The sequence below is a fragment of the Enterococcus sp. LJL120 genome (genome assembly GCF_054871765.1).
Window position 1 is genome coordinate 115,344 of the sequence record NZ_JBTXLV010000005.1, and the last position, 205,736, is coordinate 321,079.

The 205,736-nt window shown below is 41.4% G+C and carries 183 protein-coding genes, 1 pseudogene, 2 riboswitches and 2 other annotated features (1 of these 188 only partly in view); of the genes and pseudogenes, 46 read left to right on the top strand and 138 right to left on the bottom strand.

The genetic code is table 11. The features are described 5' to 3' along the window. From ACYSNU_RS09685 to gnd, 14 genes are all read right to left on the bottom strand, one after another. Nucleotides 1-18, bottom strand: the beginning of a protein-coding gene (locus tag ACYSNU_RS09685; protein ID WP_461737019.1) for a 3'-5' exoribonuclease YhaM family protein. Its footprint begins 927 nt before the window's first position; only the first 18 of its 945 coding nucleotides appear in the window; it begins with the start codon at nucleotides 16-18; its stop codon lies off the left edge, out of view. After that, nucleotides 5-2,707, bottom strand: a complete 2,703-nt coding sequence (locus ACYSNU_RS09690) for an ATP-binding protein (RefSeq protein ID WP_461737020.1) — start codon at nucleotides 2,705-2,707, stop codon at nucleotides 5-7. Before ACYSNU_RS09690 ends, ACYSNU_RS09685 begins: the two co-directional genes overlap by 14 nt. A gap of 48 nt (nucleotides 2,708-2,755) precedes the next feature. Then, nucleotides 2,756-3,934, bottom strand: a complete 1,179-nt coding sequence (locus ACYSNU_RS09695; protein WP_461737021.1) for a metallophosphoesterase family protein — start codon at nucleotides 3,932-3,934, stop codon at nucleotides 2,756-2,758. Nucleotides 3,935-4,167: 233 nt separating this feature from the next. Further along, the gene (locus tag ACYSNU_RS09700; protein ID WP_461737022.1) at nucleotides 4,168-4,890 is read right to left on the bottom strand and encodes an HAD family hydrolase; all 723 of its coding nucleotides are present in this window, start codon (nucleotides 4,888-4,890) and stop codon (nucleotides 4,168-4,170) included. 139 nt (nucleotides 4,891-5,029) lie between these two features. Then, nucleotides 5,030-5,671 carry a bifunctional 4-hydroxy-2-oxoglutarate aldolase/2-dehydro-3-deoxy-phosphogluconate aldolase gene (locus tag ACYSNU_RS09705; RefSeq protein ID WP_461737023.1) on the bottom strand — a complete coding sequence of 214 codons (642 nt, stop codon included), beginning with the start codon at nucleotides 5,669-5,671 and terminating at the stop codon, nucleotides 5,030-5,032. A gap of 25 nt (nucleotides 5,672-5,696) precedes the next feature. Next, a complete protein-coding gene (gene uxuA / locus ACYSNU_RS09710; protein WP_461737024.1) occupies nucleotides 5,697-6,761 on the bottom strand; it encodes a mannonate dehydratase in 1,065 nt (354 codons plus the stop codon). 15 nt (nucleotides 6,762-6,776) lie between these two features. Continuing rightward, on the bottom strand, nucleotides 6,777-7,223 hold the full coding sequence (locus tag ACYSNU_RS09715; protein WP_461737025.1) for a PTS sugar transporter subunit IIA: 447 nt from the start codon (nucleotides 7,221-7,223) through the stop codon (nucleotides 6,777-6,779). A gap of 26 nt (nucleotides 7,224-7,249) precedes the next feature. Beyond that, entirely contained in the window at nucleotides 7,250-8,137 is an 888-nt protein-coding gene (locus ACYSNU_RS09720; RefSeq protein ID WP_461737026.1) for a hypothetical protein, read from the bottom strand. A gap of 95 nt (nucleotides 8,138-8,232) precedes the next feature. Further along, nucleotides 8,233-8,739, bottom strand: a complete 507-nt coding sequence (locus ACYSNU_RS09725; protein ID WP_461737027.1) for a PTS system mannose/fructose/N-acetylgalactosamine-transporter subunit IIB — start codon at nucleotides 8,737-8,739, stop codon at nucleotides 8,233-8,235. A 22-nt stretch (nucleotides 8,740-8,761) separates the two neighbouring features. Next, nucleotides 8,762-9,622, bottom strand: a complete 861-nt coding sequence (locus ACYSNU_RS09730) for a PTS system mannose/fructose/sorbose family transporter subunit IID (protein WP_461737028.1) — start codon at nucleotides 9,620-9,622, stop codon at nucleotides 8,762-8,764. Between the two features lie 21 nt (nucleotides 9,623-9,643). Continuing rightward, nucleotides 9,644-10,492, bottom strand: a complete 849-nt coding sequence (locus ACYSNU_RS09735) for a PTS mannose/fructose/sorbose/N-acetylgalactosamine transporter subunit IIC (RefSeq protein ID WP_461737029.1) — start codon at nucleotides 10,490-10,492, stop codon at nucleotides 9,644-9,646. An 18-nt stretch (nucleotides 10,493-10,510) separates the two neighbouring features. Further along, nucleotides 10,511-11,608, bottom strand: coding sequence for an iron-containing alcohol dehydrogenase family protein (locus tag ACYSNU_RS09740; RefSeq protein WP_461737030.1), 1,098 nt, complete (start codon nucleotides 11,606-11,608; stop codon nucleotides 10,511-10,513). A 15-nt stretch (nucleotides 11,609-11,623) separates the two neighbouring features. Then, nucleotides 11,624-12,622, bottom strand: a complete 999-nt coding sequence (locus ACYSNU_RS09745; protein ID WP_461737031.1) for a D-isomer specific 2-hydroxyacid dehydrogenase family protein — start codon at nucleotides 12,620-12,622, stop codon at nucleotides 11,624-11,626. 11 nt (nucleotides 12,623-12,633) lie between these two features. Beyond that, nucleotides 12,634-13,533, bottom strand: coding sequence for a phosphogluconate dehydrogenase (NAD(+)-dependent, decarboxylating) (gene gnd / locus ACYSNU_RS09750; protein WP_461737032.1), 900 nt, complete (start codon nucleotides 13,531-13,533; stop codon nucleotides 12,634-12,636). Nucleotides 13,534-13,687: 154 nt separating this feature from the next. Here gnd and ACYSNU_RS09755 point away from each other — a divergent pair, with 154 nt between their 5' ends. The 3 genes from ACYSNU_RS09755 (at nucleotide 13,688) to ACYSNU_RS09765 (ending at nucleotide 16,576) form a co-directional block, all read left to right on the top strand. Next, on the top strand, nucleotides 13,688-14,539 hold the full coding sequence (locus tag ACYSNU_RS09755) for a MurR/RpiR family transcriptional regulator (protein WP_461737033.1): 852 nt from the start codon (nucleotides 13,688-13,690) through the stop codon (nucleotides 14,537-14,539). A gap of 164 nt (nucleotides 14,540-14,703) precedes the next feature. Continuing rightward, nucleotides 14,704-15,135, top strand: coding sequence for a phosphate-starvation-inducible protein PsiE (psiE, locus tag ACYSNU_RS09760; RefSeq protein ID WP_461737034.1), 432 nt, complete (start codon nucleotides 14,704-14,706; stop codon nucleotides 15,133-15,135). 412 nt (nucleotides 15,136-15,547) lie between these two features. Further along, entirely contained in the window at nucleotides 15,548-16,576 is a 1,029-nt protein-coding gene (locus ACYSNU_RS09765; protein ID WP_461737035.1) for an immunoglobulin-like domain-containing protein, read from the top strand. A 226-nt stretch (nucleotides 16,577-16,802) separates the two neighbouring features. Here the strand turns inward: ACYSNU_RS09765 and ACYSNU_RS09770 are convergent, their stop codons facing one another. Next, nucleotides 16,803-17,144 (bottom strand): YlbF/YmcA family competence regulator, encoded by a 342-nt coding sequence (locus ACYSNU_RS09770; RefSeq protein ID WP_461737036.1) that lies wholly within the window; start codon nucleotides 17,142-17,144, stop codon nucleotides 16,803-16,805. A 65-nt stretch (nucleotides 17,145-17,209) separates the two neighbouring features. Further along, complete coding sequence (locus ACYSNU_RS09775; RefSeq protein ID WP_461737037.1) at nucleotides 17,210-19,384, bottom strand: PBP1A family penicillin-binding protein; 2,175 nt, start codon at nucleotides 19,382-19,384, stop codon at nucleotides 17,210-17,212. 162 nt (nucleotides 19,385-19,546) lie between these two features. On the opposite strand from ACYSNU_RS09775, the gene ACYSNU_RS09780 reads away from it, so the two are divergent. Then, a complete protein-coding gene (locus ACYSNU_RS09780; protein ID WP_461737038.1) occupies nucleotides 19,547-20,401 on the top strand; it encodes an RluA family pseudouridine synthase in 855 nt (284 codons plus the stop codon). A gap of 60 nt (nucleotides 20,402-20,461) precedes the next feature. Then, nucleotides 20,462-20,698: a binding site (T-box leader), on the top strand. A gap of 49 nt (nucleotides 20,699-20,747) precedes the next feature. Then, complete coding sequence (tyrS, locus tag ACYSNU_RS09785; RefSeq protein ID WP_461737039.1) at nucleotides 20,748-21,950, top strand: tyrosine--tRNA ligase; 1,203 nt, start codon at nucleotides 20,748-20,750, stop codon at nucleotides 21,948-21,950. A gap of 140 nt (nucleotides 21,951-22,090) precedes the next feature. Here tyrS and pnp read toward each other — a convergent pair whose 3' ends face one another. Both pnp and rpsO read right to left on the bottom strand, forming a co-directional pair. Next, entirely contained in the window at nucleotides 22,091-24,223 is a 2,133-nt protein-coding gene (pnp, locus tag ACYSNU_RS09790; protein ID WP_265456302.1) for a polyribonucleotide nucleotidyltransferase, read from the bottom strand. A gap of 191 nt (nucleotides 24,224-24,414) precedes the next feature. Then, the gene (rpsO, locus tag ACYSNU_RS09795) at nucleotides 24,415-24,684 is read right to left on the bottom strand and encodes a 30S ribosomal protein S15 (protein WP_265456304.1); all 270 of its coding nucleotides are present in this window, start codon (nucleotides 24,682-24,684) and stop codon (nucleotides 24,415-24,417) included. A gap of 387 nt (nucleotides 24,685-25,071) precedes the next feature. On the opposite strand from rpsO, the gene def reads away from it, so the two are divergent. Continuing rightward, nucleotides 25,072-25,635: a peptide deformylase gene (gene def / locus ACYSNU_RS09800; protein ID WP_461737040.1), complete on the top strand. Its 564-nt coding sequence runs from the start codon at nucleotides 25,072-25,074 to the stop codon at nucleotides 25,633-25,635. A 91-nt stretch (nucleotides 25,636-25,726) separates the two neighbouring features. Here def and ACYSNU_RS09805 read toward each other — a convergent pair whose 3' ends face one another. Genes ACYSNU_RS09805 through ACYSNU_RS09815 form a run of 3 tightly spaced genes read right to left on the bottom strand, consistent with a single transcriptional unit; the run spans nucleotide 25,727 to nucleotide 27,244 of the window. Continuing rightward, the gene (locus ACYSNU_RS09805) at nucleotides 25,727-26,245 is read right to left on the bottom strand and encodes a 3H domain-containing protein (RefSeq protein WP_461737041.1); all 519 of its coding nucleotides are present in this window, start codon (nucleotides 26,243-26,245) and stop codon (nucleotides 25,727-25,729) included. Between the two features lie 2 nt (nucleotides 26,246-26,247). After that, the gene (locus ACYSNU_RS09810) at nucleotides 26,248-26,526 is read right to left on the bottom strand and encodes a chorismate mutase (RefSeq protein ID WP_461737042.1); all 279 of its coding nucleotides are present in this window, start codon (nucleotides 26,524-26,526) and stop codon (nucleotides 26,248-26,250) included. 19 nt (nucleotides 26,527-26,545) lie between these two features. After that, nucleotides 26,546-27,244: an NAD-dependent protein deacylase gene (locus ACYSNU_RS09815; RefSeq protein ID WP_461737043.1), complete on the bottom strand. Its 699-nt coding sequence runs from the start codon at nucleotides 27,242-27,244 to the stop codon at nucleotides 26,546-26,548. A 158-nt stretch (nucleotides 27,245-27,402) separates the two neighbouring features. Here ACYSNU_RS09815 and ACYSNU_RS09820 point away from each other — a divergent pair, with 158 nt between their 5' ends. From ACYSNU_RS09820 to ACYSNU_RS09840, 5 genes are all read left to right on the top strand, one after another. Beyond that, nucleotides 27,403-27,711, top strand: coding sequence for a hypothetical protein (locus tag ACYSNU_RS09820; protein WP_461737044.1), 309 nt, complete (start codon nucleotides 27,403-27,405; stop codon nucleotides 27,709-27,711). A gap of 156 nt (nucleotides 27,712-27,867) precedes the next feature. Beyond that, nucleotides 27,868-28,041, top strand: a riboswitch (Lysine riboswitch). 81 nt (nucleotides 28,042-28,122) lie between these two features. Continuing rightward, nucleotides 28,123-29,724, top strand: coding sequence for an ABC transporter permease subunit (locus tag ACYSNU_RS09825; protein ID WP_461737045.1), 1,602 nt, complete (start codon nucleotides 28,123-28,125; stop codon nucleotides 29,722-29,724). Nucleotides 29,725-29,772: 48 nt separating this feature from the next. Beyond that, a complete protein-coding gene (locus tag ACYSNU_RS09830) occupies nucleotides 29,773-30,510 on the top strand; it encodes an amino acid ABC transporter ATP-binding protein (protein WP_461737046.1) in 738 nt (245 codons plus the stop codon). Nucleotides 30,511-30,687: 177 nt separating this feature from the next. Further along, a complete protein-coding gene (brnQ, locus tag ACYSNU_RS09835) occupies nucleotides 30,688-32,043 on the top strand; it encodes a branched-chain amino acid transport system II carrier protein (protein ID WP_461737047.1) in 1,356 nt (451 codons plus the stop codon). A gap of 69 nt (nucleotides 32,044-32,112) precedes the next feature. Continuing rightward, nucleotides 32,113-33,648 carry a helix-turn-helix domain-containing protein gene (locus ACYSNU_RS09840; protein WP_265456319.1) on the top strand — a complete coding sequence of 512 codons (1,536 nt, stop codon included), beginning with the start codon at nucleotides 32,113-32,115 and terminating at the stop codon, nucleotides 33,646-33,648. Nucleotides 33,649-33,696: 48 nt separating this feature from the next. Here ACYSNU_RS09840 and ACYSNU_RS09845 read toward each other — a convergent pair whose 3' ends face one another. Then, nucleotides 33,697-34,584: a cation diffusion facilitator family transporter gene (locus ACYSNU_RS09845; protein ID WP_461737048.1), complete on the bottom strand. Its 888-nt coding sequence runs from the start codon at nucleotides 34,582-34,584 to the stop codon at nucleotides 33,697-33,699. 153 nt (nucleotides 34,585-34,737) lie between these two features. Then, nucleotides 34,738-35,553, bottom strand: coding sequence for a bifunctional hydroxymethylpyrimidine kinase/phosphomethylpyrimidine kinase (thiD, locus tag ACYSNU_RS09850; protein ID WP_461737049.1), 816 nt, complete (start codon nucleotides 35,551-35,553; stop codon nucleotides 34,738-34,740). A 239-nt stretch (nucleotides 35,554-35,792) separates the two neighbouring features. On the opposite strand from thiD, the gene ACYSNU_RS09855 reads away from it, so the two are divergent. From ACYSNU_RS09855 to ACYSNU_RS09865, 3 genes are all read left to right on the top strand, one after another. Then, entirely contained in the window at nucleotides 35,793-36,713 is a 921-nt protein-coding gene (locus ACYSNU_RS09855; protein WP_461737050.1) for an SDR family oxidoreductase, read from the top strand. Nucleotides 36,714-36,899: 186 nt separating this feature from the next. Next, on the top strand, nucleotides 36,900-37,778 hold the full coding sequence (locus ACYSNU_RS09860) for an alpha/beta hydrolase (RefSeq protein WP_461737051.1): 879 nt from the start codon (nucleotides 36,900-36,902) through the stop codon (nucleotides 37,776-37,778). 263 nt (nucleotides 37,779-38,041) lie between these two features. Continuing rightward, complete coding sequence (locus tag ACYSNU_RS09865) at nucleotides 38,042-39,286, top strand: multidrug efflux MFS transporter (protein ID WP_461737052.1); 1,245 nt, start codon at nucleotides 38,042-38,044, stop codon at nucleotides 39,284-39,286. Nucleotides 39,287-39,404: 118 nt separating this feature from the next. Here ACYSNU_RS09865 and ACYSNU_RS09870 read toward each other — a convergent pair whose 3' ends face one another. From ACYSNU_RS09870 to ACYSNU_RS09885, 4 genes are all read right to left on the bottom strand, one after another. Next, nucleotides 39,405-40,862: a glycoside hydrolase family 1 protein gene (locus ACYSNU_RS09870; protein WP_461737053.1), complete on the bottom strand. Its 1,458-nt coding sequence runs from the start codon at nucleotides 40,860-40,862 to the stop codon at nucleotides 39,405-39,407. Between the two features lie 12 nt (nucleotides 40,863-40,874). Next, nucleotides 40,875-42,710 carry a beta-glucoside-specific PTS transporter subunit IIABC gene (locus ACYSNU_RS09875; RefSeq protein WP_461737054.1) on the bottom strand — a complete coding sequence of 612 codons (1,836 nt, stop codon included), beginning with the start codon at nucleotides 42,708-42,710 and terminating at the stop codon, nucleotides 40,875-40,877. 113 nt (nucleotides 42,711-42,823) lie between these two features. Then, nucleotides 42,824-44,578, bottom strand: coding sequence for a helix-turn-helix domain-containing protein (locus ACYSNU_RS09880; protein WP_461737055.1), 1,755 nt, complete (start codon nucleotides 44,576-44,578; stop codon nucleotides 42,824-42,826). Between the two features lie 186 nt (nucleotides 44,579-44,764). Further along, nucleotides 44,765-46,255 carry a glycoside hydrolase family 1 protein gene (locus tag ACYSNU_RS09885; RefSeq protein ID WP_461737056.1) on the bottom strand — a complete coding sequence of 497 codons (1,491 nt, stop codon included), beginning with the start codon at nucleotides 46,253-46,255 and terminating at the stop codon, nucleotides 44,765-44,767. A 420-nt stretch (nucleotides 46,256-46,675) separates the two neighbouring features. Between ACYSNU_RS09885 and ACYSNU_RS09890 the strand changes: the two genes are divergently transcribed. The 3 genes from ACYSNU_RS09890 to ACYSNU_RS09900 all read left to right on the top strand — a co-directional run bounded on the left by ACYSNU_RS09890 (nucleotide 46,676) and on the right by ACYSNU_RS09900 (nucleotide 51,055). Continuing rightward, nucleotides 46,676-47,521 carry a PRD domain-containing protein gene (locus tag ACYSNU_RS09890; protein ID WP_461737057.1) on the top strand — a complete coding sequence of 282 codons (846 nt, stop codon included), beginning with the start codon at nucleotides 46,676-46,678 and terminating at the stop codon, nucleotides 47,519-47,521. A 179-nt stretch (nucleotides 47,522-47,700) separates the two neighbouring features. Next, nucleotides 47,701-49,581: a beta-glucoside-specific PTS transporter subunit IIABC gene (locus ACYSNU_RS09895; RefSeq protein ID WP_461737058.1), complete on the top strand. Its 1,881-nt coding sequence runs from the start codon at nucleotides 47,701-47,703 to the stop codon at nucleotides 49,579-49,581. A gap of 25 nt (nucleotides 49,582-49,606) precedes the next feature. Next, entirely contained in the window at nucleotides 49,607-51,055 is a 1,449-nt protein-coding gene (locus ACYSNU_RS09900) for a glycoside hydrolase family 1 protein (RefSeq protein WP_461737059.1), read from the top strand. A gap of 182 nt (nucleotides 51,056-51,237) precedes the next feature. Here the strand turns inward: ACYSNU_RS09900 and ACYSNU_RS09905 are convergent, their stop codons facing one another. The 9 genes from ACYSNU_RS09905 to ACYSNU_RS09945 all read right to left on the bottom strand — a co-directional run bounded on the left by ACYSNU_RS09905 (nucleotide 51,238) and on the right by ACYSNU_RS09945 (nucleotide 59,085). Beyond that, nucleotides 51,238-51,597: a hypothetical protein gene (locus tag ACYSNU_RS09905; protein WP_461737060.1), complete on the bottom strand. Its 360-nt coding sequence runs from the start codon at nucleotides 51,595-51,597 to the stop codon at nucleotides 51,238-51,240. A 109-nt stretch (nucleotides 51,598-51,706) separates the two neighbouring features. Continuing rightward, on the bottom strand, nucleotides 51,707-52,168 hold the full coding sequence (locus ACYSNU_RS09910) for a low molecular weight protein-tyrosine-phosphatase (protein WP_461737061.1): 462 nt from the start codon (nucleotides 52,166-52,168) through the stop codon (nucleotides 51,707-51,709). Continuing rightward, entirely contained in the window at nucleotides 52,165-52,749 is a 585-nt protein-coding gene (locus ACYSNU_RS09915) for a TetR/AcrR family transcriptional regulator (RefSeq protein ID WP_461737062.1), read from the bottom strand. The genes ACYSNU_RS09910 and ACYSNU_RS09915 overlap by 4 nt, the downstream gene beginning before the upstream one ends. 15 nt (nucleotides 52,750-52,764) lie before the next feature. Beyond that, nucleotides 52,765-53,763 (bottom strand): Holliday junction branch migration DNA helicase RuvB, encoded by a 999-nt coding sequence (ruvB, locus tag ACYSNU_RS09920; protein WP_461737063.1) that lies wholly within the window; start codon nucleotides 53,761-53,763, stop codon nucleotides 52,765-52,767. A gap of 19 nt (nucleotides 53,764-53,782) precedes the next feature. Continuing rightward, nucleotides 53,783-54,385 (bottom strand): Holliday junction branch migration protein RuvA, encoded by a 603-nt coding sequence (gene ruvA / locus ACYSNU_RS09925; protein WP_461737064.1) that lies wholly within the window; start codon nucleotides 54,383-54,385, stop codon nucleotides 53,783-53,785. A gap of 165 nt (nucleotides 54,386-54,550) precedes the next feature. Beyond that, a complete protein-coding gene (gene msrB, locus ACYSNU_RS09930; protein WP_265456354.1) occupies nucleotides 54,551-54,994 on the bottom strand; it encodes a peptide-methionine (R)-S-oxide reductase MsrB in 444 nt (147 codons plus the stop codon). Nucleotides 54,995-55,068: 74 nt separating this feature from the next. Continuing rightward, nucleotides 55,069-55,782, bottom strand: a complete 714-nt coding sequence (gene treR, locus ACYSNU_RS09935; RefSeq protein ID WP_265456356.1) for a trehalose operon repressor — start codon at nucleotides 55,780-55,782, stop codon at nucleotides 55,069-55,071. Nucleotides 55,783-55,799: 17 nt separating this feature from the next. Beyond that, entirely contained in the window at nucleotides 55,800-56,450 is a 651-nt protein-coding gene (gene pgmB, locus ACYSNU_RS09940) for a beta-phosphoglucomutase (protein WP_461737065.1), read from the bottom strand. 16 nt (nucleotides 56,451-56,466) lie between these two features. After that, entirely contained in the window at nucleotides 56,467-59,085 is a 2,619-nt protein-coding gene (locus ACYSNU_RS09945; protein ID WP_461737066.1) for a glycoside hydrolase family 65 protein, read from the bottom strand. Between the two features lie 336 nt (nucleotides 59,086-59,421). Here ACYSNU_RS09945 and treP point away from each other — a divergent pair, with 336 nt between their 5' ends. Beyond that, a complete protein-coding gene (gene treP / locus ACYSNU_RS09950; RefSeq protein ID WP_461737067.1) occupies nucleotides 59,422-61,434 on the top strand; it encodes a PTS system trehalose-specific EIIBC component in 2,013 nt (670 codons plus the stop codon). 46 nt (nucleotides 61,435-61,480) lie between these two features. On the opposite strand, the gene ACYSNU_RS09955 is transcribed toward treP, so the two are convergent. The 11 genes from ACYSNU_RS09955 to ACYSNU_RS10005 all read right to left on the bottom strand — a co-directional run bounded on the left by ACYSNU_RS09955 (nucleotide 61,481) and on the right by ACYSNU_RS10005 (nucleotide 72,256). Beyond that, the gene (locus ACYSNU_RS09955) at nucleotides 61,481-62,035 is read right to left on the bottom strand and encodes a Maf family protein (RefSeq protein WP_461737068.1); all 555 of its coding nucleotides are present in this window, start codon (nucleotides 62,033-62,035) and stop codon (nucleotides 61,481-61,483) included. A 14-nt stretch (nucleotides 62,036-62,049) separates the two neighbouring features. Then, nucleotides 62,050-64,203 (bottom strand): DNA mismatch repair endonuclease MutL, encoded by a 2,154-nt coding sequence (gene mutL / locus ACYSNU_RS09960; RefSeq protein WP_461737069.1) that lies wholly within the window; start codon nucleotides 64,201-64,203, stop codon nucleotides 62,050-62,052. Between the two features lie 195 nt (nucleotides 64,204-64,398). Beyond that, entirely contained in the window at nucleotides 64,399-66,963 is a 2,565-nt protein-coding gene (gene mutS, locus ACYSNU_RS09965) for a DNA mismatch repair protein MutS (RefSeq protein WP_461737070.1), read from the bottom strand. 25 nt (nucleotides 66,964-66,988) lie between these two features. Then, entirely contained in the window at nucleotides 66,989-67,351 is a 363-nt protein-coding gene (locus tag ACYSNU_RS09970) for a YlbF family regulator (RefSeq protein WP_461737071.1), read from the bottom strand. 19 nt (nucleotides 67,352-67,370) lie between these two features. Then, nucleotides 67,371-68,168, bottom strand: a complete 798-nt coding sequence (locus tag ACYSNU_RS09975) for a TIGR00282 family metallophosphoesterase (RefSeq protein WP_461737072.1) — start codon at nucleotides 68,166-68,168, stop codon at nucleotides 67,371-67,373. Nucleotides 68,169-68,353: 185 nt separating this feature from the next. After that, a complete protein-coding gene (locus tag ACYSNU_RS09980) occupies nucleotides 68,354-68,557 on the bottom strand; it encodes a helix-turn-helix domain-containing protein (RefSeq protein WP_461737073.1) in 204 nt (67 codons plus the stop codon). A gap of 10 nt (nucleotides 68,558-68,567) precedes the next feature. Then, on the bottom strand, nucleotides 68,568-69,038 hold the full coding sequence (locus ACYSNU_RS09985; protein ID WP_461737074.1) for a DUF2975 domain-containing protein: 471 nt from the start codon (nucleotides 69,036-69,038) through the stop codon (nucleotides 68,568-68,570). 162 nt (nucleotides 69,039-69,200) lie between these two features. Continuing rightward, nucleotides 69,201-69,977 carry an HAD family hydrolase gene (locus tag ACYSNU_RS09990; RefSeq protein WP_461737075.1) on the bottom strand — a complete coding sequence of 259 codons (777 nt, stop codon included), beginning with the start codon at nucleotides 69,975-69,977 and terminating at the stop codon, nucleotides 69,201-69,203. A 31-nt stretch (nucleotides 69,978-70,008) separates the two neighbouring features. After that, entirely contained in the window at nucleotides 70,009-70,650 is a 642-nt protein-coding gene (locus tag ACYSNU_RS09995; RefSeq protein WP_461737076.1) for a DNA alkylation repair protein, read from the bottom strand. An 82-nt stretch (nucleotides 70,651-70,732) separates the two neighbouring features. Next, a complete protein-coding gene (locus tag ACYSNU_RS10000; protein ID WP_265456376.1) occupies nucleotides 70,733-71,530 on the bottom strand; it encodes a formate/nitrite transporter family protein in 798 nt (265 codons plus the stop codon). Between the two features lie 219 nt (nucleotides 71,531-71,749). After that, nucleotides 71,750-72,256 (bottom strand): DNA-3-methyladenine glycosylase I, encoded by a 507-nt coding sequence (locus tag ACYSNU_RS10005; protein ID WP_461737077.1) that lies wholly within the window; start codon nucleotides 72,254-72,256, stop codon nucleotides 71,750-71,752. An 86-nt stretch (nucleotides 72,257-72,342) separates the two neighbouring features. Here ACYSNU_RS10005 and ACYSNU_RS10010 point away from each other — a divergent pair, with 86 nt between their 5' ends. The 5 genes from ACYSNU_RS10010 (at nucleotide 72,343) to ACYSNU_RS10030 (ending at nucleotide 76,848) form a co-directional block, all read left to right on the top strand. Next, on the top strand, nucleotides 72,343-72,492 hold the full coding sequence (locus ACYSNU_RS10010) for a hypothetical protein (protein ID WP_461737078.1): 150 nt from the start codon (nucleotides 72,343-72,345) through the stop codon (nucleotides 72,490-72,492). A 285-nt stretch (nucleotides 72,493-72,777) separates the two neighbouring features. Next, a complete protein-coding gene (gene rpsD, locus ACYSNU_RS10015; protein WP_265456380.1) occupies nucleotides 72,778-73,389 on the top strand; it encodes a 30S ribosomal protein S4 in 612 nt (203 codons plus the stop codon). A 225-nt stretch (nucleotides 73,390-73,614) separates the two neighbouring features. Next, nucleotides 73,615-74,088, top strand: coding sequence for a GNAT family N-acetyltransferase (locus ACYSNU_RS10020; RefSeq protein ID WP_461737079.1), 474 nt, complete (start codon nucleotides 73,615-73,617; stop codon nucleotides 74,086-74,088). An 81-nt stretch (nucleotides 74,089-74,169) separates the two neighbouring features. Beyond that, complete coding sequence (locus tag ACYSNU_RS10025) at nucleotides 74,170-75,018, top strand: aldo/keto reductase (RefSeq protein WP_461737080.1); 849 nt, start codon at nucleotides 74,170-74,172, stop codon at nucleotides 75,016-75,018. A 309-nt stretch (nucleotides 75,019-75,327) separates the two neighbouring features. Continuing rightward, nucleotides 75,328-76,848 (top strand): ABC-F family ATP-binding cassette domain-containing protein, encoded by a 1,521-nt coding sequence (locus tag ACYSNU_RS10030; protein ID WP_461737081.1) that lies wholly within the window; start codon nucleotides 75,328-75,330, stop codon nucleotides 76,846-76,848. 198 nt (nucleotides 76,849-77,046) lie between these two features. Here the strand turns inward: ACYSNU_RS10030 and ACYSNU_RS10035 are convergent, their stop codons facing one another. Further along, nucleotides 77,047-77,838 carry a serine hydrolase gene (locus ACYSNU_RS10035; RefSeq protein WP_461737082.1) on the bottom strand — a complete coding sequence of 264 codons (792 nt, stop codon included), beginning with the start codon at nucleotides 77,836-77,838 and terminating at the stop codon, nucleotides 77,047-77,049. A 9-nt stretch (nucleotides 77,839-77,847) separates the two neighbouring features. Continuing rightward, nucleotides 77,848-78,903 carry a DmpA family aminopeptidase gene (locus ACYSNU_RS10040; RefSeq protein ID WP_461737083.1) on the bottom strand — a complete coding sequence of 352 codons (1,056 nt, stop codon included), beginning with the start codon at nucleotides 78,901-78,903 and terminating at the stop codon, nucleotides 77,848-77,850. Between the two features lie 161 nt (nucleotides 78,904-79,064). Here ACYSNU_RS10040 and ACYSNU_RS10045 point away from each other — a divergent pair, with 161 nt between their 5' ends. Then, entirely contained in the window at nucleotides 79,065-79,871 is an 807-nt protein-coding gene (locus ACYSNU_RS10045; RefSeq protein WP_461737084.1) for an endonuclease/exonuclease/phosphatase family protein, read from the top strand. 102 nt (nucleotides 79,872-79,973) lie between these two features. On the opposite strand, the gene ACYSNU_RS10050 is transcribed toward ACYSNU_RS10045, so the two are convergent. The 3 genes from ACYSNU_RS10050 to ACYSNU_RS10060 form a co-directional block, all read right to left on the bottom strand. Continuing rightward, nucleotides 79,974-81,185, bottom strand: coding sequence for a dicarboxylate/amino acid:cation symporter (locus tag ACYSNU_RS10050; RefSeq protein ID WP_461737085.1), 1,212 nt, complete (start codon nucleotides 81,183-81,185; stop codon nucleotides 79,974-79,976). A 15-nt stretch (nucleotides 81,186-81,200) separates the two neighbouring features. After that, nucleotides 81,201-82,529, bottom strand: coding sequence for an MFS transporter (locus ACYSNU_RS10055; protein WP_461737188.1), 1,329 nt, complete (start codon nucleotides 82,527-82,529; stop codon nucleotides 81,201-81,203). A gap of 82 nt (nucleotides 82,530-82,611) precedes the next feature. Then, entirely contained in the window at nucleotides 82,612-83,832 is a 1,221-nt protein-coding gene (locus tag ACYSNU_RS10060; protein ID WP_461737086.1) for a pyridoxal-phosphate-dependent aminotransferase family protein, read from the bottom strand. 196 nt (nucleotides 83,833-84,028) lie between these two features. On the opposite strand from ACYSNU_RS10060, the gene ACYSNU_RS10065 reads away from it, so the two are divergent. Beyond that, nucleotides 84,029-85,681 carry a PucR family transcriptional regulator gene (locus ACYSNU_RS10065; RefSeq protein ID WP_461737087.1) on the top strand — a complete coding sequence of 551 codons (1,653 nt, stop codon included), beginning with the start codon at nucleotides 84,029-84,031 and terminating at the stop codon, nucleotides 85,679-85,681. Between the two features lie 164 nt (nucleotides 85,682-85,845). Here the strand turns inward: ACYSNU_RS10065 and arcC are convergent, their stop codons facing one another. From arcC to ACYSNU_RS10115, 10 genes are all read right to left on the bottom strand, one after another. Then, the gene (gene arcC, locus ACYSNU_RS10070) at nucleotides 85,846-86,784 is read right to left on the bottom strand and encodes a carbamate kinase (protein WP_461737088.1); all 939 of its coding nucleotides are present in this window, start codon (nucleotides 86,782-86,784) and stop codon (nucleotides 85,846-85,848) included. Between the two features lie 177 nt (nucleotides 86,785-86,961). Further along, nucleotides 86,962-88,227 carry a YlbE family protein gene (locus ACYSNU_RS10075; RefSeq protein WP_461737089.1) on the bottom strand — a complete coding sequence of 422 codons (1,266 nt, stop codon included), beginning with the start codon at nucleotides 88,225-88,227 and terminating at the stop codon, nucleotides 86,962-86,964. A gap of 2 nt (nucleotides 88,228-88,229) precedes the next feature. Continuing rightward, nucleotides 88,230-89,993 (bottom strand): acyl-CoA synthetase FdrA, encoded by a 1,764-nt coding sequence (gene fdrA / locus ACYSNU_RS10080; RefSeq protein WP_461737189.1) that lies wholly within the window; start codon nucleotides 89,991-89,993, stop codon nucleotides 88,230-88,232. Nucleotides 89,994-90,017: 24 nt separating this feature from the next. Further along, nucleotides 90,018-91,094, bottom strand: a complete 1,077-nt coding sequence (gene allD, locus ACYSNU_RS10085; RefSeq protein ID WP_461737090.1) for an ureidoglycolate dehydrogenase — start codon at nucleotides 91,092-91,094, stop codon at nucleotides 90,018-90,020. A 32-nt stretch (nucleotides 91,095-91,126) separates the two neighbouring features. Then, nucleotides 91,127-91,912: a (S)-ureidoglycine aminohydrolase gene (allE, locus tag ACYSNU_RS10090; protein ID WP_461737091.1), complete on the bottom strand. Its 786-nt coding sequence runs from the start codon at nucleotides 91,910-91,912 to the stop codon at nucleotides 91,127-91,129. A 31-nt stretch (nucleotides 91,913-91,943) separates the two neighbouring features. After that, a complete protein-coding gene (gene allC / locus ACYSNU_RS10095; protein ID WP_461737092.1) occupies nucleotides 91,944-93,161 on the bottom strand; it encodes an allantoate deiminase in 1,218 nt (405 codons plus the stop codon). A 422-nt stretch (nucleotides 93,162-93,583) separates the two neighbouring features. Further along, nucleotides 93,584-94,261 (bottom strand): ABC transporter ATP-binding protein, encoded by a 678-nt coding sequence (locus ACYSNU_RS10100; protein WP_265456394.1) that lies wholly within the window; start codon nucleotides 94,259-94,261, stop codon nucleotides 93,584-93,586. Nucleotides 94,262-94,283: 22 nt separating this feature from the next. Continuing rightward, complete coding sequence (locus ACYSNU_RS10105; RefSeq protein ID WP_461737093.1) at nucleotides 94,284-95,813, bottom strand: ABC transporter permease; 1,530 nt, start codon at nucleotides 95,811-95,813, stop codon at nucleotides 94,284-94,286. Between the two features lie 283 nt (nucleotides 95,814-96,096). Then, nucleotides 96,097-96,603 carry an acyl-CoA thioesterase gene (locus ACYSNU_RS10110; protein ID WP_461737094.1) on the bottom strand — a complete coding sequence of 169 codons (507 nt, stop codon included), beginning with the start codon at nucleotides 96,601-96,603 and terminating at the stop codon, nucleotides 96,097-96,099. A 318-nt stretch (nucleotides 96,604-96,921) separates the two neighbouring features. Then, on the bottom strand, nucleotides 96,922-97,617 hold the full coding sequence (locus tag ACYSNU_RS10115) for a winged helix-turn-helix domain-containing protein (protein ID WP_461737095.1): 696 nt from the start codon (nucleotides 97,615-97,617) through the stop codon (nucleotides 96,922-96,924). 250 nt (nucleotides 97,618-97,867) lie between these two features. On the opposite strand from ACYSNU_RS10115, the gene ACYSNU_RS10120 reads away from it, so the two are divergent. Next, nucleotides 97,868-99,376: a helix-turn-helix domain-containing protein gene (locus tag ACYSNU_RS10120; RefSeq protein ID WP_461737096.1), complete on the top strand. Its 1,509-nt coding sequence runs from the start codon at nucleotides 97,868-97,870 to the stop codon at nucleotides 99,374-99,376. Between the two features lie 416 nt (nucleotides 99,377-99,792). On the opposite strand, the gene ACYSNU_RS10125 is transcribed toward ACYSNU_RS10120, so the two are convergent. After that, nucleotides 99,793-100,446: a 2,3-bisphosphoglycerate-dependent phosphoglycerate mutase gene (locus ACYSNU_RS10125; protein WP_461737190.1), complete on the bottom strand. Its 654-nt coding sequence runs from the start codon at nucleotides 100,444-100,446 to the stop codon at nucleotides 99,793-99,795. 36 nt (nucleotides 100,447-100,482) lie between these two features. Then, nucleotides 100,483-101,754, bottom strand: a complete 1,272-nt coding sequence (eno, locus tag ACYSNU_RS10130; RefSeq protein ID WP_461737097.1) for a phosphopyruvate hydratase — start codon at nucleotides 101,752-101,754, stop codon at nucleotides 100,483-100,485. A 90-nt stretch (nucleotides 101,755-101,844) separates the two neighbouring features. Beyond that, a riboswitch (Fluoride riboswitch) is annotated at nucleotides 101,845-101,908 on the bottom strand. Nucleotides 101,909-102,338: 430 nt separating this feature from the next. On the opposite strand from eno, the gene ACYSNU_RS10135 reads away from it, so the two are divergent. The 5 genes from ACYSNU_RS10135 (at nucleotide 102,339) to ACYSNU_RS10155 (ending at nucleotide 111,834) form a co-directional block, all read left to right on the top strand. Further along, on the top strand, nucleotides 102,339-106,124 hold the full coding sequence (locus ACYSNU_RS10135; protein WP_461737098.1) for a SpaA isopeptide-forming pilin-related protein: 3,786 nt from the start codon (nucleotides 102,339-102,341) through the stop codon (nucleotides 106,122-106,124). Next, complete coding sequence (locus ACYSNU_RS10140; protein WP_461737099.1) at nucleotides 106,124-107,773, top strand: pilin N-terminal domain-containing protein; 1,650 nt, start codon at nucleotides 106,124-106,126, stop codon at nucleotides 107,771-107,773. Before ACYSNU_RS10135 ends, ACYSNU_RS10140 begins: the two co-directional genes overlap by 1 nt. Further along, complete coding sequence (locus ACYSNU_RS10145; protein ID WP_461737100.1) at nucleotides 107,766-109,421, top strand: SpaH/EbpB family LPXTG-anchored major pilin; 1,656 nt, start codon at nucleotides 107,766-107,768, stop codon at nucleotides 109,419-109,421. The genes ACYSNU_RS10140 and ACYSNU_RS10145 overlap by 8 nt, the downstream gene beginning before the upstream one ends. Nucleotides 109,422-109,450: 29 nt before the next feature. Continuing rightward, entirely contained in the window at nucleotides 109,451-110,623 is a 1,173-nt protein-coding gene (locus ACYSNU_RS10150; protein WP_461737101.1) for a class C sortase, read from the top strand. Nucleotides 110,624-110,850: 227 nt separating this feature from the next. After that, nucleotides 110,851-111,834 (top strand): alpha/beta hydrolase fold domain-containing protein, encoded by a 984-nt coding sequence (locus ACYSNU_RS10155; RefSeq protein ID WP_461737102.1) that lies wholly within the window; start codon nucleotides 110,851-110,853, stop codon nucleotides 111,832-111,834. Between the two features lie 67 nt (nucleotides 111,835-111,901). On the opposite strand, the gene ACYSNU_RS10160 is transcribed toward ACYSNU_RS10155, so the two are convergent. Continuing rightward, nucleotides 111,902-112,705, bottom strand: coding sequence for an HAD-IIB family hydrolase (locus ACYSNU_RS10160; protein WP_461737103.1), 804 nt, complete (start codon nucleotides 112,703-112,705; stop codon nucleotides 111,902-111,904). Between the two features lie 138 nt (nucleotides 112,706-112,843). On the opposite strand from ACYSNU_RS10160, the gene ACYSNU_RS10165 reads away from it, so the two are divergent. The 3 genes from ACYSNU_RS10165 to ACYSNU_RS10175 all read left to right on the top strand — a co-directional run bounded on the left by ACYSNU_RS10165 (nucleotide 112,844) and on the right by ACYSNU_RS10175 (nucleotide 115,484). After that, the gene (locus ACYSNU_RS10165; RefSeq protein WP_461737104.1) at nucleotides 112,844-113,851 is read left to right on the top strand and encodes an ROK family protein; all 1,008 of its coding nucleotides are present in this window, start codon (nucleotides 112,844-112,846) and stop codon (nucleotides 113,849-113,851) included. A 112-nt stretch (nucleotides 113,852-113,963) separates the two neighbouring features. Next, nucleotides 113,964-114,239: a hypothetical protein gene (locus ACYSNU_RS10170; RefSeq protein ID WP_461737105.1), complete on the top strand. Its 276-nt coding sequence runs from the start codon at nucleotides 113,964-113,966 to the stop codon at nucleotides 114,237-114,239. 75 nt (nucleotides 114,240-114,314) lie between these two features. Further along, complete coding sequence (locus tag ACYSNU_RS10175; protein ID WP_461737106.1) at nucleotides 114,315-115,484, top strand: MFS transporter; 1,170 nt, start codon at nucleotides 114,315-114,317, stop codon at nucleotides 115,482-115,484. Nucleotides 115,485-115,547: 63 nt separating this feature from the next. On the opposite strand, the gene ACYSNU_RS10180 is transcribed toward ACYSNU_RS10175, so the two are convergent. From ACYSNU_RS10180 to ACYSNU_RS10215, 8 genes are all read right to left on the bottom strand, one after another. Then, nucleotides 115,548-116,261 carry a glucosamine-6-phosphate deaminase gene (locus ACYSNU_RS10180; protein WP_461737107.1) on the bottom strand — a complete coding sequence of 238 codons (714 nt, stop codon included), beginning with the start codon at nucleotides 116,259-116,261 and terminating at the stop codon, nucleotides 115,548-115,550. Nucleotides 116,262-116,488: 227 nt separating this feature from the next. After that, the gene (melA, locus tag ACYSNU_RS10185) at nucleotides 116,489-117,799 is read right to left on the bottom strand and encodes an alpha-galactosidase (protein ID WP_461737108.1); all 1,311 of its coding nucleotides are present in this window, start codon (nucleotides 117,797-117,799) and stop codon (nucleotides 116,489-116,491) included. Nucleotides 117,800-118,062: 263 nt separating this feature from the next. Beyond that, nucleotides 118,063-118,899 (bottom strand): AraC family transcriptional regulator, encoded by an 837-nt coding sequence (locus tag ACYSNU_RS10190; RefSeq protein WP_461737109.1) that lies wholly within the window; start codon nucleotides 118,897-118,899, stop codon nucleotides 118,063-118,065. A gap of 277 nt (nucleotides 118,900-119,176) precedes the next feature. Continuing rightward, entirely contained in the window at nucleotides 119,177-119,968 is a 792-nt protein-coding gene (locus ACYSNU_RS10195; protein ID WP_461737110.1) for a M55 family metallopeptidase, read from the bottom strand. A 5-nt stretch (nucleotides 119,969-119,973) separates the two neighbouring features. Further along, on the bottom strand, nucleotides 119,974-120,882 hold the full coding sequence (locus ACYSNU_RS10200) for a C40 family peptidase (RefSeq protein WP_461737111.1): 909 nt from the start codon (nucleotides 120,880-120,882) through the stop codon (nucleotides 119,974-119,976). A gap of 20 nt (nucleotides 120,883-120,902) precedes the next feature. Further along, on the bottom strand, nucleotides 120,903-121,976 hold the full coding sequence (locus tag ACYSNU_RS10205; protein WP_461737112.1) for a dipeptide epimerase: 1,074 nt from the start codon (nucleotides 121,974-121,976) through the stop codon (nucleotides 120,903-120,905). 177 nt (nucleotides 121,977-122,153) lie between these two features. Beyond that, nucleotides 122,154-123,842 (bottom strand): ABC transporter substrate-binding protein, encoded by a 1,689-nt coding sequence (locus ACYSNU_RS10210; RefSeq protein WP_461737113.1) that lies wholly within the window; start codon nucleotides 123,840-123,842, stop codon nucleotides 122,154-122,156. A gap of 333 nt (nucleotides 123,843-124,175) precedes the next feature. Then, nucleotides 124,176-125,330 (bottom strand): hydroxymethylglutaryl-CoA synthase, encoded by a 1,155-nt coding sequence (locus tag ACYSNU_RS10215; RefSeq protein WP_461737114.1) that lies wholly within the window; start codon nucleotides 125,328-125,330, stop codon nucleotides 124,176-124,178. Nucleotides 125,331-125,540: 210 nt separating this feature from the next. Between ACYSNU_RS10215 and ACYSNU_RS10220 the strand changes: the two genes are divergently transcribed. Together ACYSNU_RS10220 and ACYSNU_RS10225 are read left to right on the top strand one after the other, a co-directional pair. Further along, entirely contained in the window at nucleotides 125,541-127,976 is a 2,436-nt protein-coding gene (locus ACYSNU_RS10220; protein WP_461737115.1) for a hydroxymethylglutaryl-CoA reductase, degradative, read from the top strand. A gap of 215 nt (nucleotides 127,977-128,191) precedes the next feature. Continuing rightward, complete coding sequence (locus ACYSNU_RS10225; RefSeq protein WP_461737116.1) at nucleotides 128,192-128,923, top strand: class I SAM-dependent methyltransferase; 732 nt, start codon at nucleotides 128,192-128,194, stop codon at nucleotides 128,921-128,923. A gap of 171 nt (nucleotides 128,924-129,094) precedes the next feature. Here the strand turns inward: ACYSNU_RS10225 and ACYSNU_RS10230 are convergent, their stop codons facing one another. Next, on the bottom strand, nucleotides 129,095-129,505 hold the full coding sequence (locus ACYSNU_RS10230) for a MerR family transcriptional regulator (RefSeq protein ID WP_461737117.1): 411 nt from the start codon (nucleotides 129,503-129,505) through the stop codon (nucleotides 129,095-129,097). Between the two features lie 105 nt (nucleotides 129,506-129,610). On the opposite strand from ACYSNU_RS10230, the gene mgrA reads away from it, so the two are divergent. Further along, nucleotides 129,611-130,597 carry an L-glyceraldehyde 3-phosphate reductase gene (gene mgrA / locus ACYSNU_RS10235; RefSeq protein WP_461737118.1) on the top strand — a complete coding sequence of 329 codons (987 nt, stop codon included), beginning with the start codon at nucleotides 129,611-129,613 and terminating at the stop codon, nucleotides 130,595-130,597. Between the two features lie 79 nt (nucleotides 130,598-130,676). On the opposite strand, the gene ndk is transcribed toward mgrA, so the two are convergent. From ndk to ACYSNU_RS10385, 30 genes are all read right to left on the bottom strand, one after another. Beyond that, nucleotides 130,677-131,078, bottom strand: a complete 402-nt coding sequence (ndk, locus tag ACYSNU_RS10240; RefSeq protein ID WP_265456437.1) for a nucleoside-diphosphate kinase — start codon at nucleotides 131,076-131,078, stop codon at nucleotides 130,677-130,679. A gap of 76 nt (nucleotides 131,079-131,154) precedes the next feature. Continuing rightward, nucleotides 131,155-132,063 (bottom strand): ROK family protein, encoded by a 909-nt coding sequence (locus ACYSNU_RS10245; RefSeq protein WP_461737119.1) that lies wholly within the window; start codon nucleotides 132,061-132,063, stop codon nucleotides 131,155-131,157. Between the two features lie 82 nt (nucleotides 132,064-132,145). Continuing rightward, the gene (locus ACYSNU_RS10250) at nucleotides 132,146-132,976 is read right to left on the bottom strand and encodes a carbohydrate ABC transporter permease (protein ID WP_461737120.1); all 831 of its coding nucleotides are present in this window, start codon (nucleotides 132,974-132,976) and stop codon (nucleotides 132,146-132,148) included. Nucleotides 132,977-132,988: 12 nt separating this feature from the next. Next, nucleotides 132,989-133,885 carry a carbohydrate ABC transporter permease gene (locus ACYSNU_RS10255; protein WP_461737121.1) on the bottom strand — a complete coding sequence of 299 codons (897 nt, stop codon included), beginning with the start codon at nucleotides 133,883-133,885 and terminating at the stop codon, nucleotides 132,989-132,991. Between the two features lie 42 nt (nucleotides 133,886-133,927). Then, nucleotides 133,928-135,196 (bottom strand): ABC transporter substrate-binding protein, encoded by a 1,269-nt coding sequence (locus ACYSNU_RS10260; RefSeq protein ID WP_461737122.1) that lies wholly within the window; start codon nucleotides 135,194-135,196, stop codon nucleotides 133,928-133,930. Between the two features lie 29 nt (nucleotides 135,197-135,225). Then, nucleotides 135,226-136,686, bottom strand: a complete 1,461-nt coding sequence (locus ACYSNU_RS10265; RefSeq protein ID WP_461737123.1) for a DUF1593 domain-containing protein — start codon at nucleotides 136,684-136,686, stop codon at nucleotides 135,226-135,228. Nucleotides 136,687-136,745: 59 nt separating this feature from the next. After that, a complete protein-coding gene (locus ACYSNU_RS10270) occupies nucleotides 136,746-138,161 on the bottom strand; it encodes an FGGY family carbohydrate kinase (RefSeq protein ID WP_461737124.1) in 1,416 nt (471 codons plus the stop codon). Between the two features lie 12 nt (nucleotides 138,162-138,173). Further along, the gene (locus ACYSNU_RS10275; protein ID WP_461737125.1) at nucleotides 138,174-139,100 is read right to left on the bottom strand and encodes a transketolase family protein; all 927 of its coding nucleotides are present in this window, start codon (nucleotides 139,098-139,100) and stop codon (nucleotides 138,174-138,176) included. After that, nucleotides 139,097-139,927, bottom strand: coding sequence for a transketolase (locus tag ACYSNU_RS10280; protein ID WP_461737126.1), 831 nt, complete (start codon nucleotides 139,925-139,927; stop codon nucleotides 139,097-139,099). Before ACYSNU_RS10280 ends, ACYSNU_RS10275 begins: the two co-directional genes overlap by 4 nt. Further along, nucleotides 139,924-141,336, bottom strand: a complete 1,413-nt coding sequence (locus ACYSNU_RS10285) for an L-fucose/L-arabinose isomerase family protein (protein WP_461737127.1) — start codon at nucleotides 141,334-141,336, stop codon at nucleotides 139,924-139,926. The genes ACYSNU_RS10280 and ACYSNU_RS10285 overlap by 4 nt, the downstream gene beginning before the upstream one ends. A gap of 13 nt (nucleotides 141,337-141,349) precedes the next feature. Beyond that, on the bottom strand, nucleotides 141,350-141,664 hold the full coding sequence (locus ACYSNU_RS10290; RefSeq protein ID WP_461737128.1) for a PTS sugar transporter subunit IIB: 315 nt from the start codon (nucleotides 141,662-141,664) through the stop codon (nucleotides 141,350-141,352). Nucleotides 141,665-141,891: 227 nt separating this feature from the next. Then, nucleotides 141,892-142,911: a LacI family DNA-binding transcriptional regulator gene (locus tag ACYSNU_RS10295; RefSeq protein WP_461737191.1), complete on the bottom strand. Its 1,020-nt coding sequence runs from the start codon at nucleotides 142,909-142,911 to the stop codon at nucleotides 141,892-141,894. A gap of 353 nt (nucleotides 142,912-143,264) precedes the next feature. Further along, a complete protein-coding gene (locus ACYSNU_RS10300; protein WP_461737129.1) occupies nucleotides 143,265-143,912 on the bottom strand; it encodes a FusB/FusC family EF-G-binding protein in 648 nt (215 codons plus the stop codon). Between the two features lie 160 nt (nucleotides 143,913-144,072). Further along, nucleotides 144,073-144,708 carry an endonuclease III domain-containing protein gene (locus tag ACYSNU_RS10305; protein ID WP_461737130.1) on the bottom strand — a complete coding sequence of 212 codons (636 nt, stop codon included), beginning with the start codon at nucleotides 144,706-144,708 and terminating at the stop codon, nucleotides 144,073-144,075. Nucleotides 144,709-145,100: 392 nt separating this feature from the next. Next, on the bottom strand, nucleotides 145,101-145,751 hold the full coding sequence (locus tag ACYSNU_RS10310; RefSeq protein ID WP_461737131.1) for a CBS domain-containing protein: 651 nt from the start codon (nucleotides 145,749-145,751) through the stop codon (nucleotides 145,101-145,103). A 3-nt stretch (nucleotides 145,752-145,754) separates the two neighbouring features. Beyond that, nucleotides 145,755-146,456 (bottom strand): ABC transporter ATP-binding protein, encoded by a 702-nt coding sequence (locus tag ACYSNU_RS10315; protein ID WP_461737132.1) that lies wholly within the window; start codon nucleotides 146,454-146,456, stop codon nucleotides 145,755-145,757. Further along, nucleotides 146,456-147,232, bottom strand: coding sequence for an ABC transporter ATP-binding protein (locus tag ACYSNU_RS10320; protein WP_461737133.1), 777 nt, complete (start codon nucleotides 147,230-147,232; stop codon nucleotides 146,456-146,458). Before ACYSNU_RS10320 ends, ACYSNU_RS10315 begins: the two co-directional genes overlap by 1 nt. Then, nucleotides 147,232-148,188: a branched-chain amino acid ABC transporter permease gene (locus ACYSNU_RS10325; RefSeq protein WP_265456460.1), complete on the bottom strand. Its 957-nt coding sequence runs from the start codon at nucleotides 148,186-148,188 to the stop codon at nucleotides 147,232-147,234. The genes ACYSNU_RS10320 and ACYSNU_RS10325 overlap by 1 nt, the downstream gene beginning before the upstream one ends. Nucleotides 148,189-148,197: 9 nt before the next feature. Then, on the bottom strand, nucleotides 148,198-149,076 hold the full coding sequence (locus ACYSNU_RS10330; protein ID WP_461737134.1) for a branched-chain amino acid ABC transporter permease: 879 nt from the start codon (nucleotides 149,074-149,076) through the stop codon (nucleotides 148,198-148,200). A gap of 108 nt (nucleotides 149,077-149,184) precedes the next feature. After that, complete coding sequence (locus ACYSNU_RS10335) at nucleotides 149,185-150,393, bottom strand: ABC transporter substrate-binding protein (RefSeq protein WP_461737135.1); 1,209 nt, start codon at nucleotides 150,391-150,393, stop codon at nucleotides 149,185-149,187. 224 nt (nucleotides 150,394-150,617) lie between these two features. Then, entirely contained in the window at nucleotides 150,618-151,667 is a 1,050-nt protein-coding gene (lepB, locus tag ACYSNU_RS10340; RefSeq protein ID WP_461737136.1) for a signal peptidase I, read from the bottom strand. After that, nucleotides 151,664-152,347: a hypothetical protein gene (locus tag ACYSNU_RS10345; protein WP_461737137.1), complete on the bottom strand. Its 684-nt coding sequence runs from the start codon at nucleotides 152,345-152,347 to the stop codon at nucleotides 151,664-151,666. The genes lepB and ACYSNU_RS10345 overlap by 4 nt, the downstream gene beginning before the upstream one ends. A gap of 33 nt (nucleotides 152,348-152,380) precedes the next feature. Beyond that, complete coding sequence (locus ACYSNU_RS10350; protein WP_461737138.1) at nucleotides 152,381-153,490, bottom strand: DUF916 and DUF3324 domain-containing protein; 1,110 nt, start codon at nucleotides 153,488-153,490, stop codon at nucleotides 152,381-152,383. A 120-nt stretch (nucleotides 153,491-153,610) separates the two neighbouring features. Beyond that, nucleotides 153,611-154,435: a WxL domain-containing protein gene (locus ACYSNU_RS10355; RefSeq protein ID WP_461737139.1), complete on the bottom strand. Its 825-nt coding sequence runs from the start codon at nucleotides 154,433-154,435 to the stop codon at nucleotides 153,611-153,613. A gap of 71 nt (nucleotides 154,436-154,506) precedes the next feature. Further along, entirely contained in the window at nucleotides 154,507-155,310 is an 804-nt protein-coding gene (locus tag ACYSNU_RS10360; protein ID WP_461737140.1) for a WxL domain-containing protein, read from the bottom strand. Continuing rightward, nucleotides 155,307-155,645 (bottom strand): LPXTG cell wall anchor domain-containing protein, encoded by a 339-nt coding sequence (locus ACYSNU_RS10365; RefSeq protein WP_461737141.1) that lies wholly within the window; start codon nucleotides 155,643-155,645, stop codon nucleotides 155,307-155,309. The genes ACYSNU_RS10360 and ACYSNU_RS10365 overlap by 4 nt, the downstream gene beginning before the upstream one ends. A gap of 13 nt (nucleotides 155,646-155,658) precedes the next feature. Beyond that, nucleotides 155,659-159,567, bottom strand: coding sequence for a pectate lyase-like adhesive domain-containing protein (locus ACYSNU_RS10370; RefSeq protein ID WP_461737142.1), 3,909 nt, complete (start codon nucleotides 159,565-159,567; stop codon nucleotides 155,659-155,661). A 486-nt stretch (nucleotides 159,568-160,053) separates the two neighbouring features. Further along, nucleotides 160,054-160,776, bottom strand: a complete 723-nt coding sequence (locus ACYSNU_RS10375) for a winged helix-turn-helix domain-containing protein (RefSeq protein WP_461737143.1) — start codon at nucleotides 160,774-160,776, stop codon at nucleotides 160,054-160,056. Between the two features lie 1,043 nt (nucleotides 160,777-161,819). Next, entirely contained in the window at nucleotides 161,820-162,722 is a 903-nt protein-coding gene (locus ACYSNU_RS10380; protein WP_461737144.1) for a homoserine O-succinyltransferase, read from the bottom strand. A 27-nt stretch (nucleotides 162,723-162,749) separates the two neighbouring features. Next, nucleotides 162,750-164,021, bottom strand: a complete 1,272-nt coding sequence (locus ACYSNU_RS10385; RefSeq protein WP_461737145.1) for an O-acetylhomoserine aminocarboxypropyltransferase/cysteine synthase family protein — start codon at nucleotides 164,019-164,021, stop codon at nucleotides 162,750-162,752. 114 nt (nucleotides 164,022-164,135) lie between these two features. Continuing rightward, nucleotides 164,136-164,392, bottom strand: a binding site (T-box leader). 266 nt (nucleotides 164,393-164,658) lie between these two features. Here ACYSNU_RS10385 and ACYSNU_RS10390 point away from each other — a divergent pair. Next, a complete protein-coding gene (locus tag ACYSNU_RS10390; protein WP_461737146.1) occupies nucleotides 164,659-164,832 on the top strand; it encodes a hypothetical protein in 174 nt (57 codons plus the stop codon). Here ACYSNU_RS10390 and ACYSNU_RS10395 read toward each other — a convergent pair. From ACYSNU_RS10395 to pplA, 11 genes are all read right to left on the bottom strand, one after another. After that, entirely contained in the window at nucleotides 164,827-166,341 is a 1,515-nt protein-coding gene (locus ACYSNU_RS10395) for an MFS transporter (protein WP_461737147.1), read from the bottom strand. The genes ACYSNU_RS10390 and ACYSNU_RS10395 overlap by 6 nt on opposite strands. 18 nt (nucleotides 166,342-166,359) lie before the next feature. Continuing rightward, nucleotides 166,360-166,746: an HsmA family protein gene (locus ACYSNU_RS10400; RefSeq protein WP_461737148.1), complete on the bottom strand. Its 387-nt coding sequence runs from the start codon at nucleotides 166,744-166,746 to the stop codon at nucleotides 166,360-166,362. Nucleotides 166,747-166,931: 185 nt separating this feature from the next. Further along, nucleotides 166,932-168,344, bottom strand: a complete 1,413-nt coding sequence (gene gndA / locus ACYSNU_RS10405; protein ID WP_461737149.1) for an NADP-dependent phosphogluconate dehydrogenase — start codon at nucleotides 168,342-168,344, stop codon at nucleotides 166,932-166,934. Next, nucleotides 168,341-169,303 carry a Gfo/Idh/MocA family protein gene (locus ACYSNU_RS10410; protein ID WP_461737150.1) on the bottom strand — a complete coding sequence of 321 codons (963 nt, stop codon included), beginning with the start codon at nucleotides 169,301-169,303 and terminating at the stop codon, nucleotides 168,341-168,343. The genes gndA and ACYSNU_RS10410 overlap by 4 nt, the downstream gene beginning before the upstream one ends. An 8-nt stretch (nucleotides 169,304-169,311) precedes the next feature. Next, nucleotides 169,312-170,469 (bottom strand): PTS fructose transporter subunit IIC, encoded by a 1,158-nt coding sequence (locus tag ACYSNU_RS10415; protein ID WP_461737151.1) that lies wholly within the window; start codon nucleotides 170,467-170,469, stop codon nucleotides 169,312-169,314. Next, nucleotides 170,469-170,777: a PTS fructose transporter subunit IIB gene (locus tag ACYSNU_RS10420; protein ID WP_265456489.1), complete on the bottom strand. Its 309-nt coding sequence runs from the start codon at nucleotides 170,775-170,777 to the stop codon at nucleotides 170,469-170,471. The genes ACYSNU_RS10415 and ACYSNU_RS10420 overlap by 1 nt, the downstream gene beginning before the upstream one ends. Next, complete coding sequence (locus ACYSNU_RS10425; protein ID WP_461737152.1) at nucleotides 170,765-171,235, bottom strand: PTS sugar transporter subunit IIA; 471 nt, start codon at nucleotides 171,233-171,235, stop codon at nucleotides 170,765-170,767. The genes ACYSNU_RS10420 and ACYSNU_RS10425 overlap by 13 nt, the downstream gene beginning before the upstream one ends. 14 nt (nucleotides 171,236-171,249) lie before the next feature. Continuing rightward, nucleotides 171,250-173,178 (bottom strand): BglG family transcription antiterminator, encoded by a 1,929-nt coding sequence (locus tag ACYSNU_RS10430; protein WP_461737153.1) that lies wholly within the window; start codon nucleotides 173,176-173,178, stop codon nucleotides 171,250-171,252. A 128-nt stretch (nucleotides 173,179-173,306) separates the two neighbouring features. Further along, nucleotides 173,307-174,263 (bottom strand): 1,4-dihydroxy-2-naphthoate polyprenyltransferase, encoded by a 957-nt coding sequence (gene menA, locus ACYSNU_RS10435; RefSeq protein ID WP_461737154.1) that lies wholly within the window; start codon nucleotides 174,261-174,263, stop codon nucleotides 173,307-173,309. Between the two features lie 22 nt (nucleotides 174,264-174,285). After that, nucleotides 174,286-175,398 carry an FAD:protein FMN transferase gene (locus tag ACYSNU_RS10440; protein ID WP_461737155.1) on the bottom strand — a complete coding sequence of 371 codons (1,113 nt, stop codon included), beginning with the start codon at nucleotides 175,396-175,398 and terminating at the stop codon, nucleotides 174,286-174,288. 288 nt (nucleotides 175,399-175,686) lie between these two features. After that, on the bottom strand, nucleotides 175,687-176,622 hold the full coding sequence (gene pplA, locus ACYSNU_RS10445) for an extracellular electron transfer flavoprotein PplA (RefSeq protein WP_461737156.1): 936 nt from the start codon (nucleotides 176,620-176,622) through the stop codon (nucleotides 175,687-175,689). A gap of 462 nt (nucleotides 176,623-177,084) precedes the next feature. On the opposite strand from pplA, the gene ACYSNU_RS10450 reads away from it, so the two are divergent. From ACYSNU_RS10450 to ACYSNU_RS10470, 5 genes are all read left to right on the top strand, one after another. Then, nucleotides 177,085-179,055 carry an NAD(P)/FAD-dependent oxidoreductase gene (locus tag ACYSNU_RS10450; protein WP_461737157.1) on the top strand — a complete coding sequence of 657 codons (1,971 nt, stop codon included), beginning with the start codon at nucleotides 177,085-177,087 and terminating at the stop codon, nucleotides 179,053-179,055. 109 nt (nucleotides 179,056-179,164) lie between these two features. Beyond that, a complete protein-coding gene (locus ACYSNU_RS10455; protein WP_265456503.1) occupies nucleotides 179,165-179,596 on the top strand; it encodes a NusG domain II-containing protein in 432 nt (143 codons plus the stop codon). Between the two features lie 9 nt (nucleotides 179,597-179,605). Next, a complete protein-coding gene (locus ACYSNU_RS10460; protein ID WP_461737158.1) occupies nucleotides 179,606-180,154 on the top strand; it encodes a Gx transporter family protein in 549 nt (182 codons plus the stop codon). A gap of 153 nt (nucleotides 180,155-180,307) precedes the next feature. Then, nucleotides 180,308-181,294, top strand: a complete 987-nt coding sequence (locus ACYSNU_RS10465) for a polyprenyl synthetase family protein (RefSeq protein ID WP_461737159.1) — start codon at nucleotides 180,308-180,310, stop codon at nucleotides 181,292-181,294. A 140-nt stretch (nucleotides 181,295-181,434) separates the two neighbouring features. Beyond that, nucleotides 181,435-181,926, top strand: coding sequence for a helix-turn-helix domain-containing protein (locus ACYSNU_RS10470; RefSeq protein ID WP_461737160.1), 492 nt, complete (start codon nucleotides 181,435-181,437; stop codon nucleotides 181,924-181,926). Between the two features lie 214 nt (nucleotides 181,927-182,140). Here ACYSNU_RS10470 and ACYSNU_RS10475 read toward each other — a convergent pair whose 3' ends face one another. From ACYSNU_RS10475 to ACYSNU_RS10485, 3 genes are all read right to left on the bottom strand, one after another. Beyond that, nucleotides 182,141-182,809: a phosphatase PAP2 family protein gene (locus ACYSNU_RS10475; RefSeq protein WP_461737161.1), complete on the bottom strand. Its 669-nt coding sequence runs from the start codon at nucleotides 182,807-182,809 to the stop codon at nucleotides 182,141-182,143. Between the two features lie 193 nt (nucleotides 182,810-183,002). After that, a complete protein-coding gene (locus ACYSNU_RS10480) occupies nucleotides 183,003-183,617 on the bottom strand; it encodes a helix-turn-helix domain-containing protein (RefSeq protein WP_461737162.1) in 615 nt (204 codons plus the stop codon). Between the two features lie 137 nt (nucleotides 183,618-183,754). Continuing rightward, entirely contained in the window at nucleotides 183,755-185,233 is a 1,479-nt protein-coding gene (locus ACYSNU_RS10485) for a MutH/Sau3AI family endonuclease (protein ID WP_461737163.1), read from the bottom strand. A 129-nt stretch (nucleotides 185,234-185,362) separates the two neighbouring features. Here ACYSNU_RS10485 and dcm point away from each other — a divergent pair, with 129 nt between their 5' ends. Then, nucleotides 185,363-186,661, top strand: coding sequence for a DNA (cytosine-5-)-methyltransferase (dcm, locus tag ACYSNU_RS10490; protein ID WP_461737164.1), 1,299 nt, complete (start codon nucleotides 185,363-185,365; stop codon nucleotides 186,659-186,661). 58 nt (nucleotides 186,662-186,719) lie between these two features. Here the strand turns inward: dcm and ACYSNU_RS10495 are convergent, their stop codons facing one another. The 10 genes and pseudogenes from ACYSNU_RS10495 to ACYSNU_RS10540 form a co-directional block, all read right to left on the bottom strand. Beyond that, nucleotides 186,720-187,328 carry a response regulator gene (locus ACYSNU_RS10495; protein WP_461737165.1) on the bottom strand — a complete coding sequence of 203 codons (609 nt, stop codon included), beginning with the start codon at nucleotides 187,326-187,328 and terminating at the stop codon, nucleotides 186,720-186,722. 84 nt (nucleotides 187,329-187,412) lie between these two features. Beyond that, a complete protein-coding gene (locus ACYSNU_RS10500) occupies nucleotides 187,413-188,579 on the bottom strand; it encodes a sensor histidine kinase (RefSeq protein WP_461737166.1) in 1,167 nt (388 codons plus the stop codon). Then, nucleotides 188,576-189,337 carry an ABC transporter permease gene (locus ACYSNU_RS10505; RefSeq protein ID WP_461737167.1) on the bottom strand — a complete coding sequence of 254 codons (762 nt, stop codon included), beginning with the start codon at nucleotides 189,335-189,337 and terminating at the stop codon, nucleotides 188,576-188,578. Before ACYSNU_RS10505 ends, ACYSNU_RS10500 begins: the two co-directional genes overlap by 4 nt. Next, complete coding sequence (locus ACYSNU_RS10510; protein WP_461737168.1) at nucleotides 189,330-190,226, bottom strand: ABC transporter ATP-binding protein; 897 nt, start codon at nucleotides 190,224-190,226, stop codon at nucleotides 189,330-189,332. Before ACYSNU_RS10510 ends, ACYSNU_RS10505 begins: the two co-directional genes overlap by 8 nt. Before the next feature lie 136 nt (nucleotides 190,227-190,362). Then, nucleotides 190,363-191,403 carry a hypothetical protein gene (locus ACYSNU_RS10515; RefSeq protein ID WP_461737169.1) on the bottom strand — a complete coding sequence of 347 codons (1,041 nt, stop codon included), beginning with the start codon at nucleotides 191,401-191,403 and terminating at the stop codon, nucleotides 190,363-190,365. Between the two features lies 1 nt (nucleotide 191,404). Further along, nucleotides 191,405-191,740 carry a PadR family transcriptional regulator gene (locus tag ACYSNU_RS10520; protein WP_461737170.1) on the bottom strand — a complete coding sequence of 112 codons (336 nt, stop codon included), beginning with the start codon at nucleotides 191,738-191,740 and terminating at the stop codon, nucleotides 191,405-191,407. A 113-nt stretch (nucleotides 191,741-191,853) separates the two neighbouring features. Continuing rightward, a complete protein-coding gene (arr, locus tag ACYSNU_RS10525; RefSeq protein ID WP_461737171.1) occupies nucleotides 191,854-192,267 on the bottom strand; it encodes an NAD(+)--rifampin ADP-ribosyltransferase in 414 nt (137 codons plus the stop codon). Between the two features lie 12 nt (nucleotides 192,268-192,279). After that, a complete protein-coding gene (locus ACYSNU_RS10530; protein WP_461737172.1) occupies nucleotides 192,280-192,837 on the bottom strand; it encodes a GNAT family N-acetyltransferase in 558 nt (185 codons plus the stop codon). A gap of 95 nt (nucleotides 192,838-192,932) precedes the next feature. Beyond that, a pseudogene (locus ACYSNU_RS10535) lies at nucleotides 192,933-193,160 on the bottom strand (ABC transporter ATP-binding protein); the annotation flags it as partial. Between the two features lie 23 nt (nucleotides 193,161-193,183). After that, on the bottom strand, nucleotides 193,184-193,378 hold the full coding sequence (locus tag ACYSNU_RS10540) for a hypothetical protein (protein WP_461737173.1): 195 nt from the start codon (nucleotides 193,376-193,378) through the stop codon (nucleotides 193,184-193,186). 163 nt (nucleotides 193,379-193,541) lie between these two features. On the opposite strand from ACYSNU_RS10540, the gene ACYSNU_RS10545 reads away from it, so the two are divergent. Continuing rightward, nucleotides 193,542-193,979, top strand: a complete 438-nt coding sequence (locus ACYSNU_RS10545) for a helix-turn-helix domain-containing protein (protein WP_461737174.1) — start codon at nucleotides 193,542-193,544, stop codon at nucleotides 193,977-193,979. A gap of 90 nt (nucleotides 193,980-194,069) precedes the next feature. Here ACYSNU_RS10545 and ACYSNU_RS10550 read toward each other — a convergent pair whose 3' ends face one another. Next, a complete protein-coding gene (locus tag ACYSNU_RS10550; protein WP_461737175.1) occupies nucleotides 194,070-194,687 on the bottom strand; it encodes a TMEM175 family protein in 618 nt (205 codons plus the stop codon). 32 nt (nucleotides 194,688-194,719) lie between these two features. Continuing rightward, the gene (locus ACYSNU_RS10555) at nucleotides 194,720-195,295 is read right to left on the bottom strand and encodes an alpha/beta hydrolase (RefSeq protein ID WP_461737176.1); all 576 of its coding nucleotides are present in this window, start codon (nucleotides 195,293-195,295) and stop codon (nucleotides 194,720-194,722) included. Between the two features lie 45 nt (nucleotides 195,296-195,340). Between ACYSNU_RS10555 and ACYSNU_RS10560 the strand changes: the two genes are divergently transcribed. Further along, a complete protein-coding gene (locus ACYSNU_RS10560; protein WP_461737177.1) occupies nucleotides 195,341-196,312 on the top strand; it encodes a VOC family protein in 972 nt (323 codons plus the stop codon). A 164-nt stretch (nucleotides 196,313-196,476) separates the two neighbouring features. Here ACYSNU_RS10560 and ACYSNU_RS10565 read toward each other — a convergent pair whose 3' ends face one another. The 8 genes from ACYSNU_RS10565 to ACYSNU_RS10600 form a co-directional block, all read right to left on the bottom strand. Further along, a complete protein-coding gene (locus ACYSNU_RS10565) occupies nucleotides 196,477-198,246 on the bottom strand; it encodes a glycerophosphoryl diester phosphodiesterase membrane domain-containing protein (RefSeq protein ID WP_461737178.1) in 1,770 nt (589 codons plus the stop codon). Between the two features lie 211 nt (nucleotides 198,247-198,457). After that, entirely contained in the window at nucleotides 198,458-199,087 is a 630-nt protein-coding gene (locus ACYSNU_RS10570) for a DUF421 domain-containing protein (RefSeq protein WP_461737179.1), read from the bottom strand. Between the two features lie 32 nt (nucleotides 199,088-199,119). Next, nucleotides 199,120-199,563 (bottom strand): DUF3290 domain-containing protein, encoded by a 444-nt coding sequence (locus ACYSNU_RS10575; RefSeq protein ID WP_461737180.1) that lies wholly within the window; start codon nucleotides 199,561-199,563, stop codon nucleotides 199,120-199,122. 116 nt (nucleotides 199,564-199,679) lie between these two features. Continuing rightward, entirely contained in the window at nucleotides 199,680-200,258 is a 579-nt protein-coding gene (locus ACYSNU_RS10580; RefSeq protein ID WP_461737181.1) for a TetR/AcrR family transcriptional regulator, read from the bottom strand. Nucleotides 200,259-200,275: 17 nt separating this feature from the next. Further along, entirely contained in the window at nucleotides 200,276-200,941 is a 666-nt protein-coding gene (locus ACYSNU_RS10585) for an ABC transporter ATP-binding protein (protein WP_461737182.1), read from the bottom strand. 649 nt (nucleotides 200,942-201,590) lie between these two features. Further along, on the bottom strand, nucleotides 201,591-202,658 hold the full coding sequence (locus ACYSNU_RS10590) for an ABC transporter permease (RefSeq protein WP_461737183.1): 1,068 nt from the start codon (nucleotides 202,656-202,658) through the stop codon (nucleotides 201,591-201,593). Between the two features lie 331 nt (nucleotides 202,659-202,989). Next, nucleotides 202,990-203,856: a phytoene/squalene synthase family protein gene (locus tag ACYSNU_RS10595; protein ID WP_461737184.1), complete on the bottom strand. Its 867-nt coding sequence runs from the start codon at nucleotides 203,854-203,856 to the stop codon at nucleotides 202,990-202,992. Next, nucleotides 203,840-205,333 (bottom strand): phytoene desaturase family protein, encoded by a 1,494-nt coding sequence (locus ACYSNU_RS10600; protein ID WP_461737185.1) that lies wholly within the window; start codon nucleotides 205,331-205,333, stop codon nucleotides 203,840-203,842. The genes ACYSNU_RS10595 and ACYSNU_RS10600 overlap by 17 nt, the downstream gene beginning before the upstream one ends. Between the last annotated feature and the right edge of the window lie 403 nt (nucleotides 205,334-205,736).

Sequence of the window (205,736 nt, forward strand, 5' to 3'; positions counted from 1 at the left end):
CTGTTTAATTTTTTTCAAGGGAATTTCCTCCTAAATAATTTACCGATTGTTGAAACTCTTGATAATAGCTTAACATTTCCCGGTCAGAAGAGAAACAGATGATTTGCTGTTCCTTGCCAAATTCAGCCAAAAGTTTGGCTAATTGCTGCTTGCGACGATAATCATAGTGAAGCCAACCGTCATCAATCATAATCGGAGCCAACTGCCGATTTTTTTCTAAAGCTAAAAAGCCAAAACGAATCGCCATCATTACCTGATCTCGGGTGCCGGTGGACAATTCAAATAAAGAAAACGTCTGCCGTTGTGCACGTAAGACCAAATCCTCTTGGTACTCAATGCTCTGATAGCGCCCTTCTGTCAAAATTTCGATAAAATGGCTGGCCTTACTCAACAAAGCTGGCAATTGGACATTGGAGAGCTCCGTCGATAAATCCCCCAAAAGATTTTCGGCAATCTTGTACTGGCTCCACTCAAGTGCTAACTGCTGAACCTCTGTTTCCAGCCCCGCTAGCTGAGCATATAGCTCATCTAAACGGCCATCTGCTTCCATCTGCTGAATTTCTGCCGACAATCGCTGTTCTTCCTGCAAAACTCTTTGAGAGTGTTGATTGGTGGCGTCAATTTCCTTACGTAAAGCCATCTGCCCATATTGAAACTCGTTTTTTGTCAGTTCCATCGGGAAAAACTCGGCAATCACTGGCTCTAATTCCATTAACCGTTTTTCTGCAGCCCGCAGCTGATTTTCGGCTTCAATAAAGGTCACCAAATCAGAAGGCTGTTTTAATTTGAAGCGCTCCATAAAAGGCTGTAGCTGAGTCAAACTCTCCCGCTGCAATTTTGTCTGCTGCAAAAAATCCTGTTGAATAAATAAAATCTGCTGTTGACTTTGGCTAGCTTTGACCATCTGCATCTGGCGGGCAAAATCTTTAATCTGCTGGAAAATTTCTGGAATGCTGCTGTCTTTTAATGGCAGCCAAGGACTTAAAAACTGAATCTCGTTGAAAAATTGCTGCGCCTCTTGTTCGGCAGTTTCAAACACTGCCTGACCTTCAGAAAAATCCGCCAGCACCTTCAGATAATAAGTTAAATCCTGAAGGCCTTCAGAAAAGTTTTCCAAAGTCAGATTGCCTAAGTGGTGACTGCGAATCACCTCTGAAAAGTTTTGCTGCAATTGCTTAAGGCTCATTTCATTAGTCTTTAGCTGCTCCTCATAGTCAAAAATCGCCCCTTGAACTTGATCCAATTGAACTAATTTTTCCTGCCAGAGCTTTCTTTGACCAGTCTGTGGGCCAGTTGCTTTTTGTTGGCTTTGCTTATTGAAAAAAGCGAGATATCCACCGCCAATTAATAGTAAGCCGGCTAAAAGGAAACCCAAGCCTCTAGCAACACCATTTAAAACTAAAATACTAAAAATCCCTGCAACAAGACCACTGCCAATCAAAACTAACGGCAGTGTTTTAGTAGATGTTGCAGCTGGCCGTTGCAGATTTTCATCTGCTTCTAAAAATTCTACCTCTTGATCTAGTTGCGCCCGTTGTTCATCAGCTAATTGTAGGCGCAGCTGCAGTTGCTGTTCTTCTGATAACAGCTGTTGATAGTCATTTCGAAAGCGCTCCTGTTCCGCCGTTGATAAGGTCTGCGGCGGAAACTGCGGACTCCAGCCCCAAACCGCTTGATAATTTTCTAAAAAATCTTGATCTTTTTGATTGCCCTGTTGATTTAAGCGCTCCAAAACCACCCGCAGCTGAGGTTCCTTTTGCAGAACCTGCTGAATTTGTTCTTCATTTTCTAAATAAAAATAAAAATCATTGCCTAAATTACTGGTGTCCTGCGCTTTTTCTCGCTGTTCTGCCAACTCTTCAATCCGTTTGGCCAGCTGCTGATATTTTTGATATTCCTCATTTAAAAATGCTAATTCCTGATCAGAAATTTGCGGGTGTGCCTGCTGCAGCCGTTGCCACTCCTCATATTGAGGCCAATGGGCTTCCTGTTGAGCAAAGGTCAGATTATCTTCTTGCAATTTGGCATTTTTTTGGGTCAGCTGGTTTAACTCCTGCTGCAATTTTTCCCGTTGCTGAATCAAACGGCCAAAACTTTCCTCTTGGTCCTGTTTGTCTCGAACTTTTTTTTGCAACTGTTGCAATTGCCGCAGCTTCTCGTTTAGCGGCTGCCGCAGTCCCCGCCGTTTATAAATACTCTGGGCCTGATTATCAAAGCGCTGACGCGTTTGAAAAATATCAGCACTGCCGACAGCGCCAAGGGAGGTCAACAGCTCATGCAATTCATTTTCCTGCAGCTGATTTAAATCCGTCAACTGCTCTTGATTTAAAGTAAAGACCTTGCGAAAACTATCTTCTGTCAAAGGGCTTAAAACCTTCGTTAAATAGTCCTCATCAAAGCGATTTCCCTCCTTAAAAACCGTCGCTTTGCCTCGATTTTTGCCGCGGAAACGTTCAATCAGCAAGCTGCCATAAACAGGATGTGAAATCCACAGTCGCCCGCCAAAGCTGGCGCCGTCTGCCGGCTCGTAACTGCGCCGACGCTTGCCTTTATTAGGAAAGCCAAAGAGCATCACAATAATAAATTGATACAAAGTTGACTTGCCCTCTTCGTTCAAGCCAAAAAACAGCTGATTTCCTTTAACAAAATCAAAATTTGTTTGCTGCCATTTGCCAAAGCCGGCAATTTCTGCTTTGATTAATTCCATCTTGTCCTCGTTTCTATCACTAACCATAAATACTCTGTTAGTCTATGTTTACTCCTGCAGCTTAATTAATTTTTGCGTCGCCCTTAGCACCTGCTCTTGAAAATCGTCAGCCAAAATCCCCCGCAAATCTGGATTAGCCGTTAAATCCTTGAGGGCATTATTAAAAATTTCCTGATCCTGATATGACGCCAGCCCTTGATTCAATAATTCTTCAGAAATTGGCAGTCCGCTTTCACTTGCAACAGACTCTAAATTAATCTCAGTCACAACAATCGGCTCATGAACCTGTTGCAGCTGTTGGTTTAATAAGCTTAAGGCTTCTCCTGACTGAACACGTTTGATAAATTCATTTCCCAATTGGTCATAATCTTGTAAACTCAGTCGTAAAAAAGTCTGCCGCTGAGTCGCTAGCGCCGCCTTGATTTTGCCTACTAAAGTTGCTCCCAATTGACCGATTTCTTTTAAATCTTTTAGGGAAATCTGCTGCGTCTGCCAGTCGACTTCAGCTACGGAAACAGCTTCAACTGAAAGATCACTGCCCTTAATATCAACTAATAAAACGCCAGTCCCACTATTTTCTTTTTGATTATGTCCTTGAGGCGTGCCGGCGTAATAGCCCCGCTCAAAAACCTGTTGACCTTTATGAATGTGCCCCAAAGCCCAATAATCATAGCCTTTTTCCGCCAACTGGCCGACTTGAAACGGTGCATAGCGATTTTGATTGCCAATTTCCCCATGATAAACGCCAATATGATAGTCGACCCGCTCCCGCAGTGGAAATTCCAAGGCCTTTTCCTCCACAATCCACGGCTTAGTAAAACTAAAACCGGAAAAAGCCACGGTTTCACCATTGGCTAAAGGAATAATTTTTGTACTGACCTTTTCTTCTGTAAAAACGATTGCCTCTTCGGGAAAATGAAACCAAAATTTATTTTCTTGATAGTAATCATGATTGCCAAAAATCACCACAATTTGAATGTTTGCCTGTGCCAATTGCTGCAAGCCATCAAAAAAAAGCCGCTGCATTTTTAAAGACGACTGGACCTGATGAAACGTATCACCAGCTAAAATTACTGCGTCTACTTGTCGCTTTAAGGCAATATCCAGTGTGTTCTGCCAAACTTGTTGATTGATTCCCTCTAAACTTGTAAAATCAATCCCTTGATTTTGCGGCAGACCTTCAAAGGCCCGATCAAAATGAAAATCCGCTATATGTAAAAGTCGCATAAGGCCCTCCTTTTTTACTTTTGTTAATTTTATCATTCTTTGCTGGCAAATTCAGCAAAAAGGCGAAAATTTGTTCCCATAAAAAAACTGCCTCTTCAATTGATTAGCAAACAAAGTTTTGAAAGAAGACTGTTTTAGACAACCACTTAATAAGCGGTATTGTCTTAAAAAGAAATTCGATAGCTTTTTTCAAATTTTTTTATTTTACTAAATTGAAGTTGCAGTTAGTTTGGTTAGTTGAGCTCTAGGTTTTTTTCTGCCAAAAAATTTTTGGCCGCCAGTAAATCGACAAATTGAAAATCCGCAGTTGTCGGACTTTCTCGAAATTGACTCAAATCTTTTATTAAAGGCGTGCCGTTTTTGCGCACTGGCAAATCCGTAATATCATCTTCAACCAGGATCACAGAAATCCCCGCATTATTGGCAGCTTGAATCCCCGCCCGGGAGTCTTCAAAAATAACCGCTTGCTCTTTTTCTACCCCCGCCTTTTGAACCGCCGCTAAAAATATTTCCGGATCTGGTTTCCCCTTGCTGACATCGTCACCAGTGATGATAAAATCAACATATTTTTCAACATCCTCTAATGCTAAATAGGTCCGAATTTTTTCCTCCGTATTAGAAGAGGCGACCGCTAGCAAAATTTGCTGTTCTTTGGCAAATTCCATCAATTCCACTAATCCTTTTTTCTTGAATACCCGCTGTTCGGCAGCAAAAATCTGGTCCTTATAATGCCCCATTGCCTCCCGCCAGCTATCTGTTGGCTGCTCTTCACCATAAAGATCCTTCATACCTGCAAAAATAGCCGCCTCTGTTTTCCCTGTTAAATAATAGTACACATTATGCGTCATCTCATAATCAAATTCCTCCGCAGATTTCAAATACGCTCGGTATGCTAAGCGCCCAGTCTCAAACATCAGACCATCCATATCAAAAATAAACAATTTTAATTTAGCCAAGTTGTTGCCCCCTTAATAAAAAAATCCCATAGGCCCATGCAGAATCTCCGCCTGACTATGTGCTGTCTTCTATAAAAAGAAAACAGCTAAAATCAAAACTTAATTCCTTCGTGAACTTATGGGATATCTCATAAATTTTTTATTGCTTAATGCCCTTTATTAACTCTGCCAGTACTTTGTTTGCACTGACACCATTGTCTTTTTTAATGGCTTCCTCTGAAATAATAAAGGAGCCGCCCACAGCAATGATGCCTTCAGTTGCTAAATATTCCAAGTAATTGGTATCATTGATACCGCCTGTCGGTAAAAATTCCACATCGTAAAAAGGTCCCCGCAATGCTTTGATGGCCTTTAAGCCACCGTAAATATCGGCTGGGAAGAATTTCACGACTTTAATGCCATATTCAGTTGCCCGCTGAATATCACCGGGAGTAGCAGTCCCCGGAAAAATGGGAATGCCTTGTTGGATGCTGTACTCAATCACTGCTGGCACAACTGCCGGCGAAACGATAAATTGAGCACCATTTTCAACTGCCTGTTGAGCCTGCTCCAGTGTCCGCACCGTGCCGGCTCCGACAATTAATTTTCCGGAAGCCGCCAATTTTTCAATTGCGGCGGCAGCCAAGCTACTGCGGAAGGTCACTTCGATAAATTTGATATCATTGGCAACTAAAATTTCTTCTAATTTATCTAAATACGATAAATCTGTTGCTGTGTACAACGGCAATAATTTAGTTTCAGCAATTTGCTGATACAGTTGGTGATTCATATCTGCTAACATCAGAAAAGCCTCTTTTCCCGCAAATTTATTTTGAACTTTTGCTAACTGCTTCGTGTAATCCTTGCATGTAGGTGATGCCCATCGCCCGGTCGTAAAGTCCATACCCTGGCATTGCCACCTCGCCCCAGACTGTGCGGCCGTGGTCTGGCCGAATCACGCCATCAAAGCCGACATCCACTAAAGCCTTCATCAGCGCATACATATCCAAAGAACCCTCTGTTGAAAGATGAGCTGATTCTTCAAATTTACGCTCCCCTAAGAATTTTACATTCCGGAAGTGGACAAAATTAATCCGCTGACCGACTTCGTGAATCATTTCAACTAAATCATTATCAGGATCAGCTCCCAATGAACCGGTACACATAGTAATTCCATTATAAGGTGAATCGACGATGCTTAAGATTTTTTTCAAGTCGGTGAGGTTTTTGGTAATCCGTGGAAAATCAAAAATTTCCCATGGTGGATCATCCGGATGAATCGCCATTTTGACGTCCATCTCCTCGCAAACCGGAATGATTTTCTTTAAGAAATAAGCAAGGTTGTCAAATAAAATTTCTTCAGTGACGCCTTCGTAAATCTCCACCAAGCTGTTGAACTTATTCAAGCGTTCTTCTTCCCAGCCCGGCAGTTTGAAGCCTCGAGATTGGCTGTGAATCAATTGATACATTTCACTTGGCTGCATATTGTCTACAACTGATTGATCGTACATCAAAGAAAAACTGCCATCTTCATTTTCGTAGAACAAATTAGTTTTGGCCCAACCAAAAATGGGCTTGAAGCTGTAACAAATCATATGAACATCACATTTAGACAAATTTTTAATCGTTTGAATATAATTGTCGATGTATTTGTCCCGTTCATCTGTGCCTGCCTTGATAGCATCGTGAATTGCGACACTTTCAATACCTAATAATTCTAAATTCCCAGCCTCAATCGAATCTTTTAAAGCCTGAATTTCACTTACTTCCCAGACATCCCCTGGCATTTTATTGAGTAACGTACCGACAATGCCATTAATTCCCGGAATTTGTCTTACATTGGCTAAAGGAATGGAATCTCCTTCACCGTACCATCTAAATCCCCATTTCATCTGCTGTCCTCCTTTTTAAAAATCATCGTCCTCGTCGTCATCATCAGCCACTTGTGATATATGCCACAAGTTTAAACCTGCTGTCCCTTGATCTAGAACCGCTTGTCCAACTTCTGCAATATCCGTTCCCAGCAATTGATGATTAATCGTTTCAATCAACATCGGTAAATTCACTCCGCCGATAATATACACAGCATCCTGTAATTCCTTATCCAAACCACTCGCAATTAAAACGGATTGGTTGTATGGACTAGCACTTACTAAGTCGGTCAAAATAATGACCCCATCTCCTTGATTCACTGACAGAACCGCCGCTTTAATTTTTTCTCCTAAAGCTTGCACATCATCGCCTTGGTTTAGATTGACAGTCGCGATGTTATTAGTCGCGCCAATAATGACTTCTGCTGAATCCTTCAACCCATCGCTTAACGTGCCGTGGGTGGCAATTACAATTCCTAACATTGAACATCCTCCTCATATACTAGGTCTTACTTATCTGCTAACAATTTCCTAACTTTTTCTAGATTTTCTACATTTAAGGTTTTCTGATTCAATTTTTCTGGAGACAGCTGATATTCCGCTGGCTCTCCGTCAGCAGCAAAGATGTAATTCACCTGACTGCTCTTTATTTCATAATCAATTTGGGCGGCTTCCAATGTTTTTTGCGATATATTTTGACCGATAAAATGCAATGGCGCCGAAGCTCCAATACAATCTAAGTAGAAAAGCTGTGCCCGCGGATTGCTACTTTGCCGCAAGACCTCTAGTCCGACTTCCCCATAACTACCTTCGTCAATAAAAGCGAAAGCTGTCTTCTTATCAGTCATCTCCTTGGCCATGGACAACAAAAACAAGACCGACGAAGTATTCCGAATCAAGTTATTTCGTCGTGAAAGCCCTTGGGTCACTTTGCCAAGACCATAAAAATAAATTCCAAAAATCACAATAGCCAATAATGTTATCGGTGAAGAAATATCAAAGGGGCTGGTGACCATATTCATATAAAGTAGCGTACCGCCAATGCCGACTGCCACCATCAATAAAGTCGAGGCAAGGATAAACTGCAACGTCTTTTTTCCTTGCTGTTGTGAATTAAAGAAACGATAGCCACCAAAGCTTTGCGGCGGTGTATCATAATAGCTGCAAATTATTTTATCGGCCTTTTCAATATCTCCAACATAAATATTGCGGGAAGCATTTTTCTTTGTTGCATTGTACTCCACCACTTGAATATCTTGGCGAAATTTGGCGATATCTGCCACCAAGGCAGAAATAAATCGTTTTTTACTGCGATCTGTCCGCCTAACCCGCATCACATATTGGTAGCGAAATAACCAATCCTTAAATTCTTCACCTGTAAACATGTTATCACCCATCATTTCCACTCTTTAAAGAGAAGGCTGTGACATCCCCTGCCGATTTGCACTATCAGCAAATCAGCTTAGTCAATGGCACAGCCAAGTTTATTTTCCTATAAATTAAATTGTTTCAAAACATCTTGCAGACTGGATTTTGGTGCTGAAGGTGTTGCTTGGAAATAGATATCTTTAACGCCGTAATTTTCATTCAAATCCTTCAAGCGTTCTGCATCCTCTTTATTCAGATAAACTGATTTGGTCACTAATAAATCTTTGTCCGGGTCCTTTTGGGCAATCCCACCAATATTTAATTCCTCCATTGGAATACCATGTTTCACCAAATCATAAATTGTGCTGACCGTTTTCACAATCAAGATACAATTATAATCTTTGAATTCATATTCATCCCAATAGAATTTGGCTTTTTCGGGGGTGATGACAATTGTTTTTTGTCCAGTTCGACTACCGGCATTTTTATACAAGTCCCGCATAAATTTATCTTTCGCAACTACTTCATCCACAACGAAGATTGAATTGACACCGCTTTTTTGTGAAAGAGTCACCATCACTTGACCATGAATTAAACGTTCATCGACCCGTGCTAAATTAATTTTTCCCATCTTAGAACCACTTCCTTAATTTTTATAGTATTCCGATACCAGCCAAGACAATTAAAATTGCTGTCAGCCATAACAGGGCTTTCGTTACATTGAGACCTTTTTTCGTGTAATACCAGTATACACCCATTACGACTGCCAGTGGTAAAATCCCAGGGACAATCTGATCGAGAATATCCTGAACAATAAACTCTCGGCCTGAAATCGCAAACTGTAATGTCGATGAAACTTTGACATAGTTACCAGCTAAGACTCCCATCATAAACAAACCAAGTACAGAAAGGGTTTCAATCGCTGTTTGAACACCGGTACTTTGCATCAATCCTGAAGCATTGCGGCCCATACTGAAGGCCTGCCGTGCAAAGAAAACACCTAACACTGCTTGATAAATCGCAAAACAGACAAACGGGAAGAGTGCACCTAGAGCACTTCCTTGTTGAGCCCAAGGGACAGCAATAGCGATAAAGATATATTGGACTGTTCCTGAGTCAATCGCATCCCCAATACCAGCTAAAGCGCCCATCAGACCAGCTTTGGTATTGTACATTAAATCATCTTGCATCATGACTTCTTTTTCTTCATATTCCTCTTCAGCCCGTTGTTGTTCCATTGATGACATCAGACCGGTGATAACGCCCCCACCCCAACTCAGCTGAGTATTGAAGAACAATAGCTGCCGTTTATAAGCGGCCTTTAGTGAATCATCATTTTTATAGAGTTTTCTTAAAATCGGCATCATCGCATAAAGTAGAGATGGTGCTAGATAGCGTTCGAATGAATGAGGAATTTCATTGGCGAAATGCCATCTTAAGTAGGCTTTCGTCACATCTTTTTTAGTTATATCCTCTGGTGCTAAATTAGTTTTAGTCGTTACTTCTTCTGCCATGTTTTTCGCTCCTCCTCTGGTTTAGAACCCGTCATCGTAATCATCGTCGTCATCAAAATCACTACTTGATCCGCCATTATCGCTGCTAGCACTAGCTACGGCTTTATTTTTACCGCCCTTTTGCGATTGGACAAAGATTAAGGCAATTAAAACGCCGAAGATTGCATAAGTTACCATCGTGATTTCTAATGAAGCCAAGACAACACTCATAAAGTATGCCAAGAAGAAGAACACCATAAAGTCTTTACGACCGATAACATAAACAGTTGTCGCAATCCCGATAGCAGCTAAACCGCCACCGACTACTTCTAAAATGTGAATCACAACGGTTCCTTCTAAAGCATTGATAACATCGGCAATAACTGGTGCGCCAAAGTACAAAGCAATAAAGACTAAAGGTACAAACAGAATAAAGGAAGCAATCGTCGGATACCAGATGATAGAACGAGCAATTGCTTTTGGATTTAAGTCTTCCACTGCTTTATCCGTATACTTACCTAAGAAAGTATTGATGAAGAAACGGAATTGATACAAATAGCTTCCTAACAAACCAACTGGAACGGCAACAGCAATCGCTGCCTCCGGTTGTAAATCCCCTAAAAGAGCTACCGGTACGGCAATCGCTGCGGCAATTGACGGCTCTGCCGGCATCGAACCCCCTGGTGAGAAAACTCCCATATAAATCATCTGTAAAGCGGCAGTAACAATCATCGCCTGTGCGACATCTCCCATAATAATCCCTACGACCAAACCGGTCATTAAAGGTGAGAAACGCAGGGTTAAAGTCGCCCCACCACCTAGCCATCTTGACATGACAGCGGCAACCCATAGGGCAATCAGTAAACTTTGAACTACAGTTAATGTATTCATTTTATCCTCCTCTAAACCTTATTTAAAATAATCTTCTAATTGATAAATTGCATCCCGTAATAAGTCCTTGGTAATTGGAATCGGAATCAAGTGGACTTTTTCTTTTGAATCAATAAAATCAACAATTTCAGTAATCACTTGAGGATCCTCTGGAAAGATTTCCATTTGATGTAGAGAAATCGGCAAGTTTAACTCTTGATAAAATGGCATTAAATCATCAATTTCTGACCACTTGTTTTCCAGTGCCATCTGATAAAAAATTCCGTAAGCCACTTTTTCCCCATGGAGAAAGTGATGACTTTTTGGCAGATATTTACTGATAGCATCATGCATTGCATGGGCAGCGGCATTGCGGGCGTATTTATCGCCTAAGCCTCCCACCAAACCAGCGACAGCAAAAACAATTTCTGAAAGATGAACAAATTCTTCTGAGACGATACCTGACTGCATATCTGCTATGGCTTTAGCGCCATCTTCCATGATTGCTTCTTTACACAGTTGCGCCACATAACCAGCAACTTGTAAGAAAGGTTCCTTTTGCAATTCTGGTTGAGCCAAGATACTGACAGATTCATACCACTTTGCAATCGTATCAGCTAACCCGGCGATAAAATATTCAACCGGTGCATCAATCACTAATTCTGGATCAGTAATCAAGAAATTCGCTTGTCTAAGATAATGCTCCGACTTGCCTTCTGACTCACCGCTTTCTTTATACATGACGGACAGTGGTGTCCATGGTGCACAATTACTAGCTAAAGTTGGAATCACTCCAAAATTCACATTTAATTGATGGGCAGAAAAACCAACTAAATCGGCCAGTTTCCCACCGCCAACACCAATGATAAAATCAATTTCCTGCGCTGCCACCAATTCAGCAATCAAGTCTGCTCCATAATAGCTACACTCGCCAGTATAACGATGATAGAAAAATTGATAATTTGCATTTTGTAAAAAATCCAATCGTGGTCGAGCTTTTTCCCAAGAAACATTCCCGTGTACCACAAGGATTCGCTGAGCTTGGAACTCATCTAAGACCGTTGGCACAAAATCTAGCGCTCCTTGATGATAGCGATAAAATTGTGGTCCAACCTTGACCTTTAAATCTGTTAGCACCCTACAACACCCCTTTTAAAAAAGATACTTACTCACAGCTTGTACCGCCCGTTCCGGCAATCTCTGTTTTGACACATCAATAACATCCCGCACGCACTTATTACCCATTTCCTCTAAACATTCCATTGTATAGGCCGAGGTATGGGGCGTGATGACCACATTTTCAAATGCTAGATAAGGATAATCCTTTCTGCCAGGCTCTTCTTCTAACACATCAGTTGCAAAGCCAGCAATCTTACCAGAAGTTAAGCCAGCAACAATGGCCGCTTCGCTGACTAAAGCACCGCGAGCACTGTTAGAAATATACACATGCTCCTTCATCTGAGCAATTTCAGCAGTATCAATCATATGATAATTTTCTTCGGTTAGATTAGCACATAGGCAAATAATATCTGATTTCGCTAAAAGCTCAGCAAACTCAACTTTTTTCCCACCGTAGCTTTGAATATGCAGATGGGATTTATAAGGATCATAGGCTAAGACCTCGCAACGGAATCCATTACGCAATATTTCAACAACGCAGCTACCAGTATTGCCGACGCCAATTACACCGACTGTCTTATTGAAAAGAGCACGACCGACAAAATCGGCCCGCTTCTCCCACTGATCTTTGCGAACAGCATTTTGAGCTTCAATACTGCAACGGAGCAAAGCTAATAAATTGGTGACATTATTTTCTGCGACAGCATCCCGCTCTACTAATGCTGGGATAATGGTGACGATGGTATTATGTTTTTTCGCTGCCTCTAGGTCTACATTGTTATACCCGATGCCATGCCGAGTAATTAAAATAAGTTCATCTTTATAATCAAAAAATTCCTGAGTAAAAAATGGCGTGACACTCGCAATAATAATATTGTAGCCCTGTAAAATCTCAGCAAGCTCCTTGCCACCAATCTCACCGTCGACATTAAAAAATTCTACCGGTCCAATCTTCTCTAATTCAGCAATATGCTGGGGAAAGACTTTTCCAAAACTGCTGGAATTAACAATAGCAATTGAATAGTTTGACACCCTACGCCCTCCTAATCCTTTTTCACGACTGCATGACCACCAAATCCATTACGTAAAGCTGAAACAACTTTTGCTGAAAAACTATCTTCTTCCTGCGACAAGTTCCGCATAAACAAACTTAAAGCAATTGTCGGTACCGGCACCTCCATTTCAAGGGCCGTTTCTACCGTCCATTTGGCTTCACCTGACGCCGCAACTACTCCACGGTAATCTGCCAGTTTAGGGCTCTCTCTAAATTGCGCTTCAGCGATTTCCATCAACCAGCTACGAACAACTGAACCATGATTCCACACTTGGGCAACATCGGCTAAATCAAAATTGTAATCACTTTGCTCTACCAGTTGAAAGCCTTCGCCAATCGCTTGCATCATGCCGTATTCAATCCCGTTATGGACCATTTTCAGAAAATGACCACTGCCTGAAGCGCCAGCATATAAATAGCCCTTCTCCACTGCCAGGTCTTGAAAAATTTGTTCAATAGTCGAAAAAACTTCTTGGTCTCCGCCAATCATCAGACAAGCATCTTGACGGGCACCAGAAATCCCGCCTGAAGTCCCGCAGTCAAAATAGCTGATCTGTTTCTCAGCAAATTTGGCAGCTCGTCGAATTGAATCTTTGTAATTCGAATTGCCGCCTTCGATTACGATATCGTTTTCATTTAACAATGGAAAGAAAACATCTAAAACATTTTCGGTAATCTCCCCTGCTGGCAACATCAACCAGATAATCCGTCGTTCATTAAAGGATGCAACCAAATCCGCCGCTTCAGAAAAAATAGTAATTCCTTTCTCTTTTGCTGCTTTCACCGCTTCAACCGAAACATCCATCCCTTTGACATCATAACCATGATCTTTTAAGTTGTAGGCAAGATTTAAGCCCATCTTTCCCAAACCGACAACCCCAACTTCCATGTTAGCGCCTCCAATCTTTATAATTTCATTATACAAAAAAATATTTTTTTGTAAAGGTAAAAATAAAAAATATTTTTTGTTGATTTTTTTTTGCAAACGCTGTATCTTTACTTTAGAAACAACTGAACCCGAAAAACGTAAAGGAGGGTACCAGATGACTGTCTCCATTCGTTTACAAATTAAGACAATGTACGATAGTTTTAGTCCCAAAGAACAAAGGATAGCCGATTTTATTTTAGAAAATCCCCTGCAGGTCAGCCACAGTTCTATTAGTGATATTGCCAATCAGCTGGCGATTGCTGACTCGACTTTTTTCCAGTTTACAAAAAAGCTCGGTTATAATGGCTTCAAAGATTTCAAAATGGCTCTTTTAACTCAAGAAAAAGATTTTCCGGCAATCTCTATTCACGAAAATATTCAAAAAGACGATAGCAATCTGACAAAGGCTCAAAAAGTCTTTGACTCCAATATCTCAACGCTAACAGACACGAGAAAGCTCCTAACTGAGGAGGATTTGGATAAAGCTGTCAGCTATATCAACAATGCCCAACGTTTATACTTTTTTGGTGTGGGGGGCTCAGAAATTGTCGCCACTGATGCCTATCATAAGTTTCTACGTTCGCCGGCAACAGTCTTCCACAGCACGGATTATCATATTCAATTAATGGAAGCTTCTTTGATGACAAAAGATGATTGTGCCATTTTGATTTCACATACTGGAAAATCAAAGGAAACCATTCGCATTGCAAAACTAATTAAAGAAACTGGCGCCAAAATCATCGTGTTAACCAGCTATGCCCGCTCACCCTTAGCGGCCTTTGGTGATGTCGTCTTTATCGCAATCTCTGAGGAAACTGAATTCCGCTCTGAGGCATTGGCTTCGCGGATTTCTCAGCTGAGTATCATGGACTCGCTTTATGTCATCTTGATGTTTTCCAAGACAGAAGCAGCCCAAGAATCTATTTCTAAGGTTCGCAAAGCTATTTCTTCCATTAAAGATATGTAAAATTGCCGGCTTTTACTACCCCATTGCCCACCCCAAAAAGGACAGCAACCCATCTCTTCTAGAGAAAGTTGCTGTCCTTTTTATGTCCTTTTGGCGGCAAAAAAGATAAATCCAAAAACAAAAAGTTTTTCTTATGGTAAAATTAAACAAAAGGAGCCGAAAATATGAATGAAACCCGTTACCATGAATTAAAGAAAATTCTAAATATTATTTTAGATGTTGTTTTAGGAATCTTAGCCATTATCGTTTTAATCTTTATGGCCCGCTATCTGTTAGATTTGTGGCGTTTTATCTTTGAACCTGTCAATTCAGACAACTTTACAATTATCATGTCGGAGATTACTTCCTTCTTTATGTTGTTTGAATTTGTGATGATGATTGTCCGCTATATTCAAGAAGGTCATCACATTCCGATTCGCTATTTGATCTTAATCAGCTTGACTGCGATTTTAAGACAGCTGCTGGTAATCCATGGAGAAGCCGAGCAAACTCTGCTCTTATCGATTTCAATTCTCCTACTAGTGATTGTCCTTTACATTTTAAACAAAGTCAGCACTTCATTTCATAACCATCATCATGACCAAGAAAATCCTTAACCAAAAATTGCCTGCGAAATAAATTTCGTGACAGTTATTTAATTCTTCAAATTTTTCTAAATTTAGAAAAATTTGAAGAATTTTTTTGTGCTATTTTTTTATTTTCAAGAAAAAATGTAAATGTTTTTATGAGTTCCAAAAACCCTTGTCAAGTCAGACGACTCAAGGAATCATTCACTTTTTACCCCTCCGAAAAATTCTGAGAACGTTATTTTATCTGTCTTTTTTTATATATGCAGAAAAATTCTTGAAATTGAACGGGAAACCCTTGAGAGCCATAAGGTTTTTCACTTTTGTTATTTCAAAACCGATTCCGGAACTACAGCTTTTACTGAATCGGCTCTATACTATGGGTGTAGATTTGATTTATCGATAAATGGAATCCGCCAATAAAAATTTGGAGGACCCAAAAATGAAAGATACGAATAAAAAGTTGATGGTTGTAGGAATTTTAGTTGCTGGTGCGGTATTTGTCTCAGGTGGTGCCTTGGCATACCAATCACTAACTCCTGCAGACGTTGCAGATGCAGAAACTTTAAGCAGTGTTGACTTAGCTAATCAACTGGCTGCTGACAGTACAGAAGATTCAATTCAATTAATCGAAAATGTTCCCGAAGCTGGTGATTCTCTCACAGATAATGTTGCACCGGTAATTACGACTGAAGATGTAACAATTGATGAAGGAACCGATTTAAATATTTTAGATGGTGTAACCGCCAAAGATAATGTTGATAAAGATGTAACAGATCAAATTCAAACAGAAGGTACAGTTGATACCCAAACACCCGGCACTTATGAAGTTAAATTGAGTGTCACTGATAAAGCTGGCAATACTGGAACAGCTACTAAAACAGTCACAGTCAATGAAGTTGTTCAACCTGAAGCAGTTGCACAAACAGTCAGCCAAGATACAACGGCTGCAAGTTCATCTACTACAACTGCTGATAATTCATCAGCAGCCAGCGATTCTAGTAGTGCTGCTCAAGGCAGTAGTACATCGACCAATGTTTCAGCAACTTCATCATATTCAGCAATGACCATGTACCTTGCTGGCACTGCCATCCCTTACCAAAATGGCGGCCAAGGCAGCGGTCAAAGCATTATTGACAGCAATCCCAACGGAACGATTTCAACTTGGGGAGGTGCAGCTGTTCAATCTGGTACAGATGGCTTAAACACACATTTTATTGGCCATAACCCTGGTATTTTCTCAGCAATTTTCAGTTTAGGTTCTGGCAGTCAGATTGTTGTCACTGACAGCAACGGCACACCAACCACTTATACAGTCTCTTCAATTTTCCAAGTCGATGATTCTGCTGTCGGTATTAGCGACGGTGTTAATTACTGGAGCACCATTACCGGAAGCGGTGGCGGTGAAAGAATTACTCTGCAGGCTTGTGTCAATGATACTGTTAATTTAATTGTCGTGGCCTACGCTTAACCGTAGCCTTCCTATCAATTGCAAATAAATAAAACCGAAGCTCTCACTAGTCGGCCTTTAGCAAATTGTTCATTTTTAGCAATCTGCACTTGGTTTTCTAAGAGAGCTTCGGTTTTTTCATTTTCCAAAATACAAAAAAGAGCCTCTATCGCGACTGAAAACTCTAAAGGTCAATTACTTACCTCTATAATTTTATCGGCGGAGAAGCTCTTTAGTTTTAACTTAATTATCCTTGATACATTTCCCGTACTGGCGTCATGATGATGCGGTTTAAGTCATTCATAATTGTGCTGAAGGCTTGTTCCTTTTCCATCATAGTATTAATTAATGGTGCAGCTTGAACTTTCGCTGCCATTTCCTGTGCGTTAGTAGCATCTTCATCGGTGATTTCTTGACCTTGCATGCTTTTTTCTTGTAATTGCATTTGCAATGCTTGGAAATCTTGGAAAACTTGATACGCTTCACTGTCAGCTTTAACTGCTTCAAAAGCTTCCTGTAGGGCTTTAAATTCAGGTAAAGTTCTGATTTCTTGTTCGATTTGATTGGCACTATCGTAAATATTAGACATTTGGATAAGCTCCTTTTCTTGATATCTTTTATTGTAACATGAAATCCACCTTTTGATAGGCAAAATTAATCTCCGGTAATTGAATTCCACCAGTCGCTGGCACCGCCGACAAGGTTGTCAAAGCCATCTTTTATCTGACCACCAATTTCCTTCAAGCTGTCGCCAACACCACTCAATGAATCTGACCAGCTACTACTGCTATCAGAGCTGGAGTCACTGCTGTCACTTGTATCATTGTAATCCTCTGTAGAGACAACTTGACCATCTGTCAAATAGGCGTCAACAACATCAAAGCTGGCCGATTCCACATAAGGTAAAATAGCTTCCGTCTGCGCCTTGAAGACCGGCGCGACTCCAGTACTGCTGGAGCCTTCAAGATAATGGCTTTCATCCGTCGTCGGAAAACCAATCCAAGTTGCGACAACGATATTAGGCGTATAACCGACAATCCATTGGTCACTATTTGCTGTATCTGAGAAACTGGCTTCTTGAGTACCAGTTTTCCCTGCCAGCGTATACCCGCTAGGATTGGCTCTTGAACCTGTCCCATTTGAAAAGACTCCTAATAGCATACTCGTCATAGCATCCGTGACATCACTGCTGGTCACTTTCGAGCCACTTTGATCTGTGTTGTCGACAATCACGGCGCCGCTAGAATCCACAATTCTAGTAACTAGATGAGTGTCATACAAGGTGCCGCCATTGGCAAAGACCGCATAAGCTTCAGCCATCTGTTGCGGAGACACACCCTTTTCCAAGCCACCTAGGGCGAGACCATAATAAGCATCTGATTCTGCCAGTGGAATGCCAAATTTTTGCGTTTCGGCATAGCCGACATCGACACCAATTTCATTTAGCAGCCAGACAGCCGGACTATTTAAACTTTGGGCAACTGCCTGATACATGGGGACTTCACCGGAATAGGTGCCATCATAGTTCTTAACATCATAATAATCCAGTGCCGTATCCTGTAAAATACTGCTTGGCGTGTAACCCGCCTCTAAGGCAGCCGTATAAACACTAATTGGTTTTAAAGTGGAGCCCGGTGCGCGTTGTGTCTGAGTGGCATAGTTAAAGCCCCTCAGGGTATAATCGCCTCTGCCCCCCACCAAGGCTGTTACACCACCGGTATTAGGGTCAACGGCAACTGAGCCGGATTGAACGATTTGCCCATCTGCTGCCGCATCCGGGAAGAGATAATCATTTTCAAAAACTGTCTGCATGGCAGTTTGCTGATTTTGATCTAAGGCTGTATAAATCTGATAACCATCCTGTAACAAATCTTCCTCATCAATACCATATTCATTGGTGATTTCATTGATAACTGCATCAAAATAATAGGGATAGCTGTAGTCATCTTTGGCTTCATAATTATCATAAAGCAATGTTGTAATATCGACGCTGTTTTCAGCATCATATTGCTCTTGTGTAATAACGGCATCCTCCAGCATCAAAGAAAGCACCGTGCTTTTCCGATTGTTGGCATTTTCTGGATTATCGATTGGATTGTAAATGCTCGGTCCCTTCAGCATGCCAGCCAGCATGGCCGCTTCGCTGATGGTGACTTCACTAGCGCTAACACCAAAATATTTCTGAGCTGCATCTTCAACGCCCCAAACGCCATTTCCAAAATAACCATTATTCAGATACATTTCTAAAATTTGATCTTTAGAGTATTTTTTCTCAATTTCAATCGCCATAAATAATTCTTTGGCTTTCCGGGTCAAGGTTTGATCTTGGGTTAAAAAGGCATTTTTAGCTAATTGCTGGGTGATGGTACTCCCACCACCGGCAATCGAACCTGATCGCAGCGAGTTAAAGGCCGCCCGTAAAATCCCCTTAATACTGAAGCCATTATGACTATAAAAGGTTTTATCCTCTGTGGCAATCACCGCCTGTTGAATATAAGTTGAAATATTCGCCAAATCCGTGTAGGTACCTTTCTGACCGAAAGTTCCTGTCAAAGAGCCCGCTTCTTCCCCATCTTTGTCATAAACTACGGTGGAGGCCCGCAAATTTGATTCCAAATCGGCTACATCGACTGATTTAGCAACTGTATAAAGATAAATGCTAGTAACTAAAACTGCTACTAAGGATAATAAAATAATAATTTTATTGATGTGATATTTTTTCCAAATCCGCTTACGGGCTTGATGAAATCTTGATAGATATGGCTTAAGCCAGTGCCAAAACTTTTTAAACCCTTCGCCGATTTTTTTTAAAATTCCTTGAAAATCCATTTAAGGCTACTCCGTTTCCAATAAAAATTGTAAAATATGCTATATAGTTTACCATAAGTCTAACTGTTCTAAAATTTTAGGATAGCCCTCTGATTATAGAGGATAAATGTAAGGAATATCCTACAAAACTATTAAATATCTGATAAATTTTAAGGAGCTCCCATGGAATATACAATCACCTTGCCAAAAAATCATCCGGAAATCACGCTACGCCAGCTTTTGGAAGAAGAATGGCTGGTCCCACGAAAAGTCCGCCATTTTTTACGAATTCGTAAAAATATTGCGGTCAACAAGCAGACTGCTATGTTTCACCAAATTGTTCACGGCGGCGATCAGATTACGCTAGTCTTGGAGGCTGAGGATTATCAGCATCAAGCAATTGCACTGGGCAATCCCGCATTGGTTAACGTTCTCTTTGAAGACGAGCATGTTATCGTTGTCAATAAACCGGCTGGTATTAAAACTCATCCCAATCAGCCGACGGAAAATGATACTCTATTAAACCACTTGGCCGCCTATCTAAAACCAACAGGAACTCAGCCGTTTGTCGTGCATCGTTTGGACAAAGAAACTAGCGGCTGTATCGTCTTTGCCAAAAATCCGTTGGTGCTGCCGATTTTAGGTCGTCTCTTGGAAAGTAAACAAATTCAGCGGTTTTATCAAGCAATCGTTAAAGGTCAGCTGAAAGAGGATCTGACGATTGCCAAAAAAATCGGCCGTGACCGTCATGACCGCCGCAAGCGAATTATCGATCCTAAGAATGGCCAAGCAGCCATCACCCATGTGCATGTCGTCAAAAGCGGCGCAACCTCTAAGATAATTTGCCAGCTGGAGACTGGCCGCACTCATCAGATTCGCGTGCATTTATTAAGTATCGGCCATCCACTGGTCGGCGATCCTTTGTATAATCCCGGTAGTCGTAAGCACCGGCTATCTCTTCACGCCTATCAGCTTAAAATGCCCCACCCGTTTTCTAAAGAAGAAATTTTGGTCACAGCCGAGCCGGGATTATGGTAGAAACCTCCAAGAAAGCTTGACAAGCTGAAAGCACAAATGCTAAACTGCTGATAATTTCATACACAAGTGTTGAGAAGAACGAGTACTTTAAGTGGTATTTTACAGAAAGCAGCCGGCTGATGAGAGGCGCAAAGAAAACTTTTAGGAATACATCTTTGAGCTGTCACCTGAATTTTTAGTAGGGGAATCGGGCTTGCGTCCGTTAAAAACGCACAAGTATCAGAGGTACTTGTTGAGGGAAATTGTCTGAGCAATTTCTGAATTTAGGTGGTAACACGTCTGTTGGACGTCCTTTAGCTGAATAAGCTGAAGGGCGTTTTTTTTTATTAAAAAAGGAGTGGGTAAAATGCAAGCAGAAGAACAATTGGTCATGATTAAAAAAGGTGCGCAGGAAATTATTTCAGAGGCGGATTTATTAGAAAAACTACAAAGCTCTATTGTTACCAAAACACCATTGATTATCAAATTAGGGCTAGACCCTTCTGCCCCTGATATTCATTTGGGGCATGCCGTGGTGCTACGGAAGATGAAACAGCTGCAAGACTTGGGCCATCACGTTGTCTTAATCATTGGTGATTTCACCGGCCAAATCGGCGACCCGACTGGAAAAACTCAAGGTCGCCAGCAATTATCAGCCCAGCAAGTTCAAGCAAATGCCAAAACCTACGTTGCGCAGCTGACCAAGATTTTAGATTCACAAAAAACCTCCGTCCGTTTTAACAGTGAGTGGCTGGCTAAAATGAATTTCGCTGAGGTGCTGCGTTTGGCTAGCAGCACAACCATTTCCCGCATGTTAGAACGGGATGATTTTCAAACACGCTACCGTAACCAAGTGTCGATTGGGTTGCATGAATTTTTCTACCCCTTGATGCAGGCTCAAGATTCTGTGGCCATTTCAGCTGATATTGAATTAGGCGGCACCGATCAAACTTTTAATATTTTGATGGGACGGCAATTACAGCAACAGCAAAATTTAGCGAAACAGGTCGCCATTTTTATGCCGCTACTAGAAGGCTTAGATGGTGTTAATAAGATGAGCAAGAGTTTAAATAATTACATCGGCGTCAACGAAGCCCCGCGGATTATGTTCAAAAAAGTCATGGAGGTGCCAGACAATTTAATTATCAAATACTTTGAATTAGCGACAGATCTGCATCCTCAGCAGATAAGTGAACTATCTCAACGGCTGTCGGCTGGCGAAAATCCTCGGGATATTAAGCTGGAATTAGCTCTCGAAATTACCACCTTATACCACGGCCGCCCTCTGGCAGATGCGGCGGCGCGAGAATTCAAAAAAGTTTTTCAGCAGGGAGCTATGCCAGAAGATATGCCGCTGATTGAGCTTCAGCAGGCGACAACTTTGGAAAATTTACTACCACTATTAATTGAAAAGAAAATTATTGTCAGTAAAAGTGCCTTTCGTCGCCTATTGCAGCAAAACGGCGTCCATTTGAATCAACACTTGTTAGATCTTGAAGATTTATCTTTGACTATCACGACTGGCGATATTTTAAAAATCGGCAAAAAAAATTTTTACCGGTTTGATTAAAATAATTGTAGCGGCTCAGCCAGTATTTTTACTGTCACTAAGTAGCGAGGAACCAGTTTGATAAATAATACATTCTGTTTCAAATCAAAAAAACTGCTGCAAATCAGTTTTCACCGACTTGCAGCAGTCTTGTAAGGTAATTATTTTGTTTCGTCGTTTTTCTCGTCTTTTAACATGGCTTTGCGGGAAGCATTAACCCGGCCTTGTCTGTCGATTTCCGTTACTTTCACCAGCACTTCATCGCCAAGTTTCACAACGTCTTCCACTTTGTTAACCCGTTCGTTAGCTAATTGCGAGATATGCACTAATGCATCTTTGCCCTTGATTAAATTCACGAAGGCGCCAAATTTTTCAATGCGGACCACTTTACCTAAGTAAACTTCGCCAACTTGAATTTCTTTGGTTAAGTCTTGAATGATCTTGATGGCTTTTTGAATCATTTCCGCATCCGCAGAAGCGATGCTGACGTTACCTTCTTGATCGATATCAATTTTAACGCCGGTTTCATCGATGATACCATTAATGGTTTCGCCGCCTTTACCGATGACGTCTTTGATTTTGGCTGGTTCAATTTGAATCATTTCAATCTTAGGTGCATACTTGCTTAATTCTTTCCGTGGTTCTGCTAAGGTTGAAGTTAATTCAGCTAAAATTTCCATCCGCGCTTTTTTGGCTTGTGTCAAAGCTTCAGATAGAATTTGTTCAGTGATTCCTTGGATTTTAATATCCATTTGTAAAGCGGTGATACCGTCTTTAGTCCCAGCCACTTTAAAGTCCATGTCGCCTAAATGGTCTTCTAAGCCTTGAATATCTGTTAAGATGGTGTAATTTTCCCCATCAGATACCAGACCCATCGCAATTCCGGCAACCGGTGCTTTAATCGGCACACCAGCATCCATCAAAGCTAAGGTTCCGGCACAGATACTTGCTTGAGAAGAAGAACCATTTGATTCTAAGACTTCGGCTACTAAACGAATTGTGTAAGGGAAGTCTTGTTCACTTGGAATCACTTGTGCTAAGGCCCGTTCACCTAGCGCACCGTGACCAATTTCCCGACGACCTGGTGAACCGGCCCGGCCAGTTGAACCAACTGAAAATTGTGGGAAATTATAATGATGGATAAAGCGTTTTGAATCCTCCACGCCTAAGCCGTCAATAATTTGATGTTCCCCAAGGGGCGCTAAAGTCGCCGCTGACAATGCTTGCGTTTGTCCCCGTGTGAATAAACCTGAACCATGGACCCGTGGTAAGATACCGACTTCTGAAGACAATGAACGAATTTCGTCTAATTTACGGCCATCAGGACGGATTTTATCAATGGTAATTAATTCCCGAACGACATCTTTTTCTAAGTCTTCGGCAATTTGTTTGATTTCTTTGGTGATTTGTACTTGGTCAATGTCTTCTAATTCAACATTGGCATATTTTTCACCGTAAACTTCTTTAACTTTTTCTTTGACGGCTTCTATATTGTCTTCCCGAGCCAATTTTTCTTCGGTTAAGACCGCTTCCTTCATGACAGGATAATATTCAGCAAAGATTTCTTTTTTCAAGTCTGGATTGACTTCTAATAAAGTCACAGTCATTTTTTCTTTGCCGACTGCTGCAACGATTTCTTCTTGGAAAGCAACCAATTCTTGGATTGCTGCAAAACCAAAGAGTAAAGCGCCTAACATATCTTCTTCAGAAACTTCTTTGGCACCAGATTCCACCATGTTGATGGCTTTTTTAGTACCAGCAACCGTTAAGGAAATATCGGTTTGTTCGGCTTGTTCAACAGTTGGGTTTAAGACATATTCGCCATTGACCCGACCGACATCCACACCAGCAATTGGACCGTCAAAAGGAATATCTGAGATAGCTAAAGCCAATGATGAACCAAACATTGCCGCCATTGAAGGGGAGCAATCTTGTTCAACACTCATGACGATGTTGGTTACTTGGACTTCATTTCTGAAGCCATCAGCAAACATTGGTCGAATCGGACGGTCGATTAAACGAGCCGTCAAGGTCGCATCGGTGCTTGGACGGCCTTCCCGTTTGATGAAACCGCCGGGGATTTTACCGACAGCATACATTTTTTCTTCGTAATTAATGGTTAATGGGAAGAAATCAGTATCCTTGGCTTCTTTTGAGGCTACAGCAGCACTTAGTACAACTGTGTCGCCATAACGAACCAAAACAGCTCCATTAGCTTGTTTAGCCATTTGTCCGATTTCAACTTCTAGCGGGCGTCCGCCCCAGTTTGTTTTAAAAACTTGTTTTTCTGACATATTCTGCTCCTTTTTTCCAACTTGCCCTGACACGCTACTAAACAAATGAAAATCTAAAAAAATTTTCAGACTTTCATTTGGTTAGTAGAAGGTCTCTTGGCGGTTGGAGGGGTTTATTTTTGCGCCTTAAAACAGGCGGTAGATCCTACAGAAAAAAAGTGAGATCCCCTTGGAACCCCACTTTCCTTTGATTAACGACGTAAGCCTAAGCGTTGGATTAATTCGCGGTAACGTTGAACGTCAGTTTTACGTAAGTAAGCTAACAAGTTACGACGGTGACCAACTTTTTTCATTAGTCCACGGTAAGAATGGTGATCTTTTTTGTGAACTCGTGCATGCTCATTCAGGTGATTGATTTCTTCCGTTAATACAGCGATTTGTACTTCTGGTGAACCAGTATCTCCTTCATGGCGAGCGTAATCAGCGATGATTTCGTTTTTGCGTTCTTTTGAAATTGCCATGTTTTCCACCTCTTTCTAAAATATTCTCCCCATGACTGAGTAAGACGTTGGTGATTCGTCAAACCAAGTGATAGGCGGTGCCTTAGCACAGAGTATACTTTACTTGAATTTGTTAAAAAAAGCAATAGTCCGACCTGGGAAAGCCGGCTTTTTTTAGGGAATTTTTAGGGAATCTCAGAAATTGCTTTCAGTTGCTGTCCTCAGACAAAACAGCAAGCTGCCAATGATAATTTTCTTAAGAAAAGTTTTCGCTGAAAAAGCTATCGGTCAACAACTCTATACCATTGCTAAAAATTTGTGTTAAACTTAGTTCACGAGAATCAGTTAAAGAACAGCTGACCAGCTTTTTCAGGTCCATCTTTAATTGAAGGAAGGGGATTTAGAATTTTGATTACCATGGAAAATATTATCCGCGAAGGCCATCCAACCCTGCGGGAAGTCGCTAAAGAAGTCAGCTTGCCACTCTCTGATGAGGATGTGCAGTTGGGTAAAGATATGCTGGAATTTTTAATCAACAGCCAAGACCCCGTCAAGGCTGAGGAATTGCAACTAAGAGGAGGCGTTGGTCTGGCTGCTCCGCAATTAGATATTTCTAAAAGAATTATCGCCGTCCATGTACCCAGTGACGATCCGGAAAAACCAGAGCCCCAGTTAAGTGCGGTCATGTACAATCCAAAAATTGCCAGCCATTCTGTTCAAGATGCCTGCCTTGGTGAAGGCGAAGGCTGTTTATCAGTTGACCGGGAAGTGCCCGGGTATGTTGTTCGCCACGCACGGGTGACGGTCACTTATACTGACGCAACAGGGCAGCAGCAAAAAATTCGCTTGAAAAATTATCAAGCGATTGTCGTTCAGCATGAAATTGATCATTTAAACGGTGTGATGTTCTATGACCACATCGATGCTGAAAATCCATACGCCTTAAAAGATGGCGTCTTAGTTTTAGAATAAACCATAATACCAGTTCCTGACTTAATCGATGGCCACCAAAACCGAAATTTTTGGCGCTTTCCCTTAGAGTTTAAGTCGGGGAACTGGTATTTTATTTTTCCTGATATAGAATCTGCTGCTCCTGTAAGGCTTGTTTGATTTTGACTAAATCAGCCTCTGTCTGAAAGCGAATCGTGTGCAGATGAATCCCTTCTGTCAATTCTGACAGCAAGGTGGCTTCAGCTTTTTGATAGTCTGCAATAAAGCGACGAACATCTGCAAAGGTTTTAATTTGCAAATTTCCCTGCAGTTCCCCATATAAGGGATGCTCGACAATCACGTCTAAAATTTCACCGCCATTTGCCACGATTATATTCAGCTCCTCTTCCGTTTGATCCGGACCATGCTGGACGGCAATTTTTGCGGTGATGCCGCTCTCGTCACCGGCTAATAAATAACCTCTGGCGGTGGCCATAATCTGTTGGCCGCTAGCTCGCAATAAAGCCACGTCACCAACGATAATTTGGCGGCTCACCCCTAGTTCCTTGGCAAATTTTTGGGCACTGATTGGTTTTTCAGCCTCTTTTAAAGCGGCGATAATCATTTCTTTTCTTCTTTGTCCATCATTCATTGTCAACCCTGCTTTAATTGTTGATTTTGGTAATTGCGGGAGTGCTTCATCACGTCTTTAAAAGTCTCTTGAATTGCCATTTGATAGTCTTTTTGCTGAACCAGCTCCGCCACCTGCTCTAAAACCACCGCTTCTCTGGCGGAATCATAGACAACCTGACTGTCGCCTTTAATGGCGGCGATTTGGCTGACCACTGCCATTCTCTTTTCCAATAAAGCGACAATTTCTTGATCGATAGCATCAATTTTTTGCCGCTGTTCCCGTAGTTCTTCTGCCTTCATTTAGTGATTCCTCTCTTTTTCAGACTTGTTTAAATAATTCCTCAGCTGCTCCTTGATAAAAATAATCAATCAAAGGGTGCCCTAAAGGCGTTTGATTAATCGCCAAAACCTTTTGCTGCGTCTTGCCGTTGATTAAATCACAAAATGGATGCACTTGAAAAGTCGTGCCCACAATCACAATTAAATCTGCTGTCGCCACAGCCTGCAAGGCATTTTCAATGACAGTCTCTTGAAAGCCTTCTTCATATAAGACAACTTCTGGTCGGATTTGCCCGCCACAATTTTCATGAACATCGCTAATAAGATACTCTTGCCATGATACAGGTAAGCGACATTCGCGGCAATGGCAGTGATACAAACTGCCATGAAACTCAACTAATTGTTGGCTGCCTGCTTTACTGTGGAGACCATCAATATTTTGAGTGACAATCCACGTCGGTTTGCGCTTTTCAAAGGCCGCCATTTTTTGGTGAATCACATTAGGCTTGGCATCTGGATGATACAATAATTGAACAAATTCATAAAATTTTGCCGGCTCTTGGATTAAAGCCGTGTGACTTAATAAATACTCTGGTGCGGCCATTCCTTGATAGACCCCCTGCAGCGAACGATAATCTGGAATTCCCGAAGGTGTGGAAATTCCGGCGCCGGTGAGAAAAGTTATGTTTTCCGCCTGTCGCATCAACTCAATGCTTTCCTTGATTGTCATCGTTTTCATCTCATCACCTCATCTTTCCTTAGTATAGCTTAATTTTTCGGAAAAGTGATATTCTGCTGAGAATTCTTACAAAGTTTTCTCTTTGTTTATTTTTTCACCATGACAATCTCAAGGGAACGTGATAAACTATTTACGGAATATAAAGTGAGGTGAATCAAATGGTAGCATTGGCATACATTATTTATTGGGGTCTAATCCTTGTAAACATGGCTTGGATCGCATTAAGTTTATTCTTCGGTATTTTTTATTTATCCCGCAAAGAAAATGGAAATCTTTGGGTTTTCGCCTTTTTAAATGTTGTTTCCGTTATTGCATTGGGCGTGACGATGTTTGTTTTCCGTACTTGGCGGTCATACTTCGCTATTGTTCAATATTCAAGCTTAATCTGGGTGCTAATCGGTATCCTCTTAGTCATTGCTTTGGCTTACGCAATCTTAGGCCGGGAACCAAAAGAAGCAACAGCTTAATGAAAAACAAAGACAAGAATTCTTTCATCGGAATTCTTGTTTTTTTGTCTTGAAAATCGTTGCCTGTAGCAGACTTCTCAGAGAAATTTAAAAAACCATTGACATTTTTCTGAATTCACCATACACTTGCCCATAACAATTAAATATGACACACCTTATTAAGGTAGAGGTCGCGGACTTGATTAATCCTGTCGAGAAATGAGTTTTTCTATGAAGCAGAGCTAGGCAAGGCCGCCGAAATATCATCTTGACTCATCAAGCTGATGTTGGGGCGCAAATGAATAATTTGCGAACTGTCTTAGCAAATTGCTAAGTTGTGCTATGGATGTCGGTTCATGAAGATGTATACAGCCTAGTCAATTTAGCTAGGCTGTTTTTTTGTCGTGAGGAATTAAGGGAAGGAATCTACTTATGAAAAAATTTTATTTACTGCTGACGGCGCTGCTGTGTTTGATAATTTGGCCGCAAGCTGCCAATGCCACCACCTCCACAAGTGAGACTGCAACAACAAACGGTGAGTTTCGCGTGGGCATGGAGGCAGGCTATGCCCCGTTTAACTGGACCCAGCAAACTGATGCCAACGGTGCTGTGCCGATTTCCGGTGATAGCTCTTATGCTGGCGGCTATGATGTCGAAATCGCCAAGAAAATTGCCGCTGGTTTAGGCAAAGAGCTGGTGATTGTCAAAACTGAGTGGGACGGTTTATTGCCATCGTTACAATCTGGTGTGATTGATGCGATTATTGCCGGTATGTCACCGACTGAAGAACGGCGCCAAGAAATTGATTTCACTGACGCCTATTACGAATCAAATCTAGTTATTGTCACCCGCAACGATACCCGCTATGCCACAGCTACCTCTTTAGCGGATTTTGCCGGCGCTAGAATTACCGCTCAGCTGAGCACCTTTCATTATGATGTGATTGATCAAATTCCAGATGTTGAAAAACTGACGGCCTATGATAATTTTGCCGCAATGCGGGTCGCCTTAGAGTCTGGCACCATTGACGGCTATGTCAGCGAACGACCAGAAGGCGTTACCGCACAGGAGGTTAATCCTGATTTAAAAATGGTCGAGTTTGCGGATGGTGAAGGCTTCAATGTGAATCCAGAAGATGTCCAAGTCTCGGTGGGATTACAAAAAAATTCTCCTTACCTAGCGGAGATTAATCAAATCTTAGCGGGCATCTCAGAAGATGAACGGATTGACATTATGGACAATGCGATTGAAACGCAACCGGCCACCGCTGAAGATAATAGCACAGACGGAACCAGTGAAAATGCTTTTGTGCGGATTATTCGCCAAAACGGCACCCTCTTTTTACAAGGGGCCGGCATGACACTTTTTCTGGCAATTATTGGAACCTTTGTCGGCACCTTTATCGGCCTTTTAGTCGGCGTGTATCGGACAACGCCTTTAGCAGCTAATAAAATTAAACGCGGACTGCAAAAATTCTTCGGCTGGGTATTGTCGGCCTATATTGAAATTTTCCGGGGAACTCCGATGATTGTACAAGCGGCTGTTTTCTATTATGGAATGGCTTTAGCCTTTAATTTAGATATGAATCGAACTGTTGCTGCTTTAATCATTGTGTCCGTAAACACGGGAGCTTATATGTCGGAAATCGTTCGTGGCGGTATTTTCTCGGTGGACAAAGGCCAATTTGAAGCCGCTCAGGCAATCGGCATGACCCATCGTCAAACGATGCTAAAGGTCGTCTTACCTCAAGTGATGCGTAATATTTTACCAGCTACCGGCAATGAATTTGTTATCAATATTAAAGATACCTCTGTCTTGAGTATTATTTCTGTGACGGAATTATTTTTCCAAGGAAAATCTGCTGCCGGAACAAATTACATGTTCTTCCAAACTTATGCCATTATCTGCGTGATTTATTTTGTCTTGACCTTTACCATTACCCGGATTTTACGAGTAGTGGAAAAACGCATGGATGGTCCCGACAGCTATGAAGCTGCTGAAAACACTGATGTCTTAATTGAAGCAGATAAATAAGGGCTTTGATAACTGCTGATAGATTTTTTTCCTAAGAAGGAGTAAGCTATGGAAAATATTATTGAAATTAATCATTTAAAAAAAGACTTCGGTAAAAACGAAGTCTTAAAGGATATTCACTTAGATATTCAAAAAGGAGAAGTCGTGACAATTATCGGCTCCTCCGGTTCAGGTAAGTCAACGCTTTTACGCTGTATTAATTTGTTAGAAATTCCTACCAGCGGCGAAATTTTATTTCACGGGCAAAATGTTTTAACTCCCGGTTACGACTTGCCGAAATATCGGACCCATTTAGGAATGGTTTTCCAGCAATTTAACTTATTCAACAATATGAATGTGCTGGACAACTGTACTTCTGGTCAAATTTCTGTCTTGAAGCGTCCTAAAGCTGAGGCAGAAAAAATTGCTTTAGAAAATTTAGATAAAGTTGGCATGGCTCGCTTTGTTAAAGCGAAGCCTAGTCAGCTCTCCGGTGGTCAAAAGCAACGGGTAGCCATTGCCCGCGCACTTTCCATGAATCCTGATGTGCTATTGTTTGACGAACCGACTTCAGCCCTTGACCCAGAGATGGTGGGAGAAGTTTTAAAAACTATGAAGGCTTTGGCCCACACCGGCTTGACAATGGTAATTGTCACCCACGAAATGGCTTTTGCAAAAGATGTTTCCGACCGGGTAATCTTTATGGACCAAGGAATTATCGCAGAAGAAGGCACTCCTGAGGATATTTTTGTCACCCCCCGTCATGAGCGGACGAAGGCTTTCCTACAGCGGATTCTTGAGGATTAAATATTGATAAAAAGATATGTTAAGCCATATCTTTTTATTTTTTTGCTAAAAAATGATATACTTCCAAAGCAATCAAGGTTAAAAGTAACAGTTAATTTCTAATTATATTTTTATTGAATATTTTTGATTGTTTTGTTATTTTTGTCTTTAGTATTTTAAAAATTAAGGAGAATATACGTGGAACACAAGTTATCCTTTAGGGAAAAGCTTTTTATCGGCTCGATGCTCTTTGGTCTTTTTTTCGGTGCTGGTAATCTAATTTTTCCGATTCATTTAGGACAAGAGGCTGGCGCCAATGTTTTTAGTGCCAACCTGGGATTTCTCGTGACAGGAATCGGTCTGCCGTTTCTGGGAATCATCGCTTTGGCAATTAGTGGCAGTGGCAATGTCTATGACTTAGCCAGTAAAGTTAATCAACGTTATGCAAAAATTTTCACCGTTCTGCTTTATCTAGTTATCGGTCCCTTCTTTGCATTACCCCGTTTAGCAACAACTTCATTTGAAATTGGAATCGCCCCATTTATCAATGCCCAGCAACAACCTTTAGTATTAGCTTTATTTAGCGTCATTTTTTTCTTGATTGCCTGGGGGTTTGCCCGCAAGCCCACCAAAATTTTAGTGTACGTTGGCAAATTTTTAAATCCGATTTTTTTGATTCTGTTAGGTTTTTTACTGTTATTAGCCTTTATAAATCCTTTGGGCAGCATCACTGATGCCGCTGTTCAAGGTAGCTATCAAAGCGAAGCCTTCTCAACCGGCTTCACGCAAGGCTACAATACTTTAGATGCTTTAGCAGCCTTAGCCTTTGGGATTGTGATTATCTCAACCGTCAAAAATTTAGGCGTTAAAAAGGAAGCAACAATTGCGAAGTACACGATTCAATCAGGGGCCATCAGCATTATTTTGATGGGCGTTATCTACACCCTATTAGCCTATTTAGGAACGATGAGCTTAGGCAGCTTTGCCGTCAGTGAAAATGGCGGAATTGCACTGGCTCAAGTGGCTAATTATTATTTAGGGGGCTTAGGCAGTTTTATTTTAGCGCTGATTGTCATTACAGCCTGTCTTAAAACCGCTATCGGTCTGATCACCTCGTTTTCTGAAACATTTGCCGATTTATTTCCTAAGAAGTCTTACAACTTTTACATTTTAGTTGTCAGCTTCCTACCCTGTCTTTTCGCAAATGTCGGCCTGACGAAAATTATTGAATTTTCGACACCAGTTTTGATGTTTCTTTATCCTTTGGCAATTGTTTTAATCTTGCTGCCATTGCTGGAACCCTTAATTGGTTACCGCCGCTTGGTCTACCAAGTGACCACTTATTTTACGTTGTTCGCTGCTATTATCGACGGCTTAAACGCCGCACCTGCTTGGATTTCAAATTGGTCATTTATAAAAGAAATTATAAATTTTGGTAGCAATTATTTGCCTTTCTTTAATATTGGTATGGGTTGGATAATTCCAGCTGTCATTGGATTTACAATTAGTTTTATATTAGACTTAAACTTTAACAAAAGAATAAAAAAAACATAGAAAATACCTGATAACTGACTTTTTTATCAGATTCTATTAAAATGAAAGTGAATTAAAGGAGGAACTGACATGCTATATGAAGAAATAATGTTTGACTCATCTACCTTAATCCGTTACCGAATTTTCCGTTACCTAATGCAAATCAGTCGTGAAAGCTATGCCATTTCCCAATTGGCTGAGGATATGAACTTAAACTATCAACAGGCCGTGATTGACCTAACTGAAATTGACGAAGAATTATTGGAATTGAACCCGCAGCACAAAAGTATTTTACTAGGAGCTGGTAAGGTCAATTGCTTCAATCTTTCTTCAACTGTCGACGAGTATCGCTACTATCTATTGAAAAAAAGTGTGCCCTTCCAGTTCATCATTTACTTTTTAAATGAAGAACATCCAAATGTTGTCGATTTTTGTGATACCTACTCTGTCAGCCGCTCGACTGTTTCCCGTAAAATGGAAAAATTAAAAGCCTATTTGAAACAGTATAATCTGCGTTTAACTTATACTGAAGCGAATTTAGTCGGCGACGAACGCCTTGTACGGGTGATGCTGTTTAACTTAATCTGGTTAGGCACACGGGGAATTGAAATTCCCTTTAACACTGACTTAGACCGGGTGGAAGAATTGGTGGATGGCGTTTCAGAATTTTTCCCATTGAGCCTTAGCTACTTTGGCCAAATGGAAATTCGCTATTTTGCCGCCTTGTATTTAGCACGTATCCAAAAAGGTAATTTTGTAAAATACGATAAGCGCTATGACTTCTTGATGAAGAAAAACTCTTATTATGATTTTGATCAGATTGACGCCTTATCAGAAGACCTAAATATTAAAATGACGCCAAAACAAAGAAAAGCCGAAACAAGCTTTGTCTTCTTCTTAGCCCATTATGTTCCTTTCTATACAATGGAAAATGAAGCTACTCTGCAACAAACGATTTATGATTTTTCAACTCGGCCAAATCCGATTTACAGCTTGAATCAAGAGTTTTTAAACTTTATCAAGGAAGATTTATTTAAAAATCAGCCAAATGTTTTGGATAGCCCGCTAGTTATTGGGAACTTATTAAATATTGGCTTTACCTTCTATGTGACCGAGCAGCCGATTCCAAATATCCAAACTTTGGTCGTACCTGCTAAAGAGCAAGAACATGCTGAATATTTATTGGAACAAAAAATTGATGAATTTTTCACCCATGCAGAAGATAAGGATCAATACGCATTTGTTAAAAAAGTAAAACCTTATATGGTGAAATCTTATAAAAATATTCTTTTGCCATATTACAACTCCTTGGAATTCTCCCACAAAATTAAGATTGGTTTAGCAATGGAGCACAACTTTGTCTTGGTCAAATGGGTTTACCAATTCTTGGATGATTTGCGCTTTGTCGAAACAGAAACTTACCAGTCTGGCAACCGCTATGACTATGATTTGATTTTGAGTTCTTCTTTACTCTTAAAACAAAAACATCCACAATTACCAGTTTACTTCTGGGATCATTCCGGCGGTGAAGACCAGTTGATGCAGCTTTATCAATATCTGCGTCGCATTTACAACGAGAAGAATTTGCAGATTCATTTTGAAAATGCCGAAGCTTCGAAAGACTAAGCGTTACAAAAGAAAACCCACTAACCATCACGGTTAGTGGGTGCTTTTTTAAATACTATGGCTAACAGATTCATCAGTAATTTTACCCAACTCGACTTGAATTGTAATATGATTTAGAGGGAATTTTTTTGTTAATTGATGATCGAGCTCTGCCAAAAATTGATTGTTCTCTGCCAAGGTCGAACGGCAGACATGGACCGTCAAGGCATTTTCGGTTGTCGAAATTGCCCAGATATGCAAATCATGCAAATCAACGACTGTCGGCTGCTGTAAAATAAATTTCTCCACTGCCGCTAAATCAATTTCTTTTGGAACAGCATCAAGGGACAAGTTTAAAGATTCCTTTAGCAAGCCCCAAGTGCCGCTAAAAATTACCAACGCAATGATTAAACTCATCACTGGGTCCAACCAAAACCAATTAGTCAATTTTATTATTAGCGCAGCAATCACTACGCCGACAGAGACTAAAGTATCGGCGGCCATGTGTAAAAAGGCTCCTTTGACATTTAAATCCCGCTGTTGGCTCTTCATAAAGAGCAACGCTGTCCCGCCATTGATTAAAATTCCGATAAAAGCCACTAGCATGACATCATTTTCTGCCACAGGTTGTGGATTGCCGAAACGCTGCAGGGCCTCCAAGATAATGCCGCCAACTGCCACTAATAAGATGACAGCATTAAACAATGCCGCCAAAATCGAACTGCGTTTATAACCGTAAGTGCGAAATTTATCCCGTTGCCGCTGACTCAGCAGTAAAGCAATCCAAGAAACCAATAGTCCTAAGACATCGCTGAGATTATGACCAGCATCGGCAATCAGCGATAAAGAATTCGCTGTAAAGCCAAAAGCTGCCTCCACTGCTACAAAAATTAAATTAATCACGATTCCAATTTTAAACGCGCGCTTGATTTGCTGTGGTTGTTGTCCATCTGTCATCTAAGTTGCCTCTTTTATATGAATTTATTTTCATGTTTAATTGATGATAGCACTTCCCAGTTTTAACTGCAAGTAATTACTGATTTTGTCCGTGATAGTTTTTAAAAAAACCTCCAACTACTTTTCCATAAAAATAGTTGAAGGTCTTTTAGTTTATTGAACTTTTTTAGCGGCAAGCCAATGATTGATTGGGCCGTATTTATGCCCAACAAAAATTTCTTGGCTGATAGCGGCGTTAACGAAATCTTTGGCAATGCGGATAGCTGGTTCAATTTCAGTCCCTTTAGCCAATTCAGCGGCAATACAGGCGGACAAAGAATCCCCTGTGCCGTTAATCCGATTGGTAGCATGGTATTCCGCCGACAGCCAAAAATCACGGCCAGACTCTAATAAAACGTAGTCTAAAACTTCTTCTTGCTGCGGATCATCGTGGCGACCTTTAATGATGACATTTTTAGCACCTAATTTTTGAATTTCTTTGGCGGCTAAAACAAAATCTTCAGCAGCTGCTAAGCTGCGGCCTGTTAGTTTTTCGGCTTCATAAAAATTAGGCGTGATAACTGTTGCAAGCGGAATTAATTTTTCTTTTAAAGCGATTAGCGCAGATTCTTCTAATAAAAGATTGCCATGTTTAGTGACAATCACAGGATCGACAACTAAGGGCCCAAAGTCATACTGTTGATAATTTTTTACAACGGTTTCAATCAGTTCACTATTTGCAAGCATGCCAGTCTTGCTGGCCCGAATTTGATAATCATCTGCTAGCAATTCAAATTCTTTGTCGATAAAATCTGATGGCAGATTGATACTGGCGGCAATCCCATATGAATTGCCCGCAACACAGGCGGTTAAGACTGATGCGCCATAGACCTCCCGTGCGAAAAAGGTATGTAAGTCTGCCTGCATGCCTGCACTGCCATCACTATCTGACCCCGCAATGGTTAATGCTTGGGGATATTGGATTTCCATAAGTTGCCTCCTAAAGTTTTTCTAAATTCCATTATACCGGAATTTGACTAAAAAGCCGTTGAAACGCTCAGCGGGCAATCGTTTTTGTTAGAAAGAGCAGTTATTTATTAATCTTCATTAAGAATCCAGTCAATTTATTTTACATTCTGCAAAATTCCCCCTATAATTTGCTTGTTTTCAAAAAGTATTTTTAAAAGGGAAAAATTGAAAAAGCGAAAAATAGAAAGAAGCGAAGACGTATGAAAATTACCATGTTAGGTTCTTTAGGAACTATTAATAGTTTAGTCATTCCCCAATTAATTGCCGAAAAGCATGATGTTACCGTCATTACCTCCAACGAAGACCGCCTACCAGCAATTGCTGCGCTGGGAGCTCACGGTTTAGTCGGTGATTTATTAGATGAAAAATTTTTAGGCGGAGCGTTTGTCGGAGCAGACATAGTCTATTTGATGATTGCCGGGGGTCCTCATGGCGACAACTTCCTTGAGCAGGCAAAGCTGCAAGGAAAAATTTTCCGTGATGCACTTGCCGATAGCGGTGTTAAAAAAGTTGTCAACCTTAGCAGTGTTGGCGCTGATGCCGGTAGTGAAGCTGGGGCTCTTTATGCCTACAGCTTAATTGAATCTGAATTACGGCAGTTAACCGATGTTTCGATTGCTTTTGTGCGACCTGTTGGATTTTATCAAAATCTTTACCGCCATTTGCCAAGTATCATTGAACGTCAGGCATTGTTTTCTAACATTCCAGCAGATGTAAAACAAAACTGGGTGGCTCCTCAAGATATTGCAGCTGAAATTTCTCACCTGCTTTTAGAGCTGCCTGCAGGAAAAACTGTGCATTATGTTGTCAGTGACAACTTCTCTGGTGCAGAATTTGCCGAAGCTTTGAAAACAGAATTACATCTGCCCCGCCTGCATTACTTGGTTATTTCCGATCAGCAGGTCAAAGAAGGTCTATTGAAAAATGGCTTATCAGAAGAGTTTAGTGAAGCCTTGATTCAAATGAATGACTATCAACGCCAACCAGAAAAAATTTATGCTGACTTAAAAGCCCATCCAGATGAAATCACCGAAGGCCAAGTTAAACTGGCTGATTTTGTTAAAGAGTTTGCTGAGGAGTATCGCTCTGCCACTCGACCAGCGGCTTACAGCCACAACTAAAATCGGATTTAGTAAAACCCGGAAGAATTTTCCCTGTCAAAATTAGTTTTTTTCTGAATTTTGGCCGAGAAAAATACCTCATCCGGGTTTTTCTTCGTGATTTTCAAAGTTTTTTTTAATAAATCGTCAGTCATTTAAAGGGCTTTGTTATACAATAGAAGTATCAAATTAATTGGAGGCGCTGTTATGAGTGAAGAAAAAATTAACCCGTTAGAATTAATTCCTTTAATGAAAGAAGCCGATGCTAAGCGTGACGCTGGCTTAGTAGAGCCAGATTCCTTAGTCAAAGTTAAAGATTTATCCTATGGCCCTTATGGTGTTGAGAATAACTTTGATATTTATTATCCAAAAGGAACGACAAATCTGCTACCGACAATTGTCTCCATTCATGGTGGCGGCTTTGTTTATGGCGACAAAGAATTGTATCGTTTTTATGCGATGTATTTAGCGACACAGGGCTTTACTGTGGTTAATTTTAATTATCGGTTGGCTCCGGCTAGTCAATATCCCGCTCCGATTGAAGATATTAACAACTTAATGAATTGGCTGTTGGTAAATGGTTTAGATTACCATTTGGACATGCAGCAATTATTTATCTTAGGGGACAGTGCTGGTGCACAATTAGTTGAACAATATACGACCTTTGTCACCAATCCAGAGTACGCCAAGCTATTTAATTTTGCAGCAGCAGAAGTTAAGCCTAAAGCTGTTGCCTTAAACTGCGGCGTTTATTTCTTAGGGGGACAAGAACCTTTAACAGCTCAGTTCCCATTTTATTATGGAGATGAACCGACAGCGGCAATTTTACAGCAATTTCCGATAGAACCCTTTATCACTAAACATTTCCCACCGGCTTATATTATGTCAGCCTCCCATGATTTCCTAAAAGATTTGGTCCAACCATTAGCGGCTGTTCTTAACGCTCAAGGAGTGACGACGGAAACTAAAATTTATGAAAATCCAGATGGCTCGGAATTAGGTCACGTCTTTCATATTGATCAAAAAAGCGCCATTGCTAAGCTGTGCAATGACGATGAGCTGACCTTCTTTAAAGAATATCTATAGCTAGTGTCAGACAGCGGAGAGCAGCAACTTCCGCTGTCTTTAGCGTGTCCAACCGCTTAGCTCGACTCAAGCGAACCGTTATCCTTTTCCGCCAGATTATTTGGGATTATCCTTAATTGAATAGTATTTTGTCAGTTTTGGCTGATTGCGTGGCTTCTAAACCATTTGCTAGTTTAAGTCACTGACCAGCTCCATCTACTCAGCTATTGGGACATTTCACAACAACTTTACACAATTTATTTCTCAGAAAGAAGGCCACTTTTTTGTTAAAATCAGTCAAAAGAAAAATCTTTCGTAAACGCCCGCCTTGGTTAAAAAACTTAATTGTTTTATGGTTCGGGACTTTTATGGCGGGAATTGCCTTCAGCTTAGTCATGCCCTTTATGGCTTTATATATCGATACTTTAGGGGATTATTCTGCAGCTCAGTTGAATTTTTGGAGCGGAATTACCTTCTCTGCAACCTTCTTAGTGACAGCGATTGTTTCGCCATTTTGGGGGCGTTTAGCTGACCAAAAAGGCCGTAAGCTAATGCTTTTGCGGACCTCTTTAGGCATGGCTATCGTCATTGGCTTGATGGGCTTAGTGACCAATGTCTATCAGTTGATTGCGCTGCGTTTATTGCAGGGGATTTTTTCCGGCTATATCAGCAATGCGACAGCTTTGATTGCCACCGGAACTCCGCGGGAAAAAAGTGGTCAAGTTTTAGGTACTTTAACTACAGGTCAAGTTTCTGGAACTTTATTGGGTCCTTTAATTGGAGGCGTCATCGCTTCGATTGTCGGCTACCGCTATACCTTTTTCATCACGGGCACAATTTTATTTTTAGTCTTTATTTTAAGTTTGATCTTTGTTCATGAAAAATTTACTCCTGTCAAAAAAGACAATATGCTGCCGGCAAAACAAATTTTTAAAGAATTAAAATATCCCCATCTGATTATCGGAATGTTTATTACCACGATGATTATCCAGGCCTCCAATAATTCCATCAGTCCGATTATCAGCTTATATATTCGACAGCTGTTGGGTGGTGGCGGCAATGTGACTTTGGTCAGCGGGATCATCGCTTCGATTCCCGGGATTGCCACCTTGATTGCCGCCCCCCGCTTTGGCCGCTTAGGGGATCGCATCGGCAGTGAGAAAATTTTAGGGATTGGTTTAATCTTTGCCATGCTGGTTTACCTGCCGATGGCCATCGTGCAAAATGTTTGGCAATTAGGCTTCCTACGATTTCTCGTAGGTATTTCCGACGCCTGTCTATTGCCAGCAGTTCAGTCTTTGATTACCAAATATTCACCCCATGAAGCTGCTGGCCGGATTTTCAGTTACAATCAATCTTTTCAGGCTAGCGGCAATGTGATTGGTCCGATGCTAGGCTCCAGTGTCTCCTCTGTTTTCGGCTATCGAGGTGTCTTTATTTCAACTTCTCTTTTAGTTTTTGTCAATTATCTATTAGTGCGGCACAACACTAAAGAAATTGGCAAGGATGATTCTTTTCATCATGGTTAGATGCAAATGGATAACTTCGGCTATTTATTTCTAAATAATTTAAATGACCTCGCTTCAACTAAAGTAACTAGTTGAGGTGAGGTCAATTTTTTAACATATTTTGGTTCCCGTGAGAGTTCTATAAATTCTCACCATTCGAGGCAATCACTTCTTTGTACCAATCAAAAGATTTTTTCTTGCTTCTTTTTCTAGTGCCGTTGCCTTCATCATCTTGATCGACATAGATATAGCCATAGCGTTTTGACATCTGAGAAGTTGAGGCGCTGACAATATCAATACAGCCCCACGAAGTATAGCCGAATAAATCGACGCCATCATGAAGCGCCTCTTGCATCTGCTCAATGTGCTGTCTGAGATAATCAATGCGGTAATCATCTTGAATACTGCCATCCGCTTGGATTTCATCAATCGCCCCTAAGCCATTTTCAGCAATGAATAAAGGCTTTTGATAGCGATCATATAATTGATTCAAGGCAATCCGCAATCCCTTAGGATCAACCTGCCAGCCCCATTCACTGCTAGGCAGATAGGGATTTTTAATTCCGCCGGTAATCAAGTTCCCTTCTGCGTGTTCTAATTTTTCCGGATGGGCGGACACGGCCGAAGACATGTAATAGCTAAAGGAAATAAAATCAACTGGATACTGGCGTAAAATTTCTTCATCGCCAACTTCGACAGCCAGTTCGACCCCTTTTTCTTCAAACATTCGTTTAGTATAAGCCGGATAATAACCTCTAGCCTGTACATCGGAGAAAAAGAGGGAGGTGCGCTGACTTTCAACCGTTTTTTGCACATCATCTGGGTCGCAGGAATAAGGCACCAACAATTGATAACTAATCATACAGCCGACTTTTGAATCAGGAATAATCTCATGGCAGGCTTTAGTTGCTAAGGCACTCGCCACGAATTGATGATGAGCTCCCTGATATTTGGCCTGTTCTAAATTCGGGTGATTTTCTTCAATCACCCCAACGCTGACATAGGGATGATGCTTCACGCAATTGATTTCGTTGAAGGTCAGCCAGTATTTCACTTTATTTTTATAGCGTTCAAAAACGGCTGTCGCAAAATTTAGATAAAAATCAATTACTTTGCGATTAGGCCAACCGCCATACTCAGTAACTAAATATAGAGGCATTTCATAATGGGACAATGAGACTACCGGTTCAATACCGTGTTTTAATAATTCATCAAACATCTCATCATAAAATTTTAAGCCCGCCTCATTAGGTGCTGTTTCATCCCCATGGGGAAAAATCCGAGTCCAAGCAATTGACGTGCGGTAACATTTGAAGCCCATCTCCGCAAAGAGGGCAATGTCTTCTTTAAAATGATGATAAAAATCATTGCCGTGGCGTTTCGGATAATATTTTTTACTGTGGGGATCTTGTGCTTCTGCAACTTGTTGATGCGTCATCAGATGCCATTGATCTGTCCAGTGCTCTTTAGGTAGTGTGCTGTCAAAGGTGTACACATCAGAAACAGATAAACCTTTACCACCTTCGTCAAAGCCACCCTCAACTTGATGGGCGGCTGTGGCGCCGCCCCATAAAAAATCTTTTGGAAATTTTGTCATGTCTTTTGCTCCTTATACTAAAAGTTCGCCAAAATCAGCACCGATTACAACACTTTGATTTTCATCGACAAATTCGATGGTTTCAAAGTCCCCGCTATTGGTAACCATCACCATAATTGTTGGGTCATAGCCGTTTTCTTTGATTTTTTCCAAATCAAAGGTGACCAATAATTCTCCAGCCCGCACCTGCATATTTTCTGTGACCGCTGTCTCAAAATATTTACCAGCTAAATTCACCGTATCAATCCCGATATGCAGTAAAATTTCAGCCCCTTGGGGAGTCGTGATGCCGATGGCGTGCTTACTTGGAAAAATTGAGGTAATCCTTCCAGCAGCTGGGCTATAGACTTCGCCTCTCGATGGGATAACAGCAAAGCCTTCCCCCATTGCGCCGCTTGAAAAGGTTGGATCGTTCACTTCTGATAGAGCAATTGTTTGACCTTGAGCTGGTTTTTCTAAAACTAGTGCTTGTTCACTAGCTAAAATCATTTTTTCTTCTTCAACAGCTGCTTCGTCTTTATAACCAAAGAGGAAGGTTAAGACGCAGGCTGCTAGCATTGCTAAGAAATAACTGGCAACTAGCCAGACAAAGCCTTGACCAATATAAATTGGGAAGGACAAAATACTGCGGGTAGCAACTGCTAAAGCGCCAGCACCGGCTGCTCCTGCCACACCACCGAAGATTGCACCGACAATACAAGCGATGTAAAAAGGTTTTTTGTATTTCAAAGTAATTCCGTAAACAGCCGGTTCGGTAATTCCAAAGAGAGCACTGATAAAAGAAGACAGGGCTAAACTTTTTACTTTTTTATCTTTGGCTTTTAAGAAAACGCCTAGGACAGCTCCGGCTTGTGCTGCGACGGCTGTCATACAGCCAGGTCCCAATGTGTCTCGACCGTAAAAAGCAATATTGTTAGTCATAACTGGCACCATCCCCCAGTGTAAACCAAAAATGACTAAGACTTGCCAAAAGCCACCGATAACAGCTCCAGATAAAATCGGACTAAAATTATAAACGGCTAAGTAACCGTTTGCGATTAACTCGCTGGCGTAATTGGCGATTGGACCCACGACCATTAAAGTCAGTGGCACCATGATAATCAAACAAATAAATGGCGTTAATAAATTCCGCACGCTTTCGTGTAATCTCTTACGGGTGAAGCGTTCTAAATGCGACAAGACATACACGGCTAAAATAGCCGGAATTACGGTGCTGGAATATCTAGCCAGAGAAACCGGTAGACCTAAAAAGCTGATAGCCGCACCATCTGTATAGGCGGCGGTAATTGTTGGATAAACCAAAGCGGCCGCTAAAACCATCGCAATAAAAATATCGGTTTTGAATTTTTTGGCTGCTGTATAGGCTAAGAAAATTGGCAAGAAGTAGAAGAAGGCGTCTGCTGCTGCATTCAATACAACGTAGGTACCGCTATCTGTTGCTAGCCAACCAACACTTGTCAGTAAAGCCAAAACCCCTTTGATTAATCCACTTCCGGCAAGCACGCCTAAGGTTGGCGCAAAGACAGCGGCAATCATATCAATAAATGAGTTCAACAAATTTTTCTTTTCTTTAGGCGCCTCTTCTTCGGTACTGGCTACTCCCAAATTTGATATCTTAGTAATTGCTTCATAAACATCATTAACCGTATTGCCAATAACAACTTGAAACATCCCGCCGGCTTCAACAACTGTAATCACACCGTCAAGATTTTCAATCGCTTGTTTTTTGGCTTGCTTTTGATCCTTTAAGGTAAAGCGCAATCTCGTTGCACAGTGGTAAAGATTGCTAACATTTTCCTCTCCGCCGACATTTTTCAAGATATCATTTGCTAATGCTTCATATCCCATTTTTGTTTCCTCCTCGATAACTTGTATCCGTTTTCTATATTTCTAGTATAAGGAGGAACCGCACTTTCCGCCATTCAAGATAAATCGCCACTAAAAAGGAAATTGCTTGAACGCTAGAGGTCGCTTAGCAATTCACTGATAGCGGAAAATTCCGGCAGTATCAAGGAATTTTTGACATAGGAAACATGGATAATCGTCTGAATCTTCCGCTGCTGATAGACGATTGCCTCCTGTAGTTGGTATTGGCGAATCTGAGTCGTACCGCTATCTTTGATTTCACAGGCAAACAAAACTTTTGTCGTAATTGGCAGGGTGATTAAATCCTTTGTCGCCGGCACTAGCTGCTGTAAATCTGCGACTTTTTTCTTAACGACAATCTGGCTTTCCTGATGATAATATTTTGCTAGAAAATCCTGTTTAAAGGATTCTTCTTTTTCAGTTATTTGCTGATACAACTCATTGCTCAGCTCGTTCAATTCATTTTCCGTCAGAACACTGGGAATAAAATTGAAGCCGGGATAATTAAAGACGATTTCTTGTTCTGTAGTCAGGGCTATACTAAATTGCTGTTGCTCTTTTAAGCGGGCTTCAAAGAGATATACCGGTTCAATCTGAACTTGGCGAACTTTCCGCTGCAAAGCGTCCTCTAAATTCCGTTTTAACGCATTTAAAATACTAAAGGATTGATTGCTGACCACCAGCAGCGTTTCCCCGCTGCGATAACTTTCCAAACTTTCTGCTAAATACAAAACTAAATAGGAAAGCTCAGCTAAATTCGGTCGCAAATCAAAATATATCGGGAAAAACCGTCGGACTAAATAGGCTTCTAAAGGATAATTCGCCAATGTCTTTTGGGCGAAATGATTTAAAACATTATGGCCGGCTGTCATTCGTAATTCCATCTGTTGGATATGCATCACCAAGGCATCGCTGCGGACAAATAATTTTTCCGTGGGCAATGCTAAAAAATCAATGATTGCCCCCTCAAATTTCAATAGTTTTTGGGCAATCACTAAATTTTCTTGATTATCTAAAAAGAGGTAATTGAGTTCTAATAGCCGATTGCCTAAAGCACGGTGTTCATCCCCAGTTACTTGATAGCCGCATTCAGTGGCAATCGCTGTCACGATTTTTTCGACAACCGGAACCAACAATGTATTGACTGGGAACACTTCCAAAGAATATTGGCGTCGGCCTCTGGCAATGGTCAACGCAAGATAGCGGGCATACCGCAAAAAATCTTCACCGGAAATAATGTAATTGGCTTCAATCAAAATTTCCTGTAAAAAATTTTGAATGGGAGGAATCAGCGCCAAGACTTCTTCAATAAAATCTGCGGGCAGTCGGCTTTCTAATAACACCGATTGCGTTCCCACCATCGAAGCAAAAATGCGCCGCATATCTTCTGTGACATGAATCTTCAAGCCTTTTTGGTTGGAGACCTCCAGTTCCAGATTAGGATTGCGGTTGACCCAGCGCTGAATCGTTTTGACTTCATTAGAAACAGCTGTCTTAGAAAGGAAAAAAGTATCTGCCAGCTGCTGCATACTGACATACTCCTCTTGAAAAATTAAATAAATAATCATCGTTGAAGCCCGGAAATTCATACTGGAATACATCTTGTGCTTTTTGACTTCCATAACAATTTGCGTCTGCAATTCTGGTGCTAAATACACCAGATGATAGCCTTTGCGTTTATTACTTTCAATTTGGATTTCTTCAGAATGGCTATCCAACATATCTTTAATCTCTGCTTGAACTGTCTTTTTAGTTGTGTGAATCTGTTCAGCTAGTTTTTCACTAGTCAGCCATAGATTGGTGTTGGCTAAATACACTAACAGCTCCAATTGGCGACGGGTTAAATCCATCGAGACCACTCCTCTCGTTGTCATTTTAGTCAAATTCCGCTGGGAAATAAATAGGCTGCCGCAAAAAGACCTGAATTATCACAGAAAAATTTTCTTTATTGAGCTGATTGATATGAAGTAATCAGCTCCTCAGCAGGAAAATTTAAGGATAGTTCAGGTCCTATATATCATCTTTTTGACAGTTCTCTAAAAATTAATGGTTAAATCCAGTCCGTTGGTATCAATGATTTGTTTGTAATAATCAAAGCTGGCCTTTTTCAAGCGGTCAAAGCTACCAGAGCCATCATTGTGACGGTCGACATAGATAAAGCCATAGCGTTTTTTCATTTCACCAGTGCCTGCCGAAACGATATCAATCGGGCCCCACCACAAATAACCAATCACATCACAGCCGTCTTGAATCGCCTCTGCCATTTCTTCAATATGCATTTTTAGATAGCGGGCTCTTTCCGTGTCTAAAATTTGACCATTTTCATCCGGGCCTTCATCAATGCCCAAGCCATTTTCAACAATAAATAATGGCAGCTCATAGCGGTCAGTTAACTCGTTCATCACATAACGCAAACCTAAAGGATCAATTGGCCAATTCCATGGTTCAGGCGCTTTTTCCGTTAAAAAGGGATTGTCAAAGCCCTTGGCGCCGCCAGTATCCACCCGCATTTCTGCGTCAACACTGAAAACCGTACTCCGGTAATAACTAAAAGCAATATAATCCGAGGTATAATCCGCTAACAACGCTAAATCGCCATCAGCAATTTCTGGTGCGCAATCTTCCTCACGCCAAATCCGTTTAACGTAACCAGGATAATGGCCGCGACACATAACATCTGAGAATAAATAGGAATTGCGTTTAAATTCTAAGGCACCGAAGACATTGGCAGGATTGCAGTCAATCGGATAGGTTGCCAGTGAAGAAAAACTGCACATCACGCCCATCAACGCATCTGGGTCAGTTGCTTGCATACGCTTCGTTGCTAAAGCATTGGCAACAAACAGATGGTGGACAGCTTGATAGATTTCTTTTTTAGTTAAGGTTGTAATTGGCTCATTAGGATCAGTTGCCGGAAACTTAATTACACCAGCAGCTGCGTAAGGCATTCTAAAGGCATTATTAATTTCGTTAAAGGTCATCCAATATTTCACTTTTCCTTTGTAACGATCAAAAATAATGCTGGCATAGCGATCAAAGAACTCGATTAATTGGCGGTTTTGCCAACCGCCGTATTCAGCCAGTAAAGCAAAAGGTGTTTCATAGTGACTAAGGGTAATCACAGGCTCCATCTGATATTTTAATAAGGTGTCAATCAAACGGTCATAAAAAGCCAAGCCCGCTTCGTTTGGAGTTTCTTCGTCGCCCCGAGGGAAAATGCGTCCCCAAGAAATACTCGTGCGAAAAGCCTTTAAGCCCATCTCGCTCATTAATTTGATATCAGTTTCAAAGCGGTGATAAAAATCAACAGCCTCGTGGGATAAAAAGGCCCGGTCATTTTCTAAATTTAATTCCCAAATTCCTTGTTCTTCATTCCAAGCAATGCTGGGCTTGGTATTCATAATACCAATCAAGGTATCCGTGACGTTTGGCAGCTTACCATCTTCAAGCCAAGCCCCCTCCACTTGGTTAGCTGCTACGGCTCCCCCCCATAAAAAATTCTCCGGAAATACATTTGTCGTTGTCATCTTGTTCCTCCTCGATTTAGAAATCGTTTTCTTACTCTTATCTTATTAGGAATATTGCCTTCTTTCCATACTCTTTTTTTCTTTTGTATAAAAGAAATTTTGTGAACAAGTCGCTGGACTTCCGAAAATATGATAAGTAACTGGCTTTCTATAAACTCAGCCATTTCTGCTTAGGCCGTTTTATCTTAGCGGCTTAGCTAATTAAAAAACTTGTGGGCAATGGCGCTTCACCATTGCAGCTACTAAAAAAGGCCTGACCAAATAATTTCAGCAAAACTATTGACATCGGTTTCAAAAGGGTTTATATTATTTTTATTGTTTTAAAAATAATTCTGGATTGTTACTGATTCGATCAGGCATAACCTAAATGGACTATCAAAGCGCATAGTTTATTTAGGCATTTTTTTTGGGGAGAACTTTATGAGATATCTAAAAAAGATCAATAATAATGTCGCCCTCGTGGAAGATGACAATCATAAAGAGTATATTATCTTGGGCAATGGCATCGGCTTTAATAAAAAAGCCGGCGATGCGGTGGATGAAAGTTTGATTGAGAAAAAATTTATCGCCGATCAAGAACCTGGAGCCAGCTATACAGCAATCGCTCAGGCTGTAAACGAAATTGACCCTAAAATTTTAGCGGTCACGACTAAAATTACCGGTTTAGCGGATCAGGAAATGGGGACAACCTTCCCCACCACCAATTTTTTCGCTTTAGCAGATCATCTGCAATATGCTATTGTTCGAGGGGCTACGGTGGCCGACGCTGAGGATTTCACCCGGATTGAAATCAAGAAATTTTATCCTAAGGAATACCAGTTGGCCAAAGAAACGATTGCCTTAGTCAAGACCGAGACCGGCGTTCAATTACCGCCGGCCGAAGAAGTCTATCTGACGTATCATTTTTTAAACGCCAGCAGCAACTTTTCCAAAGCCGATGAAGCCGCCAATATGACGGCGATTATTCAGCGGATTTTAGATATTATCAGCTATCATTTGCATCTAGAATTAAAGGAAGATTCGTTGAGCTACTCCCGCTTTATCACCCACCTGCGTTATTTCATTTTGCGAAAGATTAATCACGAGGAAAATGATGTCCTGCAGGCCAGCGGAATTTTAGATGTAGTCAAGGAAAAATATAAAAAATCTTATCAAGCAGCCCTAAAGGTCAGCCAGTATCTGGCGGCTGAAAAGAGCTGGCAACTTTCTGAAGATGAGATGCTGTATTTGACTCTGCACATTCAAAGAGTCATTCAGGAAAACTAAATATATCTTATTTTATTAAGGATTGTTACTGATTCGATCAGGCATTACCCAAATAAAATTGTTGCTGCACAAGCTTAGGCTGTCAGTCGCAATTTATTTGGGTATTTTTTTATTCAAAAACGAGTAATAAGGGCGCGCGCCTTTTACTATATAAAGTCATGTTTAAAGGAGAAAAGATAATGGCAGTAAATTATCAAGATTTAGCAAAAGATGTAATTAAAAATGTCGGCGGCAAAGAAAATGTTGCCACTGCTTGGAACTGCGTTACCCGTTTGCGTTTTAACTTAAACGACAAAGATGCAGTCAAAATTGATGAAATCAAAAAAATCGACGGTGTCATGGGGGCGCAATTTTCCGGCGACCAATTTCAAGTTGTCATCGGCAATCGAGTTGGCGATGCCTTTGAAGAAGTCGATAAAATTGTCGGCGGCGGTTCTGGCGACGGAGCCAAATCCGGTCAAAAACAGGGTATTTTATCTTTAGTGATGGATACCATGTCGGGTATTTTCACACCGATTATTCCAGCCTTAGCGGGTGCTGGTTTATTAAAAGGTTTCACTTCACTGTTTGTCGTTTTAGGTTGGTTGTCTGATACTAGTGAAACCTATTCAGTTTTGTATGCGATTGGCGATGGCGTCTTTTTCTTCCTGCCATTTTTCTTAGCGGTGACAGCTGCCCGTAAACTGAAAACCAGTGAATTTTTGGCTCTTGCGATTGCCGGTGCCATGATGTATCCGACTTTCTTAGATGCTGCACGAGGAATTACTGAAGCGGCTAGCTTTGATTTCTTCGGCCTTGCTTTACCGGTCGTTAATTATTCCTCTAGTGTTATCCCAATTATTTTAGCAGTTATTCTATTGAAATATGTCCATCAGGGCGTTAAGAAAATTATGCCTGATACCTTAACTTTTATGTTTACACCGATGATTACGCTATTAATCACCGTGCCTATCACTCTTTGGGTTGTGGGACCATTAGGCACTAACGTTGGTCAAGTCATCGCCAACTTCTTCGTTTGGTTGTTTAACGTGGCTGGTCCATTAGCTGGTGCTTTACTAGCTGGATTTATGCCGTTAATTATTATGACTGGCATGCATTACGCCTTTACACCAGTTGTCGTTCAAAGTATTTCTTCTTTTGGTTTCGATTCAATGGTCCAACCAGCAATGTTAATCAGTAATGCTGCACAAGGCGGCGCTGCTTTTGCCGTTGGGATTCGCACGAAAAATAAAGCCTTCCGTCAATTAGCTTTTTCTGCTGGTCTTTCCGCCATTTTTGGGATTACTGAACCGGCGATGTACGGGATTAATATGAAGGTCAAAAAACCATTTTATTTTGCGATGATTTCTGCCGCCATTTTAGGCGGTGTTGGCGGCTACTTCACTTTAAGTGCTTTTGGACTTTCTGGAATTATCGGTCTCTTCGCTCTTCCGGTCTTCTCTGATAGCTCAAGCTTAACCAATTTGATTGTTGCCATCAGCTGCTTTGCTTTGGCAATTGTTCTGCCATTTGTTTTAACTCTTGTCTTTGGCTTCGAAGATGTCGAAGATGAAGATGGCGTTACAACTGAACCAGCTGCTAAAACAGCGACTGAATTAGCCGATGATTTATTTATCGTTGCGCCTTTAAAAGGCAATATCGTGCCACTAGAAACAGTACCTGATCAAACTTTTTCATCTGGGATTATGGGTAAGGGAATTGCGATTGAACCTAGCGAAGGCAAAGTTGTTGCACCAGTTGCCGGTGAAATTACCGTGTTACCTGATTCTAAACATGCCATTGGAATTGTTGCTGATGATGGCGCTGAAATTTTAATTCACGTTGGGATTGATACTGTAACCCTTGGCGGCAAATACTTTGAGGCAGCCGTTAAAGTCGGCGACCATGTTGAAGCTGGCGATTTATTAGTGACTTTTGATCAAGATAAAATTTCCGAAAGTGGCTTAAATACTGTTACAATGGTGATAGTCACAAACTCGGCGGATTATTTAGATGTTGTCCAATCTAAAACCACCGGCGATATCGATTTTGGGGACCAATTACTGTTTACAGTAAAATAAATATAAAGAATTGGAGTGTCAATCAATGTCAAAATTTCCAGAGAATTTCCTATGGGGCGGCGCAACGGCTGCCAATCAATTAGAAGGCGCGTTTGACCGCGACGGCAAAGGCTTATCTGTTGCTGACGCAATGCCTGGAGGCAAAGAGCGTTTAGCCATCTTAGCCAGCGACGACTTTGACTGGAGTATCGACGAAAGCAAATATACTTATCCCAACCACCGGGGTATTGACCACTATGATCGTTTTAAAGAAGATATCGCTTTGTTTGCAGAAATGGGCTTCAAATGCTACCGTTTCTCTATCGCTTGGTCACGAATTTTCCCTCAAGGGGATGAAATGGAGCCTAACGAAGCAGGTTTGAAATTTTACGATGAATTAATCGATGAATGCTTGAAATACAATATCGAACCGGTTATCACAATTTCCCATTATGAAATGCCTTTAAACTTAGCGACGACTTACGGCGGCTGGAAAAATCGCCAATTGATTGATTTTTACGAAAGATATGCTAACACTGTTTTAACTCGTTTCCACAGCAAAGTAAAATACTGGATGACCTTCAATGAAATCAATTCTTCCTTCCACGCTCCTGTTTTAAGCCAAGGCTTGATTAATAAAACCGGCGCCAAAGATTTCAAGAGCATCATCCAAGGCTGGCACAATCAATTTGTTGCCAGTGCCAAAGCGGTCAAAATTGGCCATGAATTAAATCCTGATTTGCAAATCGGCTGTATGATTATCTACGCAACTACTTACAGCATGGATTCAAATCCAATTAACCAAATGGCAACGATTAAACAAAATCAAGAATTTAACTTCTACTGTGCGGATGTGCAAGTCCGAGGTAAATATTCAGCCTTCACCAATCGTTTCTTTAAAGAACACGGCATCACATGGGCGGATTTAGAAGTCGAAGATCAAGACTTTGCTTTGATTAAAGAACATACTGTTGATTATGTTGGCTTTAGCTATTACATGTCAGCTGTTGTCGATATCGTTTCTGAAGACAACGCTCAAGTAGCCGGCAATCTTTTAGGCGGCGTCAAAAATCCTTTCTTGGAAGCCAGCGACTGGGGTTGGCAAATTGACCCTGAAGGCATGCGCATTGCCTTAAATGAAATCTACAATCGCTATCAAGTTCCTTGTTTTATCGTTGAAAATGGCTTAGGCGCTTATGATAAAATTGAAGCAGACGGCTCAATCGTTGACGATTACCGGATTGATTACCTGCAACGTCATATCGCAGCCATGGCTGAAGCGATTGAAGACGGCGTTGATTTAATCGGCTACACTCCTTGGGGCTGTATCGACTTAGTCAGTGCTTCCACAGGGGAAATGAGCAAACGCTATGGCTTTGTCTATGTTGATTTAGATGATGAAGGCCAAGGCACACTGGACCGCTCTAAGAAAAAATCCTTTGACTGGTACCAAAAAGTCATCGCTACAAATGGTGAGGATTTAAGTAATAACTAATCAAAAAAATTCCCGCCAAGTCAGGTTGCTAAAGCCTTGCTTGGCGGTTTTTTAGTAGTTTTTTAGAAAGTAAAAAGCAAGTTACCCAAGAAGAATTTATCCATTCTAGGCAAAAAAAGTGTTGCTGAAAGTCTCTTTTAAAGAGCTTCTAGCAACACTTTTTTTTAACCAATTTACCTATTTCATTTTGACGCTTTATGCCGCTCACCATTTGGGGAGAGCATGCTGATTTTTTTGATATGGGGAATCGGAATCATCCGAATCTGCTGCTGATCGCCAGCAACTTTTAACATCACATGTTCTTTTCCGACAGTTTTGCTGGCCACCCACCCAGAGACCGTTTCAAAAATGTCAGAGTTATCCTCTTGCAAGCGCAGCACCACGGTACTTTTTTGTGAGGCCGCCAATTGTAATTGGCGCACAATGTTCTCCTGGGCTACTTCTTGTTCAGCTTGACTGACTGACTCATCTAAAAAAGCGCTCAGCTTACTTTTAGACAAGAGCATGGCTAATTTCTTTTTCGGTTTTTCTTTATTGGCCATCAAAACAACCTCCTTAAACAAAGGCAACACTCTTATATTTTACCAAAAAAAATGCATATTTTCAATATTCACTATTTATTTTTGGGTTAAAGCCCCATTAAAACGCTTTTTATAATTGTTTTTGGATTTTTTCCAACCACTTTTCACTAGCTTCTTCAATTAATTGGTAAGTCAGTTGGAAATTCCCAGTATAATAAGGATCGGCAATCGCTTGTCCTTCCTTTCCGGGAACAACACTCAGCATCGCAAAGATTTTATCTTGAAACTCTGGCTGACTCAACTCAGCCAAATCCGCCAAATTCATGTCATCCATACCGATGATAAAATCGGCCTCAGCAAAGTCAGCGGCTGTGATTTTACGAGAGACAATCCCTGAATAATCAATCCCGTGTTTTTGCAATTCCTTTTGCGTGCCAGAATGAGGCCTGTTACCGGCCTCCCAGCTGCTGGTAGCTGCTGAATCAATTTCAATTTTATCTTCTAAGCCCGCTTCTACCACCTTTTGGCGAAAAACGGCCTCAGCCATTGGTGAACGGCAGATATTGCCGAGACAGACAAAAATTACCTTCATATAGACCCCCACTTTTCATCAGATTGTTCTTTGGCATACAGCCGATAGGAGAAAAATTCAGTATCCTTAGCCAAACGAAACAGCTGCACAGAAATTTCTAACGGCGTTTCCTGAAAGCCTTCTAAAATCCAGCTGGTCAAAATACCGGAACAGCCATAGGAGAAAAACCGGGCATAAAACTGCTTGTCTTCAACAGACAGCTCATGTTCGACATCCATATTTTCAAACAGTTTAATAAAGAGCTGATGAATCACGGTGATAAATTCCTGCACCAAAATCTCAGCATTATCTTTAACCGTATGCTGATAAAAATTTTGATTGCTGTTCATCGCTGTCAGCATCTTTAAGGCTTGTTCTTCCCAATTATCAATATTCACCTCAGCAGCATCTAAAAAATGCAGCGAGTCCTCTTGATAGACCCAGCGCAGCAGCTGATTCTTATCTGAAAAATGGTAATAAAAGGTTTGCCGGTTAATCCCGGCAGCCTCAGTCAATTTTTGGACACTGATTTTTTTAAAGGGTTCTGCTTGGGCTAATTTTAATAATGCCTTGGCCAAGTCTTGTTTCGTCGCAGTCACCATAAAGCCTCCTATGTTTTAAGAATTGGCCTGCAAGCCAAAATGCAGATAAGCAAAATCCGTTACGACTCGACCTCGAGGCGTGCGGCGTAAAAAACCTTTTTGAATCAAGAAGGGCTCGTACATATCTTCAACGGTTTCCATTTCCTCGCCGATATTCACCGCCAACGTGCTTAGCCCCACCGGACCACCGCCATATAATTCTATCATGGTTTTCAATAATTTTTGGTCAACATAATCCAAGCCCGCTTGATCCACTTGTAGAAGGGTCAGTGCTTGATCAGCAATATTCCGATGAATAACACCGTCACCTTGCACCTGAGCAAAGTCCCGCACTCGTTTTAATAAACGGTTGGCAATCCGCGGGGTGCCCCGGGAGCGGCGGGCAATTTCATAGGCGCCCTCTTCGACAATTTCTGTTTGAAAAATATCAGCCGAACGCAGGACAATTTCTTTTAAATCCGCATCTTCATAATATTCCATATGACAAATAATTCCGAAGCGATCCCGCAAAGGTGCTGACAACATGCCAGCCCGTGTGGTCGCACCGATTAAAGTAAACGGTGGCAGCGGAAAATGCACTGGGTGAGCCGTCGTACCTTGCCCAACCATAATATCCACATAAAAATCCTCCATCGCAGAATAAAGCATTTCTTCTGCAACCCGAGGCAGACGATGAATTTCATCGATAAATAAAACATCCCCCGGCTGTAATTCATTTAAAATTGCAATTAAATCTCCCGGGCGTTCAATTGCCGGCCCGCTAGTGGTGCGAATATTAACAGCCATTTCATTGGCAATCACCATCGCCATCGTAGTTTTCCCTAATCCCGGCGGACCATACAGCAACACATGATCTAATGCCTCTTCGCGATTTTTCGCCGCTTCAATGTAAATCGTCAATTCCTGCTTTACTTTATCTTGGCCGATATACTGGGCTAAAAATTGTGGCCGCAGAGATTTTTCAATGATTTCTTCTTTGTCATTTGTATTTGGCGATACAATTCGTTCATCCATCTATGCCGCTCCCTTCCTTTTATTTTTTCATAAGTAATTTCAAAGCTTCCCGTAGATACTGGTCAGTGGTTTGTCCAGCAGTCTCCGGCAATAATTTTGCTACTCGCTTAACCTCTTTTTCGCTATAGCCCAATGCGGCCAAAGCTTCCAACGCCTCCGTTAAAGCAGAATCGGCTGCATGAACGGCTGTCGGAATTTTTTCAACCGGAAAATCAGCAACTAACTCTCCAAGCTTCCCCTTCAAATCTAAAATCATTTGCTGAGCGGTTTTCTTACCAACCCCAGGAAACTTCGTCAGATAAGTCACGTCGTCAGCTTCAATCGCTTGAATCAAGCCACTGTGATTATCATTGGCTAAAATAGCCAGCGCACTTTTCGGACCAATCCCAGAGACGCTAATCAATTTTAAAAACAGCTGCTTTTCTTCCAGATTTTCAAAACCATATAATAACTGAGCATCCTCTCTAATAACCTGGTGCAGATAAATTTTCACCTGATTATCCAGCTGACTACTATAACGATAAGGATTACCCATCGCAATCTGATAACCGATTCCTTGATTTTCCACAACTAAATACAGTGGGCTGATATACGTCACCACACCATTTAAATATTCGTACATATTTTGTCCTTCCTACTGCTAACTAAATTTCCATTTGCTAGTACATACGTTCGCTTTTTATTGTAGCATAAAACGCAGTTAGTTTGGAGTGGGTTATCAAGGCAGGAAAATTACCTATTTTTGCAAAAAAACTGTCAGAGAATGTATCTCTGACAGTTTAACACCTTATCCAACTAAATCTAAATACTCGCCGTAGCCTTCTGCCGCCATTTTGTCAGCAGGAATAAATTTTAAAGCTGCGGAATTGATGCAATAGCGCAAACCGCCTTGATCGACTGGACCATCATTAAAGACGTGACCCAAATGGGAGTCGCCTTCTTGGCTACGGACTTCTACACGATGCATACCATGGGTGAAGTCAGCCTTTTCTTTGACGCCTTTTTTGACAATCGGCTTGCTGAAGGCCGGCCAGCCGCAACCGGCATCGTATTTATCGGTTGAACTAAATAGAGGTTCACCGCTGACGATATCGACGTAGATGCCTTTTTCATAAAAGTCATCATATTGACCAGTGAATGGTCGTTCCGTTGCGTTTTCTTGGGTGACTGCATAAGAAATATCTGATAGTTCTTCTTTAAGTTTCGCTTGGTCTAATTCTTCTTTTTTCATTTTAATCATCTCTTTCTGGAAGCCTTAGATGGGCTTATCATAATGCCAATCAGAAAAAATTGCGAACCATATGCTCAGCCCTTGCGGCGTCTGGCAAATTCGACAAAACGAAACTTATCTAAACGGTGAATCGACTCGGTATATTCAAAACAGCGAGTGTCCTCTAAGAAAACTAAACTGCGGACAATCACCACATGGGTATCCTCACCTAAATCCATCAGCTCCTGCATTTCTTCATTAGCAGGCTCAACGGTGATTTCTTTTTGGGCATAAGCAATGTCCAAATTCAATTCATTTTCAAAATATTCATAAATTGAATCCTGCGCCCGTTCCTTCGGCAACTGTGGGATTGCTTCTTTTAAAAGAAAATCCCGGTCTAAAATAACTGCTTCTCCGCCGATTTTTCTTTGGCGAATTAATTTCCACGCCTCAGCTCCCTTGGGCCAGCCAGTCACATCTGCCAATTTTTGGCGAACTAATACCTCGCCTAATTCCACGACAATCGTTTCATTGGGGATGTGTTGGCTTTCCTGCAGCTCTTTAAAGCTGGTCAGACCGGAAATTGGAAAATCAAAGCGATTCATATCTAAAACAATCGAACCCTTGCCCTGCTTTTTTTGAATATAACCGGCGTTGGTTAGCAGGGTCAGCGCCTTACGTATCGTTTCACGGGAGACGCCATAGATTTTAATCAGCTGATTTTCACTAGGGAGCAGGCTTTGTGGGGGATAATCGCCGGCTAAAATCTTTTTTTCCAAGTCTAAAAATATTTCATTGAACTTATTCATCCCCGCAGCTCCTTTCCCTATTTTTTCAGCAAGTCTGGAATTGATAATTCATCTAAACGGTGCACAGTAATATCTGCACCTGCCAAAGGTTCGCTAGCCAACACACCGACAGCAAACATGCCGGCTTTTTTAATCCCTTCAATACCAGCCGGAGCATCTTCAAAGCCAATCGCTTCTTCAGGCTGAATATTTAAAATTTCAGCCGCCCGGATAAAGATTTCTGGATCTGGTTTGCCTTTTTTCAAAGTGTTTGGGTCAACGATGCCCACAAAATCAGCGGCAACGCCTAATTTTTCTAAAATAAATGGCGCATTTTTAGAAGCCGAAGCAATCGCACTCGGCACCTGTAATTTTTGAGCCTCAGCTAAAAATTCAGCCACTCCAGGCAATAAATCTTTTTCGGTTAAGCCCTGTAATAATGCAACGTACTCGGTATTTTTTTCTGCTGCTAGTTCAGCTTTTTCCGCTTCAGTAAACTCATTTTCTTTGCCACCATGAGCCAAAATCCGATTTAAAGAATCCATGCGGCTGATACCCTTTAATTGTTCATTGAACTCTAAGTCAATTGAAATGCCGATTTTATCCGCCAAATTTTTCCAAGCGATGTAATGGTACTTGGCTGTATCAGTAATCACGCCGTCTAAATCAAATACAAAACCTTTTTTCACGAGTATTCCTCCAATATTAATTAGTCATTGCTAGACAATCAAGGGTTGTCGCTTGATTGCCGGTTAAGAAAATTTGTTTCCCGTTGAACTCAATTTCAACGTCCTGGTCGGCTAAGATTGCCGTGGTCTCTTTGCAGATGGCGATACTGAAATGAATCCCCCGCCGTTTAACTTTGAATTGTAGTTCTTGCCAACCCTTTGGTAATTTTGGTTGCAGGATTAATTTATCTTGGCGAATATCCAGCCCCGCAAAGGTGGTTAACGTGATATACAAAGTCGCCGCCATCACACCGGCGTGAATTCCTTCAGCGGTGGTGCCCCCTTGAATATCCCGATAATCTGAATACAAAGCCTCCTGGTATAGCTGCCAAGCTAAATCTTGATTATCAATGATTTCCGCCAGTTGCGCATGGACTACCCGCGACAAGGTCGAGCCGTGGGAGGTGCGGGCTAAATAATAATCCAGATTTTTTTCTAAGTAATCCTCTGGTAAATTATACCCTAAATCTGCTAATATTTGATCAATTCGTTCCTTACTAAAATTATAAAAAGTCATCAAGGTATCCGCCTGTTTGGCTACTTGATAATCATCAGCTGATTCCCCTTCAGCTCGCAAAATTCGGTCCATTCGATAAATATTGCCGTATTTCTCCCGGTAATAATCCCAATCGACTTCCTTTAGTTCAAAATAATTCGCGAATTGAGCGATAATCCCCGCTTCGTTAATTTCTAAATTCAATCCGTGACAAATTTCTTCCATTTGTTTACTGTCTGCAGCTGAAAAATTAGTTTTCTGGCGAATCTCCGCCACTGCTGCAGCCGGCATTTCCGCAAAAAGTTTTGCGATTTCTTCAAAGAGCCAGACCACCGTCATATTGGTGTAGGCATTATTGTTTAGACCACCAGTTTCTTGATCTGGATAAGCCTCATGGAATTCATCTGGACCCATCACGCCATTAATATTATAACGGCCATCATGATCTTTTTCGGCAATCTTTAGCCAGAATTTCGCAATTTCCAGCAGCATCTCAAGCCCCATTTCTGTCATAAATTCTCGGTCCAGCGTATTTTGATAATACAGCCAAAAATTATAGGCCACGGCTAGAGAAACATGCCGCTGCAAGCGACTGTGGTCTTCATCCCAATCACCGCTGACTGGATTTAAATGAATTTCCTGTGATTGCTCATCACCGGTTAAACCAGACTGCCACGGGAACATCGCTCCTTGATAGCCGGCCTGTTCCGCCAATTTTTTAGCTTCCGGTAAACGGTCATAGCGGTATTGCAGCAATTGTTTTGCAGCAATTGGAAAATGCATAATATAAAACGGCAAAATAAATAATTCATCCCAAAAAATATGGCCACGATAAGCTTCACCGTGTAGGCCGCGAGCAGTCACCGAGGCGTCAATTTCCTTGGCAGAGAGTGGCGAAGCAGAAGCCAGTAGATGGAAGGTGTGCAGCCGCAATAGTTTTTGCGACATATAGTCCCCCGCCACTTTGATATCGGCTTGCTCCCATAATTTTTCCCAAGCTTTTTTTGAAGCTTGGAAGACCTCAGAAAAGTTAGGAAATTCTGTTGGCTGCTGAATTTTTTTAGCGGTCGAAATTTCGACAAAAACGGTTTTCTCAACAGTCACGGTTTCCCCTTGAGCTGCTGTGAATTTGGCAGTCTGCTGGATTTTTTTTTCTAAAATAGCTGTCTCCCATGTTGTCTCAGGATAACTTTGCAATTTACTTTCTTGGCTAATTGTAATATTAGAATCACTAGTGTGGGCAATAATTTTTGCGTTAGTCCCTGTCCCGCTGATCTCGTCAATTTCTAAGTGCTGTTGATTCAAGCTGCGGTAACGGGCCACATTATAATTAAAAATGGCGCCATTGCCTTCAGCAAAAATCGTAATTTCGCCAGAAAAATTAAGCGGTGTGACTTGATAGCGTAGGCTATAAAGATTACGCTGTGCCATGCTGACAATTTTTTCAGTGGTGACTAAAACTTGCTGACCCTTTTGATTTTGATAAATCATGCGGCTGATGAATAGACCGCTGTTTAATGCCAACGTGCGCTCCATTTCCAAAATTTTGCCTTGAGTAAAATTAAAAACTTCGCCATCAATTGCAAAGGACAAGCCCTGCATGCTTTGGACATTCACCAAATCTTCATTGGTAATTTCTTGACCCTCGACAACTGATTTAGTTTCATTATAAACGCCAGCTAAATAAGTCGCTGGATAAAAATCATCACTGATGGTCATCTCCGGCGTCGTCCCCCGCAGCCCGATAAAGCCATTGCCGACAGTCAGCATTGATTCGATTGAATATTCTTCTTTCCCTTGTTTCAAATCATAATAGTTAAACTGCCAGACATCTTCTGTTTCCTCTTGCTGACTGACAAAAACTAACGGAACATTTAAGGTCTCTGATAATTCCTTAGCTAATGATTTAGCTTTAGTTTGGAGTGTCCCCAACTTATTTGTTAACTCAAGATAAATCACTTCTATTGCTGAAGTCATCTGTGAATCTTTTATAGAAGCAAGAATATCGCTTGCTGGACTATCAGTTGAAAAAACATATTTGTCTGTCGCCAGTGTCAAAATAAATTGCTCGTCGATTTCTGTGATGGTTAAGTTTTTCATTTTATCACCTTTCATGTATATACAAGTTAATTCGATTATAAATTGAAATGTAAACTTTTTCAAGGGGAGCAGTTAAATTTTATCAAAAACACTTGTTAGGCTATTTTTTCTAAAATTTCGTGATTAAAACTTTTTTTGAAAACGCTTAACAATTTATTAGATTAACAATTGAATAGCTTTTTTAATATAAGCAACGTTATTTAGAAGTATCAGCCGCAATTTTTAACCGCAAAAACAATTTCGCGGAAAACGCTTGCTTATTCTCTTTACGGATGCTATTATAAATCCATCAAGACAACTTGCTTATACAAGCTATTTTTGAAAGGAGCCAAGAACATGGGAAAGTATCAAGTAGATGCTGAGAAGTTGCTAAAGGAAGTCGGAGGGAAAGAAAACATTGCCGCTGTCACCCATTGCGCAACCCGGATGCGTTTTGTTTTAAACGATCCTGCCAAGGCAGACAAAGACGCCATTGAAGAAATTGACTCAGTTAAAGGGATGTTCACCAACGCTGGACAATTCCAAGTAATCATCGGAAATGATGTTTCCGTTTTCTACAATGATTTTAAAGAAATTTCCGGTATCGAAGGGGTTTCTAAAGAACAAGGAAAAGTTGCTGCTAAACAAAATTTAAATCCGGTCCAGCGGGCAATTAGTGTGTTGGCAGAAATTTTCACACCAATTATTCCGGCAATTATCGTCGGGGGGCTAATTTTAGGTTTCCGAAATGTTTTAGAAGGAATTTCTTTTGACTCATTAGGCGGTACGATTGTCGAACACTCCCAATTTTGGGCGGGCGTTAATAGTTTCTTATGGTTACCAGGGGAAGCCATTTTCCACTTCTTGCCTGTTGGTATCACTTGGAGTATCGCTAAGAAGATGGGCACCACGCAAATCTTAGGAATTGTTTTAGGGATTACTTTAGTTTCACCGCAATTATTAAATGCTTATTCTGTTGCCAGCACAGCTGCGGCTGATATTCCTGTTTGGGATTTCGGTTTTGCCCAAATTCAAATGATTGGCTATCAAGCACAAGTTATTCCGGCAATGCTCGCTGGGTTCCTCTTGGCTTATCTGGAAATATTCTTTAGAAAACATATTCCACAGGCGATTTCGATGATTTTTGTACCGTTGCTTTCATTGCTCCCAACTATTTTGGCGGCCCACGTTATTTTAGGGCCAATCGGTTGGACAATTGGCTCATGGATTTCAAGTATCGTCAACGCTGGCCTGACTTCTTCATTGAATTGGCTTTTCGGAGCAGTCTTTGGTTTCTTATATGCACCGTTAGTTATCACTGGTTTGCATCACATGACCAACGCCATCGATATGCAATTAGTAGCTGATTTTGGTACGACCAATCTCTGGCCAATGATTGCTTTATCAAATATTGCGCAAGGTTCTGCGGTCTTGGCGATTATTTTCGCTCACCGGGGCAATAAAAAAGAAGAACAAATTTCAATTCCAGCAACAATTTCTTGTTATCTAGGAGTAACTGAACCAGCAATGTTTGGGATTAACTTGAAATACGTTTATCCATTTGTCGCTGCCATGACAGGTTCTGCTTTAGCGGGAATGTTTGCGACTTTAATGGGCGTCCGGGCCAACTCCATCGGTGTCGGCGGGCTGCCAGGAATTTTGGCGATTAATACAACGGAAGGCGGCGGAATGATTGCCTTTGCCATCGCAATGCTGATTGCCGTTGTTGTTCCAATTGCTCTAACACTCTTCTTCCGTCGTCAAGGAATCTTCAATAAACTTGATCCTGTCGATGAAAAAACTGGTGAGCTGTATGTCGATGAATTAGCAACGGCTGGCGCTGGTGCAAACGGCAGCAATCCAAATGCTACCAACTTTACCGCTAGCATGCCAACCAGCTCTGAAACAGCAGCGGAAATTCTTTATGCGCCAGCTTCTGGTAAAATTATTCCGATGGCCGAAGTTGCTGACCCTGTCTTTGGACAAAAAATGATGGGGGATGGTTATGCCATTCAACCAACTGATGACGATGTATACGCTCCAGTCAAGGGGAAAATTACTTCTATCTTTGGCACAAAACATGCCATTGGTATTTTAACTGAAACAGGCGCCGAAGTTTTACTGCACATGGGCTTAGACACCGTTGAATTAAACGGCGAACCCTTTGAAATTTTAGTATCTGAGGGCGACACTGTCACCCCAGCAACAAAAGTCGCAGTTATGAATCGGGAAGCTGTTGAAGCGGCCGGTAAGAAAACTGAAATTGTCGTTGCCTTAACCAATGCTGAAAAAATTGAACGTTTAGTCTTAACCGAAGTCGGTACTGTCACAGCCGGCGAAGAATTAGGCGAAGCAGAAATCAATAGCTAAAGATAAAAAATGGCTCGTTGCGCTAACCACGCAACGAGCCATTTTTTTAGTTAAATTGATTAAGCATTTTCTGGACAACACCAATCGGAAAACCGACAATGCTGTAATAATCACCATCAATTTTTTTAACAAAAGTTCCTGCTAAGCTTTGAATACCATAGGCACCTGCCTTATCTGCATAATCACCAGTGTCCAAATAGCGATTGATTTCTTGATCTGTTAATTCATAAAAAGTAACTTTGGCCGTCGCTAATTCATGAAAAATTTTATCGCCTTGGCGCATAGTCACCGCTGTATACACATCGTGAGTCCGACCGCTTAATTGTCTCAGCATAGCAAAGCCAGCCGCCCGGTCAACGGGTTTGCCTAAAATCTGATTGTCGATTACCACAATCGTGTCACTGGCAATCACTAAGGCATCAGAATGTTCTGACGCAATTACCGCAGCTTTATCCGCCGCCATTTTTTTTACGTAATCAACCGGTGCATATTGATCTTTGACTTCTTCATCAATGTCAGCCGGCATCACTGAAAAGGCCGGCACTAGCCAAGCTAATAATTCTCTGCGCCGGGGGGATTGGGATGCTAATATAATATCCATAGTAAAACTCCTTATTAATGAGGATCTTGAATGCGTTTAAACATCCGTTCCATATCTGAATTGGTAAAATGAATTAAAACTGGTCGGCCGTGGGGACAATTATAGGGATTTTGGCATTCTGCTAAATCCCGTAATAAGACCCGTGCTTGGGCTTCGTTTAAATAGTGGTTGGCTTTGATTGATCTTTTACAGCTCATCATAATAGCTGTCGCCTCCCGAAACTTTTTGACACTGACGGCCCCCGTTAATAAAAGCATATCAATCATTTCTCTGATAATACTTTCTTCTTCACCGGCGGGATACCAAGTCGGATGAGCCCGCACGATAAAACTATTTTGGCCAAACTCTTCCAACTCAATGCCTACATCGGCTAAGACAGTCAGCTTTTCTTTTAGCTTGAGGGCATCACTATTGGGATAATCTAAAACAAAAGGAATCAACAATTCCTGCTGGTCATTAGACACCTCACCAATTTTTTCCCGATAATATTCATATTTAATCCGTTCTTGGGCGGCGTGCTGATCAATAATGTAAAGGCCGGCCTTGCTTTGGGCAAATAGATAGGTACCGTGCATCTGACCAAAATATTCCAGCATCGGAAAGCCGCTTGCCAAGGTTGCTTCTTTTTCCAACCGTTGAATCGTTTGGTCCAACAAACGACTACTGTCCTGCTGAGCAAAATCAAATTCAGGATGCAGCTTCAAATCCTCTTGATACACTTCTTCGTCAACTTCAGCAGCAGATTCATCTGCTGTCAATTTATCATCAGCATTAATGCTAGCTTGTTCTTCTTGCGGCAGCGGTTGTTCAGCAGAATTTTCAAAGTGGCCCTCATCTGAGGTTGGCACTTTCCCACCAGTCTCCTGCGTCACGCCGTTATCGAAAATTTGATAATCTGAAGGCGGATAATTTTCAGCAATTTCTGGTGACTGCCGATAGGCTTCAGAGCTTTCACTAGAAGCTTCATTAGGATTTTCGCTAGAGCTTTCCGCGAATTCAGCAGGCGCAGGTTGTTTAACATAAAAACTGCCCGTCGCCGGGTCATAGGCCAAAGAACTTGGTTTGCTATTGGGACGGCTGTCGGGGGTTGCCGATAGCTCCATCTCAATTTGTTCTGATTTTGGTTGATCCGTTACTTTTTTCTTGAAACGCAGATTGTCAGCTGCGCTGGGAATTAAATTAACCTCCTGCAGCGCTTCTCTAATGGCTCCAGAAATTAAATCGGTCAATTCCTTTTCTTTAGACAGCCGTACCTCTTGTTTGGTGGGGTGGACATTGACATCGACTAACAAAGGGTCCATCGTCACTTCGATTACTGCAATCGGAAAACGCCCCACCATTAATTTCGAACCATAACCATTAACAATTGCTTTATTTAAAGCGTAATTGCGAATGTAGCGGCCGTTAATAATCGTCGACAAATAATTTCGGCCGGCTCTGGTGACTTCCGGCAGCGAAACAAAGCCCTTCACTTGAAAATCTAAATCTTCCGCTTCGATGGCTAACATTTTACGGGCTGTCGTCATGCCATAAATACCGGCTATCGCTTGTTTTAAATCACCGTTGCCAGTGGTTGCTAGCATTTTATTGCCGTCATGAACTAGGCGAAAGGCAATCTGCGGATGGCTTAAGGCTAGGCGATTGACAATGTCGCCGATGTTAGCTAATTCCGTCTGCAGAGATTTAACATATTTTAATCGGGCGGGTGTATTAAAAAATAAATTACTGACTGAAATTTTGGTCCCCTGCCGCAGAGGCGCTGGCCGGTGTTCTTCAATCCGGCCGCCTTTTAATTTTACAAAACTGCCTTCTGGGCTATCGGCCACCGCCGTTTCAATCGTCAACTCAGAAACAGAGGCGATACTCGGCAATGCCTCGCCGCGAAACCCTAGCGTACGGATGCGAAATAAATCATCACGGCTATGAATTTTACTGGTGGCGTGACGCTTAAAAGCATTCTCCACATCTTCATCGGCAATCCCTTCGCCGTTATCGGTGATTTGAATTAATTTCAAGCCAGCTTCCTCCACTAAAATATCAATTTGGCTGCTACCGGCGTCAATTGCATTTTCCACCAATTCCTTGACGACTGAGGCCGGCCGTTCCACCACTTCGCCAGCCGCAATTTGATTTGCTAAGCTTTCCGAAAGTTCTTGAATCTTAGCCATCGCAATTCCTCTTTTCTTAGTAAGAGAGCCTGTGACAGTAGTCTTTTTAACAGATGAAATCCCGAACTATATTATATTTGCTCCTGCGGTCCAGTAGGTCCGAATCGCAAATTAACAATATTTAGTGATTTTCACTAGATACCGTTCGAAAAATCCGGCTCTGTTTTAACTAATGTCACAGCCTCCTCTGTAAATTTAAATTCTTTTTTGCAGCTCAAATAATTTATTGAGGGCTTCCATCGGGGTCATTTCCAGCAGATTGATTTTTTTCAGACTATCTAAAACACCTAATTCTTCTGTAGAGACTTCACTGAATAAATCCATCTGAATCGGACCGTCCTCTGCCGCCTTAACTGGCGCTATCGTCGGCTTTTCCTCTGACTCTAAAGCCGTCAAAATGGTCGCCGCTCGACTCAACAATTCTTGAGGCATCCCGGCAATTTTAGCCACATGGATTCCGTAGCTTTTATCAGCAGGACCATCCATCATCTTATGCAAGAAGACGACATCGCCATCTTTTTCCACCGCCCCGACATGGACATTTTTCAGTTGCGGCAATTTTTCATCCAGGGCGGTCAACTCATGATAATGGGTTGAAAATAAAGTTTTCGCCCGCACATTTTTATGAATATATTCGATGATGGCTTGGGCCAACGCCATCCCGTCATAAGTCGCCGTTCCCCGTCCCAACTCGTCAAATAAAATTAAACTATTCGGCGTAGCATGGCGCAACGCTTGATTGGCCTCCATCATTTCCACCATAAAGGTACTCTGGCCGGCGATTAAATCATCGCTGGCACCAATCCGGGTGAAAATCCGGTCGAAAATCGGCAGCTCAGCTGATTCCGCCGGTACAAAGCAGCCCATCTGCGCCATGATTACGGTTAAGGCTAATTGACGCATATAGGTACTTTTACCGGACATATTAGGTCCGGTAATTAATAAAATCATTTCCTCGGGATTCATCAAGACGCTGTTTGGAATATATTCTTGATGCCCTAAAACTTTTTCGACCACTGGATGGCGGCCATCGACAATGGCAACTTTTTGCGAAGCACTCTTTAAAGTAGGGCGTACATATTGATAGCGCTCTGAGATGGTCGCAAAGCTTTGCAGCACATCTACTGAACTAACAGCTTTGGCTAGCTTTTGTAGGCGCTGAATTTCTTTTTTGACTTCTTCTCTGACAGCGGTAAAAATTTGATATTCTAAATCCGTTGATTTTTCTTCGGCTTCTAAAATAATTGTTTCTAACCGTTTCAATTCCGGCGTGATAAAGCGTTCAGCATTGGCTAAGGTCTGTTTGCGGTCGTATTTGCCCTCTTCTAAATTGGCTAAATTCGACTTGGTAATTTCAATATAATACCCAAAGACCCGATTGAAGCCGATTTTCAAATTTTTAATGCCAGTTTCTTGTCGTTCTTTTGCCTCTAATTCTGCCAGCCAGGTTTTGCCATTGGTCATCGCTTCCCGATATTGATCCAATTGCTCGTTGAAGCCATCTTTAATAATATTTCCTTCGGTAATCTGCAGCGGTGCATCTTCATTGATAGCTTGATCAATCAAGTCCACTAAATCATCCATCGGGGTCAATGACACTAACAAATCATTCCACTCCCCTTGGTTGATGCCTTCTAGCAGCAGGCGAACTTTAGGAATTTGTTCCAATGAGGTTTTTAGTTGCAATAAATCACGGCCATTCACGCTGCCAAAGGCGACTCTGCCAGCTAAGCGTTCTAAATCATAAACCTTCGTCAGGGCTTGTTGCAAATCAGCCCGTTCGAAAAAGGCGCTGATTAACGACTGAACCATTTCTTGGCGGCTGAAAATTTGTTTCTCTTGAATCAAGGGCCGATCCAGCCATTGTTTTAAGAGCCGGCCCCCCATTGCCGTTTTCGTTTCATCCAGCAGCCAGAGTAAGGTCCCTTGTTTTTTGCCGCTGCGAATAGCTTGGCTTAATTCCAAATTAAACTTGGAGTAAAAATCCATTTTTAAATAATGATCCGGCTGATACTCTACTGCTTTTTGTAAATGCCCTAAACTGCGCTTTTGCGTTAAAGACAGATAGGTCAGCAATTTACCCGTCACCTCTTTTTCTAAGGCTTGCGTTAAATCTGCTGTTAAAAAAGATAATTCAGCATTGTCGACAGTCTCTAATTGCTTCGAAAAAATCAAATTTAATCGATTGGTTAAATCCTGCTCTAATTTTTCCGGAATTTCTGAGCCTAGAACAATTTCTTTGGTTTGCAAAGCACTGGCTTCATTGATAACACTTTCCTCATCTTTTAGAAAAGCGGTTTTTAATTCTCCGGTAGTTAAATCTGCATAGGCAAAGCCATAGCCGCTGGCCGCTTCATAAATGACGGCCGTCAGAAAATTATTTTCTTTGGCATTTAATTCCTTGCTGTCCATGACTGTTCCCGGTGTAATCAGCTGCACGACTTCCCGTTTGACCATGCCTTTAGCTTCTTTAGGGTCCTCCATCTGTTCACAGATGGCAACTTTATACCCTTGAGCCACTAAAGTATCAATATAGCCTTGGGCCGAGTGATAAGGCACACCGCACATGGGGATTGGATCATCGGCATTGCGATTGCGGCTAGTCAGGGTTAATTCCAAAATCTGGGCACCTTTAACGGCATCTTCGTAAAACATTTCGTAAAAATCTCCTAAACGGTAGAACAAAAAAGCATCCTGGTATTGAGCCTTGATGCTTAGGTATTGTTCCATCATCGGAGTATTTTTCGTTTTTTGAGGCATTCAAAAAACTCCTTCATTTCTATTTTTATTCCGCTGACTCCTCGAGAGCATCATTGACGGATTTTTGAATTTTATGGGTTAAGTGCTGCAATAAATCATTAGCCTCCACCAATTGCTCCCGGTAGGCAATCACCAGGGGATGATTGTCAAACTCCGCTGTTAGCTGATCGGCTAAAGCGAGCGCCTGTCTTTTAGCTTCTGGCTTATCATAGTGTTCGTATTGAACGGCAGCTTTTTGTGCTTCTTTAATCTCTTCCACCAGCTTGGCTAGCTGCTGGTTATCATTGACCCGTTTTTCAATTTGACGAAAGCGGATGATAATTTCGTTTTCCTCAATCAGGGTCGTCAACTTATCTAACTCTGCTTGCAGGGCTTTGTCTTCTAACATTTAAACTTCTTTCTCTCCATTATTCTGTAAAAGGATGGTCCTCAGAAATTTGGATTGGGGTAATTTTTTTCGCTTTACCGGTGTTGTCGTCTAAATCAATCACACAACAGCCCATTATGCTGCGGCCCTCTTCGACTACTTCAAAACGTTGTGGTAGGGCCGTCAGAAATTTTTCAATAATTGGTTCTTTTTTCATGCCTAAAATGGCATCATAAGGACCGGTCATGCCGACATCACTCAAGAAGGCTGTGCCCTTTGGTAAAATGCGGGCATCATTAGTTTGCACATGGGTGTGGGTTCCAACTAACGCAGAAATTTTGCCATCTAAAAACCAGCCCATCGCTTGTTTTTCACTGGTCGTTTCTCCGTGGAAATCAAGAAAAATCAAGGAGGTCCGTTTGCGGGCTTCTGCGACTAATTCCTGAGCCTTTTTAAAAGGGTCATCTAAATCCACCATAAAAGAACGGGCCTGCAAATTCATAACAGCTAATTCCACGCCGTTGACATTGACAAACACCATACCCATGCCGGGCACCGCTTCAGGAAAATTGGCTGGTCGCACCATCTTTTTAGCACTATCAATGAATTCAAAAATATTTTTATTGTCCCAAGTGTGATTACCCAAAGTCACCACATCGACGCCGTCTTGTAAAAATTTTTTATAAATTTTTTCCGTAATGCCCCGACCTGACGCCGCATTTTCTCCGTTGGCAATCGTTACCTGTGGATGATATTTTTGTTTTAATTTGGGTAGATAGGTGGTTAACGTCTGGCGGCCAAGTGCGCCGACGACATCACCAATAAATAAGATTCGCAAAATGCTTCCCCTTCTCCTTCAAACGAAATGCTTCATAAAAAATAGCGAAACCATCCTCATTTGATAATTGAAAAAAGAACCGCTGTCCCTTTTTCACCTTTCCCTATTATAGTAGTTTTTGTGGATAAAAGAAAGATTTTGGTAAAAACTACAGCCACGTTGAAAACGCGCAAACGTCGCAAGAGTCACTTGTTGTATTCCAACAAATCCCCCGGCTGACACTCTAAAACTTCACATAACTTTTCTAAAGTACTGAAACGAATCGCCTTAGCTTTACCATTTTTCAAAATAGAAAGATTGGCCATCGTTATTCCCACCGCTTCTGATAATTCTGTGACACTCATTTTTCTTTTCGCCAACATTACATCGAGGTTTACTTGAATTGCCATGTCAGTCACCTCATATCGTAAAGTCTTGCTCTGTCTTCAAGCTCAAAGCCTTTAAAAACAATTCTTCAGCAATGGCAGAAAACAGATAAATGACAAAGGGAATCGCTGCTATGCCAACGCCAATCAGTACAAGACCCGGGGCATCTTCACTTTGCGCTGCTTGGTAGAAAAAAGGCAGGCTGCCTAAAAACAGGCAGCTGACAGTCAAAATCCCCCGCCGAATTTTTTGAACCAATGGAATAATTTTTTCTGTAAAAGCTGCATCAGCTTGAATCAGCTGCAGGACTTGATGCAGCTTGATTAGAACATAGACGCCAGCAAAAAAACTAAGATACAGGCTAACCAGCAGTAAGCCGGTTGAAACAGGCGCTTGAATTGCGCCGCCAGTAAATACTTGCACAGACAACAGCCCACAAAAAAGTGCCGCCACTGTTCCTACTAAGACCAAGGCTAAATTTAAAACTAGATATTTGAATTTCATTTACTCACCTCAATTAAATTGTAAAGCCAGTTTATCATGATTTTCAATATTTATTTATCGTTTTTCGATATGTTTGAACTTTCTTAAACAAAAAAAGGCTACCTGAGTCAAAATTTCTCAAGTAGCATTTTCATTTTATTGGAAGTTTCTAGCAGTGATGTTTTATAGTAACGCTAAAGTTTTCAACGCTTTAGCAATGCCGTCGTCATCATTTGTTGCCGTCACCAAATCAGCTACCGCCTGTACCTCTTCATCGGCATTTCCCATCGCCACGCCAACGCCAGCGGCCTTTAACATTTCTTTGTCGTTATTGCCGTCGCCAAAGGCAATCACATCAGCCGGAGCAATCCCTAAACGCTCCGCCATGTAAGCAATCGTTTGCGCCTTCGAGCCAGTCTTCGGCACGATGTCGACACTATATGGATGCCAACGGACAAAGCGAAATTCTGGAAATAATGCGTCAAATTCGCCGTCCCGAGCTGTTTCATAAAAAGCTAAGGCTTGATAGATTTCGCCATTTTTTAAATAATCCGGCGCAAGTTCCGGTATCGTCGATCCAAAGGAATTCATCGCAGCTTCCATTTCAGCCGGATTGAAGATTTGGTAGCTGCGGCTTTCGTCCAAGCCGACAAAGGAAGTGCCGATTTCTTTTTCCGACATAAATTGGACTAAACGCTCCAACGCCTCTTGATCCAGCAGATGTTTGTAAATCTGTTGATGATCTAAAAAGGCTCCAGCGCCATTGCAGATAATATAATTCGTGAAGCCTAAATCACGAATCACATTTTGAGCCAAATAGCGGCTGCGGCCAGTGGCAACCAAAACCAGGTGGCCTTGGCGGCGCAGTTCAGCTAAGGCTTCTCTGGTGCTGTCGAGGGGTTGTTTTTGGCTGTTAAGCAAGGTGCCGTCAATATCAAATGCAAAAAGTTTTCGTGTCACGGAAATATGTTCTCCTTTTATGTCTCAAATTTTATTTTAAGTATTTGCTGCCTTCTCGGACAGCCAAGGGACTCAATTGCTGCTCGGTCAAAAAATTGCGGACCCACTGAGGATTGGTCTTACTGAGATCCCGCAAAGACCAGCCGATCGCTTTTTGGATAAAAAATTCATCTGTTGCTTGATCCGCCAGTATCGCCTGCGTTAATAATGTTAAGTTTGTTTGCCCCTTATACAGCAGCTGTAGGTTAATCCCCACTCGACGATACCAGAAATTTTCATGTTTGTAAAACCAGCTAAAAATCAGCTCTAGCTCAGCAAGATTGGCTTTGCCCAAATCTCCATAGACTTTCCGCCAAGCATCGATGCTGTCCCACCAAGTTTTTTCAGCTAATAAGGGCAGCAGCGTTTTTAAATCAGCAACTGTTAGTCGCTTCAAATTAGCTAAAGCTAAATCAATGGCATAATACTGATATTCCCGTTCCTCTTGTCGGTATGTTTCAGCAATCAGTATCAGCAATTCTTGATTAGTCAATTTTTTACTGGCCTTTAAAAAAGGCCCTTCCAGCTTTTTTCGTTTCGGCGCAGCGACACCGGCAAAGGGAAATAAATTTTTCATATACTTAGCCATCGGTAAGGCTTGTGTCTCGTCTGTTTCAAAAACAAGTTTTTCCAATAAAATTGCCTCCTTAAGATGTCAAAAAGTCAACAGAGTGAACGAAAAAAAGACTTGGGGCAAGCTCCAAGTCTTAACTAAATTAATCTAAATAATTGGTTTTTGATTTATTCAACCAGGCAAAGCCTAAGCCCATCACCAATCCGCCACCGATATAATTACCGATTAAAGCGAAAATCAGGTTGTGGAGCACATTAACCACTGAAAGGTTTTCTAAAACGCCACCAGAAGTGAAGATAGCCAAGCTAAAGGCCGGGAAGTTGGCGATAACGTGTTCATAGCCCAAATAAGCAAAGATAAAGATAATAAAGATGATGGCGCCTAATTTACCGGCGTCGTCTTTCATCCGCATACTGATTAACACGGCTGTGTTTACGACGATATTCGCAAAAATTCCTTCTACAATAATTTGAATCGTTTCTTTGCCTAATTTAGATGAAATTGAATGGAAGAAATAGCTGTCGCTGGCTAAGTGTTGGAAGGGTCCTGTTTGCGCCACTAAAAAGCCGACGATTACACCGCCAATCAGATTAAAGAAAATACAAGTAAAGAGAATTTTTAATGCTAAAGAAGCTGAAATCTTTTTACGAAAGACCCCAACAGTCATATACAACATGTTGGAGGTGCCCAGCTCAGCATTCATATATAAAATCATCACCAACGACCAGCTGAACATAAAGGCATACAGCATTTTGCCAAGTCCTGGGGCGATGGCTTCACCGTTCATTGCAATGTAAAATGCCACAGCAGTTCCTAAACCTAAAAAGAGACAGGCAAAGACTGCACGCAAGCAATAACGGGCAAAATCATTTTGAAATAAATCAACTTTTTTTTCGATGGAAGAATCAATCTTCTCAAAGAGAGGTGATACGGGGTTCATATTTTTTCTCCTTATACAGTTGGCCTTCAGACACTGCTGAAATCCACTGCTTTTTATGGGTTATCCAAGAGTGACGCTGCAAAAATTCAATTTGAGCTTTCAAAACATCCTTTCACATTTTAATCGGTGACCGCTCGTTTGTAAAGGGTTAATGAAAGGTTTTGAAAATTTCATTCAGTTCCTCTAATAAAATTATCAGATTTGACCTCGTCAGCTTTTTCACCCGCTGACCTCATCTTGAATAAAGCCCCCCGCCTTTAAAAACATACAGGTTAAAATCGGTCCGACAAATTGAAAGCCCCGCCGCTTCATATCTTTGGCAATTTTCGTTGCCAAAGGATGTGTATTGGGAATTTTATCAATTGCCCGATAGCTTTCAATCACTGGCTCACCACCGGTAAAATGCCAGAGATAGTCTTGAAAGCTAGCAAATTCAGGCCGCAGCGCCAAAATAGCCCGTGCGTTAGCAATCACGGCGCGAATTTTGCGGGGATTATGAATCATTTCTGGATCACCCATGATTTTTTCAATATCCTCCGGAAAAAAGCTGGCGACTTTTTGAATATCCATCTGGGCAAAATTCCGCAAAAAAGCCTCCCGCTTACCCGCCGCTGCCTGCCAAGAAAGGCCCGCTTGAAAGACGCCGACTGTCAGCAATAAAAAAAGTTCCTCATCATCTTTAGCCGGTTGACCGAAGCGCTTTGAATACCATGCGTATTTTTCCATCATGTTTCTCCTTAAAAAAACTGTATCCTTATTCTAATTCATTTTATAATGAAAGAAAATCTTTTCCACGAAAGGAAAGCCAAAGTATGGCCAAAAAGAAAAAAGTCGTTCCCTTCAATCAAAAAAAGGTTACCCCTTTAGATAAGGTGCTGAATCTGACTAAAGAAGATCTAAAAGACGGGGCTGATGCCTATCTCTTGGCACCTTATACTATGACTAATTATATAAATAGCTGAGGGGTTTACCGGCATCTTCTTTAATCAGGAAGAATATTTAATAAACAGCCGTCATTTGCTGAATTTTTGATTGACTTTAGCGTTGAAATTAAGCTATACTAGACTTTGTGTAAAATAAGCAGCAGAGAATTACTACCTCGTCCCCAGTTTGTTGCCCCGACGAAAGTCCATGGGTTCAATTGTGTAACCGCGGCTGCAAAAGGCGAAGATTGAAGAACAAACTGCACGAATGCGAAGTCCTCAGATTATTTTACTCCAACACTAAATTTTTGGAGGAATTTATTAATGTCTCGTTATACTGGACCATCTTGGAAATTATCTCGCCGTTTAGGCATCTCTTTATCAGGTTCTGGTAAAGAATTAGCACGTCGCCCGTATGCACCAGGTCAACACGGACCAAACAGCCGTGGCAAAAAATCTGAATACGGCATGCAATTAACTGAAAAACAAAAATTACGTCATATGTATGGCATGAACGAACGCCAATTCCGTACGTTGTTTATCAAAGCTAGCAAAATCAAAGAAGGTAAACATGGGGTTAACTTCATGATCTTACTTGAACAACGTTTAGACAATGTTGTTTTCCGTCTTGGTTTAGCAACTACTCGTCGTCAAGCACGTCAATTAGTCAACCATGGCCACGTTTTAGTTGATGGCAAACGCGTTGATATCCCTTCATACCACGTTGAAGTGGGTCAAGTGATTTCAATCCGTGAAAAATCTCAAAAATTAACAGTTATCGCTGAAGCTGTTGAAGCGACTTTAGGCCGCCCAGCTTTCGTAACTTTCGATGCAGATACTTTAACTGGTTCATTCATGCGTTTACCAGAACGTGACGAATTAACTCCTGAAGTTGACGAATCACTAGTCGTTGAATACTACAACCAAAAATTATAATTTCTGGTTCTATTCAATTCAAGCACAATCATTTCGATGGTTGTGCTTTTTTATTTAACTCGGCTCTCAGATAAGACTCCGACAAAATACTATTGTATCTAATCTGATTAAAGCTAGTTTCGTGAAGACAATCTAGCACACTTCACAGCTAGCTTCAGCAGCTTTAAACTTGAATCTGCGAGAGCTAACTCCCATAATTCGATAAAAAAACTAAAGGAGCTTCCCATGAAATTAATCGCATATAATCCAGCTTTAGTGCCGACAGAAAAAATTGCCGACTACCACCTGCCCCCTGAACAATTAATTTTCTCAGGTCTACCTTTAGATGCTATTGAAAAAGCAGCTGCTGATGACAGCCGTCTGCCGGTTTTTTTAGAAGATCAAGGAAGTTTTCCGACGTTTATGATTTTGCATGGCTGGCCTGGCCCGCAAATTTACACCGATAATCCCAAAGCTATTTTATTGCGAAGCTATTCCACTGACAGCCATTTTCAAGGCCAAGGCTATGCAGATGCCAGCTTAAAACTTTTACCAGCCTTCACCAAAGAACATTTTCCTACAGCTGAAGAACTAATCTTGGGCGTTAATTCTAAAAACAGCAAGGCTATTAAGCTTTATCAAAAACATGACTTCACTGAAACCCTCCCGCCGTTAACCACTGAATACGGTCAGCTTTTATTAATGACATTGCCTTTATAATTTTCATACTAAAGCAAGTTGCTGTCAAAGCCAGCTCACCCTTTGGTACACTAAAAACAGCAACCATAAGGAGGAAAGAGAATGCAAAATTTGACACTTAATCAGCGAACTTTACCGGCAATCGGCATGGGGACGTGGCATATGGGAGACGATTTCAAACAGCGTCAAACTGAATTGGCCGCTTTACGTAGCGGGATAGAAAGTGGCGCCACAGTGATTGACACGGCTGAAATGTACGGAGAAGGAAATTCGGAACGCTTAGTCGGTGAAGCCCTGCAAAATTTCCCTCGAGAAGAAGTCTACCTAATCTCAAAAGTTTATCCTTGGAACGCCTCACTGACGGAGCTGCCGAAAAGTTTGGACCAGAGCTTAGATCGCCTAGAGACAGATTATCTAGATTTATACCTGCTCCATTGGCGGGGCATGATTCCTTTAGCCGAAACAGTGGCCGCCATGGAAGCTGCTAAGCAAGCTGGAAAAATTAAGGCTTGGGGCGTTTCCAATTTCGACACGGCGGATATGGAGGAATTATGGCAGGTCCCCGGCGGTCAAAATTGTGCGGCGAATCAAGTTTTGTACAACTTAGGTGAACGAGGCATTGAGTTTGATTTACTGCCGTGGATGCGAAAGCAAAACGTGCCCTTGATTGCCTATTCTCCAATTGCCCAAGGAGATTCTTTAGGCAACCAGTTTACTCAGCAGCCGCAATTGCAAAAAATTGCGGAGCAGCACCAAGCCTCAATCTTTCAAATTCTATTAGCATGGGTGATTCGCGATGGCACTACCTTAGCGATTCCCCAATCCAGCAATGAAATGCATATCAAAGCCAATCTAGCGGCAGGCGCCGTCAAGTTAGCGGCGGCAGAACTCGCTATCTTGGATGAACTCTTTCCGAAACCGGCCCAAAAACAACCTTTAGCTATGCTCTAAAGAAATTTTTTTCAAATTTTCATAACTTTTTTTCATTTACTTTGACCATTTATTTTCTCCGTGTTATAATTTCCCAGAGAAATGAGGAATAACTATGAAACATTATTACTTTAAATTCGTCAGAAAAACAGCTCTTAACAACTGAAAGATGAAGCATTGTTAAGAGCGAAAAGTCCTTCTTCATCGAAGCCTGGCTAGAGGTTTATTTGTTTTGCCAGCCTTTCGATGACGAAATATATACTTTAAAAGCTGTAGACAATGACTGTCTGCAGCTTTTTTGCGAGAAAAAAATGAAAGCAGGAAATAAAAATGTTAAAACTAGTGGATATTACCCAACAATTTGGGGATAAAGTCTTATATGAAAAAATAAACGGGCAGATTAATCGCGGGGAACATGTCGGTCTAGTGGGCCGCAACGGTGTAGGTAAGAGTACTCTGATTAAAATTATCACCGGCGAACAATTGCCGGATGACGGGCAGGTTGTCCTCCAAAAGAAAGCCCGCCTTGGCTATTTGGACCAATATGTTGAAGTTGATGAGCAGCTGACAATCAAAGAATTTTTACAGCTGGCTTATGCCGAGGATTTTAAAAAAGAAGCTAAGATTGCTGAGCTTTACGCTACTTATACGGAAAGCCTTGAGGATGATTTGCTCAATCAAGCCGGCAAGCTGCAAAACGAATTGGATCAAGGGGAATTTTATCAGATGGATCTCTTGATCGATGAGTTGGCCAATGGCTTGGGCTTACAGGTATTGGGCATGGATACCCAATTAAAAAATCTTAGTGGCGGTCAGCGTTCTAAATTGATTTTGGCGAAAATGCTTTTGGAAAAACCGGAGATTTTGATTTTAGATGAGCCCACTAACCACTTGGACGATGACCATGTGGCTTGGCTGACAGAATTTTTGAAAAATTTTGACGGTACTTTTCTCGTGGTTTCCCACGATCGGCATTTTCTCAATGAAATCACCACGCATATTTTTGATATTGAGTTTGGCAAGCTCTCCAAATATACCGGCAATCTTGAACAAGCGCTAAAACAAAAAGAATTGCAGCAACAAACGTATTTACGGCAATATGAAGCCCAACAGGATCATATCAAAAAAACGGAGGCTTATATCCGTAAGTATAAAGCCGGCTCCCGCTCCACGATGGCCAAGAGCCGCGAAAAACAATTGGCCAAAATCGAGCGCTTAACACCGCCGAGTGATTCGCCGAAACCTCATATCGAGTTTCCTTATCAGCCGATTGTCACAACTTTGGCTTTGGAAACCGACGAGCTGGAAATCGGCTATCAAAAGCCGCTATTGCCACCGATTAATTTAACGATTCGCTATGGGGAAAAAATTGCTTTAAGGGGCTTTAACGGTATTGGTAAATCAACGCTGATTAAAACTTTACTGGGTCAAATCAAACCCTTAAAAGGGGAGTTTCAATTTCCTCAACATACGGAAATTGATTATTTCGCTCAAGATTTAGCGTGGGAAAATCCATTGGAAACCCCGCTGCAATATCTCAGCAACCTCTATCCAAAAGCCACCACCAAAGACTTGCGGCGGCAGTTATCCCGGGCCGGCCTAGCCAACGAGTTAGCGATGCAGGGCTTAAAATTTCTCAGCGGCGGCGAGCAGACAAAAGTTAAAATCGCTGAAATGACGATGATTAAAAGTAATTTCTTAATGCTGGATGAGCCCACCAATCACATCGACCAAGAAACTAAGGTCAATCTGATGGAGGCTTTGGAAAAATATGCCGGCACGCTGATTGTCGTCTCCCACGAAAGTCAATTTTATGAAGACTTCGTTGACCGAATTATTGATTTAGGCTAATCGTTATCTCTTAGATTGTGTCATAAACAGTTCACATTTCTCCGCTAAGATATACTTATCCCAAAAACATGAGCAGCTTGACGCTTCCCAAAATGCAGTATCGTCAAGCTGCTAGTCAGTGAAGCCTAATTGTTCGCTGACTTCCATTCACTCCTTGGCCCATCAGTCCCCGCTGATGGGCTTTTCTCGCAGTAAAAGCTATTTGGATTTATCAGCAAAGTAGTTTTTAAAGACCAGCTCTCCTAGCTGCCGCAAAAACATAATTCCTTGACCCCGTCCCGTTAAATCGCGGGTAAAGGCTGAGATAAACACTGGCTGCCCTTGATAGTCAAAGCAGGCGGCGTCATGTTCGATTCTATCTAAACGACCGGTTTTATTGTAAATGTTGAGGCCGACAATTTCCTGCTCGTCCAATAATCCCGGCAGCCCTTCTCGAAATTGCTGCTTTAAGAAAGGCTGGAGGCCGCCTGCTTGCTGCGCTTGATTATCAGAGAATTGATAAATTCGCCGCAGCATTTGGCCAGCTGCCGTTGCCGTCATGCGATTTTCTTTTCCGGGAAGTGGTCGCATCAAAAAACGTTGCAATTGGATACCAGAAAATGCTTGCAGCCAAGTTTGCATTGACTCTAGTCCGGCGATTTCCAATAAAAGATTTGTTGCCGTATTATCCGAAACAGCAATCATGGCAGTCATTAATTCCTGTAGCTGCCAATTTTTTTTAGTTGGCAGCAGTTGCAGATAGCCGGCACCGCCGACAATTTTTTCTGCCTCAACTAAAATTTCTTTTTCGGGACTCAACTCACCGTCCCGAAAAGCTTCCAGATAACGCAAATAAATAGGTAGCTTAATCATGCTGGCGGCTGAAAAAAATTTCTCTCCTTGAAAATCATAGATTGTACCAGAAGTATCTCCCAACCAAAGACCAATTTCCAGCTCTGCTTGATATGTTGCAATTAAGTTAGCAATTGCTGTCCGCAACGCTTTTTCCATTGTCATCACCTATTTCAATTGATTTAATTTGTTTATCAGCGGGAATCTAGCTGCTGAAAAATCAGCTTTCTGCAGCTCTTCAATCGCTTCTATTAGATTCCAAACAGGTACACCTTGGCGATCCACCATCGTTTCTCCGTGAATTAACGAACGTAGCACGGCTTCCTCCACCACATCAGCAACTGCTGCGAACACGCTATCCAGATAATTTTCATTAAAGGTACTTCTTGTTATCAGCGCAGCTTTTTCAAAATGCTGCAGCCTGTTAGCTGTCGAAAAGCTGCAGACCACCTCACCGCTGCCGTTTCCGATAAACGAGCCGCTGCGGGTAATACCGACTGAGGCTCGCTTACTAATCCTTTTCAGCTGGCGACTGCTTAACGGCAGGTCAGTTGCTAAAATTACAATCACACTGCCCTTTTCTTCCTGCTGTTGTGCTTCAAAAAAATCTGCCAACTCTTGACCAATTGGATAATGTTCCACCACTAAATTTTTCATCTGACCAAAATTAGTTAAAACAAGACAGCCAAGGATGAACTCCTGACCATCAATCACTAACGCTTGGGACGTAGAACCAATGCCCCCCTTCAAGCCATAGCAGGTCATCCCGGTACCGGCTCCTTTAGCACCTAAAGAAAAATCACTGCTCGCCTTTGATAAGGCTTTTGTGACATCCTCTTCTTCAATCGCCAAGCCCCGCAAATTATTGAGGACACTGTCGTTACATTCAAAAACCAACGGATTAAAACTGCCGGTGCTCTCGCCAATCTCTGGATTTTCTGCTAAAGCTCGGTGAATCAAGGCATTTATACTAGTGCCGACGCCAAAAGTATTTGTTAAAATAAGCGGCGATTCCAAGACGCCCATTTCCGCCATCTGCAACAATCCCGCACTTTTGCCAAAGCCATTGATCACATGGACTGCCGCCGGTAATTTTTCTAAAAAAAGATTGTCTGTATGGGGCAAAATTGCTGTGACGCCCGTTTTGAATTGTGAATTCAAAATCGTTTGATGGCCCACTTTTACCCCCGGCACATCAGTAATTAAATTATTTAATGGCTTCATATAATTTCCTTCTTTACAAAAAAATTTTAGGCGCAGACTAGCCTAGAATATGATTTTAAAAAAAATCAGCTCTCACGAATGCAAAGTCGCTGCAAATTTCAAAATTCTTTTCTTCTGACATTTGGTATAATTAGTGTAACCCATTATTTCGGAGGAAATCAATGAAATTACTGACATTAAACACCCACAGCTGGTTGGAGGAAAATCAGCTGGAAAAGCTGACCTATTTAGCGGAGAAAATCGCTACTGAAGCCTATGACCTGATTGCTTTGCAGGAAGTCAATCAGTTGTGGACAAACGATAATGAGACTACAGAGTTGAACGCCGATAATTTTGGCGGGCTTTTAGTTAAAGCCCTCGCTGAAAAAGAGCTTTTCTATGAGTATCACTGGGTGCCAGTGCATTTAGGTTTTAATAAATATGATGAAGGCCTGGCCATTCTTTCCCGCCTGCCGGTGAAGCAAACCAAAGAAATTTTAATTTCCGATGACTATCCCTTTGCTGACCATCGCCGGCGCAAAGCCCTCGGTGTCGAGTTAATAATCAACGGGCGCTCCCATTGGTTTTACTCGTTGCATTTTTCTTGGTGGCAACAAAATCCTGATGAAGGCTTTCTAAAGGAATGGCAGACTTTGACAGCTCATCTGCAGGACTTAAAGCACCAACAAACTGGCAAAGCCCTCATCTTTTTACTGGGGGATTTTAACAATCCCGCCCAAGAAAAGAAACAAGGCTATCAATTAATCCGTGCAGATGGTTGGTATGATACTTTTGTCTTAGCTGAAAAAACTTCTGGTAGCGCCACTGTCGAGGCTGAAATCACCGGCTGGGAAAACAATCAGCAGGGAATTCGCATTGATTATATTTTTGTCTCTGAAAAAATCCCTGTCCGCTCCTCAAAGGTCTGCTTTGATGGGCAGAATGCTCCCGTTGTCTCTGATCATTACGGGGTGGAGATTGTTTTTTAAGGCTGCTATAAAATATTAAATCAAAAAATTAAAAAATCCGTCATGATTCCATTGGACCATGACGGATTTTTTGAGCAGCAAGTTTCTTTTCAGTGCCGACTCTTATTGATATTTTGAATAATCCAACTCACCTTCGTCTTTGGCAATAATCAAAGCGACGGTTGTATCCGCATCAACATTTAGCAGGGTTCTAAACATACCGGAAAACCAGTCAATGCCAGCTAAAATGGCAATGCTCTCTGTCGGCAAGCCTAGCATCGGCATGACCGTAGCCAAGGCAACTAACCCGCCTCCCGGTACGACGACTGTTCCCAAACAAGCGAGGGTTGATAAAATCACCGCTTGAATCAAGTCTGGCAATGCTAATTCAATGCCGTAAAACTGAGCGAAAGTAATGATTGAAATACTTAAAAATAAAGCTAAACCATTGCTGTTTAAGGTCATTCCTAAAGGCATCACCAATTTAGAAATCCGATCACTGATTCCCAACTTTTCTTCGCTGTCTTCAATTTGGATAGGTAAGGTGACCGCCGAAGAAGTGGTGGTGAAAGCTACCACCGACATCCGCCACATTTTTTGACACAACTGCTTAAAAGGTACTTTGCAGTAAACCGCCGTCAGCATTAACCAAATCAACATGAATATAAGGGAGCTAGCACCGAGGGTTAATAAAAATTTGGTTAGCGTCAGTAAGATTTCAATGCCGACGGAGCCAACCATTGGCGCTACTAGACAAAAAATTCCAATAGGTGCCAGCTTCATAACTAAGGTCACCATTTTTAAAATGACATGATTAAAACTTGCGACAAAATCTAAAATCGGCTGGGTCTTTTTGCGATCTGCCAAGCTTAACGCTAAACCAAACAGTAATGCAAAAACAATGACTTGAATCATATTCGCATTCGCCATCGCTTCAACAATATTACTTGGGAAAAATTCTAAAATCATCTCAGACAGCGTTCCGCTACTAGTGGCAATGCTATCTAATTCCACATTAGCAATCGTGACATCTGCACCTGGCTGCACGATTAGTCCAACAACAACACCAATGGCTGCCGCTAAAATTGTCGAGCCGATAAACCAAAGCATTACTTTTAAGCCGATTTTCCCTAAAACTTTAGCCTCCAGACTACCAACAGCTTCAATCACGGCCCCCATAATTAAGATGACCACTGACATCTGGATTAATCGTAAAAAGACATCGCCGATAACTTTGATAAAAGCTATTTTATCATGAAGGATCAGACCACAGACAATGCCTAAGACTGTCGCGAATAAAATTTGATTGGTTAAACTTTTCAACATCTTGGGCATTAGGCATTGGCCTCCTTAATGACTGGCTTTTTTCTTCATGTTTGCAAAGAGGAAGAGCACTGTGCCGACAACTAACAAAATGACAGAAATGTAAAAGCCCATCTCCTTTGAACCAGTCGTATCGGAAATTGTTCCTGTCAAAGTTGGAGCAATCACTGATGACATCATCCCGAAGAAGTTAAAGACGCCTAATGTGGTCCCAACACCAACCTGCGGCGCATTTTCACCGAGCCAAGAGATGATAATCGGTTCCACCGCTAACTTACCTAAAAATCCATACAAAATCAATGAGATTAATAAAAAGGTTGAATTCGTTGCCTGTACGGTTAATAGCAGCATAGCCGCCGCCAGTAATTCTAAGACAATGATAAAGCTAACTTTTTTATGCATAAATCTGTCCGCTAGTTTACTGAAGAACAATGCTCCTGGAATGGAAGCAAAGGCTACTAAAGATGAAGAAAAGCCGATAGCCGCTCCTTCAAAGCCCCGTTCTGTTCCTAAGAAATTCGGCAACCAAGTCACGGTCATATAATAGGCATAACAGGTGGCAAAGTATAGCAGATAAGTAAATAGCATTTTCGGTGCGAAAAGCTTTGAAATCGACACTTTGCTGGCAGGTTCAGCTGGTGTGCTTACAGCTGCTTCCTCTGAAACCGCCGCTGCTTCTTGCTGCTGCAAAGCTGCTACGTCATCTTTATTGCTACGAATAATAGCTTGAAACGCAAAAATCATACAAATAATCATCACAACGGAAATATACATCATCGTTTGCCAAGGTAAACCTTGTTGAGCTACTAAAAAACTAGATAAAATCATTCCCAAACCTGAACCGACAGCTGATCCGCTATTAACGATGGCAGTGGAAAAACTTTTTTTATCTTTGGGGATATTTTGTGATGTCAGCGAGTAGGCTGATCCGTAAAAAGAGCCACAGCCTAAACCGGCCAATAAACTTCCGGCGTAAATCATACCTAAGCTTTGAGCTTGGGAAATTAATAGCGCCGCTACTGCAAAGACCGCAAAGCCGGGAATCAAGACCTTCTTCTTCCCGATTTTATCAACGAGGAAGCCTGCTGGTATCTGCATGGCCACATAGCCTAGAAAATAAAAACTTGAAATTGAACCGAGGGCCGTATCTGAAACATTCCCCCCTAGTGATTCCCTAATCTGTGGATAAACTGGTGAAAGGGCCGAGCGGTAAATCCAGATTGTCACCCAACCGGCACACAGCAGGATAACAATTTTTTTCCAATAGGCAAAACCCACATTACTTTTTGTCTGATTCGCTTCCATTTTAGACCTCCAACTAAAAAATTTTTCTGCTTTGGGATTCCTCCCTGACAACCCAATTGTAACCGTTTCCCAAAACAAAAAAATCAGTGAATTTTCACAAACTCACAAACTTTTTTGTTTACTCTGCACAACTTTATCCATTCATTTGGTCTTGATATTCCTTCAAGGCATAAATACTACCGGCGCCAGCGGGAAACTCATGTCCAAAAGCCCGTAGAACAGTCTCAAAAGCACTTAAAAGTAAGAGCACATTAGCCTTTTGACTGCTATATCCCATATTACCAACCCGCCAAACTTTCCCCTGCAATGAACCAAACGACGAAGCAATCTCAATTCCATATTGACTGGCCAAAGTTTGTCGTAAAGCTTCTCCATCAATCCCTTCTGGAATCATAATCGGTAAAACCGTAGGCATCATAGTCGCCAAATTCCCAAAAAATTCTAGATTCATTTTAGCCAAGCTATTCCGCAAAATTTCAAAATTTTGTTGGTGACGATGAAAAACATTCTCCATGCCTTCTGCTAGCAATAAACGCAGGCCTTCATGTAAGCCGTAAATCATAACGGTTGCTTCTGTGTGATGATTGATCGGTTGCGGGCTCCAATATTTTTCCAACTGAGACAGGTCTAAATAATTACTGCTGATAAAATGATCGCTTCGTTGGTCATCTCCTAAGCCGAGCTCTTTTTGATAGCGCTCTGCCAAAACAGCCTCGACCCGTTTGTTATACGTAATTAAAGACAGACCTGAAGGGACACTTAAACATTTCTGCGTTCCGGCAATGGCAATGTCCACTTGCCAATCGTCAACTTTTAATTCCACGCCTCCATAAGTTGCCACCATGTCAACCACAAAGAAAATATCCTGTTGACGGCAAAATTCACCAATTTTTGCCAACGGCTGCATTTGACCATTCGCCGTCTCACCATGAATCATGGCAACAATTTTTGGCTGTACTTTGGCAATCGCTTCGATAACATCCTTCTCTTCAAAGGGGGCTTCCCAATCCTTTTCCAGCCAAATGATTTCCGCCTGTGCCCGTTGACAGATTTCCCCCAACAAATAAGCGAAACGACCAAACGCCGGAATTAATACCTTATCCCCTGGTTCAATTAAGGCAATCAAAGCCGCCTCAATGCCTGCACGAGAGGTGCCATCGATGGCGAAGGCCTGCTCATTTTTTGTGCCGAAGGGAACCTTAATCATCTCTTTGACCTCCGCCATGATCTGTAAAAAATCAGGATCAAACTGGCCTAAAATGGTTTGGCTCATCTGCCGTAAAACCGACGGCTGCGCCTCGACGGGTCCGGGGGTCATTATAATTCGTTTGCCAACATTAGTTTGTTGATACATCTTCATCAGTCCTTTGCGTTTTTTTCAGCATACGAAAAAAAGCGACAAAATTCATTGACCAAATTACCTAATGAGCCAGTATCTTTGTGCAAAACGGCTAAGAAGATTCTTTGCAAATGTTGTCGCTTTCAACTAAAATAAAAGGAAGAATTGGCACATCTGCCAAAAATTATTTGCTATAAAGGAGGGCGACTGCTTGGCAACTTTAGAAGACCTGCTGCAGATACCCCGTTTTTCTGATTTAATTATTCGTTCGGCCCACAAAAATCATCATCACGAAATCGCCAGTGTCGAAATCACCGAAACTCCCGACATCGCCAATTTTATTCCTGAGCATACCTTTATTTTGACTACAGCGATGGCCTATCAGGATAATCAAGCTGGCTTAAAAAAAATGATTGCCTCCTTGAAGGAGAAAAAAAGTGCCGGCTTAGGAATAAAGGTCGGTCGTTTCCACGAAGAAATTGACCCAGCAATCATCGCTTATGGTACCGAGCTGGACTTGCCGATTGTCGAAATTCCTAGCACACAGCCGTTAGGACAGCTGCTTCATAAAATGCTCAGCTATTTATGGGATTCAAAAACCGAGCAGCTAACCTATGCCTTAGACATTCAAAAGCGATTTACTAACCTGTTGATTCATGATGTCAGCAACGCTCGTTTTATTGCTGATTTAGGGAAGATTATTAATGCTCCGACAATTTTGCTGAATCCCTGGAAGGAGGTCGTCGCCCATTCCAGTCACTTTTCCCAAGGAGATAGTGCCACCAGCTTTTTTACCCAGCAGATTACCACTAGCCATTACCGCCGGATAGATAGTGGAAAAACTTCTTTTCTTGTGAAAAATACCAATGGGCGAATGATTCAAATTGCCGGCTTTCCCATCAAAATCGATACCTATTTTCCTTATTATTTATTGATTTTAAATCCTGAGCAGATTCCCTACCCAATTTCCGAATTTGCCATTGATCAGGCAGTTTTAGTTTTAACCTTTATGCTGTTTAAAAATCAAAAAATTCAGGAGTCGATGGACAGCTTAAAAAGCGATTATCTTAATCAATTAATCACTTCGCAAAATTTAGAAAAAAACGAAGGCCGGGATTGGTTGGATTTGGGACGGTCTTTTGGCATTGTAGACAGTCGCTTTTATCAAGTAAATATCGCTACCTGTTTTGTAAAACCAGCAGATGCTACCAAGCTGCGCTATCAAGTAGAGGCCTCCCAGATTGCAATGGCTTGGCTGCAGGAACAGCTGCCTAGACGGGTCAAAAATACCCTGGTCTTTCCTATCAAAGGCAGCCATGATATTGCGCTGCTTTTTCAAGAACAAAATCCTCAGCTGGAACAAATTTTTCAAGATTTGGCAAAGGAGCTGGCAGAAGTCTTGCCAATTAGTCTGCATTTTACTTTGGGAAATGCCTATGAAGTGATTGAAGAGGTCGCTAGTTCCTACGTTGAAGCCAAGATTTCCATGGAGGAATTAAAGCAACTGGCTGAGCCACCTGTCTTTCAGTATTATCATGCCAAGGGGCTCTTTGCTTTATTTGAGCAAACTAACACGGAGGATATTCGCTATTTCTGTACGAAAACCTTAAAGGATTTAGCTTATCCCACGGATCCGGCTTTGATTGAGCTCAGGAAAACCTTAAAGTATTATCTAGATTTTAATTGTGAAATTTCAAAAACGGCCAGCCTTCTCTTTTTGCACCGCAATACGATTAAATATCGGATTAATCAATGTGAAGAACTATTAGGTGAGACCATTCAAAATCCCCAAACTAGCTTGAACCTGCGAATGGCAATTGAATTGTCTGAGTCGGCCAATCAAGTCACAATTGCCAAAAAATAGAAAACGCGGCTGCGACACAAGCTAATCCAGTCTGTTTTTCCGAATCCTATTTTGTAATAGCTACTAAATAGAGTAAATTTGCGCCAGCCCTGTTGGACCTTTGAACAAATTTGCAATAATTCGGATTTGACAACTGTAAGAACTTGCGTCAAAGCCACGTTTTTTTATCCGTAAATTCTAGTACCGGCTTTCCCTTGTAAAGCCATATCTGCTTCATCCAAGGCACAGATGATAGCTTGGCGCCCCTCTTTGGCAAAGGCGATTGCCGCTTCCATCTTAGGACCCATGCTGCCATCAGCAAAATGGCCGGCAGCCATATACTCTTCAGCCTCTGCGACAGATAATTTTTCTAATTTTTTTTGATTTGGTTGACCATAATTAATATAGACGTTTGGAACATCCGTCAGCATCATAAAAATATCGGCATTCACCTGCTCAGCCATTTTCTTACCAGTCCGATCTTTATCAATCACAGCTTCTAAGCCATGCAGCATCCCTTCGTCATCCCGGAACACTGGTATGCCGCCACCGCCGCCAGCAATTACAATAATATTTTGTGAAAGCAGATGGGAGATTGCATCCATGCCATGAATCAATAGAGGCATCGGTGAAGGGACAACCCGCCGGTAACCGCGACCAGCGTCCTCCATCATCGACCACTTGTTTTCCCTCATCAAGCGCTGAGCTTCGTTTTCCTCATAAAAAATGCCAATTGGCTTATTGGGATGGGTGAAGGCTGTATCGTTGCGGTCCACCTCTGTTTGTGTATGTAAAGTGACAACATTTGCTGTGGAATTATTTTTCTTCAAAGCATTTTTTATGCTTTGTTCCATCATATAACCGATAAAGCCCTGTGATTCAGCATTGCAGACTTGTAGCGGAGCAGGAGGCACGATATCTTTCGCAACTTCATTTTGCCGTAAAATATTTCCCACCTGCGGACCATTACCATGGGTCAATACCACTTCATAATTTAATTTTTCAATGCGGGCAATTTGCTCGGCACTAGTTTCTAGATTTTTTAATTGAATTTCCACGGTCGCTTCTTGTTTCGGTCTTAAAATAGCATTTCCCCCAAGAGCGATTACAACACGATGAGCCATCTGATTTCCCTCCAAATATTTCTTAGCTAAACACGAATTATCCTCGTAAATAAATTTCAAACACAATCAATTTTTTCTTACCAAAAATACTTTAACAAAAACAAAGACTAGTCAGCTGAGTCAACTACTTCCATAATTCAAAACGCTGGACCAGTCCTTGCACTATTTTACTTTTTACTATCCTTCAAAACCTAATTTCTTAGCATAGGCTAAGACTGCTTTTTCAAAGCAGTCAATTGGTGGTGTTACCGTACCTGCACCAATCTGCCCTAGGCCAGCCTTTTTATTGGCAATCCCCGTATTAATCACGGGTAAAATACCAGTTTCAACTACCTTACGAGCATCGATTCCCGTTGTAATCCCTTGGAAATCCCATGTTGGTACTGAGAAATTAGGATTGTGGGCCAAGGTAATCTCTGTCATTTCTTCACTAGTGTTCAAGGCATCTTGAAACCCGCCGGAACCGACAAAACGTGTCACTGCCGGAGCAGCAATCATCGCCATGCCGCCAACGCCGAAGGTTTCTGTAATTGCGCTGTCCCCCATATCAGGAGCCGCATCCGCTTCAGAAAAACCTGAAAAATACAAGCCCTTTGGTGTATTTACGGGGCCAGTAAACCACTGATCTCCCATGCCAGCAATGCGAATACCAAACTCATAGCCATTGCGGCACATAGCGGTGACAACTGTGCCTGCTTGAATTGTGCGGGCACCATCCATCACAGATTTGGCAGAGGCCATCATCACATTTAGGAAAAACTGATCGGTATCTGCTAAAAATTGGATGACCGCTTCTTTATCCTCTTGACTGACATCCTCCAAGGAAACAATTGTCGGTGCAACTTCCTTTAAGAAGGCTAAGGATGCAGCAATATTCCGCTGATGAAATTCATCCCCCATCGCTATCGCTTTGGCAATTAAAACATTGATATTCATCGGACCTTTTTTAGCTAGGGCCTTGCTTAAAGTTGGGCCTAGAACATCCTTCATCCAATGCAGACGAGTGATAACCTCCTCAGAATAGGCCCCAAAGCGCAGAACAGCACCAATACCTTCATTCATTGTGCAGTATGCCCGATTATTTTCATCCCGATTTTCTACAACTAAGACCGCCATATTGCCTGAAGTAATGCCCCCCATCGGTCCCACTGCATCAACATGGTGGCAAGGCATTAAGCTGACTTCGCCACTTTCTAACAACTGGCGGGCAGCGGCCTCATCTTGAGCCCAACCTTCAAAAAGGACTGCTCCAACACAGGCACCTTGAATGGGATCAACCATTTTATCATAGGTAATTGGCGGGCCGGCATGGAGTAACACTTTGCCTTTTTGTAAAGGCGCAATCACTTCTTTAGCAGGAACCACATCTAATAAAAAGGGGGAACCTGCGATAATTTTGGCAACAACTGCTTGATTTGCTTCATCAATTGTGTGATAAACCATCTTTATACCTCAACTTTCAGGGACGCTTTTTTTAAAAACTGCAGCGCTTTTTGTAATTCGAGATTACCGCCGGCTACGGGTTGCCAATCATACTGAACAACTCGGCCGCCATAATCAGTAATTGCTTTGGTGAAGCTGCTAAGGCCAATGTTAATAAATTTCTCCGCCTGCAATAATTTGCTTAATGTCACCGGCACTTTAGGAATGATGGCTGTTGTTTCAGCCTTCTTTTGGACAGCTTTTTTAGTTTCTTTCAAAGGTCGCTTAACAAGCGCTAAAGCTGTTTTAACCGCTTGGGCATTACTTTGACACAAGATTACGCCGGCATCTGTTAAAATTTCTTGTTGAGCAAAGAAATTTTGCGGATCTTCATCGGTTCCCACAATCGTCGCAATCACTGGCAAATTACGGCCAGCCGCAGCCGCCTCCTCTTGAATTTTTATAATTGTTGGAGCAAGCTCACTGGCCATGTTGTCATGGGCGCCATAGCCTAATACAATATCTAAAAGCACAGCTGCCGTGGCAGGATCTTGGCCAGCCGCCTCCAACATTTCCTTGCGCTTTGTCGGATCAATCATAGGATGAGGTTTGCCGTTTGTATAGATGTCATCGCCAAGGTCAATAATTTCATGACCATCCGCCTGTAAAATAAAGCCCTCCACTCCATTGTCAGCTTGCAATGCAAAAGCTTCTTTAATCAACATGGCAGCTTCATAAGCTAAGGTTCCGCCAGAATAAAATCCTTTGATTGTTTTTTGCGTATCAGCTAATTCGATTTCTGGCACTGATGGCATTTTTTCAACAAGAGTTGTAGGGTCTTCACCATTTAAAAGCGCCACTGCAATTTCTGCGGTTTCTTCTAAAGTATGAGCATGGTATAAACCAGCTTCATGATAGGTCGGATTTTCACCTAAAAAAATTGTAACAACTGGTTTTTGGCTGGCCCGTAATAAAGCCAAGACCTCATCACGAATGGCTTTTGCCGGTGGTTTAGAGATTGCCACAATCACAGCGACATCAGGGTCTTGTTCCAATAAAACAATGCTGTCTTTAAAAGTGGTCCCGCCGATGGCTTCCTTTAAATCCCGGCCACCTGTTCCTAAGGCATGCGTCACTCCTGATCCCAGTCGATGAATAATCGTCGTCACTTCTTGAATACCCGTTCCAGATGCACCAATGACGCCAATTTTACCTTTACGTACCGCATTGGTGAAGGCAATCGGAATTCCATTGATAATACCGGTCCCACAGTCTGGTCCCATCAATAACAAGCCCTGCTCATGGGCTTGTAATTTTAAGCGGCGTTCATCTTCAATTGAGACATTGTCACTAAAACAAAATACATGTTTGCCAGCATCCAGGGCTTTCTCAATTTCCAAAGCTGCGTGAGTACCGGGGATGGATAAAATCGCAACGGCTGCATCTTCGCCTAGACTAAAGGCCTTGTCCCAAGTTTTCACACGTTCTTCAGAAGTGTCCCGTTGGTTTTTTCCTGCTTGCTCGGCTAAATAATTCTTGGCTTCGGCTACTAAGGCTTCGATGACCTCACCGTTTTCGACATCTGCCACAATCACCATGTCATTCGGTGTGGCTTCAGCTAGTTCCTCTGTGTAAAGGCCCCCCGTTTTAAAAATATCTTTATTGGCGGGTGTCCCCATCATGACAGAAATACTAGTCACTCCTGTCATCGATTCTAAGTGATTGGTTAAAAGCATCAAGACAATCGAGTCTTGGTAGCTGTTCTTTTCAATAATTGTGTGCAGCATTGCTGGATTCACTCGCTTTCTTTTTTATTCGGCGAAGGCACTTTTTCCGCCATACTGATTAAAATGAACGGTATCGCTAATTAAGTAATCATAAATCGGTGCGGCAATTGGAATCCCGTTTTCCATATAATCATCGTAGCGAGCCTGACTCAGCTCACCAGGATAATAGACTTGGTCGAATCCCGCGGCCGGTTTGATTTTATGCAATTCAGCCACCATCTGATCGATATTTTTTTTGAAGGTTGCCGGATCAGTGAAGCGGGCCGGGTCGATAATTAAATAAAGCTGTCCCAAGTTGCGTTTTTCTGTTAAATCAGAATACATCGAAGACACATGTTTGCCATAAGGCAGTCCCAATAATGTGCCGGCTAAAATATCGACCATCATCATCAAGCCATAGCCTTTAGGTCCTGCAATTGGTAAAAGCCCATTAACACTATGGGGATTCGTTGTTGGATTCCCCTCAGCGTCAACAGCCCAAGTATTCGGAATCTCTTTGTTTTTTGAGCGAGCATCCAAAATTTTGCCCCAGGCCTGAACCGTCGTTGCCATATCAAAAACAATTGGCTGATGATTTTCCCGTGGAGCCGAAAAAGCGATGGGATTAGTGCCAAAATAGTTCTCGCTGCCGCCGTAAGGTACGACCATCGGATCTGATTGGCACATCGCTAAAGCCAGATAGCCTTGTTGAGCGGCTTTTTTGACATAATAGGATAAGGCCCCGCTATGACTAGTTCGGGAAACACCGACTAAAGCCAAGCCTGATTCAGCTGTTAAGTCAATGGCATATTTTAATGCTTCATCACAGACATATTGACCTACACCGTTATCACCGTGGACGATACCGGTTGAAGGGCCAGTTTTTTCAAAAGTAATTTTAGGGTCAATAGTGACGCCGCCCTTAGCAATCCGCTCTGCATAATAATCTACTCGAACGGCTCCGTGGGAATGAATTCCACAGGCATCAGCAAAAACTAAATGCTTGGCAGTTTCCTCCGCCTGCTCGTCTTGAAGTCCGGCAGCCAGCAATTTATTTTTAATCAGCCGATGCAAATCGGCTGCTGCAACCGTCACGATTTCTGTTTCTTTCGTTTCAATCATAATGTTTTCTCCTCATTTGAAGGGTCCTCTGTTTAAAGCTGCGGGTCACGGTTGCAATCTTTTGAATAGACATAGGCTAAAGGCTCACCCCGCCCAACAGCATAAGCTGCTTGCTGTACATAAGCACTCATAAAAATGTAATCCCCTTTTTCAACGGGATACCATTGATTGTCGAGATTATACATCCCTTGTCCGCTGATTAAGTAAGCGCCATGTTCTTGAACATGGGTTTCGATGTATCCATGACTAGCGCCAGGTTCAAAGGATAGAATGTGCATGTTCATATCAAAGCCTAAATCCTTTGGCAGAAAATCCCACAATAAAACATCCTTCATCCCTTCATACTCTGTTGGTTCTTGGTCATGAATACTACCGATAACTTTGTGAGCTTCATGGCCTTCAATTGCTTCGTAACGTTTTTTATATAGGAACACTTCGGTATCCTCATTGTGGCCGTTCTCCATAAACATTTTGACGCCTGCTGGAAAATAAGCATACCCCCCAGCTGCTAAACTGTGTTCTTCCGTGCCATCGGTGACTTTTAATTTACCGGCAATAACATAGACTAAGGTCTGGATGCCTTCGCCACCAAAGCCAGTTTCATGGCCGCCATTTTCATGAAAAGTAATAATGTAATCTACAAAGCCAGCTCCTAATTTTGGTGAGCCAAGAATAGATAAATCACAGTTTTTAAACCCGGGTATCGTATTTTTCACTAAGCCATCATGGGGAATCAAAGCAAAATTCTCTTTTTTGATAACGCCCCTTGATTGCAATAAGTTATCTGAATAGCCCATTCGTTCATTTTTATAACCCATTTTTTCTTCCTCGATTCCTTTGCTTTATCAGTTAATATGCTAGTTCATGCAACGTGTCGGCTAAAAGCTTAACGCCCTCCACTAAATCAGCGAATTCAGTGGCCTCTGCAGGATTATGACTAATTCCTGCGATGCTCGGCACAAAAATCATTGCGGTTGGAAAATGTGGGGCGATTACCTGCGAGTCGTGCCCCGCTCCGCTGTGCATCATCCGATAGCGATAGCCGCCTTTTTTAGCCTGCTCTTCAATTGTTGCAACAATTTTTTCATCCATCGGTACTGGCGCTTCATCCATCCACAAATCAACGTCAGCGGTTAACCCCAATTCCGCTGAAATTTCTGCAATCCTTTTTTCTAAGTTTGTCGTGAACTCAATTAGTTCGTCGGCATCTGTGTGGCGGCAATCAATTGTAAATAAAACTTCCCCAGGGACAACATTCACCGTATTGGGTTTTGGTTCAACTTTTCCGAAAGTTAATACTAATGGGTCACCGACAGCCTTGGCTTTTTCAATTGCTTCGTTGCAGATTTTAGCAAAGCCATAGACCGCATCATGACGGTAGCCCATCGGAGTCGTGCCTGCATGATTCGCCTGTCCTTTTAAAATGACCGTATAGCGTCTTTGTCCAGCAATATTATTAACAACACCGATTTGTAACTCTTCATTTTCTAAAACATTGCCTTGTTCAATGTGAATCTCAACAAAAGCATCGATATCTTCACGACGTGTCTGTGCCTTTTTAAAATCAAAGCCTTGTCGCTGCATTTCAGCTACAAAACTAGCTCCACTTGAGTCTGCAATTGCTTCAACATCTGTTATAATTGCCTCGCCAACAAAATTTTTGCTGCCCCAAAAAACAGTCGGGAAGCGGCTGCCTTCTTCCTCCGCCATAGAAATCACTTCGAAGGCTTTTTTAGGCTGTCCATATTTATCTAACAGATATTCCATTGCAGTCATGGCAGCAATTACCCCGTACTGACCATCTAAAGTTCCACCGTTAACGACGGTATCAATATGAGAACCTGACATCACTGTTCGCTGCGTTTCAGAACCGGCTGTCCGGCCGAATAAATTGCCGACTTCATCAAATTCAGTGGTCATGCCAAAAGATTCCAGTTCATCTACTACCCAGTTTTGTGCATCTTTCCATGAATCAGTGTAAAGCAAGCGGGTCATCCCACCAGTCGGGTCGCTGCCGATTGCTGAAAGCTCTTTAATTCTTCTTTGTAAGGTTGCTGCTAAATCCATCTGATATCCTCCGTTCTTAATCACATTTACATTGTAAGCGTTTGCCGGTATCTTTAGCATTGTTCACGATTAACAAAAATCACGTCTTCATTGTAAGTTTGTGACATAAATTAATGATAAACGATTGGAAATATTGCTAAGAAGCTTGTAATAGCGGGCTTCTTTACATATTAGCAAAATTCCATTTCACAAATTTTTATCTTTGTAATGGTCCTTCTAATTATAAATTCTCTCTTCCTTAGCAATAATCACAGAAGGATAATTAGCAGGCAAGAGCCTAGCTAGATTAAACACTAACTTGAAAATCTCCAAGGCACAAAAAAAGAGTGGATTGCTCCACTCAAAAAATTTGTCTTTTATTGAATCCATTCTTCTGCTCTTTTCAATCGACTGGTTTTTTCAACTCACATTAAACCCGAAGCTCAAGCAGGTTCCAATTCTAAAAATTTCTCAGTAAATACTTTTTGTTTTAATTCGTAGACTTGATCGCAGGCTTTGGCTACTTCAATCTCATGGGTTACGATGATGATGCATTTCCGCTCCTCATGGGCAATTTGTTTGAAGAGCTGGACAATTCCTCGAGAGGTCTCTTCGTCTAGATTACCAGTGGGCTCATCAGCCACGATTAAGTTATGGTCACAGCAGATGGCGCGGATAATAGCCACCCTTTGCTGCTGGCCGCCGGAAAGTAACGGCACTTTTTTCTTGGCTAACTCTTCATCAATGCCAACTCTAGCCAAACTATCCAGCGCATATTGCTTCTTGTTTTCTCTTTTAGAACCAGAGATCTCCATAGCTGTTAAGACATTATCCAAAGCCGACAAGTACGGTAGCAAATTATAAGCCTGAAAGACAATTGAGACATCTTTTTTGCGATAATTTCGCAAACCGATTTTTTGAATCGGTTCTTCATTGTACAAAATCGAACCGGTCTTGGGTGTATCTAATCCTGAGATTAAAGAAAGAAATGTCGTTTTGCCAGAGCCGCTTGTGCCTAAAATGGCGTAGACCTGCCCGTCGTTGAATTCAAGGTCAACCTCTTTAAATAAATAATCTGCTTCATTTTGGTACCAAAAGCCTAAATCCTTGGTTTTTAACATGGTACGCCCTCCTTTTGCTAACTTAACTAATCAGTATTTTTTTCGGATTCAATCGTAAAATGCCGATTGAGGACAGCATAATCGATAAGAAACTAATCGCTAAACCAAGACCAGCCAAAGCTGCAATCGTGGTTGGTTCGACTGTAACATTTAATTCTGAAACAGCTTCTGAACCAGAAATAGCGTTAGAAATATCGCCAAAGGCTCCGCTTGGACCACCGCCACCCATCTCGCCACCAGGGCCATTTTGATTATTGCTGACTTCTTCGCTTGTCGTTTCAGATTGTTGCGACAACAGTTGGTTGCCGACGACATTGCCAACAATATTGCCACTAAAAGTCGCAATCACTAACGCTACCACCATCGCAATAAAAATTTCACTGAAAAATTGTAAAATCACTTTGAAGCGAGATTCTCCCATTGATAAGAGGACGCCGATTTCATAACGGCGTTCACGAATCGTCAGCATGACAATCAACGTCAAAATAATAATTCCAGCCACCGCCACTAAGATGACAATGTTTTTCGCAAAGCTCGCAACATTGTTTAATGGTTCCAGCATTTGTTGATACAATTGATCATTGGTGGTCAAAGCATAAGAATCTGTGTCAATCAACGCTTCAGCTTCACTGACAAATTCATCCATTGCCGCCGGGTCAGCCAAAGTATAAACAGCTTCATCCACTGTCGCTGAATCTGCATCTCCATTTAGAGCATTGGCAAACGTATAATAGCTGTAAATTGTATTAACTGGATTTAACATGCTAATTTGCGCTGAGATCCCTGAAGCCGTCGCTGAGGTTTCATAAATGCCTTTGACTGTGACGGTATAGCTAGTGTCTTCATCACTATTTTGCAAAGTAAAAGTATCGCCAACCGCTAAGCTATTAGCTTCGGCTAGCGTCGTTTCAATCACGACATTATTCGTGTTGGCATCGGCAGCGGTGATTCCTTCACCGTCAATAATTTCAGCTGTCCCATCGCTAAAATCGCTAGCAAGGGCGGTTTCAGAAACCCCCGACACTTGGAAGTCGCCGGACATGCCACCCCCTTGACCACCTACCATCATGCCGCCACCCATACCACCGCCCATATCGCCAGCTGCTGCTGTATCTGTTTCTGTCGAGCTCTCTGTACTGCTGGAATCAGAGCTGGTAATAGCGGAGACATCATCACCGGCCACCGCCGTTGAAGAAGACTCCAATGAATAGGACGCCACATTGTCTAATTCAGCAATCGCTTCAGCATCGCTAACATTAACCGGCGTTGCCGTAAAACCGCCGGGATCAATTTGTCCCGCTGTCTCACTGTCGCTACTGTCTGTGGCATCCTCACTAGGGGCACCGCCGCCAAATTGAGCTTCCCGGCTAGCCGCAAGTGTCACCGTGGCACCGGTATCATTCTGGGCATTGGTAATTGCCTGATTTGCCGCACTTTGAATCGTCAGACCAGCTAAGACGAATACTAAAATTGCCGAAAAAACAGCGCACAGCAAAATCGTGCGCCCTTTTTTTGACCAGCTGCTGGCCAGAGCACGTTTTAAAAAATTCATTTCAAACCTCCTAAATATGATTGTGACTTAAGAGTAGAGAGCACAGCTTAAAGGAAACTTAAAAAAATTCGAAGAACTTATGACTTTTTTAGGCATTTTTTTACCGTTGAACATTGCGGCATTTACACACAAAAAAAAGAGCTACCCCGTAAGAGAGAACTGAGTTGACACCTATCAGTTTTCTCTATTGAGACAGCTCCGCTATAAAATTTGAGCTAAGGCTAGTTAGCTTTCAAAAAATTGAAAGCTATGTTCCAAAATCTAAATGTTTTTTTCTTGATGTTTAATCCTTTAAAATCAGACCATCCAGTTGCATATGTTTTGCTAGTTCTAAATTACCAGCTAAATCAGCTTTTCGTTTTTGGCGACGGGCATCATAGCCACCGCAGATAAATATTTCCTCCTGCGTTTCCGGTTGGATTTGCGGCAGCACAATCTCTTTGTCCAAAACGACAAAGGTCATAAAGCAAGTATTCGCTAGATAGCGCTCACCAGTCAGCAAATTTTCCCCGATGGCCTTGCAAAAAACCTCTAATGAACGTTTGCCAGCACCAGAAACGTAGCTTTCGATGCAGACCATTTCACTATGGGCTAGAGAATGTAAAAAATCTAAATGGTCTAACGAAGCCGTTACCAACGGTCTTCGTGCCAGACGAACTGCTGAAATCCCCCCTGATTCATCGAGCCAAGCCATCAATTGGCCGCCAAATAAGGTTTTGTGCTCATTCAAGTAGGGATATGTAATCAAATGGGCCTGCGTTGCTTTCGTTTGTTGACATGTAAGAATCATAACTAAAACTCCCTTTTTAAGTGTTGGTGACATTATGCCAATTATCCCACAGCTTTTGAATGCCGCCAAATAGAAACTAGAAACTTTAGCTTTTTGTAATGAAACTGAAACCAAGTTCAGCTGAATCCTTGCTAAAAGGAACTTGCTCAAAACAGCAGCACAGTAATAGTAACTGAGGCTCTCACTCTGGAAAATCACCTCGCAAAATTTCACTTTGAAAAATTGCCCCGGGAAATTTCACTCTGAAGAACTATTACGAAAAAAGTCACTGTAAAATGCTGACCGTCAAATTAAATTCTTACATTAAATAGCTCCACATTATACAGTTAAATCTTGCTTTTCAGCAAAGTCTGGAGACAATGCATAGCCTTCCCGCCAATGGCTTCGCAATGATTCGCCATCCAGCTGATGACTAATCATCTTTTTGCGAATCCGAAATAACAGCTGAGACAATTGAGCTAAGCTGGAATTTGAAGCCTCCTTTTGCCAAAGTCGCTCGCTTAAATCGGCCCGTTTGATATACTGACCGTCTGCAGCATAGAGAATATCAAATAATTTTTTCTCATTTACAGAAAGACTGTGGATAAAATTCATGAAGTTGGAATCCAAATAATTCGCACCAGCGTGGGGCTCCTCTTGATATTCCACCGGCATGCTCTCAAACACCTGAGCTAATTTTTCTCGCAAATCATTTAGGCTAGTATCATTTCTTAGATAAAATGGTGTATTTTGGGCCATTCCTTCATCAGCACTGCTTTCTCTAGTGCTGTCCATTCTGAACATTCTAACCGGCTCATTTGCTAATTGCTCAACAACTCTTTCAATCTCAAAATCGCTGACCGTTTCACTGAAGATAACAGTTTTAAACACTTGAAACAGCGACTTACCTTCACCGGACATCAGCATTTCCAATAGATGATTGGAAACAAATACTTCATACCCCAAAAGCTGTAGTTTTTTCTGCAGGTCTTCCTCCGCCATAATTGTTTTTGTTAAAATACAAATTTTTTCCATTTTCAATTCCTCACTTTACTTAACCAACCTGACAATCCTTTCACTTAATAAGTACGTCGTATTTATAAATATTTTTATTATTTTATTAATTTTTCTCATTTAGTTTATCCTAATAATGACTGCAAAAAGTATCAGATTTTGTAAAGCAGATTGCCTTTTTTAGTTTTTTCCCCTAAAATAAAGCCAGACGGGCAATCTATTTTATTTGTTATTTTTAGAATTGCGATAATTAGGAGTTGAGAACAAAAAAATGCTGGAAATAGAAAGTATTTTAGGCTCAAATGAGCAAGATGTCCTGAAGCTATTAAAATTTTTAGAATTAAAAGGTGGCCAGGCAGCCAAGGGAGATATTTGCGAACAATTGGGGATTTCTTTAAAAAGTTTGCGCTCTCAGATACAACTGCTGCAAAATAACTATGCAGATTTTCTCGACTGTCTAAATCTTCCTAGAGAAATTATTGTCACCTATCGCAGCGGCAATTCCTATTTGATATTTAAAAACTATCTCTACCGCCAATCGACTGCCCATGAAATTATTCTCAGCCTTTTAATGGAAAAGGACTTAACCTATACAAAATTACAGAAACAATTATTTTTAAGCACCGCCACCGTCAATCGCAGTATTCGGAAAATCAAAGAGCTTTTCCAAAAAAATGGTTTGGACCTAAAAAAATTGACGATTCAGGGGCCTGAAGAAGATATCCGCTTCTTTTTTCAAGTCTATCTGGAAACTACCTACAGCCTCACTGAAAATCCCTTCCCCTTAAATTCTCAAGTTGAGCGCTATTTTAGCTTACTGGTCAGTGCCATTCAGAAAAATGATTCCCTTGGTATTTCGACCTTTAATCGCCATCGACTACAGCGGGTTTTGTACATTGCCTACTATCGTTCTCTAAAACCCAACGCCACTGAAGCCTACTATAAAAAAGCCGTCCAACTACCTGATAGCAATGATTTTATTCTTTTTAAAGAAATCATGACTGAAAAATCTAGCCTACCGACTTCATTATTAACTCCAAGGGAACTAGATTTACTGTTACATTTTCTATTGGACTTACCACTCATCATGTATGATGGACAATTATATGAATCCTTTTTTTTACTGCAAAAACAGCACCACAATTTAGCCTATAAATTATTTGAGTTTTCTCGGGAGCTGCTAAAACCGGCTTTTCAATTTATTGATACGCCGGAAAGCATAAAAAAACTGGAGTATCTCCTGTTCAGCATTAATGTTAATGGACTTTTTTTCTCCACCCAAAAAAATATTTCCGAAATTATCGGCAACTTAGTCAATGACAGTAACCACAACTTAAGTGAACCGTCAATTAATTACGCAATTGACGTTGTTGAAAAGATTAATATTTTTTTGACAGAACACGGTCTGCAACCAATTGAACGAAATTATCTCGTCGACCATTATGGCTTTTTGATTATCGAAAGCTCCCTACATTCAATCAGACGGATAAAAATCGGGCTCTTTTTGGCCAATGATCCTTTTCAAACGAGAATCTCCTTTGACTATTTAAAAAATAGTCTGCAATTTCATCCCAGTTTTTCTTTTTTCAACCTACTGGATGAAACCCAAGACTGCGACTACCTGATTACCAATGATCTATATTTCGCTGAAACCAATAAACACAAATTCAACGACATTTTAATTGTCGCCCTGCAAAAAATTACATTGGATACCCAAAAAATCAGCTATTGGCTGTTTGATAAGCTTATGGATACTTTGAATCAGCCGTATGAGGTGTGAAGAACTTAATCCTTTGTATTGAATTGAAAAACACAATAGCCATCCCAAATCAAAGCCTTGAATCTCTCAAAAACTACTTTTGGAGAAACCTTTTAACGATACGAATAGTTGAGGTTGGGAAGGAAGTTATCACAGTGACATGTCAGGTAATAGCGAAAAGCCATAACTGCTGAGCTAAATTAGGAAATAATTCATAGGATTTCCAATCCCCATTACTTCTCGGCTACTCTTCAAACTAACTTTCCAGTGAGTCATCCTCACTTGGAAAGTTTTTTTACGTTTAAAAAAATTTCCAATTCCCTACAATTTTTAATAGCTTCACTTAAATCTTTTCATTATGTCTTTCTCGCTAACAGTAAAAAAAGCCTTGCTGGCAGCTTTTCAGCAATACCAGCTAGACCCTAAACTTATTTTTTTCAAACACTCCAGCGGTTAGTCACCGTTAGCCCCTCCCCAAACTCATACCAAATCGCATCGCCAGTTGCCACACTAATCTTTTCAATCGCTTCATCTGAAATACTTTCGATATATTTCATCAAGGCTCGCATCGTATTGCCGTGAGTGACAATCAGGACATTTTTGTCAGCTAAAAGCAGCGGGACAATCTGGTCTTGCCATAGAGGCAGCACGCGAACAAGCATGTCTGCCAGACTTTCCGTCAGCGGAACGATGTCTTGGCCTGCGTTTTGATAACGCCGGTCGCTTAACTTAGTTGTAGCGGCTGGTGGTGCAATTTTGAAACTACGGCGGCGCTTTTCTAGTTCCTCTACGCCATAGATTGCTGCTAGCTCAGCTTTATTTCTTCCCTGCCAAGCTCCGTAATGGCGCTCATTTAAGCGCCAACTTTTTGTAACCGGGATAGCCAGTTGATGCAAATCTTCTAAAACAATAGTTGTCGAAAGAATCCCGCGACTTAAAACAGAGGTAAAAGCCGCATCAAAGTGAATGTTCTTCTGTAGAAGTAGCTGGCCGACGCGGTGCGCCTGTTTAACGCCGACTTGTGTCAGTGGAAAATCAAGCCAGCCAGTAAAAATATTTTGATAATTGGCTTCACTTTGGCCATGTCTCATTAGAATTAAGGTCACGGGAATTCCTCCAGAATCTCTTTATTTTTTAGGAAAATGGGCTAAGCCGACATTCTCACCTAGTTCTTCTTCAATACGTAAAAATTGGTTGTATTTTTCCACTCGTTCGCTGCGGGCCATCGAACCGGTTTTGATTTGACCGGCATTTAAAGCGACCGCAAAATCGGCGATGAAGGTATCGCCAGTTTCGCCGGAACGGTGGGAAATCATCGTATTATAGCCATTGGCCCGGGCAATTTTGATAGCTTCAATTGATTCGGAAACGGTGCCGATTTGATTTAATTTAATCAAAATCGCGTTGGCGACACCCTTGGCGATGCCTTCTTTAAAAATTTTCGGATTGGTGACAAAAATATCATCTCCCACCAATTGGATTTCTTGACCCATCACATCCGTTTGCCGCTTGAAGCCATCCCAATCATGTTCAGAAAAACCATCTTCAATTGAGATTAAAGCTGGATATTTTTTTACTAATTCTTGGTAGTAGGCTAACAATTCAGCTGAGGTTAATTCTTTGCCTTCAAAATGATATTTGTGGGTTTCATCTGAATAAAATTCGCTAGAGGCTGGGTCAATGGCGATAGCAATTTCGGCTCCTGGCGTATAGCCCGCTTCAGTGATCGCTTGATACAGCATTTCTATTGCTGCTTCTGTGTTCGCTAATTTTGGTGCGAAACCGCCTTCGTCTCCTACTGCTGTTTCATAGCCAGCTTTGGCTAAAACAGATTTTAGTGTGTGATAGATGTTGGCCACTTTTTCGACGCCATCGCGAAAGCTAGTCCGTTTGACTGGAGTAAGCAAAAATTCCTGCACATCAATTCCAGAATCTGCGTGGACCCCACCGTTGATGACATTGAAAAAAGGTTGCGGTAATTCTAGGTCAACACCACCTAAATAACGATATAAAGGAATTTTTTTGCTGGCAGCAGCGGCACGGGCAACAGCCATTGAGACCCCTAAGATGGCATTGGCGCCAAGTCGACTTTTATTTGGTGTCCCATCCAAATCAATCATAATTTTATCCAAGCTCGCTTGGTCAAAGGGTGACTTGCCAATCAGGGCGGCTTTAATTTCTGTGTTGACATTTTCAACAGCCTTTAAAACACCTTTCCCCTGCAAGCGAGTGCCTCCGTCTCTCAATTCTACCGCTTCTCGATCGCCAGTGGAAGCCCCAGACGGCACTTCTGCCCGCCCCATTGTTCCATCGGACAAAATGACGTCGGCCTCCACCGTTGGATTTCCTCTTGAATCAAAAATTTCTCTCGCCTTAATGTTTTCGATTGTTACTGTCATGATTGTTTCCTCCTTAAGATAAAAAATGTAAAACAAAAAACGCCTGTCTATAATTACTTTACTCAATGCTTGCGCACTCAAATAAACTAACTATAGACAGGCGTCATCAGCCACTCTCATGGCACTTATAGGGAACACCATCCCTGATTGACTAAAGTGTAATCCTTTAAAAAGATTTTAGCAATTAATTTGAACTGTCCCACCATTTTTTTGATTTTCATTTCTCTAACAAATTTTTCGCAAATTATAAAAGAATCATTTTTAAAACTCGAGATAACTATGCCATTAAATTTAACAAAAGAACAACTAAATAACATGCGTTATTAAAATATTCACCGAAGGGTATAATCGCTTCTAAAAAAATCACCATTTCGTTATCTTTAAAACCAAAATCCATTATTCTAAAGAAACTTTCAAAAATTTAATTTATCTTAATTTAAGTTGTTTTTTATCATAAAAGATGATAAAATCCAGTTGAAATCAATATTTTTATTAAATAAAATTAAAAATTCGATTTATTTTTTAATTTTATTCGTTTTTCACAAAAAGATAGACAATAAAATTAAAAGGGAGGAGGATTCTGTTTGAAAAGGAAATTTGTTTTTTTATGGCTGGTCTTTTTGCTTGTCCTTCAGGGTGTTTTCTTGATTATCAAAAGCTCTCAAACAGTTGCGTTTGAACAGCCTCCTGCAGCCTATCCGCAGGAAGATAACGCCGCCTTACAGCAGCTGGGAAATCAAGCTAGTTCTTTGGCAAAGACAACTTCAGCCTCAGTAGAAATGATGCAACCTGTCGCAAATTCTGAAACTAAAGTTAGTCCAACCGCCACTGAATCAATTAATTCAAGTAATAATCTGACTTTTCCAATGCTAGATGTTGAAAGCGGCTTGGCTGCCACGGGAACTCAAAAAAGTTACCCGACAAGTTACACCAGTAACTACCTGACAGGTCAGGGGGCTGCTTCAAAAACAGTGGCTCCTCTAGGAAATTTGGATAGTCTGGTGCCGGAACTTAGCGGCTTTTATCCCCATGAGCAGTTTGACAAGCAAATTACCACTACAAAAAGTCATATTCTAAACAATGATTTTACCCAAGGCACTCAAGTTTTCACTAATAATCAGCCTGCTGATGATGATGCTAATATCAGCAATTACTTCTATGATTATGGCGACTTTTATCTGCGGAAATGGACTGCTCCTTCGGCAATGACGGATGCCTCCGCCAATAACTACGAGGTCTACATTGATATTATCAATAAACTGCAGGAGGAGTCGCCGTCAAAGCTGGTGGACTTAGTGATTATTAGAAATAATTTCAATCCCTTTCCAACTGGTAATTTTGAACCAACCGGAAAAAATGAAAGTATGCTGGCACATAACAATCTTATATATCAAGCTCAAGCCGAGATATTGAGCACTTACCGGAACGACGAAAATATTCGAATCGGCTATGTCCGTAATGATAATTGGCAGCCGACTGAATGTATCTGGCTGGACCAAAGCGACCAAAAGGCCGATACAACCAATGTCGGTGGCTATTGGAGTCTCGTCAAAGAGTTGCAGGCCGCCGTTAAAGGACTGGAAAATGCTCGCCCCAATGCTCGAAAGGCAATTTTGTACATCGATAATCTCTATGGTCCGTTGACAATCACTGGTAGCTCGAGTACCAACGACCTTAGCTACTCTGGCGGTGCTGCCGTTGATTTTTACCAGCGGCAAAATGATTTCTATTTTAAACAAATGCTGCCGGAAATCCAAAAAATCGGTTTCAAGGATATCCATATCTCAACTGCTGTTTATGGAATTAATGAAGACCAGGCTGTCAACAATCCTTATTTTACAAACTTAGTTTCCCTGATGGATAAAGTCAGTAGCGACAATTCGACCCAATTAATTCCCTTTGGCAGTGACCAAGCCACTATCAATCAATTGATTGAAGAAGTGGTGAGTAAAATTGTCACACCACAGCCAAAGACCTTTGCAATCGAAGAAGAAACTGGCGAGTATCTTTCCACCGTTGGCCATTTAGGCGGCTTAGATACTACGACGAATGCGACTTATAATAATATCGCGGTCTATCCGATTGATACAGCTGCCAATACTGTTGATTGGACCAAGCCGACAGCTCTACCAGTCGAGCACGCCGAGATTACCGGACATTTGTCTGCTACCGGCAATCAGATACTTTCGATTAAAAATTTGAATGTTTCACCAAAGCAATTGCTGCGACTGCACTACACGTTGCAATTAAATCAAGGAACCCGCAATGGCCTTTTCCGCCAGATTAGCGGAAATGATTCTGAAATCAGTTTTAATGAAAAAACATATCAAAATTTACCGAATGCCTCTGTCCGCAATTTCGGTGGTGGTCATACAATTCAAGTTACCAAAACTGATGAATTAGGCAATCCAGTACCAAACGTGCCCTATGCTTTATACGAGAAACAAATTGATCAAAACGGTGTAGAAAAAGAGGTGCTTCTTTACACCGCTCCAACTATTCTTCAAACCATTAATGCGGGAACCGCCGATGAGCGGCAAGTAGCGATAGCAGAGTTTCCCGAAAATATTTTACACATTTCTCATAATTATTCTGGACTTGAAGGTAATCCGCCAGACTTTTGGGAAGCCAATATGATTGGCTGGAGCAATCAATATATCGTGCGGGAGGTGACCGACAGCAGCCTTTATCCTTTTCCGGAAAGTATTTTACCTTATGAGAAGGATATAGTTTTCAGAGGCGGTTCCTATCAAGTTGGCAATGAAGCTCCTAAAGTTCGGCTGATCGAAAAAAACGGTCAGACTTCAGCCGATATTAGCAATCGGCTCACGATGAAACTGACTTCTGAAAATGATTTTTATCTAGTAAATATTGATTTGATTAATGACCTCTCGCCCCTCACGCTTGAGTTAAAGAAATTTGTTGGTTATTCCGACACAAATCTTGTCAATAAAGATACTGCATTGGCTGGCGCTGAGTTCCGCTTATTGAAAGTTGAGGGTACACAAGAAGTTGAGCAGGCATCAGGCACGTCTCAAAGTGACGGCACTGTAGTTTTTTCCAACAACCAGCAACCTTTTGAACTAACGGAGCCTGGTACTTACCGGATTTACGAAATAAAAACGCCGACTGGTTACCGACAGCTTTTTGATTACACGGATACCGGCTCTGCCTATTGGGAATTTTCTTATACCGGGCAACGGACAGGTACCATTCAGCTGGATTATCACTTGGAAAAATCTGCGGATAGTATTAGTTTGACCTCTAGATTCCATAGTGATTCTAGCGATGGCGAGCAAACCCAATTCTTAACCTTTGCTCTTCCAAATATTGCCTTGCAGCCGCCATTGACCATCGCTAAAACTAATGCCGATGGTTCGGTTCCTATTGATGGTGTCTGGTTCTCACTGCAACCAATCGAAGCTGACGGCAAATACGGCAAGCTACAATATATTTCTTACACGGGCTTTAATCAAGTTCCCGGAATTGATGACCTAGGTTCCGGAATAGGACAATTTTATCGTCTGGATACCCGCTATTCCCTTGGTCTGCAAATTGGCAAGGCTGATCCCTTGATTATGCAAGACGGTCTTTATGTCATCAAAGAATTAACTAGTCATGAAAAATCACTGACTAACGTCTATGATATTTTTTCTCCTTACCGACCACGGGGCTATTTAGAAAATGATCAGGAATACAAACTAAAAATCGTCAACGGTCAAGCCTACCAGCTGTCTGACACTTCTGAGACACTGTTGGAAAATAATCAGCTTGCAATTACTAACGAATTACAAAGTTTTTCCTTAGACATGTTGGCTTTTAATACAGTCACTGGCCCGTCCAGTGTCATTGATGGTGCAAGCTTTACAGTCTTTAATGAAGATCGCAGCATTTATCAAGAAAGTGTGACTCACCTTGTGAATTTACCTACAAATAAGACTTATTATTTACAACAAACATCTGCAGAAACTATGAAAGATTACTACACTTTGCCGGGCGAATACAAATTAGAAATTCGACCTTTTACAACAGAAGATGCCAACTCTTCCACTGTTTTTTCCAGCACCTCCAGTTGTGGACAAATGCTGGTGAGCTTAACCTACTATCCGACAAAAGGCAGTAGCAGTGATGCTGTGATTATCGCTGAAACAGCGGAAGCCAATGCGACAGAGTTTTCCGTTGATTGGGATGATCAAGCAGGTCAAAATGCTAAAATCACTGTCGGCTTTCCCAATGAGCCTTGGGGAAGCTTACCTGAAACTGGCGGTCATCATTGGCAGCTGTTAGGCAAAGTTGGCATGCTTTTACTGACAGCTGCAGCCGTTCTTTTCCTTTCTCTTAAATGGCGCACTAGAAAGCGGGTGATGTGATGAAGTTGAAAAAATACCTGCCCTTACTCGTCTTTTTCCTATTTTTTCCGGCAGCTGCTCAGGCCCGCTCTGAAACTGAAATAATTTTACACCCACTGCTCTTTGAAACTGTGGATATGAATGCTCAGTTAACAAATGATGGTCTTGAGTTAGCTGCTGATGACGAGCTGTTAACCAGCTCAAAGCCGTTAATTGGAGCGACCTTTACCGTCTACGATGCTACTGCGAAATATCACGAATTGCTTCCGGGTCAATCGCCGCAGGAGGTAACCGAAATTTTAGCCCAGACAGCCGTCTCAGAATTTGAAAAAATTGTCGAGTTGACTTCTGATGCTAATGGGGAGGCCCGCACAATGGTCAATCCAGGTAGTCCAGCCCAACCCAAAGTCTACGTGATTGTCTTAACCGGATTACCTGATGGCGTCAGTCAGCAGATGGCACCCTTAGTTCTTGGGCTGCCGATTCGTTCGCCAACCAGCGACGAATGGCTGTCAGAGCTCCATCTGTATCCCAAATTTTCCCATTTGGGAACAATCGATTTTACTCTTGCTCTTGATTTATCAGCAGAGGCCACTCGTTCATTTTCAATTGGTGATAGGGTGCCATATCTGTATCAAATAAATTTTCCAGCCGAGTTCAAGCTAACTGACAATCAAGAAATCAAAATTTTACAGATTTTTGATGGAAATTTATTGGCAAGGTACGACACATTGAAGGTGGAACTGACAAATCGAGAAAATGCTACCGAAGACTTAATTGCAGCATGCTATCCGGCAACCCCTGCAGAAATGGCGGCTTTTGCTCCAGACGAAGCCAGTAAACAAGGACTTTGGCTCGTCTTTAACCGCCAAAAATTATTGGCATACTTAGCTGCTGCACCAAACTCAGTCTTAGCTCTGCGGCAGTCAGTGATTTTAGATGCAGCTGCCTTACCAGATACGGCTTTAACCAATGAAGCCTACTTAATTATTGAAGAAACCAGCCCGGCAAAAATAGCAGCGGCCTCAAACCAAGTCCTTTATGCCGCAGCGGAAGACGTCTATACATATGGACATCAATTTAAAAAGCTTGACTTGGCTACTCAGCACCCCTTAGCAGATGCCCAATTTTTATTGGGCAATCAACAGGGAACTAATTTTTTTGCCGGCTATCTGCTGGTAACTGAAAAACTTGCTGACCAGACCTTGACCTATCCTTATCCAGTCTGGCTGTCAGCGTCGGAAAAGAATCAGCTCACTGCTGAGTCGCAAACTGCAGCAGAGACAAATACCCGCTTAGAAGCTTTTGTCAGAAAAAAGGCGCAGACTGCTGGTTTAACTGCTCAAGGCGCTTTTACTTCCGGACTGCGAGTTAGTCAAGGAGACGGACTGTTTCATTTTAACGGCTTCGCTAAGGGAACCTATCAGCTTCAGGAAATTGCACCGCCGCCAAATTATCTTGGTAATCAAACAGGAATCAAAGTTGTTTATGGCAAAAACACTGCCGAGACAATTTTGGATATTTTTAATAAAAAACAATCAGTAACTTCAAATGAAACGCTGCCCAAAGCCGGCGAAAATGCCCAACCTAAGATAATTTTTTCCGGCCTGCTGCTGATTGCTTTTGCACTTCTTTGGGCATACCATACTAGGAGGAAAACACATGAATAAGATTGGGAAAATTGTTTTAAGTTTATTATTAGTCTTCGGGAGTTTCTTCGGCTGCGGACAGCTAGCACAAGCCGCTGAACCTGATGATTCGACATTGGTGAATATCACAGTCCATAAACGGCTCTTTGATAGAACTCAGCTAGGTAGTACTTTTTACGATAATACTGGTATGCTGATGGATAACTTTGGCGGGGCGCCACAAGGGGGAGCCGAATTTACCCTCTTTGATGTCAGTGCAGAATATTATGCAAATTTGGCAGATTCAAAAGTTTCTGATGCGACTGATGTTCAGCTCTACGCTAGCACTAGTGGAGACGGAATTGCAAAAATCACTACTGAAGCTGTTAACGGAACCGGCGTTTTTGAAGACATCCCCAGCCGCTCAAGACAGGATCGCAATAAATATGCTGCCTATCTGATTCGGGAAACCGTTGTTCCTAGCAGCTCGCTGGCTGTTTCACAAGATATTTTACTCGTGTTGCTAGTACCAATTTACTCTGAAGTCGCAGGCCAGCAAGAACCTGATTTTGAAACCGTCAATCGTGATATCCACCTCTATCCAAAAAATACTGCTGTCTATGACCAGGTTATTTCCAAAAAACTTGTGGATGCAACAGGTGCCGAAATCACTGACACGAATAAAGCCAATCAATATTTCGGCGTTGGTGAAACCATCACTTATCAAGTGACCATGGGCTTAGATTATTTAAAATCCGTGAATGCCAATCAAATGAAAGTTTTCGGCTTTACAGATACACCAGATACTGCGATTATCTTAGACACCGTCACTGCCAATCTCACGTATAATAATGGCACAGCTGATTTAGATTTGAGTAGCTATTTTACTCTGCCAGCTGCCAACAATGGCACTTACACAATTACTTCAACTGAGTCGGGTTTAATGAACTCATTAGTTGCAACAGGTGCTGAACAAGTCGTCTTTACCCTAACTGGTCATTTAGCTGCCAGTGCTGATTTATTGGCTGACTTCCGTTATTATAATACGGCCAAGTCCTTTGTAGAATATAACGAAAAGGACTCCGTTAAAGTTGAAGCCCTGCAAAAACCAGCCGTTTATACCGGCGGAAAGGTCTTCAGTAAAGCCGATGCAGACGATTATAAGTTATTTCTAGGCGGTGCGCAATTCTATTTATATCGTTTAGATAAAGATGGTAACAAAGAATACTTTGTAACGCAGCCGGTCAATGGCTCTTATTGGACCGCTGGCACAGAAGGCTCTGCCGTTGCAAATGCTTGGACCGCCAACTCTAGTTCTGACCAAAGTACCCGCGGTGAGTTTGAAGTTATCGGCTTACCGATTAGTTCGAAAAACTATTATTTAGAAGAATTTGCTGCTCCGACTAACTATGTTAAACCTGCTTCTGATTTTAGTTTTACGGTAGCTTTAGACACTTACGCAAAAGAATACACTGAAACCACTGATGGAGAAGGCCAACCTTCCTTGACGACAGTTTACGCCGACCGTGATACCGTTCCGAATATTAAAGAGGACCAAGGAAAACTGATTGGCTTCTTACCTTCCACGGGGGGAACAGGTTTTTACCTGATTTTATTGGCAGGCCTGGCAGTTTTAGCAGTAGCTTTACTTGCTTTGAAAAAATTACGAAACCATAAGCAAGAAATTTAAGATTTACCTTTAAGAAAAGAGGAGCAGCGATGAAAAAAAGTTCCGTTGGTTATATTCTGACCTATCTTTTTCTGCTGTTCCTTATTTTAATTGGCGGACTTTTAGTTAGCTACCCGTTATACCGGGAAGCGCTGGGCCAGTTTTTCGACCAGCAGATACTGCAGGAATATCAAGACCAGGCTTATCAGCAGAACCAGCAAAAGGTAGCCACGCTTCAGGAAAAAGAAAAGGAAAACCGTGAGCTGGCGTTAAATGGCAATTTGCCGGGATTCTCAGGGGACCCCTTCTCCGAAGAACGGAGTGGCCCAAATCCAGTTGAGCGCAGCTATTTGCTGGAGCATTTAATTGGGCGGATCTATCTGCCTAGTATTCAAGCTGAAACGCTTTTGTTTGATACGACAAATGATACCCTCTTAGATCGAGGAGCCACTCTTTTAGAAGGAACTTCCTTTCCGATTGGCGGAAAAAGTACCCATACAGCAATCTCAGCCCATCGTGGTTTAGCAGAAAAGAAATTATTTACCGACCTGCCGGATTTAACGATTGGCGATCAATTTATTATTGAAGTCTATGGTGAAAAGCGGGCGTATCAAGTCGACCAGATAAAAACCGTCTTACCAGATGACATCAAAGACCTGCTCATCTCACCGGGCGAGGATTTGGCAACACTGATTACCTGTACGCCTTATCTAATTAATTCCCATCGCTTACTGGTGCGGGGCCATCGAATTCCTTATTCCGAGGCCTTGGCAAAATCTATTTCAGACAGTAGCCGTGTGGTCGCACAGAAAAGCTGGGTAATTTTAGGTGGCCTTGTCGGATTTCTGTTATTGCTCCTTTATTTAATCTGGCGCAGCCTTCGAATTTTTCTATTGCGGCGGCAACAGTGTCGGATTGAATTTTGTTTATTAACTAGAAATAAACGACCTCGGCCAAAAGTTGTTTTTGAGATCTTGGACACTAAGCGGCGGCCCTTTTATCATAAGGGCCATGTCCTAAAAATTAGAACAGACCAAAAAGGGTTAGCTTCTATAATAATGCCAAAGGATAAATATATTTTGCGGGAAGTTAAAAGCGGTAAACTGTTTCGCGTCAACAGCCGTAAAAAAGCTTCTGCTAAACACTATTTGCAGACAAAGGATTATCAGCTTCAACTGCGGAAAATCCCCTGCTTGCTTTCATTAAAGAAAGGGCAGATTTAAATACCTATCCTCAAAAATTGAATTTACTTATTAAAAATGGACTACATCACGACGGCCTTCACCCCGACTGATGTAGTCCATTTGTCTTCAATTTTTGAAAAAAGGCTACCCATGAAGGTCGATGTTTGGGCCTTAGCTTTTTTCTTGTTATAATCAGATGAATAGATTACAGGTGACTGTCAAAGTCGCCTAATTAATGCTGAAACTAATTAACGAGGAGAATTCCCATGAAAAAGAAACTCATCACTAGTTTATCTGTCATCGGCGGAGTATCGGCCGGTCTTTATGCCTATAGCCATTTGATTGAAAAGCGCTCCCTAGCAAGCTTTTCTTTAGAGAAAAGCCTGGGTCTGCTTAATTTCCCAAGAAAACGCAAAAATCAAGCCAGCTTCATGACTCATCTGCTAGATCACGCAGCTAAAGTCAATCAACTGCCAGTTAAAAATCCGAAAAAGTATCTATCTGGTCCTGTTACAGAATTTTACTTTGAGGGGATGCAGGTTTTTTCTTGGAATGATTTAGCCGACCCTCGGCAAAAAGTCATTTTCTATTTGCACGGCGGAGCTTATGTCGCCCAGCCCTCCGCTTTTCATTTTAAGGCGGTGGACCGCATCGCCAAAGAAACCGGTGCACGCGTTATTTTCCCAATTTATCCCAAGCTGCCGGCTGCTGATTTCCAGGTGGCTTATCCAAAAATTGAAGCCTTGTATCAAGAGGTTTTACTGTCAATTTTTTCAGCACGGCAAATCACACTGATGGGGGATTCGGCTGGCGGTGGTCTAGCTTTAGGCTTAGCGCTTTTACTAAAGCAAAACGAACTGCCGCAACCAAAGAATATTATTTTGCTCTCCCCTTGGCTTGATATTGATACCAATAACCCGGTGACGCAAAAGTTTGCGGCGACTGACCCGCTGCTTTCAGTTGAGCAGCTGAGTATTTTAGGCAAACTTTGGGGAGCTGGACAATTAAAGAATCCGTTAGTCAGCCCTTTATATGGTGACTTCGCAGGCTTAGGACAGATTTCCCTTTTCATCGGCACCCATGAATTATTTTATCCGTCGGCGCTGGTCTTGCGGCAAAAGCTGCAGGAGCTAGAGCTGCCCCATCATTTCGTGATTGGCGAAAAAATGAATCATGTCTATCCGATCTTGCCGATTCCAGAAGCTAAAAAAGCCCAGCAAAAAATTGCTGAGCTGATCTTAGCCAATTAAATCACACTTGATTGTCGTAGGAAGAGTTGCTAAAACAGCAAAGCTTCCTGTGACAACTTTTTTTAGTTTATTTTTGCAATGAAAGAATTTTTTCGATAGTGGTTAGAACGCCGTTTTCATCATTTGATTTTGTGATGAAGGCCGCTGCTTCTTTGGTTTGATCGAAGCCATTGCTCATGGCAAAGCTGTACTCGCCTCTTGCCATCAATTCGATATCATTCAGTCCATCGCCGAAAACCATTGTTTCCGCTGGGGTGACGTTGAGAATTTTTTGTAATTCAGCCACTGTTGTACCTTTGTGCACGCCGTGATTGGAAATATCAATCCAGGCTGCTTCAGAGGCAACAATATAGGCTTGATCTTCAAAATCAGTCAATTCTTTGACAGTTTCAAAGCACCGTAGCTGATTGTCATAAACGGTAATTTTAACGAAATCTTCTGTCAGGTTATCAAAGCTTGGGACAACCTCCACGACTTCGTAAGAGCCCCGTACCATTCTAACATCATTGACAGGCAGCGTATCTAAAACAAAGGCTGCCGTCGGTGTGCAGGCGATAATCACATAATCGTTGTGAATTTCCATTAATTTTTTGATTAACGCCATGCCGACTTTATTGGGCAGCAGCGATTCAAAGACATACTCACCTTGGTGTTTAATTCTGGTGGCACTGTCGCCGAGAATCCATAAGTCATTGGCAAATTCTTCACCAAATAATTTCTCGACCCGTTCGCACTGTTTGCCGGTACAAGCGGAAAAGGCAATCCCCTGTTCCTTCATCATGTTGTTCACCCGACGAAAATAATCCTTGTCAAATAAGCTCTGACTATTCAAAAAAGTTCCGTCTAAATCACTAATCACTAATTTAATCATTTTAGTAGCCAACTTTCTATTTAATTAAACTTCTTAATTAAGTTTATTTATTTTGATAGCGCTTGTCAAGCAGTTTTTGATTTACAAGTTGGCTTTTTTCTCTTATAGTTAATTAAGCTAGTTAATTAAGGAGACCTTATGAGTTCAAATAAAAATCTAATTCGCGATAAAAATCTGCAAACCCTCAAAGTTTATCTGTTTCAAAAGGGCCAGGCCTTGAAGGCAGAGATGGCCAAAGATACCGGCCTGAGCGTGGTGACAATTAATGCGTTGGTTAAAGAATTGCTGGCGCAAAATATTTTTACAGAAGGCGAGCTGGTGCAGCCGCCGTTGGGCCGGCCGGCGATTAATTATTATTTCAATTACGATCAAAGCCATTTTCTTTTGCTGAGCATTCAACAGGAACAGGTTGCTGGGCAGCGGAAGTTAATTTTTGACGGCCGCGTAGTCAACTTAAAGGGCACCCAAAAAATGCAGAAACGGCTAGACTTCACGCCGATTTCTTTAGAAAATTTCACCAGTGTAATTCAGCAATATTTGCAGGCTGCGGAAGAATTTACAATTGAAAAAATTGGCCTTTCGCTACCGGGAAAAATTTATCAGGGAAAAATTCTTTCCAGCTGGGAGACGCTCTTTGATGGCTGGGAACCGGCCGCTGCCTTAGAAAAAATCACGGATATTCCGCTAGTGATGCAAAATGATGCCCACTTGTTAACGGTGGGCTATGCCAAAAAGCATCGGTTGCCGACTGTTGAAAGTATTGTCGGCATCTATTATCCCGAAAACAGTATGCCGGGCATTACTATTTATGATAAGGGCGCACTGATTGAAGGGGGCCATAATCTGGCTGGGGAAGCCAAATACCTGCCCCATTTAATTGATGGGAGCATCCCAACATCGCCGGCGGAATTATTGGCGAATTTAACGCAAATTTTAGCAATTTACAATGCTGTGATTGCCCCGGATACGTTTATTATTTCTGCTGAATCCGTTCAGGCGCAGGCCGTTCAAGAGATGATTGCCGCTTCGGATATTTTAAGTAAACAGATGAATCAGCCGGCTTATTTATTTGATGAAAACTTTCAACAATCCTTAACAGTCGGCCTTTTATGGCTGGTTACTTTAGAGACAATTTATCATTTTTAAAAAGTGAAGCATTTTTCTGAGGGAAAAGTGTTTCACTTTTTTCTTTACAAATCTTCTTTTTGTTAATATACTTAATTAAAGATATTAATTAAGTTGAAAGAAGGCCTCAAAAATGGAAAATAAAAAAATCGAACGGATAATTTTTATTGATGATTCTGGTCTGCCAGCTGCCCTAGTCAAAATTATGGTTAAAAATTTACTGTTGATGGCAGGTAGAGAGTGCAGTTTAAAAGTGGTTAAGTTGGCAAATATTCTGAGTTACCCTTTGCAAAATGGTCAGACAATTTTAGTTGGTCCGCATATTTCTTTGGCGGACCGTAACTTGAAACAGGCCTTGCCGCAGCGTACTCGTTTAGAAAAATTTACGCCGACAAATTTTGCCATTTAATTCTCTTTAAAACTGTGGTACTTTTACTAAAGTAGCGAAATTTTAAAAAATAAATGATTTTATTGGGGAAAAATTATGTATTCCTTGTTACTTGTAGTTATTTATGTGGCGTTTATCAGTTTGGGGTTGCCGGATTCTTTGATTGGCTCGGCTTGGCCGGTGATGCAGCAGGACTTGAATGTGCCGGTGTCTTATGCTGGCTTTATCACCATGACAATTGCTGCGGGTACGATTGTTTCCAGTGTTTTTTCAGACAAGCTGACTAAAAAATTGGGCACGAGTTTGGTGACCCTCTTCAGTGTCTTGACGACGGCGATTGCACTTTTTGGTTTTTCCTTTTCCCATAATTTTTGGGCGCTGATTCTCTGGGCGATTCCTTACGGTTTGGGAGCTGGGGCGGTCGATGCGGCGTTGAATAACTACGTGGCCCTTCATTATAATTCTCGTCATATGAACTGGCTTCATTGCTTTTGGGGTGTCGGAGCGGCGATTAGTCCCTACATCATGAGTTACTATTTAACGGCCGGTGAAGCTTGGAATAACGGCTATCGCACTGTGGGGATTTTGCAGCTGATTTTAACGGTTATTTTGTTTATCAGCCTGCCTCTGTGGAAGCAGCACCGAAGGGTCGTTGAAACTTCTGAAACATCGACAAAAGGGCTCTCTTTAAAGGAAGTATTCGGGTTAAGAGGGATTTGGTTTATCTTGATTGCCTTTTTAGGCTATTCGGCAGTTGAACAGACAACTGGTCTATGGGCTAGTACTTTCTTAGTGGAAACCCGCAATGTTGCGCCAGATGTCGCCGCCCAGTTTGCCTCTTATTTCTTTTTGGGTATCACCTTTGGCCGCTTTTTATCGGGAATTATCGCAAACCATTTTGGCGATCGCCAGTTAATTCGCATGGGCATCGGCATTTTGACAGTCGGCGCTCTGCTGATTTTAATTCCAGCTGAGACAACCATCTTTGCGCTAGCCGGATTAATCATCGTCGGCCTAGGCTGTGCTCCGATTTATCCGTCGATTATTCATTCGACGCCGGCCAATTTTGGTAAGGAAAATTCTCAATCAGTGATTGGGATTCAAATGGCGGCGGCCTATGTTGGCACAACTTTTATGCCGCCTTTATTCGGCTTTTTAGCTTCGGCGATTTCGATTCAGCTCTACCCGTTTTATTTATTACTCTTCGCCTTTTTATTGTTCTTCTGTACCGAAAAATTAAACCGCACGCTAAAAAAGGCGGCCTAACTAAAAACAACATTTCACCACTTGCCTTCACGTGAAGACTAGTGGGAAATGTTGTTTTTTACTTTATTTGCTTAATTCTTGAGCGGCCTCTTGATCAAGAATCACCGTCAAATTAGGATGTGTGGTTAAAATGCTGGCGGGAATTTCTTCGGTAACTGGTCCCTCCAAAACAGCTTTAACAATTTGGGCTTTGGCTGTGCCGTTGACAATTAGTAGCAGTTGCTTGGCTGCCATAATCGTTTTCGGCCCAAAGGTGACCGCCTTAGCGCCCGGCTCCTTGCCAAGAGCAGCTTTTAATTGCTCCCACATATCATCGCCGGGACCCATTTCAATCGGGTAAATGCCTCGATTAAACTTTGTTAAGCCGGGCATATTGGCACAAAAATGCCCATCATTGCCTAGTCCCATCACCACTAAATCAAGACCGCCATCCATCAATAGTTTTTCTTCAAATTCTTGGTAATTTTTCTCATTGAATTCTTGAATATTTTCCGGAGCAATCTGAGCCGGCTGATAAAAGGTTTCATTCAAGGCCGACATCGTCAAACCGTAGCGTTCCCCCACAATCGGCACTTCATCAAAATTATAATAATAAACCTGCTCTGACTGATAATGCATTTTTGCTAAACACTCCAACAAAATTTCGTACATGCGTGTTGGCGAATTGCCGGTAGTCAGCGACAGATTTACCCGCCCCTCCTCGGCAATTTTACTCAGCACCATGCCGGCAGCCAGTTCACTTAAAGTTTCATAATCTTCTGTGATAATTAAATTCATTGGGCAATACTCCTTCATTTATCCGCTTTCATTTTAGTGTAACGAAAAAGATTGGCTTTGTCACCAAGAGAAGTGCTTTAACGCAGAAATTTTGTGAAAAAGTTATTTTGCGGGAGTTTTAAAACAACAGATTAAATTTAAAATTCAAGGATGAGCATTTTTCCAACAGCCAAAAAGCCCCTGCCAGCTCAAAAGAAGCTGAAGCAAGGGCTAAACTGTTTTAATTTTTAATGATAAGTTGGCAGATAATCGCCGTGGGCTTCAATTAATTCATCCACCATCGCGCGAATTTGATCGATACTCAATTCAGAATTAGTGTGAGGATCTAACAAAGCGGCTTGGTAAATTTTATCTTTTTCTAAGGTCATCGCCGCTTCAACGGTCAATTCCTGCACATTGATATTGGTCCGGTTCAAGGCAGCTAGTTGTGTTGGCAAGTCTCCGACAACTGTCGGTTGGACACCATTTTTATCAACTAAACAAGGCACTTCCACGCAGCTGTCTGCTGGCAGATTGGTAATCAACCCTTTGTTCATCACATTACCGGCAATCACGGTTGGATTGCCAGTGGTGATAGCGTCCATGATATAAGAAGCGTATTCACGACTGCGAACATGTTCTAAGCTGCCGTTGTGGACAATTTCATCCCGTTGACTTTCCCAATCTTCAATCTGCTGGATGCAGCGTCTTATATATTCATCAATCGGAATTTGGAATTGGTCGATCAGCTCTGGATAGCGTTCTTTGATAAAATACGGATGGTATTCTGCATTATGCTCACTAGATTCTGTTACGTAATAGCCAAAGTTCCGCATTAATTCAAAGCGGACGGAATCTTTGTGCGGGTTAGGAATCTGACTAGCCAGCCGTTTGATTTCTGGATAGAAATCTTCGCCATTTTTTTCAATCTCCAATAGCCACGCCATGTGATTGATGCCGGCGATTTTCCATTTGAAATCATTTAAATCATACTTATCTTGAATGCCCAGATAGCCGAATAATTCTGGAACACAGACTTGCACGCTATGACAGAGGCCGACTGTTTTAACATTCGTCGCTTTTAGCATGCCCATTGTCAAAATTGCCATCGGATTTGTGTAATTTAAGAGCCACGCATCCGGACAAACTTCTTCCATTTCTTTAGCAAAATCAAACATCACCGGCAAGGTTCGCAAGCCCCGGAAAATCCCGCCGATTCCCAATGTATCGGCAATCGTTTGCTTGAGACCGTATTTTTTAGGAATTTCAAAATCGATAACGGTACTTGGTTTATAACCACCGACTTGAATGGCGTTGACAACAAAATCGGCCCCCCGTAAAGCTTCTTTGCGGTCAGTAAAGGCGGTGATGGTCGCCCGTGATTGATTGGAATTTTTGTTGATGGTGTTGAGCATCAGCTCAGATTCCTTCAACCGCTTAGCATCAATATCAAATAAATTAATTTGCGCCTCCTGCAGACTTGGTGTCAGCATCGCATCCCCTAAAACATTCTTGGCAAAAATGGTACTGCCGGCACCGATAAACGTAATCTTAACCATTAAACTTCCTCCTAATGTGTTTGAAATCAATTTTTATATGAGGTTTTATTCAGAAGAGATAACTGCTTTTCGCCGCTGTCCTTTAGCAAGCAAAAATCTAAGCCTTTGCTGCAAAAAATTGCATCAACTTATTTCACAGCGATTTCTGAATTTTACAGCCAAACTTTTAATCGTTACTGATAGCAAAGTTATTAGCTTGTCTCAAGTATAGAAAATTTAATGGCGGTTGACTATTTCATCAGTTTATTTCAAGGGTACATAATTTAAGATTCTGTTAACGCTTTAAATTCTGAAGGCGAAGTCCCATGATAGGTCTTAAAGGCCCTTGAAAAAGAGTGACGGTTATCATAGCCTATCAGCTCAGCAATTTCATCAATCGAACTATCAGAAGTCTTTAATAAAAAGCGTGCCTGCTCCATTCGATAGGAAATCAAGTATTGTTGCGGAGTCACCCCCAATTCCGCTTTAATCACCTGACTGAAATAAGCCGGATGAAGGTACATGGATTTGGCAATTTCCTGCACACTCAACTCACTGCGGTAGTAATTACTCTGGATATACAATAAAAACGAATCCCGATAGCGGCTTTGCTTGGCAATTTTTTCGGGAAAAAGTGGCAGCCGGTTCAGCTTAAACTGGCTCAGCAACTCTAAAAATAACGCCTGCGTCCGCAGTCGTTGGCCATTATCAAATAAATCCAAGTCTAACAGCTCCTGAAATTTTGCCGTCGTCCCTGCCAAATCAAGAACCTTGCCTAAATAATCCAGTTCGCCAAAACCGTTAAGCCGCAGTAAGTTGGCAACCTCTGTCCCTAAGAAGCCAATCCAATAATATTCCCAAGGATTTGTGGCATCCGCTTGATACTTGGTCAGCTCTTGAGGCTTGATGATAAAAAAATCCCCCGCCTGCAATTGGTAGGTGATGCGTTCATTTTGATAGGTTCCCTGCCCCTTGACCACCAGATGAATTAAATAATAAGCTCTAGCTGCCGGCCCAAACCGATGGCTCGGACTGCAGATTTCATGGCCGATATTAAAAAAATTGATATCTTTAAAATAATCATCTCGAAAAAAAACATCTTGAAAGCTTTTATTTGCCATTGAGTCAGCCTCCTTTTACAGCTTAAGAGTAGCATGTTTTTTGCAGAATGCCAAAAACAGCCGCAGAATGTACCGACCCCCAAAGTTAGACCAAAAATCTAACATTTTGGGGGCCACTACAAGATAAGAGAAAGCCAGTGTAAAATTTTTAACTGGCTCAGCTTAATCTACGGCTGCAAGTTGCTTATTTTTTTTAGCAAAATTTTTTCAAATTTATTTATTAGCCTAAAGCTTAGACGGACCAACTTCGTTTAGAAAATTTTTCTCCGCCAAACTCTTAACCGACAAAGGTATAAAAGCGCAAAAATTCAAAATACTCGCCTGTTTCAAATTGGACAGTATAGGGATCAATTAGCTTAGCTCCTGGGAACAAAGCCGCTTTACGGGCCCGATTTTGTTCCTGATAGGTAATCTTCACATCGAAGTATTCTGGTAATTCAGGAACATAGTATTTATTTAAGGTGACGGCTTGGCGCACCCCTTCTTTGATTTTTTCATAAGCAATCTCAGGGTGAACGCTAGTAGTCGAGCCGCCCCGGCCCTGCAACGTGGCAAAGGTCGAAATTCCCGGGTCTGTGGCCCGCACCTCGTCCACAATGCCTTGGTCACCGCTGAGAAAAATCACCGGCACCTGATGAAGCGCCGCAATGTAACGATTAATCATAAACTCGCTAGCAAGCTGACCATTGATTTCAAATTTGCGAATATAATTTTCACTGGTGTGGGACAAGGGATTGGCGTCTGAATAGGAAGCAGCATGATAACCAATCATCACTACAAAATCGACATCATCCTGGACACCGGACATCATGCCGTATCCGTCTCCGCTCCAGCCGCGATTTAAAACGGCTTCTTTTGGCAGCATATCAGGATAGATATTACAGGCCGTGTGGTGGCCGTCCTTCACATAAATTTCGGTAGCGCCGGCAGCTAAGGCGCCTTCACAGGCAGCCGCTACTTCCCGACTCATTTCTTTAGAAAAATAATCGTACCAAGGACCGCTTTCTGTTTCGTTCCACTGGCCAATACCGGCAACCCCTTCAATATCTGCGGAAATAAAAATTTTCATCTAGGTCAGCGCCCTTCTCTATTTATTTTTTCATCCGTCCAATAGCGGGCGACAACTGTTAACTCTGGTTCATATTTAGAGCCGGCAATTTTGGTTTTCATCACCTTTGAACCTGGAGTTTGAGAATGAATCATTTCGTCATTGCCGAGATACATGCCGACATGATGGACTTCGCCTTTGCCCTCTTCATAAGCAAACAGCAATAAGTCCCCCGGCAGAGCATCTTCATAGGCAACGTGCTGACCACCCTCAGCTTGTTCTGGTGTATCACGAGGAATTAGCACACCGTTGGCCCGATGCAGACTATAAACAAAACCTGAACAGTCAAAGCCGCTGCCGCTGGTGCCGGCCCAAATATAAGGCAAGTCAAGAAATTGTTCGGCTAATTGAATCATCCTTTGCGTCAGTGAGTCCTGATAAGCGGTAATTTTTTGACTGCCTGCCTTTGAAATTGTTCCCGGACCTTCCGGCGTATTCACTAGATATTCGGTCGCCGTTTCTGATGATAAATCTAAAACCGTACCAAAGGGAACTGGGCGAGTATGGTCCGCCAGTTTCAAATCCGCTTTCGGAACAATCACGGAAATTTTTCCCGCAGCTTTTCCATAGTCTGCGGAAACTTTGGTTAAATCCGCAGTTGGAATAAAACCAGGATAGCCCTTTTCATTTTGATGACTGGCTTGGTCCAGCACAATAACCTCTGACCAGCCGTCTTTTTCAGCAACGACTTCAACGAGGGTTCCGTAAATTACCTCTGAATCAACTAAGCGGTCATTGAATAATTCCATTGTATCGGCGCTCGTCAAAAAGGTGTGGAGTGCTTCCTTTGGTGCTGCGTGAATTTTTGTTAACACCGAATTGTTCTCCGGTTTTTTCCATAAAAAACTTGAACTGCGACTAACCGCTTTTAACATATTTAGTTGGCCTCCTGCATCTAATCTGTAATCCCCAAACCTGGGGTCGCTTGCAATTTTAATTTACCGGCAGAAATTGTCATGCCGCTCGTTTGAACATCCAAATTTTTCGTCTCCCACATAAAGGGCACGTCTAAATCGTAAAAACGAATGCCCGGCTGACTGGCGGCAAAATGAGCGGCAGCAGCCATACCGGCATAGCCTTCAATCATTGAACCCACCATGCAGTCGATGCCATGAGCTGCCGCTAAGCGATAAATTTTCAAACCTTCTTTAATGCCGCCACTCTTCATCAATTTGATATTCAATAAGTCACAACATTGATTGGTGATTAATCTTTCAGCATCTGCCAAACCAAATAGGCTTTCATCCGCCATAATTGGAATTTTGGTGTGTTCGGTGACATACTTCAAGCCCTCAAAGTCAGCCGCTGGCACCGGCTGTTCGACAAAATCAATCGGAATGTCCTGCCATTCATTTAAAATGGCTACCGCTTCTTCTTTGCTCCAACCTTGATTGGCATCAATCCGAAAAGGAATTTTTCCTGCCAAGGCTTGATTGATGCTACGGATTTTGGCAACTTCTTCGGCGACATCATCTAAGCCTAATTTGATTTTTAGCGATTGGAAACCGCTGGCGACCTTGGCCTTGGCATCAGCCACCATTTTTTCCCGGGAACCGACACTGATGGTAAAATCAGTCTCCAGCTCAGGCTTGCTCCCGCCTAAAAACTGAAACAACGGCTGCTGATGGGCCTTAGCCAAGGCATCATGCAGCGCAATATCAATGGCCGCCTTCGGACTGGTGTTATGGGATAATAAATTTTGCAGATCGTCTAAGAGACTCAATTCTTCATCCACTTCCCGCTGCAATAAAAACGGCTTAAACGTTTCATTAATCGCCTGCAAAATACTTTCTTCAGTATCACCGGTGATTACTTTAGTGGGGGCTGCTTCGCCGATGCCCACCAAGCCGTTATCAAAATGAAGCAATACCCGCACCACATCCACCGACTGCACTTCCCGTAAAGCGGTCTTAAAGGGGGCGTTTAACTGAATCGGAATAATTTTAGTTTGAACCTGCACGATTTTCATAGCTCACCTGCTTATTTTCAAAATATCTTACGCCTATTATATACCGGAAAAATAAAAAGAAAAGAGGCGTAGCTTGTTGCCGCTAAAAAAAAATTTGCGCCGCCAAACTTAGCGGTCAGCGGCGCAAATCTCCTTGTTGTCAAAAATTTTTCTAATCACTTTAAGCAATTTGTTACGTTATTCAACAATATAAACATCTTTATAATCGTATTGGGCTCCTACACTGTGAACGACTAAACCTTTGATTTTGTCAGAGCGCAGATGAGCTTCCGCATTTTGGAATAGCGGCACGATACCTAGACTATCGGTAATCACCTGCTCTGCTTCCACCATGTCATTCCAACGGGCTTCTGGATCATTGACATCTGTTGTGCTGGCAGCCTCCACTAGACTGTCATAGTCATCATTCAACCATTTGCCTCGGTTGTAAGAACTATCTGTCGTAAATAATTCTAAGAAGTTAATTGGGTCAGCGTAATCGCCAATCCAGTTGTTCATAACCATTTCAAAGTCGCCATTGTTTGAGCGTTCTAAGCGGACAGAGAAAGGCACAGTTTGTAAGGTTACAGTGACACCTTCTAAGGTCTGCTGCAACGCACCTTGAACATATTCTCCTAATTTTTTCGACTGATCGGTATCAGAAGTCATTAAAGAGAAGGAAATCGTATCAACACCCAGCTCAGACTTAGCAGTTTCCCAATACTCTTTGGCTTGGGCTTCATCATATTCTAAAGTCCGGTCCGCGTCTTCAACAAAATCGACGTTGGTTTCTGGATTATATGCCAAATCCTGCGGCACTAAGCCGTTGGCCACTAAAGAGCCATTACCTAAAATATTATCGACAATCTGCTGGCGATCCATGGCATAGCTAATCGCTTTTCTAAAATTTTCATTTCTAAAAGGTGAATCTTCTGGTGCTTGATTCATTTCTAAATATTGTGTCGTCGCTCCCGGTTGGGTAACATAATTTTCGTGGTTGGCATTTTGAATCGCCAACTCACCGGACAAGACGACATCATCTGCTTCGCCGGTATCAAATAAATTCAAACCTGTTGAAGATTCTTTAACCACACTGATATTTACTGCTTCAATCGTGACTGCATCTGCATCCCAGTAGTCATTATTTTTGGCAAAGGTCCACGCATCATCCACCCCTGGTCCATCAAAGCCTTCTAAAACAAAAGGTCCATTGTAGACTGCGGCTTCACTAGTCAAGGCATAATCACTGCCATATTCCTCGACAACCGCTTGATTTTGTGGGAAGAAGGTTGGAAAAGCTAATAAAGATTCAAAATAAGGTGTGGCCTGTTCTAAAGTAATTGTAACTTCGTATTCGCCAGTCGCTTCGATGCCAAGAGTCGCCACATCGGCTTCGCCTTCACTAATGGCGGTGGCATTTTTGACCGGCGCCATCATATAAGCATAGCCGGAAGCTGTCTCTGGATTAACAGTGCGCTGCCAAGAATAAACATAATCAGCCGCTGTCACAGAATCGCCGTTTGACCACGTCGCATCTTCCCGCAGTTTGACTTTATAAGTCAGACCATCATCGCTGACTACCGCATCTTCAGCGGCACCGGCAATCACCGGCATATTGGTTTCATCTAAACGATACATGCCTTCATAAACATTGTTTAAAGCTGTGAAGCTGTAAGAATCTGTTGCCAGAGAAATATCTGCACTACCCATCTCTGCCGGCACAACCACTTCCATCGTCTGATCGGCAGCTAAAGTTTCGCCGCTGCTGTTTGTCCCCTGGGAACTTTGCGTATCCGTTGTTGAATCGTTTGAATTGGAACAACCTGCGAGGACCAGTCCGCTCACTGCCACTAAGCCCAATAAACTTTTTTTCGTAACACTTTTCATAAAAATCTCCTTCCCTAAGACACTCTCTTAACAAACTATAGTCAAAGTTTAGATAACAAATGTCTCCTTGTCAATTTCTCTTCAAAATTCATAACAAAATTATAAAGAAAAGGCTTTCAAAATTATTAAAAAAAGAAACACCAGCATTCCTCAATAAAAGCCACGCATCGATGAAAAAAAGGCGCAACCATTAGCAGTTTGCGCCTCACTATTCTTTATCTAATCTCCAAAGCTGTCAATTTAATTTAACTTTTTCAAGCCGGAGAAAAAATTCACTTTACTTTCATGTACATGTAGCTAACTTCAATCAATGATTGTCTTAGTTTTAAAAAATTACTGATTATAATAACGAATACCTTGAGCCAATTTGCGAATCGCATAGGGTGTTGGATCAGAAAAATCAGTTTCTAAATCGTCTGCCGGCAGGCTTTCAGCAAACATCGCTTCGTATTCTGCTACATTCAGCTGCTGCCGTTCGGCTAGAGCTGCTTCATCTTTTGCCGGTTGCAATTGTTCTTTGAAGCCCTCGACTAAGCGACCTGAGAAAAATTCGCTGATAGCCCCTGAACCATAGCTAAACAAGCCGATGCGGTCGCCAGCTTTTAAACTAGTCGAATTTTCCAATAGCGAAATCAGCCCTAAGTATAAAGAACCGGTATAGAGATTGCCAACTTGGCGACTATAAAGAATACTTTCTTCATAGCGCTCCATCAAGCGGTTTTGTTCTTCTTTAGAGATTTCAGGAAAAATACTCTGTAATGCTTTGCGTCCCATTTTGGTATAAGGCAGATGAAAGGTTAACGCTGCATAATCTTTTTCGCTACGTTGATGCCGCTGATTGCTTTCATGCCAGACCCGCTTAAAGCCCTCAATATAAATATCATTGGATAAATGACCGTCCACCAATGGATAATCATGCCCATTTGGCCGCCAAAAATCATAGACGTTTTCTGAATAAAAAACATTGTCATCGCTTAATTCTAAAATCCGTGGATTGCTGGTGACTAACATCGCCACAGCACCGGCCCCCTGCGTCGGCTCGCCGCCGGAATTTAAGCCGTATTTTGAAATATCGGTGGCAATCACTAACACTTTTCGCTCTGGATGATTCAGCACATATTCCTTCGCCTGTTGCAGGCCGGCTGTGCCGCCATAGCAAGCATGTTTCAATTCATAGGAACGGACAAAGGGAGAAATATCTAACAGCTGTTGAATTACAACCGCCGCTGATTTGGAATAATCAATGCCGGTTTCTGTGCCGACCAATACCATATCAATTTCCTTTTTATCTGCTGCTGTCAAAATTTTCGCTGCCGCATTGGCGCCCAAAGTAATGATGTCTTGCGTTTTAGGAATCACCGCCATCTTATCTTGACCGATTCCAATTAAAAATTTATTGGGGTCCACCCCGCGAGCAACTGCTAATTCTGCCATGTCTACAAAATAATCGGGCACATGAAAAGCAATTTTGTCGATACCGACTGTCATAAAAATCCCCTCTCTAAATTAAACCACTATATTTGTACTAACTTGTCTAAAATTTAAAGCCCACAATACTATATCATGATTTCAAAAAACTGGAAGTAGTTTTTACCCGCTCTTTATAAAAATAAAATTTTTGTGATTTTATTAATTCCGTCAGACAAAGTCGCCGCTTGTTGTAATTTAATGTTATATTTCTTTTTGGAGGTGCTGTACGTGGAAAAAGTTGTAATTTTAAGCGGGACCCGTTCCCCTATTGGAAAATATAAAGGCGCTTTAAAGGAATTTTCAGCGGTTGAATTAGGCACTAAAATTGCGCAGGCGGCCATCAAAAAAGCCGGCATATCACCAAAGGATATCGACCAAAGCATTATCGGCAATGTCTTAGGCAGCGGCAATGGTCAAAATATTGCCCGCCAGATTGCCATCAACAGCGGCATACCGGAAAGCAGTCCGGCAATGACCCTCAATGAAGTCTGCGGTTCTGGTTTAAAGGCGGTTATTTTAGGCATGCAACAGATTCAATTAGGTGAAGCTCAAGTTATTTTAACCGGCGGCACTGAAAGTATGAGTCAAGCGCCGTTGCTACAAAAATATCAGGCTGAAAGCGACAGTTATGCAGAACCGATTTCTAGCATGGTTCATGACGGATTAACTGACGCCTTTAGTCAAAAGCACATGGGACTGACTGCTGAAAAAGTGGCCGAAACTTTTTCAATCAGCCGCAGCCAGCAAGATGCCTTTGCCCTCCAATCGCAAACAAAAGCGGCCGCTGCCCAAAAGGCCGGGAAATTTTCCCAAGAAATTACAGCTATTACTTTAGCTGATGGTCAGCTTTTTCAAGAAGACGAAGGTATCCGGGCTAATTCTAGCCTTGAAAGGCTAGCTACTTTAAAAACTGTTTTCAAAGCAGATGGCAGTGTTACTGCCGGCAATGCTTCGACTTTAAATGATGGGGCAGCGATGCTAGTGTTGGCTAGCGAGAGCTACGCTAAAGCTCATGGATTAAATTATTTGGCGACGATTGAAGGCTATAGCGAAATTGGGATTGACCCAAGTATTATGGGGATTTCACCTATTAAGGCGCTGCAACGCCTCAGCGAAAAAACCGGCCGTTCACTGGCTGAAATTGACCTTTTTGAAATCAATGAAGCTTTTGCTGCCTCTTCCCTAGTTGTCCAAAATGAATTAAATCTGTCACCAGAAAAAGTGAACATTTACGGCGGCGGCATTTCATTAGGGCATCCGATTGGGGCCAGTGGAGCACGGCTTTTAGTTACACTGTTAGCTGAATTATTTCAGGAAGAAAAAAGTCTCGGAGCTGCCTCCTTATGTGTCGGCGGCGGCTTAGGTCTGGCCATGCTCATCAAAAAAGAAACGCCAAAGACTCCTGGTACGCCGGCCAAAAAATTCTATCAACAAACTCGGCCAGAGCGTTTAGCTAAATTGACCGCTGACGGCATTCTTTCGCAAAATGCCGCTGACGTGTTACTAAAGGAACAGCTGTTAAATGCCGATATCGCCAACAATATGATTGAAAATCAAATCGGTGAAGCTGAGCTGCCCTTAGGCGTGGCCCAAAACTTTTTGATTAATAATGAAGAAATTGTTGTGCCGATGGTCACAGAGGAGCCCTCGGTGATTGCCGCTGCCAGTAATGCTGCTAAAATCATTGCCCAAAGTGGCGGTTTCACCACCGCCACAACTAAACGGGTGATGCGAGGCCAAATTGTTTTCCAAAAGGTCCAGCAGCCGCAAAAACTTACAACTGCTTTAGCGGAGAAAAAAGCTGAGCTGCAACGTTTAGCAGCAGAGGTCTATCCTTCGATTGTCCTTCGGGGTGGTGGCGTCAGAGCTATTAAGATTCGTCAACTAGAGGATTTTGTCAGCTTGGATGTTTTGGTGGATACGCAAGATGCGATGGGGGCAAATATGATCAATACAATTTTAGAAGGCCTAACTCAGCAATTGCGCAGCTGGTTTCCTGAAGAAGAAATTTTGTTCAGCATCTTAAGCAATTATCCAACAGAAGCTTTAAGCCAAGCCAACTGTAAAATTCCTTTTGATTTATTAACAACAAAAAATTTTGCCGGTGAACTGGTCGCTGAAAAAATTGTTCTAGCCAGCCAATTTGCTAAATTAGACGCCTATCGGGGGGCGACCCACAACAAAGGCATTATGAACGGCATTGATGCCGTAGTCTTGGCAACCGGAAATGATACTCGGGCCGTCGCAGCCGGCATTCATACCTTCGCCAGTCGCAATGGCAGCTATCAAGGCTTAACTGATTGGCAAATTGAAGGCAATAGCTTAGTCGGCAAGCTAGAAATTCCCGTCGCCGTTGGAACTGTCGGCGGTGCCACCAAAGTGTTGCCGAAAGCCCACATTGCAATGGAAATTTTAAATTTTCCTACTGCAGCAAAATTGGCGGAGATTATCACGGCAGTTGGCTTAGGCCAAAACTTGGCGGCTATTAAAGCCCTCGTCACTGACGGTATTCAAAAAGGCCACATGAACTTGCATATGCGGCAATTAGCTATTGCCGCTGGCGCAGTCGGTAGCGAAATCGCTACGCTGACCAAGCTGTTACAGGCTGAAACTACTCGCAATTCAGCTGTGGCCCAAAAATTGCTAGCTGAATTACGTAAATAATTTTTTTATTTAGTCTGGTTGTCGGAGACTTCTTGTATGTTTCCGCCAAACTTTTTATTTCAAAATCAGCGGGCTTTCTCCTTCACTAGTTGACTTTTATTGAAAACCATTGCAAGATATTAATTAAGGAGAGTGATGGTTATGATAGCTCATAAAAGAACAGGTCTCCATACAATTTCAGCAGACAACTAAAAAATTGTATGGAGGACAAACCCATGAAAGAAAATCATTATGACAACCCGGAATTTTTTGAAAAATATTCCCAAATGAATCGCAGTACCCAAGGCTTGCAAGGAGCCGGCGAATGGCAAACTCTAGAAAAATTATTACCCGCCTTCGAGGATAAAACCGTATTAGATTTAGGTTGCGGCTATGGCTGGCATTGTATTTATGCTGCCGAACACGGAGCAAAAGCGGTCGTCGGTGTGGATTTATCAGAAAAAATGCTGGCAGTTGCCCGTAGTAAAACCCATTTTGCCAATGTGCGCTATGAACAAAACAGTATTGAAGAAGCTGATTTCCCTGAAGACACCTTTGATGTGGTCCTCAGCTCGTTAGCCTTCCATTATGTTGAAGATTTTGCGGCGGTCGCAAAAAATGTCCATCGCTATTTGAAGCCCGGCGGTGAATTTATTTTTTCCGTGGAGCATCCAATTTTCACGGCTTATGGTACACAGGATTGGTACTACGATGAAGCTGGCAAAATTTTACATTTTCCGGTGGATAATTATTTTTATGAAGGCCAGCGTATAGCGAACTTTCTAGGAGAAGACATCACTAAATTTCATAAGACCTTAACCACTTATTTAGACGGCTTATTGACCAACGGCTTTCAGATTGAACGGCTAGTTGAGCCGATGCCGCCAGAGGATATGCTGACGGTTCCCGGCATGCAGGATGAAATGCGCCGGCCGATGATGCTGATTGTCAAAGCGGTTAATCAATAAAAAATGTAAAAAGCTGATTAGCTCGGACTGTTTTTGCAGTCATGGGCTGATCAGCTTTTTGTTCTACGCCAAATAGGACTATTGAAAAAAGATTTCCTTTTTTTCAAGCAAGGAATCTTGTAGGATTCATTTTTTAGGGAAGAAGCTTTGACAGAGTTATTATTTAACGAATCAACTAAACTCATCCCACTGAGGCACTACTTCCTCCTCTGCTAATGCTTTTTTCTTCGCCTGATAAAAGGCTAATTTTTGTTGAATGTGCAACTGGTTTTCCTGTAATGCCAACAGCTGTTGCTGAATTTCAGCACAATGAGATTCCAGCAGAGCAACAATTTGCTGGTAGTCCTGCGTTTGGTCTTCATAATAAAAAAACTCACGAATCTGCTTAATGGTCATTCCCGTTTGCTTAAAGCACTGGATAGCTTCCAAGCGGCCAATATGCGACTCGTCAAAAATCCGATGCTTGCCATCCCGCTGAACATCACATAACAGGCCAACTTCCTCATAATAACGCAGCGTTGAGGGGGGCAATGCAAATTTTTGTGACAGCTCGCTGATGGTAAATTTTTCCTGTACCTGCATAAAATCCAACTTTCTTTTTGAAAAGGCTTTACTTCAAGTGTACTTGAGGTGCTATGATATGTAAAGAAACAATCGGCAAACAATTTTGAAAGGGAGGACCTCTCCATGTATCTTGCAAATGAAAACAGATATGAAAAAATGCTTTATAAAAGAGTTGGCAAATCCGGTTTAAAGCTGCCGGCCATCTCTTTAGGCTTGTGGCATAACTTTGGCGATGTCGACAAGCTCAGCAACCAGCGGGCCATTTTACGGGCCGCCTTTGACAATGGCATCACCCACTTTGACTTGGCCAATAATTATGGCCCGCCGGCTGGCTCTGCGGAAACCAATTTTGGCCGTCTCTTTAAAGAGGATTTTAGCAGTTATCGGGATGAAATTATTATTTCTTCTAAAGCCGGCTATTATATGTGGCCTGGGCCTTATGGCGAATGGGGCTCTAAGAAAAATATTATCGCCAGCTGCGATCAAAGCCTGCAACGGATGCAATTAGATTACGTCGATATTTTTTATCATCATCGGCCAGATCCTGACACTCCATTGGAGGAAACGGCCCACGCTTTAGATTTGCTAGTTAAACAAGGCAAAGCTCTATACGTCGGCGTTTCAAATTATTCCCCTGAACAAACTGCGGCGATTGCGAAATTATTTAAAGAATGGCACACGCCTTTTATCATTCATCAACCCCAGTACAATATGTTTAATCGCAGTATTGAAGAAGGCTTGACGGATGTTTTAGCCAAAGAAGGTCTAGGGGCAATTGTCTTTAGCCCCTTGGCACAAGGCTTGTTAACAAATCGCTACCTCAATGGTGTGCCGGAAGATTCGCGGGCTCATCGCTCAGATAGTCCATTTCTGTCTGAAGATCGTGTGGAGGCTACTTTAACTAAAGTTCGCCGCCTAAATGATGTAGCCAGCGCCCGCAATCAAACACTTGCAGAAATGGCTTTAGCGTGGAATCTCCGCCTACCAGAAATTGCCAGTGTTCTAATTGGCGCTTCACGGGTCAGCCAGCTGGAGGATAATTTGAAAGCTTTGGATAATTTAGCTTTCACAACCGCTGAACTCGCGGAAATTGATCAAATTTTACAATAATTTTTAAATCATCATCGACCAAAAAACGACCTGTCGGAGTTTTGCTTTTTGCATTAACTCCAACAGGTCATTTTGTATTTTATGCTGGGAAAAAGCGGGCAATTTCCGTCAAGGCGGCCCTTTCAGAATCCGAAGCATGAACCAAATTCTCGGTTTTCGATAAGCCAAAGTCCCCTCGCAATGTCCCGACCGCCGCTTCAAAAGGGTCAGTGGCCCCAACCAATTTGCGGACATTCTTCACAACATTTTCCCCTTCAAGAATCATCAACACTACCGGACCACTCGTCATGTAGGCCACTAGCTCTGGAAAAAAAGGTTTATTGACCAAATGACTGTAATGCTCCTTTAGCACTTCTTCAGTTAAAACTTCGTATTTCAACTTTTGCAGAGCCAAGCCTTTTTCCTCAAAACGTTGGATAACACGGCCAATCAGCTTCCGCTTGACCCCATCCGGTTTAATAATAACTAAAGTCGATTCCATGATGATTCCTCCCTTGAAAGCAAAATAAAAAATTGCTGATTATCCTTTTATTTTACCTTATTTTTGGAGGGATGACTTACATTTCTTCATCAAATTGGAGTAACAACTGATATACCGCTCCTAATAAATTGGCATTGTTCAAGAATTTACAATTTTCAATGGCTAGACTGCTCCATGAATTATCCCAAAAGCTGAAACTTTGTCGCATCGCCAAATATTGTTTGGTGATTTCTTCAATTAAAATGCTTTGAGCGCTGATGCCCCCGCCGATGACGACTTTTTCAATATCTAATGTCGCCTGCAAATTAAGAATCATAAAGGCAATCTCATGGCAATAGCTTTCAAAAAGTTTAGTGACTTCAGGCTGCTTTCCTGACTTGATTGCCTCAAAAACAGCTACGCCATCTGAGTCTGGCAAACCAAGAACTTGTGCGCAGGCAGCGATAAATTTAACCGCTGAGCCAGTGAAGCCGAGCATATTTTCCATCGTCATTTTTTCGGGAGTGCGCATTAGAAAACTCAACTCGCCTGCTTGAAAGTGGCTTCCCTGCAGCAATTCTCCATTGGCGATAATCCCACCGCCGATGCCTGTGCCTAATACAATTGCCACCCCATTTTCAATGCCTTTCAAATTCCCCAGCCAAATTTCGGACAAAGCTGCCGCCTTGCCGTCGTTACTGACACCACAAGGCAAATTAAAACGCGTTTCAAAAAATTTACGGAAGGAATAGCCGTGTAAAAAAGGTAAGGCACCTCCGTTATAGACCGTCCCTGTTTTGATGTCCACTTTCCCTGGACAGCTGATGCCCACGCCTCGGACTTCTTGACTGACCGGCTCGACTAATTGTGCCAGTACTGCTTCCAAATCGTCTAATGTGGTTGGCGTAGGTACTTTGTCCACCTGTTCAATGTTGCCTGAACGATCGACTTTTGCGTATTTTATGTAGGTGCCGCCGATATCGATACTGAAATAACTTTTTGCCATAATTGCCTCCATTAATTCATCTTTTTGAATCAAAAGTATCCTCAAGCATTAATATGTCTGAGGATACTTTAAATGGGCTAACTTATTTTACTGCTCCGGAGAATCCTTCAACAAAGTATCTTTGGAAGAATAAGTAAACAATCAGTATAGGAATTATATTAATTAAAACACCCGCACTCAAAAGGCCGTAATCAATACCGTGTTCCCCAACAAAACTCAATAGACCAGTTGTTATGGTTTTTTTTGACGAGTCAGTTATCAAAATACTTGCCAGCAAGTATTCATTCCAAGTAGAAAGGAAATCCGTAATGAAAATAGTTGCTAAAGCCGGTTTTGCTATTGGCAATATAATGGAAAAGAAAAGTCTAAATTTGCTACATCCATCAATGTAAGCTGCCTCATCTATATCTCTTGGTATCGCTTTAAAGAAGCCTCTCAACACTAGAATACCATAAGGAATCCCAAATCCAATATATACGTACGTCAAACCAACATATGAATTTATCAATCCTAATTTATTAAAAAAAACATTGAGTGGGACTAAAGCGACTTGCATTGGAAGCATCATACCTACCAAAAAAACTATAAAAATCATTTTACTATTTTTTAATTTTAAACGCGTTAAGGCAAATGCGGCTGAGGCACAGACCAAGATACCAATGGGAACCTTTACTAATGAAATAATTAAAGAATTTTTCATATAAACAAACAAATTCCCATTAATAAATGCATTTTTAAAATTTTCCCAATGAATAGAAGAAGGAAATTCAAACAAGCTTTGTCCAGAAAAGAAATCAGACTTTGATTTTATAGCCGTCAAAACAATTGTAAAAATTGGTATGAGAGTAATTAGACCAATGATAATCAGTACTAAATATCTAGGAGTACTTTTAAAAAACTTTTTTTTATTCATAATTCTCCTCCATCAATCATCCCTAGTAGTAAATGAAACATATGGGATAATAACAATCATCATCATTAATAACATAAGTATAGCTATCGCTGTTCCTTTTCCAACATTATTGTACATGAACGTTTGAGAATACATGTAGGTAGCCAGTGTTTGTGTAGAATTATCTGGTCCACCGCCAGTTAGTCCATAGACAATATCATAAACTTTCATCGCAGCCACAATTAATGTTGCAAAAACCATTATAAAAGTATCCTTCATTTGTGGAATAGTTATAGAAATTAGTTTTCTTAATTTACTGGTACCGTCTATATCGGCTGCCTCAAGAGTCTCCACAGGTACAGTTTGTAACCCAGCTAAGAAAAGAATGAATGGTTGTCCCACGCCTTGCCAACAAGCTGCTGCAAAAACTGCATATAAAGCTATTTTGGGATCAGAAATCCAATCTAGTTTTAAAAAGCTTAAACCAATTTTATCTAAAAACTCGTTTAAAAAACCAAAGTTTGGATTATAAATCCATCCCCACACAATTGCTACCAAGATACCAGATAGAACTGAGGGGAAATAAAATAATCCTCTGAAAAATGTTCTACCCTTAAATTCTTTATTGAGGAGTAAAGCTAAGGAGAAACTTATGGAAACTATAAAAACTAAAGTCAACACAATCCATATAATATTGTTTATTAACGACTTGATAAACACAGGATCTTCTGTAAATAAAGTAAAGTAATTACTTAATCCTATAAATGTTTTTTTCCCGAATCCATTCCATTTAAATAGACTGATATAAAGAGAGTATATTGTTGGTACAATTATCACTGACAAATAAATAAGCGCAGCTGGAAACAAGAAAAGATAGGCTGACTTATCACTTTGTTCATTATTTCTTCTTCGTTTTTTATTTTTTTTCATCATGTTTCCCCCATCAAACAAATTGTTTGTTATTAATCTTATTTATTCTTGGGAAGATTTGTAGGACTCTATCGCTGACTGGATTTTACTGCCTGCTTCGTTAGGCTCCATTGTTCCGTTTGCAATAGCATCTTGACAAGAATATAAAACATCTGCAACTTCAGAAGGGAAGGCTTGGTCTAAAATTGTGAAAGCACCATTTTGATCTAGACCATCAATTAAATATTGCGCAATAGGCAAATTATCTGGGATTTGATATCCGTTTTCTTGAGGAACAGGTAAATTAAACTCATCTATGTTCGCTTCAACATTTTCATCTGAAAAATAAGTATCTATAAATTCTACAGCTGCATCAAGTTCCTCATCACTTAAACTATTGCTAAATTGGAATAATTCGACGAAGCCTGATAACCGATTTGTTCCACCAGAAGGAAAATAGAAACTTCCAAATTTTTCAGGGTCTTGCTCATCACCAAGCATTTGACTTTCAAACCATTGACCTTCTAAATTCATAGCAACATCACCTGAATATAAGGATAGCTTCAAATCATTGGGATCCGCAGTTACAAATCCTTCAGGGAAATAACCATTATCAACATATTCTTGGAACTTTTCAAAAGCTTTAGTTACGGCATCATTATCCCAAGATGTTTCTAAAGCTGTTAACTCATCATGAATTTCACTACCAGCATAATACTCAATAAATTGTTCAATATACCTCATCGTGTGCCAACCGTACTTACCAGCAGTTGCTAAAGGTGTCACACCGTTTTCTTTTAAAGTTTTACAAATTTGGTCCAACTCTTCAATTGTTGTAGGTACTGTCAAATTGTACTTTTCAAAAATCTCTTTATTATAATAAATTCCTAATGCGTTTACACTTATTGGATAACCGATTAATGTCCCCGCTGGTTTGGCAAGCTCTAACGCCCCACTATCAAACTTCTCATCCCAATTATTAGTTGCAGCATATTCATCTAAATTATACGAAATTTCATTAGTTTGATAGTACTCACCTTGAATCCCTCCATAATTAAACCAAAAAGTAGGTAGGGAATTGGAAGAAGCTGCTACTTTCAAATTTTGCTTCAAAGTATCTATCGTAAAGTAAGAAGCCGTTACGCTAATTTTATCTTGACTCGAATTAAACTTTTCTATAGCTTGATCCATACTTTTAGTCTTTGTGTTCAATGTCCAAACTTCCAAGTCTATAGTATCTCCTCCGCTTGAAGATGAACTCTCTGAATTACACCCTGCCATTGCAAATACACTAGTTGCGACAATTAAACCGCTGATAATTTTTTTCTTCATCATTATTCCTCCAAATTTATTTATACTTTTTAGTCAACAGTAATTATTACTCGTTCATAGCTTTTCATTGGCAACTCAAAATCATTTAAAACTTCTAAAATGATATGAATGGTTTCACCTGCCTGAGCATCTTTAGGAATATGCACCACTGCATTTGGTGTGTAATCATGTTCAATATTAAGGTAGCTGCACGCTTCTTTTGTTCCTTCAGCATGGCAATTAATCGCCATACCAGAAATTTTTTCAACAACTGGTTTTAGGCTGCTAGCATCACGATAGGTCGATGCTTCTGGATAGTACCACCATTTATAATATAGTTGACTACCATTGAGATCTTTAGCTTCTGCAGTCAACTTCACCTGACTGCCAGCACTTGCGGTTAAATCAAGACCTTCACTAACCGCTACTATTGGATAATGAGCCGCTTCTTCGAGTGTTTCAGCAACACACCATTTTGCCCTTGCTTTGAAATCATCTTGAATATCATCAAACCAACGAGTCAAGCTATATTCAGCTTCGTATTGCTTGGTGTAGGGGTTCCAATCAAGTGCCTCGTTGATAAACAAATCTTCTTTTTTCTTAATGAAGCGACCGCCCCAACCGCCATATGTTGGATCTTCACTATTTCTTAAACCGTTTTCAAAAAGATAAAAGAATGACGGGGAATCTCCTTCAGAAATAAAATCGTATTTTTGATATTCAGGGTTTTGATCAATGTAGGCTTGAACCCCCCGCTGTTCTTCAGCAAGCTCACCTTCAAGGACATTGCCATCGGCCATCAAAGCATATTTTTTTAACAATGGGCCAAAATTCATTTTCAAGTCATAATTCCAGTCTGCTTGTAGACGAGTGGTGACATTGTCATCTTCTGCTTTCCACAGATAGGCAAAATGCCAGAAATTATATTGGTCATTTATAACTTTGATACTCCAATTTTTCGCAATATAGTCATCATATGTTTCATCTTGGTCTAAGATAATATAAATTACCAGCTTCTCTTCAATTTTCATTTTGATATCAGTCCAATTTTCTTCTTCACCAAAATGTTCTTCTATTGATTTTAAAGCGCGAGCGGTAGTATTAGTTCCACCCCAAGTCTGAACATATAAGGTCCGGGGATCATCATCTAAAAATAGAGTTTCTAAAAAACGTGACCCATCAGTTTCTTGATCCATCTCACCTTTATAGCTGATATTCCCCACATGATAGATACTATGCAGGTACTTTGGTGTTGGATAATTCTTGTCATGCAACTGCAAGTTTGGATAGACCTTGGCATATTCATCGATAAATTCATTGACCCAGCTTTCCCCAGTCCAACGATAAGGTTCGATGCCCTTCTCTTCATCTCCAGCATAATGATAAACGGAGCTAGTTAAAACAATTCCAGCCGTGTCAATTTCATTACTGTAAAGTAGGTAGCGAAGAAACGAATTCATATCATCAACCTCGCCATCCGTGGTAATTACTGTCCTTTTTTTTCTATACAAAAGTTACTCCCTCCTTTTAAGACTAAAGTATATTATATACAACTTGTTTTAAAGTTTTCTCAAATATTTTCCACAATCCCCAACCATTTCTGATACTCTGCTTCAAATTCACCAACAGGCTCAAACTTATGATTGATTGCAGCGTTTTGCATGGTTTCGCCAATAATTGCCAAAGTGCCGACAGCGGAAATTTCTTCCACTTCGCCGCTGATGATAGTCTTTTGGGTGATATCTGATAATAATTGCATAAGCAATGGATTTTTGCTGGCACCGCCGTCAACGTGTAGCTCAGCTAATGTGACGCCGCAGCTTTCTTCAAAGGCGTCGATGACTGCGCGAATTTGAAAGAGCATCGCTTCAAAGCTGGCGCGTATTAAATGTTTTTTGGTAGTATTGCGGGAAATTCCTTCAAAGGCCGCTTCTCGGCCGGGTTCCCAAAAGGGTGCGCCTAACCCTTCTAGCGCTGGCACAAAGTAAACGCCGCCATTATCTTTCAGCGCTAACGCTTCTTCAGAGGCTGTTTGCACATCATCAAATAATTGCAAGGTGTCCTGCTCCCAATTTAAAATGTCACCAAAGGAACGTATCACGCCTTCTAAAGCATAAGTGGTGACGCCACTTTCTCGCCAAGCAATCGTTGTTAAAATTTTTTCATTGACCTGTTTCACCTCGGGCCCAATATTCATCAAGACAGAACAGCCAGTACCTAAAGTGGCTTTGGCTTTTCCGGGGGTATTGCATTGATGACCATAGAGGGCGGCTTGCGAATCCGCCACAATTGAGACAATCGGGATGTCCAAGTAGCTGCCAAAATCATAGACCGAATCGACAACTTCCGGTAAAACATTTTGCGGAACATTGAACAAGTTTAACAAATCGGCATCCCAGCTTTGCTCAAAAATATTGAACAATAAAGTTCGGCAAGCATTGCTGACATCGCTTAAGTAGCTACGCCCTTCTGTAAGGTTCCACACTAGCCAAGTATCGATGGTGCCGATAGCCAAATTTTTCAATTGTAGCTCATTTAACTGATGGCTGTCAAAAAACCATTTTAGTTTAGAGGCTGAAAAGTACGGGTCAATCGTCAAACCGGTTTTTTGATTAACGAGGTGATTGTAACCAGCCTCCTGTAATCGATTACAAATTTCTAAACCCCGGTTACACTGCCACACCATCACATTGGTATGCAGTTCGCCGGTGCGTTTATCCCAAATCACAACCGATTCCCGCTGATTGGTGATGGATAAGCTTTTAATCTGATCGGGGCGTAAATTATTTTTCAGCAGTGTTTTTTCAATCAGTTCTTTAACATTACTGATAATTTCAATTGGATCGTGCTCCACCCAGCCCTTTTGCGGATAGAGCTGGCGATGGGGCAAATCCAAACGACTTAAAATTTGAACTGTTTCTGCTGTATTGACTAATAAGGCTTTCGTTCCAGATGTACTCTGATCTATAACAATTCGATATTCCATCAGCGTCATCTCCTAAAATTTTTGAACTGCTTTAGCAATCTTGCTGCCAGTGAGTCCGTAATATTCAAAGACTTCCTTTGAATCTCCGGTGATTAATTCTTCATCCGGCAAAGCAATAATTTTTTGTCTGATATCGGTGAATTCACACAGTGTTTCCGCTACGGCTGAACCAAGGCCACCGTATGGACTGTGTTCCTCCACTGTGATAATTTTTTTCGTCTTACTAGCGGATTGAATAATAGCTGCGGCATCAAAAGGTTTTAATGAATGAACATTGATGACCTCAGCAGCAATCCCGGCCGCTGCTAAAATTTCGGCCGCGTCTAACACTTGGCGAACTGTTTCTCCGATGCCCACTAGAGTGACGTCTTGGCCTTCACGCATCACCACCGCTTTGCCAATTTCAAAGCCATAATCATCTGATGTATAGCAATCTGCAACTGGATTGCGGCCAATTCGAATATAGGCCGGTTGATGACTTTTAGCGAGAGCTTTCATCATGGCTGCCGTTTCAAAACGGTCAGCCGGCGCTAATACTTGTAGATTAGGAATCGCCCGTGTCACGGCAAAATCCTGTAGCGAATGATGGCTCATGCCTAGAGCGCCGTAACTGACGCCGCCGCTGATGCCAACTAATTTGACATTGGTATCGGAATACGCCACGTCAACTTTGACCTGCTCGATGCTGCGCATACTGAGAAATGCGGCCGGTGATGTGACGAATGGTCGCTTGCCAGAATGAGCTAAGCCTGCTGCAATGCCGACAATATTTTGTTCGGCGATACCCACTTCGACTAATTGCTCAGGCAATTGATTGGCAAATTCAGTCATTGAAGCAGAACCCCGCGAGTCGCTCGTCAACACCACTAAATCAGGATTTTTTTTACCTTCTTCAATTAAAACATCACACATCGCTTGGCGATTGGGAATTGTATTCATTTTAACGCCTCCAATTGCTGATCAAATTCGGCCATCGCCTGTTGATATTGCTCGTCAGTCGGCACTTTGTGATGCCAGCCGGCTTGATTTTCTGCAAAGGACACGCCCTTACCTTTAATCGTGTTGGCGATAATCAATTTCGGTTTCTCGCCATTTTCGTCAGAGTCAAAGGCGGCTAATAATTCAGCCATATTATTACCGTCAACTTCAATCACATGCCAGCCAAATGCCTGCCATTTTTCCTTCAGAGGTTCTGAATTCATAACATCAACGGTCTTACCAGAAATTTGCAAGCCGTTGTGGTCAATAATGGCCGTCAAATTTTTCAATTTGTAATTGGCGGCCGCCATCGCAGCTTCCCAGACGGAGCCTTCCGCTAATTCGCCGTCTCCCATCAAGGTGTAAGTTTTATAATTTTTTTGATCCATTTTACCGGCTAGGGCAATGCCGGTGGAAACAGCCAAGCCGTGGCCCAAGGAGCCTGTATTCATTTCGATACCGTCCACTTGATTATTGGGATGGCCAATCAAACGGGATTTAAATTGAGAAAAAGTTTCTAATTCAGCTTCATCAATAAAGCCCTTTGCTGCCAAAGTTGTCCACAAAATTTCAACAGCGTGGCCCTTACTTTGAATGTAGCGATCACGATCAGGATTCTCAGGATTTTTGGCGTCTACATTTAACACTTGAAAATACAAAGCCGTTAAAATATCGGCACAGGATAAATCAGAGCCGGTGTGACCGGTTTTTCCTTCATAAACTAATTGAAAAGTCCGCTTACGCAGCTCAACAGCTTTTTTTTCTAACGCCTTCACATCAGCGGTCATAAAGTATCTCCCCTTAAGTAAGCTTTGACATCTTCTTCAATCGGATCATAGAAGTCCGGTGCCACGCCTAAATATTTACACGCTTCATATAAAATCGGCACAACATTTTTTCTGACAGCCGCCACATGGTGAATGTAAGGCCCTTCGACAAATTTAAATTCCATGCGATTCAAGTTTTCAAATTCCAAATACAGATAAGTCCCTTGATTATAAGGGCCATCTGTTCCATTGGCCGTCCCCATTAAAAGAGAATACTCGCCGTTATCACCGTCAAAACGGCATAAGGTATATTCATCTTTAATGGCTCTAAAGGCAACTGAACCAGGATAATCAAACACAAAATGACGCGGCGGTAAAATCGGTTTAGTCTCAGCTGTTTGATAAGCAAAGACACCTAGGTGCTGCAATAATTCAGCATTTTCATTTTCTGGATGGCGACAGTTAACATCAGCGAAGATTGCCCGATGTTCGCCTAAAGAAGCGGCCTCCACCAATAATTCTGAAATCGCTCCGTGAACATCAGTCTCACAGACAAAGGGAATTCCTTCCTCCTGCAGTAAAGACAGCGAAGCATAAGGCAAAATACCAATTAAATCTTGTAAAGCCGTCCAGCATTGAATCACACCAGCATTACAACCATATTTTTCACAGAGACTTTGCAAGGCTACTTTTAAAGCTGCTACCATTTCTAACTGTTCAGCGGTAATTTGCACTTCCGTATTTTCCGTAAAATAATCAATCGTCTGTTGGACAGCCGGATAGTTTTCTGCCTTCACCCGCTTGATTTCCTCCATTAATTCCGGCAATGGAATCGGAGAAAGTTGAATGTTAAATCGTTCCAATAATTCACCTTCGTTACAGATAACCGTCCAAAAATCAAAAGGTCTTGGTCCCACTTGTAAAATGCGGGTATTGTTAAAAGTTTTCACGACATTACAGACTTTGATAAAATCTTGGACGCCTTGAGCAAAGGCTGCCGAATCAATTTCTGAATTTTTAATATAAGTAAATGGCACTTTGAAGCGGCGCAACACTTTGCCGATTGCAAACAGGCCGCATTGGGTATCTCTTAAACGGGAACCGTCTTCAGCCGGCGGTTCATCCATTGGCCCCCATAACAAGACGGGCACATCGAGCTTTTTAGCCAAGCGGGCAACAGCATATTCCGTCCCAAAATTTTCATTGGCGATAAACAATCCGTCAATTTTGGCGGCTTTAAATTTCTCAGCGGCTTTTTCAACACCTTGATCATCGTAAATGAGACCGTCTTCATTAATGTCTAAAATATCAACAAAGTTTATCTTCAATTCCTTGAGCTTTTCTCTCGTTAAATTTGCATATTCAATCGCCGCTTCAGCGCTGAATAAATTTCTGCGGGTTGGCGCAAAGCCAATCGTTACTTGATCCAAATTTTCCATCTCCTTATTTTGCCTGTCTGATAGTTAAACTTGCCATTAGTTGATTCACAATATTTTCAGTGTTCATTTTTTGATAATCCTGATTCTTCATTAACAGGATTGGCTTATCCGGATAAACGCTTTCAACCTTTTTAAAATTAAAACGGGCATGGGGGCTCAATAAAATCACATCCATCTGCTGACCCTTTGAAAAAACATCGGCAATCGGGGCCGCTAATAATTCCGCTTTCAAATCCCGTGCAGATAATTCGTTTTGAAGCTTGTGGAGGAGCACTGCTGTCGAGACACCTGCTACACAAAAGACACCAATTTTCAACACAAATTATCACATCCCTTTCGGTTACATTTTTTTGTAACCCTTTACTTGATGAATTAAGAATACCATCACTAAATTTATTTTGCAATATAAAACTAAAAATTTATCTAAAATATTTAGTATAATTTTTGCAAAATAGTTTTCTAGTAGATTTTCGTGACAATAAAAAAAGCTGTGCAACCAGCGCTAGAATCTGGTTGCACAGCTTATAAATAGCAATGAATTAATCTTTAATCTGCTGAAATTTCTTGAACGCTTTGCCGTTCAACAATTGAGGTGCCAACTAAAATTTTTAGTGATGAACTCGTTTGACCATCAATTTTAAAAATTAAGCGCTGAATTCCCTGCTTGCCCAAGTTGACTTTATCAACTTTGATGGTCGTTAATGGCGGATTACAAAATTCCGACAGAGGAATATCATCAAAACCGACAATCGATAATTCCTCTTTAAGGCCATATTCTTCAATGGCCCGCATCGCACCGATGGCAATATTATCATTCACTGCAAAAAAGGCTGTTGGCAATGTGGCTTTTTCTGCTAAACAAGCAGCTAAAAAGTTTTTCATATCATGGTAGGCCCCTTCAAGAGTCGGCTCCACCAAAGCTTCCATCTCTTCATAAAAAATCAAGCCGTAGTCGTTGATGGCTTGAATAAAGCCCTGTTTACGTTCCCGAAAATTATTAATTTGAAAAGCTGAATTGATGATGCCGATTTTTTTATGACCATTGCGGATTAATAATTCGACAATTTCATAGGCACTGTCGGCATTGTTAATGGCGACGAAATCATGCTGCTGGGTGCGAAAGACTGTATCTAAGAAGACCACCGGTTTATTTAGCTGAGAAAATTTTTCTAAATCATCCTTCTCCAGCTCGGTACCTAAAACGAGGACGCCACTGGCTTCTTGATTTAAAACATCCGCAAGATCGTCATCAGCTCCCATGTCCACATGATTGATCGACAGCTCGTAGCCGAGACTGCGGCATTCCATTTCAATACCTCTTATCAATTCAGAAAAAAAAGGCGTGTCCCCCACGACATTCCGCTGATTATTTAAAATCACTAAACGAATTTTTAACTCACGGCTCTCACGATTTTCCTTTTGGCGAAAATAGCCCATGTCCGTTGCAATTTGAATAATAGCCTGTTTTTTTTCTTCGCTGATTCCCTTGCGATTATTTAAAGCATTGGAGACAGTCCCGCTGGAGACGCCAGCCTTTTTTGCGATATCTGAAATTAAAACTTTCATCTTCTTCACCTCTACTGCTCCATTGTAGCAAATTATTTTTATAGCGGCTATATTTTAGCTAAAAACAACTAAATTTTTTAGTGATTTTTATTTTTGTATCTCGGCTGGCAAAATTCTTGAATAAATCAAAAAGATGGTTGCAATACACGTTAATCCCACAATGATTTTCCCGAACAATATTCTCTAAGAACTACAAAATTGTATCATTTTACGCCATAGCTCACTAAATCTTCAGAAGACATGTGCTTTCTGTCTCGCAACCTTACGGAGTACAAAGACAGATATACTATTATTCGAATATTTCATTGTAGAAAACTTGTATCACAGCCATCTTTGAAAAAGGCTAATTATCGTTATTTACTCTCCTGCATCTTCACAACAAACTCATGGAGCGGCGCTAATTCAAACAGTTGCCGATTACATTGGTCACTGTCGACACAGATGTAATTGCCTTTTTTGGTGTAGGTGCCATCACCACCGGATTTTGTGGTGGCTAAAAACATCGCAACATTGCTGACATGATTGCAAATCGTGCAGACATTTTGCAAAACATTCGGAGAAAAACTGCCGTATATGCCCGTCAACCGCTGATCTTGATAGAGCATCAGATATTTTCTTTGACTGCCGGGATCATTCCAGCCAATATAAGTATGCTCTTTTAAATCCAGTTTATCCAAAATCGGCACATGCAGTTTTTTGACTTTGCGGAAAACCTTCTCAACTTGCTTATTGCTAGGCGTTTCAAAGGGAATAACGATGGCCTTCAAATCTTCTAAATAGGCTTGCGCTTTGGCTTTGGATAAGGTCTTGTCCAAAATAAATTCTTTAAGAGCTTCAATTTCAGCAAATTTTTCTGGAAAAATCTGATCAATGCGCTCAAAAATCAGGCTTTGCATTGTCGCAACAGTTTTCAAATCACTCACTGATTGATAAACATTTATTAAATCATCCACCTGCTTTTTTAAAGCAAAGTATTGATGAGGATAGATTTCAGTTTTCATTGGGTTTCCTCTTTTCTGTGGTAGACTGCCGCAGGAAACACCTTCAGCAGCCTTATTTTTCTTTTAGCAACTTGGCCAACTTGATCGATACAGACCGTACCATATGACCACCCCCTTTATTATCTTGTCTTACTATAGCACAATTTAAAGAAAACAAAAGCTAATCCACTACCAACCAGCTTTCATCCATTTCCTTTTGACCGCGAAAATGCTTGCCGTGAACATCAATCACCGCATGCCATTCTTGGCACAATTTCACATCGACATCATCCTCCGCCACCAAAGGCATAAAATCTTGCCGCAACTCACGATAAGTTTTATAGGGGCCAAAGCCTAAACGATTAAACAATCGCAGCGCATATTGATCTGCAATGAAGACCTTACGCTTAAAAACATACAAAAGACTGGCATCGGCTGTCTCCTCACCGATACCTTTAATCGCCAACAGCTGCTTGCGCAAATCTTCAGTAGTAACATTTTCAAAGGCTGCTAAGTCACCACCCTGCTCAAGATAGAAGGCCATAATATTTTTTATATATTGGCTTTTACTTTTAAAAAAGCCCGCTGGACGAATCAACTCCTGCAATTCTTCCATAGGCATATTTAGAAGCACCTGGGCATCAAATTGCCCAGCTAAATTAGTTAGTGCCCGATCTGCGTTGGCAGAAGTCGTCTGCTGAATTAAAATCATCGACACCCAGTCTTGAATAAAATTTTCACTGGACCACCAGTCCTGCCTTCCATAATGGGCGACTAAATTATCCAAAACCCGCCGCTTCTCTTGATCTGTCTTCATAGCTAACTCCTTGTCCATCCTCTTTTCTTTATCATAGCTGAGGACAAGCTGAATGCCAATCAAATCGCTTTGGTTAATTTTAGATAATTTTTTTAAAGGCAGTTTTTTGTAAGTTAAGGAAAAGACCTAAATAGTAGTGATTTTTAGAAATCTGATTTCGGATTTTAGTTTGCTGCTGAGATGGGCTGGTTGCCCTGTAGCTAGCACTGCTAATCTTTCAGCAATCTTCGCAATTTCTTACAGTTAATTCGTTTTATAATCTATTGGCTCTAAAATACACTCAACTCTTCTTAAACCAAAGAACCCATCGATAACCACCGATGGGTAAGCAAGCTATTATTGCATTCTTTTTGCTTCATCATTACACCCAACTAAAATAACCCCGAAGAAAACTACTGATGATTATTCGTCAAAACAGCACTCAACACTGTATAACCAGCCGTTTCAAATACCTGCTGCAGTTCGTCTGTGCTGCGGGATTCGATTTGCAATTCGATAATTGTTGACAGTTCCATCGGATTGACGACAATTGTGGCAATGCTGTAATTTTTTTCGGCTAACAGACTGGTGATGGCTGCTAAGACACCGGCATGATCATCGGTAATCTGCAACGTAATTCTTGTTCCACCGGCGTTATAGCCGGTGATTTTTAAAAAGGCGTCAAAAATATCATTGTTGGTGATGATTCCTACCAACTGCGTGCCGTCACAGACCGGTAGCACATTGATATTATTTTCCCGCATTTCATAAATCGCATCTTCTAATAGCGCATCTGGTGTCGTGGTTTTCACGTGTTTCACCATCACATCGCCAACGGTGGTTTTATTTAGCAAATAATTCATTTCATAGACACTTAAGCTGGTGGCCTTTGAAGGTGTCGCCTCCGCAATGGTGCCTTCGGTGATTAAACCGCTCAATTTGCCATTATCAATCACCGGCAGGCGGTGGATATCATGTTTTTTCATTAAATCAATTGCATCAAAAATTGGCGTAGTAGACGTGACCGTCACCACATCTTTGGTCATAAAATCCTGAACACTCATCGTTTACCCTCCTAAATAAGCTTTTCTAACTTCATCGCTGGCTAATAATTCTTCACCAGTCCCCGCCAAGACAATCCGTCCCGTTTCTAAAACATAACCCCGGTCGGCAATCGATAAAGCCATTTTTGCATTTTGCTCAATCAATAAAATCGTCGTACCCTGTTGTTGAATCTCTTGAATAATCGAAAAAATTTCCTTGATAAAAATTGGCGCTAAGCCCATTGACGGCTCATCTAACAACAGCAGTTTCGGTTTGGACATTAAGGCCCGTCCCATTGCAAGCATCTGCTGTTCACCACCAGATAGCGTCGAAGCGTCTTGGCTTAGACGCTCTTTTAATACGGGAAACTTTTGGTACACTTGCTCGTAATCTTCTTTGACACCGGCATCTTTTCTGAGAAAAGCCCCCATCTCAAGATTTTCTTTCACAGTTAAACCGGGAAAGACATGACGTCCTTCAGGCACTTGCGATAAACCAGAGGCGACAATTTTTTGCGGGGCGGCTTTTTCGATCGCTTTGCCTTCAAATTCGACTTTTCCTTGAGAAGGTCGAATCAAACCGGAGATCGTCCGCAAGATTGTGGTCTTGCCGGCTCCATTGGCTCCGATTAACGAAACGATTTCTCCTTGGTTAACTTCAAAGGAGACATCATGAATCGCTTGAATCACGCCATAATGCACAGCTAAATTTTCAACTTTCAGCATTAGATCTCCCCTCCTAAGTAGGCCTGAATTACCCGCGGATTATTTTTGATTTCCTCTGGGGTGCCATGGGCAATCACTTGACCGTATTCCAACACATAGATCCGTTGGCAGACCTCCATGACCAAGCTCATATCATGCTCAATCAATAAAATCGTAATCCCAAAATCCTTTTGAATTTTGCGAATCAAATCGGTTAAATCCGCTGTTTCCTGAGGGTTCATACCGGCAGCCGGTTCATCTAGGAATAAAATTTTCGGCTCTGTCGCCAAGGCCCGCACAATTTCTAGGCGCCGCTGTTCTCCATAAGGTAAATTCTTAGCCAGCGTGTCGACCTTTTTATCCAATTCAAAAATGTGCAGCAGCTCATGCACTTTTTTCTCCATGCCGGCTTCTTTTTTATAGAAAGCCGGTAAACGGAAAATCGTACTGAAGAAGCCCTCTTGATTTTTAGCGTTCATGGCAATCAGCACATTGTCCATCACTGATAAGTCTTTAAACAGACGGATATTTTGAAAGGTGCGTGATAAACCCTTGCCGGCAATTTTATAAGGAGCAATGCCGTTTAAACGTTCTTCTTTGCCATTCACTTCAAAGAGCACGTCCCCTTCACTTGGCTCATACACACCGGTTAACAGGTTAAACAAAGTAGTTTTCCCCGCTCCATTAGGGCCGATTAGACCAACTAGCTCGTTATTTTCCAAAGTCATATCCACATGGGAAACTGCCGTCAGACCGCCAAAGTTTTTGGTTAAATGTTTGACTTCAAGTAACGCCATTACGCTTCCCCCTTTTTGGTGAACTTATTAAAGAGACGCTTAACAGAAAATTCCCACGTACCTAATAGCCCGCCTGGTTTGAAAATCATAATTATAATCAAGGCCAATGCGTAAATAATCATCCGCAGATTTCCGAAAGATTGCAGATACATATTCAAGACACCCAAGACGATGGCCGCAACTACCGCACCAGTGGTTGAACCAATGCCACCGAACACAACAATAATCAAAATATCAATTGATTTCATAAAGTCATAATCACTTGGGAAAACTGATTGTTGATAGCCAGTATAAAGACTGCCGGCTGCACTCGCCATCATTGCGCCTAAGACAAAGGCGATAACCTTGTACTTGGTCGTATTTACACCCATCGACTCGGCAGCAATTTCATCCTCGCGAATCGACAGCACTGCCCGGCCTGAACCAGAACGGATAAAGTTTGAGACTACTAAAATTGTCAACACTGCGAAAATAAAGACAACTTCCCAGCTGGTAAACAAAGCCAGTCCGAAAATCCCAGCAGGACCGTTAGTGACACTGCGCATATTGACAAGAAAAATTCGAATAATTTCTGACACACCTAATGTAGCAATCGCCAGATAATCACCTTTTAAACGCAAGGTCGGAATCCCAACCACAAGCGCAATTAATCCTGCGACTACCATCCCGATAACAAGTCCGCCATAAAAGTTAATATAGACCGGACTATAACGGGTCAAAATTGCAACGGCATAAGCGCCAATCGCCATAAAACCAGCATGGCCCAGTGAAAACTGACCGGAGTACCCAATAATTAAGTTCAGACTAACTGCTAAAATAATATTAATGCCGATATTCACAATAATCGCATCTAAAAATAAATTAACGAAACCAGTATTATAAGCAATAAAGATAACGATGTACGCGACCACGGCAATGGCCAACCAGACTGCATTGTATTTTAAATTCTTTTTCATTGCTGCCACCTACACTTTCTCTTTAATGTTTTTACCTAGAATCCCCGCTGGACGAACCAGTAAAATGATAATCAAAATACCATAAACCACTGCATCTCGATAATCAGAGAAGCCTAATGCTGTTGCGATAGTTTCAATCAAACCAATCGCAAAGCCCCCTAAGGCCGCCCCGGGAATAATACCAACCCCCCCGAATACCGCCGCAACGAAGGCCTTCAACCCTGGCACAACCCCCATCGTCGGTGTGATGGAATTGTAATACAAGCCAATCAGCATCCCGCCAGCAGCTGCCAGCGCAGAACCTAAAGCAAAGGTGAAGGAAATCGTGCGGTTGACATTAATCCCCATCAATTGCGCGGCATCCGGATCAACACTCACCGCCCGCATCGCTTTACCCATGCGGCTTTTTTTAATGATTAACTGCAGAACTAGCATCAAGAAAACAGACGTGCCGAGAATTAATAATTGAATATTACTCACCTGCAAAAAGCCAAAGTTGAAGGTCTGACGTTCAATCGCCTGTGGAAAGGAACGAACATTGGCTGAGAAGAAGTAAATCATAATATTTTGCAGAAAATAAGAAACACCGATTGCTGTAATCAAAGCCGCAATTCTAGTGGACTTACGCAGGGGCCGATAAGCCAGAAACTCGATGACCACACCCAAAATCGCACAGAAAAACATCGCCAAAATCATCGCTGGAAAGAAGCCGATATTAGTATAATTCAAGACAAAATACCCAACAAAGCTACCTATCATATAAATTTCACCGTGGGCAAAGTTAATCAATTTAATAATGCCATAAACCATCGTATAGCCCAAAGCCAACAATGCATAGATACTGCCTAGAAATAATCCGTTGACTAATTGCTGAATCACGATTTCCATATTTTTTCACATCCAATAACTAATTTATGTAAGAGCTAAATTATTTTCTCCGTTAAACTGACAAAAACTGAGACACCCGAGAGCATCTCAGTCGCCAGATTCTATTTGTTAAGCAGGTTCAACTGTTTCAGCAGAGGTTTCTGCTCCATCGGTCAACCCAATGACTACAGCCGATTTTTCCGGATTGTGATCAGCATCGATGGTCATCGTACCTGTTACACCTTCAAAATCTTTTAATGAAGCCAAGCCTTCAGTGATGGCATTTGAATCAGCCGAGCCTTGATCTTCAATCGCTTGTTTAATCATGTAGACTGCATCGTAAGCCAATGCGTTGAAGGCAGAAGGAGTCGTGCTGTATTCTGCTTCAAAAGCTGAGATAAATGAACTTACAGTATCATTTGCTGGTGCATTTGCCGAGAAGTGAGCTGTGTAATAAACATCCGTTACATTGCTAGCACCGGCGATATCCACCATCTGTGAATCACCAAAACCATCTGCTCCAATAATTGGTTGTGTGATGCCCATTTCCCGTGCTTGTTTGATGATTAGACCAGCTTCTGCATAGTAGCCAGGCACATACAAGACATCAAAATCTTGATTGGCAATATTAGTTAAAACTGTTTGGAAATCCGTATCGCCAGAGGTAAAGTTTTCCGATGAAACAATGTTGCCGGAAAATTCTGCTTCAAAAGCATCTGTCAAACCAATTGCGTAATCACTTGAGTTATCTCCCAAGATGATAACATTCTCAGCATTTAAAGTATCTTCTGCATATTGAGCCAAGACTGTTCCTTGGAAGCTATCTTGGAAACATGATCTAAAGGCATATTCTTGAACAGAGCCGCTGTCGCCCACTGTAATCGCATCAGCTGTTCCAGAAGGTGTCACAATCGGCACCTGTGCGCTAGTCGCATTTGGCAATGCGGACTGAACCGCTCCAGACGTGGCTGGTCCAATAATTGCTACAACGTCATCATTTTCCGTTAAGTTGGCCGTCACTGTTGCTGCCTCGGTATTATTAGAAGTATTGTCATACTTCACGATTTCAATTTGCTTGCCGTCAATCCCACCGTCTGCATTAATTTGCTCAACAGCTAAATCAATTCCTTGTTCCTCAGCGGTACCGTAAGCCGCTACTGCACCAGATAATTCTAAGTTAACACCAATTTTAATAGTATCTCCTGATTGAGCATTGCCGCCACTAGCACTCCCACTGGAATCAGCTGTTCCGCCGCCACTACCGCTACTCGACGGTCCCGCACTACAACCTGCCAACAATGTCATGCCCATAAACAAAAATGCCAATCTTTTCTTCATTTATAAATCCCCCTCTAATCTTCCTTTAATATTATGTGTATCAATATAACCAAAAATTTTGTCTCTGTCAACAAATATTCTGAAAATTCCATCAATTTTGATTATTCTTTTTTTGTAACCATTTTCTTTGTCAGAAATTAGTTGATTTTCAGCATAAGCTCTCCAATTTTCCTCAGTCGGACATTGGCGTGTTAAATAAAAAACCTGAACGATGTCAGGTTAGATTAGTGTAGATGATTCAGTTCTATATCAAAAAGGCTACTTTGGAAAATGGTGAATACCGAGATTCCATTTATAGGAAGTAATCTCGCTTTAACTATACCTATGATTTGTTCCTCCTCAATAAACCCATACTCTCGGCTATCTCGAGCCCATTCTCGATTATCGCCCAACACAAAATAATAACCCTCCGGTACTATCGCTTCTCCAGTTAGTGCCTGCATCTTGAAATCTTCTGTGTATTGGCCACCATTGCGTTGCGCTTCATTGATGTGTTCAACTAAGTAAGGTTCATCAATAATCTTTCCATCTACATACAGCACATCATCAATGTACTCGATACGTTCACCAGGCAAGCCGATGACACGCCGTATTTCTTGACTATTTTGTCTTTCAAAAACCAACAGGTCCAGTCGCTCTATCTCTGCTGTTTTACTGACTAAAACTAAGTCATCATTCCTCAAAGTCGGTGACATACTGTACCCGTTGACTTTGTTGAGGGAAAAGAAAAAACTACTGATTCCAATCACTACCACCAATAAAATTAGAAATACAAGTAAGAAATCACGGATTTCTCGACCGACTTTCTTTACACCTTTCTTCTTTTTAAAATGCCTTATTCGCTGGGTAAACTCCTTTATGGGCAGTTTAGAAGATGATTTCCGGTCCTTCTTTCTCCCTCTATGATTCCCCGCACTCGATTGTTTATTTTTTTTGGGTTCATCTTTTGGTTTCAGATTTTTTTTCTTTTTTTGAGCCTCCTGCTTTCGCGGTTTCTTTTTACGGGAGTCTTTTGTCTGCGGGCTTCGATTACTTTTTAGGTTCCCTTGTATTTGCAGCTGTCGCTTCTTTTCCGAAGCTTCCACTACTTGTTTTTGCTTTTTATTCTCCAAATTTTTCTGCTTTGTTTTTTTTTCAGCTGTGGTCTTTTTCCTTTTGATAGAATCAGAACCACTTGCAGCGCTTCTTTTTGATACATTAGTTTTCAAGGCTTTTTTTCTGGGTGCCTGTGGTGACCTCTGCTTCTTTTTCAGTTTATTTTGTTGGGTCGTCATTCCCCCTCACTCGCCTCTTCGGTTTCAAAGACAGATTGATTCACCTTAAAGTAGTCAAAGGCTGTCGTTTCATAACCAATTGTCCGCTCAATGTCGCTTTGGAAATCTGAGACTAATTGTGCATTTCCGTAAAAGTTGGCTATTTCCCGAGTCGCATTCATCCCTAACTCTGACAACGCAGAATAATAACGGTTTAATGCTCGTTGACCTTCTGCAGTGTTCAATGAGCTAGCTTTCCTAGCAGCATAACCAGATAAATTTGTCGCTAGATAGCGTATGTTTTGACTTGTAGCTTCCGCAGTTTCCTCTTGAGTAGCAGCCTTTTCCAGCTCTGACTGAAAATCTCGTAATAAAAAGTAGGAACGAACAATCGCATCCTCATCGTCAGAACCTAAATTTGTCGATTGGTAGAAATTCGCATAGGCCGTACCTACACCCATACCTCCCCCCAATACCAAGAGTGTTATAAAAAATAATCCAGCTCGTTTACGCTTTTTATGGATGCTTGAAATCATCTGCTGCCAACGTCTGCGTTTTTTCTTATTTTTGGGTGGTCTTTGTGGCAATTTTTTCAACTTACGGCTCTGTATAATGACTTGCAACAAAGAATAAAGTGTAAAAATAATGCTAATAATGGTTGCCGCAAAGCCACCGATAATAATCCATTCTAAGATTGTCATGGCACTCTACTCCTGTAGTCAACTTACGTCGGTTTATTTTTTACCCTTTGTTGGGCGCTTTTTTTTTACATTTTTATTTTTTTTACGATTGTTCTTTCTAATTTGGCGTACAACTAAGAAAATCAAGATAACAAGTAGCAAGAATCCCCCGACAATCATCGCAATGAGTTTCCAGTCAATACCTCGCTCCTGAGTTAAGTTTACGTCTCGTTCATTGTATTGCTCAGCATCTTCTTGTGTTATCTCAAAATCTTCTGTGAATTCCCATGTCTGATCTCCAACGTAGACCATTACATGAGCTGTATACATCCCTGCGGTCATTCGATCGCCACCCATGCTGACCGGGTACTCAATAAATGAGTAGGGTGCCATCCGCATTGAAGTGCTACGGGATTCGTATAAAACTTCTCCGCTCCCCTGTTGAGAAATTTGCGCCTGTACTGTCATTCCGCCGACAAAAGTTCCATGAATGTTGGAAAAATTCACGAAAATGGTATTACGAAAGTTTGCCTGTCCAGCATAGGCACTGTTCCAAGACATCTCAGGCAAAATGCTGCTAATATCACCTTCTTGCAGCAATATTGCAACTGTATAAGCATACTTATTAACTACAGTTGTCCCCTGCTCAGTACTTGAATCCTTTGTGTCATCTGCTAAAATCATTTGCAGTCCTCCTGCGATTAACCCTTCGAAGGTGGTTTCCGGCATTTGCACATTTAGTTCAACCTCTACTGATTCGCCAGCTGGGATTTCAACTGAAATCGGCCCTGTAACTAAATCAGTGAAACTAAACGGTAAGGACGAATCATTTTCAAGCTCGCTATTAGCATATTCAATCACACCAGTTCGATTAGTTTTAGCACCATTTAGTGCCAGATTAACCGTAATTTCTTCTTCCCCTGGATTAGTTATCGTAACTAGTAAGGTTTGTTGTTGACTGGGCTCCATCATCAAGTCAAAATAGCCGCTGTCAGCGGTAATCTGGTTTTCAGGATAGGTTATTACGTATGTAAAGCCAGCACCTGATGCGATATCTGCATCACTTGCTGCCATCATCCGCTGAGGATTCAATAGGACAACGCCTATTATGACACTGATAACCACCAGCAGCCGACTAAAAAAATTCTGTCTGTCTTTTCTCATTTCCTTAAATCTCCTAGTTAATTAGTCTATGTACAATACTTTTTTTAAAGAAGGACAAGCTGATGAAAGGACTTCCACCAGCTTGTCTGTCATTCAGTGCATTTATTCTCTTACATAAAATTATGGTGCAGGTACGTAAGGAGTTGCTTCTACATTCCAAGTAATGCTTGCTGTATAATCTGTTGCTAACATACTAGCTGCTGTTCCTGATGGAACGAACAAGGTTACTGAGTTTGCATCAGTACCGGCAGTTCCACCTGTAGGAGTGCCAGCTACTGTTGTATCATAGTCAGTACTTTGACCATATTCTAACACCCATGAACCACTACCTTCTTGAGCCTGTGCTCCAACGATAGTTTTCGAAACACCATCTTCTAAAGTAAAGGTTGATGCATAATAAACTGGTGCTGTAGATGTACCTTTAGTTGCAAGAATACCATTTGTATAAGTGATAGTAGAACCATCTAATACTTCAGAACCATCAGCATTTTCAAATTGAGATAACATAGCTGTTACAGTGTAACCAGCACGAGTACCACGAGTATCACCAAATTGAACCATGTGTCCACGAGTCGCATCCACAGTAGTTTCAACACCTTGATCATCAGTAGTAGTTTTCTCTACTGGCACAGCTGCTGCTGTTTTAGTGATATCATTCCCGCCAGTTTGAATAGTACCAAAACGCAGAATAGATACTTTTTGAATACCTAAAGTACCTGGATTTGGATTTTCAGGAATTTCCGGATTTGGTGTATCAATGTCATCACCTGGTATTTCCGGATCGGGAAGTGGATCCGTTGGGTCCATTGGCCCGCCTTCTACTGTTACATTTGCTAATCCATCATAAGGTGCTCCAATTGTTGATGCTGATGCCGCTGCAGGAAATACCACTCCTGCCCCAATAACTGCGACTAATGCCGCTGCACTTAACCGTCTTAATTTCATTTTTCGTTCCTCCTAAAATTTGTTTGTTTTTATACAAATGGGGTTATCCCCAGTTTGTCGGGTCTAAAGTGTTACTCTGTTGGCCCAGCCTCCAATGTCCACGTTAATGTGGTAGTGTACTGAACCGGATAAATTTTTGTAGTATCTGGTACGGTCAGCGTAATCGCTGAATTACTATAAGCTGGCTTATTATAAGTAGTATCGATTACTGCATCACCTGTCGAATCTTTCAAAGCTGTTAAAGTATTCGGTTGATCAGATTGATTTTCAGCTGAAGCACCAAAGGAAACTGTCCAAACCCCTTTACCTTGCCCTTGCCCTGCAGTAACGATGTTATAAGCCGTGTTCATTTCTGTGAGCTTAGTTTCACGAATAACGGATGGGACGCCACTATTACCAGAGGTATTTGCCCAGGCTGAGCCAAAAGTAAGCTCAGCACCTTTCAATTCTTGATTATCTAAGTCTTGAATGATACCGCTAGTAAACTGTGTATCTTGTGATAAAGACAATGTCCAGCCAGATGCATCGCCACGCCGATCTGTCACTTGAATATAATATCCCCGAGCAGACACATCGTTATAAAAAAGCTGTGCTAATGATGTGTAACTTCGATTGGTTCCTGCTGTACTGCCTGAGCCAAAATTCAAGGAAGATGCAAAATCAATACGTAACTCGCCAGTCGTCGAAGGTCCTGGACCAGGGTCAACTTCATTACCTGGATTTTCTGGATCGACCGGAGTAGTAACGCCAGTATCAGTAACTGTTACACTCCCTAAACCATCAAAACTATTGGCATAGACTTTTACACCACTAACGGTAAAACTGCTAAACAAAAGTACGAGGATTGACGCTTTAAAAAACGACTTCATCTTCATGCGCCTCCCTCCTTCTCTTTTTTCCTTCTATAAAGAAGGAATAAAAGAACAGCTAGCAATAAAGCGCCACCTAATAGACTAAAGTTACGGATGGTTTCTCCTGTTTGCGGTAATTTACCGCCACCTTGTGTATCAGGTAGGACACCACTTGAACTAGAACTAGTAGAAATTGATGAGCTAGTTGAAGGCGTAGTTGATTCATCATAAAATGTAATTTGTCCATCATTGACCACCTGACCGCCACCATTTGCAGTGGCTTGACCAACCACGTTATAACCAAAACTCCCAATTCCTAACACCAATAGTAAAAGGAGTGTCATAATTTTCTTTTTCATTTCCCCACTCCTTTTAAGGTGCTGATTCAATCGTCCAAGTAATTTCACCGGTGTAATCACCGATATCGGAATTCGTTGTATCTTTAGGGTCCGCAACTAATTTCAGTCCAATAGAGCCTTCGTCAGTGCCCCAAGTATCAGTTACATTGAAGAGACCAGTTCCACCAGTTGCTTCACTGTAAACTTCCACGGCTTGATCTGTCAAAATGACATCATCTGTATCGACAGCCGTTTTATAACGAATGGCATCATTCATGTAAGAGTTCGTAGACTGACTATACATGCGTCCTGTCAAGGCAAGTTTTAATACCCACCCCTTCGTCACATCTGAACGAGTGTCTGCTATAATCAAATCATTGTTAGTAGTTGGATCTTCGACACGTTGAGTTAACCCATTAAATGTTAAAGTTCCAAAGTTAATCGTTGTTGGTCTAGATGTTATAGTCAACTGTCCAGCTGCCGTGTAAACAATCTCTTGTCCATCTGCTAAAATTGGAATAGCTGCTTCATCTCCACCGGCAGGCGTTGTTAAGGTCACAGATGCATAGCCACTTGTAAGATAACTTTCTTTTTGATCAATAATAGGTTTAAATGGATCTTCCGCTGTTAAATCTAGATTTTCACCAATTGGTACATCAGCATAAATATCGTAAACATCAGCAGTCCCAGAAGGCCCAACACTATAAGTTTTGAGCGTTGCTCCACCATCATTAACAAATTTAATTGTCAATTTTGCATTCAGATTAATGACATTAACAATGGTTGTTGTCGTTAAGTCGGATGCAAGTTGGGAAGTGCTTGTCGGTAAAGTAATCGTTACTGTGTAGTCGGTATCTGGTTGAGGTGTTACTGTGCCAGACAAGCCACCTAGATCAGTGACTGTAAAATCATCTGGGTCAGTCCACTCAGTTAGTACACCATCCGCAATACTGTAAGCATACGGGGTGGTTGACTTCATAGGATCTGTGCTATCTGTGTATGCCAATAGATAGTCCCCTAATTGTTCATCTGTCATCCCTTTGAAGTCAGGGAATGAAAGTGTTATTGGTGAATTAGCCCTAATACCAGTTGAATCAGCATAAACTACTAACTCCACTTCAATTGGTGGATCTGTTGTATTTGACGCATCTTGATATTTCGGTGTGCCATCTGCGTTAAATTCCTGATTACCATCAACATCATAAACAAAACCTTGCGCTAAATCTGAAACATCAATGTAAACAGACTTAGTTCCTTCTGTTGCCATCAGCGTGTCAATATCCGTGGCTGAATTGTATTCCACTGGATATCCTGTTGTATCGGCTACCCCCTTATCCGTGATAGTATCAATAAAATCACTAGCTAAAGGAGCTGTGTCACCGAGATAGGTATAGTAGGTCATTGTTGTGGCCTCAGGCGCTGTCTTATCCAAAACATCTGTCGTCGAGGTTAAGTACTTACCTGCTCGCCAACTGTAGATAGAAATTTCATCCCCTACATACAAAGTCACATCGCTTGGAATAGCAATTTCAAAATTACCATTAGCATCTGCTAGTGTATTGTATGAGATTATCCCCCCATCAGTTCCAGAAAGTTTAGGGTTCGTTTCAATTAGAGAACCAAGAACTTGCCCTCTGGCAGATACCGTGACATAAGCATTCGGATTTGTGACACCTGTAATTTTTTTACCATCGTCACGCTCTTCATTATCCGACACTTCAGCAATGTTAATCGTGACGTCTGGAATCCAACTGTAAAGTACTCGTTCCGAATTTAAGGTATCATACTCAGACATGAAACTATCCGCAATAACTTGCTCAGAACTACTAGCATTTCTAGTTCGAATATTTTTCTCTCGATAGGTAACTACCGCGTTATAAATTGGTAGCCAGTCTTTATCATATGTGTTATCTCCAGCAGCATAGTTGCCATCACTCCATTGATACACACCTTGAATATCTGCCGTAAATGTCCCATCTCTCGCAGATGTACCCATACTCAGCAAGGCAGCATTTGGATTTCCTCTGGCATCCAAATCGACTCGATAGGCATCGGTAAATTTGAATGTTGACGAGGTAGACGGAGCATTAACTAGGTTTCTAACTCCAGTAGCTTCAGAGCCTGCCTCTTCGCTCAACGTTGCCTCAAATATCCCACGTTCTCCAACAAGCAGCGAACCGTCAACTCTGATAAAGTCACTCGTTGTCCCAAATTGCCATCGTCCAAGGAAGGAGGCTTGTCCAAATTCCTTTACAGTGAAGCTGGAGTTCGCCATTAAGTTTAAAGCAGTACCGTTCGTACCACTCACAGTAATATCCAACAGTCCTTGTGGTGTATCGTCATTAACATATTTTGCTCCCGCTGATCCAACAGTCACCGTACTATAAGCTGCTAATTCAACTGCAGGTCGACCACTCCAATCGTTCTCGATGAGACCAGTTAATTTTCCACCTGCTAAAATATTCAAATCAGAATATTGGTAAAGTTTGATACCTGCATACTTACTATCAGTAGTATTACGATTACCATCAGCTAGGAGATTTAACGTTCCCCCATTGTCAATCGTTAGATTGGTTCGCTTACTTGACGTACCTCCACCCAAGAAAATTCCGGTTCTTGTCGTATTTCGTACGTCCATCGTTAGGGTAGAATCGGTCCCAACATACAGTTGCCCACCGGCTTGAATGTTAATACCTGCATAGTAAAGACCATCACTAGTATAGTAATACCATGTCTCGCCACTATTCCCTTGAGAAACCATGTTCACATTTGCACCAGTTCGAACAGCGACATAAGGCGTTGTTCTACCAGCTGCGGTAGGTTCTTTACCTCTAAATGAACCAATCAACAACCCGTCACCATTTTCGACAGTACATTCAAAAGTTGTGCCTTCATCAAAAATAACTCGATAGGCTTCAAGCCCACTTTGTCCACGAGATCTATAAGTTAAACCGGTATAAACTGCTCTGACTGAAGAATAATCTTGCCCCGTATTATTGGCATTTACATAGGATGCGGTATACGAATCATAACGAGAAGTCACTTTATTTTCCCCTCTAAAGAAAAGCGTCGTTGTCCATGATGCAGTTAACTGCGAGCCATCATAATCAACATCTTCAAAAACCATTGACGTAAAATTACCGTTTGCTTCAGCACCCATAAAGCATCCATACGGATTAGTAGAATGCATTTTGATGTTTTTAATGTAGAAATTACGCTCTCTTGTGCTTTCTGGATAAGACCAGCTTACTGATCCTGAATCTAAGGTATGACCTTGTCCATCAATCACATAATCTCGGCGATTTGCATTAGCATCTCTTCGAGCAAGGGCACCGCCTGCAAGAAAGGTATCACTCACAATATCATTACCTAGTTTGATATAATCGGCAGTTCCATATCGCACTACGTTATTCAATTCAGCAAATGTATAGACTGTCACTACTTCTTGAGCAGCTGCTTCAGTTCCCCATGTAGCATCAGCATCGGGTTTGTACGTTACTCCATAATCAAAATCATGCAATGCCTCGCTCGCTTGGGTACCAACCTCATCAGTAGTTGCTGCCACTGGTTCAACAGCATCAGTTATTGCTGATTCAACCTCTTCTGCTTCGCTAACAACTACTTCCAACTTATTAGAATCCGTCAGCATAATATTTTTGTCAGCTACACTTAATTCATAGCTACCAGCGGCATCGGCATGAAGTTTCAAATCTAATTCTGTAACTGTCACATCTACTGTGATATCTAAAACTCGCGTTTCTTCATCATAGCTAAATGTTGGCAAAGCAGCCTTTGCGTCTGCTGCTTGTAACAGCTCTTTTTCAACAGTTTCATCAAATGATATCCCCGCTGGTAAAGTCATCGCCCATTGACGGGTCACAGAAGATGAACCAGAAGCAGTTGTAGCATTAGTGATATCCCCTGACATGTCAACATATGGCACTTCAGTATTTTCTGTTGTTGCAATATCACCCTCATCGCGACTATCAGAAATAGTTACGATGAACTCATCTCCAGTTTTTAAACTAGTTAAGTCTCTCTCTGAAGATAAACTCAATTCCTTCGGTGCCGCAAAAATTTCAGTCAGCCCATAAGAAAGTTGGACAACAGTTGCTGTAAGCAATGAAAACAGCGTTATGAAATTTATTAACAGCAACCATTTTCTCTTATTTTTCATTTCATTCACTCTTCCCTCCTATCTTTTCTTCTTCCCAGAAAAGCATCACACTCCTCAAGAAATTAGCAGCTTGTCAGATAGAATTACAGCTGCTGAACAACCAACAACGCCCCCCTTCCGCTGGTTTAGTAAATTATCTCTATAACCACTAGAGAATTTTCTATTTTTAAACATGACCAGCATGTCTAAAACAAAGTCAAATACTTACCTAGATTCCAGAGATGTTCTCAGTTAGTAACTTTTAAAGAACTATCAGTGAACTTTGTCCTCTTGATACAATTCAACACTTTCACAAAGTTCTTGATCTAGCGCATAACCCTTATTCCAATGGGTAATAATCAGATTTTCATCAAGATTAAATTTTTGCATCTTCTTTTTAAGACGCCCAATTATTTGTGATAATTGTGTCAAGGAAGAATTAGACACTGTTTGTTGCCAGAGCTTAGTACTTAATTCTGTACGGGCTACAAATTCACCTTTTTGAGCATAGAGTAAATCAAAAAGTTCCTTCTCTTTTCTCGATAGCGCACTTAATAAAGAAGCTGTCGCATGAACTGAGACCTCTGTAGCTGGCTTTGACTGTCTGTTTTGCGAAAAAGTAGCCAAAATCTTAATGGATTTCCCATCAGCCAGCGCCTCTCTTAATTCAGTCGGCGTCATTTGTGAATTTATAAACCGGATACTATCTTGTTTTTCAAAATTCTCCGTCCGCTCAGAAGGTTCTTGTTCATTAATCCTGAAATAATCAGTTTTTTCTATTGGCGCCTTTTCAATGATTTTTGCCAATTCTTCATCAGTAATACTTTCGCTGAAAATCACTGTCCCAAAGAGTGAAAACAGCGAAAAATCTCTTCTGAAAAGAACTCTTTCTAATACTTGACTTGAACTAAAAACTTCATAACCCAATTGTTGAAGTCGTACTTGCCAATCAGTATCTATAAAAATATTTTTAGTGAGCAAAAGAATTTGATTCATGCTATCACCTTCTCTTTTCTTCTTATCCGTTCTGTCGTATAAATAAAACATTCACAAAAGCAAAAAAATTCAGTTCCTTTAAGAATTGTGGTTTAAATTGTGTTTAAAACCACATTTTTTTCTTATAACTGTCTCTTATGCGAAAAAACACTTGATTTCCTACTAATTATTGGACTTGAAAAAAATTTGACGGTTTTTAAGACGGCTAAAATAGAGAGAAGGCCCAATTATTTAAAACCGCATAAAAAAGAGAGAAGAAACTAATAGCTTCTCAAAATCATTAGTTTCTCCTCTCTATTTATTGATTTTTTTATCTATATCAAAAAAATCAATTTGTTTTAAAAATCTCTTGTTTATAAACCAACTAAACAGCTGGTTATTTTGTTTCATCTTGAATACATAGCTAAGCTTGTTACAAAAGCATATAATATCAAAAATGTCTTTTTATATTTGACGATTCCATGACGGCTGATGTTCCCAACTAAAACTTGAGAAACTTGTGAGAACAGGAATGGTTTCAATCTGGAAAGGGTTGATTAATAACTTCATCGGATTATTTTTCTCGAATGAATAAATAATTAAAAAAAGTTATTATGCTTTAATTGTTTTATGTTTTGCTCAAAAAACATAATTTTTTATCCAAAATAGGATTGACAATAAAATTAATTACATTTAGAATTAAATTGTTAATAACAGAATAACCTTTAAATATTATTTTCGCATAAGAGACAGTTATAAGAAGCGTTTTTCGCCATTATAAATATCAAATCCGTTATACTTTCCTTAGCATTTTCTAGGAAAGTTTTTTTTTTCACAAAAAAAATAATTAAGAGTCACTTCTAAAATTCGTTTATCTATGACGAATAAATTGCAGACGTGGAAGCTATTAATTTATCAAGAAACTCTCAATAGCATCCAAATTCACCTCTCCCCAACCCCTAAAAAACCCAAATACCCCGATTTCTGCTAAGCCCTAAGTCGTCAATTGACTACAGGATTCTTTAGCAAAAATCGGGGTATTTTAGATTAGATTCAGATATTTTTCACTCCCCTAACCGATAAGGAGTTCGCTGATAGACATCATTCAACCAATTTTGGTAAAGAAGAAAGGCTTCTGAGCGCCAAGTATTGCGAATGATGTTGTTTTGTGGATTGCCGTGATAATAATTTTCTGGCGGGGCTGTCGTCAGGCCCCGCTCGAGATCACGCTGGTATTCGGTTGCTAGAGTCTCGGTGTCGTATTCCATATGGCCGAGGACAAAGAGATTTCGTTGGTCATTAGAAACTGCGACTAGGGTACCTAGCTCAGGGTGATCGGCAATGATTTTGATGGGCGCTTGTTGCATCTGTGTTTCATTGATGCCAGTATAACGGGACTGGGGCGAATAAAAATAATCGTTAAAGCCTCTGATATAAGGATGGTGGGCGACAATTCGATTTTCAAAAATGCCGAAGATTTTTTCATCGTAGAGAATTTTTTCGACACCATAAAAATGGTACAGTCCAGCCTGTGCTCCCCAGCAGATATGCAGATTGGAGGTGACATGGCTTTGACTCCAATCCATAATGGCTTGCAATTCCGGCCAATAATCGACCTCTTCAAAGTTCATTTTTTCTACTGGCGCACCGGTGATAATCAAGCCGTCGTAGTAGCTATTTTTAATATCCTCATAAGATAGATAAAAATCATTCAGATAGGTAGTGCTAGTATGCTTGGCTTGATGGCTGGAAGTCTGAATAAAATCGACCTCGATTTGCAAAGGGCTCTGAGACAGCAGGCGTAAAAGCTGCAGCTCCGTTGCGATTTTATTCGGCATTAAATTGACGATGGCGATTTTCAGCGGGCGGATGTCTTGGGTCACTGCTCGCTTGGAGCCCATCGTAAAAATCTCCTCCTGCTCTAACAATTGGATTACCGGCAAATCTTCGACAACTTTGACAGGCATCTTTTTCCCTCTTTCTATTTCCCTAAATTAAATTTTGGCTAAGGCTTGTTCCAAATCCGCTAAAATATCATCAATATTTTCTAATCCGATGGATAAACGCAGCGTTTCTGGTTTGACGCCGGCTTCCAACAGCTGCTCTTCGCTTAATTGTGAATGCGTTGTAGAAGCGGGATGAATAATTAAGGACTTGGCATCGCCGACATTGGCTAATAATGAAAATAATTCTACACTATCAATCAGCTTCTGACCAGCCTGGCTGCCACCTTTTAAGCCGCAGGTGAAAATCGAACCGGCGCCTTTAGGAAAATATTTTTGGCCAAGTGCATAATATTTGCTAGTTTTTAGTCCAGGATAATTGACCCACGCAATTTTGGGATGAGCTGCTAGATATTCCGCAACTTTTTGGGCATTTTCCACATGGCGCTCTAAACGTAAAGACAGAGTTTCCACACCTAATAAAATCAGCCATGAATTAAACGGTGACGCAGCTGCCCCAGTGTCCCGCAATAAAATCGTGCGGGCCCGCGTGATATAAGCGGCCGGCCCAGCAGCCTCGACCCAAGAGATGCCATGGTAGCTGGCATCGGGTTCCACTAAACGAGGGAATTTGCCGTTTTGCCAATCGAATTTACCAGAATCAATGATGGCTCCACCAATCGCTACACCGTGGCCGCCGATAAATTTTGTCGTTGAGTAAACGACAATGTCGGCACCGTAGTCAAACGGTCGGAAAAGATAAGCCGTGGCAAAGGTGTTATCTACTATTAAAGGAATACCAGCAGCGTGGGCAATATCGGCAATTTTTTCGATTTCCACAATCGTGATGTCAGGATTACCGAGGGATTCGACAAAAATCGCTTTAGTGTTTTCCTGCAAAGCCTTTTTGAAATTTTCTGGATCGTCTGAGTCAACGAAGGTTGTTTCGATGCCAAAATCCGGCAAAGTATTGGCGAATAAATTATGGGTGCCGCCATAGACACTGGCGGCGGAAATAATATGATCGCCGGCAATTGCGATATTTTGAATCGCATAGGCAATTGCTGCTGAGCCAGAAGCTGTCACTAAAGCTCCTACTCCGCCTTCTAATAAAGCCAAGCGTTCTTCTAAAACACTGCTGGTTGGATTAGTAATTCTTGTGTAGATATTGCCGGCGTCGGTTAAGGCAAAGCGACCGGCTGCTTCTTCAGCGTCTTTGAAGACGTAGGAAGTTGTTTGGTGCAAGGGCACTGCCCGGCTGCCGGTTTCGTCGACGGTTTGGCCGCCGTGCAATTGAATTGTTTCAAATTTTTGTTCTGTCATTTGTCATTCCTCCAAGAATAATTGTCTTATTTAAAAATTGCGGACATACCTTTTTTCTGCCTGTTAAATCCCAAGTCCCTGAAACAAAAAAATCCTTAGAAGAGTCTCTGCTCTTCTAAGGATGTAGTTGCTACATGGTACCACCTTATTTTGTAAAAGTTGCCTTTTACCTCTGCTCCAATGCAACACTTGTTTGGACTAAGTGTGATATTGGGATTTCAGCTAACGGGAATATCCGTGCGCTCTTAAATTAATTCAGAGCACCCGCTCAAAAGCCATTTTCAAATCTGCTCGCTCACACCTCTTTTCAGCTACCGAGGCTCTCTTTTAGTCAGTTGGCGAGATTTTACTTTCTTTCTCAACGCGTTTGGTTATTTTTTTACAATATTACGGTAGTTATCTTTAAAAAGCAAACCTTCTTTTGACCATCGCCTATAGTTAGTTTTTATCTTACGTGATAGTTTTTAGCTATAAGGTTGGAGGGAAATCCTTGCCGCCTTCATCACCATCAAAAAATTGGTGGAAAATTTTACAGCGGTAATGAATCGCTTGTGTTTTAGCTCCCATCAATTTAAGTTTTTGTCACCTTGCTTGTGGTAGACTAAATAAACTATCGCAAAAATAGGAGGAACACTTTATGAACATTACCAAAGAAAGAATTGATGCCCTCAGCTTATTTTTAGCTGCTCTAGTCTTATTAGCCTTTACGCTGATTTTCAATGAGATTGCCATTGGCCTTGTACTGGCTGCCTTAACGTTTCCCAGTTGTCGTTTTTTAGCAGGCAAATTTTACGAGCGCAAGCAATTATAATTTCTTGCGCCGCAAATACCAACCGCCGACAAAGATGATTGCTGCGGCCCCAACTGCTGCTAAAAATAAATGTTGGTAGGCCGTTGCGGCTGTCGTTTGAAAGAGTCTAACGGCTTGTTCCCGCAGACTGCTGTCGCCGATGTTTTGAATTTGGACATACAAATCTTCGACAGATTGTTGGCTGTCTTTGATATTCACACCGGAAACTGTGTCTAATTTAGTTGAAACAAAATTAGCAAAGCTGCTTTGGACTAGCGTCGCATAAATCGTCGGTGCAATCGTAATCCCCACTTGACGGCTGACAGAAAGGGTACCCAAGGCTACGCCATTTTCTTTGGTGCCGGCAATTTCTGACATCAGGACAGAGAATGGTGCGCCCATTAGCATCCCGAAGCCAAAGCCAGCAATAGTTGAGGCGATTAAAAACCAGATGGTCGTTGGTGTATATAGAGCAATGAAGCCAAAGCCGACGACTGAAATCAAACCGGAAATTTGAATTGTCCGGGTGGCCCCTAATTTAGAAACCAACATCCCGCCGAGACCTGCCCCTAAAATTGAGCCTAAACCGATACCGCTCATCCAAACGCCACTGCTGTTAGCCGCAATCCCATAGCGATGTTCCACAAAGCTTGGAATAAAGACAAAAATCGCAATTAATGTTCCAGACAATAAGCCCATTAGAAGAGTTAAAAGAAAACCGCGGCTACGAATTAAATTATATGGTAGGAATGGATCAACCTTAGCTGAGACTTTCTTTTCCACCATTACAAAAGCTGCGAATAAAGCAATGCCTAGTAAAATAAAACCCCAGACAGAAACAGTTAATAAGCTAGTCAATAATGCACCGCTTTGCAAATTAGTAATAGCCAACATAAAGCTTAAAATACCTAATGTTAACAAGCTCAAGCCTTTGTAATCCAACCCGTTGCTGCTAGCATTTTTGGTTTCAGGAATGGCAATGAAACCGGCAATTAAAACAAAGACAGCAATTGGCAAATTGATTAAAAATAACCAACTCCAATGACCTGTCACATTTAAAATCAAACTACCGAGATTTGGACCAACAACTGAAGCAATCCCGTTGATTGCACCTAATGCTCCTAGCAGGGCACCTTGTTTTTCTTTAGGATAAGTCGACAAGATATGACTGGAGGCGATAATAAATAAACCGCCGCCGCCAAGAGATTGCAAGACCCGCGCCGCTAAGAAAAAAACAAAGGACGGACTTAAAGCGACTAATAAAGAGCCTAGCGCAAAGACACTGACTTCAATGAGAAATAGTTTTCTGCGGCCGAACTTATCAGCTAATTTACCGATAATTGGCGTTGAGACAGCCATCCCTAAGGTGTAAAGGGTAATCCCCCAAGTCCCTTGAACTTCGCTGATATTAAATGAATAAGTAATAGTTGTTAATGCACTGGAAATGATTCCGTTGTCCAGAGCTGACATAAAGACTCCGACAATAAAAATAATTAATGCGAATGTGCTGGTTTTTGCTTTTTGTGTCACTTGACTGCGCCTTCTTTCTTAATGTCCCATGCCGATAACAATTCCGGCTACATAAGGAATTAACCAAAAGAGCCAGACAACTAAGCTGAATTTGTGGAATGTTTGTTTTGCTTTGGCGTTTCCTTTAACTAAGACATAAATTGCCCAGATAAAATGAAAGGCCATCAGTAAGATTGCAATCACACCGGTCACCTGATGCAAGGACAATCCGCTAGTTGCGGCTTCCGCATTGGCAATCGAAGACATTATCATAGTTCCTGTTGTATCAAAGACTAATCCTAAACCAAAGAAAAGCAAATGTTTTGGTTGTAAGACTCCAGACCGTCTCTCTGAAAAGACCCCGATTGTATAAAAGACCAAGGCCAGACTAATTGTGATAATCGCAAATACTAATTTTGTATCCATTTTTTATTTCCCCTTTTTAAATTATTGAAGGACTTCCTTCTCACTGATGACGAGTATAGGCCGATTGTGACACGATGTCACCAAAAGCCGATTAGAAGTGAACAGTTTTTGAGAAATTGATTCTTGAGGCTGAGAAAACAAAAAACCATGAAGAAAATTCTTCATGGCGTCGGGAAACTTTATTCTTATTGATACCAATCGTAATGAAAGATGCCCTCTCGATCGGTTCTTTGATAGGTATGGGCGCCAAAGTAATCCCGTTGTGCTTGGATTAAACTGGCGGGTAAACGTTCAGCTCGATAAGAATCAAAATAGGCAATCGCTGCTGAAAAAGTCGGTGCTGGCACACCTGCCTGCAAAGCAATGCCGACAACATCCCGAACCGCCTGTTGATATTTGGCGGTAATCTCGACAAAATAATCATCTAATAAAAGATTTTTCAACTGAGGGTCTTTGTCATAGGCATCGGTAATCCTTTGTAAAAATTGCGCTCGGATAATACAACCAGCCCGCCAAATTTTGGCAATCTCGCCGAAGGGCAGTTCCCATTCATACTCATCTGAGGCCATTCTCAATTGAGCAAAGCCTTGAGCATAGCTCATAATTTTACTAAAGTATAAAGCCTGCCGAATTTTTTCTAACAATTCAGATTGCTCTCCGGCAAACTGATAGTCCGCTGGTTTTGGCAATCTTTGACTAGCGGCTACCCGCTCATCTTTATAAGCAGAAATATAACGAGCGAAAACAGATTCAGTAATCAAGGATAATGGAACGCCTAAATCCAGTGCATCTTGGCTAGTCCACTTGCCCGTTCCTTTATTGCCGGCGGCGTCAAGAATTACATCCACAATTGGCTGCCCCGTTCCTAAATCATCCTGACGAGTTAAAATATCGGCGGTAATTTCAATCAAATAGCTGTCCAGTTCTCCTTGGTTCCACTCTTTAAAAATTTCAGCCATCTGCTCCACTGACAGTCCTAAAATATTTTGCATCAAATTATAGGCTTCAGCAATCAGCTGCATATCACCATATTCAATTCCATTATGAACCATTTTGACATAGTGACCGGCGCCATCAGGACCAATATAGGTAACACAAGGCGTCCCATCTTCTGCCTTGGCTGAGATTTCTTCAAGGATCGGGGCCACCAATTCATAGGCCGCTTTCTGACCTCCCGGCATGATCGACGGACCTAACAGGGCGCCCTTTTCACCACCAGAAACGCCAGTCCCGATAAAATTAATTCCGGAATCGGCCAATTCTTGATTCCGGCGCATGGTATCTTTGAAAAAAGTATTGCCACCGTCGATTAAGATATCACCGGCTTCTAAATGCGGCAAGAGCGCTTGGATTGTCGCATCGGTTCCAGCGCCGGCTTGAACCATCAAAATAATTTGCCGCGGCTTTTCTAATGAAGCCGTAAAATCAGCTACCGAATAACTGGGATGTAAGTTTTTAGTTGGATTTTCGGCAATGACTGTCTCAGTTTTTTCCCGACTGCGATTATAGATAGCGACGGAATAGCCGCGGCTTTCAATATTTAAGGCGAGATTTTTCCCCATCACTGCCATCCCGACAACGCCAATTTGATTTTTCATACGTCAACTCCCACTCTGCGATATAAATCGTCAATCACTTGAATTGCGGCTATTGTGACCGCTGGTGTCATCAGCGGACTAGTCAGCTGGCCGGCCTGCAGACATTGATTGACATGATTGATTTCATAAACAAATTCTGATTGCATTTCAAACAGGTATTCTTTAGTCTCACCAGCAATTTCGCTGATCAAACGATTGGTCTTCCAAAAATTCGGAATCGTAATTTTTCCTTTTGTGCCGTAAATTTCGATACGGCTTTGGTCGTGAATATCTTTGGTGATAAGTAGACTGGCTAAGATTTGCTTAGGTAAAGCCAAATTAATCACCCAGCTATCATCAGAAGTCGGTGGCTCCATACTGCAGTTGCCGGCATAATTTTCCAAAGGGCCCCCAAAGGCTGTCAATAAAAATTCCAACGCATAGGTACCGGCACCTCTGAGAATGCCGCCGCCTTTCTGTACTTCTTTAAACCATTCTCCCCGCTTGGCTCCCGTGTGACTGCTGATAATATTGACCCACTGAATTTCTCCTAACGCCCCCGCTTGTATCAACTGGCGGGCCTGAACTTGGGCCGGCAGAAAAACAGCTTTTTGTGCCTCCATTAAAAAAAGATTTTTGCTGGCAGCTAGCTGAAAGACTTCCTCAGATTGAGCTTTTGTTAAACACATTGGTTTTTCACAGAGGACAGGTTTATTTTGTTCTAAAGCGGCTTTGATACATTGATAATGCCCGCCATTGTAATTGGCGATATAAACCAAATCGACTTGCTCATCTTGGTACAGCTCTTGATAGCTGCCGTAATAATGAGGAATTGCTAACTCATCAGCCAGTGCTTTGGCTTTCATTAAATCCCGGCCGGCAATTGCGATTACTTCGCCGGCCTCACTTTGATTGATGCCTTCGACAAAACGGGTGACAATCGTGGCGGTGCTGACAATGCCATAACGAATTTTTTTCATAGGACCACCTAGACTTCATTTTCTTTTGCGGTTTTTTTCAAGAAACAATCCCGCAAACGATTTTTAGTTGAAACCAACATGCCTTCATCAGCCGCTGTTTCTTCAATTTGAATTTCTTCAACTGATAATGGCTTTTTAATGGTGGAATAAATCAACGCCGTTGCCAGCGAACCAATCAGCCACGCCCCGACAAAACCTAATGGATTCGTCATCATCGGAATCACGAACACTCCCCCGTGGACTGCTGGTGATTCGGTTCCAAAGACCATGCCTAGACCGCCAGCTAAGGCTGCCCCAGGAATTGTCGCACATAAAACACGAATCGGATCTTGCAGCGCAAAAGGAATTGCCGCTTCAGTGATATAACAAAATGATAGCGGTACTGCCGCTTTGGCATTTTCAATATCACCACGGGTAAATTTGCGTTTTCTAAACAAGACAGCTAAAGCCATTCCTAATGGCGGTGTCATACCAGCCGCCATTTTTGCTGCCGTCGAAGCAAAATTCCCCTGAGCATTGAGAGCTGTCGCAAAGGAGGAAGCAATTTTGGTAATCGGTCCGCCGAAATCGACGCCCCAGAAGCCGCCTAAGACTGCCCCGAAAACAAACCGTGAACCACCTTGTAAAGAATTTAAGAAGGATTCAATCGTGTTGGTAATCCAGGCAATCGGTTCGCCTAATAAAAATTGAAACGCACAGCCGACTGCTAGCGTTGCTAAAACGGGAATCACTAAAATCGGAATCATGCCGTTCAACCAAGAAGGCACCTTCCAAGTTTTAATCCACTTCACTAAATAGCCGACTAAGAACCCGCCGAGTAAGCCGCCGATAAAACCAGCATTAATTTCATTGGATAATAAACCAATTGCCAGCGCTGGCGCAATCGCTGGACGGTCGCCAATTGTATAGGCAATCCCCGCACATAAAACCGGTGTGGCAAAGACAAAGGCCGAAACTCCAATCTGATTAATTAGGTAAGCAAATGTACCCACCATATCTGGATTGGTAGCAATATCGTAGCCTCCCAGCGCTTTACCAATTGCTTGAATAATTCCGCCAGCGACAATTACCGGAATCATGTAAGAAACACCGGTCATAAAAGAAGCTTTAATCTGATCTTTTATGGTTAACTTTTTGACTTTTTTCTTCCGCTCAATTTTCGCCATTATGCAATCGCCTCCATTAATTCTTCAATTAATCCATCCGCGTCTTTAACGGCTTCCTGCACCCCACATTCCAGCGTTGGGACGTCTTCAAAACGCTCAACATTTCTAATCGTAATATCTGACGCGATAATCATGCCATTGGCCCGTTGAATATCGGCATCCGTAATTTGATTTTCCGGACCTTGGGCACCTTGCGTTTCCACTTTAATTTCAACACCTTTTTTCGCCGCAGCTTTTTTCAAATTGGCTGCCGCCATATACGTGTGGGCAATTCCTACGGGACAACTTGTAATCGCTATGATAAACATAATTTTTCCTCCTCGATTTTAAATAACTCAATAATTTCTTTCACACTTTCTGCCTGTTGTAACCCTTCTCTAAAGTCATCCTCCATCAATAGGGTCGATAATTGCGATAATAATTTCAAAAACTCTTGTTTAGCAGAATCCGGCACCGCCAACATGATTACATAATTGACTGGCTTATCATCTAAGGACTGCCATTCGACTTCACGAGCTAAGCGCACTAAAGTAAAACTAGTTTCTTTGACACCGCTACTTTTAGCGTGGGGAATGGCGATACCCATGCCAATCCCGGTGGTACTTTGTGATTCCCTTGCCAGTACATCTTGGCGGTATTGCTCTGGATCGGTTAAGACTTGATTCTCTGCCAACAATTGAATCACTTGGTCGATAACTTCATTTTTTTCGTTGGCTTCTAATTTAAATTCAATCAAATTTTGGTTAATTGATTCACTTAATTTCATTTTTTCACATCCTGTCACGTCAGCAATAAACGTCTGACTTCTTTCTTTGTTGGTGCCTGAATCACTTGCTTGACCTTATGTAGATCTTGCGTAAACAGGGCTAATTCTTCAAAAATACTGGCAAACTGCTGTTGAATTTGACTGTCAATTGCCAGTAGAAAAACTAATTGCACCTGTTCTCCTGACCAATCAATTGGTTTGGCTAATTGTAAAACGGCGATGCCTTGTTTTTGGACACTCCCTTGATAAGCATGGGGAATTGCTACCAGATTGCCGATGGCGGTTGCTGATAATTTTTCCCGCAGTAAAGCCGATTCAACAAAATCGGCATTGACAAAGCCGGCTTTTGCTAGGGAAGCTGCGCCGAATTGGATAATTTCTTCAACAGAGTCTAGTTCTATTTGAAGATTGATTAAATCTTCTAGCAGTAATTTTGTCAGACTCGATTCTTTTTGGCCGACTTGTTGAATTTGCTGTTGCAAACCAGCCTTCTCAGTAGCATTCAGTACCGGTGATACATAGACTACCTTTTTTTGTGGTACTTGTATTGGCACGGTGCTGATAATTAAGTCGGCTGTAGTCTGTGCTAAGCTTTGATCCATCGCTGAGGAAATTCCAATAATTTCCAGTTCAGGGAAAGCCTGTTGTAACTTTGTTTTTAAAAAGTAGCTGGTCCCCATCCCGGTAGCGCAGACGATAATAGCGGTTACAGAATTGTTGACAGCTTGCTGTTGTCGATCTAGGGCCGTTTCAATATGCAAGACGAGATAACAAATTTCGTCTTCATTTAATAATAAGTTGGTCTCCTGATAAATCAGCTCTGCATAGGCAACTCCAATCTCATAAGCCCGCGGATATTTCTGCTTCAGTTCTCGGCTCCAAGGATTTTTAATGTTGATGCCGTAGCTCAAGCGGTTTAACAATGGTTTCAAGTGAAGCAGAAAGGCTGTCAAAAATTGCTGGTCTTGCGCCAACTGCGTTTGAAAAGTTTCATCGATTGCTGTCGTCCAAGCAATCAGCTTGTCTAAAAGCTCTTGATTAATTTGCTGATAGCCTGAAAGCTCAGCTTCTTGCCAAGTTTGATTTGCTAAATTGGCGCCTAAAAGATGGATGGTTAAATAGCCGACTTCTGATTTTTCAAAGGCTAAATCAAAATGTTCCGCCAGCTTTTTGTAAAGCTGACTAGCTAGCTGCCACTCCTCTTTAGCGGTTAGTACTGCTAACTCATCCGCTGTCATCTCAATAAATTGATTATTTTGTAGACGTTGCAACGAGATGGCAATATGAATAATCAAACCCTTTAAGGCTACATCTGAAAGTTTGAAGGTCTGCTCCTGTTGAAAATCAAACAGGATGGCTTTAATCGCCGCCAACGAAATTTCAGGGAAGGTCTTTTGAATTTCGACAAAATCCAGCAGCGCTGCCTCCACGCTAGTCTCCTGCTTTAGTAATTCTGCTTTAATAATCCGCAGGGCAATTTCACTCCCTAACAGGCGAATGCCTTTTCTTGGAGCCCGCTCAATTTCCAGATTAAATTCCTGCAGATAGTCTGCTAAAGAATCTAAGTCCCGCAAAATAGTGCTGCTGCTGGCAAAGACTGCTTCTGAAATTGCGCCAACCGACAGATAATTTTGCTGATCTAACAGCAGGTGCAGAATTTCAAAGCGGCGCAATTCCGTTTCTTCAGGAGAATTTTCCTGTTGAAAAGCTGTCAGCAATTGCAATTCATTGCGCTCGTCTTCAGTAAATTCTAGCCAGATGCCTTTGCCCTTTTGACTGACAATCTGATAGGATTTATCCGCAAATTCTTGATTGATTCGTTTGACATCATTTTTAATTGTTTTTGAGCTGACCGCCAAAGCACCAGCTAAAGTTTCCGACGTTTGCTTAGTTTGGTTAGCCATTAAAAGTTGTACAAGTTTTTTTTCACGTAGCTGCAGCATGTGATCACCTTTTTTCTTGTAATTACAAATATAGTATGCCATCAAAACAAAAAAAGATACAATCCATTTCCTTCTTCTGACAAGGGAAGTCGCTGAAAATGAATTGTATCTTTTATTTGATTATTCGATTAATTAAACCAGTTCCATAAAGCGGTCAGAGCTAGTCCGATGACATAGCTGCTGTTAAAGAGCACCATATTTTTAATTGCGTAGCCAAAACTACGGGGATGGGGCAGGACTTCTTTGTATTCCTGCAGATTTTTATAAATAATCGGCAGGGTCAAAAAGACCACCAGCATCGGCCAAGAAAAGACTTTAAAGGGCAAACCAAGTAAAACAACGAGGTAGCAGCTATACATTAAAGCTTGAAATAAAACTTTCCCCACCGGCCGACCAATGTAATAAACCAAAGTATAGCGGTGATTTTCAATATCCGTATCTAAATCCCGTAAATTATTCGCTAGCATAATATTGGCGATGGTGAAAATCATCGGCAGTGATGCCCACACTAGCGCAACAACCGACCAGATATTTCCCGTCAACGCAAACGTCCCCGCTTGTAAATCCACCGCCAAGAAAAATGGCTGAAGGCTATAGGTGTTGATATAGACCACCATCGAAAAAATGCCTAGGCCCATCGTCACGCCGCTGAAGATTTCACCTAACGGCATTCTCGATAAGGGAATCGGTCCATAGGTATAAAAAATACCGATAAAACAACACACGCCACCAAGGGCCAATAGCAGCCAGCCAGTTTGCCAAGCTAAATAAAAACCAATGACAGCGGCAAAGGCCAGCATGCCTAAAATCATATTGCGAACTAATTTAGGATTGACCTGCTCTCTGCCAATCACATTTTGTTCAAATTTATATTGCTGGGAATGGGCTTTTTGAAAGTCCATGTAATTATTGATGGCAGTCGTCATCATATCAAAGACAATCATGCCGATAAAGAAAATAATCGTGTTCAACCAATTGACTTGCCCAAAGTAGCTTAAGGAAAAGAAGACTCCCGCTAAAAACGGAAAAATACTGGCTACTTTTGTGCGAATCTCAACAACCTCTAAAAAAACCGACACACTCATACAGGCACTCCTTTTTGTAAAATTATTCCAGTTCGCTGCGATCACCCATCACATAACCAGAATCCTCAGATAAAACAAATTGGTCCTCAATATCTGAAGTGACATAAACTTTATCTTCCATGGTGACAAAGATGGCACTTGTCCCATCGTCTAAACCTTCCACATAGGTCAAGCCATCTTTAACCCCCATAGAAAAGACCGCTGTCGACAGACCATCGCCATCGATGGAATTATCAGTAATGATGGTCACTCCAGCAATATCATTGTCAAAGGGATAGCCGGTATCTTTATCAAATAAATGGGAATAGGTCACGCCATCCACTTCTAAATAGCGTTCATAAATTCCAGATGTCACCAATGATTTATCGGTTTCTGGAATCGTGCCTAACACAGTGCCACGGGATTGATTGGGATCTTGAATTCCCACAGTCCAAGGCTGATCTTCTCCTCTGGGACTATGACCAAGAACATAGACATTCCCGCCTAAATCAACGATGGCCGTTGTCACATCATTGTCTTTTAATACTTTAACGACTTCATCAGTAATATAACCTTTAGCAATGGCCCCTAAGTCAATAATCATTCCCGGATCTTCTAAATAAACAGAATGATCCTCGTCATTTAAAATGACTTTGGTATAGTCGACTAATGGTAAAGCCGCATCAATTTCTTCTTGAGCAGGTTTGCGGGCATCGTCAAAACCAATGCGCCACAGCTGTGTGATGGCGCCAATTGCTAAATCAAAACCGCCTTCTGAATCCTCGCTATACTCATAGGCTTTTTTAATCAGCGAATAGACGTCTTCTGAAACCACCACCGGTTGAATGCCGGCATTGGCGTTGATTTCATCCACCTCAGAGCCTTCTTCATTAATCGTGATTTCGTCTCCCAGCTCTCTCACCCGCGCAAAAGCTTCGTCTAAAACAGCTTCTTTGCCGTCATCGTAAATTCGGATTTGCACGTAGGTTCCCAAAAGAAACTGCTCATCTGAATAAGGATCAGAATTAATGGTGTTGGAGCTAGTCGTACTGCTGCTCTCTTGGGTGCTGCTATCGGAGCTGCAGGCACCAACGACACCGACTACGCCCAATAATAAAATCGCTAAAAGCCACTTCTGTTTGAAAAATTTCTGCATTTTACTTGCCCTCTCTATCCTAACAGACCGATTTTTTCGGTCAGAAAAAAGTTTCTTAGTCTTTTATATACCTCTCTGTGTCATTTGTCACTAAAAATAATAATTCCATGAAAATTTTTTTAGAAGGATTTCGCTTTTCAGCAATTGTTTTTCAAAGCGGCTGTCTAGCGTTAAACACAGCCGATTCCTTCTCAGTATTTATAAAGAGAAACTAAGAAACGGCATAAAAGAAAGGCGAAAATCAAGAGTGATTTTCGCCTCAAAGGTTTCAAAATAAGAAACTAAAGATTATTCAGTGACAATGTTGTCAATTTCAATCTTAGTAGTGTCGCCTTTTTCAGCGGCATTGATTAATTGTTCAGCATACATGATGAAGCTATGAGTGCTGTGAGTTGCTCCAGTTATTACATCAACATCAGCAGCCGTGCCATCTTCTTCAGCCATGGCAGCTACTAAAGCTTCATTTAATGCAGGAATAAATTCTGATGGATCAGTACCAGAAATTTCTTTCATTTGTGTGTTGTAATCTTCATCGTCAGCTTTTGATTCGCCAGCTTCGTTGATGTTGTCATAATTTGATTCAGTCACAACGCCACCTGCTACAGTAATTGAGAAGACTGTGCGGTATCCATTGTAATAGTTTAATTCTTCTAATTCGTAAGTGCCGTCTGTTAAGTCAGCGCCATTGTTGATTTCGATTGTTTCAGTATTACCAGCTTGTGCTGCTTGAATCAATTGTTGTGCGTAGTTTTGGAAGCTTTCACTTGAATGTGTCGCACCAGTTACGACTTCAACATCTCCAGCACTTTGAGTTGCTACTAAAGATTCGTTTAACGCTGGAATAAATTCTGATGGATCTGAACCAGCAGCTTCCTTCATTTGGGTATTATATTCTTCATCATCGGCTTTTGATTCGCCAGCTTCATTGACGTTGTCATAGTTTGACTCAGTAATTTTGCCGTCCGCAACTGTAATAGAGAAAACAGTTCTGTAGCCATTTGAATAATTTTGTTCTTCTAAATTGTACGTACCATCTTCTAAAGCTGCACCGGCAACGATTGTTGCGCTGCTTTCAGTTGTTGCGCTTGAAGCAGTTGTGCTGCTTTCGGTTGTTGCACTAGAGCTGCTAGTTCCAGTTGAACTATCATCTGAACCACATGCTCCTAAGATTAATGTTGAGAATGCTAATACTGCGACCCCTGTTACAAACTTGCTTGCTTTCATCTTTCTTCCACCTTATCTTTCTTCAAAATTATCTCTCTAATTAACAAAAATAACATTGTGATACAATATACATTGTAGTGAAATCAAAAAGGAAGTCAATCGTTTTCATTGTTTTCTCATAAAGAAATTACACAAATCCAATAATTCACATTTATCAATAGCTTTTTTCAATTTCCCGCTCCCTCGGCTGATACATCAGCCTTTCCTCCTTGAAGAAATCAGAAAAACTCTGTGAAATCAGCTTTAAACAGAATGCTAAAATTAGTTGCCGCTTTTAGCAAAAAGGCTTAGGTGGGCCGTGACCGCTTTCTCAGAAAATGACAATGGCTATTTTATGAGAATTACCAAAAAAAATAATTAAAACGATAAAAGAGGTTAGACAAATCGCCTAAACCTCTCTATAATGAGAGTTGTTTGTGTATTTATTATCTAATTTATTTTTTATACTAAGGAGCGATTTCAATGGCAAATCAAAAAATTGTCGTTGTCGGTGCGGGTTATGCTGGAGTTTCAGCTACGAAATTTTTAGCTAAGAAACTTAAAAAGAACGATGTCGATATTACTTTAATCGATCGTCATTCGTATCACACTATGATGACAGAACTACACGAAGTGGCTGGTGGCCGGGTGGAACCTTCCGCTATCCAGTATGACTTACAACATTTATTCTCTCGCAAGAAAAATGTTCAATTGGTAACAGATACCGTTACTGGAATTGACAAAGAGAATAAAGTCGTTACAACTAAAGAAGGCTCTTATGCTTTTGATCACTTGATCTTAGGTATGGGTGGGGAACCAAATGATTTTGGGACACCCGGTGTTAAAGAACACGGCTTTACTTTATGGTCTTTCGAAGACTCATTAAAGATTCGCGAACACATCGAAACAATTGTTGCTAAAGCTGCCATCGAACCTGATGCAGAATTACGCAAAGCAATGTTAACCTTTGTGGTCTGTGGTTCCGGCTTTACCGGAATTGAAATGGTCGGGGAATTAATCGACTGGAAAGAGCGTTTAGCAAAAGATTACAAGCTTGACCCTTCAGAAATCAGCTTAGCAGTTGTCGAAGCAATGCCAACTATCTTGAACATGTTGACCAGAAACGATGCTGCCAAAGCAGAACGTTACTTGGAAAAGAAAAACGTTCAAGTGTTGAAAAACTCACCAATCGTTGAAGTATCTGCTGACCATATCAAATTAAAAGATGGCACTGAAATGCCAACTCATACTTTAATTTGGACAGCCGGCGTAAAAGCAACTTCTGATGCCGCTGACTTTGGTTTAGAAGCAGCTCGTGGCCAACGTTTAGTTGCCAATGAATACATGCAAGCTAAAGGTTATGAAGATAAAAATATCTACATTATCGGTGACCAAGTATTCTACGAAGAATTTCCAAACACACCAACACCACAAATCGTGCAGGCAGCTGAACAAACAGGTCACACTGCAGCAGCCAGCATCGTTGCCGATATTAAAGGCGGCGAAAAGCATAAATTCAAAGGAAACTACCAAGGCTTCATGGTTTCCATCGGTTCAAAATGGGGGGTTGCTAACCTCTTTAACATGATTCACTTAAGCGGCTTTATGGCAATCGTCATGAAACACATCGTCAACTTGAAATACTTCTTTGATATTCGTTCAGGCTACTTGATGTTCCAATACATCATGCATGAATTCTTCCATATTAAAGATGACCGCAATGTAACCCGCGGACATTCATCTCGTTATGGTAATGTTTTATGGAGTGTACCTTTACGGGTCTTCTACGGATTTGTTTGGTTAGTCGAATCTATGAAAAAAGTTGTCGGTGACGGCTCTTACTTCAAACCAAGTACTTGGTTTGGCGAAGGTTCTTGGTTCACTGGTTCAAGTGTCTTCCCTTGGGCTTGGAGCTATCCAGTTCCTGGTGCAGAAGTAACATCAGCTGCTTCTGGTGCTGCTGATGCTGCAACGGCTGCCTCTGGCGCTGCCGATGTCGCAACTGCTGCTTCTGGCGCTGCTAGCACAGCAACTGATGTTGTTGCCAGCGTTCCACATTTTGGTTTGAGCTACGCTTATGGCGAAGAACCAATGGCTGTTTTCGGTGCAGCACCTAACTGGTTTAACAACTTGATGGGTTGGATAATGCCTAACTATGATGTGGCAATGTTCTTCCAAAAATTCATGGTCTTCTTTGAAATTGCCCTAGCTCTTGCTTTAATTGCTGGTTTGTTCACTTGGTTGGCTAATGCGACAACAATTGTTTTAGTCATCACCTTCTGTCTGTCAGGGATGTTCTATTGGGTTAACATCTGGTTCATTCCAGTTGCCTTTGCCTTGATGAACGGTTCCGGTCGTGCGGTTGGGTTAGACCGTTGGGTAATTCCATGGTTGCAACGGACCCTTGGAAAATGGTGGTACGGCAGTGAAAAAGCCCGCTACGGCCAGTCCTAAGCACCACTCAAAAAAATAATGAAAAAGTCCTGGGAAGCTTATCGTTTCCTAGGACTTTCTTTTAGGGTTATGTTAAAATGAAGCCTGACAAATTAGAAGGGGTGGTATTTTGAAATTTAAAGAATTCGCCCGCAAAAGTTTTCTCAAACCTTGGGACCTGATTATTATTTTCTTCTTGTTTTTATTATCTTTTACGCCCATTGTCATTTTTGGCTATCAACAAAACCAATTAGCGCAACAGGCAGATGCTGTCAATTATCAAGCTGTCTTAAAAGTCGATGGCGTTGAGATCCGCAGCTTTGACTTGACCGCTGATCAAGCCTCTTATACATATACTTACGAAGATGAAGACGGCGATTATAATATTATCGAAATTGATGGTGAACGGGTGCGGATTTCTGAGGCGAACTGCGGCGATCAGATTTGTGTCCGGCAAGGCTGGATTTCCAAAGCCGGTCAGTCAGTCGTCTGTCTGCCCCATCGTCTAGTTTTAGAAATTCAAGCATCAGATGGGAGTGAAGACGGCGCTTTGATTTACTAGCGCCTGATTATGAATAAACTGCAAAAAACAATCTATATCTCCCTCTTAGTTGCACAAGGCGTTGTGATTGGCCTGATTGAAAACATGATTCCCTATCCCTTTGCCTTTGCCCCCGGTGCTAAATTGGGACTGGCTAACTTAATTACGATTATTTCGATTTTTACTTTACGCAAACGAGATAGCTTCACTTTAGTCTGCATGCGCTTAATCTTGACCACGCTGCTGGGTGGAACTCTTTCCACTTTTCTTTACAGTATGAGTGGCGCCATCCTCAGCTATTTTGGAATGCTGTTGATGAAATCACTCGGACCTAAACGAGTCAGCATTATCGGAATTAGTGCCACCGGCGGCTTTCTCCACAATGTCGGCCAATTAGTCACAGCCTCCTTTATCGCCCAGTCGTGGCCGGTGATGATGTATCTGCCGGTTCTATCCTTTTTGGGAATTCTCTCCGGCATTGCGATTGGCATTGCCGCCAATTATCTATTGCGGCACGTCCGCACGATTCGCCAATTCCAAAAAGATCAGGAACGCAGAACTAAACAAGTCTGGAATTAATTATTTGTAAGACAGCGACTAGACTGACTAGCTGAACATTAGCTTTTCTATTTTATGAAAACTTTTAACTAGCCTGACTTTCCCACGGGAGAACTTTAAAGCGACCGGACTGAGGGTCCAAAAATTATTACGTATTATACAAGGAGTAACCTTATGAAACTTCACAGCATGTGGCAGACCTATCCCGAACTGGCCAAAGAACTGAAAATGACCTCAAAATTGATGGAAAGCTCGGTTAATTTAAAAAATAAACCGGTTGAAGAAGCGATTTTGGCGATGATTCATTCCGGCGGCAAGATGCTGCGCCCTGCTTATCAGCTATTGTTTTCCCAGTTTGGTCCAGAGCGAGATCAAAAAAAAGCCACAGCTTTGGCTGCCTCAATTGAAATGCTGCATACCGCCACTTTGATTCACGATGACATCGTTGACCGCTCTAGCATGCGCCGCGGTGTCACAACAATCAACGCCAGCTTTGGTAACGAAGTGGCTGTTTACGCCGGCGATTATTTATTTGTCCTCTGTTTCAAATTATTATCCGATTACGCCGGTTCTCTGCGGAGCCTACAGCTTAACTCCCGCAGCATGGAAAAAATCCTCGGCGGTGAATTAGGCCAGATGGACAGCCGCTATCACTATGAAATAGGTGTTGAACAATATTTAGAAAACATCTCTGGAAAAACCGCTGAACTCTTTCAACTGAGCTGCTTTGTCGGAGCCTACGAAAGCGGCAATAAAGAGACCTTTGCTAAAAAAAGCGGCGAAATCGGTTTAGCCATCGGCATGGCCTTCCAAATTATTGACGACATTTTAGATTATAGTCAATCTGCCACTGACATTGGCAAGCCCGTCTTAGAAGATGTGCGCCAAGGGGTTTATTCTTTACCCCTGTTGATTGCCTTTGAAAAAAATCCGGCAGCCTTCAAGCCGCTTTTAAATAAAAAAGCGGAGATGACCGACCAAGATGCCCAAGAAATTTTCCAATTGGTGCAGCAATATGACGGCGTTGCCGACGCTCAGGTATACGCTGAGCAATACACCAATCAAGCAATTGCCAAGATAAGAAAATTGCCCGCCAACCAATACAATACTCGGGAAAATCTAGAAGCGATTACCAAAACTATTTTGACTCGGGAAAATTAAATGATGCACTTCTGCATGGTAGTTATTTACTGCTATGTGGAGGTTTTTTATTTTAGAATGCGGTCATAACAAGGTGTCAAATCACGCTTGCTAGCCAAGCCCGATAAAATCGGCTAAACTTTTCTTAAGGGGGTGCAATTATGTTCGCTGAAATTTTTAAAAAACATCGCTTAGAATTAGGTCTGACTCAACAACAGGCGGCTGATCAATTTCATGTAACTCGTCAAACGATTTCCAATTGGGAAAATGGTCATAATTTTCCAGACACTACAACACTGCTGAAAATCAGTGATGTCTTTGAGATTTCTTTAGATTATTTATTAAAGGGTGATCAAGCTTTGTTGAAGACTATTCAGCAACGGGAACAAAACTATTCCTTAAGTCAAATTCGTCTGCGCTTTGGCTTTATCGGTAGTTTTTTGTACAACCGATTTTCCCAAAAAACTTGGTGGCAAAAACCCGGTTATACCGGTGTTTTATTTGCCGCTGCCTTTCTTATCCTTTATGGTATTCCTTTTTTTATTCTCTTCAAATTTATTTCGACAGTCTCTAACCTATTATTGTTAATTGTTTTTTTACTCAGCATTTTCTATGGTTGGTGGGCTAATGATTATTTAGGAAAAAGACTTTAGAAAATTGGAGCCTATGACATTAGTTTATTCAAGCGAAATTCCCGAATTGAGCAATAATGGTAAGCAATACTCACTGGTGGATTGTATAGTTGCACTCTGAACTTGCTGGATTGTAAAATACAGATTCTTTTTATCTCCTGAATTTACTAGGTCAAAAAGATAGTTACCAGATATCTCGGAATTTCAGCTGTTAATCAGACGAATACACAGTTTTTTATTTCGCCTGCTGCCACCGATGGAATATTTTTACCAGCCAACAATAAAAATAGACTAAAGCGACACTCAACAAAATCCCGCCGATAATATCCGTCAACCAATGGACACCTGAGAGCAGCCGTCCTACCACAGTTAGCCCGCTGATAAAGATAAAACAGACAATCAGAATTTTCTTTAAAGTTGGCTGTAAGCTCGTCCTTTTCAACTGGCAAATACTGGTCAATAAAATTGTCAGCAGCAGCATTGTATGACTGGAGGGATAAGAAGCCTCCAGCAGGCCATCGATTAAAATCGGCCGATAATTTATAATCAGGTCTTCAAACAAAAGATAGCAGAAGATGGTCACCAGATAAATTATGCCCATCGCTAAAATTTCTGCATCAACTTGCCAGAGACTCCTACGACGGATTAATTGAAGTAAGCCGCCCACGCCATACACGAGTGCCACTAACAGCGCCACCACTCCTAACAAATCTGTCAAAAAATACCACGTCTCATTCCTGCCCAAAATTTCAAAAACCTTTTGATTCAGGTCGGCAAAGCCAACTTTTGAACCCTCTGGCCCGATACTTTTGACATCGATGAACTTAAGGGCTAGTGTGAATAGCCCAAAAATCATGAAGGAAAGCAAGGTTTTTCTTAGCTCATTTTTTTGTTTGTGCAACATATAAATTCTCCAATCTATTTGATTTGCGATACCCTTTGAAGGTAGCAAGCAAGTCATTTTTTTTGAAGAATCTATCCGTCACATCAGCGTGACTTATCGTGTCAGCCTTGTTCTACCAAGGCTGGTGCCTTTTTTATGCAAAAAAAAGCATCTGAACAATTACTTAACTGTTCAGATGCAGAAGGTACTTTTTTTATTGATTTTTCAAAGGCTTTATCATTAAGAAAATTTTTATCATTAGAAATAAAAAGAGTAGCGTCGTCGGATAAGGCTGCCGGGTGGCGACGAAAATTAAGACACAACCGGCTGCGATAAAAATAGATGCTAGGCGTAGCTGCTGCCGATTTTTGCTGCTGGAAAATCTGACGGCTAGCAGCTCGCAAATCCCGATGATAGCCATGACTAGTGGAATCGCAAAATAAATCACCCATGTTACGCCGCTGACATCTGGTTTGGCAAACAGACTGACGGTGCGGACCATATCCTCGTCTTGGCGAATATACAATGGTAGAAACAAAAACGTCAAGACCAAAATATCCAAGCTCCCGTAGACAAGCGTGGCGAGGCGATTTAAGTTTGACCGATTCTCCTCCTGAGCTAAATCCAGTAGCTCTTCGTTAGATAATAAATCATCCAGTGAAACGCCAAATAACTTAGACAAGCTTTTCAGTGAATCAATATTAGGATAGCCTTTGCCGTTTTCCCATTTTGAAACGGCTGTGCGGGAGACCAGAACTTTGCTGGCTAATTGCTCTTGTGTCCAGCCCTGTACTTTGCGCAAGTGCTGTAGTTTTTCATTAAATTCCATTGTTGTGCTCCTGGGTAGATTGAACTGAAATTTGATATTCCTGAACAAGCATTTTAAATCTCAAAAAAGTTGCGGTTACTGTCACTTTTTAAGAGCTATAACTATAAAAAAAATTGCGTATTTTATCATGAGGTTAATTAAATGAAGTCTTGTTTAGCTAGAATTTTTACTAACTCAGAGCCTTTTATCCAAACATCTTGGCGATACATAGATATTCCATTCAGTCTGATTGGCTTATCTCTAGAATCTGCACCAGTTCCTCGAAAGAAAATTGTCGAATCCCTTGATTTAGGAAAATTCAACGATGTTCGAATAGTCCCATTGGGATTGATTTTCGGATTTCCATCTTTATCCGTTTCCACAGTTTCTATTAGTTTGTCTTCTCCTATGATTTTTCTAACATAATTCCATACTTTCTTTACATTAGTGTTAATAAACTCTTCGCTAAAAGCAACCCGTTTGAAGCCGATAAATTTATTTTCAAGAAGTTTTGCGTCACTTGAAGGCTCCTCAAAAATTATAAAAATGAATTGTTTTTCACTGAAGTCACTGAATATCGTCGAGTCTTCAAATGTTTTCTCTTTTGACAACCATTCATCAAAGTTTACCGGAAATAGCTTGGTATCTTCTGTTCGGGCTCCCTTAGTTGTTTGAGTTATTGTTTTAGCAATTAAACCAGATTCGCTAAAGGTATCAATTTTACTCAATTTTTTTGACTTTGCCCCAAACATTCTGGTGATAATTTGCTCGCCAATTGATTTTGAAACATCTCCAGATTTAATACTTAATTTTACTTCGATATCTAGCAATTCAATTAATTCAGCAACTGTTTTTCCTTTGTATAATTTTGTATAGGCGCTGAGTTGTCTATCCAACTCAGCGAATGATTCAAAAGTTTTATCCAGACTTTCAAATTTCTTACCAAAATATTTTTGCACAATTGTGGTAACAGTGGCCCTCTTCAATCTAAATCTCGGTGGATTTGGCCACTTAGGTGCTGTGTCAATCATCATCAAATTCGGTCGTAATTGGGAGGAAATGGTAGGATAATATTCTTCGGGATTTGGATAGGTTTTCTGTAATTCTAAGATGTAATCATGGACTATCTGCCAATCATTTTTTAGACGTTCCTTTTCTTCCTCGTCAAACTCATGGAACTCGTAACCTTTAATTGGAAAATTTGCATAACCTAAAGCTGGTACAGTCTGCTCAGAGTCATATAAATAATACACTAATAAAACCTTTGCTAACTTACGCCAAAAGCTAGATGTTTCAAAGTTTTCACTAGTAATAGTTTTAGGCGATACCGCTGTAATTGTCATCGGCTCTTTTGCCTCATACTGTGATTTATCTTTTTTTGATTTTCTAATACCAGTCGTTTTTAATTCTACCTCTACACCATCTACTATTAAATCTGGAGCTTTGTTGGAATCAGCAGGATATCCAATAATTGATTGTTCGACAACATCCCCTGCAATTCCAGTTATTTTAGGATTGAGTACCGCTCGTTCAAAAACATGGTTGCTGTCCACTTCGCCCAAGTTTTTTTCTAATACCTTTTCAAGTTTATCGATTAATTCTTGTTTAGTATATTCATGATTTTCTCTTTTCAACACAAGTCACCCCACTAAATAATCAAAATCATGCGCTTTTTTAATAATTATATCATTTCTGAATTTAGATCTTGATCTTTTTAAAATTTTTGTGTATAATATGAATAGTTAAAACGAAAGGATGTTCGCATATTGAAAAAAGAGTTAAAGGTATTGGAACTTTTTGCGGGTGTCGGAGGATTTCGAGTCGGCTTGGAAAAGGCTGATGCTCAATTATATAAAACACTTTGGTCCAATCAATGGGAGCCATCAAGAAAGTCGCAGGATGCTTTTGAAGTCTATGATTACCATTTTCCAGATAGCGAAAATATAAATCAAAACATCGAAGATATTCCCAATGAAGTTTTTGATAGAATGAATGCGGATATTATAGTTGGCGGGTTCCCCTGTCAAGATTATTCCGTGGCGCGTAGCAAAAAGCATGAGATGGGTATCGAAGGAAAAAAAGGGGTTTTGTTTTGGCAGATTATTCGAGCAACAAATCATATCAAACCTCAATACCTAATCTTAGAAAATGTTGACCGATTGCTAAAGTCTCCTTCAAAACAGCGGGGGCGTGACTTTGCCATAATGCTTGCAGCCTTTAATGAACTTAATTATTCAGTTGAGTGGCGGGTAATTAATGCAGCCGAATACGGCCGCTCACAACGCCGCCGTCGAGTTTTCTTTTTTGTTTATCGTAACGATACCCCTTGGGGTCAAAAAATGGACCGAGAATTTGAAAACCAACCTGCTGAAAATTTGTTTAATGATTCTTCGATTGATGAGCATAAATACGATAGGTATATCTTTAAAGATGGCCTATTTGCTCGTGAATTTCCAATCGTCGACAAACCCTATAAAAGTCGACATAGTTTTGGTGAACTTTCTCAGGACATTGTTAATGTATCTGATCACTTCACTGGTAAAATTTGGAATACTGGAATTATGCGACATGGCCGATACTATACGATTGATACTGAGCCTACAATGTCAGAAAAACCAATTCCTTTAAGCGATATTATTCAACCTGAAGCTGAGGTTGATGAAAAATATTTTCTGACAGACTCTGAAAAACTTGCGAAGTTTAAATATTTAAGAGGTCCAAAGAAGATTGAGCGTACTTCTGAGAACGGCCATACTTACACTTTCTCCGAAGGGGGAATGTCACCCTTCGATAGCTTGGATTTGCCTGGAAGAACAATGTTAACTTCAGAAGGCTCCATGAATCGCTCCACCCATCTACTGAAAATTGCAGATAAATATCGTCTTCTGACACCTGTTGAAGCTGAACGACTTCAAGATTTTCCAGATAATTGGACGCAACACAAACGAATGACTAATGATGAAATTGTAATGGTCTCCGATAGAATGAGAATGTTTTTTATGGGTAATGCTCTAGTTACGGGTATCGTTGAAAGAATTGGGAATCAACTTAAAGAAATTATTTAGCTAAAAACAATAATTATCTAGCCAAATCGTGCTGAATAATTATTGTTTTTTCATTCCCCTACCCCAACCAGCCATTCGCCATCGCCACATTAATGGCTTCAATCCGCGATTTAGTTGCGGTTTTGCTGAGGATGGAGGAAATATAATTGCGGACTGTGCCCTCAGAAAGAAAGACTTGCTGGGCGATTTGGGTGGTGTTGGCTCCCGTTTGGATGATTTTTAGAATCTCCATTTCTCTTTTGGTGAGAGGATTTTTTTCGGCTTTGAGGACACTTCTGACTAGCTCTGGAGAAAAAACTGTGTCGCCTGCTAACACTCGATTGACGCTTTGAATTAAAACTTCACTAGGGCTGTCCTTCAATAAATAGGCATTGACCTCACTAGATAAGGCCTGTTGAAAATAACTTTCTTTGGCAAATGTTGTTAAAATGACAATCTTGATTGGGAGTTTGAGGATTCTTAATTGAGCGGCTATTTCTAGGCCGGTCAAGTCAGGCATTTCAATATCGAGAATGGCGACATCTGGTGCTAGTTGCAGAATTTCCTGTAGGGCAACCGCTCCCGTCAGGCTGCTGCCGATAACTTCAAAATTGTCTTCTAAATTTAAAATAGTTTTTAAAGCGGTATTGAGCATTTCTTGGTCTTCTGCTAGATATATGGTTGTCATTGATTTACCTCCAAAACCTGATTGCCTACAAAAATAGCTGCAGTTTTTCTAAAAAAATTTATCCCGAAAAAATTTACGCAGGAGCTAACTCGAAACATCTTGATTGCTTTCTTTGATTTTTCCATCAGCAGCCGCTTCGGATAGCTTCGGTAAGCTGAGAATCAGCTGGGTACCTTGACTAGTCTCACCATCAATCTGAAGCTCGCCCCCGGCTGATTCCACACGATTGGTCATCCCCTGCAAACCAAAGGCCCCTGCCCGTGCAGTTTTAAAACCAACGCCATTGTCAGTAATCTGCAGCTGGTATTCCCGTTGACTTTCGTTAAAAGTTATTTCGGCAAAACTGGCTTGACTATGGCGGATAATATTGGTGATGGCTTCCTTAATAATTGCTGAGCAGACATCCTGCACAGCTAACGGCCAGTTTTCTGCCAGTTCCTCCCTCTTAGTAAAGAGGGTTGTTTCTGTCACCTGTAAATTTTTTTCTTCTTCGATTAAAGTTTTGGCAATACTGCGCTCCTGTAAATTTTCCACAATGGTGCGGACCATTGTTAGATTGTTGCGGGAGGTACTGGCAATCTCCTGTAATTCCTGAGCCACTAGCTCTGGCTTTTTCTCTAATAACTTTAAGGCCACTTCACTTTTCATCGTAATAATCGAAAAGACCTGTCCGAGATTGTCATGTAAATCCCGGGCAATCCGTTCTCTTTCTCCTTGGCGAATAATCGCCTCTAAGCGCTGATTGGTTTGATGCAGGCGATAATTTTTACGATTGCTTTCATTCACCGAGCGGGCGATAATCGGTGAGCTGATAGCAAACAGCAGGGCAATTAAAGTATTATACAGCGCTGCCTTATTGACCTCATTTAAATACAAAAATCCTAGCAGCAAACTGATGGCACACGCCAGATAATATCCTTTTAAAAATTGATAATACCTACTTTTTTGAATCGGCAGCGAGCCGATTTCCCAGGCAGTAAAGACAAACAAATAGCCATTACTCAAAAAAATCCCAAAAATTAGGGCAATGATTAATTGTAAAAAAATTGCGATATTTAATTTTTCTGTCACCTCGTAACCATCCCGATAGGCTTTTAAAAAGACCAGTAGCAGGAGCGCCAAAAACCACTTAGCCGGGCGGTCAAGTGGTAATAGCTGAATAACAGTTGGAATTAAAAACGTCAGGATAAAATAAGGCATCAAACCAAAGCGCTGTGGAAATAAAATATGCTTTTGGAAAAATTTTTTCATATTGTTTGCAGCTCCTTGGCTTTTCGATAATATAATGTGACGCCAATTCCCGCCAGACCAATCACACTCCAAACCAAAAGACCCCAGAAATTGCTCCATGCAAAAGGCTCTTGATGGATAAAGCCGCTAATTAATTGGCTACTAAAATAAGTCGGCAATTTTTCACCAATCGTCTTTAGCCAGTCTGGCATTATGGAAAGGGGCCACCAAAGTCCGCTGGCAATTGCCATCGGAAAAACGATTAAATTGCTTAATAAATTGACTACATTGCTCGTTCCCATTAATGATATCATAATTCCTAAAAAAATTAAGGGGAGGGCGGTCAGCGGCACGGCAAACAGTAAAATCAACCACGTCGTTAGAGAAAGGGCCACCTGATTTACTAAAATCCCCACGATTCCTAGCGCAACCACTCCTAAAATATTTAAAGACCAAAAGACTAACATCATGGAAGCATAATAGCGCCATCTGGGAATTGGGCTCAGCTCAATAAATAAATCAAAGGAATCCTCTTGATCATTCAAAAGCGTGCTGGAGACCGTTAAGATAGAGCTTAAGAGCGAGCTGTAGAGCACCATGCTGACTAAATAATCAGCATTCCAAGTTGTTAAAGTTTCTTGAGGCATGCCACTGGTCATCACCTTGGTAAATAATAAATAAAAGCCAATCGGCAGCGCTAAATTAAAGAGAAAGAAACGCAGATTGCGAAAGACAATCCGTTTGAAATTGATTGCTACTTGATAGAAAAAATTAGCCATGGAGAGCCCCTCCTTCATTGATCGTCGTAAATAAAGATTCCAAAGAATTCTGCTGGATGCTTAAATTTTCAATTCCTGATAAGTAGGGTGTCAGCTGCAGCATCAGCTGATTGACATCATTGGTTGTCAACCGGTAAAAAGCGCCAGTTGTGTGCATTTCAGAAACTTCTGGGAGACTTTGGAAAATTTTAGGTGACAGTTGCGAATGGAAACTAATTTCGGCGGCGGCTGTCTGTCGCCGCAGCTGCTCTAGACTGCCGTTAAAAATTATTTCCGCCTCTTTTAAAATCAAAATTCTCTCAGCAAAGTTTTCCAGCTCTGCTAAATAATGACTCGTCACAAAAAAGGTTTTTCCCTGCTGTCTTAATTCTTCAATTAAGCGCCACAGTTTCTGACGGCTGCCGCTGTCCATGCCGGCTGTCGGTTCATCTAAAAATAAAATATCGGGATTTCCCGCTAACGCTACGGCAAATGACAATCGACGTTTTTGACCGCCGGATAGCTTAGCGACAAATTGTTGCTCGTCTGCTTGCAAATCGGCAATTTTCAGCAATTCTTGATAAGGTAACGGTGCTTGATAATAACTTCTCGCTAAATTCAGCGTCTCTTTCACCGTCACCCGAGCCAGCTGCATATTTTTTTGCAGCATCACACCGACACGTTGTCTATTTACTTTTTGATTGGCTTTACCGTCAAAAAAAGTTACCTGACCTTCATCGGCAGGAATTAATTGATTGATGATATTAATCAAAGTCGACTTGCCGGCGCCATTATTGCCCACTAAAGCGACAATCTCGCCAGCCTGTAAGGTAAAAGAAATATGATTTAAAACTTGTTGCTGACGATAAGTTTTACAAATATTTTTAATGGTTAAGATTGGTGTCTTCATTGTGTTACCCCCTTCAATAACCCAAGCTTAAACCTTTTGCCGGTAGTCCAGTAGTCATGGCTGTCACAACTTGACTATGACAAGTGTCATAAAAAAAGCCTACCTAAAAATCTAGGCAGGCTGCTACTTATTGTAATTACGCTTCAACGCCAAAGGAAAAATTCTTTTCGACTTGACGCTGCTTGTTATAACGATAGAGAGAGATGCCAATTGAAATTGCAGTGGCCACAAGACAAATTGTGGCAATCCCGCTGAAAATTGGTGCTGGCAAACCTTGGCCGTTGCTGTTTTCATTGAAGAAACGTAACAAATCGCCATCCGCCCAATCCCGTGTTGCTAGAAACTGACTGATTTCTGTTGAAAAAATCAATTTTTGACTGCAAATCCAAATGAAACCTAAGCCGCTAACTAACGATGAAATAATGCTGCTGATAGTCACCAGACTGGTCCAGCGGCGATAGCGCAGCTTGCAGACAATCGCAAACACTTCAACTAAACAACATAAAATAATGACCATCACGGCAAAGTCGGCAAAGCTCTGTTCAAAAACAGGTACGACAACGCGAGTGTTTGTTTGAATAAAAGTGAAGCTGGTAAAGTTAGCAAATAGCAAAAAGCCGATTATACCAATTTGAATGACCAGTTCGGCAATTGTATCCCCTAGAGGAATTTTTTTAGCAACCGGAGTTTTGATTAAGCTATCAACTTGCCAGTCATCTTTTTTAGGCTTCAGCATACCGGTCCGTTCTATGATGACAAAGCCGATAGTCGTCCAAACCAAACCTTGCAACGCTAAAGATATTCCCGAACCGATGGCCTCTGAAAGCACCTCAGTAAAAATAGCAATGCTCATGCCTTCGATAATTTGTTCAAAATAAGTGACGATACCGCCGATGATTGCGCCGACTGCCGCCGTTAGCGGAATAATTATTTTTAAGGTCCGCAGATAGTCATCATAGACAGCAGGCCCGATTAAATAGCGGGGATGCTGCCGATATTTTTCCGCTAATTTGCGGGGATTGCCCATCTCCATTAAGACTGATTTAATTTCTTCTTCCGTTGCATCATCTGGCAACATGTCCATAATGTTGCTGTACAATTCTTTTTTGACTTCTGCCTGTTCCCCATCAGGCAGGTAGCCGATAACTTGATTAATATACGCTTCAACCCAATTCATTTTACTCATCCTCTCCTTGAATCCTTTGTAAACTGACCGACATTTTTTTTGATTCCACTAATAATTCCCGAAAAATTTCTTCCCCCAATGAACTAATCTGATAATACTTGCGGGGGCGGCTCTCAGTTGTATCCCACGTGCTAGATAGTAATTCCTGTTTTTCTAATCTCCGCAACAAAGGATAAAGCGTGTTGGCTTCAATGGCGACACCTACATCCTGTAAAACCTCTAACAATTCATATCCATAATGGGGCTGATACAAAGATGCGAGCACCAACAAAGTTAAATTACCCCGCCGCATTTCCGTGATAAAAGATTGCGATAATGATTTTTCCATCGAATCACCTCATAAATTTATTATAGTGTGTGACGCACAATATTGCAAGAATAAAAATATTTTTTTGAAACGAAATACAAAAAAATCCTGTAGCAAAAACTACAGGAAAATTATTAATCAATGATTTCAGCTCGACCTTCTGCTTTTAGTTGAGCGAGGCCTGCTTGCATTTTCGCAATCGTTTCTTCGGGATGACGCTCCCACGTCGCCAATTCCGCGACAACCTTTAGCGGCTCTTTTGACCGATAAGAGCGGGTTGGATTACCGGGAAACTTTTTATCGGTGACGTTCGGATCATTTTCAAAGGCGCCTTGTGGTTCGACTAAATAAATTCGTTCCTTGCCGGTACCTTGAGCTAACTCTGCTCCCCATTTGGCAGTTTCCAGTGTCGCTGTAAAATAAATATAATTGGAGATGCGCTGAGCCTCATAATTGGATTCATGGCGGGGCATTAATAAATCCCCTAAGGCGAGCTCAGCCTTGGTTCCATGCAAAAAAGGGCCACGATCTAAAACTGAATCTGTCATTTTCCACTACTCCTATGCTTGAAATTCTGAACGCAATAATTCATATTCGTTCATATCACGAAATTCTCCATACATGAAAATATCTTCTTTATGACAACCGACTAAACTGAAACCGGCTTTTTGTGCTACTAAATTACTACCAACATTTTCCTTATCCGCAAAAATAATCAATTTATTTAAAGCTAATGTGTCAAAGCTAAATTCACAAATCTTTTTGACCGCATCTGTCATAATCTTGCGTTTCGTATACTCTCCAGACAGCCAATAACCGATTTCAGCTTTCTTATTCAAGCTGTCGATTTTGTGCAAATCAATCGTACCGATAATTTTCGACCCCTCCGTGATGATAAACAGACGATCCGTGCCATTAGCCGTACCGGTCAGCTTCATTTTAAGAAAATCCGTTTGATTTTCTGGACCTGTGACCGTCTCGACAAAATTTAAGAAGGTGCCCAAATGTGCTTTCTGAGCATCAACCAGTTGATACAATTCTTCAGCCATTGAAAATTCTGGTGCTACTAAAAATAAATTCTCGCTTTCCCGTAAAGGCATTGAAAGATAACCCTTCATAACTATTCCTCCAACAATTATTTTTCTCAACAGTATACCATGATTAGTTGATTAGCTGGCTATAAAACGTATGAGAGTCAGAAAAATTGCGGCGCCTAAAACACCAATGTCTCCAAACTCGGCGCCTCCACCATTCGCAGCATCTGCCCGTCCTTCATAACCAGCGCCCGTGAAGATTGAGCAGCTAATTCTAAATCGTGGGTGACCATAACGACAGTCTTACCTTGGGCAACTAATTCCTGCAGTAACGCCATCACCAACTTTCGGGAATGGGTGTCTAGGGCACTGGTGGGTTCATCTAAGAATAAAATGTCTGGATCTGCTCTTCCACCCGCTGATTTCAAAATTATTTTTGATTTAAATCCTTGAACAAGGATTTTAACGCCAAAACTGTCAGTAAAGCTGCTAAGAGGACAATCAGCACTATCCCACCAAAGAAGAGGATTGTCCCCCGTGTTTCCTTACTCATAGCGAAAGAAAATAGCAGTAAAAAAATTATTACTATAACAAATCCAACAATTCCTTTTTTTAAATTCTTCATAGTTCAGCCTCCCAAATCATTTCAGTTTGTTGCTAAGAATAGTTTAGCCAGCCTGACTTGAAACAACTAGCAATCATCTGATGCACTAGCGCAATACTTGATTGCGATAGCTGTATAAATGCTTTATCATAAAGCTAAACGTACTTTTCAAGGAGGATTGCTGATGACAGTTGGCGAAAAAATAAAGAGCCTGAGAACCAAGCAAAATATTTCCCAACAAGCTCTAGCAGACCACTTGAATATTTCTCGACAAGCAATTTCCAGATGGGAAAATAACACTTCCTTACCCGATTTGACAACCCTGATTGCCATTGCCAAATTTTTCAATATCCCTTTAGATTTCTTTTCAGATGAAACTACTACTAAGACAAATTCAACAAAAATACCAAATTCTGACAAACCTAGCAAAAAGGTTTCCCGTGATGAAGTGCTTAAGGAGGCTACTCCTTACATATTGGTACTGGTAGTCATTTTGACGTTAATTGCCCGCTTGCCCGCAAGAGCTAAAGTACCAATAATATTTTTTGGGACAATTATCATTATCTTTCTAATCTCCTGCTTGCTCATTTACTACATCATCAAAAACTATTTATCCAAATAGCGATACATTTTAATACCATCCTCCACAAAAACAGAGAGCCAGTGAAATTTTTACCCTTCACCGGCTCTCTGTTTTTTGTATTATTAAAAATTAGGTGCCGTCTTGAGGAATATCGGTGTGCTCACCGCCGAAAATTTTATGATAATAATAATCTGCTTTGCGATAAGAGATAATCCACAGTCCGGAAACGAGAAAGCGGCCCAATAGACCAGCAAGGGGCCAGAAAAAAACGGCCACAAATAAAATCAGGCTGATGCACAAAGACAAGCGACTGCGTTTATCTCTGGTAAGGACTTTGGCGACGTGGGAATTAGGGTCGTTGGCCTTAACGACCCGTTTTGACAATATGCCAAAGGAAAAACTCCACATCGTGTAGACAACTAGATAGGAAAACTCCGGCCAAAAGGCATCTGGATTGCGGCCGACCCAACTGGTGACAGCCGGACACAGCGTCAGCCAAAAGAGCCAGAAAATATTGGCCCAAACGACGCTGTAATCAATTTTTTGCGCCATTTGAAAGACTCGATGATGGGTCACCCAGATGACCGCCACAAAAATGAAACTAATTGCGTAGGCTAAAAAAGTATTCCGCAAATCCCAAAGTGTTTGCAGGCTTGGGTCGTCAGGAATCGTAATATCTAAAACCAAAATCGTCAGGACAATGGCGACGACACCATCGGTAAAAGCCTCTAAACGAGATTTTGTCATTTGCTAGCACTTCCTTTGTTTAACAGACAAAATTATAAAAGCGTTTGGATTTCAGTTAACTCCTGTTCCGTCAATTGGTGACCGCCATCTGCAATAACTAAATCAACTTCTGTGAAATGGCCACTCAACTGATTTTTCAGCTGGACAATATCTCCCGGCAAACTCAGGCTATCCTGCGCTCCCGTGGTTAAAATCACTTTGGTCTTAGAGCGGCCGGCAAAATGATAGTCTAAATTACTAGGATGAAGTAAAATGGCAGTAGCAGCTAACTCAGGATTTTTTTCTAGCAATCCCAAAGCAAAGTTAGCCCCGTTGGAATAGCCAATCAAAATAATTTCTTGGTAATCTTCTTGGGCAACAGCTGGCCAAGTCTCCATTAAAAAAGCTGTGACCTGCGCTTCAAAATCAGCTCGATTCAGTTGACCGTTACTTAATGGGGCAAAAAATCGGCGCTCACTGCCTGTTCCAACAGTTCCTAAGTAAGTTAAGACACTGGCTTCAGGATAAAGTGTCGCTAACGTCGTTAATAATTGATATTCATTGCCGCCGGTGCCGTGGAAAGCGACCACCAGTTGCTGATTTTTTCCCTTTTGAAAAAATGATTCCATAAATTTCGGCCTCCTAAAATTTTTCCATCAGAAAGGATGTTTCCCATGTCAGCTAGGATTCACCACATTTCCATTTTAAATCGTTATGTTAAACCAACCTTCGAGTTTTATCATAATATACTCGGACTGAAACTGCTAATGAAAACCATCAATCAAGATGACCACAGCATGTACCACCTTTTTTTCTCGGATAATCAACAGCGCATCGGCACTGAGATTACTTTTTTTGAAATGCAGGAGGGGGAAGAGCAAGGCTTTGGCACCAATACTTTGGAGCGAACTATTTTGAAGGTTCCCACTTTGGAGTCGCTGCAATTCTGGGAAAAATATTTAGAAGAACAAGGCGTCTGCCAATATGGGATTGAAGAATTTGCCGGCCAACCGATTTTACGGTTTGATGCACCGGATAATACCCAGATGGCACTTGTCCCCTTGAAGGAATTTGAAAATCGCCAGGACTATTTTCCGTATGAAGCACCGCAAATCCCCCTTGAGCATGCTATTTTAGGAATTGCCGCCATTCAAATGCGGGTCCAATATGCAGAAGCTTCTGCCGGGGAACTTTTGCCATTGGGCTGGCAAAAGAAAACGACGACTACTTTTTTCACCAGTTCTAATGAGGTGCTGGTGCTGGAAAATTTGGATAATGACTTTTACCAAGAGGTCCACATTATTCAAGACCTGAAAAATCCGCCCGCTCAACAAGGCGTTGGTGGGATTCATCACGTTGCCTTTGGCGTTGAAAATTTAGCGGATTTAGAAAAGGTTGATGCTGCTATCAACGAACGGAATTTTAAAAATTCTGGTATTAAGGACCGAGAGTTTTTCAAATCCCTTTATTATCGGGAGCCTAATCAGCTGCTAATTGAGATTGCTACGAAAGAAGGTTCACTAGACCTGGCTGCTTATAGCAATCAAAGCCAAGTCTTTGAAGATATTCCGTTGTATCTGCCCCAGTATCTCAGCGATATTCGGGAAGAAACCGAGCAGATTTTAGCCAAGCAACAGCATGAATAACTTAGCGGCCCGTTTCAGAATCAGTTGAATCTGCACCTAATGAGACTTATCCAACTGAGCGCTACAAATCTTGGCTACTACAAAAAACTGACAAGTTCTCCGAGAGCTGATTTTCAAAAAATACTTTTGAAATCAGCTTATCGTCAGGAGCGCTTGCCAGTTTTTTAATTTTCTGGGTGACTATTATTGGGATTTAATTGATTCAAGTAGGATAAAATTCTAGTGGCGTAAGACGGCTCATCTAAATTATCTTTAACAACTTGCTTTAAGGTCGTCAAATCATCGGTAATCATGCCATCAACGCCTAAAAAGAGCATGCTCTCCATCTCATCACTTTCATTGACAGTCCAAGCGTACACTTTTTTCTGCCGCAAAGCCGCTTTTTGGATAAAACTGTCGGTCAACGTCGTCTCCTCCATGGTGTAAGCATCCGCATCCGTATTGGGGAAGGAGAGATTGAAGGGCAAAATAAAGCTGACAAAAATATCCGGCCGCAACTCTTTGACCTTTTGCACGACTGCATAATCCAGCGAATGAATCTCACTGCCGCTAGCTACAATCCCATCGCCATAAGCCGCTAAAAAATTGGCAACATAATCTGGTGAATCCATCTTTGTCGTTTTAATTTCAATTAACAATTTTTGATTATGCGCCAAAGCCGCCGCAAAATAATCGGCGAAGCTGGCAACTTTAGCGGAATGACCATTTTCACTGGCGGTTAAGGCCGTCAGCTGCTCCAATGTTAAATTATGCGGCGGTTGATTGACGCCAGTCAACGCCCGCAGATTTTCATCATGCATCACCACAAAATTTAAATCCTTGGTTTCATGAATATCCATCTCCACAAAATCCGGCTGACTTTTAATTGTATCCAATAGCGCTGGAATCGTGTTTTGCACACCGTTATTGCCATTGACTCCTCGATGGGAAATCATCACCGGACTTTTCAGCGTGATGCCTAGCAGATAAGCGGCATTGTAACTGATGGTCGAAACACTCATAAATAACACTAAAATCCCTACGCTGAGCCAACGGCGCTTGCCGGCTGAAAACTGAATTTTTTCGGTCGGGTCTACATCCATAACAATCATCAAATAACAGGTCAGGCCCCAACCAGATAAAAATTGGCTGAGTAATTGCAATACCAGCAGATTGATTAATGCTGTATAAAAAGAAATCGCCACAAATTTATCGAGATAATTTTGTAGGTAATAAGCCCCTAAAAAAATGGGAATAGTGACCACCGAAATAAATAGCACCACTAATACGCCTCTGGCAATCAAGGCTAGCTCACGTTTTTTCGTCTTCTGAAAACTGGCTTTGATGGCTTGCCGTAATGAGCTGTCGGTCAAAATAAATTCCGGTAAAATAAACAATAGCCGCAGTCCGATAAAAAAGACAATCAGAAATAATAGCGCCAGTATTGCCATATAAAGCAGGTTATTCAAGAGGTAGTCAAAAATAAACGTGGGAATCACGACCTTCGATAACAGCGATGAGCGCAAAAATAAATTACCAAAGGGGATAATCAAAATAAAATAACCGGTTAAAAATAAAAAAGCTCCCAGCCGAATTTTTTTCAAGCGTTTGACCGCTAGCCATAATAGCTGGCCCCACGTTTTTCCGCCGTCTTCCAGCATATTTTGAAAATATAAAAACATAAAAGCAAACTGACAGTAAACCACACTGATAAAGGCTAAAAATAAAAGCAGCAGCCCGCCAACCAAGAGGGGCTGTTCGAGAATTGTCATTAAATTATTAAACGACACATAGTCGATGCCGTTGAGCCACAGCAGTTCCTCTAAAAGCCAATTCAACAGCGGAGAAACCCCAATCACCAAAAAGAGCTGGATACTCACATTCAGCAAAATAATTCGCCCTAGGCCTTGACGATAAATATGCCATGATTGTCTAAAAAATTTTCCTAGTGCCACTTGCCCACCCCATCTCCTGATTTTCTCATTCTCAGTATAGCAAACTCTATTTTCCACTACCCAACTCAATTAATCGAAAAGGCTAACGATTTTGTCACTATAATTTTTTCTTTCAGTTCAATTGCTGAAATTTCTGTTTTCAAAAATTTTATCTCAGTCTTCAATCAAAAAAATTTGGACGCCGCTTATTGAGATTGAGCCCTTGCCAAAGCTAATATTCATAAAGCTTTAACTGTCCAGAGACATATTCCCCCAAATAAATTTGGTCAATGCTTTTTCCGGCAAGTTCGCTGACTTCTTTTGCCAGCCAGTCGCTATCTTTGCCAATGATTTCCAAAACATCTAAATTGATTTGACCATCGGCGATAATCGGGTACTTGGCGTTGGGGTCGCCTTGTTCAATCACAGTCAACTGCCCATTTTGTTCTAAAATAGCCCGCTTAATCTTGCTGATTTGATAAACGCCATCATTGCGCAGCTTAAACATTAAGTCATTGGCAGAAATTCCGTGGCGCAAACAGGCTTCGACATCAATTGTGCCATTCGTAATTACAATAGTCGGACGGCCATCGACAAAATTTTTAATGTAGCGATTATGCTCTTTGCCGAATTTCAAACTTAACACTAGCGTTGTCCAGACTACCAGCACCAGCACGAATTGTAAAATCGTGATTTGGTCGTTGTAAATCACGCCACCGATAATGCCCCCCAGCACATAATTTTGCACCTGATCGACGGCCGAAGCAGGCGCGAGATTGCCCTTGCCAAAAATATTTATTTGCAGGATTAAACAAATTAATCCCAAAGCCAATTTGATAATCACTGGACTAAAAATACTCATTGAATTCTCCTTTTAAAATATCGCACGCTTCTTTAATCAATCTTGGTAACTTCCGTATTCGTTAAATAGGTCGGCTCAATCCGAAATGAATTGCGGTCGGTGCTAAGCTCCACTACATAGTACTTATCAGCAATCGCCAAAACGAGCTGATCTTGCAGATTGGTACTGTTCACATACACGGCATCCTCTTCTTCCCCCAGCTGCTTGGCCGCCGATTTTATAAAGCTAACCATTTGGCTAGTATTCGCCGTTTGAGTTTCCGTTTGCACATATTGATTGTATTGCGTACCAGCCACAAACAGCAGACAGAGAAATAAAATCAAACTCAAGTCGCGATATTTAGTATTCAGCCGCGATTTCAAATAGCGGACAAAGACAATTAAGAAAAAAATCAGTACCGCAAAAATAATGCCGTACTTTATCAAGTTGCTGAGATTGCCTTGGCTCTCTAAATAATGAATTCCATAAAATGTCATCTGGTCATCCTCACTTTATCTTTAAGTGTACTGAAATTCGCCACTTTTGAACAATGAAACGAATCCTTTGCAGACAGCAAAAAACCAGCATCTTTAAACGCTGGTTCAAAAAGTCCTCAGCTCTCTTGGCTAACACCATGCAGGTACAAATCAATCAGCTGACTTGTGGCAATTGAGGCCTCCATCGGAGAACGCTTTTGATTGATATACGGCGCCAAAATTAAGAAAAAGTGGCGGGCTGCCAGTTTTGGCGAAACATTTGGCCGCAGCTCCTGTTGGTTGCGGACAAATAAATCTTCAAAGGGCTGCCGATAAAATTTATTCCAGAGGACAAACATTTCCCCTCTTATTTCTGGTGACATTTGTGTCTCCATATCATGAAGCATCATAAATAAATCAACAAAATGAGTGGCGATTAAGTATTCCGCCATCGCCGTCAATTTTTCCTGAAAATTCTGAGCCGGATTGTCAACAATCTCCCGTAGCGATACGCCAACGGTCTGTAATAATTTTTCAACAACCGCCCGATAAAGTGTTTCTTTATCCTTATAATAATGATAAAGATTCGGCTGAGTAATCCCTACCGATTTCGCAATTTCCCGCGTCGATGTTCCGAGGTAGCCTCTACTCATAAATAAGCGGTTGGCCTCAGTTAAAATTCGTTCTTGAGTATCTTTGTCATACCGATGAACCACTTAAATCGCCTCCTAACTTATTTGGCTTTTAACTGTCCATCCTTCATTATATAGACTTTATCACATTTATCAATCAACCGCGTGTCATGGGTCACCATAATTGTCGCTTTATTTTTCTCTTTGGTTTCCTTTGCTAAAATATCCACGACTTCAAACGCCCGCTCTGTATCCAGACTAGCGGTCGGCTCATCCGCCAAAATAATCGCCGGCTGATTGTATAAAGCGCGGGCAATCGCCACCCGCTGCCGCTCACCGCCGGATAATTCCTCCGGATATTTATTTTTCAATTCAATGATGCCCAATTGATCCAACAGCTGATCGCGAAATTCGCGATTTTGCTTATGATTCACTTGATCCACCAAAGAAAATTGCTTTTGGACAGTTAAAAATGGAACCAGATTTGACGCCTGTAAAATAAAGCCAATTTCTTTAAATCTAGTTTTGGCCCGTTTCTTTTCCGAAAGCTCGCTAAAGCTTTCTTCATTAATAAAAACTTCACCGTTTGTCGGCGTCTGCAAGCCACCAGCAATGGTCAAAAACGTGCTCTTGCCAGAACCAGAAGGCCCAATCACAGCCACCAGCTCCCCTTGATTAACAGAAAAATCCGTCTCTTTCAACGCCTCAATCGTCGCATCGCCATCTTTAAAATTTTTGGTGACGCCTTTAAATTGAATGGCTTCCATTGAAAATCCCTCCTACTTCGTATTATGGAAATAAATTTTTTCCAAAAATTTATTTTTAGCCTCATCCGTATATCATTCCGCTAAACATCTCTGGTGAGTAATTATTTTTTGAGAAAAAATAGATGATACCTTGTCGGCTTCTGCCAAAAGCGGAACTGAAATCCTGCTTCATATTTCGGGAATAAATTTTTTCCAAAAATTTAGTTTTAGCCTCATCCGTATGTCATTCCGCTAAACATCATTGTTCATGTTTTGTATTTTCATCAGAATAGATGACCTTTTTTTACTTCTGCCAAAAGCGGAACTGAAATCCTACTTCGTATTAATGTATTGAATTTCTTTTAGAAATTCAGTTTTATTTGCGAGTTCGACTTATCCAAAAAGAACCAAGTAGTCGAATCGTATGCGTGCTGAAAATCTTAGATTTCATTTCAGGAACTCCAAGGAGATCTTCCACTTTCGTCAGTAGCCTCATCCGTATGTCATTTTGTTTACATCGCCACACTTTCGCTGCTGGGGCTTCCTGTTTTCAACCGCAGCAGCGAAAGGGTAGCTGGTTTGCTGTGCTTTGCATTTCACACTTTATAGAATCATTTCTGTTTTAGCTGCTCTCCTGTTTAAAACTGCCAAGACAAAAAATGCAATCAATTTAACCAATAGCCCGCAACGGATCAATTTTAACAATCGTTCTGACTGAGAAAAAAGCTCCCAGTACAGCAATCACAATCATCAAAAGACTGATGCCGCCAAAGAACAGCCAATTACTTTCAAAAGGCACTGCCTCCGGTAAAACCAAAGCTGTGCCAACGGTTCCCAAGAGACCTAGAGCAACACCGATAACTGCTAAAAGAAAAGTTTGTGCCACCACTGAATTAGCAATGTAGCGTCCAGAAATCCCTTGTGCTTTCATCACGCCAAAAATGGTTATTTTTTGCATCGTCAGTACATAGATAAAAATACCAATAACAATCGCCGCAATCACAATTAAAAAGCCAATCATAAAGCCGAAGGTCAAAACCTGAGCACTATAGCCCGGCAAATCATTAATAAAATCTTTGATGGCAATTTTTTCTAAGCCCTCTGGAACATCGGTCAAATCATCTTTAAGGACAATTCCGTTAATCCGGGCTTGGCCTTCTGCTCCCTGCTGTTCAAAGCGGATTGCTTGATAGGCGCCTATGGTCGTATATAAAACGGGGGCAACACTAAACTTAGCATTGTCGGTGAAGCCAACAATTTTAAACTGCTGATCATTACCTGCCAATTGAATTTCATCACCAAGTTGAACCCCATATTGCTCTTTTAAACTGCTGTCGGCCACTGCCTCTTGATCGTTTGCAAACATTTCCCCTTCAATTAAATTCGGGGCTAAAAATTGCTCGGCGTCAATCCCAAAAAAGCTCGCATTAATTTTTTCATCGCTGTCACCGACTTTGGCAATCACACCAGCGGTTTGCGCTAAAACACCAATCTGTTCTTGATCTAATTCATCCGCCTCACTCAGGGGAATCATTGACATATTTAAATTTGAATTGGCATCCTCGGAAAGTAAAATGTACTCAGCATCCCACTTGTCGACAGCCGTTCGATTATCTTGGGCCAAGCCGTAAGCTAAACCGGTTAAAAAGAATACCAGATAGGCAATTAAAAACATCACCCCAACTACCAAGGCATAGCGCAGCTTTGAATGTAAAATTTCATTGATGGCTAAAAACATTGAATCCAGCTCCTAAAATTAAAAATTTATCAAGTGATAAATTTATTCTAACAGCTTCTGTTTTTTAGTGTTAATCAATTGTTCACAATTGAAGTTTTCAACTGGGCAATTGATGAAAACATTTTATAAAACCCTGCTGGAATAACACTCTCAAGGCTATTGAAGCAACAGTTCCGCTGTATTTCAAAATTTTTAGTAGACTTTTTATTTTTGAAGTAAATAAAAAGCAGCATCAGTCAATTAGACAATCAAATTTTAAACTGTCCCTTTTAAAAACTTCAGGCAATCCAACTTATTTGATTTCCGGCAGACTTCTGCTGCAGTTTGAAACTTAATACTCGACAATCTCTGTAACTTCTTGGTGAATTTTAGCCAGCAGTGACAACTTCCGCAGATGACTGACCTTTGGCTTTTCTGAAAAAACTTGATAGTGACTATTGCGCACGACCACCAAAATTTCCCGATAGTAATAGCTGGCCGCTAATAAAGCCGAACGGGCTTCTGGATTGATATTAGGCATCATTTTCAGGCTATCAACATATAATTTTTCAGCAATCGCCGCTTGGTCTTCCCAGACGGAAATTAATTCAGCTCCAATTATTTTAGCGGCTAACATTTCTTCTGTTAGACCATATCTTTTCATGACCGCCGCAGGTAAATAGATTCGACCATTTTCATAATCTTCGCCAATATCTCTTAAAATATTGGTAATCTGCAATGCTTCGCCAAGTTTTTTACCTTGAGGAATAATTTCCCGCCAATTATCTGAAAGAATCGGCAGCAGCATCAAACCAACTGAGCCAGCTACATTGTAAGCATATTGGGAAAGCTCGGCTTGTGTTTGCGGCTGTTTGAAATCGGCATCCTGTTTTTGCCCCGCCAACATATCATAAAATGCCTGAATATCCATATCATAATTTAGAAAAACCACAGAAAGCGCCCGCCACAAAGGACGGTCAGGGACCTTATTAGCTTCAAAGTCCTTTAGTTCCCCCTCCAAACGATAGAGGCCTTCAATATCATTATCCTCGTCGATTAAATCATCGGCTTCCCGACAAAAAGCATAAACCGCATAAATACTCCACGCCTGCTGTTCCGGCAATTGCGAAAAAGCCGCATAAAAAGTTTTGGAGGCCTTCTTAATTATTTCTTCACAGTACAGAAAATCTTTTTGGTGAATCTCAAATTGATGGATCATCTTTCATCAGCTCCTCTACTGCTAGTTTGGCGCTTTGCATCACAATCGGCACCCCTGCCCCGGGATGGGTGCTACTGCCACAAAAATATAAATTGTCTGCATAAGCAAATTTGTTATGGGGACGATAATAATTGCTTTGTTTCAAGGTTGGTTTCAAGCCAAAAGTAGCACCATTATAGGCGTTAAACTCTTTTTCAAAACGAACCGGCGTAAAATGTTCTTCAAAAACAATGTGTTCATCAATATCAGAAAAAATGGTTTCTTCCTTCATCTTGTTTAAAATCTGTTGACGATATTGGGCAACTTTTTCAGCAGACCAGTCGTCGTATTTAGATAATTCCGGTACCGGCACCAGCACATATACGGCCTCGTGACCAGCCGGCGCCAGACTCTCATCCATCTTAGTGGGAACATAAATATAAAAGGACGGGTCATCAGGAAACTCACCTGTTTCAAACAATTGGTCGACGTTTTTCTTAAAATCATCAGCAAAATAAATCGAATGCAGTGCCTCCACCGGATACTTTTTATCTACTCCCAGATAAAGCAAGAAACAAGAGCAAGAGTATTCCATCTGATCAATTTTACGATTGGTATATTTCCCTCGTTTTGTTTCATCGGGAATCAGCTGGGTCATCGCATAGGGAAAATCCGCCCCCACGACAACCGACGAGCTATAAATTTCCTCACCAGCCACGCGAATGCCCCGGGTTAAACCATCTTCAATCAAAATTTCTTCTACTTCTGTATTCAAATGTAGCTGGCCGCCTAATTCCAAAAACAATTTTTCCATACCTTTAGCAAAACCGTACATTCCGCCTTTAATAAAATAAACACCGTAAAAGAGCTCAATCATCGGAATAATCGTGTACAAAGATGGTCCTTGATAAGGGGAGACACCAATGTACAAGGTTTGAAATGCTAAGGCTTTTCTTAGGCGTTCATCCTCAACAAATTTTGAAATCGAAGAGTAGGCATCATTGAAGGTTTTCAGCTTCAAGCCAGCAATCAGCGACTTGGGATTATAAAAATCCCAAAAACTGCGGAAGGACTTGGTAATGAAAGCTTCTTTAGCAATTAAATATCTTTTATAAATATCGCTGAGAAATGCCATAAAGCCTTCAGCATCTGCCTCTGAGATTGACTCCAAAGTGGGCACCAGCTGACTCAAGTCAGAGGACAACGACAGCGGTTCATTTTTAGAAAAATACAAATGAAGCATCGGATCAACCTTTTCCATCGTAAAATAATCTTTTGGATCACGATTGCAAAAAGTAAACACCTCCTCGTAAATATCCTTCATCATGACAATTGTCGGCCCTACATCAAATTGAAAGCCATCTCGACTAATCTGATTCATCTTGCCGCCGATTTTGTCGTTCTTTTCATAAAGCTCAACTTCATAACCTAGATATTGCAACCGAATCGCTGCCGCAATCCCCGCAACTCCAGCACCAACCACGATAACCTTTTTCATTTTGACTCTCCTATTCTAAAAAAAACAATTTTTACTTTTTTATCACTTGATAAATTTTATTATAGAGGGGTTATTTATTAGAAGCAAAAGAACCGCTTCACTTTTCCAAAATTATTTTGTTCAGCTAGAAAAATTGTTTTAGCTTGGCAATATTTCCCATCCTAAAACCTTACAAACAAAGACTTTAGCCTGCCAAGCATAAATGATTGTCATTTTTTTCCAAAACAGCAAATAAATTGAGAATACAAAAAAAGCCTCAGCTAAATAGCTGAGGCCCAGACTGTAGACAAATAGACTTTTAGAAGTAAAATTCTTCTAAAAGCCTATTTTTTGTTTTACTCATTCAAATTTGGGCAAAAAAATAAAGGCCTTCTGCCTTTAACTTAGCCAGGTGGCTAATTTC

Coding starts and splice junctions, on each gene's coding strand:
- ACYSNU_RS10385 (WP_461737145.1), bottom strand. CDS start 164,021: ATGACAGAACAAAAATTTGAAACAATTCAATTGCACGGCGGCCAAACC.
- ACYSNU_RS10355 (WP_461737139.1), bottom strand. CDS start 154,435: ATGAAATTAAGACGGTTAAGTGCAGCGGCATTAGTCGCAGTTATTGGG.
- lepB (WP_461737136.1), bottom strand. CDS start 151,667: ATGACGACCCAACAAAATAAACTGAAAAAGAAGCAGAGGTCACCACAG.
- ACYSNU_RS10470 (WP_461737160.1), top strand. CDS start 181,435: ATGTTCGCTGAAATTTTTAAAAAACATCGCTTAGAATTAGGTCTGACT.
- ACYSNU_RS10325 (WP_265456460.1), bottom strand. CDS start 148,188: ATGAAAAAGAATTTAAAATACAATGCAGTCTGGTTGGCCATTGCCGTG.
- ACYSNU_RS10520 (WP_461737170.1), bottom strand. CDS start 191,740: ATGGAAAAATCATTATCGCAATCTTTTATCACGGAAATGCGGCGGGGT.
- ACYSNU_RS10110 (WP_461737094.1), bottom strand. CDS start 96,603: ATGATTCTTACATGTCAACAAACGAAAGCAACGCAGGCCCATTTGATT.
- ACYSNU_RS10030 (WP_461737081.1), top strand. CDS start 75,328: ATGTTAAAACTAGTGGATATTACCCAACAATTTGGGGATAAAGTCTTA.
- ACYSNU_RS09855 (WP_461737050.1), top strand. CDS start 35,793: ATGAAAATTACCATGTTAGGTTCTTTAGGAACTATTAATAGTTTAGTC.
- msrB (WP_265456354.1), bottom strand. CDS start 54,994: ATGAAAAAAGAAGAATTAGACCAAGCGAAACTTAAAGAAGAACTATCA.
- ACYSNU_RS09915 (WP_461737062.1), bottom strand. CDS start 52,749: ATGGTGACTGCGACGAAACAAGACTTGGCCAAGGCATTATTAAAATTA.
- ACYSNU_RS10515 (WP_461737169.1), bottom strand. CDS start 191,403: ATGAATTGGGTTGAAGCGTATATTAATCAAGTTATCGGCTACCTGCCT.
- ACYSNU_RS09955 (WP_461737068.1), bottom strand. CDS start 62,035: ATGGATATTATATTAGCATCCCAATCCCCCCGGCGCAGAGAATTATTA.
- ACYSNU_RS09705 (WP_461737023.1), bottom strand. CDS start 5,671: ATGTTAGCAGATATGAATCACCAACTGTATCAGCAAATTGCTGAAACT.
- ACYSNU_RS10140 (WP_461737099.1), top strand. CDS start 106,124: ATGAAGTTGAAAAAATACCTGCCCTTACTCGTCTTTTTCCTATTTTTT.
- ACYSNU_RS09840 (WP_265456319.1), top strand. CDS start 32,113: ATGCTATATGAAGAAATAATGTTTGACTCATCTACCTTAATCCGTTAC.
- ruvB (WP_461737063.1), bottom strand. CDS start 53,763: ATGGATGAACGAATTGTATCGCCAAATACAAATGACAAAGAAGAAATC.
- ACYSNU_RS10320 (WP_461737133.1), bottom strand. CDS start 147,232: ATGGCGTTACTTGAAGTCAAACATTTAACCAAAAACTTTGGCGGTCTG.
- ACYSNU_RS10020 (WP_461737079.1), top strand. CDS start 73,615: ATGAAATTAATCGCATATAATCCAGCTTTAGTGCCGACAGAAAAAATT.
- ACYSNU_RS09985 (WP_461737074.1), bottom strand. CDS start 69,038: ATGAAATTCAAATATCTAGTTTTAAATTTAGCCTTGGTCTTAGTAGGA.
- thiD (WP_461737049.1), bottom strand. CDS start 35,553: ATGGAAATCCAATATCCCCAAGCATTAACCATTGCGGGGTCAGATAGT.
- ACYSNU_RS10260 (WP_461737122.1), bottom strand. CDS start 135,196: ATGAAGAAAAAAATTATCAGCGGTTTAATTGTCGCAACTAGTGTATTT.
- menA (WP_461737154.1), bottom strand. CDS start 174,263: ATGAGTGTGTCGGTTTTTTTAGAGGTTGTTGAGATTCGCACAAAAGTA.
- ACYSNU_RS10160 (WP_461737103.1), bottom strand. CDS start 112,705: ATGATTAAATTAGTGATTAGTGATTTAGACGGAACTTTTTTGAATAGT.
- ACYSNU_RS10025 (WP_461737080.1), top strand. CDS start 74,170: ATGCAAAATTTGACACTTAATCAGCGAACTTTACCGGCAATCGGCATG.
- ACYSNU_RS09980 (WP_461737073.1), bottom strand. CDS start 68,557: ATGGCAATTCAAGTAAACCTCGATGTAATGTTGGCGAAAAGAAAAATG.
- gnd (WP_461737032.1), bottom strand. CDS start 13,533: ATGGAAGTTGGGGTTGTCGGTTTGGGAAAGATGGGCTTAAATCTTGCC.
- ACYSNU_RS10480 (WP_461737162.1), bottom strand. CDS start 183,617: ATGGAATTTAATGAAAAACTACAGCACTTGCGCAAAGTACAGGGCTGG.
- ACYSNU_RS09810 (WP_461737042.1), bottom strand. CDS start 26,526: ATGAAGGCAGAAGAACTACGGGAACAGCGGCAAAAAATTGATGCTATC.
- ACYSNU_RS09775 (WP_461737037.1), bottom strand. CDS start 19,384: ATGGATTTTCAAGGAATTTTAAAAAAAATCGGCGAAGGGTTTAAAAAG.
- allD (WP_461737090.1), bottom strand. CDS start 91,094: ATGATTGAAACGAAAGAAACAGAAATCGTGACGGTTGCAGCAGCCGAT.
- ruvA (WP_461737064.1), bottom strand. CDS start 54,385: ATGTACGAATATTTAAATGGTGTGGTGACGTATATCAGCCCACTGTAT.
- ACYSNU_RS09815 (WP_461737043.1), bottom strand. CDS start 27,244: ATGAAAACGATGACAATCAAGGAAAGCATTGAGTTGATGCGACAGGCG.
- ACYSNU_RS10430 (WP_461737153.1), bottom strand. CDS start 173,178: ATGCTGCAGCTACGTGAAAAAAAACTTGTACAACTTTTAATGGCTAAC.
- mgrA (WP_461737118.1), top strand. CDS start 129,611: ATGTATCTTGCAAATGAAAACAGATATGAAAAAATGCTTTATAAAAGA.
- ACYSNU_RS10250 (WP_461737120.1), bottom strand. CDS start 132,976: ATGAATAAAAAAAAGTTTTTTAAAAGTACTCCTAGATATTTAGTACTG.
- treP (WP_461737067.1), top strand. CDS start 59,422: ATGGGAAAGTATCAAGTAGATGCTGAGAAGTTGCTAAAGGAAGTCGGA.
- ACYSNU_RS10390 (WP_461737146.1), top strand. CDS start 164,659: ATGAACATTACCAAAGAAAGAATTGATGCCCTCAGCTTATTTTTAGCT.
- ACYSNU_RS09905 (WP_461737060.1), bottom strand. CDS start 51,597: ATGGCCAATAAAGAAAAACCGAAAAAGAAATTAGCCATGCTCTTGTCT.
- gndA (WP_461737149.1), bottom strand. CDS start 168,344: ATGAAAAATCAAATTGGCGTTGTCGGGATGGCAGTGATGGGGAAAAAT.
- ACYSNU_RS09690 (WP_461737020.1), bottom strand. CDS start 2,707: ATGGAATTAATCAAAGCAGAAATTGCCGGCTTTGGCAAATGGCAGCAA.
- ACYSNU_RS10500 (WP_461737166.1), bottom strand. CDS start 188,579: ATGAAAAAATTTTTCCAAAAGCATATTTTATTTCCACAGCGCTTTGGT.
- ACYSNU_RS10190 (WP_461737109.1), bottom strand. CDS start 118,899: ATGGCAAATAAAAGCTTTCAAGATGTTTTTTTTCGAGATGATTATTTT.
- tyrS (WP_461737039.1), top strand. CDS start 20,748: ATGCAAGCAGAAGAACAATTGGTCATGATTAAAAAAGGTGCGCAGGAA.
- ACYSNU_RS10590 (WP_461737183.1), bottom strand. CDS start 202,658: ATGTTTTTAGCCATCAATGAAATTTTACATTCAAAGCTGCGCTATGCC.
- ACYSNU_RS10570 (WP_461737179.1), bottom strand. CDS start 199,087: ATGAGTATTTTTAGTCCAGTGATTATCAAATTGGCTTTGGGATTAATT.
- ACYSNU_RS10555 (WP_461737176.1), bottom strand. CDS start 195,295: ATGGAATCATTTTTTCAAAAGGGAAAAAATCAGCAACTGGTGGTCGCT.
- ACYSNU_RS09735 (WP_461737029.1), bottom strand. CDS start 10,492: ATGAATACATTAACTGTAGTTCAAAGTTTACTGATTGCCCTATGGGTT.
- ACYSNU_RS10505 (WP_461737167.1), bottom strand. CDS start 189,337: ATGGCTAATTTTTTCTATCAAGTAGCAATCAATTTCAAACGGATTGTC.
- ACYSNU_RS10255 (WP_461737121.1), bottom strand. CDS start 133,885: ATGAAAAAAAATAAAAAACGAAGAAGAAATAATGAACAAAGTGATAAG.
- ACYSNU_RS10100 (WP_265456394.1), bottom strand. CDS start 94,261: ATGTTAAAAACCAAGGATTTAGGCTTTTGGTACCAAAATGAAGCAGAT.
- ACYSNU_RS09805 (WP_461737041.1), bottom strand. CDS start 26,245: ATGAATGATGGACAAAGAAGAAAAGAAATGATTATCGCCGCTTTAAAA.
- uxuA (WP_461737024.1), bottom strand. CDS start 6,761: ATGAAATGGGGATTTAGATGGTACGGTGAAGGAGATTCCATTCCTTTA.
- ACYSNU_RS10230 (WP_461737117.1), bottom strand. CDS start 129,505: ATGCAGGTACAGGAAAAATTTACCATCAGCGAGCTGTCACAAAAATTT.
- ACYSNU_RS10440 (WP_461737155.1), bottom strand. CDS start 175,398: ATGCAGAAATTTTTCAAACAGAAGTGGCTTTTAGCGATTTTATTATTG.
- ACYSNU_RS10540 (WP_461737173.1), bottom strand. CDS start 193,378: ATGAAGAATTTAAAAAAAGGAATTGTTGGATTTGTTATAGTAATAATT.
- fdrA (WP_461737189.1), bottom strand. CDS start 89,993: ATGCTGCACACAATTATTGAAAAGAACAGCTACCAAGACTCGATTGTC.
- ACYSNU_RS09830 (WP_461737046.1), top strand. CDS start 29,773: ATGGAAAATATTATTGAAATTAATCATTTAAAAAAAGACTTCGGTAAA.
- ACYSNU_RS10205 (WP_461737112.1), bottom strand. CDS start 121,976: ATGAAAATCGTGCAGGTTCAAACTAAAATTATTCCGATTCAGTTAAAC.
- pplA (WP_461737156.1), bottom strand. CDS start 176,622: ATGAAAGCAAGCAAGTTTGTAACAGGGGTCGCAGTATTAGCATTCTCA.
- ACYSNU_RS10420 (WP_265456489.1), bottom strand. CDS start 170,777: ATGTTTATCATAGCGATTACAAGTTGTCCCGTAGGAATTGCCCACACG.
- psiE (WP_461737034.1), top strand. CDS start 14,704: ATGAATGAAACCCGTTACCATGAATTAAAGAAAATTCTAAATATTATT.
- ACYSNU_RS10575 (WP_461737180.1), bottom strand. CDS start 199,563: ATGACATTTTATGGAATTCATTATTTAGAGAGCCAAGGCAATCTCAGC.
- ACYSNU_RS09715 (WP_461737025.1), bottom strand. CDS start 7,223: ATGTTAGGAATTGTAATTGCCACCCACGGCACGTTAAGCGATGGGTTG.
- ACYSNU_RS09780 (WP_461737038.1), top strand. CDS start 19,547: ATGGAATATACAATCACCTTGCCAAAAAATCATCCGGAAATCACGCTA.
- ACYSNU_RS09825 (WP_461737045.1), top strand. CDS start 28,123: ATGAAAAAATTTTATTTACTGCTGACGGCGCTGCTGTGTTTGATAATT.
- ACYSNU_RS10350 (WP_461737138.1), bottom strand. CDS start 153,490: ATGAGAAAAGACAGACAGAATTTTTTTAGTCGGCTGCTGGTGGTTATC.
- ACYSNU_RS10170 (WP_461737105.1), top strand. CDS start 113,964: ATGGAAAATAAAAAAATCGAACGGATAATTTTTATTGATGATTCTGGT.
- ACYSNU_RS10530 (WP_461737172.1), bottom strand. CDS start 192,837: ATGAAGGGTTATCTTTCAATGCCTTTACGGGAAAGCGAGAATTTATTT.
- ACYSNU_RS10035 (WP_461737082.1), bottom strand. CDS start 77,838: ATGGAAAAAGCGTTGCGGACAGCAATTGCTAACTTAATTGCAACATAT.
- ACYSNU_RS09900 (WP_461737059.1), top strand. CDS start 49,607: ATGTCAAAATTTCCAGAGAATTTCCTATGGGGCGGCGCAACGGCTGCC.
- ACYSNU_RS10165 (WP_461737104.1), top strand. CDS start 112,844: ATGAGTTCAAATAAAAATCTAATTCGCGATAAAAATCTGCAAACCCTC.
- ACYSNU_RS09845 (WP_461737048.1), bottom strand. CDS start 34,584: ATGACAGATGGACAACAACCACAGCAAATCAAGCGCGCGTTTAAAATT.
- ACYSNU_RS09770 (WP_461737036.1), bottom strand. CDS start 17,144: ATGTCTAATATTTACGATAGTGCCAATCAAATCGAACAAGAAATCAGA.
- ACYSNU_RS10275 (WP_461737125.1), bottom strand. CDS start 139,100: ATGAATACAATTCCCAATCGCCAAGCGATGTGTGATGTTTTAATTGAA.
- ACYSNU_RS09755 (WP_461737033.1), top strand. CDS start 13,688: ATGACTGTCTCCATTCGTTTACAAATTAAGACAATGTACGATAGTTTT.
- ndk (WP_265456437.1), bottom strand. CDS start 131,078: ATGGAATCGACTTTAGTTATTATTAAACCGGATGGGGTCAAGCGGAAG.
- rpsD (WP_265456380.1), top strand. CDS start 72,778: ATGTCTCGTTATACTGGACCATCTTGGAAATTATCTCGCCGTTTAGGC.
- ACYSNU_RS10270 (WP_461737124.1), bottom strand. CDS start 138,161: ATGGAATATCGAATTGTTATAGATCAGAGTACATCTGGAACGAAAGCC.
- ACYSNU_RS10155 (WP_461737102.1), top strand. CDS start 110,851: ATGAAAAAGAAACTCATCACTAGTTTATCTGTCATCGGCGGAGTATCG.
- arcC (WP_461737088.1), bottom strand. CDS start 86,784: ATGGCTCATCGTGTTGTAATCGCTCTTGGGGGAAATGCTATTTTAAGA.
- ACYSNU_RS10040 (WP_461737083.1), bottom strand. CDS start 78,903: ATGAAGCCATTAAATAATTTAATTACTGATGTGCCGGGGGTAAAAGTG.
- ACYSNU_RS10310 (WP_461737131.1), bottom strand. CDS start 145,751: ATGAGTGTTCAGGATTTTATGACCAAAGATGTGGTGACGGTCACGTCT.
- ACYSNU_RS10115 (WP_461737095.1), bottom strand. CDS start 97,617: ATGGAAAAAATTTGTATTTTAACAAAAACAATTATGGCGGAGGAAGAC.
- ACYSNU_RS10510 (WP_461737168.1), bottom strand. CDS start 190,226: ATGAAGACACCAATCTTAACCATTAAAAATATTTGTAAAACTTATCGT.
- ACYSNU_RS10330 (WP_461737134.1), bottom strand. CDS start 149,076: ATGGAAATCGTGATTCAGCAATTAGTCAACGGATTATTTCTAGGCAGT.
- ACYSNU_RS10335 (WP_461737135.1), bottom strand. CDS start 150,393: ATGAAGAAAAGATTGGCATTTTTGTTTATGGGCATGACATTGTTGGCA.
- ACYSNU_RS10225 (WP_461737116.1), top strand. CDS start 128,192: ATGAAAGAAAATCATTATGACAACCCGGAATTTTTTGAAAAATATTCC.
- ACYSNU_RS10360 (WP_461737140.1), bottom strand. CDS start 155,310: ATGAAGATGAAGTCGTTTTTTAAAGCGTCAATCCTCGTACTTTTGTTT.
- allC (WP_461737092.1), bottom strand. CDS start 93,161: ATGGATTTAGCAGCAACCTTACAAAGAAGAATTAAAGAGCTTTCAGCA.
- ACYSNU_RS09910 (WP_461737061.1), bottom strand. CDS start 52,168: ATGAAGGTAATTTTTGTCTGTCTCGGCAATATCTGCCGTTCACCAATG.
- ACYSNU_RS10045 (WP_461737084.1), top strand. CDS start 79,065: ATGAAATTACTGACATTAAACACCCACAGCTGGTTGGAGGAAAATCAG.
- ACYSNU_RS10145 (WP_461737100.1), top strand. CDS start 107,766: ATGAATAAGATTGGGAAAATTGTTTTAAGTTTATTATTAGTCTTCGGG.
- mutL (WP_461737069.1), bottom strand. CDS start 64,203: ATGGCTAAGATTCAAGAACTTTCGGAAAGCTTAGCAAATCAAATTGCG.
- ACYSNU_RS10415 (WP_461737151.1), bottom strand. CDS start 170,469: ATGGCGAAAATTGAGCGGAAGAAAAAAGTCAAAAAGTTAACCATAAAA.
- ACYSNU_RS10375 (WP_461737143.1), bottom strand. CDS start 160,776: ATGAATCAAATTCTTTTGCTCACTAAAAATATTTTTATAGATACTGAT.
- ACYSNU_RS10195 (WP_461737110.1), bottom strand. CDS start 119,968: ATGAAAATTTTTATTTCCGCAGATATTGAAGGGGTTGCCGGTATTGGC.
- ACYSNU_RS09875 (WP_461737054.1), bottom strand. CDS start 42,710: ATGGGATATGAAGCATTAGCAAATGATATCTTGAAAAATGTCGGCGGA.
- ACYSNU_RS10210 (WP_461737113.1), bottom strand. CDS start 123,842: ATGAAAAGTGTTACGAAAAAAAGTTTATTGGGCTTAGTGGCAGTGAGC.
- melA (WP_461737108.1), bottom strand. CDS start 117,799: ATGGTTAAGATTACGTTTATCGGTGCCGGCAGTACCATTTTTGCCAAG.
- ACYSNU_RS10150 (WP_461737101.1), top strand. CDS start 109,451: ATGAAAAAAAGTTCCGTTGGTTATATTCTGACCTATCTTTTTCTGCTG.
- ACYSNU_RS10010 (WP_461737078.1), top strand. CDS start 72,343: ATGGCCAAAAAGAAAAAAGTCGTTCCCTTCAATCAAAAAAAGGTTACC.
- ACYSNU_RS10365 (WP_461737141.1), bottom strand. CDS start 155,645: ATGAAAAAGAAAATTATGACACTCCTTTTACTATTGGTGTTAGGAATT.
- ACYSNU_RS10245 (WP_461737119.1), bottom strand. CDS start 132,063: ATGGCAAAAAGTTATTTCAGTATCGATATCGGCGGCACCTACATAAAA.
- ACYSNU_RS10300 (WP_461737129.1), bottom strand. CDS start 143,912: ATGAAAACTGAAATCTATCCTCATCAATACTTTGCTTTAAAAAAGCAG.
- ACYSNU_RS10000 (WP_265456376.1), bottom strand. CDS start 71,530: ATGAACCCCGTATCACCTCTCTTTGAGAAGATTGATTCTTCCATCGAA.
- ACYSNU_RS09880 (WP_461737055.1), bottom strand. CDS start 44,578: ATGGATTTAACCCGTCGCCAATTGGAGCTGTTAGTGTATTTAGCCAAC.
- ACYSNU_RS10545 (WP_461737174.1), top strand. CDS start 193,542: ATGACAGTTGGCGAAAAAATAAAGAGCCTGAGAACCAAGCAAAATATT.
- ACYSNU_RS10400 (WP_461737148.1), bottom strand. CDS start 166,746: ATGGATACAAAATTAGTATTTGCGATTATCACAATTAGTCTGGCCTTG.
- ACYSNU_RS09970 (WP_461737071.1), bottom strand. CDS start 67,351: ATGTTAGAAGACAAAGCCCTGCAAGCAGAGTTAGATAAGTTGACGACC.
- ACYSNU_RS10465 (WP_461737159.1), top strand. CDS start 180,308: ATGAAACTTCACAGCATGTGGCAGACCTATCCCGAACTGGCCAAAGAA.
- ACYSNU_RS10280 (WP_461737126.1), bottom strand. CDS start 139,927: ATGACCGCTGATGTGAAGGCGTTAGAAAAAAAAGCTGTTGAGCTGCGT.
- ACYSNU_RS10450 (WP_461737157.1), top strand. CDS start 177,085: ATGGCAAATCAAAAAATTGTCGTTGTCGGTGCGGGTTATGCTGGAGTT.
- pnp (WP_265456302.1), bottom strand. CDS start 24,223: ATGTCAGAAAAACAAGTTTTTAAAACAAACTGGGGCGGACGCCCGCTA.
- ACYSNU_RS10380 (WP_461737144.1), bottom strand. CDS start 162,722: ATGCCTGTCAAAGTTGTCGAAGATTTGCCGGTAATCCAATTGTTAGAG.
- ACYSNU_RS10215 (WP_461737114.1), bottom strand. CDS start 125,330: ATGACAGTCGGTATCGACAAAATTGCTTTTCATGTGCCCGATTATTTT.
- ACYSNU_RS10550 (WP_461737175.1), bottom strand. CDS start 194,687: ATGACAAAATCTCGTTTAGAGGCTTTTACCGATGGTGTCGTCGCCATT.
- ACYSNU_RS10060 (WP_461737086.1), bottom strand. CDS start 83,832: ATGTATCAACAAACTAATGTTGGCAAACGAATTATAATGACCCCCGGA.
- ACYSNU_RS10425 (WP_461737152.1), bottom strand. CDS start 171,235: ATGAAATTAAGTGAATCAATTAACCAAAATTTGATTGAATTTAAATTA.
- ACYSNU_RS10560 (WP_461737177.1), top strand. CDS start 195,341: ATGTCAGCTAGGATTCACCACATTTCCATTTTAAATCGTTATGTTAAA.
- ACYSNU_RS10120 (WP_461737096.1), top strand. CDS start 97,868: ATGCTGGAAATAGAAAGTATTTTAGGCTCAAATGAGCAAGATGTCCTG.
- ACYSNU_RS10495 (WP_461737165.1), bottom strand. CDS start 187,328: ATGACAACCATATATCTAGCAGAAGACCAAGAAATGCTCAATACCGCT.
- ACYSNU_RS10075 (WP_461737089.1), bottom strand. CDS start 88,227: ATGGTTTATCACACAATTGATGAAGCAAATCAAGCAGTTGTTGCCAAA.
- ACYSNU_RS09730 (WP_461737028.1), bottom strand. CDS start 9,622: ATGGCAGAAGAAGTAACGACTAAAACTAATTTAGCACCAGAGGATATA.
- ACYSNU_RS10180 (WP_461737107.1), bottom strand. CDS start 116,261: ATGAATTTAATTATCACAGAAGATTATGAAACTTTAAGTGAACTGGCT.
- ACYSNU_RS10600 (WP_461737185.1), bottom strand. CDS start 205,333: ATGAAAAAGGTTATCGTGGTTGGTGCTGGAGTTGCGGGGATTGCGGCA.
- ACYSNU_RS10005 (WP_461737077.1), bottom strand. CDS start 72,256: ATGGAAAAATACGCATGGTATTCAAAGCGCTTCGGTCAACCGGCTAAA.
- ACYSNU_RS09895 (WP_461737058.1), top strand. CDS start 47,701: ATGGCAGTAAATTATCAAGATTTAGCAAAAGATGTAATTAAAAATGTC.
- allE (WP_461737091.1), bottom strand. CDS start 91,912: ATGGGTTATAAAAATGAACGAATGGGCTATTCAGATAACTTATTGCAA.
- ACYSNU_RS09695 (WP_461737021.1), bottom strand. CDS start 3,934: ATGCGACTTTTACATATAGCGGATTTTCATTTTGATCGGGCCTTTGAA.
- arr (WP_461737171.1), bottom strand. CDS start 192,267: ATGACAGATTCAGTTTTAGATCGTGGCCCTTTTTTGCATGGAACCAAG.
- ACYSNU_RS09885 (WP_461737056.1), bottom strand. CDS start 46,255: ATGACAACGACAAATGTATTTCCGGAGAATTTTTTATGGGGGGGAGCC.
- ACYSNU_RS10475 (WP_461737161.1), bottom strand. CDS start 182,809: ATGTTGCACAAACAAAAAAATGAGCTAAGAAAAACCTTGCTTTCCTTC.
- ACYSNU_RS10315 (WP_461737132.1), bottom strand. CDS start 146,456: ATGCTGAAAGTTGAAAATTTAGCTGTGCATTATGGCGTGATTCAAGCG.
- ACYSNU_RS10200 (WP_461737111.1), bottom strand. CDS start 120,882: ATGTTAAAAGCGGTTAGTCGCAGTTCAAGTTTTTTATGGAAAAAACCG.
- ACYSNU_RS10410 (WP_461737150.1), bottom strand. CDS start 169,303: ATGAAAAAAATTCGTTATGGCATTGTCAGCACCGCCACGATTGTCACC.
- treR (WP_265456356.1), bottom strand. CDS start 55,782: ATGAATAAGTTCAATGAAATATTTTTAGACTTGGAAAAAAAGATTTTA.
- eno (WP_461737097.1), bottom strand. CDS start 101,754: ATGACAGTAACAATCGAAAACATTAAGGCGAGAGAAATTTTTGATTCA.
- ACYSNU_RS10305 (WP_461737130.1), bottom strand. CDS start 144,708: ATGAAGACAGATCAAGAGAAGCGGCGGGTTTTGGATAATTTAGTCGCC.
- ACYSNU_RS10175 (WP_461737106.1), top strand. CDS start 114,315: ATGTATTCCTTGTTACTTGTAGTTATTTATGTGGCGTTTATCAGTTTG.
- ACYSNU_RS09945 (WP_461737066.1), bottom strand. CDS start 59,085: ATGAAAAACTTAACCATCACAGAAATCGACGAGCAATTTATTTTGACA.
- ACYSNU_RS10125 (WP_461737190.1), bottom strand. CDS start 100,446: ATGAGACATGGCCAAAGTGAAGCCAATTATCAAAATATTTTTACTGGC.
- ACYSNU_RS10585 (WP_461737182.1), bottom strand. CDS start 200,941: ATGGAAGCCATTCAATTTAAAGGCGTCACCAAAAATTTTAAAGATGGC.
- ACYSNU_RS09720 (WP_461737026.1), bottom strand. CDS start 8,137: ATGGGTGATAACATGTTTACAGGTGAAGAATTTAAGGATTGGTTATTT.
- ACYSNU_RS09870 (WP_461737053.1), bottom strand. CDS start 40,862: ATGACAAAATTTCCAAAAGATTTTTTATGGGGCGGCGCCACAGCCGCC.
- ACYSNU_RS10345 (WP_461737137.1), bottom strand. CDS start 152,347: ATGACAATCTTAGAATGGATTATTATCGGTGGCTTTGCGGCAACCATT.
- ACYSNU_RS10295 (WP_461737191.1), bottom strand. CDS start 142,911: ATGAAAGTTTTAATTTCAGATATCGCAAAAAAGGCTGGCGTCTCCAGC.
- ACYSNU_RS10050 (WP_461737085.1), bottom strand. CDS start 81,185: ATGCCCAAGATGTTGAAAAGTTTAACCAATCAAATTTTATTCGCGACA.
- ACYSNU_RS09765 (WP_461737035.1), top strand. CDS start 15,548: ATGAAAGATACGAATAAAAAGTTGATGGTTGTAGGAATTTTAGTTGCT.
- ACYSNU_RS10595 (WP_461737184.1), bottom strand. CDS start 203,856: ATGATCCATCAATTTGAGATTCACCAAAAAGATTTTCTGTACTGTGAA.
- ACYSNU_RS10105 (WP_461737093.1), bottom strand. CDS start 95,813: ATGAATTTTTTAAAACGTGCTCTGGCCAGCAGCTGGTCAAAAAAAGGG.
- mutS (WP_461737070.1), bottom strand. CDS start 66,963: ATGCCTCAAAAAACGAAAAATACTCCGATGATGGAACAATACCTAAGC.
- ACYSNU_RS09860 (WP_461737051.1), top strand. CDS start 36,900: ATGAGTGAAGAAAAAATTAACCCGTTAGAATTAATTCCTTTAATGAAA.
- ACYSNU_RS09890 (WP_461737057.1), top strand. CDS start 46,676: ATGAGATATCTAAAAAAGATCAATAATAATGTCGCCCTCGTGGAAGAT.
- ACYSNU_RS10460 (WP_461737158.1), top strand. CDS start 179,606: ATGAATAAACTGCAAAAAACAATCTATATCTCCCTCTTAGTTGCACAA.
- ACYSNU_RS09725 (WP_461737027.1), bottom strand. CDS start 8,739: ATGGGAAAAATTAATTTAGCACGGGTCGATGAACGTTTAATTCATGGT.
- ACYSNU_RS09820 (WP_461737044.1), top strand. CDS start 27,403: ATGGTAGCATTGGCATACATTATTTATTGGGGTCTAATCCTTGTAAAC.
- rpsO (WP_265456304.1), bottom strand. CDS start 24,684: ATGGCAATTTCAAAAGAACGCAAAAACGAAATCATCGCTGATTACGCT.